207 protein-coding genes and 3 tRNA genes (2 of these 210 only partly in view) are annotated in these 225,944 nt (G+C 60.2%); 114 read left to right on the forward strand and 96 right to left on the reverse strand.

The genetic code is table 11. The features are described from left to right. A protein-coding gene (locus ACQZ48_RS04870) for an ATP-binding protein (protein ID WP_448728629.1) crosses the window boundary here: on the reverse strand, positions 1 to 1,849 show its start. It extends 1,925 nt beyond the left edge of the window; only the first 1,849 of its 3,774 coding nucleotides appear in the window; its start codon is at positions 1,847 to 1,849; its stop codon lies off the left edge, out of view. A gap of 315 nt (positions 1,850 to 2,164) precedes the next feature. Here ACQZ48_RS04870 and ACQZ48_RS04875 point away from each other — a divergent pair. The 3 genes from ACQZ48_RS04875 (at position 2,165) to ACQZ48_RS04885 (ending at position 4,869) form a co-directional block, all read left to right on the forward strand. Then, positions 2,165 to 2,241, forward strand: a tRNA-His gene (locus ACQZ48_RS04875). A 277-nt stretch (positions 2,242 to 2,518) separates the two neighbouring features. Continuing rightward, positions 2,519 to 4,132 carry a Ppx/GppA phosphatase family protein gene (locus ACQZ48_RS04880; protein WP_448728630.1) on the forward strand — a complete coding sequence of 538 codons (1,614 nt, stop codon included), beginning with the start codon at positions 2,519 to 2,521 and terminating at the stop codon, positions 4,130 to 4,132. Next, positions 4,129 to 4,869 (forward strand): RlmE family RNA methyltransferase, encoded by a 741-nt coding sequence (locus ACQZ48_RS04885; protein WP_191217058.1) that lies wholly within the window; start codon positions 4,129 to 4,131, stop codon positions 4,867 to 4,869. Before ACQZ48_RS04880 ends, ACQZ48_RS04885 begins: the two co-directional genes overlap by 4 nt. A 72-nt stretch (positions 4,870 to 4,941) precedes the next feature. Here the strand turns inward: ACQZ48_RS04885 and ACQZ48_RS04890 are convergent, their stop codons facing one another. Further along, complete coding sequence (locus tag ACQZ48_RS04890; RefSeq protein WP_173988167.1) at positions 4,942 to 6,339, reverse strand: MDR family MFS transporter; 1,398 nt, start codon at positions 6,337 to 6,339, stop codon at positions 4,942 to 4,944. 210 nt (positions 6,340 to 6,549) lie between these two features. Between ACQZ48_RS04890 and ACQZ48_RS04895 the strand changes: the two genes are divergently transcribed. From ACQZ48_RS04895 to ACQZ48_RS04915, 5 genes are all read left to right on the forward strand, one after another. Further along, positions 6,550 to 7,551 (forward strand): MBL fold metallo-hydrolase, encoded by a 1,002-nt coding sequence (locus tag ACQZ48_RS04895; RefSeq protein ID WP_448728631.1) that lies wholly within the window; start codon positions 6,550 to 6,552, stop codon positions 7,549 to 7,551. A 284-nt stretch (positions 7,552 to 7,835) separates the two neighbouring features. Continuing rightward, positions 7,836 to 9,341 (forward strand): IMP dehydrogenase, encoded by a 1,506-nt coding sequence (gene guaB / locus ACQZ48_RS04900; RefSeq protein ID WP_077983358.1) that lies wholly within the window; start codon positions 7,836 to 7,838, stop codon positions 9,339 to 9,341. Positions 9,342 to 9,453: 112 nt separating this feature from the next. Further along, on the forward strand, positions 9,454 to 9,855 hold the full coding sequence (locus tag ACQZ48_RS04905; RefSeq protein ID WP_165691233.1) for an MAPEG family protein: 402 nt from the start codon (positions 9,454 to 9,456) through the stop codon (positions 9,853 to 9,855). Between the two features lie 149 nt (positions 9,856 to 10,004). Then, positions 10,005 to 11,033, forward strand: coding sequence for an alcohol dehydrogenase AdhP (gene adhP / locus ACQZ48_RS04910; RefSeq protein WP_077983357.1), 1,029 nt, complete (start codon positions 10,005 to 10,007; stop codon positions 11,031 to 11,033). Positions 11,034 to 11,151: 118 nt separating this feature from the next. Beyond that, on the forward strand, positions 11,152 to 12,027 hold the full coding sequence (locus tag ACQZ48_RS04915; RefSeq protein WP_448728632.1) for a dienelactone hydrolase family protein: 876 nt from the start codon (positions 11,152 to 11,154) through the stop codon (positions 12,025 to 12,027). A gap of 235 nt (positions 12,028 to 12,262) precedes the next feature. Here ACQZ48_RS04915 and moaB read toward each other — a convergent pair whose 3' ends face one another. The 4 genes from moaB to ACQZ48_RS04935 all read right to left on the reverse strand — a co-directional run bounded on the left by moaB (position 12,263) and on the right by ACQZ48_RS04935 (position 16,779). Then, the gene (gene moaB, locus ACQZ48_RS04920; RefSeq protein WP_162520469.1) at positions 12,263 to 12,808 is read right to left on the reverse strand and encodes a molybdenum cofactor biosynthesis protein B; all 546 of its coding nucleotides are present in this window, start codon (positions 12,806 to 12,808) and stop codon (positions 12,263 to 12,265) included. Positions 12,809 to 12,834: 26 nt separating this feature from the next. Further along, on the reverse strand, positions 12,835 to 13,719 hold the full coding sequence (locus ACQZ48_RS04925; protein WP_448728633.1) for a 4-(cytidine 5'-diphospho)-2-C-methyl-D-erythritol kinase: 885 nt from the start codon (positions 13,717 to 13,719) through the stop codon (positions 12,835 to 12,837). Between the two features lie 6 nt (positions 13,720 to 13,725). Next, positions 13,726 to 15,621: a tetratricopeptide repeat protein gene (locus ACQZ48_RS04930; protein WP_191217053.1), complete on the reverse strand. Its 1,896-nt coding sequence runs from the start codon at positions 15,619 to 15,621 to the stop codon at positions 13,726 to 13,728. 141 nt (positions 15,622 to 15,762) lie between these two features. Beyond that, positions 15,763 to 16,779, reverse strand: coding sequence for a polyprenyl synthetase family protein (locus ACQZ48_RS04935; RefSeq protein WP_077983421.1), 1,017 nt, complete (start codon positions 16,777 to 16,779; stop codon positions 15,763 to 15,765). Between the two features lie 111 nt (positions 16,780 to 16,890). Between ACQZ48_RS04935 and ACQZ48_RS04940 the strand changes: the two genes are divergently transcribed. The 10 genes from ACQZ48_RS04940 to ACQZ48_RS04985 all read left to right on the forward strand — a co-directional run bounded on the left by ACQZ48_RS04940 (position 16,891) and on the right by ACQZ48_RS04985 (position 27,097). After that, complete coding sequence (locus tag ACQZ48_RS04940) at positions 16,891 to 17,121, forward strand: putative signal transducing protein (RefSeq protein ID WP_020813603.1); 231 nt, start codon at positions 16,891 to 16,893, stop codon at positions 17,119 to 17,121. A gap of 6 nt (positions 17,122 to 17,127) precedes the next feature. Then, entirely contained in the window at positions 17,128 to 17,928 is an 801-nt protein-coding gene (locus ACQZ48_RS04945) for a tRNA1(Val) (adenine(37)-N6)-methyltransferase (protein ID WP_191217052.1), read from the forward strand. Between the two features lie 91 nt (positions 17,929 to 18,019). After that, positions 18,020 to 18,886 (forward strand): S49 family peptidase, encoded by an 867-nt coding sequence (locus ACQZ48_RS04950; RefSeq protein ID WP_162520471.1) that lies wholly within the window; start codon positions 18,020 to 18,022, stop codon positions 18,884 to 18,886. A gap of 20 nt (positions 18,887 to 18,906) precedes the next feature. Beyond that, a complete protein-coding gene (locus tag ACQZ48_RS04955) occupies positions 18,907 to 19,101 on the forward strand; it encodes an NfeD family protein (RefSeq protein ID WP_020813606.1) in 195 nt (64 codons plus the stop codon). Between the two features lie 130 nt (positions 19,102 to 19,231). Next, complete coding sequence (locus ACQZ48_RS04960; RefSeq protein ID WP_080793189.1) at positions 19,232 to 20,164, forward strand: glycine--tRNA ligase subunit alpha; 933 nt, start codon at positions 19,232 to 19,234, stop codon at positions 20,162 to 20,164. A gap of 78 nt (positions 20,165 to 20,242) precedes the next feature. Next, positions 20,243 to 20,794 carry a LemA family protein gene (locus ACQZ48_RS04965; protein ID WP_020813610.1) on the forward strand — a complete coding sequence of 184 codons (552 nt, stop codon included), beginning with the start codon at positions 20,243 to 20,245 and terminating at the stop codon, positions 20,792 to 20,794. 86 nt (positions 20,795 to 20,880) lie between these two features. Then, the gene (locus ACQZ48_RS04970) at positions 20,881 to 22,158 is read left to right on the forward strand and encodes a 3-phosphoshikimate 1-carboxyvinyltransferase (protein WP_077983351.1); all 1,278 of its coding nucleotides are present in this window, start codon (positions 20,881 to 20,883) and stop codon (positions 22,156 to 22,158) included. 22 nt (positions 22,159 to 22,180) lie between these two features. Further along, positions 22,181 to 24,118, forward strand: a complete 1,938-nt coding sequence (locus ACQZ48_RS04975) for a DUF2207 domain-containing protein (protein WP_448728634.1) — start codon at positions 22,181 to 22,183, stop codon at positions 24,116 to 24,118. Positions 24,119 to 24,216: 98 nt separating this feature from the next. Then, the gene (gene glyS / locus ACQZ48_RS04980; RefSeq protein WP_448728635.1) at positions 24,217 to 26,370 is read left to right on the forward strand and encodes a glycine--tRNA ligase subunit beta; all 2,154 of its coding nucleotides are present in this window, start codon (positions 24,217 to 24,219) and stop codon (positions 26,368 to 26,370) included. 232 nt (positions 26,371 to 26,602) lie between these two features. Further along, entirely contained in the window at positions 26,603 to 27,097 is a 495-nt protein-coding gene (locus ACQZ48_RS04985) for a 2-thiouracil desulfurase family protein (RefSeq protein WP_142912794.1), read from the forward strand. A gap of 57 nt (positions 27,098 to 27,154) precedes the next feature. Here the strand turns inward: ACQZ48_RS04985 and ACQZ48_RS04990 are convergent, their stop codons facing one another. The 3 genes from ACQZ48_RS04990 to purD form a co-directional block, all read right to left on the reverse strand. Beyond that, the gene (locus tag ACQZ48_RS04990; protein WP_191217047.1) at positions 27,155 to 28,978 is read right to left on the reverse strand and encodes a methyl-accepting chemotaxis protein; all 1,824 of its coding nucleotides are present in this window, start codon (positions 28,976 to 28,978) and stop codon (positions 27,155 to 27,157) included. Positions 28,979 to 29,305: 327 nt separating this feature from the next. Then, complete coding sequence (locus ACQZ48_RS04995) at positions 29,306 to 29,815, reverse strand: plant virulence effector HPE1-like domain-containing protein (RefSeq protein WP_191217046.1); 510 nt, start codon at positions 29,813 to 29,815, stop codon at positions 29,306 to 29,308. Positions 29,816 to 29,972: 157 nt separating this feature from the next. After that, positions 29,973 to 31,244, reverse strand: coding sequence for a phosphoribosylamine--glycine ligase (purD, locus tag ACQZ48_RS05000; RefSeq protein WP_191217045.1), 1,272 nt, complete (start codon positions 31,242 to 31,244; stop codon positions 29,973 to 29,975). A gap of 201 nt (positions 31,245 to 31,445) precedes the next feature. Here purD and ACQZ48_RS05005 point away from each other — a divergent pair, with 201 nt between their 5' ends. From ACQZ48_RS05005 to ubiA, 4 genes are all read left to right on the forward strand, one after another. Next, positions 31,446 to 33,770, forward strand: coding sequence for a Tex family protein (locus ACQZ48_RS05005; RefSeq protein ID WP_191217044.1), 2,325 nt, complete (start codon positions 31,446 to 31,448; stop codon positions 33,768 to 33,770). A 168-nt stretch (positions 33,771 to 33,938) separates the two neighbouring features. Continuing rightward, positions 33,939 to 35,195 (forward strand): SAM-dependent methyltransferase, encoded by a 1,257-nt coding sequence (locus ACQZ48_RS05010; protein WP_191217043.1) that lies wholly within the window; start codon positions 33,939 to 33,941, stop codon positions 35,193 to 35,195. A gap of 254 nt (positions 35,196 to 35,449) precedes the next feature. Beyond that, positions 35,450 to 36,250, forward strand: coding sequence for a MipA/OmpV family protein (locus ACQZ48_RS05015; RefSeq protein WP_173988193.1), 801 nt, complete (start codon positions 35,450 to 35,452; stop codon positions 36,248 to 36,250). A gap of 117 nt (positions 36,251 to 36,367) precedes the next feature. Beyond that, positions 36,368 to 37,321 carry a 4-hydroxybenzoate octaprenyltransferase gene (gene ubiA, locus ACQZ48_RS05020; RefSeq protein WP_191217042.1) on the forward strand — a complete coding sequence of 318 codons (954 nt, stop codon included), beginning with the start codon at positions 36,368 to 36,370 and terminating at the stop codon, positions 37,319 to 37,321. 79 nt (positions 37,322 to 37,400) lie between these two features. On the opposite strand, the gene ACQZ48_RS05025 is transcribed toward ubiA, so the two are convergent. Beyond that, the gene (locus ACQZ48_RS05025; protein WP_046800659.1) at positions 37,401 to 37,967 is read right to left on the reverse strand and encodes a DUF6101 family protein; all 567 of its coding nucleotides are present in this window, start codon (positions 37,965 to 37,967) and stop codon (positions 37,401 to 37,403) included. A gap of 367 nt (positions 37,968 to 38,334) precedes the next feature. On the opposite strand from ACQZ48_RS05025, the gene ACQZ48_RS05030 reads away from it, so the two are divergent. After that, entirely contained in the window at positions 38,335 to 40,773 is a 2,439-nt protein-coding gene (locus ACQZ48_RS05030; RefSeq protein ID WP_077983336.1) for a DUF1217 domain-containing protein, read from the forward strand. Between the two features lie 36 nt (positions 40,774 to 40,809). On the opposite strand, the gene ACQZ48_RS05035 is transcribed toward ACQZ48_RS05030, so the two are convergent. Further along, positions 40,810 to 41,760, reverse strand: coding sequence for a LysR substrate-binding domain-containing protein (locus tag ACQZ48_RS05035; RefSeq protein ID WP_077983334.1), 951 nt, complete (start codon positions 41,758 to 41,760; stop codon positions 40,810 to 40,812). Between the two features lie 201 nt (positions 41,761 to 41,961). Here ACQZ48_RS05035 and ACQZ48_RS05040 point away from each other — a divergent pair, with 201 nt between their 5' ends. Continuing rightward, the gene (locus ACQZ48_RS05040; protein ID WP_077983333.1) at positions 41,962 to 42,255 is read left to right on the forward strand and encodes a DUF1127 domain-containing protein; all 294 of its coding nucleotides are present in this window, start codon (positions 41,962 to 41,964) and stop codon (positions 42,253 to 42,255) included. A gap of 159 nt (positions 42,256 to 42,414) precedes the next feature. Here ACQZ48_RS05040 and ACQZ48_RS05045 read toward each other — a convergent pair whose 3' ends face one another. The 7 genes from ACQZ48_RS05045 to ACQZ48_RS05075 form a co-directional block, all read right to left on the reverse strand. Next, entirely contained in the window at positions 42,415 to 43,788 is a 1,374-nt protein-coding gene (locus ACQZ48_RS05045) for a glutamate--cysteine ligase (RefSeq protein ID WP_137409812.1), read from the reverse strand. Between the two features lie 118 nt (positions 43,789 to 43,906). Next, complete coding sequence (locus tag ACQZ48_RS05050; protein ID WP_448728636.1) at positions 43,907 to 44,644, reverse strand: 16S rRNA (uracil(1498)-N(3))-methyltransferase; 738 nt, start codon at positions 44,642 to 44,644, stop codon at positions 43,907 to 43,909. A gap of 17 nt (positions 44,645 to 44,661) precedes the next feature. After that, entirely contained in the window at positions 44,662 to 46,167 is a 1,506-nt protein-coding gene (locus ACQZ48_RS05055) for an inorganic phosphate transporter (protein ID WP_077983331.1), read from the reverse strand. Positions 46,168 to 46,329: 162 nt separating this feature from the next. Further along, positions 46,330 to 46,770, reverse strand: coding sequence for an NUDIX hydrolase (locus ACQZ48_RS05060; protein WP_269823307.1), 441 nt, complete (start codon positions 46,768 to 46,770; stop codon positions 46,330 to 46,332). 275 nt (positions 46,771 to 47,045) lie between these two features. Then, positions 47,046 to 47,816, reverse strand: coding sequence for an HAD family hydrolase (locus ACQZ48_RS05065; RefSeq protein WP_137409815.1), 771 nt, complete (start codon positions 47,814 to 47,816; stop codon positions 47,046 to 47,048). Continuing rightward, positions 47,813 to 49,159 carry a glycosyltransferase family 4 protein gene (locus ACQZ48_RS05070; protein ID WP_162520476.1) on the reverse strand — a complete coding sequence of 449 codons (1,347 nt, stop codon included), beginning with the start codon at positions 49,157 to 49,159 and terminating at the stop codon, positions 47,813 to 47,815. The genes ACQZ48_RS05065 and ACQZ48_RS05070 overlap by 4 nt, the downstream gene beginning before the upstream one ends. 100 nt (positions 49,160 to 49,259) lie before the next feature. Beyond that, positions 49,260 to 50,033: a FadR/GntR family transcriptional regulator gene (locus ACQZ48_RS05075; RefSeq protein WP_142912806.1), complete on the reverse strand. Its 774-nt coding sequence runs from the start codon at positions 50,031 to 50,033 to the stop codon at positions 49,260 to 49,262. Between the two features lie 395 nt (positions 50,034 to 50,428). Here ACQZ48_RS05075 and ACQZ48_RS05080 point away from each other — a divergent pair, with 395 nt between their 5' ends. Further along, positions 50,429 to 51,703 carry a DUF3422 family protein gene (locus ACQZ48_RS05080; protein ID WP_142912807.1) on the forward strand — a complete coding sequence of 425 codons (1,275 nt, stop codon included), beginning with the start codon at positions 50,429 to 50,431 and terminating at the stop codon, positions 51,701 to 51,703. A 58-nt stretch (positions 51,704 to 51,761) separates the two neighbouring features. Here the strand turns inward: ACQZ48_RS05080 and ACQZ48_RS05085 are convergent, their stop codons facing one another. Further along, complete coding sequence (locus ACQZ48_RS05085; RefSeq protein ID WP_448728637.1) at positions 51,762 to 52,661, reverse strand: LysR family transcriptional regulator; 900 nt, start codon at positions 52,659 to 52,661, stop codon at positions 51,762 to 51,764. Between the two features lie 110 nt (positions 52,662 to 52,771). On the opposite strand from ACQZ48_RS05085, the gene ACQZ48_RS05090 reads away from it, so the two are divergent. The 3 genes from ACQZ48_RS05090 to glcF all read left to right on the forward strand — a co-directional run bounded on the left by ACQZ48_RS05090 (position 52,772) and on the right by glcF (position 56,969). Then, positions 52,772 to 54,205: an FAD-linked oxidase C-terminal domain-containing protein gene (locus ACQZ48_RS05090; RefSeq protein WP_137409819.1), complete on the forward strand. Its 1,434-nt coding sequence runs from the start codon at positions 52,772 to 52,774 to the stop codon at positions 54,203 to 54,205. Between the two features lie 244 nt (positions 54,206 to 54,449). Next, positions 54,450 to 55,664 (forward strand): glycolate oxidase subunit GlcE, encoded by a 1,215-nt coding sequence (gene glcE, locus ACQZ48_RS05095; protein WP_448728638.1) that lies wholly within the window; start codon positions 54,450 to 54,452, stop codon positions 55,662 to 55,664. Positions 55,665 to 55,667: 3 nt separating this feature from the next. After that, positions 55,668 to 56,969 carry a glycolate oxidase subunit GlcF gene (gene glcF / locus ACQZ48_RS05100; protein ID WP_191217038.1) on the forward strand — a complete coding sequence of 434 codons (1,302 nt, stop codon included), beginning with the start codon at positions 55,668 to 55,670 and terminating at the stop codon, positions 56,967 to 56,969. 210 nt (positions 56,970 to 57,179) lie between these two features. Here the strand turns inward: glcF and ACQZ48_RS05105 are convergent, their stop codons facing one another. Next, positions 57,180 to 57,839, reverse strand: coding sequence for an outer membrane beta-barrel protein (locus ACQZ48_RS05105; RefSeq protein WP_149146854.1), 660 nt, complete (start codon positions 57,837 to 57,839; stop codon positions 57,180 to 57,182). A 263-nt stretch (positions 57,840 to 58,102) separates the two neighbouring features. After that, positions 58,103 to 58,879, reverse strand: a complete 777-nt coding sequence (locus ACQZ48_RS05110) for a L,D-transpeptidase (protein WP_137409822.1) — start codon at positions 58,877 to 58,879, stop codon at positions 58,103 to 58,105. Positions 58,880 to 59,114: 235 nt separating this feature from the next. On the opposite strand from ACQZ48_RS05110, the gene ACQZ48_RS05115 reads away from it, so the two are divergent. Beyond that, a complete protein-coding gene (locus ACQZ48_RS05115; RefSeq protein WP_077983316.1) occupies positions 59,115 to 59,744 on the forward strand; it encodes a DNA-3-methyladenine glycosylase I in 630 nt (209 codons plus the stop codon). Next, positions 59,741 to 60,184 (forward strand): hypothetical protein, encoded by a 444-nt coding sequence (locus ACQZ48_RS05120; RefSeq protein ID WP_137409823.1) that lies wholly within the window; start codon positions 59,741 to 59,743, stop codon positions 60,182 to 60,184. Before ACQZ48_RS05115 ends, ACQZ48_RS05120 begins: the two co-directional genes overlap by 4 nt. Positions 60,185 to 60,199: 15 nt before the next feature. Here ACQZ48_RS05120 and ACQZ48_RS05125 read toward each other — a convergent pair whose 3' ends face one another. Further along, a complete protein-coding gene (locus tag ACQZ48_RS05125) occupies positions 60,200 to 61,243 on the reverse strand; it encodes a YeiH family protein (RefSeq protein WP_089153242.1) in 1,044 nt (347 codons plus the stop codon). Positions 61,244 to 61,324: 81 nt separating this feature from the next. Between ACQZ48_RS05125 and ACQZ48_RS05130 the strand changes: the two genes are divergently transcribed. After that, on the forward strand, positions 61,325 to 62,242 hold the full coding sequence (locus ACQZ48_RS05130; protein ID WP_077983313.1) for a LysR substrate-binding domain-containing protein: 918 nt from the start codon (positions 61,325 to 61,327) through the stop codon (positions 62,240 to 62,242). A 25-nt stretch (positions 62,243 to 62,267) separates the two neighbouring features. On the opposite strand, the gene ACQZ48_RS05135 is transcribed toward ACQZ48_RS05130, so the two are convergent. Genes ACQZ48_RS05135 through relB form a run of 3 tightly spaced genes read right to left on the reverse strand, consistent with a single transcriptional unit; the run spans position 62,268 to position 63,525 of the window. After that, the gene (locus ACQZ48_RS05135) at positions 62,268 to 63,032 is read right to left on the reverse strand and encodes a hypothetical protein (RefSeq protein ID WP_173988215.1); all 765 of its coding nucleotides are present in this window, start codon (positions 63,030 to 63,032) and stop codon (positions 62,268 to 62,270) included. A gap of 6 nt (positions 63,033 to 63,038) precedes the next feature. Continuing rightward, the gene (locus ACQZ48_RS05140; protein WP_191217136.1) at positions 63,039 to 63,308 is read right to left on the reverse strand and encodes a type II toxin-antitoxin system RelE family toxin; all 270 of its coding nucleotides are present in this window, start codon (positions 63,306 to 63,308) and stop codon (positions 63,039 to 63,041) included. Continuing rightward, complete coding sequence (relB, locus tag ACQZ48_RS05145) at positions 63,292 to 63,525, reverse strand: type II toxin-antitoxin system RelB family antitoxin (RefSeq protein ID WP_191217037.1); 234 nt, start codon at positions 63,523 to 63,525, stop codon at positions 63,292 to 63,294. The genes ACQZ48_RS05140 and relB overlap by 17 nt, the downstream gene beginning before the upstream one ends. Positions 63,526 to 63,761: 236 nt before the next feature. Here relB and hisS point away from each other — a divergent pair, with 236 nt between their 5' ends. The 4 genes from hisS to hisG are packed head-to-tail and all read left to right on the forward strand — an operon-like array spanning position 63,762 to position 67,491. Continuing rightward, positions 63,762 to 65,285 carry a histidine--tRNA ligase gene (gene hisS / locus ACQZ48_RS05150; protein WP_173988217.1) on the forward strand — a complete coding sequence of 508 codons (1,524 nt, stop codon included), beginning with the start codon at positions 63,762 to 63,764 and terminating at the stop codon, positions 65,283 to 65,285. A 4-nt stretch (positions 65,286 to 65,289) separates the two neighbouring features. Beyond that, a complete protein-coding gene (locus ACQZ48_RS05155; RefSeq protein WP_137409828.1) occupies positions 65,290 to 65,658 on the forward strand; it encodes a VOC family protein in 369 nt (122 codons plus the stop codon). A gap of 16 nt (positions 65,659 to 65,674) precedes the next feature. Next, the gene (locus ACQZ48_RS05160) at positions 65,675 to 66,802 is read left to right on the forward strand and encodes an ATP phosphoribosyltransferase regulatory subunit (RefSeq protein WP_448728639.1); all 1,128 of its coding nucleotides are present in this window, start codon (positions 65,675 to 65,677) and stop codon (positions 66,800 to 66,802) included. Continuing rightward, on the forward strand, positions 66,799 to 67,491 hold the full coding sequence (hisG, locus tag ACQZ48_RS05165; protein WP_173988221.1) for an ATP phosphoribosyltransferase: 693 nt from the start codon (positions 66,799 to 66,801) through the stop codon (positions 67,489 to 67,491). Before ACQZ48_RS05160 ends, hisG begins: the two co-directional genes overlap by 4 nt. 59 nt (positions 67,492 to 67,550) lie before the next feature. Here hisG and ACQZ48_RS05170 read toward each other — a convergent pair whose 3' ends face one another. The 4 genes from ACQZ48_RS05170 to groES form a co-directional block, all read right to left on the reverse strand. Next, positions 67,551 to 67,997: a DoxX family protein gene (locus tag ACQZ48_RS05170; RefSeq protein ID WP_448728640.1), complete on the reverse strand. Its 447-nt coding sequence runs from the start codon at positions 67,995 to 67,997 to the stop codon at positions 67,551 to 67,553. Between the two features lie 152 nt (positions 67,998 to 68,149). Next, entirely contained in the window at positions 68,150 to 68,569 is a 420-nt protein-coding gene (locus ACQZ48_RS05175) for a hypothetical protein (RefSeq protein WP_077982873.1), read from the reverse strand. A 661-nt stretch (positions 68,570 to 69,230) separates the two neighbouring features. Then, positions 69,231 to 70,865, reverse strand: a complete 1,635-nt coding sequence (gene groL, locus ACQZ48_RS05180) for a chaperonin GroEL (RefSeq protein ID WP_077982872.1) — start codon at positions 70,863 to 70,865, stop codon at positions 69,231 to 69,233. 73 nt (positions 70,866 to 70,938) lie between these two features. Then, positions 70,939 to 71,235, reverse strand: coding sequence for a co-chaperone GroES (groES, locus tag ACQZ48_RS05185; protein WP_077982871.1), 297 nt, complete (start codon positions 71,233 to 71,235; stop codon positions 70,939 to 70,941). A 367-nt stretch (positions 71,236 to 71,602) separates the two neighbouring features. On the opposite strand from groES, the gene ACQZ48_RS05190 reads away from it, so the two are divergent. The 4 genes from ACQZ48_RS05190 (at position 71,603) to ACQZ48_RS05205 (ending at position 77,458) form a co-directional block, all read left to right on the forward strand. Beyond that, entirely contained in the window at positions 71,603 to 72,451 is an 849-nt protein-coding gene (locus ACQZ48_RS05190; RefSeq protein WP_142912819.1) for a TIGR01459 family HAD-type hydrolase, read from the forward strand. A gap of 47 nt (positions 72,452 to 72,498) precedes the next feature. After that, positions 72,499 to 73,479 (forward strand): bifunctional riboflavin kinase/FAD synthetase, encoded by a 981-nt coding sequence (locus tag ACQZ48_RS05195; protein ID WP_077982869.1) that lies wholly within the window; start codon positions 72,499 to 72,501, stop codon positions 73,477 to 73,479. A 279-nt stretch (positions 73,480 to 73,758) separates the two neighbouring features. Next, positions 73,759 to 76,662, forward strand: coding sequence for an isoleucine--tRNA ligase (gene ileS, locus ACQZ48_RS05200; RefSeq protein WP_191217035.1), 2,904 nt, complete (start codon positions 73,759 to 73,761; stop codon positions 76,660 to 76,662). Between the two features lie 142 nt (positions 76,663 to 76,804). After that, a complete protein-coding gene (locus tag ACQZ48_RS05205; protein WP_077982868.1) occupies positions 76,805 to 77,458 on the forward strand; it encodes a hypothetical protein in 654 nt (217 codons plus the stop codon). Positions 77,459 to 77,504: 46 nt separating this feature from the next. Here the strand turns inward: ACQZ48_RS05205 and ACQZ48_RS05210 are convergent, their stop codons facing one another. After that, complete coding sequence (locus ACQZ48_RS05210) at positions 77,505 to 77,963, reverse strand: nucleoside deaminase (protein WP_077982867.1); 459 nt, start codon at positions 77,961 to 77,963, stop codon at positions 77,505 to 77,507. 71 nt (positions 77,964 to 78,034) lie between these two features. Here ACQZ48_RS05210 and ACQZ48_RS05215 point away from each other — a divergent pair, with 71 nt between their 5' ends. The 3 genes from ACQZ48_RS05215 (at position 78,035) to ACQZ48_RS05225 (ending at position 81,519) form a co-directional block, all read left to right on the forward strand. Then, entirely contained in the window at positions 78,035 to 79,867 is a 1,833-nt protein-coding gene (locus tag ACQZ48_RS05215) for a pseudouridine synthase (protein ID WP_448728641.1), read from the forward strand. Beyond that, entirely contained in the window at positions 79,848 to 80,405 is a 558-nt protein-coding gene (gene rsmD, locus ACQZ48_RS05220) for a 16S rRNA (guanine(966)-N(2))-methyltransferase RsmD (protein ID WP_137409836.1), read from the forward strand. The genes ACQZ48_RS05215 and rsmD overlap by 20 nt, the downstream gene beginning before the upstream one ends. Before the next feature lie 187 nt (positions 80,406 to 80,592). Continuing rightward, the gene (locus ACQZ48_RS05225; RefSeq protein ID WP_077982864.1) at positions 80,593 to 81,519 is read left to right on the forward strand and encodes a patatin-like phospholipase family protein; all 927 of its coding nucleotides are present in this window, start codon (positions 80,593 to 80,595) and stop codon (positions 81,517 to 81,519) included. Between the two features lie 103 nt (positions 81,520 to 81,622). On the opposite strand, the gene ACQZ48_RS05230 is transcribed toward ACQZ48_RS05225, so the two are convergent. Next, positions 81,623 to 83,446 carry a monovalent cation:proton antiporter-2 (CPA2) family protein gene (locus tag ACQZ48_RS05230; RefSeq protein WP_077982863.1) on the reverse strand — a complete coding sequence of 608 codons (1,824 nt, stop codon included), beginning with the start codon at positions 83,444 to 83,446 and terminating at the stop codon, positions 81,623 to 81,625. Between the two features lie 116 nt (positions 83,447 to 83,562). On the opposite strand from ACQZ48_RS05230, the gene ACQZ48_RS05235 reads away from it, so the two are divergent. From ACQZ48_RS05235 to lpxK, 6 genes are all read left to right on the forward strand, one after another. After that, positions 83,563 to 84,909: a TldD/PmbA family protein gene (locus ACQZ48_RS05235; RefSeq protein WP_137409839.1), complete on the forward strand. Its 1,347-nt coding sequence runs from the start codon at positions 83,563 to 83,565 to the stop codon at positions 84,907 to 84,909. A 93-nt stretch (positions 84,910 to 85,002) separates the two neighbouring features. Then, entirely contained in the window at positions 85,003 to 85,809 is an 807-nt protein-coding gene (locus tag ACQZ48_RS05240) for a 3'(2'),5'-bisphosphate nucleotidase CysQ (RefSeq protein ID WP_077982862.1), read from the forward strand. A 61-nt stretch (positions 85,810 to 85,870) separates the two neighbouring features. Beyond that, positions 85,871 to 86,110, forward strand: coding sequence for a DUF4170 domain-containing protein (locus ACQZ48_RS05245; protein ID WP_006313175.1), 240 nt, complete (start codon positions 85,871 to 85,873; stop codon positions 86,108 to 86,110). Between the two features lie 215 nt (positions 86,111 to 86,325). Beyond that, positions 86,326 to 87,648, forward strand: coding sequence for a lipid IV(A) 3-deoxy-D-manno-octulosonic acid transferase (gene waaA, locus ACQZ48_RS05250; protein WP_173988233.1), 1,323 nt, complete (start codon positions 86,326 to 86,328; stop codon positions 87,646 to 87,648). Then, positions 87,642 to 88,379: an HAD family hydrolase gene (locus ACQZ48_RS05255; RefSeq protein ID WP_191217033.1), complete on the forward strand. Its 738-nt coding sequence runs from the start codon at positions 87,642 to 87,644 to the stop codon at positions 88,377 to 88,379. Before waaA ends, ACQZ48_RS05255 begins: the two co-directional genes overlap by 7 nt. Before the next feature lie 148 nt (positions 88,380 to 88,527). Beyond that, positions 88,528 to 89,574 (forward strand): tetraacyldisaccharide 4'-kinase, encoded by a 1,047-nt coding sequence (gene lpxK / locus ACQZ48_RS05260; protein ID WP_173988237.1) that lies wholly within the window; start codon positions 88,528 to 88,530, stop codon positions 89,572 to 89,574. A 111-nt stretch (positions 89,575 to 89,685) separates the two neighbouring features. Here the strand turns inward: lpxK and ACQZ48_RS05265 are convergent, their stop codons facing one another. Further along, positions 89,686 to 89,907, reverse strand: a complete 222-nt coding sequence (locus ACQZ48_RS05265; protein WP_191217032.1) for a DUF2093 domain-containing protein — start codon at positions 89,905 to 89,907, stop codon at positions 89,686 to 89,688. 139 nt (positions 89,908 to 90,046) lie between these two features. Then, positions 90,047 to 91,879, reverse strand: a complete 1,833-nt coding sequence (gene mutL, locus ACQZ48_RS05270) for a DNA mismatch repair endonuclease MutL (protein WP_137410960.1) — start codon at positions 91,877 to 91,879, stop codon at positions 90,047 to 90,049. 409 nt (positions 91,880 to 92,288) lie between these two features. Between mutL and ACQZ48_RS05275 the strand changes: the two genes are divergently transcribed. Both ACQZ48_RS05275 and ACQZ48_RS05280 read left to right on the forward strand, forming a co-directional pair. Beyond that, positions 92,289 to 93,899, forward strand: coding sequence for a response regulator (locus tag ACQZ48_RS05275; RefSeq protein ID WP_165691209.1), 1,611 nt, complete (start codon positions 92,289 to 92,291; stop codon positions 93,897 to 93,899). A gap of 85 nt (positions 93,900 to 93,984) precedes the next feature. Then, positions 93,985 to 95,337: a putative bifunctional diguanylate cyclase/phosphodiesterase gene (locus ACQZ48_RS05280; protein WP_077982856.1), complete on the forward strand. Its 1,353-nt coding sequence runs from the start codon at positions 93,985 to 93,987 to the stop codon at positions 95,335 to 95,337. 134 nt (positions 95,338 to 95,471) lie between these two features. Here the strand turns inward: ACQZ48_RS05280 and ACQZ48_RS05285 are convergent, their stop codons facing one another. The 4 genes from ACQZ48_RS05285 to ACQZ48_RS05300 are packed head-to-tail and all read right to left on the reverse strand — an operon-like array spanning position 95,472 to position 98,705. Further along, positions 95,472 to 96,359, reverse strand: coding sequence for an SMP-30/gluconolactonase/LRE family protein (locus ACQZ48_RS05285; protein ID WP_191217031.1), 888 nt, complete (start codon positions 96,357 to 96,359; stop codon positions 95,472 to 95,474). 4 nt (positions 96,360 to 96,363) lie between these two features. Further along, on the reverse strand, positions 96,364 to 96,993 hold the full coding sequence (locus ACQZ48_RS05290) for a 2-dehydro-3-deoxy-6-phosphogalactonate aldolase (RefSeq protein ID WP_077982855.1): 630 nt from the start codon (positions 96,991 to 96,993) through the stop codon (positions 96,364 to 96,366). A 15-nt stretch (positions 96,994 to 97,008) separates the two neighbouring features. Further along, on the reverse strand, positions 97,009 to 97,923 hold the full coding sequence (locus ACQZ48_RS05295) for a 2-dehydro-3-deoxygalactonokinase (protein ID WP_448728642.1): 915 nt from the start codon (positions 97,921 to 97,923) through the stop codon (positions 97,009 to 97,011). Further along, entirely contained in the window at positions 97,923 to 98,705 is a 783-nt protein-coding gene (locus ACQZ48_RS05300) for an SDR family oxidoreductase (protein WP_191217029.1), read from the reverse strand. The genes ACQZ48_RS05295 and ACQZ48_RS05300 overlap by 1 nt, the downstream gene beginning before the upstream one ends. A gap of 71 nt (positions 98,706 to 98,776) precedes the next feature. On the opposite strand from ACQZ48_RS05300, the gene ACQZ48_RS05305 reads away from it, so the two are divergent. The 12 genes from ACQZ48_RS05305 (at position 98,777) to ACQZ48_RS05360 (ending at position 110,669) form a co-directional block, all read left to right on the forward strand. Continuing rightward, entirely contained in the window at positions 98,777 to 99,646 is an 870-nt protein-coding gene (locus ACQZ48_RS05305) for an IclR family transcriptional regulator (protein WP_165691190.1), read from the forward strand. 211 nt (positions 99,647 to 99,857) lie between these two features. After that, positions 99,858 to 100,598, forward strand: a complete 741-nt coding sequence (locus ACQZ48_RS05310) for a helix-turn-helix transcriptional regulator (RefSeq protein WP_448728643.1) — start codon at positions 99,858 to 99,860, stop codon at positions 100,596 to 100,598. Between the two features lie 78 nt (positions 100,599 to 100,676). Next, positions 100,677 to 101,900 carry a CmpA/NrtA family ABC transporter substrate-binding protein gene (locus ACQZ48_RS05315; protein WP_448728644.1) on the forward strand — a complete coding sequence of 408 codons (1,224 nt, stop codon included), beginning with the start codon at positions 100,677 to 100,679 and terminating at the stop codon, positions 101,898 to 101,900. A 122-nt stretch (positions 101,901 to 102,022) separates the two neighbouring features. Then, positions 102,023 to 103,153 (forward strand): Mrp/NBP35 family ATP-binding protein, encoded by a 1,131-nt coding sequence (locus ACQZ48_RS05320; RefSeq protein WP_448728645.1) that lies wholly within the window; start codon positions 102,023 to 102,025, stop codon positions 103,151 to 103,153. Positions 103,154 to 103,491: 338 nt separating this feature from the next. After that, positions 103,492 to 104,469 (forward strand): magnesium transporter CorA family protein, encoded by a 978-nt coding sequence (locus ACQZ48_RS05325; protein ID WP_162520479.1) that lies wholly within the window; start codon positions 103,492 to 103,494, stop codon positions 104,467 to 104,469. A 15-nt stretch (positions 104,470 to 104,484) separates the two neighbouring features. After that, positions 104,485 to 106,404, forward strand: coding sequence for a potassium transporter Kup (locus ACQZ48_RS05330; protein WP_080791263.1), 1,920 nt, complete (start codon positions 104,485 to 104,487; stop codon positions 106,402 to 106,404). 146 nt (positions 106,405 to 106,550) lie between these two features. Continuing rightward, the gene (locus ACQZ48_RS05335) at positions 106,551 to 107,714 is read left to right on the forward strand and encodes a cell wall hydrolase (protein ID WP_162520480.1); all 1,164 of its coding nucleotides are present in this window, start codon (positions 106,551 to 106,553) and stop codon (positions 107,712 to 107,714) included. Between the two features lie 270 nt (positions 107,715 to 107,984). Continuing rightward, on the forward strand, positions 107,985 to 108,350 hold the full coding sequence (locus tag ACQZ48_RS05340; protein WP_137409855.1) for an AtpZ/AtpI family protein: 366 nt from the start codon (positions 107,985 to 107,987) through the stop codon (positions 108,348 to 108,350). Positions 108,351 to 108,410: 60 nt separating this feature from the next. Continuing rightward, positions 108,411 to 109,160 carry a F0F1 ATP synthase subunit A gene (locus tag ACQZ48_RS05345; protein WP_004440258.1) on the forward strand — a complete coding sequence of 250 codons (750 nt, stop codon included), beginning with the start codon at positions 108,411 to 108,413 and terminating at the stop codon, positions 109,158 to 109,160. 73 nt (positions 109,161 to 109,233) lie between these two features. Beyond that, the gene (locus ACQZ48_RS05350) at positions 109,234 to 109,461 is read left to right on the forward strand and encodes a F0F1 ATP synthase subunit C (protein WP_003494147.1); all 228 of its coding nucleotides are present in this window, start codon (positions 109,234 to 109,236) and stop codon (positions 109,459 to 109,461) included. A 79-nt stretch (positions 109,462 to 109,540) separates the two neighbouring features. Continuing rightward, positions 109,541 to 110,182 carry a F0F1 ATP synthase subunit B gene (locus ACQZ48_RS05355; protein ID WP_077982849.1) on the forward strand — a complete coding sequence of 214 codons (642 nt, stop codon included), beginning with the start codon at positions 109,541 to 109,543 and terminating at the stop codon, positions 110,180 to 110,182. A gap of 1 nt (position 110,183) precedes the next feature. Then, positions 110,184 to 110,669, forward strand: coding sequence for a F0F1 ATP synthase subunit B (locus tag ACQZ48_RS05360; protein WP_137409857.1), 486 nt, complete (start codon positions 110,184 to 110,186; stop codon positions 110,667 to 110,669). Between the two features lie 328 nt (positions 110,670 to 110,997). Here the strand turns inward: ACQZ48_RS05360 and ACQZ48_RS05365 are convergent, their stop codons facing one another. From ACQZ48_RS05365 to ACQZ48_RS05375, 3 genes are all read right to left on the reverse strand, one after another. Beyond that, complete coding sequence (locus tag ACQZ48_RS05365; RefSeq protein ID WP_173988255.1) at positions 110,998 to 112,173, reverse strand: S41 family peptidase; 1,176 nt, start codon at positions 112,171 to 112,173, stop codon at positions 110,998 to 111,000. 82 nt (positions 112,174 to 112,255) lie between these two features. Beyond that, positions 112,256 to 112,909: a ribonuclease HII gene (locus ACQZ48_RS05370; protein ID WP_142912835.1), complete on the reverse strand. Its 654-nt coding sequence runs from the start codon at positions 112,907 to 112,909 to the stop codon at positions 112,256 to 112,258. Between the two features lie 334 nt (positions 112,910 to 113,243). Further along, positions 113,244 to 114,401 (reverse strand): PA0069 family radical SAM protein, encoded by a 1,158-nt coding sequence (locus ACQZ48_RS05375; protein ID WP_191217026.1) that lies wholly within the window; start codon positions 114,399 to 114,401, stop codon positions 113,244 to 113,246. A gap of 274 nt (positions 114,402 to 114,675) precedes the next feature. On the opposite strand from ACQZ48_RS05375, the gene ACQZ48_RS05380 reads away from it, so the two are divergent. After that, positions 114,676 to 115,194, forward strand: a complete 519-nt coding sequence (locus ACQZ48_RS05380) for a glycosyltransferase family protein (protein ID WP_191217025.1) — start codon at positions 114,676 to 114,678, stop codon at positions 115,192 to 115,194. Positions 115,195 to 115,207: 13 nt separating this feature from the next. Here ACQZ48_RS05380 and ACQZ48_RS05385 read toward each other — a convergent pair whose 3' ends face one another. From ACQZ48_RS05385 to ACQZ48_RS05395, 3 genes are all read right to left on the reverse strand, one after another. Further along, the gene (locus ACQZ48_RS05385; protein ID WP_448728646.1) at positions 115,208 to 116,641 is read right to left on the reverse strand and encodes an FAD-binding oxidoreductase; all 1,434 of its coding nucleotides are present in this window, start codon (positions 116,639 to 116,641) and stop codon (positions 115,208 to 115,210) included. 50 nt (positions 116,642 to 116,691) lie between these two features. Next, positions 116,692 to 117,669 (reverse strand): L-threonylcarbamoyladenylate synthase, encoded by a 978-nt coding sequence (locus ACQZ48_RS05390; RefSeq protein WP_173989573.1) that lies wholly within the window; start codon positions 117,667 to 117,669, stop codon positions 116,692 to 116,694. A 65-nt stretch (positions 117,670 to 117,734) separates the two neighbouring features. Continuing rightward, positions 117,735 to 118,343, reverse strand: a complete 609-nt coding sequence (locus ACQZ48_RS05395; protein ID WP_448728647.1) for a DUF6656 family protein — start codon at positions 118,341 to 118,343, stop codon at positions 117,735 to 117,737. 331 nt (positions 118,344 to 118,674) lie between these two features. On the opposite strand from ACQZ48_RS05395, the gene ACQZ48_RS05400 reads away from it, so the two are divergent. From ACQZ48_RS05400 to ACQZ48_RS05415, 4 genes are all read left to right on the forward strand, one after another. Next, a complete protein-coding gene (locus ACQZ48_RS05400) occupies positions 118,675 to 119,919 on the forward strand; it encodes an aromatic ring-hydroxylating oxygenase subunit alpha (protein WP_077983039.1) in 1,245 nt (414 codons plus the stop codon). Positions 119,920 to 119,926: 7 nt separating this feature from the next. Then, entirely contained in the window at positions 119,927 to 121,009 is a 1,083-nt protein-coding gene (locus ACQZ48_RS05405) for an FAD-binding oxidoreductase (RefSeq protein WP_089153226.1), read from the forward strand. A 185-nt stretch (positions 121,010 to 121,194) separates the two neighbouring features. Beyond that, complete coding sequence (locus tag ACQZ48_RS05410; protein ID WP_137409862.1) at positions 121,195 to 121,656, forward strand: BA14K family protein; 462 nt, start codon at positions 121,195 to 121,197, stop codon at positions 121,654 to 121,656. Between the two features lie 223 nt (positions 121,657 to 121,879). Further along, the gene (locus ACQZ48_RS05415) at positions 121,880 to 122,395 is read left to right on the forward strand and encodes a BA14K family protein (RefSeq protein WP_077982843.1); all 516 of its coding nucleotides are present in this window, start codon (positions 121,880 to 121,882) and stop codon (positions 122,393 to 122,395) included. A gap of 57 nt (positions 122,396 to 122,452) precedes the next feature. On the opposite strand, the gene ACQZ48_RS05420 is transcribed toward ACQZ48_RS05415, so the two are convergent. Beyond that, a complete protein-coding gene (locus ACQZ48_RS05420) occupies positions 122,453 to 123,448 on the reverse strand; it encodes a transporter (protein WP_077982842.1) in 996 nt (331 codons plus the stop codon). Between the two features lie 220 nt (positions 123,449 to 123,668). Here ACQZ48_RS05420 and ACQZ48_RS05425 point away from each other — a divergent pair, with 220 nt between their 5' ends. The 3 genes from ACQZ48_RS05425 (at position 123,669) to ACQZ48_RS05435 (ending at position 126,842) form a co-directional block, all read left to right on the forward strand. Then, positions 123,669 to 125,453 (forward strand): acyl-CoA dehydrogenase, encoded by a 1,785-nt coding sequence (locus ACQZ48_RS05425; protein WP_448728648.1) that lies wholly within the window; start codon positions 123,669 to 123,671, stop codon positions 125,451 to 125,453. Positions 125,454 to 125,463: 10 nt separating this feature from the next. Further along, positions 125,464 to 126,222 (forward strand): crotonase/enoyl-CoA hydratase family protein, encoded by a 759-nt coding sequence (locus ACQZ48_RS05430; protein ID WP_271358975.1) that lies wholly within the window; start codon positions 125,464 to 125,466, stop codon positions 126,220 to 126,222. A 296-nt stretch (positions 126,223 to 126,518) separates the two neighbouring features. Then, positions 126,519 to 126,842, forward strand: a complete 324-nt coding sequence (locus tag ACQZ48_RS05435) for a hypothetical protein (RefSeq protein ID WP_137409866.1) — start codon at positions 126,519 to 126,521, stop codon at positions 126,840 to 126,842. On the opposite strand, the gene ACQZ48_RS05440 is transcribed toward ACQZ48_RS05435, so the two are convergent. Together ACQZ48_RS05440 and ACQZ48_RS05445 are read right to left on the reverse strand one after the other, a co-directional pair. Beyond that, the gene (locus ACQZ48_RS05440) at positions 126,843 to 128,093 is read right to left on the reverse strand and encodes a class I SAM-dependent RNA methyltransferase (RefSeq protein WP_448728649.1); all 1,251 of its coding nucleotides are present in this window, start codon (positions 128,091 to 128,093) and stop codon (positions 126,843 to 126,845) included. It lies immediately after the preceding gene. Further along, positions 128,090 to 128,842: a TlyA family RNA methyltransferase gene (locus ACQZ48_RS05445; protein ID WP_448728650.1), complete on the reverse strand. Its 753-nt coding sequence runs from the start codon at positions 128,840 to 128,842 to the stop codon at positions 128,090 to 128,092. The genes ACQZ48_RS05440 and ACQZ48_RS05445 overlap by 4 nt, the downstream gene beginning before the upstream one ends. 268 nt (positions 128,843 to 129,110) lie before the next feature. Here ACQZ48_RS05445 and ACQZ48_RS05450 point away from each other — a divergent pair, with 268 nt between their 5' ends. Next, entirely contained in the window at positions 129,111 to 131,132 is a 2,022-nt protein-coding gene (locus ACQZ48_RS05450) for a methyl-accepting chemotaxis protein (RefSeq protein WP_077982837.1), read from the forward strand. A 66-nt stretch (positions 131,133 to 131,198) separates the two neighbouring features. Here the strand turns inward: ACQZ48_RS05450 and ACQZ48_RS05455 are convergent, their stop codons facing one another. From ACQZ48_RS05455 to ACQZ48_RS05465, 3 genes are all read right to left on the reverse strand, one after another. After that, the gene (locus ACQZ48_RS05455) at positions 131,199 to 131,945 is read right to left on the reverse strand and encodes a polysaccharide lyase (RefSeq protein ID WP_173988272.1); all 747 of its coding nucleotides are present in this window, start codon (positions 131,943 to 131,945) and stop codon (positions 131,199 to 131,201) included. 96 nt (positions 131,946 to 132,041) lie between these two features. Continuing rightward, complete coding sequence (locus tag ACQZ48_RS05460; protein WP_448728651.1) at positions 132,042 to 133,157, reverse strand: helix-turn-helix transcriptional regulator; 1,116 nt, start codon at positions 133,155 to 133,157, stop codon at positions 132,042 to 132,044. Between the two features lie 110 nt (positions 133,158 to 133,267). Continuing rightward, the gene (locus tag ACQZ48_RS05465; RefSeq protein WP_374638537.1) at positions 133,268 to 134,380 is read right to left on the reverse strand and encodes a hypothetical protein; all 1,113 of its coding nucleotides are present in this window, start codon (positions 134,378 to 134,380) and stop codon (positions 133,268 to 133,270) included. 135 nt (positions 134,381 to 134,515) lie between these two features. Here ACQZ48_RS05465 and ACQZ48_RS05470 point away from each other — a divergent pair, with 135 nt between their 5' ends. From ACQZ48_RS05470 to ACQZ48_RS05480, 3 genes are all read left to right on the forward strand, one after another. Beyond that, positions 134,516 to 134,977, forward strand: coding sequence for a DUF995 domain-containing protein (locus tag ACQZ48_RS05470; protein ID WP_191217013.1), 462 nt, complete (start codon positions 134,516 to 134,518; stop codon positions 134,975 to 134,977). Positions 134,978 to 135,116: 139 nt separating this feature from the next. Then, on the forward strand, positions 135,117 to 135,572 hold the full coding sequence (locus tag ACQZ48_RS05475) for a DUF995 domain-containing protein (protein WP_077982832.1): 456 nt from the start codon (positions 135,117 to 135,119) through the stop codon (positions 135,570 to 135,572). A gap of 17 nt (positions 135,573 to 135,589) precedes the next feature. Beyond that, on the forward strand, positions 135,590 to 135,718 hold the full coding sequence (locus ACQZ48_RS05480) for a hypothetical protein (RefSeq protein ID WP_276327073.1): 129 nt from the start codon (positions 135,590 to 135,592) through the stop codon (positions 135,716 to 135,718). A 189-nt stretch (positions 135,719 to 135,907) separates the two neighbouring features. Here ACQZ48_RS05480 and dxs read toward each other — a convergent pair whose 3' ends face one another. From dxs to ACQZ48_RS05515, 7 genes are all read right to left on the reverse strand, one after another. Beyond that, positions 135,908 to 137,827: a 1-deoxy-D-xylulose-5-phosphate synthase gene (dxs, locus tag ACQZ48_RS05485; protein WP_077982831.1), complete on the reverse strand. Its 1,920-nt coding sequence runs from the start codon at positions 137,825 to 137,827 to the stop codon at positions 135,908 to 135,910. A 99-nt stretch (positions 137,828 to 137,926) separates the two neighbouring features. Next, positions 137,927 to 138,850, reverse strand: coding sequence for a pirin family protein (locus tag ACQZ48_RS05490; protein WP_077982830.1), 924 nt, complete (start codon positions 138,848 to 138,850; stop codon positions 137,927 to 137,929). A gap of 312 nt (positions 138,851 to 139,162) precedes the next feature. Next, a complete protein-coding gene (locus tag ACQZ48_RS05495) occupies positions 139,163 to 139,417 on the reverse strand; it encodes an exodeoxyribonuclease VII small subunit (protein ID WP_003503059.1) in 255 nt (84 codons plus the stop codon). Positions 139,418 to 139,419: 2 nt separating this feature from the next. Further along, positions 139,420 to 140,355, reverse strand: a complete 936-nt coding sequence (locus ACQZ48_RS05500; RefSeq protein WP_191217009.1) for a histone deacetylase family protein — start codon at positions 140,353 to 140,355, stop codon at positions 139,420 to 139,422. A 25-nt stretch (positions 140,356 to 140,380) separates the two neighbouring features. Continuing rightward, complete coding sequence (locus ACQZ48_RS05505) at positions 140,381 to 140,944, reverse strand: biotin transporter BioY (protein WP_080856029.1); 564 nt, start codon at positions 140,942 to 140,944, stop codon at positions 140,381 to 140,383. A 31-nt stretch (positions 140,945 to 140,975) separates the two neighbouring features. Beyond that, positions 140,976 to 141,581 carry an energy-coupling factor transporter transmembrane component T family protein gene (locus ACQZ48_RS05510; RefSeq protein ID WP_191217008.1) on the reverse strand — a complete coding sequence of 202 codons (606 nt, stop codon included), beginning with the start codon at positions 141,579 to 141,581 and terminating at the stop codon, positions 140,976 to 140,978. Further along, positions 141,578 to 142,258: an ABC transporter ATP-binding protein gene (locus ACQZ48_RS05515; protein WP_191217007.1), complete on the reverse strand. Its 681-nt coding sequence runs from the start codon at positions 142,256 to 142,258 to the stop codon at positions 141,578 to 141,580. Before ACQZ48_RS05515 ends, ACQZ48_RS05510 begins: the two co-directional genes overlap by 4 nt. Before the next feature lie 112 nt (positions 142,259 to 142,370). On the opposite strand from ACQZ48_RS05515, the gene ACQZ48_RS05520 reads away from it, so the two are divergent. Further along, positions 142,371 to 143,567: a winged helix-turn-helix domain-containing protein gene (locus ACQZ48_RS05520; RefSeq protein WP_191217006.1), complete on the forward strand. Its 1,197-nt coding sequence runs from the start codon at positions 142,371 to 142,373 to the stop codon at positions 143,565 to 143,567. A 275-nt stretch (positions 143,568 to 143,842) separates the two neighbouring features. On the opposite strand, the gene ribB is transcribed toward ACQZ48_RS05520, so the two are convergent. Together ribB and aroC are read right to left on the reverse strand one after the other, a co-directional pair. Further along, positions 143,843 to 144,943: a 3,4-dihydroxy-2-butanone-4-phosphate synthase gene (ribB, locus tag ACQZ48_RS05525; RefSeq protein WP_077982825.1), complete on the reverse strand. Its 1,101-nt coding sequence runs from the start codon at positions 144,941 to 144,943 to the stop codon at positions 143,843 to 143,845. Between the two features lie 11 nt (positions 144,944 to 144,954). Beyond that, positions 144,955 to 146,052, reverse strand: a complete 1,098-nt coding sequence (aroC, locus tag ACQZ48_RS05530) for a chorismate synthase (RefSeq protein ID WP_191217005.1) — start codon at positions 146,050 to 146,052, stop codon at positions 144,955 to 144,957. Between the two features lie 436 nt (positions 146,053 to 146,488). On the opposite strand from aroC, the gene ACQZ48_RS05535 reads away from it, so the two are divergent. Further along, positions 146,489 to 146,749, forward strand: a complete 261-nt coding sequence (locus ACQZ48_RS05535; protein ID WP_191217003.1) for a DUF1344 domain-containing protein — start codon at positions 146,489 to 146,491, stop codon at positions 146,747 to 146,749. Positions 146,750 to 146,966: 217 nt separating this feature from the next. On the opposite strand, the gene ACQZ48_RS05540 is transcribed toward ACQZ48_RS05535, so the two are convergent. The 4 genes from ACQZ48_RS05540 to ACQZ48_RS05555 all read right to left on the reverse strand — a co-directional run bounded on the left by ACQZ48_RS05540 (position 146,967) and on the right by ACQZ48_RS05555 (position 150,303). Next, positions 146,967 to 147,560 carry a histidine phosphatase family protein gene (locus tag ACQZ48_RS05540; protein WP_191217002.1) on the reverse strand — a complete coding sequence of 198 codons (594 nt, stop codon included), beginning with the start codon at positions 147,558 to 147,560 and terminating at the stop codon, positions 146,967 to 146,969. Between the two features lie 30 nt (positions 147,561 to 147,590). Then, the gene (gene fabI / locus ACQZ48_RS05545) at positions 147,591 to 148,409 is read right to left on the reverse strand and encodes an enoyl-ACP reductase FabI (RefSeq protein WP_077982821.1); all 819 of its coding nucleotides are present in this window, start codon (positions 148,407 to 148,409) and stop codon (positions 147,591 to 147,593) included. 131 nt (positions 148,410 to 148,540) lie between these two features. Further along, on the reverse strand, positions 148,541 to 149,641 hold the full coding sequence (locus ACQZ48_RS05550; protein ID WP_137409879.1) for a DnaJ C-terminal domain-containing protein: 1,101 nt from the start codon (positions 149,639 to 149,641) through the stop codon (positions 148,541 to 148,543). Positions 149,642 to 149,853: 212 nt separating this feature from the next. After that, on the reverse strand, positions 149,854 to 150,303 hold the full coding sequence (locus tag ACQZ48_RS05555; RefSeq protein ID WP_077982819.1) for an RT0821/Lpp0805 family surface protein: 450 nt from the start codon (positions 150,301 to 150,303) through the stop codon (positions 149,854 to 149,856). A gap of 56 nt (positions 150,304 to 150,359) precedes the next feature. On the opposite strand from ACQZ48_RS05555, the gene pdxH reads away from it, so the two are divergent. Further along, entirely contained in the window at positions 150,360 to 150,980 is a 621-nt protein-coding gene (pdxH, locus tag ACQZ48_RS05560) for a pyridoxamine 5'-phosphate oxidase (RefSeq protein WP_077982818.1), read from the forward strand. 29 nt (positions 150,981 to 151,009) lie between these two features. Here pdxH and ACQZ48_RS05565 read toward each other — a convergent pair whose 3' ends face one another. Further along, entirely contained in the window at positions 151,010 to 151,789 is a 780-nt protein-coding gene (locus tag ACQZ48_RS05565) for a sulfite exporter TauE/SafE family protein (RefSeq protein WP_162520616.1), read from the reverse strand. A gap of 154 nt (positions 151,790 to 151,943) precedes the next feature. On the opposite strand from ACQZ48_RS05565, the gene ACQZ48_RS05570 reads away from it, so the two are divergent. Further along, positions 151,944 to 152,252, forward strand: a complete 309-nt coding sequence (locus ACQZ48_RS05570) for a pyrophosphohydrolase domain-containing protein (RefSeq protein WP_448728652.1) — start codon at positions 151,944 to 151,946, stop codon at positions 152,250 to 152,252. On the opposite strand, the gene ACQZ48_RS05575 is transcribed toward ACQZ48_RS05570, so the two are convergent. From ACQZ48_RS05575 to ACQZ48_RS05590, 4 genes are all read right to left on the reverse strand, one after another. Beyond that, positions 152,241 to 152,915, reverse strand: a complete 675-nt coding sequence (locus ACQZ48_RS05575) for an HAD family hydrolase (RefSeq protein ID WP_448728653.1) — start codon at positions 152,913 to 152,915, stop codon at positions 152,241 to 152,243. The genes ACQZ48_RS05570 and ACQZ48_RS05575 overlap by 12 nt on opposite strands. A gap of 6 nt (positions 152,916 to 152,921) precedes the next feature. Continuing rightward, positions 152,922 to 153,359 (reverse strand): bleomycin resistance protein, encoded by a 438-nt coding sequence (locus ACQZ48_RS05580; protein ID WP_077982815.1) that lies wholly within the window; start codon positions 153,357 to 153,359, stop codon positions 152,922 to 152,924. A 199-nt stretch (positions 153,360 to 153,558) separates the two neighbouring features. Then, positions 153,559 to 154,974, reverse strand: coding sequence for a metalloprotease TldD (tldD, locus tag ACQZ48_RS05585; protein WP_443387260.1), 1,416 nt, complete (start codon positions 154,972 to 154,974; stop codon positions 153,559 to 153,561). Between the two features lie 82 nt (positions 154,975 to 155,056). After that, complete coding sequence (locus tag ACQZ48_RS05590; RefSeq protein ID WP_003521101.1) at positions 155,057 to 155,581, reverse strand: invasion associated locus B family protein; 525 nt, start codon at positions 155,579 to 155,581, stop codon at positions 155,057 to 155,059. A gap of 443 nt (positions 155,582 to 156,024) precedes the next feature. On the opposite strand from ACQZ48_RS05590, the gene coxB reads away from it, so the two are divergent. The 12 genes from coxB to ACQZ48_RS05650 all read left to right on the forward strand — a co-directional run bounded on the left by coxB (position 156,025) and on the right by ACQZ48_RS05650 (position 166,267). Then, on the forward strand, positions 156,025 to 156,888 hold the full coding sequence (coxB, locus tag ACQZ48_RS05595) for a cytochrome c oxidase subunit II (RefSeq protein WP_077982813.1): 864 nt from the start codon (positions 156,025 to 156,027) through the stop codon (positions 156,886 to 156,888). Between the two features lie 16 nt (positions 156,889 to 156,904). Beyond that, entirely contained in the window at positions 156,905 to 158,611 is a 1,707-nt protein-coding gene (ctaD, locus tag ACQZ48_RS05600) for a cytochrome c oxidase subunit I (RefSeq protein WP_077982812.1), read from the forward strand. A gap of 497 nt (positions 158,612 to 159,108) precedes the next feature. After that, entirely contained in the window at positions 159,109 to 160,062 is a 954-nt protein-coding gene (locus tag ACQZ48_RS05605) for a heme o synthase (RefSeq protein WP_077982811.1), read from the forward strand. Then, positions 160,062 to 160,193 (forward strand): hypothetical protein, encoded by a 132-nt coding sequence (locus ACQZ48_RS05610; protein ID WP_077982810.1) that lies wholly within the window; start codon positions 160,062 to 160,064, stop codon positions 160,191 to 160,193. The genes ACQZ48_RS05605 and ACQZ48_RS05610 overlap by 1 nt, the downstream gene beginning before the upstream one ends. A 29-nt stretch (positions 160,194 to 160,222) precedes the next feature. Then, on the forward strand, positions 160,223 to 160,840 hold the full coding sequence (locus tag ACQZ48_RS05615; RefSeq protein ID WP_137409883.1) for a cytochrome c oxidase assembly protein: 618 nt from the start codon (positions 160,223 to 160,225) through the stop codon (positions 160,838 to 160,840). A gap of 61 nt (positions 160,841 to 160,901) precedes the next feature. Further along, positions 160,902 to 161,777: a cytochrome c oxidase subunit 3 gene (locus ACQZ48_RS05620; RefSeq protein ID WP_077982808.1), complete on the forward strand. Its 876-nt coding sequence runs from the start codon at positions 160,902 to 160,904 to the stop codon at positions 161,775 to 161,777. A 292-nt stretch (positions 161,778 to 162,069) separates the two neighbouring features. Then, positions 162,070 to 162,456, forward strand: a complete 387-nt coding sequence (locus ACQZ48_RS05625) for a DUF983 domain-containing protein (protein ID WP_077982807.1) — start codon at positions 162,070 to 162,072, stop codon at positions 162,454 to 162,456. A gap of 10 nt (positions 162,457 to 162,466) precedes the next feature. Further along, positions 162,467 to 163,201 (forward strand): SURF1 family protein, encoded by a 735-nt coding sequence (locus ACQZ48_RS05630; RefSeq protein WP_191217134.1) that lies wholly within the window; start codon positions 162,467 to 162,469, stop codon positions 163,199 to 163,201. Positions 163,202 to 163,278: 77 nt separating this feature from the next. After that, a complete protein-coding gene (gene ispH, locus ACQZ48_RS05635; protein ID WP_448728654.1) occupies positions 163,279 to 164,325 on the forward strand; it encodes a 4-hydroxy-3-methylbut-2-enyl diphosphate reductase in 1,047 nt (348 codons plus the stop codon). 92 nt (positions 164,326 to 164,417) lie between these two features. Further along, positions 164,418 to 165,386 carry a homoserine kinase gene (locus ACQZ48_RS05640; protein WP_448728655.1) on the forward strand — a complete coding sequence of 323 codons (969 nt, stop codon included), beginning with the start codon at positions 164,418 to 164,420 and terminating at the stop codon, positions 165,384 to 165,386. Then, positions 165,383 to 165,823, forward strand: a complete 441-nt coding sequence (rnhA, locus tag ACQZ48_RS05645) for a ribonuclease HI (RefSeq protein ID WP_060723001.1) — start codon at positions 165,383 to 165,385, stop codon at positions 165,821 to 165,823. The genes ACQZ48_RS05640 and rnhA overlap by 4 nt, the downstream gene beginning before the upstream one ends. A 135-nt stretch (positions 165,824 to 165,958) precedes the next feature. After that, positions 165,959 to 166,267 (forward strand): Dabb family protein, encoded by a 309-nt coding sequence (locus tag ACQZ48_RS05650; RefSeq protein ID WP_077982804.1) that lies wholly within the window; start codon positions 165,959 to 165,961, stop codon positions 166,265 to 166,267. Positions 166,268 to 166,281: 14 nt separating this feature from the next. Here ACQZ48_RS05650 and ACQZ48_RS05655 read toward each other — a convergent pair whose 3' ends face one another. The 3 genes from ACQZ48_RS05655 to ACQZ48_RS05665 all read right to left on the reverse strand — a co-directional run bounded on the left by ACQZ48_RS05655 (position 166,282) and on the right by ACQZ48_RS05665 (position 170,717). Continuing rightward, positions 166,282 to 168,777 (reverse strand): autotransporter domain-containing protein, encoded by a 2,496-nt coding sequence (locus tag ACQZ48_RS05655; protein ID WP_448728656.1) that lies wholly within the window; start codon positions 168,775 to 168,777, stop codon positions 166,282 to 166,284. Positions 168,778 to 169,279: 502 nt separating this feature from the next. Beyond that, entirely contained in the window at positions 169,280 to 169,765 is a 486-nt protein-coding gene (locus ACQZ48_RS05660; protein WP_077982802.1) for a peroxiredoxin, read from the reverse strand. Positions 169,766 to 169,865: 100 nt separating this feature from the next. Next, positions 169,866 to 170,717, reverse strand: a complete 852-nt coding sequence (locus tag ACQZ48_RS05665; protein WP_137409888.1) for a protein-disulfide reductase DsbD domain-containing protein — start codon at positions 170,715 to 170,717, stop codon at positions 169,866 to 169,868. Positions 170,718 to 170,878: 161 nt separating this feature from the next. On the opposite strand from ACQZ48_RS05665, the gene ACQZ48_RS05670 reads away from it, so the two are divergent. The 3 genes from ACQZ48_RS05670 to ACQZ48_RS05680 all read left to right on the forward strand — a co-directional run bounded on the left by ACQZ48_RS05670 (position 170,879) and on the right by ACQZ48_RS05680 (position 173,034). Then, a complete protein-coding gene (locus ACQZ48_RS05670; protein WP_077983033.1) occupies positions 170,879 to 171,484 on the forward strand; it encodes a YqgE/AlgH family protein in 606 nt (201 codons plus the stop codon). 106 nt (positions 171,485 to 171,590) lie between these two features. After that, positions 171,591 to 171,782: a CsbD family protein gene (locus ACQZ48_RS05675; RefSeq protein ID WP_269825990.1), complete on the forward strand. Its 192-nt coding sequence runs from the start codon at positions 171,591 to 171,593 to the stop codon at positions 171,780 to 171,782. 157 nt (positions 171,783 to 171,939) lie between these two features. Next, on the forward strand, positions 171,940 to 173,034 hold the full coding sequence (locus ACQZ48_RS05680) for a zinc-binding metallopeptidase family protein (protein WP_448728657.1): 1,095 nt from the start codon (positions 171,940 to 171,942) through the stop codon (positions 173,032 to 173,034). Between the two features lie 145 nt (positions 173,035 to 173,179). Here the strand turns inward: ACQZ48_RS05680 and ACQZ48_RS05685 are convergent, their stop codons facing one another. The 4 genes from ACQZ48_RS05685 to thrC form a co-directional block, all read right to left on the reverse strand. Continuing rightward, positions 173,180 to 176,095: a sensor domain-containing phosphodiesterase gene (locus tag ACQZ48_RS05685; protein ID WP_173988311.1), complete on the reverse strand. Its 2,916-nt coding sequence runs from the start codon at positions 176,093 to 176,095 to the stop codon at positions 173,180 to 173,182. After that, entirely contained in the window at positions 176,092 to 176,691 is a 600-nt protein-coding gene (locus ACQZ48_RS05690; RefSeq protein WP_448728658.1) for a GNAT family N-acetyltransferase, read from the reverse strand. The genes ACQZ48_RS05685 and ACQZ48_RS05690 overlap by 4 nt, the downstream gene beginning before the upstream one ends. 93 nt (positions 176,692 to 176,784) lie before the next feature. Further along, positions 176,785 to 178,083 (reverse strand): M16 family metallopeptidase, encoded by a 1,299-nt coding sequence (locus ACQZ48_RS05695; protein ID WP_080791210.1) that lies wholly within the window; start codon positions 178,081 to 178,083, stop codon positions 176,785 to 176,787. A 21-nt stretch (positions 178,084 to 178,104) separates the two neighbouring features. After that, a complete protein-coding gene (thrC, locus tag ACQZ48_RS05700) occupies positions 178,105 to 179,502 on the reverse strand; it encodes a threonine synthase (RefSeq protein ID WP_448728659.1) in 1,398 nt (465 codons plus the stop codon). 275 nt (positions 179,503 to 179,777) lie between these two features. Here thrC and ACQZ48_RS05705 point away from each other — a divergent pair, with 275 nt between their 5' ends. After that, complete coding sequence (locus ACQZ48_RS05705; RefSeq protein WP_162520618.1) at positions 179,778 to 180,317, forward strand: PilZ domain-containing protein; 540 nt, start codon at positions 179,778 to 179,780, stop codon at positions 180,315 to 180,317. Positions 180,318 to 180,510: 193 nt separating this feature from the next. Here the strand turns inward: ACQZ48_RS05705 and ACQZ48_RS05710 are convergent, their stop codons facing one another. After that, positions 180,511 to 181,200, reverse strand: a complete 690-nt coding sequence (locus ACQZ48_RS05710; RefSeq protein WP_077982794.1) for an HAD family hydrolase — start codon at positions 181,198 to 181,200, stop codon at positions 180,511 to 180,513. Between the two features lie 222 nt (positions 181,201 to 181,422). Between ACQZ48_RS05710 and ACQZ48_RS05715 the strand changes: the two genes are divergently transcribed. Both ACQZ48_RS05715 and ACQZ48_RS05720 read left to right on the forward strand, forming a co-directional pair. Beyond that, entirely contained in the window at positions 181,423 to 182,103 is a 681-nt protein-coding gene (locus ACQZ48_RS05715; RefSeq protein WP_077982793.1) for a GntR family transcriptional regulator, read from the forward strand. A 45-nt stretch (positions 182,104 to 182,148) separates the two neighbouring features. Next, positions 182,149 to 182,622 carry a DUF1284 domain-containing protein gene (locus ACQZ48_RS05720; RefSeq protein ID WP_448728711.1) on the forward strand — a complete coding sequence of 158 codons (474 nt, stop codon included), beginning with the start codon at positions 182,149 to 182,151 and terminating at the stop codon, positions 182,620 to 182,622. Positions 182,623 to 182,706: 84 nt separating this feature from the next. Here ACQZ48_RS05720 and ACQZ48_RS05725 read toward each other — a convergent pair whose 3' ends face one another. Continuing rightward, positions 182,707 to 183,807 carry a hypothetical protein gene (locus tag ACQZ48_RS05725; RefSeq protein ID WP_448728660.1) on the reverse strand — a complete coding sequence of 367 codons (1,101 nt, stop codon included), beginning with the start codon at positions 183,805 to 183,807 and terminating at the stop codon, positions 182,707 to 182,709. A 237-nt stretch (positions 183,808 to 184,044) separates the two neighbouring features. Here ACQZ48_RS05725 and ACQZ48_RS05730 point away from each other — a divergent pair, with 237 nt between their 5' ends. Continuing rightward, on the forward strand, positions 184,045 to 185,190 hold the full coding sequence (locus tag ACQZ48_RS05730; RefSeq protein WP_077982790.1) for a site-specific DNA-methyltransferase: 1,146 nt from the start codon (positions 184,045 to 184,047) through the stop codon (positions 185,188 to 185,190). A 333-nt stretch (positions 185,191 to 185,523) separates the two neighbouring features. On the opposite strand, the gene ACQZ48_RS05735 is transcribed toward ACQZ48_RS05730, so the two are convergent. Next, a complete protein-coding gene (locus ACQZ48_RS05735) occupies positions 185,524 to 186,135 on the reverse strand; it encodes an HAD family hydrolase (protein ID WP_448728661.1) in 612 nt (203 codons plus the stop codon). Positions 186,136 to 186,181: 46 nt separating this feature from the next. Beyond that, the gene (gene mutY, locus ACQZ48_RS05740) at positions 186,182 to 187,318 is read right to left on the reverse strand and encodes an A/G-specific adenine glycosylase (protein WP_321186459.1); all 1,137 of its coding nucleotides are present in this window, start codon (positions 187,316 to 187,318) and stop codon (positions 186,182 to 186,184) included. A 98-nt stretch (positions 187,319 to 187,416) separates the two neighbouring features. Between mutY and ACQZ48_RS05745 the strand changes: the two genes are divergently transcribed. The 3 genes from ACQZ48_RS05745 (at position 187,417) to ACQZ48_RS05755 (ending at position 192,305) form a co-directional block, all read left to right on the forward strand. Then, positions 187,417 to 187,944, forward strand: a complete 528-nt coding sequence (locus tag ACQZ48_RS05745; protein WP_137409897.1) for a DUF721 domain-containing protein — start codon at positions 187,417 to 187,419, stop codon at positions 187,942 to 187,944. A 128-nt stretch (positions 187,945 to 188,072) separates the two neighbouring features. Further along, positions 188,073 to 188,753: a DsbA family protein gene (locus ACQZ48_RS05750; RefSeq protein WP_137409898.1), complete on the forward strand. Its 681-nt coding sequence runs from the start codon at positions 188,073 to 188,075 to the stop codon at positions 188,751 to 188,753. Between the two features lie 84 nt (positions 188,754 to 188,837). Continuing rightward, a complete protein-coding gene (locus ACQZ48_RS05755) occupies positions 188,838 to 192,305 on the forward strand; it encodes a chromosome segregation SMC family protein (protein WP_191216990.1) in 3,468 nt (1,155 codons plus the stop codon). A gap of 435 nt (positions 192,306 to 192,740) precedes the next feature. Here ACQZ48_RS05755 and ACQZ48_RS05760 read toward each other — a convergent pair whose 3' ends face one another. After that, on the reverse strand, positions 192,741 to 193,712 hold the full coding sequence (locus tag ACQZ48_RS05760) for a VOC family protein (protein WP_374638224.1): 972 nt from the start codon (positions 193,710 to 193,712) through the stop codon (positions 192,741 to 192,743). 226 nt (positions 193,713 to 193,938) lie between these two features. Between ACQZ48_RS05760 and ppdK the strand changes: the two genes are divergently transcribed. Continuing rightward, on the forward strand, positions 193,939 to 196,665 hold the full coding sequence (ppdK, locus tag ACQZ48_RS05765) for a pyruvate, phosphate dikinase (RefSeq protein ID WP_191216988.1): 2,727 nt from the start codon (positions 193,939 to 193,941) through the stop codon (positions 196,663 to 196,665). On the opposite strand, the gene ACQZ48_RS05770 is transcribed toward ppdK, so the two are convergent. From ACQZ48_RS05770 to ACQZ48_RS05780, 3 genes are all read right to left on the reverse strand, one after another. Continuing rightward, positions 196,643 to 196,915 carry a hypothetical protein gene (locus tag ACQZ48_RS05770; RefSeq protein ID WP_191216987.1) on the reverse strand — a complete coding sequence of 91 codons (273 nt, stop codon included), beginning with the start codon at positions 196,913 to 196,915 and terminating at the stop codon, positions 196,643 to 196,645. The two genes, ppdK and ACQZ48_RS05770, sit on opposite strands and share 23 nt — an antisense overlap. Before the next feature lie 125 nt (positions 196,916 to 197,040). After that, positions 197,041 to 197,637 carry a demethoxyubiquinone hydroxylase family protein gene (locus ACQZ48_RS05775; RefSeq protein WP_173988328.1) on the reverse strand — a complete coding sequence of 199 codons (597 nt, stop codon included), beginning with the start codon at positions 197,635 to 197,637 and terminating at the stop codon, positions 197,041 to 197,043. A gap of 141 nt (positions 197,638 to 197,778) precedes the next feature. Then, positions 197,779 to 199,143 carry a dicarboxylate/amino acid:cation symporter gene (locus tag ACQZ48_RS05780; protein WP_191216986.1) on the reverse strand — a complete coding sequence of 455 codons (1,365 nt, stop codon included), beginning with the start codon at positions 199,141 to 199,143 and terminating at the stop codon, positions 197,779 to 197,781. Between the two features lie 321 nt (positions 199,144 to 199,464). Here ACQZ48_RS05780 and ACQZ48_RS05785 point away from each other — a divergent pair, with 321 nt between their 5' ends. After that, positions 199,465 to 200,385 (forward strand): DUF1499 domain-containing protein, encoded by a 921-nt coding sequence (locus tag ACQZ48_RS05785; RefSeq protein ID WP_191216985.1) that lies wholly within the window; start codon positions 199,465 to 199,467, stop codon positions 200,383 to 200,385. Between the two features lie 249 nt (positions 200,386 to 200,634). Here the strand turns inward: ACQZ48_RS05785 and ACQZ48_RS05790 are convergent, their stop codons facing one another. Next, positions 200,635 to 201,543: an MBL fold metallo-hydrolase gene (locus ACQZ48_RS05790; protein WP_191216984.1), complete on the reverse strand. Its 909-nt coding sequence runs from the start codon at positions 201,541 to 201,543 to the stop codon at positions 200,635 to 200,637. A 203-nt stretch (positions 201,544 to 201,746) separates the two neighbouring features. Here ACQZ48_RS05790 and ACQZ48_RS05795 point away from each other — a divergent pair. Beyond that, positions 201,747 to 201,821 (forward strand) — tRNA-Gln (locus tag ACQZ48_RS05795). Between the two features lie 12 nt (positions 201,822 to 201,833). Here the strand turns inward: ACQZ48_RS05795 and ACQZ48_RS05800 are convergent. The 4 genes from ACQZ48_RS05800 to ACQZ48_RS05815 form a co-directional block, all read right to left on the reverse strand. Beyond that, positions 201,834 to 202,145 carry a type II toxin-antitoxin system RelE/ParE family toxin gene (locus tag ACQZ48_RS05800; RefSeq protein WP_077982778.1) on the reverse strand — a complete coding sequence of 104 codons (312 nt, stop codon included), beginning with the start codon at positions 202,143 to 202,145 and terminating at the stop codon, positions 201,834 to 201,836. Further along, positions 202,135 to 202,416: a type II toxin-antitoxin system ParD family antitoxin gene (locus ACQZ48_RS05805; RefSeq protein ID WP_077982777.1), complete on the reverse strand. Its 282-nt coding sequence runs from the start codon at positions 202,414 to 202,416 to the stop codon at positions 202,135 to 202,137. Before ACQZ48_RS05805 ends, ACQZ48_RS05800 begins: the two co-directional genes overlap by 11 nt. A 228-nt stretch (positions 202,417 to 202,644) precedes the next feature. After that, the gene (gene mqo, locus ACQZ48_RS05810; protein WP_191216983.1) at positions 202,645 to 204,360 is read right to left on the reverse strand and encodes a malate dehydrogenase (quinone); all 1,716 of its coding nucleotides are present in this window, start codon (positions 204,358 to 204,360) and stop codon (positions 202,645 to 202,647) included. Between the two features lie 388 nt (positions 204,361 to 204,748). After that, the gene (locus tag ACQZ48_RS05815) at positions 204,749 to 205,171 is read right to left on the reverse strand and encodes a hypothetical protein (RefSeq protein ID WP_191216982.1); all 423 of its coding nucleotides are present in this window, start codon (positions 205,169 to 205,171) and stop codon (positions 204,749 to 204,751) included. A 264-nt stretch (positions 205,172 to 205,435) separates the two neighbouring features. Between ACQZ48_RS05815 and ACQZ48_RS05820 the strand changes: the two genes are divergently transcribed. Beyond that, positions 205,436 to 205,512: transfer RNA gene (locus ACQZ48_RS05820), tRNA-Pro, on the forward strand. 769 nt (positions 205,513 to 206,281) lie between these two features. Here ACQZ48_RS05820 and cysN read toward each other — a convergent pair. Genes cysN through ACQZ48_RS05835 form a run of 3 tightly spaced genes read right to left on the reverse strand, consistent with a single transcriptional unit; the run spans position 206,282 to position 209,544 of the window. Further along, complete coding sequence (gene cysN, locus ACQZ48_RS05825) at positions 206,282 to 207,766, reverse strand: sulfate adenylyltransferase subunit CysN (RefSeq protein WP_137409908.1); 1,485 nt, start codon at positions 207,764 to 207,766, stop codon at positions 206,282 to 206,284. Continuing rightward, a complete protein-coding gene (cysD, locus tag ACQZ48_RS05830; protein ID WP_077982773.1) occupies positions 207,766 to 208,719 on the reverse strand; it encodes a sulfate adenylyltransferase subunit CysD in 954 nt (317 codons plus the stop codon). Before cysD ends, cysN begins: the two co-directional genes overlap by 1 nt. A 27-nt stretch (positions 208,720 to 208,746) precedes the next feature. Beyond that, positions 208,747 to 209,544, reverse strand: coding sequence for a phosphoadenylyl-sulfate reductase (locus ACQZ48_RS05835; protein ID WP_191216981.1), 798 nt, complete (start codon positions 209,542 to 209,544; stop codon positions 208,747 to 208,749). Positions 209,545 to 209,748: 204 nt separating this feature from the next. Between ACQZ48_RS05835 and ACQZ48_RS05840 the strand changes: the two genes are divergently transcribed. From ACQZ48_RS05840 to ACQZ48_RS05860, 5 genes are all read left to right on the forward strand, one after another. Continuing rightward, a complete protein-coding gene (locus tag ACQZ48_RS05840; RefSeq protein WP_191216980.1) occupies positions 209,749 to 210,189 on the forward strand; it encodes an RrF2 family transcriptional regulator in 441 nt (146 codons plus the stop codon). A gap of 243 nt (positions 210,190 to 210,432) precedes the next feature. Next, complete coding sequence (locus tag ACQZ48_RS05845) at positions 210,433 to 211,458, forward strand: sulfate ABC transporter substrate-binding protein (protein WP_191216979.1); 1,026 nt, start codon at positions 210,433 to 210,435, stop codon at positions 211,456 to 211,458. A 193-nt stretch (positions 211,459 to 211,651) separates the two neighbouring features. Beyond that, on the forward strand, positions 211,652 to 212,509 hold the full coding sequence (gene cysT, locus ACQZ48_RS05850) for a sulfate ABC transporter permease subunit CysT (RefSeq protein WP_142912378.1): 858 nt from the start codon (positions 211,652 to 211,654) through the stop codon (positions 212,507 to 212,509). Further along, a complete protein-coding gene (gene cysW / locus ACQZ48_RS05855) occupies positions 212,502 to 213,374 on the forward strand; it encodes a sulfate ABC transporter permease subunit CysW (protein WP_137409912.1) in 873 nt (290 codons plus the stop codon). The genes cysT and cysW overlap by 8 nt, the downstream gene beginning before the upstream one ends. A gap of 11 nt (positions 213,375 to 213,385) precedes the next feature. Continuing rightward, positions 213,386 to 214,426: a sulfate/molybdate ABC transporter ATP-binding protein gene (locus tag ACQZ48_RS05860; protein ID WP_142912379.1), complete on the forward strand. Its 1,041-nt coding sequence runs from the start codon at positions 213,386 to 213,388 to the stop codon at positions 214,424 to 214,426. A 380-nt stretch (positions 214,427 to 214,806) separates the two neighbouring features. On the opposite strand, the gene ACQZ48_RS05865 is transcribed toward ACQZ48_RS05860, so the two are convergent. The 3 genes from ACQZ48_RS05865 to ACQZ48_RS05875 all read right to left on the reverse strand — a co-directional run bounded on the left by ACQZ48_RS05865 (position 214,807) and on the right by ACQZ48_RS05875 (position 218,130). Then, the gene (locus tag ACQZ48_RS05865; RefSeq protein ID WP_170985453.1) at positions 214,807 to 215,820 is read right to left on the reverse strand and encodes an NAD(P)H-quinone oxidoreductase; all 1,014 of its coding nucleotides are present in this window, start codon (positions 215,818 to 215,820) and stop codon (positions 214,807 to 214,809) included. Positions 215,821 to 215,907: 87 nt separating this feature from the next. Continuing rightward, positions 215,908 to 217,710 carry a GGDEF domain-containing protein gene (locus tag ACQZ48_RS05870; RefSeq protein ID WP_448728662.1) on the reverse strand — a complete coding sequence of 601 codons (1,803 nt, stop codon included), beginning with the start codon at positions 217,708 to 217,710 and terminating at the stop codon, positions 215,908 to 215,910. Positions 217,711 to 217,893: 183 nt separating this feature from the next. Further along, the gene (locus ACQZ48_RS05875) at positions 217,894 to 218,130 is read right to left on the reverse strand and encodes a ribbon-helix-helix domain-containing protein (protein WP_077982768.1); all 237 of its coding nucleotides are present in this window, start codon (positions 218,128 to 218,130) and stop codon (positions 217,894 to 217,896) included. A 363-nt stretch (positions 218,131 to 218,493) separates the two neighbouring features. On the opposite strand from ACQZ48_RS05875, the gene betI reads away from it, so the two are divergent. The 3 genes from betI (at position 218,494) to betA (ending at position 222,474) form a co-directional block, all read left to right on the forward strand. Next, positions 218,494 to 219,114: a transcriptional regulator BetI gene (betI, locus tag ACQZ48_RS05880; protein WP_077983026.1), complete on the forward strand. Its 621-nt coding sequence runs from the start codon at positions 218,494 to 218,496 to the stop codon at positions 219,112 to 219,114. An 11-nt stretch (positions 219,115 to 219,125) separates the two neighbouring features. Further along, a complete protein-coding gene (betB, locus tag ACQZ48_RS05885; RefSeq protein WP_448728663.1) occupies positions 219,126 to 220,607 on the forward strand; it encodes a betaine-aldehyde dehydrogenase in 1,482 nt (493 codons plus the stop codon). Positions 220,608 to 220,824: 217 nt separating this feature from the next. Next, positions 220,825 to 222,474: a choline dehydrogenase gene (betA, locus tag ACQZ48_RS05890; RefSeq protein WP_448728664.1), complete on the forward strand. Its 1,650-nt coding sequence runs from the start codon at positions 220,825 to 220,827 to the stop codon at positions 222,472 to 222,474. 3 nt (positions 222,475 to 222,477) lie between these two features. On the opposite strand, the gene ACQZ48_RS05895 is transcribed toward betA, so the two are convergent. Together ACQZ48_RS05895 and ACQZ48_RS05900 are read right to left on the reverse strand one after the other, a co-directional pair. Beyond that, positions 222,478 to 222,777 (reverse strand): type II toxin-antitoxin system RelE/ParE family toxin, encoded by a 300-nt coding sequence (locus ACQZ48_RS05895; RefSeq protein WP_077982765.1) that lies wholly within the window; start codon positions 222,775 to 222,777, stop codon positions 222,478 to 222,480. Then, complete coding sequence (locus tag ACQZ48_RS05900; protein WP_077983025.1) at positions 222,774 to 223,049, reverse strand: YlcI/YnfO family protein; 276 nt, start codon at positions 223,047 to 223,049, stop codon at positions 222,774 to 222,776. The genes ACQZ48_RS05895 and ACQZ48_RS05900 overlap by 4 nt, the downstream gene beginning before the upstream one ends. Positions 223,050 to 223,194: 145 nt before the next feature. On the opposite strand from ACQZ48_RS05900, the gene ACQZ48_RS05905 reads away from it, so the two are divergent. Then, entirely contained in the window at positions 223,195 to 224,538 is a 1,344-nt protein-coding gene (locus ACQZ48_RS05905; RefSeq protein WP_448728665.1) for a chloride channel protein, read from the forward strand. Positions 224,539 to 224,542: 4 nt separating this feature from the next. Here ACQZ48_RS05905 and ACQZ48_RS05910 read toward each other — a convergent pair whose 3' ends face one another. Next, complete coding sequence (locus tag ACQZ48_RS05910; protein ID WP_162520405.1) at positions 224,543 to 225,295, reverse strand: DUF3750 domain-containing protein; 753 nt, start codon at positions 225,293 to 225,295, stop codon at positions 224,543 to 224,545. 73 nt (positions 225,296 to 225,368) lie between these two features. Between ACQZ48_RS05910 and ACQZ48_RS05915 the strand changes: the two genes are divergently transcribed. After that, positions 225,369 to 225,944 carry the 5' portion of an asparaginase gene (locus ACQZ48_RS05915; RefSeq protein WP_448728666.1) on the forward strand. 423 nt of this gene lie beyond the right edge of the window, so only the first 576 of its 999 coding nucleotides appear in the window; the start codon lies at positions 225,369 to 225,371; the stop codon falls past the right edge of the window.

Here is a 225,944-nt window from a genome sequence, read left to right on the forward strand (position 1 = left end):
CCTTGTCGGAATAGGCCGGTTCCAGAGCGGGCGCCGCAACCGGCGCTTCGAATTCCGGCGGGGTATAATCATGGTGCTGTTCTTCTGCCGAAACCACGTCCGATGCACCATCCGCCGCATCGGCTTGCGTTACCGGGGCCTCATCATCAGCGATGAAACTTGCGTCTTGCGCCGCGTCGTCATCCTCATCGATAAAAGCCAGCAATTCGTGGCTTTCATCCTCGATGGCGTGCTGCGGCAGGGCTTCCGCTGGATCTGCCTCTTCGCCGTTGAGGAAGGTCAGGCCGGTGGCATGCGGGTCTTCGGCGGCGTCGGCAAGCCGCACGATGCCGAAACCGCGGAAACCGTCGAATTCGCGGGAGCGCGTATAGGTGGGCAGGGCGGCAAGATCGATCGGCACCATCAGCGATGTGCCTTCCACCGGCCAGTAGATCGTCTTGCCCGACCATGTGTCGCGTCGGCCGAGAAGCTCGCGGATCTTGCCGTCCGGATCGAGATTGAACAGGGCCGCGACATCGGCAAAGCCCATGCCTTCAACGGCAGCCGCCTTGGCGCCCACCGCCTCCGCGAATTCATGCGAGATCGAACTGAAGCGTCCTTCCGCATCGATTTTCCAGACGAAACGGGAAGCGCGCGCACCGGCATTGAAAACAAAAGGCTGCGCTTCTGCGCCAGCGCCGACATCCGTCTCTTCGGTCTCCGTCTCCGCCGCTACCTCCTCATCCGCCGCAGGAGCAGCTTCTGACGGCGCGGTTTCGACGATTTCATCGTCCGCGACTGCGTTTTCTTCGGCTTGAGCCTCTTCCGCAGGAGCATCGGCGATTGCTCGCTCGGTTAAGGGCGCTTCTGCTTCATCCTCATCGAGTTCGAAAAGATCGGCGATGTCGTCCGTCATCGCCACATTCGCAGCGGTGTCGGCGTCCTGCGCGGAAAGGGCCGCCGGGGTTTCCGTTTCGTCTTCCGGCAGGGACAGGACGCTGTCGTCATCCTGCTGCGCTGGCGCTTCTTCTTCGGGATCGACCGGCAGTTCCTGTACCTCTTCCACATCCTCGATGCCGGCAACAGCGTCGAGCACGGAATCGAAGGAGGTTGCAGCGGCAACAGTCTTGGTCTCCGCAACCGGCAGGGCTGGCGCTTCCTGCGGCCTGTCTTCGAAAAAACCATTGACGGGATCGAGTGTGCCCAGCGCGGTTTCGACCACGAACATCAGGTTCAGTTCGGGCGATGTCGCGATCTGGCCGGTGGCCGCGGGCAGATAACCCTTGCCGGTCGGCACCGGCCGCTTGACGAGATGGCCGGGCTGTCCGGCCGCCATCTTCACCAGCGTCCGCGCTGTGTGGGGCGTAATACCGAGAGAAGAAAAGCCGGGGGAAGCAGCGACAATCTCGTTCTCGCCGTTCAAAACCGCCATATGGATATCGGGGTCGTCGAACCCTTCGATCATGCGCCGGGCGCATTCCGCCGTGTCGGGTGCGGCCTGATCGGTGAGGGCGGAAAACAGGATGGCGGGCTGGCCGGGTTCGGCCTCGATGACTTCCGCGCGCGCGGTAACGGCAAGGCTGCGGAAACCCGAGGTGATGCGAATGGTAAACGGCAGGCTGTCGCCCGCTTTGGAAAGCCGCGCCGCCGCGGCCGCCAGTTGCCGGAAGGTCACGTCCTGCGGTTTCGGGCCCTGTTCCAGAAAATCATAGACCATCGGCGTGCCAAACAGCGCCGCACCCCGGCCATTGGCCCAAAGGGCGTTTTTAAGGTCGAGCGAGAACAACGCCATGGCCTCGCCGCGCCCGAAACCGTCACGCACCCGTTCATGCACTGCGATATCGATAAAGGGATACTGGACGGCGGGCATGTCGAAACCTATTCTGGCACTACCGGACCTCGCGGGCTTTCGGCTTCCTCATGAAGCTCTAAACGTAAACCCGCCGAGGCATCACGTTAACAGAATTTTAAATAACTTCACAGGGCGATCCGGTCCACCATCCGCCGGATGAATCGCCAAATAGAGTTAACGTCAACAGGCCGCCGCGGCCTCTTAATGACAATCCGGCCCATTGAAAAGCGCTTGCCTTTCTTCGCCTTTTTTCGCAAAATTCGAACAGGCACTTGCAAATGGGCAAAACACCTTTTATGTCACCCCCCGTGACGCCGCTTCGGCGTTTCATGTGCGGTTGTAGCTCAGTTGGTTAGAGCGCAGGTTTGTGGCACCTGAGGTCGGTGGTTCGACCCCACTCAACCGTACCATTCCCCTCTCCCAGTAAGTTTATATGTCACAAGGACTTACCGGGAGAGGGGAGTATTTTCTCCACATTGGTGCCCTTTCATGACTTGTGGGTGTCCGCGCAAGGCCCGGCGACGAGTTGACCTGCCTTCCGATTTCGAAAGCATCCGGAAATCATAGCCGCGATCGTGACGATGCTCGCCCAGCCTTGGCGAGGCATCAGCCCTTCCCACAAGACGCCTGCCAAAAACCATTTGGCTAAAATCGCTTGCGCTGGTATTGTCGGCCCAACGAAACCTTATGAAAGCCAGCAGCATAGCGTCTACGCTTGTGCGCGGCGAAATGGACAAGACAGTGATCGACCCCGGAAACGGCCCAAAGCCGTCGGAACAAGGGGCGTCGGTGGCGAACAAAGGGAAAGCGAAGCGATCCCGTCGTGGCAAGAAACACAAGCGTGACGGTCAGCCCCGTGACGCTGCTGTGCTGTCGCATGATGTTGCCGCAGATGTTCCGGCCGGTTCCTCCTACGTATCGGCTCTTGAGCCGGATGCCGAGCCGCGCAAGAGAAAGCGTCGCAGGCGCTCTCGCGGCAAGGGTGCTTCTCAGCAGGCTGCCCCAGCTTCCACCGTGCAGACGCAGGGTTCAGCTGCAACAGATGCTGCCAATCCATCCTCCATGCCGCCGGGCGCAGGGCGAAAGTCGCGCCACCGCAAGCGTGGTCATCGCGATCCACAGGGTCGTCCGCTGGTTCCCACCCATGCGCCGAAACATGTTGGCAAGCAGAACGGCCGGGCAGGAGGGGTCGGGCAGGACCCGCATCGGCAATCCGAACTATCCGCCCGCCATGCCGGTCGCCAGCACGAGCATGGCCAGGAGCCGCCGGCGGATATGTATGCGGCGCTCGATCTCGGCACCAATAATTGCCGGCTTCTAATCGCGCAGCCGACGAGGCCCGGCCAGTTTCGGGTCGTCGACGCCTTTTCGCGCATCGTCCGGCTGGGCGAGGGGCTGGTGTCGAGCGGCCGGCTTTCCGACGACGCCATGGATCGAGCTGTCGAGGCGCTGAAAGTCTGCTCCGCGAAGCTTTCCGGTCGTCCGATCAGGCGCATGCGGCTCATTGCCACCGAGGCCTGCCGCGCTGCGTCGAATGGCGAGGAGTTTCTGGCGCGAGTTACGCGGGAGACGGGACTGAAGCTCGAAATCATCAGCCGCGAGACTGAAGCTCGCCTTGCGGTGTCCGGCTGCGCCTCGCTTGTCGGGCGTGAAGCGCGCTCTGTCGTGCTGTTCGATATTGGTGGCGGATCGTCGGAAATCGCCGTTATCAAGGTCGGGGAAAATCGCTCGAACCGGCTCGCCAATCACATCACCCACTGGACCTCGTTGCCGGTCGGTGTCGTCACGCTTTCGGAACGTCATGGCGGGCGCGATGTGACGCCGGATGTTTTCGCCGCCATGGTGGGGGAAGTCGAAGGGCTGCTCGACGCCTTCCACTGCCCGCCTCTCGCGCCGCAGACCCATCACGAGGATTTTCACCTGATCGGGACCTCGGGCACCGTGACGACGCTTGCCGGCGTCCATCTCGATCTGCCACGTTATGACCGCCGCAAGGTGGATGGCCTCTGGCTTTCCGATGCCGAGGTGACGGCCATGCAGGACAAGCTTCTGGCATGGGATTTCGCGGGCCGCGCTGCCAATGCCTGCATCGGGCCTGACAGGGCCGATCTGGTTCTGGCCGGCTGCGCCATCCTTGAGGCCATTCGCCGCCGCTGGCCGGCGCGGCGCATGCGCGTGGCGGATCGCGGCCTTCGCGAAGGCCTGCTGACGGATATGATGGCGGATGACGGCGCATGGCGGCGCAACCGGATAAGGCGCATGCAGATGGCACGGCAGGACAGGACGGAAGGTTTGACATGAGCAAGGCGCCGACAAGCAACAACCGCACCGGCCGCAAGATCGGCCAGAAGGTCAAGAAGACCAAGCTAAAGGCCTCGTCGCGCCGCTGGCTGGAACGTCATATCAATGACCCTTATGTGCAGCGCGCCAGGCTTGAGGGCTATCGCGCCCGCGCCGCCTTCAAGCTGTTGGAAATCAACGACAAGCATGAGATTCTGAAGGGCGCACGCCGCATCATCGATCTTGGCGCCGCACCCGGCAGCTGGTCGCAGATCGCCTCCAAGGTGACGGATTCGACAGAAGATGACATTCGCGTTGCGGCCATCGATTTCCTCGAGATCGATCCTATTCCCGGCGTGAAAATCCTGCAGCTGGACTTCCTCGACCCGAGCGCGCCGGAAAAGCTGATGGAGGCCGTCGGCGGTACGCCTGATCTGGTGCTGTCGGATATGGCCGCGCCCACCACCGGGCACCAGAAGACCGACCACATCCGCACCATGCATCTGTGCGAAGTCGCGGCCGATTTTGCCGTTCAGGTGCTGGCGGAGGGCGGGCACTTCCTTGCCAAGACCTTCCAGGGCGGCACGGAAAAGCAGCTGCTGGACATGCTCAAGAAGAACTTCAAGCAGGTCTTGCATATCAAACCGGCCTCGTCACGTTCGGAGTCGGTGGAAATGTTCCTGCTTGCCAAACACTTCAAGGGCCGCAAGAACGCGCCGCAGGTCGATGTGGAGGCCGGAGAGGCTTCCGAAGACTAGCGCATCGGACAGAAAGCCGTATTCGATTTTTGTCCGTCCTTTGTGCGCCCAAACGGGCGCACGGCGCTTTAATCACTCCGCCGGTTGCGAGACCTTGCCGCGGTGGCCGGAGACGGCCGCCCCGGCATTGCCGTCCATGCGGATGATCGGCACGATGGCGAACAGCGATACCAGTGCGACGATAGTGAAAGCGATGTGGAAATCGGCGAGCTGCAGGTGCGTGCCGGACATCATGCTGCTGACTTCCAGAATGGAGGCGGCGAAAGCCACGCCCAGCGCGAGACTGATCTGCTGCAACACCGACGCCATCGAGGTCGCCTGGCTGGCCTGCCTGTCCTCGATATCGGAATAGCTGAGCGCATTCGACCCGGTGAAGAAGAAGGACCGGGCAAATCCCGCCGTCACCAGAAAGATCATGATGAGCGGATAAGGCGTTTCCGGGGTGAAGAAGCTGTTGGCAAGCGTCGTGCAGGCGCCGACGATGCCGGCCCCGATCAGCGTCGAGCGAAATCCGGTTGCCGCAAACACTCGCTTGGCCATGAATTTCGTGGTGATCGCGCCGATTGCGCCGGCAAAGGTGATCATGCCCGACTGGAACGGGTTCAGCCCGAAACCGATCTGCAGCATCAGCGGCATCAGGAAGGGTATGGCGCCCGTGGAAATGCGGAAAACGGTGCCGCCGACGGAAGCCGCCCGGAAGGTCGCGTTCTGAAAAATGCGAAAATCCAGAATGGGGGCAGGGTGGCGCGCGGCGTGGCGCAGATAAAGAAAACCGCAGATGAAACCGATGATGGTCGAGGCGATGCCGATTGCCGGTGGCAGCGCGGGCAGGCTGACGACGGAGAGGCCGAACACCACGCCGGAGGCGGCGATGCCTGAAAGCACGAAGCCCTTACCGTCCATCGGCGGCGGATTTGTCGTTTCGATTTCCGGCAGGAAGATCGTCGACAGCCAGATGCCAATGATACCGATCGGCACGTTGATGAGGAAAATCCAGTGCCATGAAAAATAGGTGGTAATGAAACCGCCGATGGGCGGTCCGGTAAGTGGTCCGACGAGCCCGGGGATCGTCAGCAGCGCCATGGCGGAGACGAGTTCGCTGCGCTTGGTCGTGCGCAAAAGCACGAGACGTCCGACGGGCGTCATCATGGCCCCGCCCATGCCCTGCAAAAAACGCGAAAGTACGAATTCGAACACCGAGGACGACACCGCGCAGCAGATCGACCCCACCACAAAAACGCCGATGGCGAAACGGAAGATTTTCTTCGCGCCATATTTGTCGGCCATCCAGCCGCTGATGGGAATGAAGATCGCCAGCGCCACCATATAGGCCGTCAATGCGAGCTTGAGCGTGATCGGGCCGACATGAAGATCGGCGGCAATTGCCGGAAGCGAGGTGGCGATGACGGTGGAGTCCATCTGCTCCATAAAGAGAGCGACTGCCAGGATGAGTGGAATGATGCGGTTCATTGAGGCTGCCTGCGGCTTTCCGCTGCGACAAAGGATATCGCCGTTCCTCCTACGCCTGATAACCCGGCTTGCCAACACGTTAATTATCAATTTCTCAAGTTCCGATCAAACCTGCGTGAGGCCGGTTTTCTTGCAACTTTCTCGCTCTATTGTCCGTTGGGTGAGTTCAGTTGGCAATCACGACCAGTTGGCGATATCGGGAGTAAGATAATGACCAAATCCTTCAGCATGAGCAGACGTGGCCTCATCGGTGCGGCGGGCGCAAGCGTTCTCGGTGCGCCAATTTTGATGGTGCGCAACGCAAATGCCCAGACCAGCCAGCCGCAGACTTCCATGGAGATAGAACACGCGATGCCACCTGAAACCAACCGCTTCAAGCTCGGCAATTTCGAAGTGCTGGTGGTGAAGGATGGCGCACGCGCGGCCCCCAATCCCGGCGAGACCTTCGGCACGGATCAATCGCCCGAGGCGGTTGGAAAATTGCTGGAAGACAATTTTCTGCCGAAAGAGCAATTCGTCAATTCCTTCTCGCCGGTCCTCGTCAATACCGGCACCGATCTCGTGCTGTTCGATACCGGTTTCGGTGAAGCCGGGCGCGGTGCGGGCAATGGCCGGTTGATCGAGGGCATGGCGGCCGCCGGTTATACGCCGGAAGATGTGACCGTGGTGGTGCTGACCCATATGCATGGAGATCATATTGGCGGGCTGATGGAGAAGGGCGTACCGGCTTTTTCCAAGGCCCGCTATGTGTTCGGCCAGGTGGAATATGATTTCTGGACAGACGACAAGCGCGTCGGCACGCCGGCGGAAGGCGGTCACAAGGGCGTTCTTACAAACGTCAAGCCGCTGGCGGAAAAGGCGAGCTTCATTGGCGACGGCGCCAGCGTCGTATCCGGGATTACCGGCGTGGCGGCCTTCGGTCACTCACCGGGGCACATGATCTTCCGTGTCGAATCGGAAGGCAAACAACTCATCCTGACGGCGGATACCGCCAACCATTTCGTCCTTTCCCTGCAAAAGCCGGACTGGGAGGTGAAGTTCGACATGGACAAGGCGGCAGCCGCTGCGACCCGCAAGAAGGTCTATGACATGATCGCCACTGACCGCTTGCCTTTCCTTGGGTATCACATGCCTTTCCCGGCGGTCGGTTACGCGGAAAAGCTGGATACGGGCTATCGTTTCGTGCCGAAATCCTATCAGTTCGACATCTAATGCATGTCGCGCAAAAGTGTTCAGCGGTTTTGCGATAACGACATGCATAAAAACAAGCAGTTATAGCGCGTCGTGTGGGGCAAGGACCCACACGACGCGCTATAACGTCTGCTGCAACGCAGCAACAGAGAAAGCCCGGAAGGTTATTCCGGGTTTTTTCTATTCCCTTCCTGTCATGAACGTGTTACCAGCCCTCGCCAACTTCCAAGCAATCCTTGCAGGGCGCCGGGGTGAACTTTTCGTTCCGGAACGGCCACGCATTTTCAGTATGAAGGAATTTGGTAATGGCACGCATCATTCAAACACCCACTGGTTTGGACGCTCTCACATTTGACGATGTGTTGCTGCAACCCGGACATTCCGAGGTTATGCCGGGACAGACGAATATCGCCACCCGCATTGCCCGCGATATCGATCTGAACCTGCCTATCCTCTCTTCCGCCATGGATACGGTGACCGAAGGCCGTCTTGCCATCGCCATGGCCCAGGCCGGCGGCATCGGCGTCATCCACCGCAACCTGACCCCCATCGAACAGGCCGAAGAAGTCCGGCAGGTGAAGAAGTTCGAAAGCGGTATGGTCGTCAACCCGGTCACCATCGGCCCGGATGCGACGCTTGCAGAAGCACAGGCCTTGATGAAGGCGCACGGCATTTCCGGTATTCCGGTGGTTGAAAACGGCGGGTCCGGCGGCCACAAGAACGGTCGCCTCGTCGGCATTCTGACCAACCGCGACGTGCGCTTCGCCTCCGATCCGCAGCAGAAGATTTACGAACTGATGACCCGCGAAAATCTGGTCACGGTCAAGGAAAGCAGCGTCGATCAGCAGGAAGCGCGCCGCCTGCTGCACAAGCACCGCATCGAAAAGCTGCTGGTGGTGGATGGAAAAGGCAATTGCGTCGGCCTCATCACCGTCAAGGATATCGAGAAGTCGCAGTTGAACCCCAACGCCACCAAGGATGCGCAGGGCCGTCTTCGAGCTGCCGCTGCCATCAGCGTTGGTGCCGATGCCATCGAGCGCGCGGAGCGCCTCATCGATGCCGGCGTCGACCTTCTGGTCGTCGATACCGCGCACGGCCATTCGCAGCGCGTGCTGGATGCCGTTTCGCTCGTCAAGAAGATGTCGAACTCGGTTCGCATCATCGCCGGCAATGTCGCGACAGCCGACGGCACCAAGGCGCTGATCGATGCCGGCGCCGATGGCGTCAAGGTCGGTATCGGCCCCGGCTCCATCTGCACCACCCGCATCGTCGCCGGCGTCGGCGTTCCACAGCTTGCGGCCATCATGTCGTCGGTTGAAGTCGCCAATGCGGCTGATATTCCTGTTATCGCCGATGGCGGCATCAAGTTCTCGGGCGATCTGGCCAAGGCGATCGCTGCTGGCGCTTCCGCCGTCATGATCGGCTCGCTGCTTGCCGGCACGGATGAAAGCCCAGGCGAAGTGTTCCTCTACCAGGGCCGTTCCTTCAAGGCCTACCGCGGCATGGGCTCCGTTGGCGCTATGGCGCGCGGCTCGGCTGACCGTTATTTCCAGGCGGAAGTGCGCGATACACTGAAGCTCGTGCCTGAAGGCATCGAAGGTCAGGTTCCCTACAAGGGCCCGGTTTCCGGCGTGCTGCACCAGCTGGCCGGTGGCCTGAAGGCCGCCATGGGTTATGTCGGCGGCAGCAACATCAAGGAATTCCAGGAACGCGCCACCTTCGTTCGCATCTCCAGCGCGGGCCTGCGCGAAAGCCACGCCCATGACGTGACGATCACCCGCGAAAGCCCGAACTACCCCGGCGCGGTTTGATCTTTCGAGGCGAATCCGTAAAAGGATACTGAGTATTTGGCGCTCCCCGATTCATGCCGGATCGGGGAGCGTTTTGATGATTGGAGAAGAAAGCATGTCACCCACGACCGCAATGTTCTGGCCGATGATCGCCCATGTCTTTCTGGTCTTCTGGCTTTACGCGCTCCTGATCGTCCGGCGTAACAAATACACCTTCAAGGATCGCGAATCCGCGATCAAGCTGCGCGACCGCGGCGAGGAAGCGCGCGAAAGCTATCTGGTGAACCGCAATATTGCCAACCAGTTCGAGCTGCCGGTCCTGTTCCACATTGCGTGCCTGCTACTTTACATCACGGATGCGGACAATATCGTCACCGTCGTTCTGGCATGGCTGTTCGTGCTCTCGCGTTATGCTCATTCCTATGTCCATGTCACCAGCAATCGCCTGCGTCAGCGCGGCGCGTTGTTCGGCATCGGCTTTGCGCTGGTCGTCTGCCTGTGGGTATGGCTCGCCATATGGTTGGCACTGGAATAAATCAGCACCGTGAGGTTGCCTCATAAGTGAGACAATCCCGCCTTGCAAAATGCTCCGATTTGCGATGGGTCAATTCCATGACGCCCCATCCCCGCTAATCTCCGCTTGCCGTCGAGGATTTCTGGCGGACAGAGATTAGGGAGTATGTCATGACTAAGACAATGAAGGCGGCGGTTGTCCGCGCGTTTGGAAAACCGCTGACCATTGAGGAAGTGGCGATACCGGATCCCGGTCCCGGTGAGATTCTCATCAACTACAAGGCGACGGGCATTTGCCATACCGACCTGCACGCCGCAACGGGTGACTGGCCGGTCAAGCCCAATCCGCCCTTCATTCCCGGCCACGAAGGTGTGGGTTACGTCGCCAAGATCGGCGCTGGCGTCACCGGCATCAAGGAAGGCGACCGTGCCGGAACGCCCTGGCTCTACACCGCTTGCGGATGCTGCATTCCCTGCCGCACGGGCTGGGAAACGCTGTGCCCAAGCCAGAAGAATTCCGGCTATTCCGTCAATGGAAGCTTTGCTGAATATGGCCTTGCCGATCCGAAATTCGTCGGCCGCCTGCCGGATAATCTCGATTTCGGCCCGGCTGCACCGGTGCTTTGCGCCGGTGTTACGGTCTATAAGGGCCTCAAGGAAACCGAAGTCAGGCCCGGTGAATGGGTAGTCATTTCGGGTATTGGCGGGCTTGGCCACATGGCCGTGCAATATGCCAAGGCAATGGGTATGCATGTCGTTGCCGCCGATATTTTCGATGACAAGCTGGCGCTTGCGAAAAAGCTCGGAGCCGACGTCGTCGTCAATGGTCGCGCGCCTGACGCGGTGGAGCAGGTGCAGAAGGCGACCGGCGGCGTCCACGGCGCGCTGGTGACGGCGGTGTCGCCAAAGGCCATGGAGCAGGCCTACGGCTTCCTGCGCTCCAAGGGCACCATGGCGCTTGTCGGCCTGCCGCCGGGCTTCATCTCCATTCCGGTTTTCGACACGGTGCTGAAGCGCATCACGGTACGCGGTTCCATCGTTGGCACACGGCAGGATCTGGAGGAAGCGCTGACCTTTGCCGGCGAAGGCAAGGTGGCCGCCCACTTCTCGTGGGACAAGCTCGAAAACATCAATGACATCTTCCACCGCATGGAAGAGGGCAAGATCGACGGCCGTATTGTCGTGGATCTCGCCGCCTGATGTGAAAAACCGGAGGGGGCGCTCACGCAAATGTGTGGCGCCGCTCGCCCCCGCCTCGTTCCTCGCCCTGCGATCTGCGCTATCTTTCCGCATCCGCGCGTTCAAGGAGGATAGAGCGATGGACAAGCCCAAGATCACGCAGGCCATGATCGACGCTTACGATGAATATACCCATCTCAGCCTCGACCGCCGCAAATTCATGGAAAAGCTCACCGTGCTGGCCGGGTCAGGTGCTGCTGCGGCGGCCATCGCCCCGCTTCTTTCGGCCAACAGCGCCCATGCGGCGGTCATCGCGGCCGATGACGACAGGGTCGTTGCCGAAGAAGTGACCTATCCCGCCCCCGGCGGTGAGATGAAGGGTTACCTCGTTACGCCGAAATCCGCTTCCGGTCCCATCGGCTCAGTTATCCTCATCCACGAAAACCGCGGCTTGAACGACCATATTCGTGACGTGGCAAGACGGGTGGCGCTCGCCGGTTTCCGGGCGCTTGCGGTCGATTTCCTCTCACCGCAGGGCGGCACGCCCGCCGATGAGGAGAGGGCACGGCAGATGTTCAGCGGTCTCGACATGGACGCGACCGTTGCCAATGCCGAAGCGGGCCGGGTATGGCTTGCGGCCCGGCAGGGCGCGAATGGCAAGGTCGGTGCTGTCGGTTTCTGCTGGGGCGGCGGGCTGGTCAACCGTTTCGCCACCAAATCGGCAGGCCTGAATGCCGGCGTCGCCTATTACGGCCAGCAGGCCCCGGCGGCCGATGTACCTGCCATCAAGGCGCCGCTGCTTTTGCACTATGCGGGTCTCGACGAGCGCATCAATGCCGGCATCGACGCCTATAAGAAGGCGCTGGAGGAAAACGGCAAGACCTTTGAAATCTTCGTTTACGACGGCGTCAACCATGCTTTCAATAATGACACGTCCTCGGCTCGTTATGACAAGGCGGCGGCTGATCTCGCCTGGGGGCGGACAACGGAGTTTTTCAAAAAATATCTGGCGTGATGGGTTTTTTGGTCGTGCATCGTCTGCGAACCGGATGTGCGTGGGGCTTTACCCCCCTCGGCCCTGCCGGGCATCTCCCCCTCAAGGGGGGAGATCGGCAAGAGGCTCTCTTGTCGCTTCATTCTCAAGCTTCAAGATGGACGAGACATCGCCGCAGATCGATCTCCCCCCTTGAGGGGGAGATGCCCGGCAGGGCAGAGGGGGGTAAAGCCCCGCATACCCTCGATCCGTTGATCTAAACGCCGCCAGCCCCACGCTTCAAATGCTCATCCAGCCTCGGCATGATTTCCACGAAGTTACACGGCAGATGACGATAATCGAGCTGTGCCTTGAGAATACCGTCCCACGCATCCTTGCAAGCCCCCGGCGAGCCGGGCAGCACGAAGATGAAGGTGGCGTTCGCCACGCCACCGGTCGCGCGTGACTGGATGGTGGCGGTGCCGATCTTCTCATAGGAAATGCGATGGAAAAGTGCGGAAAACCCGTCCATGCGTTTTTCGAACAGTGGCTCCAGTGCCTCGGGCGTCACGTCGCGGCCGGTAAAGCCGGTGCCGCCGGTCGTGATGACCACGTCCACGCCTTCAGACAAAGTCCATTCGCGCACCGTGTCTGCGATCGCCGCCTTATCGTCAGGCACGATGGCGCGGGCAGCGAGCCTGTGGCCCGCTTCTTCCAGCCTTGCGACGAGCGTGTCGCCGGACTTGTCGTTCTCCAGCGTGCGGCTGTCCGAAACAGTCAGAACCGCAATGCCAAGGGGAATGAAGGGTCTATCGCCTGCCATGGCCTTATCCTCGAAATATCCGGCCCTCAAATGGTCCGCGTTGCCTGAAAATACCAGCCGGGACGTTTTTTCCGAAGCGATGTTTCCGCGTTTTTGGCGGCATCGAAGGAATGAAAAATCCCGAAACAGGTTGCCCCGGAACCGGACATGCGAACAAGGGCCGCCCCTTCTTCAGACAGCAGCCCGGTTATCTCCGCGATTTCCGGCAGCAACGCCTGTGCCGGCGGCTGAAGATCGTTACGGCTTTGGGCAAGAAAATCCATCCAGCCAATCGTCGCAGGGTCGGGCAGCGGCGGATTGGTCTTGTTCTGCAATCGCCGGAAAATCTCCGGCGTCGAAACCGCTTTCAGCGGATTGGCCATAACCATGGAGAGTTCCGGCAGATCAGTGAGCGGTTCGATGTCCTCGCCGATGCCGCGAGCGATCAAGGATCGGCTCTCAAGGCACATCGGCACATCCGCGCCGAGCGTCAATGCCATGGGTGCAAGCGTATCCGGTGCGATAGCGGCACGCCAGTGCCGCAAAAGCCCCCGCAGTGTCGCCGCCGCATCCGCCGAGCCGCCGCCTATGCCGGAAGCCACCGGCAGGTTCTTTTCAAGATGAATGGCAACCGGGGGTGCCGATTGACCTGTCGATGCGAGCGCATCGCGCAACAGGTCCCTGGCGCGGGTGACGAGGTTATCGCCGCCATCGCCCGCACGCAAAAGATCGCCGAAGGGGCCGGAGATGGAGAAACTGTCGGCATCGGCGTTGCGAATACGGATAGTGTCGCCGGCTTCGGTAAAGGTCACCAGCGTTTCGAGCAGGTGATACCCATCCGCTCGCTGGCCGGTCACATGCAGCGCCAGATTGATCTTGGCCGGGGCCGCCTCGATGGTCTCAGCGGCCCCGGAAACCTCATGCCCGCGCATGCGGCGTCAGGATTTCTTGTCCGGAGTGACAGCCGGCGCTGGCGCCGGAGGAGCCGGCGGCTGTGGCGTGACTTCCTTCTTGGCGGTATTTTCGGCATCCTTTTCGACAGGCGGCAGGCCGTTGGCGATCTTTTCCTTCACCTTGGCCTTGTCCACGTCGTCGCTGTCGCCGATCAATGCGCGGTTCCACTGATAGACCGCCTCGATCTTGCGGCCGACTCGCCAGTAGGCGTCGCCCAGATGGTCGTTGATGGTGGGATCGCCAGCTTTCAGTTCGATCGCCCGTTCCAGCTCGGTCACGGCTTCATCGAAATCGCCAAGGCGATAATGCGCCCAGCCGAGAGAATCGACAATATAGCCGTCATTCGGCCGAAGCTCGACGGCACGGCTGATCATCTTCATGCCTTCATCGAGATTGATGCCCTTGTCCACCCAGGAATAACCCAGATAGTTCAGAACCTGCGGCTGTTCCGGGTTCAGTTCCAGCGCCCGCTTGAAATTCGGTTCTGCCTTGTCCCATTCCTTCAGCCGCTCATAGGCGATGCCGCGCTGGAAGAAGATGGACCAGTCGGATTTCTGCGGCACGGAACCGATGACCTCGATGGCCTTGTCGTAGTTCTCGGCCATCGCCTTGTAATCCTTGGCGTCCGAAAGCACGCTGCCATAGGCGAGATAGGAACGGATGTCCTTCGGGTCGGATTCGAGCAGCGATTTGAGATGCTTGCGCGCCTCGTCCACCTTGCCCGTCTGCGCGAGCGTCAGTCCGAGCTGCAGCTCGGAGATGCGATACATCGGCGAATCCTTCGGCACCTCGCGATAGAAGGCAATGGCGCGGTCAGGCTGTTTCAGCGCTTCTGAAAGGCCGCCGAGAAGGATGAGCGTATCCGGGCTTTTCGGATCGAGCGCGCGCGACGTCTGCAGATAAAGCGTCACGATCTCTTCGGCGCCTTCGCGGTTCAGCGCGCCGGCGATGGAGAACATGACGCTGGCGGCGCCCTCCACGGCATTGGTGATCTGCTGTTCCGGCTTTTCACCGTTTTCGATGGACTGGCGAAGCGCCTTCAGCGGCGCGTAATTCGGCGCGAAAGTGTCCCCGACCGCAATCGCATCCAGCGCCTTCTGCTTGTTGCCGGCGGAAGCCTCCAGCCGGGCAAGCGCCATCACCGCGCGCATATAGGTATCGGAGGCGGTTGCCCCGCCTTCGCGGTCCGTCACCGCTTCGTTGAGGCTTTTGCGGGCCGCTTCATTGTTGCCGGAAACAAGGGCGATGGCCGCCGCATTATATTTCTGGAAGATCGAAATCCAGCCCGGGCCCTTCATATTATTGACCAGCGCCAGCGCTTCCTTCGGCTTGCCGGAACCGGCGCGCGCCCATGCCGTCAAAAGCGTATTGACCATGCGGTCGAGATCGTTCGGACCGTTATATTTCAGAATTTTCTCGGCCTTGGCGAATTCCTTGTCCTTGATGGCGTCGAGACCGCGCACGATGGTCGTCACGCGCTCCACCGAGGTATCGTCCTTCATCGAATCGGCGATCTTCGCGCCAGCCTCGAAATTGCCGCTCAGAAGTTCGGCGATCATCAGCCGCTGGCGGATTTCCGTATTGGCTGGATCGAATTCCAGCGCCTTTTTATAAAGCGAAATCGCGGTGGGATAATCCTGATCGACATCGGCATTGCGCCCGGCGAGGAAGGCGCCGGAGAAGGTGTTCACCTTGGCCGGATCGAACGTAACAGCCTTGTTTTCCGGTGTCGCCTTCGTCTCCGCAAAGCCGGGGCTTGCACCCGCGCCGATTGCGAGAGCAGCGGCAAGAGCCGCGCTGCAGAGAAGACGGAGTGCTGGTTTACGCCGCATGAGGGAACCTTTGCCTTTGTGCAGAAGCACGGAAAAATCAGTTTCCATTGTTGGTCACGATAGAATGGCTTTTTTGAAGCAGCCCCGCAAGAAATTATGGCCCCGGCCACAATCACGCCTTGCGAAGAAGCTGGCCTGGAACATTGGGCGGACGGTCTTTTCCATCCGCCATTCGTTCGGCCTGCGGCGTCAGTTCAAACGCTCGATGCAGAAGTCGATCACTTCCAGAAGCGCATCTTTCCAGGGGCTCTGCGGCAGGGGCGCCAGCGCGTCGCGGGCAATGGTGCCGTAATGCGTGGCGCGGCCGATCGTGTCGCCAAGACCGTTATATTTGGTGATCAGGCCAAGCGCCTTTTCGAGGTTCGCGTCGCTGCTTTCGCCCTTTTCGATGGCCGTGCGCCAGAAAGCGCGCTCATCCTGCGTGCCGCGACGATAGGAGAGGATGACCGGCAGGGTGATCTTGCCTTCGCGGAAATCGTCACCGGTATTTTTGCCGAGATCGGCGGACTTTCCGCCGTAGTCAAGGACATCGTCGACCAGCTGGAAGGCGAGGCCGAGATTCATGCCGTAGGATTTCAGCGCGCTGCGGGTCGCCTTGTCGGTCTTGGCGACGATGGGGCCGACTTCCGCCGCCGCCGCAAAAAGGGCGGCCGTTTTGGCGCGAATCACCTGCAGATAATCGTCTTCGGTGGTTTCCATGTTCTTGGCGACCGAAAGCTGCAACACCTCGCCTTCGGCAATCACCGAAGCGGCTGTGGACAGCACGTCGAGCGCATCCAGTGAACCGACATCCACCATCATGCGGAACGCCTGACCGAGCAGGAAGTCGCCGACGAGAACGCTCGCCTGGTTACCCCAGATGGTGCGGGCGGTGGATTTGCCGCGGCGCAGATCGCTTTCATCCACCACATCGTCATGCAGCAGCGTCGCCGTGTGCATGAACTCCACGCTGGTGGCGAGCTTGATGTGGTGATCGCCCTCGTAACCGAACATCGAGGCCGAGGCGAGCGTCAGCATTGGCCGCAGGCGCTTGCCGCCTGACGAGATGAGGTGGTTGGCTACCTCGGGTATCATCTGGACATCGGAACCGGCCTTGGAAAGGATAAGCTGGTTCACCCGTTCCATGTCAGGACGGGTCAGATCGACAAGCGGCTTGACGGATGCGAGTTTGTTTTTGCTTTCTTCAAGCGGTATGACGACGCCCAAGGGACAGGACTCCAGTTCGAATTTGAAGTCGACAATAAAAACTGACGCCTTGCGCGGCAAGGGGCGAATTGCCGCTAGCCATTCAAAAAGATGGGAATTTAAGGTCTATCCATGCGTGAACTGATCCGAACCAACGACGCCGTGCTGCTCTCCTTCGCTGAAAGCCTGATGAGGGATGCCGGCATCCATTGCCTCATCGCCGATCAGGCGATGAGCATTCTGGAGGGATCGCTCGGTCTTTTGCCGCGCAGGTTTCTGGTGGAGGAAGATCGGGCCGATCAGGCCCGCCGCATTCTCATCGATGCCGGGCTCGGCGACGAGCTGCGCAACGAAGAGGCGTGAACGGCGGTGAGCGACGGCATTTCCGAAACCATCGACGCCTTTCACCGGGGTCGCTTTCACATCGTCCAGCCGAAGGGCAGGGGGCACAGGGCGGGTATGGATGCCATGCTTCTGGCCTCGCTGGTGGCGGACGACCGCGCCTGCCGGATCGCCGATCTCGGCGCGGGTGCGGGTGCGGCCGGCATGGCGGTTGCGGCGCGGCTCGAAAAGGCGCAGGTGACACTCTACGAACGTTCCCCGGAAATGGCGGAATTTGCCCGCCGAAGCCTCGCATTGTCTGACAATGCCGCGTTTTCAGCCCGCGTCGCGGTTCGCGAAGCCGACGTGACCCTGCGGGCGAAAGCCCGTGTCGAAGCTGGATTGCCTGACGACTATTTCCATCATGTCATCATGAACCCGCCCTACAACGATGCGGGCGACCGCCGCACGCCGGATGCCCTGAAAGCCGAAGCGCACGCCATGACCGATGGCCTGTTCGAAGACTGGATCAGGACGGCGGGCGCGATCATGGTGCCGGGCGGGCAGCTTTCCCTGATTTCAAGGCCGCAATCGGTGGCGGAGATTATCGCCGCCTGCGGCAGCCGTTTCGGCGGCCTCGAAATCACCCTCATCCACCCGCGCCCTGGCGAGGACGCGGTGCGCATGCTCGTCACCGCCATCAAGGGTTCGCGAGCGCGGCTGTCCTTCCGCGCGCCGCTCATCATGCATGAGACCGGCAGCCATGCCTTCACTCCCTTCGTCGATGACCTGAACAATGGCCGCGCCGCCTATTCGCGTAATGTAAGGGCAATCCGGACCGCGTCATAAATATCGCCGTTCCGCCGGCCGCAAACCATTGTGTTTTCCGGGGCGATACATACATCCCTCACGAACGGATAAATGCTGCGAGGATTGAGTAGTGGGTTTTCTGAAGTATCTGGTGCCGAAACGCTTTCGTAAAAAAGAGCTCGTCATCCCGGTTGTGCGTATGCAGGGCGCAATCATGGCCGGCGGCAACCAGTTCCGCCCCGCCCTCAATCTCGCTTCCTATGCGCCGCTTCTGGAAAAGGCTTTCGCCGTCAAGGATGCGCCGGCTATCGCCATTTCGCTCAATTCGCCCGGCGGTTCGCCGGTGCAGGCGCGGATGATCTATAACCGCATCCGCCAGCTCGCCGAGGAAAAGGAAAAGAAAGTCCTGATCTTCGTGGAGGATGTTGCAGCCTCCGGCGGTTACATGATCGCGCTTGCCGGCGATGAGATCATCGCCGATCCCACTTCCATCGTCGGTTCGATCGGCGTCGTTTCCGGCGGTTTCGGTTTTCCGGAAATGCTGAAGAAGATCGGCGTGGAGCGCCGTGTCTATACGGCGGGCGAGAACAAGGTCATCCTCGATCCCTTTCAGCCGGAAAAGGAAGGCGATATCGACTACCTGAAGTCGTTGCAGGTCGAAATCCACAATGTCTTCATCGATATGGTCAAGATGCGCCGCGGCTCGAAGCTGAAGGGCGACGAGACGATCTTCTCCGGCCTGTTCTGGACCGGCATGCGCGGCCTGGACCTCGGCCTGATCGACGGGCTTGGCGACATGCGGGAAGTTCTGCGCCGCCGTTACGGGACAAAGGTCAAGCTTCAACTCGTCAGCGGCGGGCGTTCGCTGTTCGGCAAAAAAGTGCCTGGCGTGAATGCGGCACTCGGCCTCAATGCCGAAAGGCTCGCGGCAGGCGCCGTCTCGGGTCTTGCGGAGGTTGCCGAAGAAAAGGCATTGTGGTCGCGTTTCGGTCTATGATGTCGCGGGAATAGGGCCTTATGGCGCAGCTCATTACAATTCTTCTTCTGGTGGTGGGATCCGTCATCCTCTACCGCCGCTTCGTTCGCGATGCGGAAAAGCTGTCGGCGAAATCCAAGCAGCGCGAAAAGGAACGCGAAACCGGCGCCATCGGCACGCTGATCAAGGACCCCGAAACCGGTGAATACCGCGTGAAGCGTGAGGATGAGACGTAAGCCGGTGTCTCCACGCATAAATCCTTGACCCCCAAGCCATGCCGTGGCACCAGTCCGCATCCGAAGTAAGTCACTGCTTACTTATCCTCCTAACGCCGCGATGACTGAAATGACCGATATTCCCGACCATATGAACCCCAAGCGTTCCTTTCAGGCACTGATCCTGACGCTGCACAATTACTGGGCCGACAAGGGCTGCGCCGTGTTGCAGCCTTACGATATGGAAGTGGGCGCGGGTACGTTTCATCCGGCGACGACGCTTCGTGCGCTTGGCCCGAAGCCGTGGAAGGCCGCTTATGTGCAGCCGTCGCGCCGGCCTTCCGATGGTCGTTACGGTGAAAACCCCAACCGTTTGCAGCATTATTACCAGTATCAGGTCATTCTGAAGCCCAACCCGTCCAACCTTCAGGAACTCTATCTCGGTTCGCTGAAGGCCATCGGTCTCGATCCGCTGTTGCATGACGTGCGCTTCGTCGAAGACGACTGGGAAAGCCCGACGCTCGGCGCCTGGGGTCTCGGCTGGGAATGCTGGTGTGACGGCATGGAAGTCTCGCAATTCACCTACTTCCAGCAGGTCTGCGGCATCGAATGCTCGCCTGTCGCGGGTGAACTGACCTATGGTCTGGAGCGTCTGGCCATGTATGTTCAGGGCGTCGACAATGTCTACGACCTGAACTTCAACGGTCGCGAGGGCGAAGAGAAGATTTCCTATGGCGACGTCTTCCTGCAAGCCGAGCAGGAATATTCCCGCCACAACTTCGAATTTGCCGATACATCAATGCTGCATCGCCATTTCATCGACGCTGAAAAGGAATGCCAGGCGCTTCTCGCCGCCGGTGCGCCGGGTGATAACGATAATCAGCGCCTGCACAAATGCGTGTTCCCGGCCTATGACCAGTGCATCAAGGCTAGCCATGTCTTTAACCTTCTGGATGCGCGCGGCGTAATTTCGGTCACGGAACGCCAGAGCTATATCCTGCGCGTGCGCACGCTGGCGAAAGCCTGCGGCGAAGCCTTCCTGCTGACGGATGCGGGCGGGGTGAACTGGAACAGGGCCGCCTGAGCGTCTATGTAAGGCGGGGCAACAGTCTAACGTGCGGACGCCACCATGGTGTCCGCGCCTCTTGAGGAGGGGTCGGGAATGTTCATCACGCTGGCAATCATCGCGGCAATCGCGCTCTATGTCGTCTTCATCTATAACGGCCTCGTCAAGGCGCGGCAGATGAAGGAAGAGGCGTGGTCGGGCATTGACGTGCAGTTGAAGCGCCGCGCCGATCTCATTCCCAATCTCATCGAGACCGTGAAGGGTTACGCGGCGCACGAAAAGAGCACCTTCGAGGAGGTGATTGCCATGCGCAACCGGGCGCAGGCCGTGCCGGCGGGTGATGTTGAAGGCCGCGCCCAGGCGGAAGGCCTGCTGTCGCAGGCGCTCGGCAAACTCTTTGCGCTCGCCGAAGCCTATCCCGATCTCAAGGCCAATACGAACTTTCTGGAATTGCAGCGGTCGCTGGAAACCATCGAAAGCGAAATCCAGATGTCGCGCCGTTATTACAATGGCGCCGCGCGCGATCTGAACGTCAAGGTGGAAAGCTTCCCCTCCAATCTGGTCGCCGGCCAGTTCGGTTTTGCGAAGGCGCCTTATTTCGAGATCGAAAACCCGGCCGACCGCGCCGTGCCGACGGTGAAATTCTAAGCTCACTGTTCTTCCGCGGCTTAAAACCACCCGTTCAAATTCCGATAATCCGGCTCTTCGCCGCATTCTTTGACAAGACGACAATCATGATCGAACTGACCATCGCCCCGCCCGGCCACCCGCTTTCCGGTAAGGTCGAGCCGCCCGGCTCCAAATCCATCACCAACCGCGCGCTTCTCCTGGCTGGTCTTGCCAAGGGCAAAAGCCACCTGACCGGCGCGCTGAAAAGCGACGATACGCTTTATATGGCCGAAGCCCTGCGCGAGATGGGTGTCAAGGTAACCGAACCTGACGCCACCACCTTCGTGGTGGAAAGCTCAGGCGTGCTGCAGCAGCCCGAAAAGCCGCTTTTCCTTGGAAATGCCGGCACCGCAACGCGCTTCCTAACCGCCGCTGCCGCGCTTGTGGACGGCGCCGTCATCATCGATGGCGACGAGCACATGCGCAAACGCCCGATCATGCCGCTGGTGGAAGCCCTGCGCTCCCTCGGTGTCGAAGCGGAAGCGCCGACCGGTTGCCCGCCCGTCACCGTCTGCGGCAAGGGTACTGGGTTCCCGAAGGGCAGCGTCACCATCGACGCCAATCTTTCCAGCCAATATGTGTCGGCGCTTCTGATGGCGGCCGCCTGCGGCGACAAGCCTGTCGATATCATCCTCAAGGGCGAGGAAATCGGCGCGAAGGGCTATATCGATCTCACCACATCGGCCATGGAAGCCTTCGGCGCGAAGGTGGAGCGGGTGAGCAACGCCATCTGGCGCGTGCATCCGACCGGTTACACGGCGACCGATTTCCACATTGAGCCGGATGCCTCCGCCGCCACCTATCTCTGGGGTGCGGAACTTCTGACCGGCGGCGCAATCGATATCGGCACGCCCGCCGATAAATTCACCCAGCCGGACGCCAAGGCCTATGATGTCATGGCGCAGTTTCCGCATCTGCCCGCCGAAATCGACGGGTCGCAGATGCAGGATGCCATTCCCACCATCGCGGTTCTCGCCGCCTTCAACGAAACGCCGGTGCGTTTCGTCGGCATCGCCAACCTGCGCGTCAAGGAATGTGACCGTATCCGCGCCGTTTCGCTCGGCCTCAACGAAATCCGTGATGGTCTGGCGCATGAGGAAGGCGACGACCTGATCGTGCATTCCGATCCGGCGCTCGCCGGGCAGACGGTCGATGCCTCCATCGATACCTTCGCCGATCACCGCATCGCCATGAGCTTTGCGCTGGCGGCGCTGAAGATCGGCGGCATTGCCATCCAGAATCCGGCCTGCGTCGGCAAGACCTATCCCGGTTACTGGAAAGCGCTCGCTTCGCTCGGCGTTGACTATAGCGAAAAGGAAAGCGCTGCCGAGCCGCAGCACTGAAGCCATCAAGGAGGGATCGCTCGTGAAGACCACCGCCGCAAGACTTCTCGCGCTGTTCGTCTTCCTGGGCGCGGCCTTCCCGGCCTTTGCGGAGGAATTCATCCGCTCCTATCATTCCGTCGTCGAGGTTGCGAAGAGTGGCGAACTGACGGTGACGGAAACCATCACCGCCCGTGCCGAAGGACGAAACATTAAGCGCGGCATCTTCCGCGATTTCCCGCTTTATGCGATGGATGCGAATAACCGCCGCACCAAGGTGGATTTCAACGTCGTTTCGGTGGAGCGCGATGGCGCGCCGGAGAACTGGCGCACCGAAAATATCGATGGCGGCATCCGCATCTATACCGGCAGCGCCGACCGTTTTCTGCCGACCGGCGAACATATCTTCCAGATCACCTACACCACCGCCCGGCAGATCCGCTATTTCAGCGATTATGACGAGCTGACCTGGAACGTCACCGGCAATGGCTGGCAATTCCCGATGGGCGAAATTTCCGCGACCATCACGCTGCCGCAGGGTGTAAAGGCCACCGACACTGCCGTTTTCACCGGTCCACTCGGTGCCAAAGGCAAGGATGCGCGCATTTTGAGCGAAGGCAACGAGGTGTTTTTCGCCTCCACCCGCCCGTTTTCAGTGGGCGAGGGCATGACAGTTGCCGTGAAGTTGCCCAAGGGCGCCATTGCCGCCCCGGACGCCTCCCAGGAGGCAGGTTGGTGGCTACGTGACAATCTTGCCATCCTGCTTTCGGGCGGCGGGCTTTTCGCAGTGCTGCTCTATTATCTGCGAGCATGGTTCGCGGTCGGCCGTGATCCGGCCAAGGGCGTAGTCGTGCCGCGCTGGGATGCGCCGGAGGGGCTTTCGCCGGCTCTGGTCAATTACGTTGATAACAGGGGTTTTTCCGGCGCAGGCTGGACAGCGCTTTCCGCCTCGGCACTTGATCTTGCGGTCAAGGGTTATGTCGTTCTGGAGGATCTGAAGAACTCCATCGTCATCCGCCGCACGGAAAAGGCAACCGCTGCCGATCTGCCGAGCGGGCAGAAAACGCTGCTTGCCTCCATCGGCGGTTCTGGGAAGGCGCTGACCATCGACAAGGCCCATGGGGCGGAGGTGGAAAAGGTCGGAAAACAGTTCCGCGCGGCGATAGAGAAAGAGCATCGCGGCAAATATTACCGCAGCAATGCCGGTTACACCGTCTTCGGCATCTTCCTCAGCATCGCCCTCATCGTCGCGACGTTGATCTTCGGCGATCTGGATGAAAGCGCCATTGCCGCCGTGCTGGTCTTCGGCTTTTTCGCCTTCTTCTTCAGCATCCTGTCGATCGGCATCGGCCGTCAGTTCTCGCGCGGCGCCCCGCTGCGCAAGCGGATCGGCGGCATCGTCATGCTGGCCTTTGCCGGTTTCGTGGCCTTTTCAGCCATTGGCGGCATCGCCACGCAAATCCTGCTGGATGTCACCCATGACACCAAGTCGCTGGCGCTGGCCGCCATCGGCGGCATCGTGCTCACCAATGCGCTGTTCCTGTTCCTGATGGGCGCGCCGACGCCGCTCGGCCGCAAGCTGATGGACGGTATCGAAGGTCTCAGAACCTATCTGACGCTGGCGGAAAAAGACCGGATGAACATGGCCGGCGCGCCCGCCATGTCGCCGCAGCATTTCGAGACATTGCTGCCCTATGCGGTGGCGCTCGGCGTCGAAAAACCGTGGAGCCGCACCTTCGAGGCCTGGCTTGCGACCGCCGCTGCCGGGGCCGCTGCCGCAAGTTATGCGCCCGGCTGGTATGCGGGTAGCAATTACGGCAGTTTTGGCGACAGGATCGGCGGCTTTTCGACGTCCATGGCCAATACCATCGCCTCCACCATTCCCCAGCCCGTCAGCTCTTCCGGCTCCAGCTTTTCGGGCGGTGGCGGCGGCGGTTTTTCTGGCTCCGGCGGCGGTGGCGGTGGCGGCGGCGGCTGGTAACGTCCGCTGGCGCTAATTTAACCGATAGCTGGTGACTTTTGCCGCTGGTCTTGCTAAGTCCGCGACACTCTTTTGCAACAGATTAAAGTCCTTATCCCATGCCCGATCTTCTGCTTGAACTTCGCTCCGAGGAAATCCCCGCCCGCATGCAGCGCAAGGCGGCGGGCGATCTGAAGAAACTCGTCACTGACGCGCTTGTGGAGAGAGGGCTGACCTATGAGGGTGCGCGCGAATATTGGACGCCGCGCCGCCTGACGCTGGATATTCGCGGCCTCAACGCCCGCTCCGCCGATGTGCGCGAGGAAAAGAAGGGACCGCGCACCGACGCCAATGAAAAGGCCATCGAGGGCTTTCTGCGCGGCGCCGGCCTCAATGATATTTCGCAGGCTCAGGTCGTTTCCGATCCGAAGAAGGGCGATTTCTATGTCGCCATCATCAACAACCCCGGCCGGCCGGCGGAAGAGATCATCGCCGAGGTTATGCCCGGTATCATCCGCTCCTTCCCCTGGCCGAAATCCATGCGCTCCGGCCCGGCCTCCATGCCGAAGGGCTCAAGCTATGCCGGCATTGAAGGCAAGGGCTCGGAGAGCCTGCGCTGGGTGCGCCCGCTGCAATCGATCGTCTGCCTGTTCGGCCCCGAACATGACGAAACCCAGGTCATCCCTTTCGCCATCGACGGCATCGTCGCCGGCAACGTCACCTATGGCCATCGGTTCCACGCACCGGGTCCCATCACCGTGCGCCGTTTCGAGGACTATGTCTCGAGCCTCGAAAAGGCGAAGGTCGTGCTGGATGCCGAGCGCCGCAAGGACATCATCCTGCACGACGCCAAAGATCTGGCGTTCGCCAACGGTCTTGAGCTGGTGGAAGACGAGGGCCTGCTCGAAGAAGTCTCCGGCCTCGTCGAATGGCCGCAGGTGCTGATGGGCACCTTCGAAGAGGATTACCTGCAAATCCCGGCGGAAATCATTCGCCTCACCATCAAGACCAACCAGAAGTGTTTCGTCACCCGCAATCAGGGTGCGGAAGAGGGGCTTTCCAACCGCTTCATTCTGATCTCGAACATCGAGGCGAGCGACGGCGGTAAGGAAATCATCCATGGCAATGGCAAGGTCGTTCGCGCCCGCCTGTCGGATGCCCGCCATTTCTGGAACCGTGACCAGGGCGATCTGCCCGATCTGGAAACGCTCAAGGATTCGGCTGCGAAATTCGACCTCGATCTGAAGAAGCCGCTCGACCAGCGCATGGCAAAGCTCGATGCGCTCAACGTCACTTTCCACGCTAAACTCGGCACGCAGGGCGAGCGTGTGGCTCGCATTCGCGAACTTGCCAAGGCGCTGGCTCCAGTCGTCGGTGCCGATGCCGATCTGGTGGACCGCGCCGTGGTGCTGGCGAAAGCCGACCTGCGCACTGAAGCCGTCGGCGAATTCCCCGAGCTTCAGGGCCTGATGGGCCGCAAATACGCGACCTTGCAGGGCGAAAACGAAAGTGTGGCCGCCGCCATCGAAGACCACTACAAGCCGCAAGGCCCATCGGATCGCCTGCCGGCCGACAAGGTGGCGATCACGATTGCTCTCGCCGACAAGCTCGACACGCTCGTCGGTTTCTGGGCCATCGATGAAAAGCCGACCGGTTCGAAGGACCCCTTCGCCCTGCGCCGTGCGGCGCTGGGCGTGGTGCGTATTCTGCTTGAGAAGAACGTGCGCCTGCCGCTGCTGAGCGTTGCGAAGGACCCGGACCTTCTCTCGTTCTTCCACGACCGCCTCAAGGTCTATCTGCGCGACCTCGGCGCCCGTTACGATCTGATCGACGCCGTCCTCACACCCGAATCCGATGATCTCCTGATGATCGCCCGCCGTGTCGAGGCGCTCACCGCCTTTATTACCGGTGAAGATGGCAGGAACCTTCTGGCAGGTGCCAAGCGCGCCACGCAGCTTCTCGCCGCCGAGGAAAAGAAGGACACCGTGGTGGCCGATGGCGTCTCGGAAGAGCTCTTGAAGCTCGATGCTGAAAAAGCGCTTTACGCGGCGATCAAGACCGCTTCTGCGGATGCCGCAAAGGCCGTCGAAGGCGAGGATTTTCGCTCGGCCATGCAGGCGCTTTCGACGCTTCGCGCGCCCGTCGACAAGTTTTTCGAGGATGTGCTCGTCAACGATGAAGATGCGGCCATCCGCGCTAACCGTCTGGCGCTGCTGAAGGCTATCCGCGAGGCCACTGGTACGGTTGCGGATTTCTCGAAGATTACCGGGTGAGAACGTGGGGGTAAACGGGCATTGCAGAATGCTGGGTTTCACCCCCCTCTGCCCTGCCGGGCATCTCCCCCTCAAGGGGGGAGATCGACCAGTCGCGACCTCTTAGCCACATTGAACGTTTCGGGAAGAGCGGGGAGCATGCCTCTCGCCGATCTCCCCCCTTGAGGGGGAGATGCCCGGCAGGGCAGAGGGGGGTAATCCACGGTCTCGACTGCCGCAGGATGAGTTCCCATTGACCCACACGCCTCCCAAAATCCTCATCAGCGCCTGCCTCCTCGGCCAACCCGTCCGCTATGACGGCAAAGGCAAACCTCTGTCCCACCCGACAATCGAACGCTGGCGGAAGGAGGGCAGGCTGGTGACCATCTGTCCGGAAATGGCGGGCGGCATGCCCGTGCCGCGCCCGCCGGCGGAAATCGAGAACGGTGCCTCCGGCCTCGATGTGCTGGAGGGTCGCGCCCGCGTGCTGGAGGTGACCGGCGGCGATGTCACGGCGCAATTTATCGCCGGTGCGGAAAGGGCGCTGGCCTTCGCCAGGGCCAATGGCTGTACTTACGCGCTGCTGATCGACGGCAGTCCGTCCTGCGGATCGGTTGCGATCTACGACGGTTCGTTTTCGGGCGTCAAACATGCGGGCAATGGCGTGACGGCGGCGCTGCTCGAAAAAGCCGGTATTGCGGTCTTTTCCCCGGCCGATATCGACCGGCTGGATGCGCTGAGCCATTGAAATAAAGAGCGCCGGAGTTCCCCCCGGCGCCGTTTTCATCAATAGCTCTCGGGCCAATCACCCCGCCATGCGCATCCGCTCTGCCATCCCATGCAGTTGGTGGCCGGAAGAGACGCGGAAGCCGCGGATGAGGTTCAACAGTTCCTCGGTGTCGACGGCCAGCGCTTCCGCCGAAGCCGTGGTCTCCTCCGCCATTGCTGCATTGTGCTGGGTGGCGACATCGAGCTGGTTGAGCGACGAGGAGATCGAGCGCAGCGTCGTATCCTGTTCGGCGGCCGAATGGGCGATCTTGCTGACGATCTCGTTTGCGGATTTGATCTGGTCGGAGATACGTTTCAGCGCGTCGCCGGCCTCGCCAACAAGGCGCACGCCGTTTTCCACCTGGGCGGAAGAGCGGGCGATCTGGTCCTTGATCTCCTTGGCGGCGGCGGCGGATTTCTGCGCCAGTTCGCGCACTTCCTGCGCCACCACGGCAAAGCCCTTGCCGGCCTCACCGGCGCGTGCCGCTTCCACACCGGCATTCAGCGCCAGAAGATTGGTCTGGAAAGCGATGTCGTCGATCACGCCGATGATGTTGGAGATCTGATCGGATGACTGTTCGATACCGCTCATCGCCGTGATCGCTTCTTCCACCACCCGGTCGCTGCGGATGGCTTCGGAGCTGACGGTGGTGACGCGCTTGGCGGCGTCGGCCGCCCCTTCCGCCGTCTGGCGCACCGCAACCGTCAATTCATCAAGAGCGGCCGAGGTTTCTTCCAGATTTGCTGCCTGCCGTTCGGTGCGCTGCGAAAGCTCGTTAGAGGCCTTGCGGATTTCCTCCTTGGAGCCGCCGATGTCGATGCTCTTGGAGTTCACTTTGGCCATGGCGGCATCGAGATGGATCAGGGCCTCGTTGAAATTGTCGCGTAACGCCGCGTAACGGTTGCCGAGATCGCCGCAACGTACGGTCAGATCGCCGCCGGCGAGCTTCTCCAGCGCCTCGCCAATGGTGGTGACGACGCGCGCCTGCAGTTCCGCCTCGTCGCGCTGCATGTCGAGATTGTTTTGGCGCTCGGCATTGAGCTGCCGCTGCTGTTCTTCCTCACGGCGCTGCATGGCATGGCGCTCGCGCACCTTGTCCTGAAGCGAGGCGGTGGCCTTGGCCATCATGCCCACTTCGTTTGTCAGGCCGGTATGGGGAATGGCGAGCGAAACGTTCTCATTGGCCACTTCCCCGAGCGCCCGGTGAATATCGCCAAGCGGCTTCGAAATGCCACGGATGACATAGAAGGCGGCGGCAAGCGCCAGCACGAATATGGCGACGCCCATGGACAGCGCCTTCATCACATCGCCGCGCACTTGTGCGTTCAGGTCGTCGATGTAAACGCCTGTCACGACCACTACCTGCCAGGGGTCGAAGGCAAGCGCATAGGCGCTCTTGGCGTAGTCATTGCCTTCCATGCCGGGCTTCGGACCGTAAAAATCTGTCTGCCCGCCGCCATTGCGGCCAAGCCGCACCAGTTCGTCACGATAGGCGAAACCCTTGCTGTCAGGCTTGCCCTTGAAGTTTTCGCCGACGCGCTTGGCATCGGGGTGGAACTTCATCGTCACGTCATAGTCGTAACCGAACAGATAGCCGTCCGGCGTGAAGCGCATGGCGCTGACGGTGGCGTAAGCCTGTTTCATGGCTTCGTCGCGCGAAAGTGTTCCGGCCTTTTCCTTGTCGTGGAAGGATTGCAGGATGGAAATGGCCGATTGCACCTGCGTCCGCAGCATGCCGTAGCGTTCCTCATAGATAGCATCGGTGGCGGATTTCAGCTGGTAAAACGTCGCCACGGCGAAGGCGGCCATCAGGGCCAACACGAGAACGATCAGTTGACGGGAAATGGAAAGGTTCTTCATGGGCGCTCACAAGCGTTTGGAATCGCGCGCCTGAAAATGCCGCGCGGTACCGATGTTTCGGAGAGGGGAGAGGCGCATGATGCGCGATAAAAAGGGCCGAAAGCGCGTATCCGCGCCGTGGCCTCATCCTGTGCTGCATCGCACTATAAAATCACTTAGCGGCTAAAAATTTGAATAAATATTTAATTAGCGAAGGCTTTATGAGGCTTCGTGCGCAGAATAAGCGGCGGAGAAAGCAACATTCTCCGCATGGTTGCAGCGTCTTTTTGGGAATGCAGCGATGACGCGATTACTTGACATTCGTCATCATCAAGCGTCATCGGCCGGTCAGTTGCCGCGCAATTTGAAATCCGGGAACTGGGGCGCGCCGATTACCGAGGCGTTGGCCGGCTCGGCTGCATTTGCGGTGGAAAGTTCCTTGACGGCTGCCGTGGTCGTCGTCACGTCGATACCGGCCGGTGTCGAAACCGTCTCAACCGGATGTGCCGCGGGCTCGGCCTCGTCATAGGTCGCAATCGCCGTGCTGGAGGTTTCCGCCATCCATGCCGGATTGGTGCTGACGAAGGTGACGGGCGCGCCGCCAAGCCAGGCTTCGGTGCGCACCAGGGTGCGCTTGCCGTCGACTTCGCGCATTTCCGTGTGCTGCGTGCCCGGCTCAATGGAGGGAACGGCATAACCTTGCGCCACGGCTTTTGCCTTCATGGGTTTGCAGCCCGCGCAATCGCGACGAATGAAGCTGCCATTGGCCACATGCACGCCGTTTATATATTCGATGGAAGACGCCATCGCCGACCCGCCGGTCAGCGCGATAACAGCTGTCAGAAAAAGACGACGCATCGAAAAACCCCCGAAATGACGGCGCGGCCTCGTGGTCGAGACACAGTGCGCCATTCAATGTTCCGGCAAGCATTACCGATGTTTCGTTTCCATCGGGTCAGTAAACTTGGTAAAAATTGAACGAAATATTCGTGTCCAATCCAGTTTGCCTTAAGGATCAGGTCTTTTCGCGCGCGACGGCCTGCCAGCCGATATCGCGGCGGCAAAAGCCGTTTTCCCACTCCACCTTCTCCGCCAGCGCATAGGCGCGGGCCTGCGCTTCCGTCACGGTCTTTCCAAGGGCGGTGACGTTCAGTACGCGTCCACCCGTGGCCACCAGCCCGCCATCCTTCAGCGCGGTTCCGGCATGGAACACCTTCGCCTCTTCGCTGGCCTCGGGAATATGGGTGATCGGCGTGTTCTTGTCGTAAGCGCCGGGATAGCCCTTCGAGGCGAGGACGACGGTTAGCGCCGCATCGTCGTGCCATTCGGCCTCAACCTTGTCCAGCGTGCCGGTGGCGGTGGCATAGAGGATCGGCAGCAGATCGCTTTTCAGGCGCATCATCAGCACCTGGCATTCGGGGTCGCCGAAACGGACGTTATATTCGATCAGTTCCGGACCCTTGGCGGTAATCATCAACCCGGCGAAGAACACGCCGGAGAAGGGATTGCCATCCTTGGCCATGCCCGAGATCGTCGGCTCGATGATCTCCTTCATGGTGCGCTCCACCATATCAGGTGTCATGACAGGGGCGGGGGAATAAGCGCCCATGCCGCCGGTATTCGGACCGGTATCGCCATCGCCGACGCGCTTGTGATCCTGCGCGGTGGCGAGCGCCAACGCGGTCTTGCCGTCGGACAGGCAAAAGAAGCTCGCTTCCTCACCGTCGAGGAAAGCTTCCACCACAACCTCGGCGCCAGCCGCGCCGAAAGCGCCGTCGAAACAGTCGTCAATCGCGGCAAGCGCTTCCGCTTCCGTCATGGCCACGGTCACGCCCTTGCCGGCGGCAAGCCCGTCGGCCTTTATGACGATGGGCGCGCCCTGTTGACGAACATAGTCCTTGGCCGGTTCAGCGGTCTTGAAACGCTGGTAAGCGCCGGTCGGAATATCGTAGCGCGCGCAGAGATCCTTGGTGAAGCCCTTGGATCCCTCCAGCTGGGCGGCGGCTTTCGAGGGGCCGAAAGTAGCGATGCCGGCGGCGCGCAGATCATCCGCAAGACCCGCCACCAGCGGTGCTTCCGGGCCGACGACGACGAAGTCGATTGCCTTTTCTTTCGCAAAGGCGATGACGGCCGCGTGGTCTTCCACGTTCAGCGTTACCAGCGTTGCGTGGTCGGCAATGCCGGGATTACCGGGGGCGGCATAAAGCGCATCGAGCAGGGGAGATTGGGCGATTTTCCACGCCAGCGCATGTTCGCGTCCGCCGGAACCGATCAACAGAACTTTCATGGTCAACACCCCTGCAAATTCGCCAGTAACCTTGTGGCACGGGCGTTAAGGGCAGGGGGGCGAAAGGTCAAGGAGAAAGCGCCGTCAATGCCTGTCTTTCCCTTGAACTCAGCCTTTCCTGTGGAATCGTTGCCGCCTCTTGTTGTCACGCCACAATCAGACATTATGTTCGCCGCTCCAGATGTGACATCAGAGAACCTCATGACCGCAGACAATGCCCGCCTCGCCACGCTCATCGCCTCCGAAATCAACGCCCGCCCCGATCAGGTGAAGGCTGCGGTGGCCTTGCTGGACGAGGGCGCGACCGTTCCCTTCATCGCCCGTTACCGCAAGGAAGTGACCGGAGGCCTCGATGACACCCAACTGCGTACACTCGCGGAACGCCTTGTCTATCTGCGCGAATTGAATGCACGCCGCGGCTCCATCGTGGAGTCCATCACCGGTCAGGGCAAGATGACCGATGAGCTGATGCTCAAGATCATGCAGGCCGGCACCAAGGCGGAGCTGGAAGACCTCTACCTGCCCTATAAGCCGAAGCGCCGCACCCGTGCCGAAATCGCCCGCGAACGTGGCCTCGGTCCACTCGCCGAAGCCATCTGGGAAAACCGTGCGGCCGATCCGGCGAAGCTGGCGGAAGCCTATGTGCAGGGCGAGGTGGCCGATGTGAAGGCCGCACTTGAGGGCGCGCGCGATATCGTTGCCGAAACCATGACGGAAAACGCCGATCTTCTTGGCCGCCTGCGCGATTACATGCGCCAGAACGCCACCTTCCGCGCCAGGGTCGTGGATGGCAAGCAGGCGGCGGGCGAGAAGTTCTCCGATTATTTCGACCATTCCGAACGCTGGGCAACGGTGCCGGGCCACCGGGCGCTGGCCATGCTGCGCGGCTGGAACGAGGAAATTCTCACACTGACGATCGATGTCGATGCGGATGATCCCTCGCCGGTGAAGCCGTCGCAGCGCACCATTGCTGCCGCTTTCGATATCCGCAATGCCGGACCTGCCGATCAATGGCTGATGGACGTGGCGGGTTGGACCTGGCGCGTGAAGCTTTCCATGTCGCTGTCGCTCGATCTGATGCGCGAGTTGCGCGAGAGGGCGGAAGAAGAGGCGATCAATGTCTTCGCCCGTAACCTGAAAGATCTGCTGTTGGCCGCTCCCGCCGGCTCCCGCGCCACCATGGGCCTCGATCCCGGCATCCGCACCGGCGTCAAGGTGGCCGTGGTCGATGGCACCGGCAAGCTGCTGGATACCAGCACGGTTTATCCCTTCCAGCCAAAGAACGACGTGCGCGGCGCGCAGGCCGAACTTGCCTTGCTCATCCGCAAACACAATGTCGAGCTGATCGCCATCGGCAACGGCACGGGTAGCCGCGAGACGGAAAAGCTGGTTGCTGACCTTTTGGCACAGCTGCCCGCTTCCGCTTCGGGCGCCAAGCCTACCAAGGTCATCGTCTCGGAAGCCGGCGCGTCTGTCTATTCCGCTTCGGAACGGGCGGCCGCCGAATTCCCCAATCTCGACGTTTCGCTACGCGGTGCCGTCTCCATCGCCCGGCGTCTTCAGGATCCGCTGGCGGAACTGGTGAAGATCGAGCCGAAATCCATCGGCGTCGGTCAGTACCAGCACGATGTCGATCAGGGCCGCCTCAGCCGCTCGCTCGATGCTGTGGTGGAAGATGCGGTGAATGCCGTCGGCGTCGATCTCAACACGGCCTCGTCGCCGCTTCTGGCACGGGTATCGGGCCTTGGCAGCTCGATTGCCGATGCCATCGTTGCCCATCGCGATCAGACCGGTCCTTTCGCCAGCCGTAAGGATTTGCTGAAAGTGCCGCGCCTTGGCCAGCGCACCTTCGAACAATGCGCCGGCTTCCTGCGCATCCCGAACGGCAAAGAGCCGCTGGATGCCTCATCGGTGCACCCGGAAGCCTATGGCGTGGCAAAGAAGATCGTTGCTGCCTGCGGCCGTGATCTGCGTTCGCTGATGGGTGACAGTGCCGCGCTGAAGGCGCTTGACCCCAAGCGCTTCATCGACGAGCAATTCGGCCTGCCGACCGTCAAAGACATCATCGCCGAACTGGAAAAACCCGGCCGCGACCCGCGCCCGAGCTTCAAGACCGCGACCTTTGCCGATGGCGTGGACGAGATCACCGACCTGAAGCCCGGCATGCTTCTGGAAGGCACCGTTACCAATGTCGCCGCCTTCGGTGCGTTCGTGGATATCGGCGTGCATCAGGATGGCCTGGTGCATGTCTCGCAGCTCGCCGACCGTTTCGTGAAAGACCCGCATGAGGTCGTCAAGGCGGGCGATGTCGTTAAGGTGCGAGTCGTGGAAGTGGATGTGAAGCGCAAGCGCATCGGGCTGACCATGCGGAAGGACGGCGGTGAGGCCGCGCCGCAGCCGATGCGTGAAAAGAACAATGCGGGCGCCATGCGCCATGCCACAGCAAAACCGAAAGAGCGCAACGAAGGGTCGCAATCCGGTGGCGCTCTCGCCGCTGCCCTTGCCGAAGCCATGAAGCGACGCTGACCTCCGGTTGAAATGTTTTTTGACCAAAAAGCCCCGCGGTAGTGTCCGGCGGGGCTTTTTGCTTGATGAAATCGTTCAATTTTTTTGAAATAAGACTATCTTGCAACTTGTGCTGAAAGGAATACGGTCAGCGAAATTGATAAGTGAGACTTAGCAATTGGGGGTGCCATGGCGTCGTCTCTGCATGTTCTTCTCGAAAAGATAATCAAGATCGGTGATCTCACCGTCAACAGCCCGGGCGGCAGCCGCACTTTCGGCAATGGCACGGGAAAAAAGGTGGTTCTGAACTTCACCGACGAAGCGGCCATGCAGGAGATTGCCGCCGATCCGGCGCTCAAGCTCGCTGAAATGTATATGGAAGGCCGGGCGAAGGTCGCGGAAGGCGACATTTACGATTTTCTGGCGCTGGTCAAAGGCAATACGCTGAGCGAGGCGCTCTCCTTCGGCATGATCTGGCGTGGTATGGCGCGCATCATCGCCGCCCGCATCAAGATGCATCTGCCGGTCAACCACAACAAGAGCAACGTCGCCCATCATTACGATCTGAGCGCCAAGCTGTTCGATCTCTTCCTCGATGAGGACTGGCAATATTCCTGCGCCTATTTCAATCCGCCCGGCATCAGTCTCTATGAAGCGCAGGTCGCGAAAAAACGGCACATAGCCGCCAAGCTGATGACCGAGCCGGGCCAGAGCGTGTTGGAAATCGGCTCCGGCTGGGGCGGCATGGCGATGTATATTGCCGAAAGCGCCAGTGCGGATGTAACCGGCATTACGCTCAGCGAAGAACAGCTGCGCGTTTCCCGCGACCGCGCCGCCAAACGCGGCCTTGAGGCAAATGTCCGTTTCGAATTGCAGGACTATCGCTACCTGCCGGCTTCGAAAAAATACGATCGCATCGTCTCCGTCGGCATGTTCGAACATGTCGGGCCGACCCATTATCGCGATTATTTCGACAAGGTGGCGGAGGTGCTGGACGACAAGGGCGTGATGGTGCTGCATTCCATCGGCCAGCCCTATCCGGCGCTGGCGACCAATCCCTTCATCGAAAAGTATATTTTCCCCGGCGGTTATATTCCCTCGCTTGCCGAGGTGCTGCCGGCCATCGAAAAATCGCGGCTGCTGGTGAAGGATATCGAAATCCTGCCCATGCATTACGCCCATACGCTTCGCCACTGGCGCGAGCGTTTCGTGGCGCGCAGGGCCGAAGCGGTGGCGCTTTATGACGAACGCTTCTTCCGCATGTGGGAGTTTTATCTGGCGGGGTCGGAAATGGCCTTTACCCATGAAAATTTCCACATTTTCCAGATCCAGATCGCCAAGGATCGCGATGCCGTGCCGCATAGTCGCGACTACATTGCGCAGAACGAAGCGAAGCTGCTGGAATTCGAGAAGACGCGCACGCCGCTGGAGAAGGTGACATTCTGACCACGGCCGAGTGACGAACGTTTCCGCACACGCGGCGTCATCCTCGGGCTTGTCCCGAGGATCTATCCACGTTGCGTAAAGTCCTTCGGTTGCAGATGCTCGGGACAGGCCCGAGCATGACGGCGGTGGTGTTTGAGGTCGTGTCGCCACCCTCCGCAGGAGTCGAATTTCAACCCGCGCTGGTTAATGGAATGGAAAGACAATCCCTCTAATTCTACGGACACCTGTCTGTATTGCGTTTCTGGGGTTGTTTCATGTTCAAGCCGTCAGCGGCCATTGCCGCCTGTGTCGTGTCGCTTTTTGCCGTGGGTAACGCCCATGCCGATGGATGGTTTTCCGGTGACTGGTATCTGAAACTCGGCGGAGCCGGTTTCACCGCGCCGAAATATCAGGGCGATAACAAGAATGAATTCGGCTTTTCGCCCATCATTTCGCTCGGCCGTCAGGGCCAGGGCGCGCGTTTCACCTCGCGCAACGACAGCGCCTCGATTTCGCTTCTGGATAATGGCCCGATCAGCATGGGTCTTGCTGGAAAGCTGGTGTCCCCGCGCGACGAGGGCGACTCGTCCGATCTTAAGGGCATGACCCGCATCAAGCGCGGCGGCGAGCTTGGCGGTTTCGCCGAGGCCTATCCGACCGACTGGCTGCGCGTTCGCGGCGAAGTCCGTCAGGGTATTCGCAGCCATAGCGGCGTTGTCGGAGACGTTGCCGTCGATGCCTTCACCGACATCGCCCCCGGCATCCAGATTTCCGCCGGTCCGCGTGCGACATGGGTGAGCAGCAAATATAATGAGCGTTATTACGGCGTAAGCGCAGCCCAGACGGCTGCCGGCGCGCCATCGCCCTACAGCCCCGGGGGCGGCTTGCATTCGGCCGGCGTTGGCGCAGCCATCACCTGGAAGGTCACCGAAAACGCCGAAGTCGGTTCGTTTGCGGAATATCGCCGCCTGACCGGTGACGCCGCCGACAGTTCGCTGGTGCGCGAACGCGGTTCGAAGAACCAGTTCATCGTCGGTGTTCAGGCCAGCTACAAATTCAATTTCTCGCTGCCCTGAGGGGCGACGATAAGGTCATGCAAAGCCCCGTTGCCAAGCCGCAGCGGGGCTTTTTCGCATGCGGGGCCGATGCTGAAATCCATTCCGATTTTTTTGCCAATGCTGTAGAACCATCCCATGGTTCACCACAGCGATTTGTCAGACCGCGTTTCCGACGCGCCATCCAACAACTGGGTCTATCGGATTTTGCCGAGGGCTCTCTGGCCCTATGCGCAATTGGCCCGGTGGGATCGTCCCATTGGCTGGCAATTGCTGATGTGGCCGTGTTTCTGGGCCGCAGCCCTCGCGGCCAATGCGGCGGTGGCGACGGGCGGCTTTTCCTGGGAAACGCTGATCTGGCACTTAGTGCTGTTTTTCATTGGATCGGTGGCGATGCGCGGCGCGGGCTGCACCTATAATGATCTTGCCGACCACAAGATCGACATGGCCGTGGCCCGGACCCGGTCGCGGCCGCTGCCATCGGGCAGGGTGAGCCGCGGGCAGGCCAAGCTCTTCATCGTACTGCAGGCGCTCGCCGGCCTTGTCGTGCTTTTGCAGTTCAACGGCTTCGCGATCGTCACCGGCATAGCTTCGCTGGTCTTCGTGGCAATCTATCCTTTCGCCAAGCGCTTCACCCACTGGCCGCAATTTTTCCTCGGGCTGGCCTTTTCCTGGGGCGCGCTCATGGGTTGGGCCGGGCAGTTCGCTTCACTCGCCTGGCCGCCTGTCCTGCTTTATGTCGGCGCGATCGCCTGGACGATCGGTTATGATACAATCTACGCCCATCAGGACAAGGAAGACGACACGGCCGTGGGCATCGGTTCGACTGCCCTGCTGTTTGGAGAAAACACACATCGCTGGCTGGTTTTCCTTTATGGCACAACCCTTGTCATGATTTTCCTGTCCTTCTGGATGGCGGGCGTTAACATCATTGCCTATAGCGGCCTCGCCGCTGCGGCCATCATGCTGTTCCGGCAGGTCTGGGTGCTCGATATCGACGACGTCGACCAATGCTTGGTGCTGTTCAAATCCAACAACCGCGTCGGTGTGATGATTTTCGCGGGTCTCATCCTGCCGCTTCTGCTTGCCTGAAATCACCGGAATGGAAGACGCCAAAAAGCCCGGCCGCATTGTGCGCGCCGGGCTTTTGATTTGTTTTTGCTGACTTTTATCAGCTGCGGGCGATGATTTCCTTGCCCTCGATCTTCATGCTCATGCCCAGCGAACCGGTGGAGCGGCGAACGAGGAAGCGCGGACGGCGATCCGCGAAATAGGAATGGCGGCGCCGCGGACGGGTATTCTGGGTGCGCACCTTGCCGAGATGTTCTTCCAACGGACGGGCAACGCCATCGGCCTCCACCATCAGCATGGGAATGCGGTAGGCCTCGGACCAGCTGCGCCAGTCGGCGGCGATGTCGCAGAGATCGTGGGCGACGAGAAGCGGAACGCAGAGGTCCGGATCGTCATGGTGAAGTTCCAGCGTCACGGTGACCTGTCCATCGCCATGGTCGATAGCGCGGGCGGCGACACCCTTGAAGGCGCGGGCTGGCAAAGCGAAGGACAAAGGCAGGCCGGAAGAGGAGAGAACCTTTCTCAGAACGGCGCCCCGTTCATCGAGAGTGACGGCAACATCGGTCGCGCCATTGCCTTTTCCATAGGTGACCTGTTGCGGAAAACGTGCCGGGTCTAACCTGAGAGTGGCGACGGCCCAGTCGGGCTTCAGAACGGTCTTGGTCATGTTTAATCTACCCTTGTTTTACCTGAGAGCCGGTTTCCGGTCTTCTCATCGGGACTTTTCATCCTCTGATGTCAGGAGATTATCCGCCGCCTGTTCGAGACTGCTTAAAAATCGCGGTTAAGAAAACTTTGCATTCCCAGATGGTTAGCAAAACCCACTGTGGCATGGTTTCGCGTAGGTAAAGGAGATCGAGACAATGCGATTTTTATGCCCGCCGAAAATGTGCTCTTTCAAGCTACGGGCAAGGCGCGTCACGCATAGTCGCGCCAAGGCTTGCCGTGCGCCCGGATGGGACGCGCGAGGGGTGGATTTAAAACCGGAGCTTTTGGTGCCCTAAGGGATGCACTGCGCTCCAGGGGGCATTCGGATGGTATCGACTTTTCTCAGCTACGACCTCATCAACCGCGATATGAAGACGAGTATTTCGCGCGTGTCGCAGCAGGGACTCGTGGAGCGGCAGACGAAATATTACAAGGAAAACATCGGCAATGTGAAAAGCGTCGATGAGTTCCTCGATAATTACCAGCTCTATTCCTATGCCATGGATGCCTTTGGTCTCGGCGAGATGACCTATGCCAAGGCCTTCATGAAAAAGGTGCTCGATAGTGACCTGAATGATCAGAACAGCTTCGCGAACAAGCTGACCGACGAGCGTTATCGGGAATTTGCCGCCGCCTTCAATTTCAGCTCTTCGACGAAGACCGTGCAGACGGACGCGCAGCTCGACAAGATGATCGGGCTTTATGATACGTCGATCACCAATCTGAACGACAGCCTTGCGGAAGAGACGCGTTATTACAAGGCAATCATCGGCACGGTCACCAATGCCGATCAGCTGCTTCGCAACGACCGCACCCGCGCCTATATCTTCCAGGTCTTCGGCATTGATGAGAAGACCTATTCCTATGCCCACATCAAGGGCTTGATGACGAGCGACGTTTCCGATCCGGACAGCTACATCAACCAGAAATTCGGCGCGGCCTATAATGACGCGGTCGAAAAGCTGGCGATGAAGGGCAATATCGAACTGCACGGGCAGGTCACCGCGCGTATCACGGCAATCGATACCGAACTTGCCGGGACCGGCCTGACGGCTGATGAGCGCTCCAAACTCGAGGCGGAGAAGGTGACGCGTCAGGACCAGCTGACCCAGCTGGAGGCCGTTCTGCCGCCGCAGGATCAGTGGGAGGCAAAGCTCGCGGCAATCAAGGCGGAACAGACGACGCTGTCGAACACCGTCAACCAATATAACAAGATGGCGCAACTGGCCAATGCCTTCGAATTCGGGAATGACGGTACGGTCGTCGCCGGCGGGGCAATGACAGCCGAAAATCTGAAAGCCGTCACGGACTCTTATATCGGCAGCGCGCCGCGCGTGACCCCGACCGTCGCGACGCTGAATCGGGATTATTTCGAATCCAAGATTGGGTCCATCACGACGGTAGAGGAACTGGTGTCGGATGCGCGGCTTCTCAATTACATCAGAACGGCCTTCGACCTGAACGACCTGACCATCGTGCCAGCGACGATCAAGAACATCCTCACCAGCGATCTCAGCGATCCGAACAATTACATCGCGACCCTGGGCAGGAACGACAAACGTTACCTCGCCCTGAAAAACGCATTCAATTTTCTCCCCGATGGGACGCTCGCGGCCGGCGCGACGCCGCAGACAACAACACAGACCGCGACGACCACCGGCGGTTACATGACACATTACAACGATGCGGACGAGGCAGCTGACGCAAAGGCGCTCACGCTGTTCAAGAGCAGTATTGGCAATGTTAGAAGCGTCAATGATTTTCTTGGAACCAATGCCGTCTATACCTATGCGCTGAAAGCCGTCGGTCTCGATCCTGCCAAGGTGAACATCTCCGATATCAAGAAGGTGCTGACCAGCGACCTTCAGGACAAGAAGAGCTACGTTTATACGCTGAAGGACGACCGGTATGTAAAGCTTGCCGAACTCTTCAACTTCGCCAAGGACGGTTCGGTCGGCACACCCATTCTGGCGCAGTCCGAAATTGAGCTGCAGACCATGTCAGCCGACTACATCAAGAAGAAATCGGCTTTCGGCACCGACAAGGACAAGGAAGCGGCAACGACCGAGGCAAAATATTTCTCGGGTGAGATGCAGAAGATCAAGACGCTGAGTGAATTCCTCGCCAATGATCGCCTGACCAAATTCGCGATGGAATCGCTCGGTATCGATCCCAAAAGCGTGACCAAGGAACAGCTGCAGAAAATCTTCACGTCTGACCTCGATGACAAGAACAGCTACGTCAACAAGGAGATGGACCCGGTCTTCCGCCGCCTCGTCACCGCATTCAATTTCGACAAGGAGGGCAAACTCCTTCATGAAGACCGCAGCCTGATCCAGACACGGCGCGGACTTTATGAAACGCTCGACAATTATCTGACCCAGACGCTGGAAACGCAGGCGGGTGAAGAAAACGCCGGTGTGCGACTGGCGCTCTATTTCAAGCGCATGGCGGCGGGGACGACGTCCTATTATTCGATCCTTGCCGATACTGCGATCCAGAACTTCATCAAGACCACCTTCGGCATTCCCGATGAACTCGGCAATGCGGGCGTCGATACCCAGGTGGCGATGATGAAGAAATATTTCGACATCAAGGATTTTCAGGATCCGGATAAGGTCAAGAAGCTGATCGCCCGCTTCACCATCATGTACGACAACCAGCAGAACGTCGCCGATCCCATCATGACGCTGTTCAACGGCAGCGGCTCGGCGGGTATCAGCGGCGACACGCTGCTGGCGGTCGCAACGTTGCGAGCACGGTAGGTGAGAAAGGCCGGGTTTGCCCGGCCTTCAAGAGAGTCACCATCCCGGCAGCATATGCCCGGCGCGCAGGCGCGGCATCTTGGGGAACGTCTTCACGTCGCTATCCATCTCGTCAACCACGGCCATCGGTGAGATGTTGTCGAGGCAGGCTGTGATGTGGTCTGTAATGGCATTCACCAGTGACGGTGAGAGGCCCGGCCTTTTCATCAGGCCGATCTGCACTGGCGGCAGGGGCGGGAAACCGTCGGCGGCGGTCAGAACCTTCATGCCGGTGCGCAGCGCCGATTCAGGCAGGACCGAGACGGCCATGCCGGCCAGCACGGCGGCGGCGACGACGGTCGAGGACCAGCTCGTGAACAGCACCTGATAGTCCCGCCCATCGGCATCGAGCGCCGAACAGGCAAGCTGACGCCAGTGGCAGTCGCGCCGCCCGACGGCGAGCGGCACGGGTGCATCGTCCTTCAGCGGGTGGTTGGCGGAGGCGACCCAGCAGAGCGGTTCGGTGCGCACCACATCGGAGGAGCGGGCGCGCGGATTATGGGTAACAAGCGCGATATCGAGATCGCCGCGGTTCATTTTTTCGGCAAGGCTGGCTGAGGGTTCGCAGACAATATAAAGCTCGACATTCGGGTGGGTCTTTGCGAAGCGCCCGATGATTTCAGGCATGTAGCGGTCGGCGTAATCATCAGGGGTGCCGATGCGCAGCGTGCCTTCCAGCCGGTTGTCGTCGAAGGCGGCGATCGCCTCATTATTCAGACGGATGATACGCCGGGCGTAATTCATCAGTTTTTCACCCTCCGCCGTCAGACGGTTGCCACGCCCGTCCTTGGCGAAAAGCTGTTTGCCGATGCGCTCTTCCAGCCGCCGCATCTGCATGGAGACAGCGGATTGCGTCTTGAAAACGCGGTCAGCGGCTTTGGTAAAGCTGCCCGTATCGACGATGGCGATGAAGGTATGCAGCTGGTCTATGTCGAGAGGTGCGGACATGGATAGTGATCCATCAGAATGATTGATGTCTCACATTAGAAACATTCGTTGGACTGATCAATAGTCTTGCGACATTTTGACACCAAGCAAATCAGGATCAACCCGGGCCGACGGGATGTCGGGCCCTAACCCAAGGCAGCTTCTCGCGCGTGGTGCGTCGGGGGCGGTGCCGCCTCGTGCCGTTACGAAAGGATAAGTATCATGCGCACGGCAGAACGGAGAATGGAACTGGAACTTGTAACCGCACGGCCGGGGGACGCCTGGCGTCGCGCCGCTGTGCTGGGTGTTTCCGGCGTTAAAACCTTCGTGCAGCGCATCTACAATCGTATCGTGGCCAATGGTCTCACGGAACTTGATGACCGTCTTCTTGCCGATATCGGTCTGGCGCGGTCGGATGTCAGCGATGCTCTCAATACCGGCCTGTTGGAAGATCCGACGGCACATCTCACCCGGGCCGCGCGCAAACGTGCGGTCACGCGCTTCAAGACGCTTTGAAATTCCGCCTCCGGCAGACCTCCAGCTGCCGGACGTGGCTTCCAGCCGCAAGGTTTTCCCCGCAGGGTGATTTGCCAATAGCCCTGCCTTTGCCCGGTGTCAGGCCCCCTCGGCCGCGCCGGGCTTTTTTAATTGTGGTGCAGCTTCAGCACCAATACCTCAATATTGATATTCTTCGAAGACGGGTAGCACCGAGCCGCCCCAGCGGCCGTGATAAAGCGCAAGCAGGTCTTCCGCGAGCGTGGTCTTCTTGGCCAGCACCTCGTCCAGCGACGAGAGGAACACGGTCTCGTCCTGACCTTCGCCATTCAGCCGCTTGCGGTTTTTGAGGCCGGTGCGGGAAATGTCGAGAACCTCGCGGGCAATGCCGAGAAGCGGCTTGCCGGAAATCTCGGCATTGAGCCCCTTGGCCGGCACAGCGTTGCGAAGCGCGATCACCTCATCGAAGCTCCAGCCGGCGGTCAGCGCATCGGCAGCGGTCAACGCCTCGTCATCGTAAAGAAGACCGACCCAGAAAGCGGGAAGGGCGCAGATGCGTCTCCACGGGCCGCCATCCGCACCGCGCATTTCGAGGAAACGCTTCAGGCGGACATCGGGGAAAAGCGTGGAGAGGTGGTTCGTCCAGTCGCCCATGGTCGGCTCCCATGCGGCGATTTCGCCCTTCAGAGCCCCGTTCATGAACTGACGGAAGGTGACATGGGTGCAATCGTGATATTTGCCGTCGCGCACGATGAAATACATCGGCACATCAAGCGCCCATTCGACATAATCCTTGAAGCCGAAATCATCGTTGAAGGTGAAGGGCAGCACGCCCGCGCGGCGATTGTCGGTGTCGCGCCAGATATCGCCGCGCCAGGAAAGAAGACCGTTCGGCTTGCCCTCGGTAAAGGGCGACGAGGCGAAAAGCGCGGTTGCCAGCGATTGCAGCTTCATGGAAACGCGCATCTTCCGGCGCATGTCCGCTTCGGAGGAGAAGTCGAGGTTCACCTGGATCGTACAGGTGCGGTACATCATGTCGAGACCCTTGGTCCCGACCTTGGGCATATAGCGCGTCATGATCGCGTAGCGCGATTTCGGCATACGCGGCGTTTCGTCGTAGCTCCACAGCGGGCTGCCGCCGATGCCGAGGAAACGGATGCCCATGGGCTCGGCTACTTCGCGCAGCATCGCCAGATGCTGGTTGGATTCCTTGCACGTCTGGTGCAGGTTTTCGAGCGGCGCGCCCGATAGTTCGAACTGGCCGCCCGGCTCGATGGAGATGGCGCCCATGCCGTGCTGCTCGCCAAGGCCGATGATGTTCCCGCCGTCCATGATCGGCTCCCAGCCGAGCTTTTCCTGCATGCCCTTCAAGAGCGCGGAAATGCTGGCCTCGCCAAAATAGGGGACGGGACTGTTATCCTCTCGGAAAAACGCGAATTTTTCGTGCTCGGTGCCGATGCGGAAGTCGGCTTCAGCTTTGCAACCGCCCGCCAGATAGTCTGTAAGCTCCTTGACGGAGGAGAGGGGGGTCTGGTCGGTCGTGTCGCGTGCCATGGCTTACCTTGTTATGACGTCTCTGTTGCGGCGAGGCATATGATTGGCAGATAGGGCCGGATCGTATCCGCTGGCAAATGAATTTCTTTTAAAGATGCATGAAGCGCAACGGGGCCGTTCAATTCCAGTCGCCGATCGCCGCCTGAATGACCGCGAGCGCGGCGACGGCGGCCGTATCGGCCCTCAGGATGCGCGGCCCGAGCGGAATGGGGGTAATGAAGGCAAGGCCGCGCAGAAGCTCCCTTTCTTCCTCGGAAAATCCGCCTTCCGGACCGACCAGCAGGGCAAGTTTGCGCTCAGTCACGGCTTGCAGGATCGGCAGCGGATTTTGCCCCGCATCGCCTTCGTCGCAATAGACGATGCGCCGGTCGTGGGGCCAGGTCTCGAGCATGTCCTTCAGTTTCACCGGCTCGGCTACCTCGGGCAGGGACAGTATGCCGCACTGCTCGGCGGCTTCGATAGCGTTGGCGCGCAGTTTTTCGGTATTGTGGATCTTGCCCTGAACATGCTGCGTCATCACCGGCTGCAACAGCCCGGCGCCCATCTCCACCGCCTTCTGCACCAGATAATCCATGCGCCCGGTTTTCAGCGGCGCGAAAAGATAATGCAGGTCCGGGGCGTTCGGCTGGGGCCGTGTCTGCTCGATGGGGACGAGAACGATCTTCTTGCGGCTCGGAAACGCGAGTTTCGCTTTCCATTCGCCGTCGCGACCGTTGAACAAAAGGATTTCCGCACCGTCGGCCATGCGCAGCACATTGGCGAGATAGTTGAATTGTTCGGCTGTTGCCTCCTGCGCGACGCCTTCGGCAAGGCTGGCTTCGATATAAAGGCGTTGCATCCGGAAATTTGCGCGCATGGGGTTCTGTTTCAGGTTCAGAGAAAGAGAGAGGACATGAGCCAGTAGAGCAGCGCCGCAAGCGTTGCACTGGAAGGAACGGTGACCAGCCAGGCGGCGATGATCGTCATGAAGTGGGAGCGGCGGACGAGATAACGGCGGCGTATCTCGGAAGGATTGTCGACATATCTTTCGGATCGGCGGGGCCTACCGTCACCAGCCTGAACAAGTTCCTGTCGCCGCCGCGACGATTGCGTGTACCATTCGCGGAAGAAACCAACGCCGAACACCGCGCCGATTGCCGTGTGGGTGGTGCTGACCGGCAGACCGAAGCGCGAGGCAATGAGCACGGTGAGCGCCGTGGCCACGGAAACGCAGAAGGCGCGCATCGGATTGAGCTTGGTGATCTGCTCGCCGACGAGGCGGATGAGGCGCGGGCCATAAAGAAGAATGCCGCAGGAAAGCCCGAAGGCGCCAACCAGCATTACCCATAGCGGCGCACGGGCGGATGTCTGCACCGCCTCGTCATGCAGGGCCCGCACGATGGCCACGACCGGACCGATGGCGTTCGATACGTCATTCGCCCCATGAGCGAAGGACATCAGGCCGGCGGCGAGAACCAGCGGCCACTGGAACAGCGTCCGAAGCGACTGGTTGCGGTTTTCCAATCCCTCCGATTGTTTTCGGATGATCGGCACGCAGAGCCGCCAGACCACGAGCCCGGTCACAAGCCCCATGAGGCTGGCATGGCCAAGCGACACATGCATCAGCTGCCGCAATCCGACCCAGATGAGGTAGGCCATGAAGACGCCCGCCATCAAACCGATGAGAACCGGCACCCACAGCCGGGCGGCGGCGAGCTTGTCCTCGCGGTAAATGATGAATTCCTTGATGAAAGCAAGGATGGCGACGGCGATGATGGCGCTGATGAAGGGTGCCAGCACCCATGCGAAGGCGATGCTGCCGAGCGAAAGCCAGTCGACCGCCTTCGCTCCATAGGCCGCCATTCCAGCGCCCGCAACCCCGCCCACCACCGTATGGGTGGTGGAAATCGGCGCCCTTGTCCATGTCGAGACATTGACGAGAAGGCCGGCGGCGAGAAGCGCCGAGAGCATGGCCCATGAAAAGGCGGTCCTGTCGGGAATGGTGCCGATGTTGATGATGCCGCTGGAAATGGTCTCGACGACGTTGCCGCCGGTTATCAGCGCCCCGGCAATCTCGCAGATGGCGGCGATGATGAGGGCGGCGGCAAGCGGCATGGCCTTGGCGCCCACCGCCGGGCCGACATTGTTCGTAACGTCGTTCGCACCGATGTTGATCGCCATATACGCGCCGATGGCGACGGCGGCGATAATTATGACCGAACCCGCGGTGCCGGTGACGAAGACGCCGGCGAAGATGGCCGCCAGAACAACGAACATGAACCCTGCGCCAAGGCCGGCGAGCTGCTGCGTGACGTGCAGCGTCGCTTCCTCGACACGGGTAATCTTGTCGAGATCCTTATCGAGCGTTTGTTTCATGTTCAATGGCGGCTTGATTGCCATTCACACCTCGTTTGCCAGCATTCCCTTTCGTCCGGCAGCGTCGCAGGTTGAAGGCAATTTTACAGAAAGACTGTTACATCTCGCACATCTTTCCAAAAGGAAAGACGATAAAGGCCAGGTTGGAAAACCAAACTGCTCATTGCCATGTCAAGGGCGGTCGCACTATTTCGAATGCGCCATCCGCTTGTCGAAAGCGAGCATCAGTGCTTTCAGTTCCGGCTCGTTGACACGTTTTCCCGCCTCCTGGGGGCTGACCCATTCCAGCCGCCTCGATTCCTTCTCGGGAAAGCTTTCCTGCATCTCCGAGACTTCGAGCAGATGCACCTGAACCCTGCACGGCACATTGACGCCGCTGTTCAGCTTTTTCTCGTATTCGTAATAACCGAAAGGCGCCTTTTCCACCGTGCCTTTGACGCCGGCTTCCTCATAGGCTTCCTGCTCGGCCACGGCATGGGCCTTCTTGTTGGCCATAGGCCAGCCCTTGGGAATGACCCAACGTCCCGTATCCCGGCTGGTCAGCAGCAACACTTCCGGTCCCGGATTCTTCTTGGACAATCGATAGCACAGCGCCGCATATTGCTGTCGCGGCGGTCTGCGCAACATCAAGCCAACATCTGTCGCCAATCGATTCAAAATCTTCAATCCGAATAGGTCCTTCTTTGCCCGCTAATGATAATTGCTAATATAGATACTCCGTAAATTCCGCCAATCCCTCATCACCCATAACCCACTACTGTCTTCATGCTGATGAAGCCTGCAGGCCCGGAAAAAATACGGAAGATGTGCGAACAGGGCTTCGACCGGGCAGCTTCCCGGGCAAACAGCCGATTGCGGCAATCGCGGTTTTGTCTGCTTTCAGATCCTGAAACGCAAAACCGCTATGAATAATTGCCGATATTGCGCCTGTCGGGATTTAATCCCCAATGTCGGAGACCTTCGATCACGCCATCGGCTTCCGTCGCACGCGCCTGGAAGAAGCGATTGCCGCGGCCCGCCAGTGAGACAAGCTCCGGCAATGCATTGCCCACGATCACGCCGCGAATATCATTCAGTTCGAACATCGCCCGATCATTGCCAGTATCGCCCGCGACCGCTGATTCGTCGAGGCCGATGCGCAATTGTCCACATAACCATGCAAGCGCCGCACCCTTGTCAGCGGCCTTTGGCAATATGTCGAGATCGCGGTCGCTGGAATAGACGATGCGGGCATCGATATCGGCCGCCACAAGCGCTGCTTCGATCTCGCCAAGCGCCGCATCATCAGCGCCATGCAGGAACCAGCTGGATTTCAGGCCGTGCTGATAGCGCTCCTCCTGCATCGTCACGCCAGGCACTCCGGCCATCACGTCGATGATCCTCTGCGGATCGAAACCGGTGCCGAGAGAGGTTTTATAGGCGCTTTCGAGTTCGCCACGCTCTTTCGCGTGCAGCATGGTGCCGACGCCGCCGATGATATAGTCGGGCTGCGGCAGTGGCACCTCTTCGAGCAGCGCAAGCTGGTCGTCGATCAGCCTGCCGCTGTTGAAAACCAGAAGGGGACGTTGACCGTCCGGCAACGAATACCAGAAATCGCGGAACCGGCGCGTGGCGTCGTTATCGCCGACGACGGTTCCGTCGAGATCTGTGGAAAAAAGGCGAAGCGGTCTCAATCGCCATCATTCCATGGTTCGGCCCAATCGGCTTCTTCCAGAACCGGCATCATGGTCCTGCCTTCCACAAGGGCGAGAAGCTGCTGGGCGATGCCGGTCCATGTGAACAGGCTGCGCGCCTTATGCGCCCCCATGCGGGAGAGCCGCCCGTAAAGCCGCTCATGTTTGAACGGCTTCATCATGGTGATGCCAAGGTCTTCCTTGTCGAAAGGATCGGCAAACAGCGCATGGCGGCCATAGCTGATGGCCCGGAACAATCCGCCATGGGTGGTGACGACGGTGGGCGTACCGCTCGCCATCGCCTCGATCGCCGTCATGCCAAAGGGTTCATAACGGCTTGAGAGCACGAAGAGATCGGCGGCGCGATAAATGTCCGGCAGGTCCTCATCCGTGACGTAGCCGGAAAAGGCCACCTTGTCTTCGAGACCGAGCGCTCTCACCCGCTCCTTCAGTTGGTTGAGGATCGTGGTTTCCTGCTCGTCCATATTCTCGCCGCCGACCGCCAGATGCAGCCGGGCTTCCGGTTCTCGCTCGGCAAGAACGGAGAAACCGTCGATCAGCAGGTCGTAACCCTTGTTGGTGGCGAGGCGTCCAAGCGCCAGCACCGTCTTGCCCTCGAAACCGAAGCGCTGGCGGATCATCTGCCGCGTCGCATCGGAAACCGGGAAGAAACGGTTGTCATCATAACCCGGCGGGATCATGTGGATGTGCTTGCGCTTCAGGCCATAATCCTCGATCAGAACATCGAGCTGCACCGGCGTCGTGGCGATTACCATGTCGCAGCTGCGATAGATGATCAGCTCGTGCTGGATACGTTCCCTGAAGTTGAATTCCAGTTCGAACGTATCGGCCTTTTCCGGATAATCGGTCTCCATCTGGCGCTTTTTCCAGATGCCGAGCGAATGCGGCGTGTGCAGATGGGGGATTTTCAGCGCTTCGGAGAGCCGCTGCCCCGCCACGCCAGCATCCCAGTAATGGCTGTTGATGAAAGAATAATTCAGGTCGTTCTTCTTGATGAAACGCAACGCATTTTCGCACCACTCCATCAGGTGGCGGTGCAGGTATTCCTTGGGAATGAAATCGCGGCCGCCGCAGGGAATGCGCACCACGCGGACGCGCTCGTCAACCTCATCAAATTCCGGCTGGTCTTCAAAACGGCGGGTGTAAAGATCGACAGTATAACCGAGCTGTCCGAGTTTGCGTGCAAGCTCAAGCACATAAACAACCTGCCCCCCGGTGTCCGCCGCGCCGAGTGGCGGGTGCGCGGCGACATAGCCATGCGTCGATATGAGAGCTATCCGCGGATAGCGTTCAGTTTCGCTCGTGGTCGTCATGGGTCCCATCTTGGTAAATTTTTCCAATTAACCCGATAAAAAGACCGAAGGGCACAAAAGGTTCCATCAAAAACTGAAAAAAGATGCCGTATTTTGCCGGATAGTTTTTTCAACCGCTGCGCTGCTGCTGCCTCAGACGCGAAATTCGGTCCCATTCCCGCGCCTGGTGGGCCTTGGATGTCGTCTCCACGATGAAGTCGATATGGGTCTCCGCCGCCGCCCTTGCCGCTGCCGGGTCGCCGGCGGCGATCGCATCGTGAATTGCGATATGCTGTCTCAGCACCTCATCATGGGCGCTGGACACGGTGAAGATGAGATGGCGATTATAAAAGATGTCGTCGCTCAGAAGCCGGTAGCAGGACCGCAACGTGTGCATCAGCACGATATTATGCGCCGCCTCGCCGATGGCGTTGTGAAACTCCACATCGCCCGCAAGCTCCTCTTCGAAGCGGCCCGCCTCATGCGCTTCCCGCATTCTGTCTACGATGGCGGCAAGGTTGCGCCTGTCCGGTTCCGTCGCCCGCTGTGCGGCAAGTTCGGCGGTCATGCCTTCGATATAGCGGCGATATTCGAGGAAATCCCGCGTCGCCCGGCTGTGGCGGGTGATCAGCGCGCTCAAGGGATCGGAAAAGACCGGGCCGACAATATCGGCGACATAGGTGCCGCCGCCATGCCGGCTGGTAAGGAGGCCACGGGTCTCAAGCTCCTTCAGCGCTTCCCGCAGGATGGGCCGCGAGACATCGAGGCGTTGCGCCAGTTCGCGCTCGCCGGGCAGCCTGTCGCCGTCCCGCAATATGCCATCGAGGATCAGTTCCTCGAAACGCAAGATCACCTCCTGCGATGTGCGGCTGTGCTCGATGCGCGCAAAAAGCGTTTCGTCCATCGCAGAAGTCTCCGGCGAAATCCCGCCCCGTATTTCGATGGGGCAAATTATCAGCGAAGCAGCGCACTGGTCAAATATTCTATCCAGTTCCGCGCCTCATCCGCGCCATGCCTGCGGCAACACGGCATCTGCCTTTTCGAATTGGCTTTTGTTAAAGCAGCAGTAGGACAGGGCGACGAGGGCGGATTTTTCCGCCAGGTGGATCAAAACAATGACAGCGGCGTCGATTGCGGTGTTTTCATCGTGATCGATGTTTTAGAGTTTTTTCGCTTTTCTTCGAATCGCGAAAACATTCTAACTCTTTATTTTTGCGCATTTCCGGACGGAAAACCGGGGTCCACTTTTCCTGGAAATGCTCCAATGAAACCAGCGCAACAGGCGGGGACGATATTGCCATGGCCAAAGGTAGATTTGCTTTCGCAAGCGCGCCGGAAAGATCGCTGGCGCTCGGGGAGGTTCATGCGCGGCCGACGGTGCTTCTCGCACCCTCGCGCATCATCGTCCAGCTCGCCTTCATGATGGATGGCGGTTCCGCCGTGCATCACTCGGTCATCGCGGAAATGTCGCGCAGCCGCGGTGTTGCGCCGCCGGAGCGCGATGCCCGTCACCATGCCATGCCCTGGGGGCAGGGCACCTTGCGCTGGGAGCGGCATACCGAATTTTCGACCTGGTTCTGGGATGGCCCCGCGCCGGAAAAATTCGGCGGCGAGATTGCCGGCGATCCCTTCGGTGACGGCTTTTCGCCGCCCGGCTCGCTGATCTCGGGCGTGCGGCTTGAAATCCGCCCGGAAAATGGCGTGGCGTCTCAGGCGGAGACAATCTTCGAGCCGACCAGCCTCTGTCACAGTGACGTGCGTGACGGTCAGGCGGCGATCCTCACCGATTTCCGGCAGGATCGCGACGGGCTGACGCAGATATTGGTGATCGACCGGGGCCTCAGCGATTACAGCCGCGGTGCGCTGGTGCAGCGGCTGTTGGATATCGAGACCTATCGCACCCTTGCCATGCTCGGCCTGCCGATGGCGCAGACGCTGTCGCCGGAAATCCGCCGCATCGAGGACGGTTTGACGGGTATCACCCAGCGCATGAAAAACGGTGCGCGCGACGAGGCCGATGCGCTCTTGGCGGAAATGACCCGGCTTGCCGCGGAGCTGGAGGCCAATGCCGCGCTCAGCCTCTATCGCTTTGGCGCCAGCCGCGCCTATGACGGCATCGTGCGCGAACGCATCCGGGCGCTCGCCGAAACCCCGGTACAGGGCCATGAGACCATGGGTAGCTTTCTGGAACGGCGCATGGCGCCGGCCATGCGCACCTGCCAGTCGGTGGAGGAGCGGCAGGCCAACCTGTCGCGCAAGCTCTATCGCGCCACGGCGTTGGTTCGAAGCTGGATCGATGTGGAACTGGAACGGCAGAATACGGTGTTGCTGAACACCATGAACAAACGCGCCGCCATGCAGCTTCGCCTGCAGCAGACCGTGGAAGGCCTCTCGGTCGCCGCCATCTCCTATTATGTCGTCGGCCTCATCGGTTATCTCACCAAGGCGATCAGCCATGATGTGCTGCCGCTCGACCCCGCCGTGGTCACCGGCATCTCCGTTCCTTTCGCGGTCTTCGGCGTCTGGTGGGTGGTGCGCCGCATCCGCCGCTCCCATGCCGAGGGCGGGCACTGAGCCATCCCCACCCTTCATCCCTGTGACGAGCACAGGGATGAGAAAGGCGGCGGTTCCCTCAGCTCTGCTCCCAATAGGGTGAAGGCCCATAGAGCCCGGCCAGATAATCGATGAACAGCCGCACTTTCGCAGGCAGGAATTGCCGGCTCGGATAAACCGCCGAGAGCGTGACGTTTCGCGATCCCTCATAACCCGGCAGAACCTGCACCAGCTTGCCGCTGCGCAATTCATGGCCGATATCCCAGGTGGAGCGCAGCCCAATGCCGAGCCCTGATATCACCGCCTCGCGGATCACCTCGCTGGAATTGGTGATAAGCATCCCCTCCGGGCGAATGCTCATCGCGCCGCTCGGTCCCTCCAGTCGCCAGACATCGTTATTATGGGCAGGCAGGCAGCGGTGCTTCTTCAAGTCCTCGATTGTTGTCGGCATACCGTGGGCAGCCACATAGTCCGCCGACGCGCAAAGCATGCGACGCACCGGGGCCAGCCTGCGAGCCACGAGGCTGGAGGAATTGAGATCGGCGATACGGATCGCCAGATCGTAACCACCCTCGATGATGTCGATGAATTCGTCGCTCAGCACCAGATTGACCGAAAGATCCGGATGCCGCTCCATGAAACCCTTCAGATGCGGCGCGATATGCATGCGCCCGAAGGAGGTCGGCGCGGAAACCTTCAGTGTGCCGTTGACCGTATTGGCGCGGCCGGACACGAAATCCTCGGCCTCCTCCAGCCCTTCCAGCACGGCAAGCACCCGCTCGTAAAAGCCCTGTCCCGCTTCGGTCAAAGAGATTTGCCGCGTGGTGCGCTGGAAAAGCCGTGCGCCCAGCTTTTCTTCCAGCCGCTTGATGCGCTTGGAAATGACGGCGGGCGAATAACCGAGCTCCCTTGCGGCCAACGACATGCTGCCGGAGGCGGCAACGCTTGCGAAGACTTCCAGATCGCCCAGATTCGTCATAGTTGCCCTCGATTGTTTCCAGAATGGAAAAAATCCATAACATTTGATTGCGTCGTTTCAAAGTGGTAAAGAAAGAATACCAGTTGGGAAAATGGCATGGAGGAGGGGCGGTGACGCAGCCGATCAAGTTTCTGGAGCCGCGCGCGAAAGTCGTCGCGGGGCGTGACCGCATCATAGCGGACCTCAAGGATATTCTGCCGGCGGATTGTCTTGTGCACGAACCGCGCGAACTCGTGCCTTTCGAAACCGACGCCTTCGTCTCCTATCGCCGCCTGCCGCTGGCCGTGGCGTTGCCGAAAACGACGGAGGAGGTGGCGGCGGTGATGACATATTGTCACCGTTACGGCATACCGGTTGTGCCGCGCGGGGCTGGCACCTCGCTCTCCGGCGGGGCGATCCCGCAAGAGGATGCGGTGGTGGTCGGCCTTTCCAAGATGGCCTCGATCCTCGAACTGGATTTTTATAACCGTACAGCGCGGGTGCAGGCGGGCGTCACCAATCTTTCCATTTCCGATGCGGCAGGTGCTGAAGGTTTCTTTTACGCGCCGGACCCCAGCTCGCAGCTTGCCTGCACCATCGGCGGCAATATCGGCATGAATTCCGGCGGCGCGCATTGCCTGAAATACGGCGTCACCACCAATAATCTGCTTGGCGTGAAAATGGTGCTTGTCGATGGCACAGTGTTGGAACTGGGCGGCAAGCACCTCGATGCGGCCGGCTACGATCTGCTCGCCCTCGTCTGCGGCTCGGAAGGTCAGCTCGGTATCGTCACGGAAGCGACAGTGCGGCTGATCGCCAGGCCGGAAGGCGCGCGACCGGTGCTGTTCGGCTTCGAGACGTCCGAGGAGGCCGGTTCCTGCGTGGCCGATATCATCGGGGCGGGCATCATCCCGGTCGCCATCGAATTCATGGACAAGCCAGCCATCGAAATTTGCGAGGCCTTCGCCAAAGCGGGCTATCCGCTGGATGTCGGCGCGCTGCTGATCGTCGAGGTCGAAGGCTCCGAGGCGGAAATGGACGCCATGCTGGCTGACATCGTGGCGATTGCCCGAAAACATGGGGTGAAGACGGTGAAGGAATGCCAGTCGGCGATGGAAGCGGCGGCAATCTGGAAAGGCCGCAAATCCGCCTTCGGCGCGACCGGCCGCATCGCGGATTATATCTGCATGGATGGAACGGTGCCGCTTTCGCAACTTTCTTATGTATTGAAAAAGACAAGCGAAATCACCGACCGGCTCGGCCTGCGCGTTGCCAATGTCTTCCATGCCGGCGATGGCAATATGCACCCGCTCATCCTGTTCAACGCCAACGATCCGGAGGACGCAGCCCGTGCGGAAGAGGCAGGCAATGAAATATTGAAGCTCTGCGTCGATGCCGGCGGTTGTCTCACCGGCGAACATGGTGTGGGCATCGAAAAACGGGACTTGATGCGCCACCAGTATGGCGAGGCCGATCTTGCCCAGCAGATGGCGGTGCGCGCGGCTTTCGATGAGGACTGGCTGATGAACCCTTCCAAGGTGTTTCCGCTGGAGGGGAGGGGATGATGGGTGTGGGATTTTTGACGTTGGAGAGTGTGGCTTACCCCCCTCTGCCCTGCCGGGCATCTCCCCCTCACGGGGGGAGATCGATATGCCGCCCTCGCTCGTTTCATTGGCAGGGTGCCATCCGCTTGTCGATGTCCCCCCTTGAGGGGGAGATGCCCGGCAGGGCAGAGGGGGGTGTCTCTTGCTCCGAGCGCAGTGTTTCCCACACAAACCTCGCTGTCCCATGCCCGGAGCCCGCCGCCCCATGCTGACCCCCTATGCAGAAACCCAGGTCGCCGACATCATCCGCGACCACGCCGCGCGAAAATCCGCACTGAAAATCATCGGCGGCAACACCCGCTCCGGTTTCGGCAATGCTGTCACGGCAGATGAAGCACTCTCTTCCCGCGCGATGAACGGCATCGTTTCCTATCTGCCCGCCGAAATGGTCATGACCGTCAAGGCCGGCACCCCGCTCGCCACCGTCGAGGCGGCTCTCACTGAAAACCGTCAGATGGTGGCCTTCGAGCCGATGGATCACCGCCCGATCATGGGCACCGAAGGTGAGCCGACCATTGGTGGCGTCTTCGCCGCCAATGTTTCCGGCCCGCGCCGTTATGTGGCCGGTGCGGCCCGCGACAGCCTGCTGGGTATCCGTTTCGTCAATGGCAGCGGTGAGGTCATCAAGGCCGGCGGCCGGGTGATGAAGAATGTCGCCGGGCTTGATCTTTCGAAATTCCTGGCTGGGTCTTTCGGCACGCTCGGTTTCCTCACCGAAGTCACATTCCGCGTGCTGCCGAAACCGCCGGTGGAAAAAACCGTCGTCGTTTCCGGTCTCGACGATGAAGCGGCGACGCGCATCATGGCGGCGGCGATGGCGATGAGCGTCGAGGTTTCCGGCGCGGCGCATCTGCCGGAAAGCGTTCGTTCCCGTTTCATCGATGGCGGATTGCCGGACGGCCCGGCGACCATCCTGCGTCTGGAAGGCCTTGCGGCTTCGGTGGAGGCGCGCACGGCCAAACTCCTTTCCGTCATGGACCGGGTCGGGCCGTGGGCGCTGCTGGAGGCCGAGGAGAGCAGGCTTTTGTGGCGTCAGGTGCGCGATGTCGCGCCCTATGCCGGGCGGGCGGCGAAGCCCTTGTGGAAAGTATCGGTCGCGCCTTCGGTGGGGCATCAGCTTGTTGCGGCGCTGCGCATGGAGGCGGGCATAGACGCCTTTTACGACTGGCAGGGCGGCCTTGTCTGGATGCAGATGGAGGCGGACCCCGAGGCGGATTTGCTGCGGGGCGCGATCCGGGCGCTTGGCGGCGGCCACGCGACTTTGGTGAGGGCAAGTGATGCGGCGCGCGCCACGGTCGCGGCCTTCGAACCGCGCCCGGCGGCGGAAGCGCTGCTTTCTGCGCGTATCAGGGAGAAGCTCGATCCGGCGGGCATCTTCAATCCCGGCAAGATGGCCGTAACGATGGAAGGGGCCGTCTGAACCATGCAAACATCATTCACATCAGAACAACTGGCCGATCCGCATGTGGCGGAATCCGAAAAAATCCTGCGCAAATGTGTGCATTGCGGCTTCTGCACCGCCACCTGTCCCACCTATGTCACGCTCGGCAACGAGCTGGACAGTCCGCGCGGCCGCATCTACCTCATCAAGGACATGCTGGAAAACAGTCGCCCGGCCGACCGCGAGGTCGTCACCCATATCGACCGCTGTCTTTCCTGCCTTGCCTGTACCACCACCTGTCCCTCCGGCGTGGATTACATGCATCTGGTCGATCATGCTCGCGCCCATATCGAACAGACATACAAGCGCCCCTTCAGGGATCGGCTGATCCGTAATCTTCTGGTTGCCGTCCTGCCCCATCCAGCCCGTTTCCGGCTGGCCCTGCATCTGGCCCGGCTGGCGCGGCCTTTCTCCGGTCTGCTTGCCAAGGTTCCGGCGCTGAAGCCGCTGCAATCCATGCTCGCTCTCGCCCCCGTCGCCGTGCCTGCGGCCTCCGCATCGACCCGTCCGGGAGAGCGGCCGGCCGAAGGCGAGAAACGTGGACGCGTGGCAATCCTCACCGGCTGCGCCCAGCCGGTGCTCGATCCCGGCATCAACGAGGCGACGTTGCGCCTCCTGGCGCGGCTCGGCATTGAGGTCGTGGTGCCGAAGGGGGAGGGCTGCTGCGGTTCTCTCGTGCATCATATGGGGCGCGAGGAAGAGGCGCTCACCTCCGCAAGGCGCAACGTTGACGTCTGGACGCGCGAGATGGAACGCGGCGGTCTCGACGCCATCATCATCACCGCTTCCGGCTGCGGCACCACCATCAAGGATTACGGCCATATGCTGCGGCTCGATCCGGCCTATGCCGAAAAAGCCGCGCGGGTCTCGGCTTTGGCGAAGGACATCACCGAATATCTCGCCACCCTCGATCTGCCGCAAAAGCAGAATCAGGGTCTGACGGTGGCCTATCATTCCGCCTGCTCCATGCAGCACGGCCAGAAAATAACGCTCGCCCCAAAACAATTGCTGAAGGCGGCGGGTTTTACCGTGCGTGACCCGGCGGAAGGACATCTGTGCTGCGGCTCGGCCGGAACCTACAACATCCTGCAGCCGGAAATTTCCAGCAAACTCAAGGCGCGCAAGGTGAAAAATATCGAAGCCACAAAGGCGGATGTCATCGCCACAGGCAATATCGGCTGCATCACGCAGATCGGAACCGGCACGGATATGCCGATCCTGCACACTGTGGAACTGCTGGACTGGGCCTATGGCGGACCGAAGCCGGCGAGGCTTTCGGTTTAGAACGCCGTGTGCCGATAAGGCAGTGATCCAGCGCGCCATGACGTGTGCCGCAAAGATTGGGTCGTGAGGGTTTTCTTTGTTCTCTCCTCATCCCTGTGCTTGTCACAGGGATCCAGCCAGCCCAAGTCTTTGGGCTTGAAGGACTCTCCCCGCCGCGCAGACGCGCGTCGGCTGGATTCCTGTGACAAGCACATGAATGACGGAAGAGAGCTAGAACTTATACGCCACGCCGAAATTCACCGCATTGGTGATGATATCGGTCTTCAACGAGCCGCCATTGTCGATATCGACGTCGACGAAGGAATAGGTGCCCTTATATTCCACGAAGGTCGACCAGTTGTCGGTGATGCGGTAGCTGAGGCCGGCCTGCGCCTGCAGGGTTGCGCCGCCGAACTGGTATTCGAAGGTCCTGCCTGAGGGACGGTAGACTTCCACATGCGGCACGTTGATGCCGACGCCGGCACCCACATAAGGGGTGATCGGCAGGGATTCCAGCGGGAAGCGATAGAGCGCATTCAGCGTCAAAAGGTTCAGGCCGTCGGTGAATTCGAAATGCGACCAGCCGGAACGGGCAAGCGTCTCGTCGTCGGCATAGACCTTGTCATGGGTGAAATCGAGCGAGATGCCGAAATTCCTGAGCTGGCCCTCATCGAACCAGTAGGTGCCGCGCACGCCCCAATAGGGTGGATTGGAAAACGACTTGCCTTCCCACCCGGCCCGGAAATCAGGCCCGTCGGAAACCGTCACATCGCTGTGCGGCGCGCTTTGCCAGCCGCCATAACCGGAAATTTCAAATTCGCCCGCGATTGCGGCAGAGAAGGAAACGCCGCTGAAGAGCAGGGCGCAAACAAATGAAGTATGGCGCGGCATGAAGTGAATCCAGATTGATATCAGTAATTCACCAAACCGTTTTTTGATAACATTTGAATGACAGAAACGAAAAACGGGCGGTCAGTTGACCACCCGTTTCAAGGCCGTTCCGTCATCTTTGTGAGAGAGGTCCGGCGCCTGGCGTCCCCCGCCAAGTCTCCTTCAATCAATCTAGCGCCGATTGTACCGCTGCGGGACGTCAATTCAAGCGCGATGCGCCGCCACGCCGAATATAAGCCTACGTATTAGCGGTGCCGTTGCCATCATATCACTATGACCTTGGTGCCCACATTCACGCGTTCATAGAGATCGGTGACATCCTCGTTGCGCATGCGGATGCAGCCGGAGGAATTGTTGCTGCCGATTGTCCAGGGTTGGTTGGTGCCGTGGATGCGGTAAAGCGTCGAGCCGAGATACATGGCGCGGGCGCCCATCGGGTTCGCCGGGCCGCCTTCCATGAAGGCCGGCAGGTAATGTCCCTTCCTCGCCTCGCGGGTGATCATTTCCTTCGGCGGGGTCCAGCTCGGCCATTCCGCCTTGCGGGTCACCTTGTGGGTGCCTGCCCATTCGAAACCGGGCTTGCCGACACCGACGCCGTACCGCCGGGCCTTGCCATCGGCGAGAACGAGATAAAGGAAACGGTTCGGCGTATCGATGACGATGGTCCCGGGTTTTTCACTGGTCGTATAGGTGACGATCTGCGGCAGGAATTGCGGTGCGATCTGGGTGCGCACCGGCGCGTTGGGGCGTACTGCGGCATTCTGCACCCTTGCCGGGCGCTGCGATGTGACGCCGGAGCTGGGGCGCTGCGGCATGGCGGCCTGACGCCGCTGGAAGAACGGCTGGCGTGCGGCAGGGGCGCGCGGATAAACCACGGGGCGAACATTGCCGCGACCGCCGAGCTGGGTGACCCAGGGGGCGGAAAGATCGGGGCTGACGACAATGGGCGGACGCTCGCGATAACGCTCATTGGCCATGGCGGCCGGAACGGCAAAGGTGGAAACGAGGCTCAGCGCCAGAAAAACGGACTTTATCGTCATCGGGTGGACTCTCTCTGCGGGATGTCGCAACTATGGATTTGCGGGGCTGTTCGCCCGCTTTGCCGGACAGGTTCGCACCTCGACGCCAGCGAATCGTAAATGGCGGCTCATTAAAAAGCGCTTGATTAGGGAAAGCTGTATTTAAGGTTAGCACCCGGTTTTGAAACGTGGTGAATGAGTGGTAAGTGCGCGGTCTGAACCGGTCGCGGGCTGGAGTGAGAAGGGTGATTGCGGAATGAATGAAGCGGGACTTGAAACGGGCGCGGATGGCCTGGTGCGGTGTTTCTGGCAGCAGGGACTTGCGGATTACAGCCGTTATCACGATGAGGAATGGGGTTATCCCGTCACCGACGATCGCCGCCTTTTCGAGAAGATTTGCCTGGAAGGTTTCCAGTCCGGCCTTTCCTGGCTGACCGTTCTGCGCAAGCGCGAGGCTTTCCGTCTCGCTTTCGCCAATTTCGAATTCGAAAAGGTGGCGGAATTCGGTGACGCCGATATCGAGCGCTGCCTTGCCGACAAGGGCATCATCCGCCATCGCGGCAAGATCGTTTCGACCATCAACAATGCCCGCCGCGCCATGGCGCTGCGCGATGAATTCGGTTCGCTCGCCCGTTATTTCTGGGGTTTCGAACCGGCCGCCGCAGAAAGGCCGCAAAGGCTGGACTATGCGACTTTAAGGGCCAACCCCACCAGCGCAGCCTCCATCCGCCTTTCCAAGGATTTAAAGAAACGGGGCTGGACCTTTGTCGGCCCGACGACCGTCTATGCATTCATGCAGGCCATGGGTATGGTCAACGACCATATCGAAGGCTGTCATTGCCGCCAGCCGATTGAGGCCATGCGGCGGGAGTTTGTACGTCCATGAAGGTAACCTCCCTTCTTCTGGCTCTCACCCTGGCCGTCGCCGCCCTGCCGCATGCCTCCTTCGCGGAAGGCCGCAATGTCGACGGTATCTGGCTCGATGACGGCGAAAGGCTGAGGGAAGTAGTCCTGCCGCCGGAGGGACCGCTGACGCTGGACGGCTGGACGCGGCGTGGGCGTGGCGATGTTTATCGCCTGAAGGTGAAGGCCGGGCAGACGGTGAAGATCGAGCTTGCAGCTTCCAGCGAATTCGTGCTGATGGCGGTCTTTGATTTTTCGACGCCGGATGAGGACGCGATCTTCTTCAGCGATTCCCAAGGGAAAACTGCAACCCTGACGCCCAAGGCGGATACGGAATGGCTGATCCGCCCGACGCTGATCCTGGGATCGCCGCGCCGTGGGCTCGGGGCGCACTACACATTGACGATCAGCACCGGAAAATAACGCCCCGCCTTTTGCTCAGGCGGCTTGGGTCAGCATGATCAGGCCGAAACTCAGAACGCCCAGCAGCACGAGCGACAGGCTGGCGGCAATGATGACCTTGCCACCGGCATGGCGAAGGCTGCGAATATCGACCGATAGTCCCAGAGCCGCCATCGACATGATCGTGAGGATGTTGGAGAGCGAGGCGACGGGGGAAAGCAGGACCTCGGGGATGAGGCCGAAGGAGCGTGCCATGATCATCAGCACGAAGCCGATGATGAACCACGGAACCATCTGCTGCAGCTTCAGGCGTCCCTTGCCGGACTGGCCGTGAATGACGGAGAGAGTGGCGATGACAGGCCCCAGCATCAGCACGCGGATGAGCTTGACGATGGTGCCCGTCTGCACGGCCACGGCTCCAAGCGGTGCGGTGGCGGCCAGAACCTGCGGCACGGCATAGACCGTAAGCCCGGCGAAGATGCCGTATTGGGTGGCGTCGAGTCCGAGGAGCTGCGGCAGGAACGGCATCAAAAGCACGGCAGCGACACCGAGAACGGCAGTAAAAGCAATCGAGGCGGCGACATCTTCAGGCTTGGCGCCGATGGCGGGCGCGGCGGCTGCGATGGCGGAATTGCCGCAGATGGAATTGCCGCAGGCGATAAGGGTTGCGAGTTTGGGCGGTAGACCCAGCATTCGTCCGGCTGCGTAGCTCACAGCCAACGACAGCGCCACGATCAGCGCGATGCCGCCGATCAGCAAGCCGCCAGCGCCTTTGAGAATGGAAAGGCTCAAGGATGCGCCGAGAAGCGCCACGGCGATTTCAAGCAGGGTCTTGGCACTGAACTTTATCCCCGCCGAAGCGACTGAAGGTAGCGACACCAGCGAACGCAAAAGCGTGCCGATCAGGATGGCAAGCACCAGATCGCCAAGCCAGGCGTGACCAGCAATCCGCACCTGAAAACGCTCCGCCAGAATGGCGGCACAGCTGACCGCCGCGCAGATGAGAATGCCCGGCAGAAGCGGGCTGAGCCAGCGGAGAGAAAACTGAAACGGATGAGCGAGGGTGCGATGATGTGCCATGGGCAGACAATGACGTAGCCGCCTGTTTTATTCTATCAAATAATATGGCATATATCGTTCAATAAAATCGAATGAAACGCCATGACCTTCGAACAACTCCGCATCTTCATCGCCGTCGCCGAACGCGAACATCTGACCCGCGCCGCCGAAGCCATCGGCCTCACGGCGTCCGCCGTCAGTTCCGCCATCAAGAATCTCGAGGCCTTTTATAATGTCGAGCTGTTCCATCGCGTCGGCCGCAACATCGAGTTGACCGAAAGCGGCCGGGCGTTTCTGGGTGAGGCCAAGGCGACGCTGGCGCGTGTACGCAATGCCGAATTGATTCTCTCAGAAATGGGCGGCTTGACGCGCGGCGAAATCACCGTCTGCGCCAGCCAGACGATTGCCAGCTACTGGCTGCCGCCAATCCTGATGCAGTTCAAGAAACTCTATCCCGGCGTGACCGTGCGGCTTGATATCGGTAATACCAAGACGGTGACGGAGGCGGTGCTGGAAGGTCTGGCGGAGGTCGGGTTCATCGAAGGCAAGATCGATGAGCCGGCACTGATGGTGCAGCCGGTCGTGTCGGACAAGCTGCTGGTCGTCACCGGTTCGGCCCACCCCTTTGCCGATGGCCGTTATCTCACAGCACTTGATATGCTTTACGGCACATCCTGGGTGCTGCGTGAGCAGGGCTCCGGTACCCGTTCCGCCTTTGAAGCGGCGGTGCGGCAGATGGGTGTGGATCCGGGTGAGCTCTCCGTCATGCTGGAATTGCCATCCAACGAGGCCGTGGTGATGGCTGCCCGCTCCGGCGGCGCGGCCACCGCCGTCTCCGCTTCCGTCGCGTCGCTTTTCCTGCGGCAGGGCCTGCTAGTTCGTGCCGGCATCGATCTGCCGGCACGCAATTTTGCCCTGCTGCGCCACAAGGAGCGCCATACCAGCCGCGCTGCGATGGAGCTGGAGCGTCTCAGCCGGGCGGCGTCGGAGGATTATAAGGCGGGACTTGCGGGGTTGTAGGCCGCAGGCGCAAGGCGCGTGATGATCACGTCATTTCCCGCGCAATGACATGATGCACGATGCGATAATCCCTGCTTTCCTCCCCGAAGGGGGCTAGTGGCCAGTCCCATGCGGCAGCAGGCGCGGCAATCTCGATGCCATGCAGCAGGTCTTCATGCTGCTGCATGCTTCCATCCTTGCCGATGACATCGAAGGCTGTATCCGTCACAAGGCAAACCTTGCAGGGCAGGCCGGCCAGTGCATCGACATGCGTATGGATGAGCTTTGGCAAGAGATCATCCGGCGCAGCAGCGATTTTCTCCCGTTCCAGCCGATGCTGCGCGCCCGTGCCGATCTGCGACAGGAGGTTGGCCGAGACGACGAAATCGAGATAGGGCACCCGCCGCAGGAAATCGAGCGGTTCCGCCGTCCGGCCCGCCAGGAGATCATCGAAGCCGGAGAGATCGCGATTGGCGATGCGGACATTCTTTTTGGCGTTCAGCCGCAGCTTCGCCTGGACGCTGGCAAGATGCACCAGATCGACCAGAACGACGGTATCGAACATCGCTACCAGCGCATCATGGGGTACATCCCGCAACAGGCCGGAACCCAGAACGACTGCCGTCCGTCGCTGCTTCAGCTTTCTCGCCGCTTGCAGCACGAATTGCCGGCTGTTGTTCTCATGCTCCGCCCAGGCTTTCGCGCAGCGATTGGCGCGCGCCCAGAGGTTGACGGAATAGCGGACATGCGGCCGGAATTCTTTCGGCGTGACCGCACGGGTGGCGGCATATTGCAGGGCTTCGAGGATCATGAATGCCTAACGGTAAATTTCACGGCGATGGCCGATTTCGACCACCAGAACGACCAGCTTGTGGTCCTGTATATCGCAGATGATGCGGTAATCGCCCACCCGGTAACGCCAGAAATTTCCGAGCTCAGAACCTTGCAGCGCTGCGCCGGTTCTGCGCGGATTGTCGTCCTGGGCAACGCGGTCCGTCAGAAATGAAACGATGCGATTGGCATCGCTCTTCGTCAGCTTGCCCAGTTGCTTGACGGCATTTCGCTGGAATTCAATTCTCCAGATCAAGATCACGCATCACTTCTTCCAGAGTATAGGTGCGCTCCTTATTGGAGATGCGTTGCCGAGTCGCCTCTTCTGCAAGATAAAGGTCTTCCATATCCTCGATATGTTTCTCGATCGCCTCGCGGATATAGTAAGCCGATGTGCGGCCCGTGCGCTCAGACAGCGCCTTCAGCCGCTCATAGGTCTCATCAGGCAGGCGGATGGCCGTCTGTTTGCTCATGGGGGCAGGTCCTTTACGATCCGAAGTGGGATACACGTATCCCATATATCATCACTTGCCTTGCGGGGCCAGCAGAACCGCAGCCTTTGCGGCTTGCCGCACCGGGCTTCATCCTCTAAAGCATGTCTCCCAAAAGTGCGCAGCGATTTTGGGATAAAGACATGCGCAAAAACAGAAATTAAAGCGCGGCGCGCTTTAACACCGGCATAATTTCAGGAAAATATCGGATCGGCATCATGAGCGAAAAAGCAAAAAAGCCTCAGAAACTGAAAGCCCGCCTGCCGCGCGGCTTCGTGGATCGTTCTGCTGCCGATATCCATGCCACCAATGAGATGATCGAGAAAATCCGCAAGGTCTACGAGCTTTACGGTTTCGATCCGATCGAGACCCCTCTGTTCGAATATACCGATGCGCTCGGAAAATTCCTGCCCGATAGCGACCGTCCGAACGAAGGCGTGTTTTCGCTACAGGATGACGACGACCAATGGATGAGCCTGCGCTACGACCTGACCGCACCGCTCGCCCGTCATGTCGCTGAGAATTTCAACGAAATCCAGCTGCCTTACCGCACCTATCGCGCCGGTTATGTCTTCCGCAATGAAAAGCCAGGCCCCGGCCGCTTCCGGCAGTTCATGCAGTTCGATGCCGATACGGTGGGCGCCTCCGGCGTGCAGGCCGATGCCGAAATGTGCATGATGATGGCCGATACGATGGAAGCGCTCGGCGTCAGCCGCGGCGACTATGTCATCCGCGTCAACAACCGCAAGGTGCTCGACGGCGTCATGGAAGCGATCGGCCTCGGGGGTGAGGACAATGCCGGTCGTCGTCTCAACGTGCTGCGCGCCATCGACAAACTCGACAAGTTCGGCCCGGAGGGCGTGAAGCTGCTGCTCGGTCCCGGCCGCAAGGATGAGTCGGGTGATTTCACCAAGGGTGCGGGCCTCGGTGACGAGCAGATCGAAAAGGTTCTGTTTTTCGTCGGTATCACGAATTATGCCGATAGTGCCGATGATCTTGCAGAACTGGTTGCGGGTACGGCGAAGGGCGAGGAAGGCGTTGATGAACTCAACACCATCGGCGCCCTGGTCTCCAGTGCCGGTTATGATGCGACACGCATCAAGATCGACCCCTCCGTCGTTCGAGGCCTCGAATATTATACGGGTTCGGTCTTTGAGGCTGAGCTGACTTTCGACGTTACCAATGAAAAGGGCGAAAAGGTCGTGTTCGGCTCGGTCGGCGGTGGCGGTCGTTACGATGGTCTCGTTTCGCGTTTCATGGGCCAGCCGGTTCCGGCTACTGGCATCTCCATCGGCGTTTCACGCCTGATGACGGCGCTGAAGAACCTCGGCAAGCTCGGACAGGTCAAGCCGCTCGCCCCGGTGCTCGTCACGGTCATGGATGGCGATGTGGAGAGCATGGGCCGTTACCAGCGCTTTACCCAGGCGCTGCGCGCCGAGGGCATCCGCGCCGAAATGTATCAGGGCAACTGGAAGAAATTCGGCAACCAGCTGAAATATGCCGACCGTCTCGGCTCCCCCATCGCCATCATTCAGGGCGGTGACGAGCGCGCCGAGGGCGTGGTGCAGATCAAGGATCTGATCGAAGGCAAGCGCCTTTCCGGCGAGATCGAGGACAATGCCAGCTGGCGCGAGGCGCGGGTGGCGCAGGTCAGCGTGCCGGAAGCCGAGCTGGTGGCGAAGGTCCGCGAGATTCTGGAGCATCAGGCAGAGGACGTTCGCCGCGCCGCCGAAGGGCGCTGAAGCCATGGCGATCCTTGCGCTCGACCATGTTCAACTGGCAATGCCGGCGGGCCGCGAAGAAGAAGCGCGGCGGTTTTACGGCCGCCTGCTTGGTTTTGCGGAGCAGGCAAAGCCCGCCAATCTGGCCGCACGCGGCGGGTGCTGGTTCACCTGCGGCCCGATAAAACTGCATCTCGGCGTCGAGCAGGATTTCCGCCCGGCGAAGAAAGCCCATCCGGCCCTTCTGGTCGATGATCTGGCAAGCTTGCGAAAAACACTTGAAACAGCAGGCTGCCATGTGGTTGAGGATGAGCCGCTGGAAGGGTATCACCGGTTTTATGTCCATGATCCCTTCGGAAACCGCATCGAAATGATGCAGCCGCTCGAACCGTGACGAAAAGTACCGTTCCATGCCCCTGATCGACATGCCGGAATTTGCCGGAGAGCTACTGGAAGAATTCTCCGCGCGCCGCACAAGCCGCGTGAACACGCCCGTCATCCAGCCCGCCGAACCGTTTCTGGATATGGCAGGCGAGGATTTGCGCCGCCGTATCTTCATGACGGAGAGCGAGACGGGGACAAGCCTCTGCCTGCGCCCCGAATTCACCATCCCCGTCTGCCTGCGCCATATCGAGACGGCGACCGGTACGCCGAAGCGTTATTCCTATGTGGGTGAGGTCTTCCGCCAGCGCCGTGAAGGTGCAAGCGAGTTCTATCAGGCCGGCATCGAGGATCTCGGCGATACCGATATCGCCGCCGCCGATGCCCGCGCTGTCATCGACGCCACCGGCATTCTGCAGCGCCTGCTGCCGGGCCGGGCGCTCGCCGTCACGCTGGGCGACCAGCAGGTATTCGAGGCGGTGGTTGCAGCGCTTGGCCTGCCGCTCGGCTGGCAGAAGCGGCTGGTGCAGGCTTTCGGCGATATGGCGCAGCTGGACGCGCTGCTGGAAAGCCTTGTGCATCCGAAGCCGATGACCGGCCTCGACGCGCGGGTCGCCGGCCTTCTGGCGACGGGTGACGAGGCGGTGCTGGTCGATTATCTCGACACGGTGATGCAGGAAACCGGCTATTCCACCAATGCCAGCCGCTCACCGCTCGAAATTGCCCGCCGTCTGCGGGAGAAGCTCGCGCTTGCGGCGACGCGCCTGCCGGATGAGAGTTTCGAGTTGCTGAAACAGTTCCTGGCCTTGCAGGCGCCTTTGCCTCGGGCCTCGCAGGTCCTTGGCGATTTTGCCGCCAAGGCCAAACTGAAGCTGGACGGCGCGCTTTCCGCTTTCGATAAACGCGTTGCGGCCCTTGCCAATGCCGGTGTCGATCTTGAAACCGCGACCTATGGCGCTGCCTTTGGCCGCCCGCTCGATTATTATACCGGCCTTGTTTTCGAGGTGGTGGAGGCTGGCAGCGACAGCGTGCTGGCGGGCGGCGGCCGTTACGACCGGCTGCTCACGCTTCTCGGCGCACAGGAAAAAATACCGGCCGTGGGCTTCTCGCTCTGGCTGGATCGCATCGAGACGGTGCGCGGGAGCGACAAGCCATGATCACAATCGCATTGCCCTCCAAGGGCCGGATGAAGGAAGACGCGTCCGCCGTTCTGGAACGCGCCGGGTTGAAGGTTGCGTCGGTCGGTAACGACCGCTCCTATCGCGGCCGCATCGAAGGGCGCGACGATATCGAGATCGCCTATCTGTCGGCCTCCGAGATCGCCCGCGAGATCGGCGCTGGCACGGTGGATTTCGGCGTGACGGGTGAGGATCTTGTACGCGAGGGACTGACCAGTGCCGACGCGCAGGTGGAATTCTGCGCCCGTCTCGGTTTCGGTCATGCGGATGTCGTTGTCGCCGTGCCTGAAATCTGGCTCGATGTCGACAGCATGGCCGATCTTGGCGATGTGGCGTCCGAATTCCGCGCCCGTCATGGCCGAAGGCTCGCCATTGCCACCAAATATTGGCGGCTGACGCAGCAGTTCTTTTCGCGCCAGCACGGCATTCAGCTGTATCGTATCGTTGAAAGCCTCGGCGCGACCGAGGGTGCGCCGGCGGCGGGGCAGGCGGATATCATCGTCGATATTACTTCAACCGGCTCGACGCTGAAGGCCAACCACCTGAAAATCCTCTCGGACGGCATCATCGTCCGTTCAGAAGCCTGCTTCGTGCGTGCCCGCAAGCCCGACCATGAAGGCGATGCGGCGGTTCAGGAAATCGTCTCGCGCATCAGGGCTGCGGTCTGATGACGTAAAAAAAGCCGCCGGAGCGATCCGGCGGCTTTTTTATTGGTAATCGATTTGGCTTATGCGTGGGCGACAGCCGCGCCGCGCTTGGCGTCGACGGAATAGGCGCCAGCGCCGAAGGCGGCAAGCAGGATGTAAGCGCCGGCAAGGGTGATGTTCTTGACCATCATGATGCCGTTCAGCGTGTTGATCCAGCCAAGAGCCGACTCAGGCCAGCCAGGGACGGCAACGGTGCCACTGTGGAAAACCAGACCGGTGAAGATGCAGAAGACGGCAAGCGCCCAGGCAGCGATCTTGGTCTGGAAACCAGCGAGAATGGCAAGGCCGGCGACGAATTCGAACAGGCCTGCAATATAGGCAAGCGCGGTTGCGGCGGGCAGGCCGGCGCCGGTGATCATGCCGGCCGTGCCGGCCGGATCGACGAGCTTGCTGAAGCCCGAGGTGATGAAGATGAAGGAAAGCAGAAGACGGGCGATGAGAACGAGAACGTTCTGGCTGGTGGACATGGATATCTCCGGTAAATAATCGGCGTGTCGCCGGTTGAACTGCAATGTCTGGAGATATCAATGACCGAAAATCATCCGCCCATAAAGATGAACAATAGAAGACAAATCGTCTTCATTTTGTGAACGGTCTCGGGTGTCTATCCGGATTATGTTCAGGCGGCGAAGCGAATATCCTCAAAGCGCGGAAACAGGAAAAGTCCGGTTATGCGCCCTTGCTGGCCTTTTTCGAAGCCGGAAGATTCACCCATGCAGATGACCGGCTGCCGCATCGCCGGCAAGATGGAAAGGCCGGTTGAAAAACAGAAACGTGAGGGCGCGGTGGAAACCTGCTCGAAAAGTTCCAGCACGCGGGCGTGGTCTGCGCGGTCGTAACAGCGGACAAGGCTGAGCAATCCGCACTCGCCCGGCGGCAGGCCGTGCATAAATGACGCATGTTCGCCGAGCCGGATGACGCCGCTCGAAAGATCGCTGCTCCACTCCTCCGACATGAAGAAATGCGACAGGGTCCGGGGATCGGGCGTGGTTGTTACCGCCGCAGGCAGAGCATCGTTGCGTCTTGATATCTCAAACAAATCGCGCCCCCCGCATGAACACGTGCCAGCACCGCCGCTTCAAGCGCCACTGCCAGGTCGAACCCTTACCGCCACCCGCAGTCGAGCGTATTTGCCATACATCGAAACCCCTTCAATGCGTGGCCGCCTCGGCGCGGAACCCTTACGGGGGGTGACTTATAGTTTATTTTCCACTACCTACAACAACCACTCAGTGAGAAAATCAAAAATATTATGTATTTCTTCTTCAAAATCGTGAGGCATGCGAAAAAGTACAACTAAACAGCGCACTTATAAGGCGGTCCGAGTTGAGGTCGGCCCCGTATGGGGTGGTGATTCGCTGGTGAATGTGCCCCATTATTGCATAGGGCTGCAAAAAATAGCCGGATAAAATCACGCCTGTTCCAAAACGGTACAATACACGAACTTCTCCTCCTGCGGCCTTTAGAGTTGTGCAACCTGTTGATTCCATGTCGCATCTCTCGCGAGAGCGTCGACGTCCTCCTTGGGAGAGGCCCAAGAACCTGCAAACGACTGATTTTATTGGATGTGATTAGATCCTTGGGGACGGCCCAAGGATGAGGCCGTTAAGCTGCGCCGCCTTCCGTCAATCACGTAGGTACCGGCAAAGAAAAAGGGCGATCCGAAGACCGCCCTTTCTTAATTCCGGTGACAGGACTGATTAGAAGTCCATGCCGCCCATGCCGCCGCCCGGCATTGCCGGCATCGGAGCGTCCTTCTTCGGAAGCTCGGCGATCATGGCTTCGGTGGTGATCAGCAGCGAAGCAACCGAGGCTGCGTTCTGCAGAGCCGTGCGGACAACCTTGACCGGGTCAACGATGCCGAGCTGGATCAGGTCGCCATATTCGCCGGTCTGGGCGTTGTAGCCGTAGTTGTCTTCGTTCTTCTCGAGGATCTTGCCAACAACGATCGAAGCTTCGTCACCCGCGTTGTCTGCGATCTGGCGAACCAGAGCCTGCAGGGCGCGGCGGATGATGTTGACGCCAGCTTCCTGATCGTCGTTTTCACCCTTGACGGTGATCTTCGTGGAGGAACGCAGCAGGGCAACGCCGCCGCCCGGTACGATGCCTTCCTGAACGGCAGCGCGCGTCGCGTTGAGAGCGTCGTCGATGCGGTCCTTCTTTTCCTTCACTTCGACTTCCGTCGAGCCGCCGACACGGATAACGGCAACGCCGCCAGCGAGCTTGGCAAGACGTTCCTGCAGCTTTTCGCGGTCGTAGTCGGAGGTGGTTTCTTCGATCTGCGCCTTGATCTGGGCAACACGGCCTTCGATGTCGGACTTCTGGCCGGCGCCGTCAACGATGGTGGTGTTTTCCTTGGAGATCGAAACCTTCTTCGACTTGCCGAGCATGTCGAGAGTAACGTTTTCGAGCTTGATGCCGAGGTCTTCGGAGATGACGGTACCACCGGTCAGGATGGCGATGTCTTCCAGCATGGCCTTGCGGCGGTCGCCGAAGCCAGGAGCCTTGACAGCAGCGATCTTGAGGCCGCCACGCAGCTTGTTGACGACGAGCGTTGCAAGAGCTTCGCCTTCGACGTCTTCAGCGATGATGACGAGCGGCTTGCCGGTCTGAACGACGGCTTCGAGAACCGGCAGCATGGCCTGAAGGTTCGAGAGCTTCTTTTCGTGCAGGAGGATGTATGCGTCTTCGAGGTCCGCAATCATCTTTTCCGGGTTGGTCACGAAGTAGGGCGACAGGTAGCCGCGGTCGAACTGCATGCCTTCGACGACTTCGAGTTCGGTTTCAGCGGTCTTGGCTTCTTCAACGGTGATGACGCCTTCGTTGCCGACCTTCTGCATTGCTTCAGCAATGTCGAGGCCGATCTGACGCTCGCCGTTTGCAGAGATCGTGCCGACCTGTGCAACTTCTTCGGACGTGTTGATCTTCTTGGCCTTGGCCTGAAGGTCCTTGACGACTTCAGCGACGGCCAGATCGATACCGCGCTTCAGGTCCATCGGGTTCATGCCGGCAGCAACTGCCTTGGAACCTTCGCGAACGATGGCCTGGGCCAGAACGGTCGCGGTGGTGGTGCCGTCACCGGCGATGTCGTTGGTCTTGGAGGCAACTTCGCGAACGAGCTGCGCGCCCATGTTCTCGAACTTGTCTTCCAGTTCGATTTCCTTGGCGACGGAAACGCCGTCCTTTGTGATGCGCGGAGCGCCGAAGGACTTGTCGATAACGACGTTACGACCCTTCGGGCCGAGGGTGACCTTCACTGCATCAGCAAGAATGTCGACGCCCTTAAGCATCTTTTCGCGCGCTGTGCGGCCGAATTTGACTTCTTTGGCTGCCATGTTCAAAACTCCTGGTTTCGAATGGCCGGACGGGGTCCGGCTTGAAATTTAAGGAAGGATGGGTTGGCCGAAATCAGCCGATGATGCCCATGATGTCGGCTTCCTTCATGATCAGAAGGTCTTCGCCGTTGAGCTTGACTTCGGTGCCCGACCACTTGCCGAACAGAACCCGGTCGCCAGCCTTGACGTCGAGAGCGACGACCTTGCCGGACTCATCGCGTGCGCCGGAACCGACGGCGACGATTTCGCCTTCCTGCGGCTTTTCCTTGGCGGTATCGGGAATGATGATGCCGCCCTTGGTCTTTTCTTCGGACTCAACGCGACGAACGACGACGCGATCGTGAAGCGGGCGGAAGTTGGTGCTTGTCATTGTCTAATCCCTCGATCAAATGACTGCGCGAGTTTTTGCACTCGCCTGATGGGTGTTAGCACTCTCGTTTATCGAGTGCCAGCGGAACCGAGATAAGGAGGGCTTCTGCCGGAGTCAAGAACGCCCTGTCTGAAAAATTTCATGGCTTATGGTTATCAGCGTTCCATGACAGAAATTTCCCATGTGCGGGCAGGCGCCGCGACGACATTCTTTTCGCGGGTTGCGGCCGCATCGTATCTAGGGGGTATTTGTGTTCATGCTGCGTCAGGCGGGTCAAAGACCGCCCTGGCGGCGCTTTTTTCCTTGCCATTGGCGTCCCGCTTTGCGATGTGACGCTCACCCTTTTCTAGCATCCGGAAAGCATCTCATGGCCCATCGCATTCTCACTCTCGGCGAAATCACGGCTGGGTTCGACGTTATTCTTTCGGATGTCTGGGGCGTGCTGCACAATGGTGTCAGCGCCTTTCCGGATGCGGCAGTTGCGCTGCACGAAGCGCGCAAGGCCGGCAAGACGGTGGTGCTCATCACCAATTCGCCGCGCCCCGCTCCCGGCGTCATCGCCCAGCTTCGCGTTCTCGGCGTGCCGGATGAGGCTTATGATCGGATCATCACCTCTGGCGACGTGACCCGCGGACTGATTGCGGAAGGCCCGAAAAAGGTCTTCCTGCTTGGCCCCGAGCGCGACATGCCGCTGCTGGAAGGCCTTGATGTTGACGTCGTTGGCGAGGCACAAGCGCAGTCCGTGGTCTGCACCGGCTTTTTCGACGACGAGACGGAAACGCCGGAAGATTATACCGAAATGCTCAAGGGCTTCATCGCCCGCAATGCACCGATGATCTGCGCCAACCCCGATCTTGTGGTGGAGCGCGGCGAGCGCATCATTCCCTGCGCCGGCGCCATGGCGGCCTATTACGAACAGCTCGGCGGCGAGGTCCGCATTGCCGGCAAGCCGCATGCGCCGATCTATGAGGCCTGCCTTGCGGCGGCCAAGGAAGTGCGTGGCGCCTTCGCCAAGGACCGCGTGCTCGCCATCGGCGACGGCATGCCGACGGATGTGAAGGGCGCGATTGCGAGCGGCCTCAACCTTCTTTATATCAGCGGCGGCATTCACGCCGCCGAATATACGCTGAACGGCCAGACGGACGAGGCGCTTCTCAACGCCTATCTCAAGGGGCAGGGTGCTGCTCCCGGCTGGTGGATGCCCCGTCTTGCTTGAAGCCGTCTCGGCTAAGGAATAGCTGGCGCAGGAATGGATCGATTGCCATGACCGTCTTTCACCGCAATGAAAAAAAGGAGCCGCTGCCGGAAGCCCTTCGCGGCGGCGTCATCGCCATCGGCAATTTCGACGGCGTGCATCGCGGCCACCGGGCTGTGCTGGATCGTGCCCTGGAACTGGCGGAAGCCCGCGGCGTGCCCGCGCTGGTTTTGACCTTCGAGCCGCATCCCCGTTCCGTCTTCCGTCCCGATACGCCGGTCTTCCGCCTCACGCCCGCGCCGCTGAAGGCGCGCATTCTCGAGGCCATCGGTTTCCGCTCCGTCATCGAATATCCCTTCGACCGGGAATTTTCGCAGCGCTCGGCGGAGGAATTCGTCCAGTCCATTCTGGTCGACTGGCTTCACGCCAGCGCTGTCGTCACCGGATTCGATTTCCATTTCGGCAAGGGCCGCGAAGGCGGCCCGGCATTTCTGATGGCGGCCGGCAAACGCCACGGTTTCGACGTGACGCTGGTGGATGCCTTCCGCGACGAAGGTGCGGATGTCGTCTCCTCCAGCCGCATCCGCTCGCTTCTGTGCGAAGGCGATGTGGTGGGCGCCGCTGGCCTGCTCGGCTATCGCTTCACGGTGGAAAGCGAAGTCATCGGCGGCCAGAAGCTCGGTCGCACGCTGGGTTATCCGACCGCCAACATGGCGCTGGCGCCGGAAACGGAGCTGAAGGCCGGCATTTATGCCGTGCGGTTCCGCCGCCCGGACGGTTCGATCCGCGATGGCGTGGCGAGCTTCGGTTACCGCCCGACCGTCACCGAAAACGGTGCGGCGCTGCTCGAAACATTCGTCTTCGATTTTTCCGGCGATCTTTATGGCGAGGTCTGTTCGGTCTCCTTCTTCGGGCACCTGCGCGATGAATTGAAATTTGACGGTCTTGATCCGCTCGTCGCCCAGATCAGGCGCGATGAAGAAGAGGCGAGGGCGATGTTATCGGGCGTGCGCCCGCTCAGCGAACTGGACGCCAGGATCGCGTTCTGACCGGGTAAGGCCGGTTAGCACTGTTCCGGCCGAGAGCGCCGTCGCTTTTCTCTTCCTTTTTGCCGGAAAACCGCATAAACAACCGGCCATGTCCCAATACCGGTTGATGTTTAAAACTCAGATTGGCCGAATTATTGGCCCGGCCTTCCGCCCGCTCTGACGAGCCGGAAGGTCCGGGATTTTGGCGCTTGTCATGACTTTGGTCATGGCGCTTTCCGTATTTGCCCTCTTTGAAATTGAGACGGCGCGACCGACACGGCGCGCAACAACGGTATGATTATGAGCGACACCGCAGAAAAACTGGATTACTCCTCCACCCTCTATCTGCCGCAGACGGATTTTCCGATGCGCGCCGGCCTGCCGCAGAAGGAACCGGAAACGGTCAAGCGCTGGCAGGAAATGGGCCTCTACAAAAAGCTGCGCGCCTCCGCCGCCGGCCGCGAAAAATTCGTGCTGCATGACGGCCCGCCCTATGCCAACGGCAACATCCACATCGGCCATGCGCTGAACAAGATCCTGAAAGACGTCATCACGCGCTCGTTCCAGATGCGCGGTTATGACGCCAATTACGTGCCCGGCTGGGATTGTCACGGTCTGCCGATCGAATGGAAGATCGAGGAAGCCTACCGCGCCAGGGGCAAGAACAAGGACGAGGTTCCGGTCAACGAATTCCGCAAGGAATGCCGTGAGTTCGCGGCCGGCTGGATCAAGGTTCAGTCGGAAGAGTTCAAGCGTCTCGGCATCGAAGGCGACTTCGAAAACCCCTATACGACGATGAACTTCCACGCCGAAGCGCGCATCGCCGGCGAGTTGCTGAAGATCGCCAAGAGCGGCCAGCTCTATCGCGGCTCCAAGCCGATCATGTGGTCGGTGGTCGAGCGCACGGCGCTGGCGGAAGCGGAAGTCGAATACCACGATGTCGAGAGCGACATGATCTGGGTGAAGTTCCCGGTCAAGGATGCTGCTCCCGGACTTTCCGGCGTCTCCGTCGTCATCTGGACAACGACGCCGTGGACCATCCCCGGCAACCGCGCCATCGCGTTCTCTTCGCGGGTCGAATATGGCCTGTTCGAAGTCGAAAGCGCGCAGAACGATTTCGGCCCGCAGCCGGGTGAAAAGCTGATCTTCGCCAGGAAGCTTGCCGATGAGGCGGCGGCCAAGGCGAAGCTGACCTTCAAGTTCGTTCGCGATGTGAAAAGCGAAGAACTGGCGGCCATCACCTGCGCCCATCCTTTGGCGTCGCTTGGCTACGATTTCCCGGTTCCGCTTCTCGATGGCGATCACGTCACCGACGATGCCGGTACGGGTTTCGTGCACACCGCGCCAAGCCATGGCCGCGAGGACTTTGATGCCTGGACGAACAGCGTCCGCACCCTTGAAGCACGCGGGATCGATACCAAAATCCCGTTCCCGGTCGATGACGCCGGTTTCTACACCGAAGACGCTCCCGGTTTCGGCCCGTCGGCCGAAGGCGGTGCTGCCCGTGTCATGGACGATAACGGCAAGAAGGGCGATGCCAATGAGCGCGTCATCAAGGCGCTGATCGCTGCCAATAACCTGTTTGCGCGCGGCCGCCTGAAGCACAGCTATCCGCACAGCTGGCGCTCCAAGAAGCCTGTCATCTTCCGCAACACGCCGCAATGGTTCGTCTATATGGACAAGGAACTCGGCGACGGCACGACGCTGCGCTCTCGTTCGCTTGACGCCATCGACCAGACGCGTTTCGTGCCGGCCTCCGGCCAGAACCGCCTGCGCGCCATGATCGAAGGCCGGCCTGACTGGGTTCTGTCGCGCCAGCGCAGCTGGGGCGTGCCGATTGCCGTTTTCGCCGATGAGAAGGGTGAAGTTCTGGTCGACGAAGCCGTCAACGCCCGCATTCTCGAGGCCTTCGAGGCCGAAGGCGCTGATGCCTGGTTTGCCGAAGGCGCCAAGGAACGTTTCCTCGGCAATGACCACGACCATGCCAGATGGCAGCAGGTCATGGACATCCTCGACGTCTGGTTCGACAGCGGCTGCACCCACACCTTCACGCTGGAAGACCGCCCGGACATGAAATGGCCGGCGGATGTCTATCTTGAAGGCTCCGACCAGCATCGCGGCTGGTTCCATTCGTCGCTGCTGGAAAGCTGCGCCACGCGTGGCCGTGCGCCCTATAACGCCGTTGTGACCCATGGTTTCACCATGGACGAGCAGGGGCGCAAGCAGTCGAAATCGCTCGGCAACGTCGTTGCCCCGCAGGAAGTCATGAGCCAGTCGGGCGCCGACATCCTGCGTCTTTGGGTCATGACCACGGATTACTGGGAAGACCAGCGCCTCGGCAAGGCCATCATCCAGACAAATGTCGATGCCTATCGCAAGCTGCGCAACACCATCCGCTGGATGCTCGGCACGCTCGCCCATTACGAGGGCGAGGAGATCGCTTATGACGATCTGCCGGAACTGGAAAAGCTGGTGCTGCATCGCCTGTCCGAACTGGATGGCGTCGTTCGCGAAGGTTACGACGGTTTCGAATTCAAGAAGATCACCCGCGCGCTGATCGACTTTGCCAATGTCGAGCTTTCCGCCTTCTATTTCGATATCCGCAAGGACACGCTGTATTGCGACGCGCCGTCGTCGCTGAAGCGCCGCGCGGCCCTGTCCGTCATCGCCAAGCTGTTCGATTGCCTGGTATCGTGGCTCGCGCCAATGCTGCCCTTCACGACGGAAGAAGCGTGGCTGTCGCGCTATCCGGATGCGGAATCGGTGCATCTCGTCCAGTTCCCGGAAATTCCGGCGGAATGGAAAAACGATGCGCTTGAAGCGAAGTGGGAGAAGATCCGCAAGGTCCGCACGGTCGTCACTGGCGCGCTTGAAGTGGAACGCCGTGAAAAGCGTATCGGCTCTTCACTGGAAGCTGCCCCTGTCGTCCACATTGCCGACGCCGATCTTCTGGCGGCGCTGAAGGGGCAGGATTTTGCCGAAATCTGCATCACCTCCGCCATCTCGGTGGTGGGCGATGAAGGCCCGGCCGATGGCTTCCGTTTGCCGGAAGTGGCGAAGGTCGTGGTCGAACAGAAGCTGGCGGAAGGTGCAAAATGCGCCCGCTCCTGGCGCATCACCACCGATGTCGGGTCCGATCCGGAGTATCCCGACGTCTCGGCCCGCGATGCGGCGGCCCTGCGTGAGCTAGCCGCACTCTCGTAACGAAAATGACCGGATGAATTGCGCTTTGCCTCTTCATCCGGTACACCTGCCTGAAAATGGCCGGATTTGCACGGCAATGCGGGCTGCCGCCTGCCGAGAGACGATGTCTGGCGAAGTGGGACGGACGGCTGGAAGGGTTTCAATGAAGATGATGAAGGCTTTTGGGCAGGGTAGTGCGCAGGGTTTGGGCATGTTTCGCACGGTTGTTGGCGTCACGACGATAGGCGTGCTGCTCGGCGCCTGCACCAGCCCGACCTACGGTACGGGCAAGACGGCGGCCGAACAGCTGGTTGACGACCTCGGCAACGCGACCTCGATCACCGGTGACCAGAGCAAGCGCAACCTGAAATATGGCCCCCGCCCGGGCCTCGTCGTTCCCGCCCAGGCCCGCGCCGAACAGCTGACCACGCCGCAGCAGAACATGGCGAACCGCGAAAACAATCCGCAATGGGTCGAATCGCCGGAAGAAACCCGTGAACGTCTGCGCGATGAGGCGGACGCCAACAAGAACAACCCGCATTACCGCTCGCCGCTGCTCGCCGGCAACGGCACCGCCGGCCAGATGACCGAAAGTCAGAAATGGGAAGCCTTCCGCAAGGCCAAGGCTGACGCGCAGGGCGGCTCCGTGGTGAATGCCCAGCGCAAGTTCCTGACCGATCCGCCAGCCGAATATCGCAGCCTTCCGCAGGATCAGCTGACCGATCTCGGTGAGCCGGAGCAGAAGAAGGCAAAGCGCCGCAAGAAAGAAGCGGCCGTGGCGAACACCGGCAAGAGCTGGTGGAACCCCTTTCAGTAAAATATGACTGATGGCTGGCGGGAAATTTGTTTCTCCCGCTCGCCGCTCAATCCTCGAGGCGTTTCTCTCTGAAAAATTGCCGCAGAATCTCCGCGCTTTCACTTTCCGCCAGACCCGAATAGACATCCGGCGCATGGTGGCATGTCGGCTGGCTGAAGAAACGCACGCCGCTCTCCACTGCGCCGCCCTTGGGGTCCTGCGCGCCGTAATAAAGCCGGCGGATACGGGCGAATGAAATCGCCGCCGCGCACATGGTGCAAGGCTCCAGTGTCACGTAGAGATCGGCGCCGGGCAGGCGTTCCTGCTCCAGCGCCTCGCAGGCCATGCGGATCACGGCGATTTCGGCGTGCGCCGTCACATCGTTCAATTCACGGGTGCGATTGCCGGAACGGGCGATGACGCGACCGTCCAGAACCAGTACAGCGCCGATCGGAACCTCCTGCCGCTCAGCCGCGGCACGGGCTTCGACAAGCGCCAGCTCCATGAAATGCGTCCTTTCGGCCATTGCGATTCAATTTCCTCTTAACCCTTGTGCTTGGACCTGATAGGACAGCCCAAACAACAGGCAAACAGCAAATGACTTTTAAAGACAAGCCGAAGCGTGACGGCGGCAAGACAATTAGCCGCGACAGGAAGCCGAAAGGCCCCGGTAAGCCCGCCGCAGAGCGCGAAAAGAAACCGACCGAGGCAAAGGCCGCCCCGGCACCGGAAACCGTTGGCGGCTCCAAGCCCGAGCGCATTTCCAAGATCATGGCGCGCGCAGGCGTCGCCTCGCGTCGCGATGTCGAGCGCATGATCATGGAAGGCCGCGTATCGCTGAACGGCGTCAAGCTGGATACGCCGGTGGTGAACGCCACGCTGTCCGACAAGATCGAAGTCGACGGCATGCCTATTCGCGGCGCCGAGCGCACGCGCCTGTGGCTTTACCACAAGCCCGCCGGTCTGGTGACGACCAATTCCGACCCGGAAGGCCGCCCGACCGTCTTCGATAATCTGCCGGGTGAACTGCCGCGCGTGCTCTCCATCGGCCGTCTCGATATCAATACCGAAGGCCTGCTGTTGCTCACCAACGATGGCGGTCTTTCCCGCGTGCTGGAACTGCCGACCACCGGCTGGCTGCGGCGCTACCGCGTGCGCGCCCATGGCGAGGTCGATCAGGCAGCGCTCGACAAGCTGAAGGAAGGCATTGCCGTCGACGGCGTGCTCTATGGCGCAATCGACGCCACGCTCGACCGCACCCAGGGCCACAATGTCTGGATCAGCATGGGCCTGCGTGAAGGCAAGAACCGCGAGATCAAGAACGTGCTCGGCGCGCTCGGTCTCGAGGTCAACCGCCTGATCCGCGTTTCCTACGGTCCGTTCCAGCTCGGCGATCTGCCCGAAGGCAAGGTGCTGGAAGTGCGCGGCCGCATGCTGCGCGACCAGCTCGGCCCGCGTCTCATCGAACAGGCCGGCGCCAATTTCGACGCGCCGATCTACAATGCGCCCGTTGAGGATGAAGAAGACGACACGCCGAAGCGGCCCGTGAAATCCGAATGGGCAAAGAGCGATGCGCCGGAAGGCAAGCCGCGTTTCGAAAAAAGCGGCAAGTCCGAGGATCGTCGTGAAAAGGCGCTTGGACGGCTGGATACCAAGCGCGGCGACAAGCCGGCCGGCAAGTTCGGTTCCAAGCCCGCCGGGAAATTTGCCGCCAAGGGCCGCAGCGCGGATGAGGGCGACGACCGTCGCCCCCGCCAGCCCGCCGGCACCAGCCGCACGGCCAATGTCTGGATGGCGCCCGGTGCAAGGCCCACCCGTGACGGCAAGGAGCGCAAGTCTTCCGCCCGCGCGGAAGCCGAAAACCTCTTCAAGAAGCCTTCCGCCCAGGACGAGGCGCGCCGCAACGTCGTGCGGCATGCGGATGCCGAGGGCGAGTGGATCCGCTCGGATTCTCCCCGCGAAGAAGAAGGTGGTCGCGGACGCGGCGACCGTCCGCGCGGTGAAAAGAGCTTCGGTGACCGCCCGGCACGCGGCGGCAAACCTTTCGGCGACCGGCCATTCCGCGACAGGCCGCGTGAAGAGGGTGATCGTCCGCGCAGCGACCGCCCACGCGGCGAAAAGAGTTTCGGTGATCGCACCGCCCGCGGTGAAAAACCCTTCGGTGACCGTCCGTTCCGCGACAGGCCCCGTGAAGAGGGTGATCGCCCACGCGGCGAGCGCCCGGCGGGCGACAAGCCGCGTGGCGGCAAGCCGGGCGGCAAACCCGGTTTCGGCAAACCATCTTTCGGAAAATCGGGCGAACGTTCAGGTTTCTCAGGCAAGAGCAAAGGCCCCGGCGGTCCCGGCGGCGGCAAGCCGGGCGGCAAAGGCCCGGGTGGCAAACCTTCTGGAGGCAGGGGAATGACACGTAATGCGGATCGTAGGCGGTGAGTTCCGCGGCCGGACATTGGCCGCGCCGAAATCGAATTCCATTCGTCCGACCATCGACAGGACGCGGGAAAGCCTCTTCAATATTCTGAGCCACGCCTATCCGGAAAGTCTGGACGGCACGCGCGTTCTGGACGTTTTCGCCGGAACCGGCGCCGTCGGTCTGGAGGCGCTTTCGCGCGGCTGTCGTGTGGCGCTCTTCGTCGAAAACGGCGTGGAGGGCAGGGGGCTGCTCTGGGAAAATATCGATGCGCTGGGTCTGCATGGCCGCGCCCGCATCCTGCGGCGTGATGCCACCAAGCTCGGCGGCGTCAACAATATAGAGCCCTTCGATCTTCTCTTCGCCGACCCGCCCTATGGCCATGGCCATGGTGAGAAGGCTTTCGCGGCAGCGCACAGCGGCGGCTGGCTGACACCTGGCGCGCTTGCCATTCTCGAAGAGCGCGGCGATGTGGCGGTGAAGGTCGATCCGGTATTCAAACCGCTGGAAAGCCGCATCTTCGGCGATACGAAAATGCATTTCTACCGCTACGAGCCCTGAAGCATTTCAAGGAAAAGTGGAGCCCGGTTTTCCGTCCGGAAATGCGACAGAACAAGATTTGGAGTGTTTCCGCGCTTGGAAGAAAAGCGAAAACACTCCGACAGGAACACCTTACCGTCATGCCACGGTCTTGTCTTGTTTGCGCAATAGGCAGAATCTTTGCCGTGGAAAGAATTTGGGTATTCGCATGGAGCAGGGTGTAAACGAGAGCATAACGATCGTCCGCGCCGGGGAAGAGGTTCTCGAAGGTGACGGCGCGGGTGGCCATGAGCCGACTTTCGGACTGGCGCTCGGCGGCGGCGGCGCACGCGGCATCTGCCACATCAACGTCATCGAGGCATTGGACGAACTCGGCATCCGGCCCGTTGCGATTTCCGGTTCGTCCATAGGCTCCATCATCGGCGCGGGCATGGCGGCCGGCATGACCGGCCGGGAAATCCGCGAATACACGCTTGAACTCATGGGACGAAAAGGATCGGTCGCCAACCGGCTCTGGAGCCTCGGCCCGGCATCGATGCGCCATGCGGTGGACGGTTTTCGCCTCGGGCAGTTCAACCTCGAACTCATCCTGCACGCCTTGATGCCGCAGGCCCTGCCGAAGGATTTTTCCGAGCTTGCCATTCCGCTCAAAGTGATAACGACGGATTATTACGCCCAGACCGAAGTGTTGGTGGAAAGCGGCGAGATCATTCAGGCGCTGGCGGCATCCGCCGCCATTCCGGCACTGTTCATGCCGGTGCGCATCGATGGCCGCATCATGATCGACGGCGGCATCTTCAATCCCGTGCCCTATGAACATCTGCTGGATCGGGCCGATATCGTCATCGGCGTCGACGTCGTCGGTGGCCCGGAAGGTGACGGCACCACCATGCCGAACCGGCTGGATAGCCTGTTCGGCGCCAGCCAGCTGATGATGCAGGCGGCGATTGCCCTGAAACTGAGGTTACGCCCGCCACACATTTTCCTTCGCCCCCCGGTCCACCGTTTCGGCGTGCTCGACTTCCTGAAGTCGGAAGAGGTGCTGAACGCCTCGTCCGGTATCAAAGACGAGCTGAAACGCCATATCGAGATGCAGGTGGAGCTGTTTCACCGCGGGCAGGGCGTGGAGGCTTGAGCGTTAAATCCTGAATAGGGAGCGAGCGGGCGCCACTCGTTTCTTCTCCCCGGCGGGGAGAAGAAACAAGTGGCGCTCTCCCAGTCACTAAGTCGAACTCAATTCACAGCGAAACTTCCGTCTCGCTGTCTTCCGCATCCTCTTCCCACTTTTCAGCCTTGGTCTTCGGCTTCATCAGCGGTTCGGGCTTCACTTCGCGTACCGGCTTGTTATGCAGCATCTGCCGGCCGGCGGCGATGCCTTCCACGGCCTGTAACTGCAACCGCTCTTCGTCGCGTTCGCGAATGTCGTCGGCAATCGCCAACGCCCTTTCGCCATCCATATCCAGCCCTTCCAGAATGCGCCTGCCGAACAGCAGGCCGGATTCCAGCGTCTCGCGGATTTCGTATTCCACGCCCTTCTTTCTGAGGCCCAGCGAATGGATGCGGTCATAGGAGCGAGCATAGATGCGCACGCTTGGAAATTCCGACTGGATCATGTCGATGATGCGGTCGGTCACCTCCTTTTTGTGAGTGCAGACCGCAACCAGATCTGCCCGCTCGATGCCGGCGGCGATCAGCACGTCCTTGCGGGTGCCATCGCCGAAAAAGATGCGGAAGCCGAAACGGGCGGCCTGCCGCACGCGGTCGGCCGAACTGTCGATGACGGTCACGTCGCGCCCGCCGGCGAGCAGGATTTGCGAGGCGATCTGGCCGAAACGGGAAAAACCGATCATCAGCACATCCGCGCCCGCGCCGTCGAAATCCTCCTCAAGCTTGTCCTCTTCCGCATCCTCCGCGGTCAGACGCCGTGAAATCACCGCCAGAAGCGGCGTCAGCGCCATGGAAAGCGTGACGACGGCAACGAGGATCGAGGCCGTCGCCTGCGGAAACAGCCCGGAGGCGGCAGCCGTGGTGAAGAGCACGAAGCCGAATTCGCCGCCCTGCGCCAGAAGCAGGGCGATGCGGCTCGACGCATAGCGCGAAGACCCGGCGATGCGGCAGAGGCCATAGATCAGCCCCGCCTTCACCGCCATCATCGCCGGCACTGTGATCAGGATGAGCAGGATGTTTTCATAGACGATATGGATATGCAGCGACATGCCGACAGCCATGAAGAACAGCGCCAGAAGCAGTCCGCGAAACGGCTCGATATCGGCCTCCAGCTCGTGCCGGTAGGAGGATTCCGACAGCATCAGCCCCGCCAGCAGCGCGCCCATGCCCATCGACAGGCCCACCGCTTCCATGACGGCGGCGGCGCCGATGACGACGAAGAGGGCGGCGGCGATCATCACCTCGCGTGCACCCGTACGGGCGATGATCTGGAACATCGGCGTCAGAAGATAGCGCCCGGCAAGGATCATGCCCGCCACCGCAACGACGGAGGCTATGAGATCGGATACCATGGAATCCGTCGGCACATCCGGCCGGTTGGAAAGAATGGTGACGAGAGCAAGAAGCGGCACGATGGCGAGATCCTGAAACAGCAGGATCGAGAAGGACCGGTTGCCGTGCCGCGTATTCATGTCGCCGTCATCGGCAAGAATTTGCAGCGCAAAGGCGGTGGAAGAAAGCGCTAGACCGAAACCCGCGACGAGGCTGCCGCGCCAGTCAATCAGCCCCGCCCACCAGGCAATCGCCGCCAGCACGCTGCCGGTCACCAGCACCTGCGCCATCCCCAGCCCTAAAATATCGCGCCGCATCTGCCAGATGCGCGATGGCTTCAGTTCCAGCCCGATGATGAAGAGCAGGAAAACCACGCCCAGTTCCGAGACATTGAAGATGTCCTTCGCATCGGTGACCAGATGCAGGAACGGCCCGATGACGATGCCCGCCACCAGATAGCCCAGCACGGTGCCAAGCCCGAGCTTGCGGAAAACCGAGGCCGCGATGACCGCGCCGGCCAGAAGCAGCAATGGTTCGGAAAAGAGAGCGTCGTGCTCGGTCATGGCTGCGGACTTTCGAATAGGGTGGCGACAATACCGTCCGAATGGAGAAAGCGGCGTTTCGCCCTTGATGCGGGGTTGCTGGCACAATAAATGGAACAGGAATGAAAGGCCAACTCATGTCCTCAGAAATAGATTCTTCCAAACTTCTCGATCGCGCCAGCCAGCTTGTCGATCTTGCCCGCGCCGCCGGTGCGGATGAGGCGGATGCCGTTGTCGTCCGCTCCCGCTCGCAGTCGGTCGGCGTGCGGCTCGGCAAGGTGGAAAGCACCGAATCCTCCGAAAGCGACGATTTTTCCCTGCGCGTCTTTGTGGGCCGCCGGGTGGCGAGCGTTTCGGCCAATCCCGGCTTTGACCTGAAGACGCTGGCGGAACGGGCCGTCGCCATGGCGAAGGTCTCGCCCGAAGATCCCTTTGCCTGCCTGGCGGATAAGGAGCGGCTTGCGACGTCCTACGACGATCTCGAGCTTTTCGATGCGACCGAAGTCTCGGCCGATCAGCTGCGTGAGGCAGCCCTTGCGTCGGAAGAGGCGGCGCTGGCCGTCAAAGGCGTCAGCAATTCCTCCGGCGCCGGCGCATCGAGCGGTATGGGCGGCCTCGTCCTCGCTACCTCACACGGTTTTTCCGGCAGCTACATGGGTAGTCGTTTCAGCCGCTCCGTCAGCGTCATCGCCGGCGAAGGCACCAAGATGGAGCGCGACTACGATTTCGACAGCCGTCTTTATTATGCCGATCTCGATGCCGCCGAAGAAATCGGCCGCCGCGCCGGGGAAAAAGTCGTGCGGCGGGTCGGTCCACGTCAAGTCGATACCGGCAGCAACATCACCGTGGTCTTCGATCCGCGCATCGCTCGCGGTTTCGTCGGTGCGATTGCCGGCGCCATCAACGGCGCGTCGGTTGCCCGCAAGACCAGCTTCCTGCGCGATAAAATGGGCCAGCAGGTTCTGAAAAAGGGTCTTTATCTCACCGACGATCCGCAGATCGTGCGTGGCCCGTCCTCGCGTCCCTTTGATGGCGAGGGTGTTCGCGGCGAGAAGATGACGATGATCGAGGACGGTGTTTTGAAGCACTGGTTCCTCTCCACCTCCGCGGCGCGGGAACTCGGTCTTGAAACCAACGGTCGCGGTGTGCGCGGCGGCACGGCGGTTTCGCCAGCTTCTACCAATCTCGCGCTGGAGCCGGGCGATCTCTCGCCGGAGGACCTGCTGAGACAGGTCGGAACCGGCTTTTACGTCACCGAGCTGATCGGCCACGGCGCCAATATGATCACGGGTGAATATAGCTGCGGCGCGAGCGGTTTCTGGATCGAGAATGGCGAAAAGACCTTCGCGGTTTCCGAGGTCACCATCGCGTCCAACCTGAAGGACATGTTCATGCGGGTGACGCCGGCCAATGATATCGACCGCAAATACGGCGTCGCAGCCCCGACGCTCGCCATCGAAGGTATGACGATCGCTGGCAAGTGAGGCGGCCTGCGGGTTGTTTTCGCGGGCACTTTATGTGCAAGTGCGAAGAGAAAAACGGGCGCGCCGTGTGAGGCGCGCGGAAAAGACGGCAAAATGAACGATATGGCTGAGGCCCGCTGGGCCTCCGATTTGAGGCTGGTCCTCGGAGCCGCCCGCAAGGCGGGCGAGACGGCGCTGGGTTTCTTCCGCAAGGACCCCGAGGTCTGGTGGAAGAATGGTGGGCTTTCGCCGGTCAGCGCGGCGGATTATGCCGCCAACGACATTCTCGAAACCATTCTCCGCTCCGCCCGGCCTGACTATGGCTGGCTTTCCGAAGAAACGGACGACGACACGGACAGGCTGTCGCGCTCCACCGTTTTTGTCGTCGATCCCATTGACGGAACCCGCGCCTTCATCGGCGGCCGCGACACCTGGTGCGTCAGCGTTGCAGTGGTCCATGAGGGTCGGCCGGTCGTCGGCGTGCTCGTCGCGCCGGCGCTGGCGGAGGAGTTCACCGCGGTGGAAGGCGGCGTGGCGTTGAAGAACGGAGCCGCCATCTCGGCAACCCGTGACAATAGCGGAACCTTCCATCTTGCCGCAGCGGCGGAAGCGATCGCGCATCTGCCGGAAGCCTTGCGCAACACCGTGGAGCGCATTCCGCACGTCCCCTCGCTTGCCTACCGGCTGGCCATGGTGGCGGATGGCCGCATTGACGGAACGCTGGTCAAGGCCAACTCGCACGAGTGGGATCTCGCCGCCGCCGACCTCATTCTGGAGAAAGCGGGCGGCCGGCTGGTCGGGCTCGATGGAAAACCTTTGATGTATAATCGCCGGCAGGTAAACCACCCCGCATTGTGCGCCGCAGCAAATTATGCACTGCCGGCACTTTTGAAAGCGTTTTCACATCTGTCTGACGGTTGACGTTTGCCGGGAAATCCCGCAGATGAAGGCCTCTCTCAGCGTTTAAGAAAGAGATAAAGACATGACGGAAACTGGCAAACCGAAACAGCTGCTGCACCTCGTCTTCGGCGGCGAACTTGAAAACCTTCAGGATGTTCAGTTCCGGGATTTGAACGCACTCGATATCGTTGGCATCTATCCGGATTACGCTTCTGCGCTGACCGCATGGAAGTCCAAGGCGCAGATGACGGTCGACAATGCCCATATGCGTTATTTTATCGTGCATATGCACCGTCTTCTCAATCCCGACGATAAAATTTGAGTCCTTTTCCCCTTGCGTTGTAATACTATTGGGTGAGGGCGGTTTTTCCCGTGATTCCTGCTTGAGACAGCAGGGCACGGTATTGCGACACGAGAAAATGTGATCGCGCTTTCGTTTCCGATGACAAAAAATGACGCAATTTGAGAAGAAGTAGGCGGCGATAACAACCAGAACAGGGGCAGGGCATTGCGCGGAATGATCAAGGGCAGAATGTCATGAGCAGCCGTTTCGCACGTTTCGCTCTTTCCGGTTACCGCATTGCCGGTATCGCCGCTTACCCGTTCGCCAAGCCCTATCTTTCCTATCGGGCCGCGAAAGGCAAGGAAGACAAGCGCCGCCGGCTCGAACGTTTCGGTTATGCGAGCGCCGAGCGCCCGCGCGGGCCGCTCGTCTGGTTCCATGCCGCAAGTGTCGGTGAAACCCTTGCCCTCATCCCGCTGATCCGCGAAATCCGCAAGCGCGATATCTACGTGCTTCTGACCACCGGCACCGTCACGTCGGCTGAACTCACCCGCACCCGGCTCGGTGACGACGTGATCCACCAATATGTGCCGCTCGATATCAAGATCGCGGTCAACCGTTTCCTCACCTATTGGGCGCCGGATGCCGCCATAACAGCGGAATCGGAAATCTGGCCGGTGACGATGATGGAACTGGAGCGCCGGCACATCCCGCAGATCAGGGTCAATGCGCGCCTCTCCGACCGTTCCTTTGACCGCTGGAAAGCCCGCCACGACATTGCGGAATCGCTGTTCTCAAAGCTGGCGCTGGTGGTTGCGCAGTCCGATCTCGATGCTGAACGTTTCCGCGATCTCGGCTCCTGGCCGGTGGTGATTTCGGGTAACCTCAAGGGTGATACCGATCCGCCGCCCTGTGACGAGGCGCTTTTGGAGCACTATCGCAAGCAGGTCGGCAATCGCAAGACATGGGCCGCCATCTCCACCTTCGACGGCGAGGAGAAGGCTGCCGCCACCGTGCATGCGGCGATCAAGTCGCGCAACGGCCAACTGACCATCATCGTGCCGCGCCATCCCGAGCGCGGCGATGATGTGGAAGCCATGCTGAAGGGCATGAACCTTTCCGTCGCCCGCCGCAGCCGCAATGATGTGATTACCCCGGAAACCGATATTTTCCTCGGCGATTCCATCGGCGAAATGGGGCTCTACCTGCGGCTGACCGAGCTTGCCTTTGTCGGCCGGTCGCTGACGGCCGAAGGCGGGCAAAATCCGCTGGAGCCGGCGATGCTCGGCTGCGCCGTCCTCTCAGGTGCGCATGTGCAGAATTTCCGCGAGGCCTATCAGAAGCTGATCCGCGCCGGCGGCGGTCGTATCATCCGCGATGTGGAGATGTTGGCCAAGGCGGTGCATTATCTGCTGGTCAACGACAATGAGCGTTACAAGATGATCGATGCGGGCAACCGGGTCATTCAGGATATGCGCGGTGCGCTGTCCTCCACCGTCAAGGCGCTGGAACCCTATATCAATCCGCTTACCGTTTCCGCCAAGCTGCAACCGCGGAGCGCCATCGGTTCATGGTAGCGGATATTGAACTTGATGCGGCACAATCGATTGCCGCAGTCCTTTTCGACAAGGACGGAACGCTTCTCGGCTATGACGCCAGCTGGGGTCCGGTCAACCGCGAGCTTGCGGCCATCGCGGCCAATGGCGATCCCGTTCTTGCCGACCGGCTTCTTTGCGCCTGCGGCATGGACCCCGTTACCGGTCATGTGGTGCCGGACAGCCTGCTGGCCGCCGGCAATACGGCGGAAATCGCCGCCGGTCTGGTTGCCGCCGGCTCGCCCTGCGATGTCGGGGAACTGACAGCGCGCCTCGACCGGTTATTTACCGAGGCTGCGGATAAATCCGTGCCGGTAACCGATCTCAAGGCATTTTTCGCAAGGTTGAAGGCGCGGGGCTACAAGCTTGGCATCGCCTCCAGCGACAATGAAAACTCCATCCGCCAGACCGCCATCCGCTTCGGTTTCGAAAAGGACCTCGATTTTGTCGCGGGATATGACAGCGGTTACGGCACCAAGCCGCAGCGCGGTATGGTCCTGGGTTTCTGCGAGGCGATAGGCTTCCCGCCGGAACGCGTGGCTGTTGTCGGCGACAACAACCACGATCTGCACATGGCAAAGAGTGCTGGCGCCGGTCTGCGCATCGCCGTTTTGACCGGAACAGGCTCACGCGAAAGCCTTGGCGCGGATGCCGATTATTGTTTCGATGACATTACCGCGCTCGAAGCGCTTTTGCCGGAACGGGCTCTCTGAACCCGGTTGGTTTCCGCCGGGCGGGGTGCGGCTCCGTCAAACCCGTTTATTCCATTTTTGCAATTTACGGTTTTTTCTGGCAAACAACCTCCTGACATGTGACGGGCGAACGGAATGCCGTGGGCGACGCGGCCGGGAGCGGGAATAGATGGTTTCTGAAGCGCCGCCGTTCTGGTGGCAGAAAGCGGGATGGCAGGCGTGGCTCCTGTCTCCTTTCTCGCTTGTTTACGGCAAGATAGCCGGCCGGCGGATGCAAACGGCGAAGAGGGCAAGCGTTGCCGTTCCGGTCATCTGCATCGGCAACTTCACCGTGGGAGGGGCCGGCAAGACACCGACGGCGATGGCAATTGCGAGAGCCGCCGTCGCCAAGGGCCTGAAACCCGGATTTCTCAGCCGTGGCTACGGCGGCACGCTCGACGTCACCACCCTTGTCGATCCCCGGCGTCACCGCTCGACCGATGTCGGCGATGAGCCGCTGCTTCTGGCGCGAGAGGCGGTCACAGTCATTTCCCGCAAGCGCGTGGAAGGCGCACACCGTCTGGTGAAAGAAGGCGTCGATCTCATCATCATGGATGATGGTTTCCAGAGCGCGCGCCTGACGCTGGATTATGCGCTTGTCGTCATCGATACGATGCGCGGCATCGGTAACGGCCATCTCGTGCCGGGCGGTCCGGTGAGGGCGCCGCTTGCTGAACAGATGCGGCACATGACAGGGCTTCTGAAGGTCGGCAAAGGCCACGCGGCCGATGCGCTGGTCAGGCAGGCGGCAAAGGCCGCCAAGCCCGTCTTCGTTGCGGCAATCACGCCGCAGGAGCCGCAGGATTTCAGGGGAAGACGCGTGCTGGCCTATGCCGGCATCGCCGACCCGGCCAAGTTCTATCGAACCGTCGAGGCGCTCGGCGGTGACATCGTGCTGCAGCGCTCTTTCCCGGATCATCACCATTTCAGCGACGACGAGATCGCCGATCTTTTGCAGGACGCCGGCAAAGATGATCTGCAGCTGGTGACGACGGCCAAGGATGCCGTGCGGCTTAACGGACACCACGGCAGGGCGGAAGAATTGCTGTGGAACAGTCTGGTGATCGAAATCGACATGGTGTTCGACGACCCCAACGCGGCCGCGGCGATCATCGATACGGCGGTGGGAAACTGCCGCGCGCGTTTGCTGCGGGAAAATGCGCGGACGTCGGTTTAGAGTACCGAAGAAGATAAACCGCCGTGCACCCACTTCCTTCTCATCTCTGTGACAAGCACAGGGATGAGGGAAGGCACATGACGCGCAATACTCAACGCGCCGCTTCCCAACTCACGCGGGCAGATCGCCAGCCTTCTTTTCGGCTTCCAGCGAAGCCGCCGCATCCACATAGGCCTCCTGCCGCGCCACGCTCCAGTAGCGCAGCTCATCGAGCGGAATGATCTTGGCCGTCATGGCGCAGATGACGTGCGAGCCGGTCTGGACGATGCGGAAGTCACCGTCGAGATATTCGATGACGGCGAGGCGGTTACCGCCTCCTTCAAATCTGTTCATCCGTTTTCGTCTCCTGCTCTGTCCTGTGAGCGCACCCAGTCCGAAACGGCGCAGCGTTTTCCTGAACAATTGGGTGCTCCAGTATCTCGAATTTATATAGCGCGGCGTGGCGCAAGGCCAGCCCCGCCTGCTTGCGGCGTCAGCTACGGCCGAAGAGCCGTTCTATATCGGAAAGTTTCAGTTCGATATAGGTCGGACGGCCGTGATTGCACTGGCCGGAACCCGGCGTGTTTTCCATTTGCCGCAGAAGCGCGTTCATCTCCTCCGGCCGCATGCGCCGGCCGGAACGCACGGAGCCGTGGCAGGCCATGGTGGCCGCGACATATTCCAGCTTGTTGGCAAGCGTTGAGGCTGCGTCCCATTCGGCGATCTCGTCAGCGAGCTGGCGCACCAGCCCCTGCACATTGACTTCGCCCAGCATGGCCGGCGTTTCCCGGACGGCGACGGCGCCCGGTCCGAAACGCTCGATGACGAGCCCGAGCGCATCGAAACCGGCGGCATGATCCATCAGCCGGTCGCAATCCTCTTCCGGCAGGTCGATGATCTCGGGGATGAGCAACACCTGCGAAGGCGGCCGCCTCGAATGCAGCGCATTGCGCATCTGTTCGAACACCAGCCGCTCATGCGCGGCATGCTGGTCGACGATGACGAGGCCGTTTTCCGTCTGCGCGATGATGTAGTTCTCGTGTAGTTGCGCCCGCGCCGCTCCGAGCGGATATAGCAAAGGTTCAGACGGGGGGCTTGCGGCGGTCTCGTCAGTGTCCCGAGGCTCGGCCCTCGCAGTCGGCATGGTGATGTCGGAAAAACGTGACTGCACCGCCTCGGCAAATTGCATGTCCCCGGAAACCGCAAGCGGGCGCGAAGGCGAGGTGGCAGCGGACCATGGCGCGGCGGCTGCTATGGAAGGCGAGGGCCGAAGGCCGGACGGGCTGTAGCCGGGGCGGAAGGCGTTCATCATCTGGCTCGCCCCCGTCGTCGCAGCCCTGTCGCCGTCGCGCGTCAGCGCCTGGCGGATCGCGCCGACGATCAGCCCGCGAATGAGGCCGGGATCGCGAAAACGCACGTCGGACTTTGCAGGATGCACGTTCACATCCACAAAGGCGGGGTCGAGCGTGATGGACAGCACCGCGACAGGATATCGCCCATGCGGCACGGTTTCGGCATAAGCGCCGCGAATGGCGGATAAAAGCAACTTGTCCTGCACCGGCCGGCCGTTGACGAAGACATATTGATGCGCCGAGTTGCCGCGATTGAAGGTCGGCACGCCGGCAAAACCGGAGAGCGTCACATCCTCGCGTCCGGCGTCGATCTCTATCGCATTGTCCTTGAACTCGGCGCCGAGAATTTGCGCCATGCGGGCCAGATGGTCATCGCCGGTGGAGGGGATTTCAAGCGTCGAACGATCGGTGCCCGATAGCACGAAACGAATATGCGGAAAGGCGATCGCCATGCGTTTGACGACCTCGGTGATCGCGGCCGCCTCCGCCCGTTCCGTCTTCAGGAATTTCAGCCGCGCGGGGGTGGCGAAGAACAGGTCCCGCACCTCGACGATGGTGCCGGCATTCGAAGCGGCGGGCCGGACATCGGACACCTTGCCGCCGGTGACGGAAATCACCGAACCCTGTTCAGCGCCCTGTTGCCGGCTGGTAATCGTCAGCTTGGCGACGGAGCCGATGGAGGGCAGCGCCTCGCCGCGAAACCCGAGCGTGCGGATATCGTCCAGCGTATCGGAAATTTTCGAGGTGCAGTGACGCCTGACCGCAAGCTCCAGATCGGCAGGCGACATGCCGGAACCGTTGTCGGTAATCCGCACCAGTCCCTTACCGCCGCCGGCCGTCGCGATCTCGATCCGCGTCGCGCCCGCGTCGATGGCGTTTTCCACCAGTTCCTTCGTGGCGCTGGAGGGTCTTTCGATGACCTCGCCGGCGGCGATCTGGTTGATAAGGGTTTCTGAAAGCTGCTTGATGGCCATGATCGTCATTTTCGCGGATTCGCTACGGCTTCGAAAGCAAAAAACTCGGGCTGCGGAAATTTGCACATGTTTTGCGGCCTGTCTGGCATTTGATCATTTCCGTCAACATGGCGCTAAGCGTTAATCCGCCTTTAATCGGCCTTGATTATGGTGAGGCGGCTTGAAATGACCGCAGGAACGGGGCCGCCTTCGCCGGGTGGCGTGTGACGTCGACTATGGGTGAGCGTCATCTTCCCCTCAAGACTGCTTCAAGTTGCAAACCCTGATGTCTCTTTTGCGGAATTTTTCGTTTCATCCCGGCATTTGCCCTGGACGATTCCACTAGAAACATAAGCCTGACCCCTGAAAAACAGGCGGGAGTTTGCAGTTGAGTGATTTGGCGTCCTCTGGCGCGGGCGTTCATACGGTGATGCTTGATGCCCTTTGCGACGCGCTTGGCGCGGCGATAGTCGTTTACGACCGGAACGATCACATTATTTTCGCAAGCCGGAAACTCCTCAGCTTTTTTCCACTGGAAGAGGCCGTTATCGGCCCGGGTGCGCGGCTGCGCGACTATCTGAGCGCGCTATATGATTGTTATCTGCTGGAAGCGGAAAGTCTTTCCGCCAATGCCCGCCCGCTCGGCCGGGAGGAATGGATCGGCGAACGCCTGGCGCTGCATTGGAAGGAAAGATCGGAAAAAACCGAACGGCTGAAGGGAGAGCGCTTCCTGCGCTTCGTCATGAACCGCCTGCCGTCCGGCCTCGGCATCAGCGTGGTTGCGGATATTTCCGAACAGAAGAAACGTGAAGAGCAATGGCGCATCGATCTCGAGCGCGTGCAGCTCATCGAGGACATTCTCGACAATCTGCCATTTCCCGTCTTCGTCAAGGATCGGAACATGGCCTATGCCGCTGTCAATAAATCCGCCTGTGCCCTTGTCGAGACAAGTCCCGAGAGCATTCTTGGCCGTACCGTTTTCGATCTCCACTCGCGCAAGGTTGCCGGACGGATCGATGTCGCCGATCGTATGGTGTTGGATAGCGGCGTGCCGAGCATCATCCCGGAAAGGGTGCGGCGTCTGAATGGCGAAGAGGTGCTGACCATCACCCGCAAGCAGCGTGTGGGCAGGCCCGGCCGATATTTTCTGGTAACGACGATGGAGGACGTGACCGCTCTCGCTACCATCGACGCCAACGGCACGCCCGTCATCCCCTCGCTCGAACATGTCCCCTTCGTCGCCTCCACCTATGGCAAGGACGAAGAGCCGGACAATCATGGCGGGGTATTAAAAAGCAAGGCAGTGCTGATCGTCTCTGCAAGCGGACATTTTGCGGAAGCCGCCGGTCGCCGGCTGACGGCGGGCGGCATGGACCATGCGGCGGTGACGAGTGAGGACGAACAGCGTGCCTTCATCGAGGTCGCAGCCTCCGCCGGGGTGAGCATCGATGTGGTGGTTGTCGATGCCCAAATGAGCGTTGCATGCCTCGATATTGCCTCGGCGCATGCCCTGCCCGTCGTCACTATCGAGGAAGAGGAGATTGAGGCCTCCCTGCTGCATTATCTCGCCGCTGCCTCCCCGAAGGAGAAAGCCGCTGACGAAGACTGGGAGATCATGACGGATGATCTGCCTGCAATCTTGAAGACCGGCGGTGTCTGCGAAATACTTCTCGTCGAGGACAACAGGGTTAACCAGATCGTCTTTTCGCAGATACTCGAAGGCCTTGGGCTTTCCTGGCGGCTCGCCACCTCGGGCGAAGAGGCGCTGCGGCTCTTTGCCGAACAGCCGCCTTCCGCCGTCCTGCTCGATACGACGCTGGGCGATATCGACGGCTTCGAAGTCGCCCGCCGCATGCGCAGCCTTGGCGGAGACAAGCACATTCCCATCGTCGGCGTCATCACCCACGCTTTCGAGGGCGATCTCGACAAATGCCGGGCATCCGGCATGGACGACATGCTTTTGAAACCCGTCAGCCCGGACATGGTCGAGGCGGTTTTCCTGCGGCTTTTCGGCAAGGACGGCTTGCGGCTACGGGCCTGAAATTGCCATTGCCGGAAGCTATGGCTTTTTTAATACTTGCACTGCATTGTGACCGCGGGCGACACAGGATTCACGAGATGCAGAAATGAAACGGGCAGAGCCGCAAACGTTGCAGGTCAGCCAGAACGAGCTGCAGGCGATGGCCTACAGCGACCCACTGACGGGGCTCGGCAACCGCTACCGTCTGCGGGACAAGATTCGTATGCTTGCCAGCGAGCGCTCCAGCGATCCGGCGCCCTTCACGGTCGGCATCGCCAATATAGACGGCTTCAAACCTATCAACGATCTGTTCGGCGTGCAGGCGGGCGATGAAATCCTCTGCCAGGTCGCGCACCGGCTGAAAGCCTGCATTCCCGACGGCGCGATCGTGACGCGCCATGACGGCGACGAGTTCGCCTTCGTGCTGCCGCTGGTCTTTGAGCGCATCGGCGCGGAACGCATTGGCAACATGATCAAGGACGTGCTTTCGGCCCCTTACGATCTCGGCGACCGCAACGTCCGTCTGTCCTCCTCCTTCGGTTTTGCCATCTATCCCTTCGCCGGCGATGAATTCGAGGATTTGCTGAAAAGCGCTGAAACAGCGCTTTATCGCTCAAAGAGACGCGGCCGCGGCCAGATCACCGTCTATTCGCGCGAAATCGCGCAGGAAATGAAGCGCGCCACGCAGCTGGAACAGGCGCTCAGAAACGCCATCATCACCGACGCCATCGACGTGCATTTCCAGCCCATCGTCAGACTGGAAGAGGCGAAGGTCATCGGTTTCGAGGCGCTCGCCCGTTGGAACGACCCGGATCTCGGCTTCGTATCGCCTGCCGTTTTCGTGCCGCTGGCAGAAGAGCGCGGCTTTATCGACGCACTGTCGGAAGCTTTGCTCCGAAAGGCGGCGGAGGCGGCCCTGTTCTGGCCGCGCGAGCTTTTCCTGTCTTTCAACCTCTCTTCCGCGCAATTGATGGACCCAAGCACGGCGGACAATATTTTGTCCATTCTCTCGCGTGTCGGCCTCGACCCGCACCGGCTGGAGCTTGAAATCACCGAAACGGCTGTCATGACGTCTGCCGATACCGCGCAGCGTATCATCAGCGAATTGCAGAGCGCGGGTGTTCGCATCTCCCTCGACGATTTCGGTACCGGCCAGTCCAGCCTCGGCCGCCTGAGGGATTTCACCTTCGACAAGGTGAAGATCGACCGCGCCTTTGTCTCGCGCATCAGCAGCGACCGCCCTTCCGAACATATCATCAAGGCCATCGTCGCCATGTGCGAAGGCCTCGATCTCGAGGTGGTGGCCGAGGGGATAGAAGAACGGGCGGAAGAGGAAAAGCTGCTCGCACTCGGCTGCGCCATGGGGCAGGGCTATTTCTACGGCCGCCCCGCCGACGCCGCCGCGACCCAGCGTTATCTGCACGAGAATTACCGCGAGATATTGTCGGATATTTCCTGATGCGGTGCGGCTTGGTCGTTACGCTTGTTGGAGAAAGCAGTATCTCAGCCGAGCTTGTGCGCGCCGGCGCATCCCCACAACCCTCATTCCTGTGACAAGCACAGGAATGAGAAGAGGTTGGCGGATGCCGCGCTTCACAACCGGTAAAGCGGCTCAAACCGGCCCTTGACGTCAACCCCCAGCTCGAACGTCAACCCATGCTGCGGATTGGTGGCAAGGGCGTCGTCGTCGAGATGTTCGCGCGCGGATGTCACGAGAAGGCGCGATGCGTCGGGGCCGATGAAGGCGGGGCAGGTCGTCTGTCCGCCGGGCACCTCATATCGGGCGATATGATTGCCGTCCGTGTCGTAACGATCCACGGCGCCCACGCCCCAGCGGGCGTTCCATATATGCCCTTCGGCATCGCAGACCGACCCGTCGATGCCGCCTTTGATACCCGTGGAATCGATGAAGACTTCAGCTTTGCCGGAGGGCAGGCCGGTCTCGGCATCGAGCGGCACCCGCATCAGCTTGTTTACCTTGGTATCGACGTAATATCCCGTCGCGCCATCGGGCGAGAAACAGATCGAATTCGGAATGCTGATCCCGGCAAACAGCTTGGTCACGGTGCCCTTCACGACATGATAGATGCTGCCCGCACCGGTCTCCGCCTTGCGGCCCATGGTGCCGATCCACAGCGCGCCGGAGGGGTGCATGCGCCCGTCATTGGAGCGGTTGTCGGGCAAATCCATTTCCAGCTCCGCATGCAGGGTCAGCACGCCGGTTGCCGTGTCGCGCAGGAAAAGCCCGTCATCGGAGGCGATCAGCTGCTTGCTGTCGCTGACCTTGGCGAGCGCACTGCCCATGAAGGGCAAAGCGTGCACGGTCTTGCGGCCGGAGGCGAGATGCAGCTCATGCAGTTCACGCTCGAGAATATTGAACCACCAGGCGGTGCCGGTCGCGGGGTCGAAAGTCGGGCCTTCGCCGAGCAGCATCGGCGTTTCGTCCAGAACGCGTCCGGTAAAGGGAAAAACAGTGGCCAAGCTCTTATCCTCCGATGGCAGCATCATAGGCTGAAAGTGTGACAGTAGCGCGTTCGCGCACCTCCGCCGCCGTCATGCCCGGCTTGTAAAGGCTGGTGCCAAGCCCGAAAGCCACGATACCGGCCGAGGTATATTCAGAAAAATTCTTGTCCGAGACGCCGCCGACGGCGGCGATGACCAGATCCTTCGGCAGAATCGTCCTGATGGCATTGATGCCGGCGGGGCCGATGATGCTGGCGGGGAAAAATTTGAGCCCGGTCGCACCGGCCTTCGCTGCCACCAGCGCCTCGGTGGGGGTGAGGACCCCCGGCATCGTCACCATGCCTTTTTCACGCGCAGCGGTAATGACCTCCGCATCGGCATTCGGGCTCACCATCAGCTTTCCACCGGCCGCATCCAGCGACGCCACGTCTTCAACGCTGAGCACGGTGCCGGCTCCGATCAGGCAATCGGCGGGCGCCATCTTCGCGGCGATCTCGATGGAGCGGAACGGATCGGGCGAGTTCAGCGGAATTTCAATGGCGCGGAAGCCGGTTTCGATCAGCGCGCCGACGACGCCTTCGGTTTCCTCGGGTTTCAGGCCGCGCAGAATGGCGATCAGCGGATATTGGATGGAAGGGAAGGGAATACGCATGGTCGATCTTTCTTCTTATGGCCAGATGGCATTTGCAGCGGCCAGCAATCCGCGCCGCACGGCCTCGTCTGCATCAATGACCGTATAGTGGATATCAAGGGCGGTGAAGGCGCCTTCGTAAAGCGCGCCGAGTGCACCGGAGCCGATCAGCACCACCGGTGTCTCGCGCCGGGCGGTGGAATGCGCGCCGGCGATTTCCAGCCCGATCATGATACCGGACAGCTTGGCCTTGGCGTCGGTGGCGGTGAGGCCGTGCAGCAACTGGCCGGAGCGAAGGGTGAAAAAGCGATTGGTCGCAAGCTGCGGATTGGCATAGATGTCGCGCACCGCCGCCGTGAAAGCCTCATGCTCGCCGGTAAAGGCTTCGGCCTCGGCCACCGCATGGGAAAGGATCGTCTGTTTCGAGACGACTTCGAAGAGCTCGCCGGTCATGAACGTGGCGAAGCCGGTCACGCCGCCACCCTTCACGGTCACCCATTTGGAATGGGTGCCGGGCATACAGACGAGTTTTTCACCGGCATCCGAGGAGGCGAGAGCGCCGAGCAATTGCGTTTCCTCGCCGCGCATGACGTCGGGCGCGGTTTTGTCCCGCTGCGCCAGCCCCGGCAGAATGCGCACATCCCGCGCCTGGCCCGGCACACGAACCGCGCCGCCTGGAACCGCCGAAAGCGACGCCGGCACGTCGATATAACCCGCCTCGACCCAGCCCTGCCGCGCCCCTGCCATGCCGCAGACGATAACCGGCAGATCTTCCGGCGCGCCGATGGCGTCGAGATGCGATTGCAGTACGTCGGCAAAACCGGTCCGCATGGCGGTCGTCATACCTTCCGTGCTTCTGCGCTCCGCCAGCACCGCGCCCGATCGGCTCATGAGCCAGAGCCGGAAACTGGTCGTACCCCAGTCGACGGCGATGAAAGCGGGTTCAGACATTATAGAAGGCCTCCGTCTACGATTATGGATTGCGCCGTGATGGCGCCCGATGCCGATGATGCGAGAAACAGGCACGGGCCCGAGAGATCGGCAGCGATGAGCGTGCGTTTCAGGCATTGCCGCGCGGTGGTGGCGGCAATGCCCTCATCCGTCAGCCAAAGTTCCTTCTGCCGCTCCGTCACGATCATGCCGGGCAAAAGCGTGTTGACGCGGATGTTTTCCGGGCCCAGCCGGCCTGCCAGGCTTTTCGTCAGCCCGATGATACCGGCCTTGGCCGCCGCATAGGAGGGCAGATCGCCCATATTGAGCAGAAACGAGATGGATGAAAAATTGACGATGGATGCGTCTTTCGCCTGCCGGAGATAGGGCAGGGCTGCCTGAACCGTGAAGAACATCTGCTTCAGATTGACCGCCTGATTGGCGTCCCAATAGGCCTCCGTCACCGTGTCTATGTCGTGGCGGTCGTCCCAGGCGGCGTTATTGACCAGTACCTTGATCCCGCCGGTGGCGGAGGCCGCCGCCTCCACCGTCTTTCCGACCGCCGCAATATCGCGAAGGTCGGTCTTGAAGAAGTGAACCGGATGCGGCGCCGTTGTCGCAAGCCGCTTGACGAGCGCCAGACTTGGTTCTTCGGCGATGTCGATGAAAGAAACCTTCGCGCCTTGCATCGCAAAGGCTTCCACCAACGATGCTCCGATGCCGGAACCGCCGCCGGTGACTAGCACGCCCGCATCCTTGAGGTCCGGAAATTGGGCTTGCGTCATCGGCATCATCTCGTCCATGAAAGGCTTGCTTGTTCCAATATTTGGAACTAGATTTTACTAAATGGAATTATTCTCTTGGCGTCACACTTATGTCAAGGCAGATGACGGTGGATGTTGCCATGCCCGATAATAAAAAGCCCAATGGACAAAAGCCTGATGCGGTTCCAATGGCGCAGCGGAAGGCCGGCGTTGAGACGGGCACGCTCGGCAAAGCTGTCTCGCTGCTGGAGCTGATCGCCTTTGCTGAAAAACCGATGCGCTTTACCGATGTGGTCGAAGCTTGTGGCCAGCCGCGCGGCACGGTTCACCGCCAGCTCGCCCATCTCGTTGCCGAAGGCCTTGTCGATCACGCTGCCGATCAGACCTATGCCGTGGGGCTGAGGTTGCTGCAACTGGCCGCGAAAGCCTGGAGCGGTAACGACCTGCGCAGCGTCGCGGCACCCCATCTGGCGGCCTTGCAGGCGGTGACGCAGGAGTCGGTGCATCTCGCGGTGCTGAACGGCGGACAGGTCACCTATCTGGACAAGATGGAGGGCCGGCACACATTGCGCATGCATTCGCAGGTCGGCAAAACCTCCCCAGCCTATTGCACCGGCGTGGGCAAGGCGGCGCTGTCGCTGCTCTCCGCCGACGATCTGGCGCAGCTGGCCGCGGAACTGGATTTTCATCGCTTCACGGAAAGCACGGTCACGACGCCGGAAGCGCTGATGAGGGAAGTGGCGACAATTCGAGACAACGGCTACGGTTTTGACCTTCAGGAGCACGAGATCGGAATTCACTGCGTTGCCGCACCGGTCCGGGCGCCCGGCCGCAATTTTCGCGCGGCGATTTCCGTCACCGGTCCGGCCTATCGCGTGGATGTGGAACAGCTTCGCAAATGGGGGCCCCTGGTGCGCGAAACCGCCGACAGAATTTCCGACGATCTTGCCTGCAGATTGTCCCCGGTGGCGGATGGTTGAGGAAAACGAAGACTTCTGACCCGTGGATTTTACGGGGTGAAACTGCCGGCCTCGCATCCATTCAGACACGTTCAATATTATTTTCGACTATTCTGAATTAAGTTTTCAACTTTCGTTTGCATGAATCGTTTTGGTGAGTAACATCCGCAACAATTTCCGGGCAAGGGCAGGCCTTTGCGGCGGCATTTCTCATTCTCGAAGAACAGCTTTGATGCAAAAAACAGAGGCGGCCGCCGTTCAGTCGATTGGTGTTGATTGCGTTCGCGAGATCGCCGGTCTGAACACGCAATTCGATATATTCCGGTTCCTGAAACGGCTGACGGAAGCCTGGGAATTCAAGGCTTTCATGGTTCTTGACCTGTCGTCGGAAGCGGCGAGCGAATTGTCGCAATATACGATCATCACCAGCTGGCCGGCGGAGCTTCTGCAGCGTTACGATGAAGAGGGCATGCTGCAAAACAGCCGGGTGATGGCGCAGTTGAAAAAATCGACCGTTCCCTTTTCCGTCTCAATGGATTTTCTGGTCGGAGGCGAGGGAGAAATCGCCAGGAAAACCGTGATCAACCTTTTAGAACGTTTCGAGATGATCAATTCGGTCTGGTTTCCCGTTCACGACATTACCATGCGACGCGGCGCGGTATCTTTTTCCGGCAACAAGACGACCGTGGCCACCAGCCGGCTTGCCGAGCTTTTATATATTTCCAGCCATGTCTTCGCCCGGCTGTCTGAAATCCGCCGGCTCGATCTCAGGGTCCCCGAAACACTGAGCGAGCGGGAGATCGACTGCCTGAACTGGACCGCCGCTGGCAAGACCAGCGCCGAAATCGCTGAAATCATGATGCTGTCGGAACATACCATCAATCATTACCTGAACCGCGCGACGAAAAAACTCGACACGGTCAACCGCACCCAGGCCGTCGCAAAAGCGCTGCGGGTCGGCCTGATAAAATAGCGAAACCGTAATTTTATCATTGTGATAAACCGTTTCCTGGGCGATCCTCTTTTCGAATCACCGGAAAGGAGAAATCGTTTGCCGGAACGGCATAGGGTAAAAGCAGGATTTTCTCCGACTATCGATTGCGCCGTGCTGATAGCCGCTGCCGAAAAAGGCTTTGCTGCCGATGAAGGCATAGAACTTGAACTTTTCCGAAAACAGTCCGCCCGCGCCGTGCTTGCGGCGCTTGGCGAGGATGGCGTTCACGTCGCGCACCTGCCCGCCCCGGTTCCGGTCGGCTCGGCTGTCGGCCTCGACGATCTGCCCGCCGATATTGTCGGCGTTTTCACGCTTTCCCTCGGCGGATCGGCGACGACCGTTTCCCACGGATTTTATAACGAACTCTACCGCGAAGGGCTGAAGTTACCGGACCCGGCGGCTTTTGGACGCGCCATGGCCCGTGTCTGCGCCGCGCGCCGGGCAGCGGGCGGAAATCCGCCGGTCTTTGCGGTCGAAGATATCGTCTCTACGCCTTTTTATACCCTGCGTTACCTGCTCGGAAGCTGCGGCGTGCTGCTCGGCCGGGATATGGAAATCGTCGAGGCGCTGCCGAAGGCCATGCCCGCGCTCCTGGAAAGCGGCAAGGTCGATGCGCTCTGTACCGCCGAGCCGGCGGGCAGCGCCGTGGTGCTCGGCGGCGCGGGGCGTATCGTCACCACCGGGGCGTTGATCTGGCGCAATGCGCCGGAAAAGATGCTGGCCGCGAAGAAGCGCTGGGCGGAGGAGAACCCAGCCCTGCTAGAAGGGCTGCTGCGCGCCCTCTACCGCGCCGGCGAATGGTGCGCCAATACCGCCAATATCGAGGAACTGGCCGGCATCCTCGCCGCTCCTCAATATATGGATGAGAACGGTGAATTCCTGCTGCCGGCGTTGACGGGCTATATTTCCACCTCGCAGAAGGACATGCAGCGCTTTCAGGAATTTTTCGTGACGAGCGCCAAGGCCGCCAATTTTCCATGGCAGAGTCAGGCCCTGTGGTTCTTCAGCCAGATGCTGCGCTGGGGCGAGGTTTCCGCCGATTACCGGTTCGATCCCGCCATGGTGGAGGCGGCCCGTAACGCCTACCGGCCGGATATTTTCCGCAAAGCGATGAAGCCGCTTTTTGCGCCGGTGCCGGGCGCAAATCTGAAGCTTGAGGGCACGTTGCGTGAGCCTGTTCATGTCGGCGCATCGCGCACGGGTCTGGTGCTGGGCCCCGACTGCTTTTTCGACGGTCATGTTTTCGACCCGGAAACGCTGGAGATGGACGACGAGATCTGAAGCCGCAGCGTCAAATCGTCGCGAATGCCTGACTGTTGTCGCGCTTTGGCATTGGCGAAGCGCTCCGGCTTGTCTATGGATGGCACGCAATACCCGGTCGGATGATGAAGCGGAGCAGGAATATGGCAGATGTCAGCAGGAGCCAGGTGGAAAAGGCGCTGGAAGCGGTGGTCTATCCCGGCAGCGGCAAGAGCATCGTCGCACTCGGCATGGTCTCGGAAATTTTCATCGCCGATGCGAAGGCCTATTTCTCGATCACCGTCCCGGCCGACAGGGCTGCGGCGATGGAGCCGTTACGGCTTGCCGCCGAACAGGCGGCCAAGGGCGTTGAGGGCATCGTCGGCGCGGTCGTGGCGCTGACGGCCGACCGCAAGCCTGGCCAGCAGCAGCCCGCCCCGGCGCGCCCCGCCGCCGCAACCGGCCGGCCGACCACTCAGCCCGGCTCGTCAAAGGTCGGCGTGCCGGGGGTCAAATCCATCATCGCCGTGGCCTCGGGCAAGGGCGGGGTGGGCAAGTCGACGACCGCCGTCAATCTGGCGCTCGGCCTCCAGTCGCTCGGCCTCAAGGTCGGCATGCTCGATGCCGATATTTATGGCCCCTCGCTGCCGCGGCTGCTGAAAATTTCCGGCCGTCCGAAGCAACAGGAAGACCGCATCATCCTCCCCATGGAGAATTACGGACTGAAGGTCATGTCCATGGGCTTTCTGGTGGATGAGGAAGCCGCGATGATCTGGCGCGGGCCGATGGTGCAGTCCGCCCTGATGCAGATGCTGCGCGAAGTGGCCTGGGGCGAAATGGATGTGCTGGTGCTGGACATGCCGCCCGGCACCGGCGATGCGCAGCTTACCATCGCCCAGCAGGTGCCGCTCGCCGGCGCCGTCATCGTTTCCACGCCGCAGGATCTGGCGCTCTCCGATGCGCGCAAGGGCGTCACCATGTTCCGCAAGGTGGAAGTACCGCTGCTGGGCGTCATCGAGAATATGAGCTATTTCATCGCGCCCGATACCGGTGCGCGTTACGATATTTTCGGTCATGGCGGCGCGAAGGCTGAAGCGGAAAGGATCGGCGTTCCGTTTCTCGGCGAAGTGCCGCTCACCATATCCATCCGCGAAATGTCAGATGCCGGAACGCCGGTCGTCGCCGCAGAACCCGATGGCCCGCAGGCCGCAGTCTACCGCGATATCGCGCAAAAAGTCTGGGCGCGCATCGGTGCAAGCGAGCAAAAAGCCGCCCCGAGGATTGTTTTCGAATAACACCCCAGCCATGGGGCAAAGCCGGACAGGGTTTCTTCTTCCTCGATAGTCGTTTGAAAACATAACATTAAACGGAAGTATCCGAAAGCATTTCCGGATTTGAGATCCAGAAATGCTTCGCCTGCAATGCTGTCGAGAAAAAATATTGCTTGATTGCGTCTCGCTTTGGGCGCATACGCCTGCGCCGTTTGGCTCTTGGTCCATCGGGCCGGCGAGATTGTCAAAATCCCGCCTGTTCCGACGGTCCCTGAAGTGTCGTCCAAAGGTTTGCCGAGCGCAAACAGGATATGTTAAGCAGCATTGCGGCTGAAGCCTGCAATGTGGAGCGGAGAAACGGATTGATAAAAGCCTATCGCGCCAATTGCGAGGCGATCAGCCTGTCGTCAGACGACGGCTCCGGACAGGTCCCCGACGACATCGTCTGGATCGATCTCGTCGATCCGGACAGGGCGGAAGAGCAACATGTGGAAAAGCTGCTGGGGCTCGATCTGCCCACCCGTGAGGATCTGAAGGATATCGAACCTTCCAGTCGGCTTTATATGGAAGACGGTAATGTCTTCATGACCGCCTCTCTGGTGTGGAAGGCGGATTCGGACGATCCCCGCCTCACCGACGTCGCCTTCATCCTTGCCGGCAAGCGTCTGGTGACAATCCGTTACGCCGAGCCGAAATCCTTCCATCTCTTCACCGCCGCCATCACGCGCGTTCCGCATGAGATGCGCAGCGGCGCGGCGCTGCTCCTGAAGCTGCTCGAAACCATCGTCGACCGCACGGCGGAGATTCTCGAAAACTCGGTTACGGGGATCGACAATCTCGCCGCCGATATTCTCGGCAGCCAGGCTCGTTCCAAACGCAAGGCGCCGCGCTATCTCGAAGACCGCCTCGGCAACATCGCCGCCTATCACCGGCTGATATCGAAGGTCCGCGTGAGCCTTGCATCGCTGGCGCGCCTTCAGACCTTTCTGTCCACCAGCGATCAGGTGCGCGAGGACAAGGGCGCGCGGGAGCAGGGCAAGTCGATCGGGCGCGATATCCAGTCGCTGAATGAACATGCCTCCTTCGTTTCCGGCAATCTGACCTTTCTCTTGGACGCCTCGCTCGGGATCATCAATATCGAGCAGAACGGCATCATCAAGATTTTTTCCATCGCGTCGGTGGTGTTCCTGCCACCCACGCTGGTGGCCTCCATTTACGGAATGAACTTTCAGCTCATGCCGGAGTTGAGCTGGACATTTGGTTATCCGCTTGCGCTGATCGTCATGGTGATGTCCGCGATCATTCCGTTTCTCTTTTTTCGTTGGAAGGGCTGGCTCTGAGGAGCCAGGATCATCATGTCTCAAATCGTCGACAAGGATGTTGCCGAGAAACCGGATGCGGATGACAAGCATCAGAACAAAGGGCTTTATGCCGCGATCCTTGGTTCCATCGGCGTCGTCTATGGTGATATCGGCACCAGCCCGCTCTACGCCTTCCGCGAAGCCCTTCGGCCGATCGCCTATGACGGCGTGACGCAGGAAGAAGTCATCGGCCTCACGTCCCTGATGATCTGGGCTTTGACGATCATCGTGACGTTCAAATACATCACGCTTCTTCTGCGTGCGGACAATGACGGCGAGGGCGGAACGCTCTCGCTGCTGGCGCTGCTGATGAAGACGGCGGGCACCCACCGCAGCGTTCTCATCGTGCTCGGCCTCATCGGCGCGGCGTTGTTTCTGGGCGACGCCATGATCACGCCGGCGCTATCGGTGCTTTCGGCGGTGGAAGGCCTGAAGCTCGTCACGCCGGAAATGGACGCCTTCATCATTCCGATTTCCGTCGGCATCCTCATCGGCCTCTTCGCCATCCAGTCCCACGGCACGGGCACGGTGGCGAAATTCTTCGGACCGATCACCGCCGTCTGGTTCATCGTCATGGGTCTGGCCGGTCTTCTTCATATCGCCGATGACTTCAGCATCCTCTTCGCCTTCAATCCGTGGCATGCGGTGGAATTTCTGGCCAATGAAGGTTTCTACGGCGTCGTCGTGCTCGGCGCGGTCTTCCTGACGATCACGGGGGCGGAAGCGCTTTACGCCGATCTCGGCCATTTCGGCCGTCGTCCCATCCAGTGGGCGTGGTTCTGTCTGGTTTTCCCGGCATTGACGCTGAATTATCTCGGGCAGGGCGCGCTGGTGCTGAAAGACCCGGCGGCGATGTCCAATCCCTTCTATCTGATGTTCCCGCAATGGGCGATCCTGCCGGCCGTCATTCTGGCAACCGCCGCCACCATCATCGCCAGCCAGGCGGTCATAACGGGCGCGTTTTCGCTCGTGCGCCAGGCGATCCATCTCGGTTATCTGCCGCGCATGGAAATCCTCTTCACCTCGGAAACCAATACGGGGCAGATTTACCTTCCGGCCGTCAACACCATCCTCTTGTTCGGCGTCGTCGCACTGGTCATCACCTTCAAGAGTTCGGATGCGCTTGCCACCGCCTACGGTATTTCCGTGACCGGCGCGATGGTCGTCACCAGCCTGATGTTCTTCGAATTCGTGCGCAAGCGCTGGAAATGGTCGATCTGGCTGGCGCTTGCGGTGCTGACGCCGCTTCTGCTGCTGGAACTGATCTTCCTCGGAGCGAACCTCCTGAAGATCCACGACGGCGGTTATGTGCCGGTGTTGTTGGCCATCGCCTTCACCATCATCATGACCACATGGCAGCGCGGCTCAAAGATACTCTTTGCCAAGACCCGCCGCATCGATGTGCCGCTGAAGGCCTTCGTCGCCTCGGTGGAAAAGGAGAGCGCCCATGCGCCGGTGCGTGTGCCCGGCACGGCAATCTTCCTTACCGGCGATCCCGAGACGGCGCCGGCGGCGCTGTTGCACAATCTCAAACATAACCACGTCCTTCACGACAAGAACGTCATCCTGACGATCCGCACCGAGGACCAGCCGCGCGTCCACCCCGAAGAGCGTTATACGCTGACGAAGCTGAGCGACCGTTTTGCCGTGGTCGAATTGCATTTCGGCTTTATGGAGACGCAGAATGTCACCCAGGCGCTGGGCTATCTGAGACGCACCGGCTACAAGTTCGACATCATGTCGACCTCGTTTTATCTCGGCCGCCGCAAGCTGGTGCCGGATCCGAAATCCGGCATGCCGGGCTGGCAGAACCGCCTGTTCATCGCGCTCGCCGAAACCGCCGCCGATCCCTCGGATTATTTCCGCCTTCCGGCCAACCGCGTGGTGGAGCTGGGTTCGCACGTCGTCGTGTGACTATTAGAAGATGGTTACACATTAACGTGAATCCGCGTCCGCGCGCGGCGTTAACCAAGCATCAAGGTTAATAAGAGATTCTCGAACACCTGTAGCAAATTTGGTTGTCGGTGTTCGGAGTGCTGGTTTTGCGTTCGAAAAGAGTAATGCGTCGTCGGTCCCCCGTGTCCCGTGAGGCGTGGGCGTCAAAATGGACCTCGCCCGTCGTCTTCGGCCTTGCCGCCTGGCTCGTTTTTCCCTCCCTCGCTGCGCGCGCGGATCTGGCCTCGCTTCTGGCCGGTCTGGATAATGGCGGCGAGCAATGGCGCATGGTGCTGACGGCGTCTCCGGCGGGCTCGGTGCACAATGCCTCGCTCACCTTCAACGATGCCGCAGGGGAGGCGGCGCTGCACGGCGGCGGCATGACCCTGCCCAATGGCAGCAAGGTCGCTTTCGTCACCAATAAGAAGGGCGAGGCAACGACGCCCGACAGCGAGCGCGTCAACCGCGCCGCCAAGAAGGGTCGTGTCGTCGCCACCGAAATCATGCAGCCGCCCAAGGCTTTCACCGCCGGTTCCGTCTTGCAGCGCACCAGCATGCTGGACATCGAGCCGCTGAAGCGTAAGGACCGCACCGCTTTCGTCAAACCGAAGCGTGGCAAGGACGTGGAACTCGCCTCCTTCTATTTCCGTCGCGAGGAAAAGAAGGCGGACAGAAGCGTCTCGCCGATGCTGGCCGAACTCATCAACAATCGTACGCCGGATATTCTGGCCACGGCCTATGCGCCGGCCGAACCGGATTTCGCCCGCGAGTCACCCTTCGACGCCATTCTCAAGAAGCCCGACGCCGGCCGTTTCGTGCCGCAAATCGCCGAGGGCGACCACGCCTGGGCGGCCACCCCTTTGCCCGCCGCCGTATTTTCGGCAGCCGAACAACAATGCCTCGCCTCCGGCATCTATTTCGAGGCGCGCGGAGAATCGGTGAAGGGACAGGCGGCGGTCGCACAGGTCATCCTCAACCGCGTGCGCAATCCCGCCTATCCGAAAACCATCTGCGGTGTCGTTTACCAGAACAAGGACTGGCGCAACCGCTGCCAGTTTTCCTTCGCCTGCGACAATATCAAGGATCGCGTGAATTCCGAACGCCACTGGAAAATGGCGCGCGAAGTGGCAATGGCCACAACGGCTGGCAAAATCTGGTTGAAGGAAGTGGGATCGGCAACCCACTATCACGCCGTTTATGTGCGTCCCGCCTGGGGTCGCACGATGAAAAAGGTCGGCAGGATAGGTTTGCACGTGTTTTACCGTACCTATGGCGGCGGCTGGAGCTGATACCACCGCCAATTTGTCGCATTTTGCGTGTCAAAAATGCCGATTCCCTGGGGAAACATCGTCGCCAAACCGCGATTTGATGTCAAGCCGTTGTTTTTGCATGATTAATTTGTGTCGAAACAACCGTCGACAGTGCCTTGACTAGAGAAGCCCCTAAAACTATGTTGCGCGCGACTTCAGAGCGGGCTGGAACAGGCTTAATCCGTCACCGTTTACAACTCCAAAGGGTTCTGGCATGGCTGGAACGGAGAAAATGGGTGGGATTTTAAGATGACTGGCAACCGTGGCGATAGTCTGGACGAGCGTCGCAAGCGCCTAGCCGATGAGTTGGCGAAGGTGAAGGCGGAGGATGAGGCGGAAGTGAGGGCGGAGACCAACGCTGCGGAAAACCGGAAAGGTTTTGCGATGGCGGTCAAGCTCTCATCGGAGTTCATTTCTGCCATCGTGGTCGGCGCTATGCTGGGTTATCTTCTGGACTATTTTGCCGGCACGACGCCGTGGGGGATGATCGTTCTTCTTCTTCTCGGTTTCTGCGCAGGCGTATTGAATGTGTTGCGCTCCACGGGCGCGGTGGCCAAGCCGCCGCTACTTGAGAAGGCGGACAGACAGGATGAGGGTGGAAAAGGCGGCCTTTAGGCTGTTTTTCCTTACAGTTGAGATGCCGCGACAGGCGGCGACAGGTAAAGAGGGCAGCCGGTGGCAAACGATCCGACCCATCAGTTCTTGGTGCAGCCGATCATTCCGATCGAAATTGGCGGCGTCGATTTTTCCTTCACCAATGCGTCGCTCTTCATGGTCGCGACCGTGGCTGCGGCTTCCGGTTTCCTTTATTTCGCAACGTCGAACCGCGGTCTGATCCCGACGCGCATGCAGTCCGTTGCCGAAATGTCCTATGAATTCATCGCCTCCATGCTGCGCGAAGGCGCCGGCAAGAAGGGCATGGTGTTCTTCCCGTTCGTGTTCTCGCTCTTCATGTTCGTGCTGACGGCCAACCTTCTCGGCATGTTCCCGTATTTCTTCACGGTCACCAGCCAGATCATCGTCACCTTCGCGCTCGCCTGCCTCGTTATCGGCACGGTCGTCGTTTATGGTTTTTACAAGCACGGCCTGCATTTCTTCGGCATCTTCGCCCCTTCGGGCGTGCCGAAGGCGCTTTTGCCGCTGGTCGCGTCGATTGAAATGATCTCGTTCCTGTCACGCCCGATCAGCCTTTCCGTTCGTCTTTTCGCGAACATGCTGGCCGGCCATATCACGCTCAAGGTTTTCGCAGGCTTTGTCGCCTCCATGAGCGCGCTCGGCGCACTCGGCGTCGGCGGTGCTGTCCTGCCTCTCATCATGACGGTCGCCATGACCGCTCTCGAATTTCTCGTTGCCTTCCTGCAGGCTTATGTGTTCGCGGTACTGACTTGCATGTACCTGAACGACGCCGTGCATGGTGGTCACTGAGAAGTAAAGTCGCTGGCCCCGGCAACGGGCGCCAAAAGATAGCCGCAACAACCTATATCTCAAGGAGTCTCACATGGAAGCGGAAGCAGCAAAGTACATCGGCGCAGGTCTCGCATGCCTCGGCATGGCTGGTACGTCCCTCGCACTCGGCCGTATCTTCGGTGATTACCTGTCCGGCGCACTGCGCAACCCCTCTGCTGCCGACAGCCAGTTCGGCCGTCTGGTATTCGGCTTCGCCGTTACGGAAGCTCTGGGCATCTTCTCGCTGCTCGTAGCTCTCCTTCTCCTGTTCGCTGTTTAATACCGGCATCAGGTCTGGATCACGGCCCGCGAATGGCGTGCCGTGATCCTTCGCATTTGCAGTACCCCTGGAGGTGAGCATGTTCGTGACCGAGGCTTATGCCCAGTCAGCACCGACCGTAGGTGAAACGCATACGGAAACTCCGGCTGTCGGTCAGCCGCAACCGGAAGCCACGCACACGGAAACCGGTGTGGCGCACGGCGCCGAACACGGCGCTTCCGGCGTTTTCCCGCCGTTCGACCAGTCTACTTATGCATCGCAGGTCCTGTGGCTGGCGATCACGTTCGGCCTTTTCTATCTGCTCATGCAGAAGGTCATCGTTCCGCGCGTCGGCGGCATTCTCGAGAACCGTCATGGACGCATCGCACAGGATCTCGATGAGGCGGCACGGCTGAAAAGCGAAGCCGACGCAGCCGTCGAGACCTATGAAAAAGAACTCGCGGCAGCCCGCGCCAAGGCAAGCTCGATAGGCTCCGCGGCCCGTGACGCCGCCAAGGCCAAGGCTGATGCCGACCGCGCCGCAATCGAGGCAGGACTTGCTGAAAAGCTTGCCGCCGCAGAAAAGCGCATTGCCGGCATCAGGGATCAGGCATTCGCCGATGTCGGCGCCATCGCCGAGGAAACCGCGACCGCAATCGTTGACCAGCTGGTCGGCGCCAAGGTCAAGGATGCCGACGTCAAGGCCGCCATCGCTGCCGCTTCTGCCGTGAAGGGAGCCTGATATGGCATTTGATGCATCATTTTTCGCTCTCGTCGGTCTCGTCCTTTTCTTCGTTCTGATCGCCTATCTCAAGGTTCCGGGCATGCTCTCCAAGTCTCTGGATGAGCGCGCCCAGAACATCCAGGACGAGCTGGCCGAAGCCAAGCGCCTGCGTGAAGAGGCTCAGCACCTGCTGGCCGAATATCAGCGCAAGCGCAAGGAAGCAGAAGCCGAAGCCGCAGGTATCGTTGCTGCCGCTGAACGCGAAGCAGCAGCGCTGACGGAAGAAGCCAGGCAGAAGACGGAAGAATTCGTCGCCCGCCGTACGGCCCTTTCGGAACAGAAGATCAAGCAGGCCGAAGAAGACGCCATCGGCGCCGTCCGTTCCGCCGCCGTCGACATCGCCATCGCCGCTTCTGAGAAGCTGCTGGCGGAAAAGACAACGGCTGCCGCAAAGGCCAAACTTTTCGCCAACACCATCGGCGAAGTGAAGTCTAAGCTGAACTGAGTTCATCTCGGTATTGTTCAAAACCCCTCCGGCGCAAGCCGTGAGGGGTTTTTTGTTTGAGGTGGAAAAGCTGGTTCGGGATATGGTGCCGCCTGTACTATGGAAATGCGGCATGCGCTCCAGCAGGCCTCCGTCGGAGGGGCGGTGATTGGCTTTATTGTTTTTGATACTCAATGTCGGATTGCGCTTCCGCTCTGCGCCAGAAGCGAACGGATGAAGTGTGCATCGCTGATTGCCGTGGCGCCGAAAGCGAAGGCGGCCATTCCATACCTGGCGCAGCATTTTCCGAGGGTCGACCGTCAGCAGTGTGGGCTTAACCGCCGTTCGTCTAATCGTTCAGACTCTTTAGAACTTGTTGGTAGAATGCGCCTTGTGCGTTCTCAGCAGTAGACCTTACGACCCATTCCCAATCCAAAATCAGTTTTCCTGCCGGGACCATTTGCTGCGCGATTTCAGCCGGTGTGGTTTCGTTGCTGGTTCCGTTCTCCCAGTCGTGAAAGGCCGATGAGTATCGAACGACCGCTCCGCTGACAGGCAAATCGAGTAACCCTCCCTCGGCAAAAAAACTTAACCCGTCGCCCATTTCTTCGCCGATGAGTTTGAGCCTGCGTCCCAGACTATGTTTGAGAATGGCTACAAATACTATCGCTGCGGAAAACGTGAATTTGTCGACAAGCACAGCGACCTGCCCGCCTGCGTTTTCTGAGATGGCGTCGATCAAGGGCATCGTTTGAAGAAAGTCGCCACCGGTGTTTCCGCGAACGTCAATCAAGAGTTTTTTGTTCGGGCAGGCGCTTACATGCTCCGCTGCACCGGAGATGGCTTTCGGCAGCGCAGTTTCGCTTGGATCGAAGAAACTTGGCAATGATATTGAAAGCCCAAGCCCCTGCCAGTCCTCGAGCTCTGCAAATCGCTCGGGTTTCCAGGTTGGATCAGCCTTGCCATGCTCGTTTCTCGGGTAAAGCATCGGTGCAGGAACTGTCTGCCCGTTCTCCAGTTTGAAATTGGATATCCGCCCATTATCGTCTTTCACGCAATATTCGGTCGTATTCTCTTTTGAAGAGAAACCGAGGCGGGTCAATGCATACGGCCATGCGAGAAGAATCGGTCCGATGACCCTTTTCCTCTGACGTGTTCCTGCCAGAAATTTTTCTGCGGCGGCTTCAATTTGGCCCAACGGTGTGCCGTTGACTGCTATCAGCTCTCCTCTTGGCGCAGTTGTTTCCAGTGCCGTTTCAGTTAACTGCACCGCCGTCCCGACGCTCACGAACCTCAGCGGCAGCACCGAGATGCAATCGTTCGGGATCAGCCGTGTATGTCCGTTTTGAGGAAGTGCGAGCAGGCGCATCGCAGAAAACAGAAAGGCCTCTTTGGAGCCCTCCAAAGCATAACGTCGGGTGTCACAAATGCAGCTGTCTATCGCCGCCTGTTCGATCCGTCGAAAGCTGGGATCGGTCGGCAGGACGGTGTCCAGAATTTTCTCGAGATCTTGCGTCAGGGACATGATTTACGGTGCGCATAGTTGCTCGTCGATGTCCAGATCGGGTCGATAGCGATTGTTCTGGTTGGAACTCCATTAGTTGTCATCAATCCCGCTTCAGCGGCCGAAAGCTCATCCGGTGCAGCGCGCAAGGCCCGTGGCTTTCAATGGCGCGCAGGTGGGCCGGCGTGCCGTAACCGGCATGGCCTTCGAAGCCGTAGGATGTGTGCACCACACCCGCTCGTTCCATCATCCGGTCGCGGGTCACCTTGGCGACGATCGAGGCGGCGGCGATGGAGAGGGAGCGGGAATCGCCCTTGATGACGGCCTTGGCTTCGCAGGCGATGCCGGGCGGGCGGTCGCGGCCGTCGGCCAAAACGAGGGCAGGGGAGATTTCGAGGCCCAGCACGGCGCGGCGCATGGCGTCGAGGCTGGCGCGCAGGATATTCATGCTGTCGATCAGGCCGGGGCCGGAGGAGGCGACGGATACGATCGAGCTTTCCATGATCTGGACGAACAGGCTTTCCCGTTTCTGCTTCGTCAGCTTCTTGGAATCGTCCATACCCTTGGGAATATTGTCCGGATCGAGAATGACGGCTGCCGCAACCACCGGTCCGGCCAGAGGTCCCCGGCCTGCCTCATCCGTGCCGGCCACGGGCCAGAGGCCCTTCTTTTTCGCTTCCAGTTCGAAGGAAAAATCCGGGCCGGTATCGGCAAGGTCGAAAAGAGCAGGAGAATCGGGTGTGGCCGTGCGTTTCATGCGGCGAAACTCGCATACACACCCGATCTCCTGCAAGCCCCCGGAAGCGGGCGATGACAGGCGCGGTGAGCCGGGGTCAAGGGGCGTGGCTCACCGTGCCCCTGAGGTCATCATGACCTTTGATCCTCCAGCGGGGCGGCGGAGGAAAAACGATCGCACGCGAGGCGGCGGGTTCCGGGGGCAATGTCCGGCAGGCCAGGGAAAACCCGCCGGGCATGTCGTCAGGGGCATGGCCGGTCAGAACGAAGGACCGGCGCTCCTCATAATCTTCTTCCTGATATAGACGCGTCGGCAAGACGGCCTGGATCAACAGGTAGCGCCGTCAGCGCCGGTTTCAAAGCAGCGACAATTGCACCCCCGCACCGCCCGGCGGAACGAAGAGATCGTCGCGCAGATGAATGCCACGGCGGATGAGACCGAGCCTTTTGCTCGCCATTTCGAAACGTCGGCCGATCTGCCAGGCATAGGGGCCTTCACCCTTCATGCGCTTGCCAAACTCCGCATCGTAATCCTTGCCGTCACGCATGGAGCGCACCAGCGACATGACGTGGCGGTAGCGGTCCGGATAGTTGCGCAACAGCCAGTCGCGAAACAGCGGGCTCACCTCCAGCGGCAACCGCAAAAGCACATAAGACGCCTCGGTCGCACCGGCGGCCTTGCCGGCCTCGAGAATACGTTCGATCTCATGATCGTTGAGCGCCGGAATGACGGGCGCCATCATCACGGCCACGGGAATGCCGGCATCGGTCAGCGCCTTGACGGCTTCCAGCCGCTTCTCCGGCGTGGCGGCGCGCGGTTCCATGTTGCGCGCGAGCTTCCGGTCCAGTGTGGTGACGGAAATACCGACCTTGGCGAGCCCCTTTTGGGCCATGGGCGCTAGAATGTCTATATCCCGCTTGATCAGCGCCGATTTGGTGACGATGGCGACGGGATGATCGGCCTTGGCCAGCACTTCCAGTATCTGCCGCATGATGCGCCATTCGCGCTCGATCGGCTGATAGGGGTCGGTATTGGTGCCGATGGCGATCACCCGCGGCTTGTAACCCGGCTTCGCCAGTTCCCGTTCCAGCAGCTTCGCCGCATCCGGCTTGGCGAAGAGTTTGGCTTCGAAATCCAGTCCGGCGGAAAGCCCCATATAGCTGTGCGTGGGGCGCGCAAAGCAATAGATGCAGCCATGTTCGCAGCCGCGATAGGGATTGATGGAGCGGTCGAAGGGGATATCGGGTGATTCATTGCGGGTGATGATGCTGCGCGGCTTTTCAACCTGCACTTCGGTGCGGAATTCCGGCATGTCCTCAAGAGTCTGCCAGCCATCGTCGAAAACCTCGTGCTGCAGGGTCTCGAAGCGCCCATCCGGGTTCAGCCCGGCGCCACGGCCGCGACGGCGGTCGATCTCGATGCGCAGGCCGGATGCATCGGCCAGCGCATTGGCAATATCCGGCATATGGCTCGGCTGGAAGGCAGCCTGCCCCGAAAGCGTATGGTTTCTCATCTGGATGCTCCCAGGACGCCGCACGCCTTTCGAGGCACGCTCAACGCCCTAAACCGTTTCCATCCGCACAGGCTTTCAACCGCCTGCCGAATGATTAAATTCCTACATCAGGAATGAGAACAATACAAGAACAAAATTGCAAATTCGGCTCGTTCTCCAGAGGTGGGCGCGGCCCCGTCCGGAGACTGTGCGCCGGCTGGGCAAGGACAGCCTTGGATTTTTACCGCGATGAGCGTAGTGGCAATTTATTGTGCGATGCGTTAGAGCTATGCAGATGTTGACAGTCATAATGGAATGCCGGGATCACGAGCCGGAACTGGCGCACACATTGTCTGCGCTCGTCACCGGGGCCGTGGAGGGGCTTGTAAGCGATGTTGTGATCCTCGATCACGGTTCGCGCGATGGATCGTCGCGCGTCGCCGATGCCGCCGGCTGCCGTTTTTATGGGCAGTGGGACATCGAAGACGTGGTGAAGTCTGCACGCGGCGGCTGGCTGCTTCTGATCGAGCCCGGCGCGCGCCCGCAGGCGGGCTGGATCGACGAGATTCTCGAATATGTGGCGATCTGCGCGCAGCCGGCCCGCTTTTCGCCCTCGCGCTATCACCGGCGCAATGTCCTCAGCCGTATGCTGCGGCGTATTCCGCCATTGGAACACGGATATCTTCTGCCAAAGAAGCATGCGGTGTCGATTGCGAAATCGGGCATGAGCCTGACACAATTTGTCGGCACGCAGAAGCCGCGCCGGCTGAATGCGGAAATGGTGCCCGCCTGGGCGCTGCGGGCCTCGGCGTAAGCTTGAGGCCGCTTTACCCGGCCAGAACCTTGCCGGGGTTCATGATGCCGGCAGGATCGAAAGCGTGCTTGATGCGCCGCATCAGTTCCATTTCGATGCCGGGGCGGATGGCCGCCAGCTCGTCGCGCTTCAATTGCCCGATGCCGTGTTCGGCCGAAATGGAGCCGCCGAGCGACAGCACGATGCCATGCACGATCTCGTTCATGTCGCGCCAGCGGCCAATGAATTCGGCCTTGTCGGCTCCCACAGGCTGGGAAATATTGTAGTGAATATTGCCGTCGCCCAGGTGTCCGAAGGCGCAGACGCGGGCGCCCGGGATGGTGGCAAGAACCGCCTTTTCCGCCGTCGCCATGAATTCCGGTATTTTCGACACCGGAACGGAAACATCGTGCTTGATCGAGCCGCCTTCGGGTTTCTGCGCCTCCGACATGCTTTCGCGCATATGCCAGAGCGCCTGCCGCTGCGCTTCGGACGCGGCGATCACCGCATCCTGAACCAGCCCCGCCTCAAAACCGCGCTCCAGCAGCGATTGCATCATGCTATCCGCCGTCTCGGCCGAATCGGAGGTGGAGATATCGATGAGCGCGTACCAATCATGCGGCTGTTCCAGCGGATCGCGCACGCCGGGAATATGCCGGGCGGTGAATTCGACGCCGATTCGCGGCATGAGTTCGAAGCCGGTCAGCGCCGTGCCGCAGAGATTGGAGGCCATTTCGAACAGTTTCAGCGCGTCTTCGGTGGAGGTGAGCCCCGCAAAGGCCACCTGATGGCCGAGTGGCTTCGGGAAGAGCTTCAGCACCGCGCCGGTGATGATGCCAAGCGTGCCTTCGGAACCGATGAAGAGATCGCGCAGATCGTAACCCGTATTATCCTTTTTCAGCCGGCGCAGCCCGTTCCAGATTTCGCCGGTCGGCAGCACGACTTCCAGCCCGAGGCAGAGCTGGCGCATATTGCCATAAGCGAGCACCGCCGTGCCGCCGGCATTGGTGGCGAGATTGCCGCCGATGCGGCAGGACCCTTGAGAGCCGAGCGACAGCGGGAACATCCGCTCCACGGAATCAGCAGCCTTGTGAATGTCATCGAGAATGCAGCCGGCATCCGCCACGATGATATTGGCGACCGGATCGATATCGCGAACGCGGTTCATGCGCTCCAGCGACAGGATGATGTCGGTGCCATCAGCGCGCGGTGTCTGTCCGCCCACGAGGCCGGTGTTGCCGGTCTGCGGCACGATGGCGGTGCCGGTTTCGCTGGCGAGCTTGAGGATGGCGGCAACCTCTTCGACCGAACCGGGCCTGATGAGCAGCGGCGAGGCGCCGCGATAAAGCCCGCGATTTTCCACGAGGCGCGGCGCCATTTCCGCCGGGTCGCGGACCGCGTTCTTTTCGCCGACAATGACGGCAAAGCGGTCGAGAATGTCGGAGGAGGGGATGGCGGTGGTCGTCATGGGCGGCGTCTCGCTGGCTTTTGAAACATGGGCGAAAGGATTGGGCGCCGTTAGCCTCGCGGCGCGGCGGCGCGGGACAGGCGGTCGTTGATCGCCTCTCCGAGGCCATGGGTGGGAATGGCGGTGATGGCGATCATGTCTGCGCCGCTTGCATCGGCGGCTTTCAGATAATCGAACAGATTGGCGGCGGCCTCGGCAAGATCGCCGGAAGGGCTGAGATCGAGCACGGCGCGCGCCATCTCTTCGCCGGCAATGGCGACGCTGCCGAATCGGATCAGCGCTTCACCTGGCCGAACCGATGTGGCGTGAAGGCGCACGGCCGCACCCGGCGCATAATGTGATGCCAGCATTCCCGGCGCCTCAATGGCGGCGGCGGCCTTTTTCGGCCGTTCGAGGTTTTTTCCCGCAACGCGTTCTATATCCTCGGTGACGACGCCGCCGGGACGAAGCAGCCGCACCCGGCCATCCTCCTCCACCTTGACAATGGTGGATTCGACGCCGACGGTGGCCGCGCCGCCATCGAGAATGAGATTGATCTTCTGGCCAAGATCCGCCTCCACATGGGCTGCACTTGTCGGGCTGATTTTGCCGGAACTATTGGCGCTGGGGGCGGCGAGCGGCCTGTCGAATCGGCGGATCAGATCACCGGCAAAACCCTGCGGCACACGAATACCGACCGTATCGAGCCCGGCCGTCGCCAGCGAATGAATGTCGCTTCCCGCCTTCAGCGGCAGCACCAGCGTCAGCGGGCCGGGCCAGAAGGCCTTTGCGAGCTTCAGCGATATGGGATCGAAGACGGCGTAACGTTCGGCCATGGCGATATCGGCCACGTGGCAGATCAGGGGGTTGAACTGCGGCCGGCCTTTCGTCTCGTAAATGCGGGTGATCGCCGCCGGATTGGTGGCGTCGGCGGCAAGGCCGTAGACGGTTTCCGTCGGCAGGGCGATGGGTTGGCCGGCGGCAAGCTCCGCCACGGATGCTTGCAGGGCTGTTTCCCGCTCATGTTCAATGTTGATGTGACGCGCCATGATGCTGCCTTTCAGGGCGGTCAATAGCGTATTTCAGGCTGGAATGGAAATCGCTATCGCGGCTTTTATATCGCCTTGATGATCCTGCGCATCTCCTCGGACCGCGCGCCAAGCATCAGCACGTTTTTCAGCGCCACGCGCGGATCGTGGGTCTGGAACAGCAGGCCGCCGCGATGCACGGAGGTATCGACGGCGACCTCCTGGTCGGGAAGCGCGTTGATGGCGACGGCGAAATACATCCGCGAGTAGCGCGCATCGATATTTTCGAAGAAGTTTTCAGCCCCGCTCAGCTCGGCGAAGAAATTCGCGAAATAAAAGGACCAGAGCACATGGCGCTCGGCATCGAAGCTGGTTTTCGCCGCCGTGACGTGACAATAGCCGAGATGCGGCCGGTCATTGAGCAGATGGTGAAAAACCATCTTCGGAAAACGGATGGACTGGTGAAACCCGTTCAGACGGCTGTGGGTGGCGTCGGCGGCAGCTTCCAGCTTTCGCCCCGTCAGAGCAGCCACTTCGTCATGGCTGTAATAGGCACGTTCTTTCGGCAGCCATCGCTCTTCATAACGGCTGATGCGCCCTGTCCGCAGAAAATCGGAATGCGCGGTCTTCGAGCGTATCGGTGCGACCGAATGCATGCTCGCATCGAAATAGCGTATGCGTGTCGCCTTCTCCACCAGGAACACCCTCGTTGCTGCGGTCCGGCAAGATAAATTGGGGTGCGTTAATACTCCGTTGCGCCGCATCCCCCGTTTTCTTACGGGTGGGGAGTAAAGAGTGCGGTATTATGCGTCATATTGCGACGTCGTTGCAGGCGCTAAATAGCTGTCGGATTTAGCAGTGGAATGGCTTGTGGCGGCGGATTGCGCATGTCGCAATTTGTCGCCAATGCGGAAGCCGATGTCGCTGTCTGTGCTGCCGCAAATGACCGCCGGTGTTTAGATGAGTACATGCTTCCGCAACCCCGCAAATGGTGTCGGGCAGGGCGGTTTGATCGAGGATTTGGCCATGGAATTGCGTGATACCGTATTGCGCCAGCTGAAAAACCGCCGCGAAGGCTTCAGCCTGGAGCAGCCCTTCTACACGGACCCGGATTATTTCAAACTGGACATGGAAACCATCTGGTATCGCGACTGGCTGTTTGTCGGCCATGATTGCGAAGTCCAGAAGTCCGGCAGCTATTTCACCGTGCAAGTCGGCGCTTATTCTGTGGTCATCGTTCGCGGCCGTGACGGGCAAATCCGCGCCTTCCACAATTCCTGCCGCCATCGCGGCTCCCGCGTCTGCACCACGCAGAAGGGCCAGTCGGCCCGCCTTGTCTGTCCCTATCATCAGTGGACCTATGATCTCGACGGCAAGCTGCTGTTTGCGCGCCATATGGGCGAAGAGTTCGACAAGGGCGATTTTGGCCTGAAGCCGGTCGCCTGCGAAACCGTCGCCGGTTACGTCTTTATCTGCCTTGCCGATCAGCCGGCCGATTTCGAGCCGATGCGCAAGGAAGTCGAGAGCTACATGGCCCCGCACCGTATCTGGGAGGCGAAGGTCGCGCATGAGAGCACGATCATCGAAAAGGGCAACTGGAAGCTCGTCTGGGAAAATAACCGCGAGTGCTACCATTGCGCCGCAAACCACCCGGAACTGTGCCGCACCTATCCCGAAAACCCGAGCGTGACGGGAACGGACGGCGGTGCGAGCGATCCCGAGATCGGCGGCCACTGGGCGCGCTGCGAGGCCGCCGGCCTGCCGAGCCGTTTCAAGATCGACAAGAACGGACAGTTCCGTGTCGCCCGTATGCCGCTGATCGGTGAGGCGGAAAGCTACACCATGTCCGGCAAGCCCGCCGTGCGTCGGCCGCTGTCTGATGATGTGAGCATCAGCCATATCGGCGCGCTGTTGCTGTTCCATTACCCGACGACCTGGAACCATTTCCTCGGCGACCACACCATTTCCTTCCGGGTGCTGCCGCTCAGCGCCACGGAGACCATGGTCACCACCAAATGGCTGGTGCACAAGGATGCCGTCGAAGGCGTGGACTACGATCTCGAAGACCTCACCCACGTCTGGAACGAGACCAACGATCAGGATCGCCGCATCGTCGAGGAAAATGCCTTCGGCATCCGTTCCCCCGCCTATGAGCCCGGCCCCTATTCCATGGAGGACGAAGGTGGCGTGATGCAGTTCGTCAACTGGTATTCCGATTTCATGATCGACCGGCTCTCGGGCGACAAGTCCCGGCTTTCGGCTGTAGCGTGATGCGAAGATGAATATGGTTGTGACCTATAAACATATTGATGAGATGAAGCCCTGGAGCGACAAGCTCCAGCTTCTGGAATGCATCTCGGTGACGCCCGAGACGGCGGATGTGATGACGTTTCTGTTCCGTTCGGAGGATCAGAACTGGTTCCGTTATCTGCCGGGCCAGTTCGTCACGCTGGAACTGCCGGTGGGCAAGGAGCCGCTTTACCGCACCTACACATTGTCCTCCAGCCCGTCGCGGCCCTATGCGCTGTCGGTCACGGTCAAGGCGCAGGCCAACAGCATCGGCACGCGCTGGATGTTCGACAATCTGAAACCCGGCATGAAAATCCGGGCGCTCGGCCCGCTCGGCGACTTTTCCTACGTCAAGCATCCCGGCGACAAATATCTGTTCATCTCGGCAGGCTCCGGCGTCACGCCGATGATGTCGATGGTGCGCGACATGAGCGACCGCGCCCCGCAGAGCGATATTGCTTTCATCAATTGTTCGCGCACGCCCGGCGATATCGTCTTCCGTCACGAACTGGAATATCTCGCCCGGTTCATGCCGAACCTGTCGCTCGGCTTCATTGTCGAAAAATGCGGACGCACCGATCTGTGGTCGGGGCTGAAAGGCATGGTCGACAAGGCCAAGATCGCGCTGCTGGCTTCCGATTTCATGGAGCGAACCGTCTTCTGCTGCGGCCCGGAACCGTTCATGGCGGCGGTCCGTTCGATGCTCGACGCGTCCGGTTTCGACATGGGGCGCTATCATCAGGAAAGCTTCGCGCCGGCTGCGCCGGTCACCGTTGGTGAAACCGTACTTACTGGTGCGGATGGCGAAACGCTGTCGATGGTGGGTTTCACCCTTTCCGGAAAAGAGATGGCCTGCCAGCCCGGCCAGACGGTCCTGATGACGGCGCGCGCCGCCGGCGTCCGTATCGGGGCGGCCTGCGAATCCGGCATCTGCGGCACCTGCCGGGTACTGAAGCTTTCCGGCGAGGTGGAGATGAACCACAATGGCGGCATTCTCGACGAGGAAATCGAGGAAGGCTATATTCTCGCCTGCTGCTCGCGCCCGTTGACAGATGTGAAGGTGGAGGCCTGACGCCAGCAGGCGTTTCAAACCTCTTTCATTCACGGGATGGTTGTCATGGAACCAAATTTTCCTAAATTCGTTTGCACGTCATCGAATTCTTTTCGGGCATAGAGCGGGGGCTAACCTTGATCTCCGACAAGAGCGAGTGAGTGAAAAAGGCGCGGTCAACGCGCTGAAGCAAATGGAGGAAGGTCATGATGAATTTCCGGAGAACGAGTGTCGCGACAGCGATTGTCGTGTTCCTGACCAGCTTTACCCCATCGCAGGCGTTTCAGGTTCCTGTTCCGGTGACGAAGCCGGCTGTGGCGACTGAAAATGTGGTGCCGGTGCAGTACCGTGAATGGGATCGTCGCCGCCATTGGGATGGGCGACACATGCGCCGCCCGCCACCGCATCGAAACGGCTGGTACAACGGTCACCGTGGTTATCGCGATCGTCGGCCGGGTTACCGTTACCACAACGGTTACTGGTTCCCGCTGGCAGCCTTTGCGGCAGGTGCGATTATCAGCGGCGCCATGCAGCAGCCGCGTCCGGCCTATGGCGGCAGCCATGTGGCTTGGTGTCAGAACCGCTGGCGCTCGTATCGCGCCTATGACAACACCTACCAGCCGTATAACGGTCCGCGCCGCATATGCGTGTCGCCTTACAGCCGCTGATGACGGTTTTTCGAGAGCCCGGATTAATCCGGGCTTTTGCTTTTGCAGCGCCGCTGTCGATAAACGAAGCGTGATGACGCCGTTAATGCTGGGTTCAGGCGCAAACGCCTAGCTTTTATTTCGTAAGTTGCAGCCAGATGAAACAAACTGGCCCAATGGGAAGAAGAAAGTGTTATTATTCACGGACAACGGCCTGTTGACCGTCGTGGATGGAGGAAGTCAGATGAAAAGCTATATGAAAAATATCCTGGCTGCCGGTCTTTCTGCAATCGTGGTTGCAGGAGCGATCGTTCCGGCGGAAGCGGCAATGCCATTGCCGACCGCGCCGAAGAGCGTCGAGACCGCCGGCAGTGACGCCGGCAACAATGTCGTGAACGTGCAATATTGGCGTGATCGCGACCGCTGGGGCGATCGCCGCGGCTGGTATCGCGGTCATCGCGGTTATCGCGAATATCGTCCGGGTTACCGCCACCACGACGGCTATTGGTTCCCGCTCGCAGCCTTTGCGACGGGCGCCATCATCGGCGGCGCATTGTCGCAACCGCGTGAAGTCTACCGCCCGGTTCCGGAATATCGTCCGCGCCCGGTCTATCGGGAATACCGCCCGATCTATCGTGGCGGTCTGAGCCAGGCGCATGTGAATTGGTGCTATGGTCGCTATCGTTCCTACGATGCCCGCACCAACACCTTCCAGCCCTATCACGGCCCGCGCCAGCTTTGCTATTCGCCTTATAGCTGATGGCTTGCCAGGCTGAAATTGACAGAGCCGTCCGATCATACCGGGCGGCTCTTTGCGTTAGAGGATTCGCGCGCGCTTCAGCACGAACCAGGCAAGCGCCACCGAAATAACGATGAAGATACTGGCCGACAGCGTGCCGCCGGTGCCGACGGTAAACGGCAGTTCATCCGTGTTCATACCGAAAAAACCGGTCACCAGCGAGGGCGGCAGCAGGAACGCCGTCATCAGCGACAGGATATAAAGATGTCGGTTGGTTTCGGAGGAGAGCTTGGAATCGATTTCCTCATGCAGCAGCCTTGCCCGCTCCTGCAGGGCGTAGACGTCGTGATCGACAGCCTCCAGACGGCCCATCAGGCGTGAGGCGACATCCTCGAAACCATCCGGCATCTCGTCATCATCGGCGGCCGAAGCGCGCCGCATCAGGGTCAGCACAGTGCGCAGATGCCGGTGCAGGCGAACCACCGTGCGGCGCAGCGGGGCAAGACGCCGCCGTTCGTCGCGTGTCTCGCTGTCATAGACCAGATCTTCGATGGTGTTCAGCTCCTCCGTCGTCTCCATCACCAGATTGATGAGCGAGCGCTGGAATTCGGCAACGAGACCTTCGAAGACATGGGAGGGCGTCAGATACCGGTTCGAGTTCTTGTCCACCGCCGCCTTCAGCCGGTCCACCGAATGCAGCGGTTGCAGGCGGGTGGTGATGATGAAACGGTCACTCACCGCAAAATGCAGCCAGCCGAAATCGCGCGTTTCCTTGTCGAATTCCCGCTGGAAATCGACCAACGTGCCGTAAAGCGATTTTTCATCGACCACGATGGACGGATGTGTCTCATGGGTGGTGAGGCTTGCCCGCGCCGCCGGATCGAGACCGTCGATGGTCTCGAGAAAACCCGCCACACGCTGATCGGCGAGGTTGAGGTGCAACCAGAAGAACCCGGCGCATCCGGCCATTTCATCAAAGCCGGCATCGGGCGCAAGCCGGCGGCACGGGGCTGTGCCGGGGTGGAATTGATAGGCCCAGACAAGGCCCGGAATAACGGGTGTAACGAGATCCATCGTGGCAGTCCTGACCGGCTGGATGGGAGGAAGGAGGCGTCCGTCGTTCCGGTGTGGGAGCGGCGGCGGCGAGGCGCCTTTCAGCGCATGCTGAACAAATTCACATGACAGTTTTATAACAATCCCGCTGAATAGACCGGAATTTTCAAATTGACGTTTACGTAAAAATCATTTAGCCCGAGGGCAGTAGCAAGATGCCAGAGCTTCGGGAGGAGGCAGCATGTATAGCGCGCCGGTGGACGATATCGCCTTTACACTCAAACATGTGGCAGGTCTCGAAGACGCGCTGTCGGCGGGTGCGCTGGGAGACCTTGGGGAAGATCTGGTCGATGCCATTCTGCACGAAGCCGGCCGTTTCGCCACCGCAGAGGTCGCGCCGCTCGCCGAGATCGGCGACCGCCAGGGCGCAAAGCTTGACGACGGCAAGGTGACGACACCGGATGGCTGGGCCGATCTTTACCGCCGCTGGGCGGAAGCGGGCTGGAATAGCCTCACGGCTCCGGAAGAATTCGGCGGCCAGAACCTGCCGCATATGCTGAATGTCGCCGCTCTCGAAATGTGGAATTCCGGCTCCATGGCCTTTGCGCTGGCCCCGACGCTGACCATGGGCGCGGTGGAAGCCCTTGTCGCCCACGGCAGCGATGACCTCAAGCGCACCTATCTGCCGAAACTCGTCTCCGGCGAATGGACCGGCACGATGAACCTCACCGAGCCGCATGCGGGTTCGGACCTCGGCGTCCTGAAGACCCGGGCGGAGCGCAATGGCGACGGCACCTATCGCATCTTCGGCCAGAAGATTTTCATCACCTGGGGCGAACACGACGCGGCGGACAATATCATCCACCTCGTTCTCGCCCGCCTGCCGGATGCGCCGGCCGGCACGCGCGGCATCTCGCTTTTCCTCGTGCCGAAATTCCTGCCCGATGAAAACGGTGCGCCGGGCAGTCGCAACGATCTGTTCTGCCATTCGCTCGAACACAAGCTCGGCATTCACGGCTCGCCCACCTGCACGATGATCTTCGGCGATGGCAAATTCGGTGACGAAAAGGGCGCGCTCGGCTGGCTGATCGGCGAGGAGAACAAAGGTCTCGCCTGCATGTTCACCATGATGAACAACGCACGCCTTGCCGTCGGCATGCAGGGCGTGGCGATCTGCGAAGCGGCGACCCAGAAGGCCATCGAATATGCCAGGGAGCGCACGCAGGGCAAGGCGCCCGGCTGGCAGGGTTCCGGCATGAGCCCGATCATCGAACATCCTGATATCGCCAGAACACTTCTGACGATGAAGGCACTGACGCAGGGATCACGGGCGATTTCTTTCAGCTGCGCGCATGCCATCGACATGGCGCATGCGAATGAAGACGCCTCGCAGCGCGCTCACTGGCAGGAGCGCGCTGCTCTTTTGACCCCGATCGCCAAGTCTTTCTCCACCGATGCCGGCGTCGATGTCGCCTCCATGGGCATTCAGGTGCATGGTGGCATGGGCTTCATCGAGGAAACGGGTGCTGCGCGTTATCTGCGCGACGCCCGCATCGCGCCGATCTATGAAGGCACCAACGGTATTCAGGCCATCGATCTGGTGCTGCGCAAGCTGCCGCTCTCCGAAGGCGCACAGGTACGCGGTTTCATCGCCGAACTGCGCGAGATCGCCGCCCGCACAGCGGCGTCGAACCGCGACGATCTCGGCGAGACCGGCCGTTATCTCGACGCCAGCCTTACCGATCTGGGCACGGCGACGGACTGGCTGCTGGACCGCATCAAGGCGGGCGAAACCGAAACGGCGCTCGCCGGCGCGACGCCCTATCAACGCCTTTTCGGCCTGGCGCTGACAGGCGCCTATCTCGCCAAGGGCGCATTGGCCGCCGTCGATGATGGCAGGGGCGGGCATCGTGCCGCCCTTTGCCGGTTTGCAGCGGAAAACCTGCTGGCGGAAACGACGGCGCTGAAGGATCGCGTTATATCAGGTGCGGCAAGCCTTGCCGCCGCCCGCACCGTATTGGCTTGAGGAGGCTCAGATGTCGGACGAACACATTCTCGTCGAGCGCGTCGGCCATGCGCCGGAAGTCTCGACCATCCGCTTCAACCGGCCGGACAAGAAAAACGCCATCACCGATGCCATGTATCTGCGCATGGCAGACGCCCTGCATGCTGCCAATGCGGACCCGGAAATCCGCGTCGTCGCCTTTCTCGGCACGGAAGGCTGCTTCTCCGCCGGTAACGACATGGCCGATTTCCTCGCCTTCGCCATGTCGGGCGGCAAGGGCAAACTCGCCGCGCTTGAGCTTCTGAAAGCGCTCGTCGCCTTCGAAAAGCCGATGGTATCCGGCGTCGACGGGCTCGCCATCGGCATCGGCACGACGCTGAACCTGCATTGCGACCTGACGGTCGCCTCCAGCCGCAGCCTGTTCAAAACCCCATTCGTGGATCTCGCTCTAGTGCCGGAAGCGGCCTCCAGCCTGCTCGTGCCGAAACTCATGGGACACCAGCGCGCCTTTGCGCTGCTTGCCATGGGCGAAGGTTTTTCCGCCGAGCAGGCATTGCAGGCCGGAATGATCTGGAAAGTCGTCGCCCCTGAACATGTGGAAAGCGAAACGCTGGCGCTCGCCACCCGGCTTGCGGCCAAACCGCAGCAGGCGCTGAAGATCGCCCGCGATCTGGTTCGCGGCAATCCGCAGGACATACTTGCCCGCATCGAAGAGGAAGGCCGCCATTTCATCGCGCAGCTGCAGAGTGCGGAAGCGCGCGCCGCCTTCGAGGCATTCATGCGTCGCTGAGTGCCGCGGGAATCGTCATTGCCACTTATTATGGAGCGGGCGATATCCGCCTGCTTCTTCTCCCCGAGGGGGAGAAGGTCGCGGCAGCGGGATGAGGGGGCGAGGGTAGAGATGTGCGGAGAGCTTACCCCCTCATCCGACCCTTCGGGCCACCTTCTCCCCGGCGGGGAGAAGAAGCCGGCGGCATCGTCGGAAGTTTGAAGCCACTGTGCTTGCGAAGGTGGATTATGTATGGTCGATCAAATCGGTCCGACCAAGACCGGATCGTACAAGCTCTACGCCCGAAAGCCACCCGCATGCGTCACGTCGTTTTCGCCCTGTCCGTCTTCCTCTGCGCCGCCACTGTCACCGAAGCGGCGGCGATAACGCGCCCTCCGGCGGCTTCCGCCGGCAATGTCATTCTGGCGCAATCCGTCATTACCGAAGACGATGGCTCGGATTATTATTCCGGCCGCAACCGCGACCGCCAGCGCCGCGCCCGTTTCGTCTGCGTCATCACCCCGCCGGAGAGCGCCAATCGCCGCCGGCCCTATATCTGCCCTATCGAGCGCGGCCGTGTTGGCGGCGCCTGCCGGTGCTCGGGGGTCGTCGGCAACGGCACGGTCGATACGGCCTGGTGATTATTTCTCCAGCGTCGCCACCGCTTCCACATGCGGCGACCACAGGAACTGGTCGACCGGCGTGACACGGGTGATGCGATAGCCGCCTTCCGTGAGGATGGTAAGATCACGCGCAAGTGTCAGCGGGTTGCAGCTTACCGCAACGATCTTCTTCACCGTGCTGCGGGCCAGTTCCTTGCACTGGAATTCCGCACCGGCGCGCGGCGGATCGAACACGACGGCATCGTAATTCTTCAGTTCGCTTGTCATCAGCGGCCGGCGGAAAAGGTCGCGTTTCTCGACGCTCACCGGTTTCAGGCCCTGTGTGTTGCGGGCGGCGAAATCCAGCGCCTTCAATGGCTTGTCTTCCGCTTCCACCGCATGCACCTTGCCGATGCGTGCAAGCCTCAGCGCGAAAGTGCCGGAACCGCAGAAAAGATCGGCAATACGTTTGGACTTGCCAACATGGGCCAGCACCAGCTCGGCCATGGCGTCTTCCGCCTGCTTCGTCGCCTGCGTGAAACTACCGGCTGGCGGGGAAACCGCAACGCCACCGAATTCGATGATCGGCTTTTGCGGTTCGATCAGAATTTCACCTGAGAGCGAAACACGGGCAATGCCGCGCATGGAAAGCACCGTTTCCGTGAGTGTGCGCCGCTGCTTGTCGCTGACCGACTTGATGCCTTCGACCGAAATATCGAGGCCCGAGAGCGTTTCGAGAACGGTGATGCGGAACGGTTCGGCATTCGCCACCATGGAAAGGCCGATGGCGCGAATGGCATCCAGCCGCGAAACGATGCCGGGCGATGTGACCGGACACTCCTCGATGGCGACGATGTGATGGCTGTTCGCCTGGCTGAAACCGAGCAGCAGGCCCTTTTCCGTCTTGCGGGCGGCAAACACCGCGCGGCGGCGCTCGCCGGGACGACAGATGACGAGATCGTCGACATCAGGAGTCAGGCCCTTCGATTTCAGTGCCGAAACCACCAGCTCCCGCTTGTAGGCGTGGTAAGGCTGATCGGAAAGATGCTGCAGCGAACAGCCGCCGCAGGTGCCGTTCTTGCCATCGGGACCGAAGTGGCGGCAGGCCGGTTCACGGCGCTCCGCCGAGGCTGCCGTTATCGACATGACGGTGCCGTGATCCTTCACCTTGGCGATGGCCACCGTTTCTCCAGGCAGTGCGAAGGGCACATAGACCGGGCCGTCGGGACAGTGCGCGATGCCGTCGCCCTGCGCGCCGAGGCTCTTGATGGTGACGGTCTGTGTGCTCATGGCTTTTCGCCTCCGAGAAGAAATTCGATATTGCCGTCGCCGCCGGAAATCGGCGAAGGAATGAGGCCGAGGCTTTTCCAGCCCATGTCCTCCGTCAGCCAGCGCTCCAGCTCGGCGGCCACGGCAGGCGCCGTTTCCGGCTCTTTCAGAAGCCCGGCCTTGCTGATGGCATCACGCCCCGCCTCGAATTGCGGTTTCACCAGCAGAACCGCGAGAGCACCATGCTCAGCAAGTTCGAGCGCCGGAGCAAGCGCGAGCTTCAGCGAAATGAAGGACACGTCGGAGACAATGAAGCCGATGGGCCGGTCATCGATATCTTCCGCCGTCAGGAAGCGGGCATTCAGCCCCTCCAGATTGGTGACACGCGGATCGTTCTCGATCCTTGCATGCATCTGTCCGTGGCCGACATCGATGGCGATGACGTGTCCGGCGCCACGTTCCAGCAGCACCTCGGTGAAACCGCCCGTCGAAGCGCCGACGTCGAGACAGTCATGGCCCGAAGGATCGAGCCGGAAATGATCGAGCGCGGCCACGAGTTTCAGCGCCGCGCGGGAAACATAGGCCTGTGCCGGGTCGCTGATGGCGATTTCGGCATCGCCGGCGACCGTCTGGCTCGGTTTGGTGACGATTTTGCCGTTGACGCTGACGGTGCCGCGCGCAACCGCGTCGCGCGCACGCGAGCGGCTGGCAAAGTGGCCGAGCGACACAAGAAGCTGGTCAAGCCGTTCATTTTCAGATGTTTTGGACATGGTCCCGTGTCAATGACCGCCAAACCCCGCCGATGCAAGCGATTTATCGCGAAAAGGGACCGGCGATGCCCGTCGCCGTCCATGGATGTTGCACCGCAAAGTCCGAATGTTCGATTAATCCAATATAAAGGCTTGTATTGCACTTTGTGCCCACGGCCCGTGCGGCCGCCGGAACCTGCCATGACGGCGTCTCCTCCCATTCACAAAATTGCGGCCGTTGCAGCGCAGACGCTTGCTTCGAGGCATCGGGTCGCCGAGAGAGTTTGCGATGTCGCTGAAAAACCTCCCCATTAACCTGAAGCTTATTGCCACCTTCTGTGCCTTGATGAGCGTGTGCCTGCTCGCTTCTGCGGTCGTATTCTGGCAGACGCTGGGGAGCGAGCGAATCGCGATTGAGAACAATCGCACCAACAACATCATGCACGCCGTGGATGGTGCCACGGCCGCCATGCTGGAGCAGGCCGTTAACCAGCGCGGCTTTCTGTTGTTTCGCAGCGATAGCACCTATAGTGATGTTTTCGCTCAGCGCGACATCATGCTGAAGAAGCTGAATGAGGCGCGCACTTTGGCCGCCGGTGAGCCCGAAATTCTGAAATCCATTGACGATATGGAAAAATCGGCGACCGTCTTCTTCAAGGAACTGGCGGAACCGCAGATTGCCGCGCGCAAGACGACCGAAGCGCCGATTTCCGACATCATCGAGATCGGCCGCAATCAGGCCAAGGGCCAGCTCGACGGCTTCCGCGCCTCCGCCGCCAAGATCAAGGAGCAGCTGAACGGTCTGTCCGCCGCTTACGCCGCAGAACAGCAGGCAGCCGCGCTCCACCTCAAATATGCGCTTCTGGGCGGCGGCGCGGTTGCCGGTCTTCTGGCCGTCGCCCTCATCTGGGCGCTGTCGCGCTCCATCGTTACGCCGATTGTCGGCATGACGGCGGCCATGAGCCGGCTTGCCGATGGCGATCTGACGACGGAAGTACCCGCCACGGATCGGGGAGACGAAGTGGGCAAGATGGCGAAGGCGGTTCTTGTCTTCAAGGAAGCTGGTCTCGAAAAGTCCCGCCTTGCCGGCGAGACCGATCGCATGCGCTCCGCGACAGAGGCTGAACGCCGCCGCAACGAGGAAGAAAAGGCCAAGGACGAAGCCGCCAGCGCTTTTGCCAGCGCCGAGCTTGGCAAGGGCCTTGCCGCTCTCGCAGATGGCGATCTTTCCTATCGCATCGAGACGCCTTTTGCGCCCGCCATCGATCCCGTTCGCGTGAATTTCAACAGCGCCGTCGAAAAACTCCAGCAGGCGCTGCGCACCGTCGGTGAGAATGCAGCCGCGATCAATGCCGGTGCCGCGGAAATGCTCTCCGCCGCCGACGATCTTTCGCGCCGCACCGAACAACAGGCGGCATCCATCGAGGAAACCGCCGCAGCGCTCGAAGAAGTCACCACCACGGTGCGCGACAGCGCCCGCGGCGCAGAAGATGCCGGCAATCTGGTTCAGCGCGCCCGCGCCGGTGCGGAGAAATCCGGTGTCGTGGTCCGCAAGGCGGTTGCCGCCATGCGCGAAATCGAGAAATCCTCGGGTGAAATCGGTAACATCATCGGCGTCATCGACGATATCGCTTTCCAGACCAACCTGCTGGCCTTGAACGCTGGCGTCGAAGCCGCCCGCGCCGGTGACGCTGGCAAGGGTTTCGCCGTGGTTGCGCAGGAAGTCCGCGAACTTGCGCAGCGTTCTGCCAACGCCGCCAAGGAAATCAAGACACTTATTAGCGCCTCCAGCCAGCAGGTGGAAAACGGCGTCAATCTGGTCGATGAAACCGGCAAGGCTCTGGAACTCATCGTGGCGGAAGTCGAAGAGATCAACGCCCATGTCAGCGCCATCGTCGTCGCTTCCCGCGAACAGGCAACCGGCCTGCAGGAGATCAACACGGCTGTGAACACGATGGATCAGGGCACGCAGCAGAACGCCGCCATGGTGGAACAGCAGACCGCCGCTAGCCATTCGCTGGCGCGCGAGGCGGAAGCGCTGAACGGCCTGCTCGGCCAGTTCAGGATGGGCGGCGCGCGCGCTGCCGTTGCCAGTGCCGGAGGATATTCCGCGCCGCGCCAGTCCTCCGCCAAGCCCGCCTTTCAGCCCGCGCCCGCCGCACCGGTCCGCAAGGCTCCGGTCAAGCCGGCTTCCGCAACCGCACGGCCGGTAGCATCGCCAGCCCGAGCACTTGGCCAGAGCCTCGCCCGCGCCTTCGGCGGTGCGGCCGAAGCGCCGGCCGCCAAGGATCAGGACTGGACGGAGTTCTGAGACGGGTTTTGAGCTATCAAGAGAAACAGACTGTGGGGCGCTTCTGCGCCCCATCTTATGCAAGCCCTATTTTCTCTCCACTTCAGCCCTCGCCACGCCACGATTGATATTACGGTACCATGCTACAAGTGTCGGATACGGCTTTTTCGCGCGACTCACAAAGCTCCGATAGACGCCGTACTTGAAGTAAACTGGCTGATCCCGATCTACATTCGCGCCAGTAAGATTTACCTTTTGCCGTCCATCCACCCACACTTTTATAAAGCCGTCGTTTTTCCTTGACCATTTGGCGTGAACGACGACATCCGTCCATTTGCCTTTCATGGCCGCAGCCGATTTTAACCTGATGTTCTTGAAGGCCCCGATGGGTTTCATAGGGTTGCCCTGCCTTCGGGACGGATCGCCGAGTTCAAACTCATAAGTCTGGTCGTCGAGTTGAAACAACACCGGAGGTTTGCCGTCGCCCTTCTGATGAAATTGCCCCAGCTTTGTGGTGAGCCGCCCAGTTGATGGCCAGTCCGATGGTAGGAACACTGAAAAGCTGTACCAGAACTCCGATCCAACCCTGGATGCGGGCAGTTGTTCTGATTTTTCGACACGCTCCCGGTCGGCTCGGCAATCGCCAGTCGATTGTGGGCAATCGCCGAAACGCAGTTCGAAGCGTTCCGCAACCGATCCATCCGGTGCCCGCGATCGAGAATGTGCGTAAGATTTACCGGCCGTTTGAAGATCAAAACTGCTGAACCCTCCAGCACGGATGTTGTACGAGGGTAGGAGGATCGAAAAGGCCAGAAAAAAGATGAAATGCTTCATCGGCGTCTCCGTGAAGTAGGGTTTTCCAGATTGCAAGCATATCGCATAGACAGGGCTCGGTGCGCGCGTCCCAGCTGGGAGGGGTGGTGACAACTGTCAGCCGAAAATCCGCAGCAGCGCTTTCAAATCCGACTGGCTTCCAACGCCGGTCTTTCTGAATATGGATTTCAGTTTCTGGCGACTGTTTTCGTAACTGATCCGATTGGCCGACGCCGCGTCAGCAAGCATTAGTCCCGCCGCCAAGGCCCTGCACAGGCCAAGCTCCGATGGCGTCAGACCATAAGTCTGGACGAGAATATCACCATCCAGCCTCTCATTTTGCGATGTGAGCCTGCGCATCTGCACAAGGAATTGATCGCGTTCCCTCACCAGTAAAATTCCCGGAGCCTGTGGCAACTGGTTTACGGTGATAAGCCATCGGTCGTTTTCCGTTTGCATCACCAACTTGGTGGCGAAATCACGGGGTCTGTTTCTGAGGCGTTTCGTGAGAGAGGCTGTCACGGACGGTGTGGTGAAGGAAATCGCATTTTGCCTGCATCCCACGGGAAAATCACGGGCGAAGGCTTCTGTCGCAACGTGGTTTGCCTCCTTCAGCTTCAGCCGCTCGTCAACGACGAAAGCGATGATGTTTCCGAGACTGATAAGCGCAGACTTCGCGGCGATCCTGCCCGAGGTGTCCCGCAGATAGGACGCGATTTCCAGTGCGTTTTTCAGCGCAAGGCGCGTGTTTTGCATCACCGCTTCCAGCTGCTGATCATAGGACGAGGACAGGCTGGCCGAGAAGTGGACCGACAGGTAACTGACCTCATCATCCGCCACTTGCAGACGAAGACCCACCGAGGCGTCAACATCTCCAACAGGCCGCATCCAGTCATTATAGAACTCGCTGCCAAAGTATTGGCTTGTCGGATCATCGCGCTCCGAGACAGCGATGGCGCCGTTCCTGCCATATTGCCAAAAGCCACGCCATGGATTGACGTGGCAGTAGTGGCTAAGGAAACTATGCAAGTGTTTCTCTTCCAGGCCGATGGCAACCGCTAAGCTTAAATCGGGACGCATGAAGCTTTGATTGACTATAGCGGCAAATGATCCTGGAAAAGCTTCCGTAAAATTTAAGCAGACATCGCTCCACGAACCAGATCCGAGAGTTGCTTCACGAATGGAAGAGGAGATTTCATCGGAAATATCGCGTGTATTTATTGAGAGCATCATCATTGTCCTCGAAATCGACGGAACGGCAATATGTATGACTCTACGCGGTTGCGATCGACCGCATCGTCGCAATCTTCAATCCCGCCAAGCTCCCAAGCCCCCAAGCGGCGTCAGCTCAATACGCGCAGCAATGATTTCAAATCCGATTGGGAAGAAATCCCGGTCTTTCTGAATATGGATTTCAGTTTCTGACGACTATTTTCATAACTGATCCGATTGGCCGCCGCCGCATCGGCAAGCAGCAGCCCTGCCGCCAATGCTCTGCAGAGGCTGAGTTCCGAGCGTGTCAGACCATAGGTTTGGACAAGAATATCGCCATCCAGCGTCTCATTTTGCGATGTCAGCTTTCGCATCTGCACAAGGAACTGATCACGCCCTCTTGCCAATAGAAATCCCGAAAGCTGGGGCAACTGGTTGACGACGATCAACCATCGGTCGTTTTCCGCTTGCATCACAAACTTCGTGGCGAAATCACGGGGTCTGTTTCTGAGGCATCTCGTGAGAGAGGCTGTCACGGACGGTGTGGCAAAGGAAATCGCGTTGTGCCGGCATCCAACAGGAAAATCGCGAACAAATGCATCGGTCGCAGCCTGATTTGCTTCCCTCAGCTTCAACCGGTCGTCAACGACAAAAGCGACGACGTTTCCGAGACTGACAAGCGCCGATTTTGCGGCGATCCCGCTTGAGGTATCCCGGATATAGGTTGCTATTTCCAGTGCGTTAGTCAGCGAGCGGCGCGTATTTTGCATCACCGCTTCCAATTGCCAATCATAGGTTGACGACAGGCTGGCGGAGAAGTGAACCGGCAGGTAAATAACCTCGTCGTCTGCCACTTGAAGACGGAGTCCTACCGCGGCGTCAAAGTCTCCGACAGCTTTCATCCACTCATTGTAGAACCTGCTTCCATGGTACTGCCTTGCGGGATCGTCTCTTTCTGCGACAATTATAGACCCGTTTCTCGCGCCCTGCCAAAACGCACGCCAGGGATTGATGTTGCTATAATGGCTGAGAAAGGAATTCAGGTGGCTTTCTTCCAGTTCAGAGCAAACGGCGTGGTTTAAGTCGGGATTTCTGAAACTTTGACTTATGAGTGCTGAATAAGAGCCGGGAAAAGCTTTCGTGAAATTTGTACACACATTCTTCCACGAGCTCGCTCCTACAGCCGCCGCTTGAATGGAAGAGGATATTTCATCGGAAATTTCCAATAATCTATTTGAGTTCATATCTGCGTTCCTCGAAATCGGCAGAATGACGCTATGATATAAACCTAGATATCTCAAAAAACGCTCCCGATTGGGAGTATCGGCTTTGATTTTTTCACTGCTAGACTTCCTCATCGCAATCTGGAGGAAGTCAAAATGGTTATACCGAGATCGATTATAATTTTTACTGTAATTGGTTGTTTCTCCGCAACGGCCTTGGCCGACCGGCTTCCGAAGGATGCGATGAAGCTGACTCAGGCGGAGGCGCAGGCTCTCTATGCCGGGAAATCCAGTGAGTGGAGCCGCAGCAACGCTTACTTCTCTCCGGATGGCAGCTATTTCATCGTCGGTAAAAGCGGGAATTTTGCCGGCCAGGGAAAATGGTCGGCGCGCGACAACGAGGTATGTGCCGAATTTCAGGGAAAGAGCCTCAAGGAAGGAAAAATCCACACCGGCAAAGATTGCTGGACCTGGTACAGGCAGGGAAAAAAATACTGGGCGCTCTGGAGCGGAGAAAAGGACAAAGTCGGCGGCTATTACGACGGCGAGCTGAAAAAGTTGTCGAATGGCGACAAGGTCACCAAGCGTTACCAGGAGATCATGGCAAAATCGAATTGAAGCGCAGTCTATGCAGGCGGAACGATGCTGGAGAGCAAAAGATAAAGAGTCATCCGCAAACGGATAGCGTGCGCCAATGAGTGGGAATCCGCTTTTCAAAAATTTATATTTAAAAATAGATAGTTAGGTGGAGAATAAAATGAAAATACATCCTTTTGTTTTTGTTATTGCGACCTTTCTCTTCGGGGGCATGGCCACTGCGGACAATCTTCCTCAGCAGGCGGTCAAACTGACGTCGCAGGAGGTTGTGGCGATCTATTCTGGTAAAACGATCGAATGGCGCCGAAGTCGTGCTGTCTTCTCGCCCGATGGCACGTTTCTGCTCGTGGGGAAAAACGACGAATTCGTCGCCAGCGGAACATGGTCTGTCCGCGAAAATGAACTTTGCGCAAGTTACGAGCTGATGGACCTCAAAGGCAGTTCAACCAAAAAAGGCAAGGATTGCTGGGCGTGGTACAGAGAGGGTAAAAAATACTGGACACTCTGGAACGGCGACGAAGACAAGGGCGGCGGTTATTACGATGACGAGCTAGAAAAACTGTCGAAAGGCGATCAGGTCACGGCAATATATCAAGAGCTTATGAAGTCGAACTAAATCGGGAGAACCTGCAAATGCGAATGTTTTTTACGGTCCTGATTTCCGTCCTGGCGAGTTCCACGGCTACCTATGCGGAAACGCTTTCCGCCGACAAGATCAAGAGCGACGTCATCGGCAAAATCATGTGCGTCGACACGAAATAAGGAAGAGCCTGCGCGCGTCACAATGCCGACGGAACCTCGCAGATCATCTCCGGCCCGCATCCAGCGAAGGTTTTTGCGGGAATCCGTTGTGCCGGGCGTTCGTAAGACCATGGCTTCCGATTTTCCGGTGATGGAGTATGCGGGTGATGGCAGTCACGCCGAATGCTCCGTCATTTCCTTCGACCGGGCTTAACCGGCAAATCCCACGCCGGCCTGACGCTGGCCAAGCGCATTGAACACGGTGGAAACGATGCCGGCCCGGTCGAGGCCGGCATTGGCATACATGGTCTCGGGCTTTGCCTGTTCCACCCACTGGTCGGGCAGGGTCAGTGTGCGAACCTTCGGGCCGTGGTCGAGCAACCCGGCGCTGGCCATGAAATGCAGCACATGCGCGCCGAAACCGCCGACGGAGCCTTCCTCAATAGTCACCAGCACCTCGTGATGGCTGGCAAGCTGGCGGATGAGATCGAGATCGAGCGGCTTGGCGAAGCGCGCATCGGCAACCGTGGTCGAAAGTCCGGCAGCATCCAAGTCTTCGGCAGCCGCCAGGCATTCCGCAAGGCGTGTGCCGAAGGAGAGCAGCGCAACCTTGGTGCCTTCCTTGATGATGCGGCCCTTGCCGATCTGCAAAATCTCGCCGCGTACAGGCATTTCGACGCCCACACCTTCGCCGCGCGGATACCGGAAGGAAATCGGGCCTTCATCGTAAGCTGCCGCCGTGCGGACCATATGTTTCAGCTCCGCTTCGTCCGATGCAGCCATCACCACCATGCCGGGCAGGGTGGCAAGGAACGTCGTGTCGAAGGAGCCGGCATGGGTCGGGCCGTCGGCGCCGACGAAACCGGCGCGGTCGATGGGGAAACGCACGGGCAGGCTCTGGATCGCCACATCATGCACCAGCTGGTCGTAACCGCGTTGCAGGAAGGTGGAATAAAGCGCACAGAACGGCTTGTAACCATCGGCTGCAAGCCCGGCCGCAAAGGTGACGGCGTGCTGTTCGGCAATGCCGACATCGAAGGTGCGGGCCGGGAAAAGCTCGGCCATCTTGTCGAGACCGGTACCATTCGGCATGGCGGCCGTCACACCGATGATCTTGTCGTCGAGCGTCGCTTCCTGGATCAGGGCTTCGGCAAAGACGCTGGTATAGCTCGGCGCATTCGGCTTGGCTTTCGCCTGCGCGCCGGTAATGACGTCGAACTTGTTGACGCCGTGATATTTGTCCGCGGCAGCCTCCGCCGGCGCGTAACCCTTGCCCTTCTGCGTCACCACATGGATGAGGACGGGGCCTTTCTGATTGTCGCGCACATTGCGCAGCACCGGCAAAAGGTGATCGAAGGAGTGACCGTCGATCGGGCCGATGTGATAAAAGCCAAGCTCCTCGAACAGCGTGCCGCCGGTTACGTAACCGCGCGCATGGGTCACGGCGCGGGTAATGGCGCGGTCGATGGTCTTGCCGAGATAGGCCGTCAGTTTCTTGCCGAAATCGCGAAAACCCATATAGGTGCGGCCGGAGGCCAGCCGCGCCAGATAGGCGCTCATGGCGCCGGTCGGCGGCGCAATAGACATATCGTTGTCGTTAAGAATGACGATCAGCCGCGCATCGAGCGCACCGGCATTGTTGAGTGCCTCAAACGCCATGCCCGCCGACATCGAGCCGTCGCCGATGACGGCGATCACCTTGCGGTCGCTGCCTTCGAGACCTGCCGCCACCGCCATGCCGAGACCGGCGGAAATGGAGGTGGAGGAATGGCCGGCGCCGAAATCGTCATAGTCGCTTTCCGCACGGCGGGTGAAGCCGGAAAGCCCGTTTTCCTGGCGCAGCGTGCGGATGCGGTCACGACGGCCGGTCAGGATCTTGTGCGGATAACATTGGTGGCCGACATCGAAGATCAGTCGGTCTTCCGGCGTGTTGAAGACCTTGTGAATGGCAATCGTCAGTTCCACCACGCCGAGGCCGGCCCCCAGATGGCCACCGGTTTTCGACACGGCGTCAATCATCTCGTCGCGCAGTTCCCGCGCCAGTTCCGGCAGGTCGCGATCATCGATCTCCTTGAGATCGGAGGGGAAATTCACCCGGTCGAGCAATGGTGTCTGTGGCATTCCGGTCAATCGTTCGGCCTTTTCTTGTCGTCAGCAGGGCGCGCCAGAGCGGCTTTCTTGGTGAAAGCCAACGGTTCGGCCTTGCATGTCGTACACTTCTATAGAATTTCAACCTTCCGGCAAAGGGACAAACTCTTCTTCGTCGCCGGGAACAATATCGAAGCGTCCGGTTCTCCACTCCTGTTTGGCCTGTTCTATGCGTTCTTTTGATGACGAAACGAAGTTCCACCAGATGTAACGGCGCTCATTCAGCGCCGCCCCGCCAAAGATCATGATGTGACAGCCATTGCTGCCGGCCTGAAGAGTGATGTCGTCGCCCGGCCGGAAAACGAGGAGCTGGTCGGCGGCGAAGATATCACCGGCCACATCCAGCGAGCCGGAGAGAATATAGATCGCCCGTTCTTCATGGTCGGCGGAAAAGGGAAACTTTACACCCGGTTCCAGAGTCAGGTCGACATAAAGCGTATCGGTAAAGGCCGAAACAGGGGAGGTGAGCCCCTCGAATTCACCGATCACCACCCGGCCCGACGCACCTTTGATATCGATCAGCGGCATGTCTTCTTTCGCCGTGTGAGCAAATGCCGGGGCGATTTCTTCCATGTTGTCTGGCAGGGCAAGCCAAGTTTGCAGTCCGGACATGGACAGCGGATGGCCGCGCAGGTTTTCCGGCGTGCGTTCCGAATGCACGATGCCGCGCCCGGCGGTCATCAGGTTGATGTCGCCGGGGCGGATGACAAGCTCGGTGCCGAGACTGTCGCGATGCTTGATTTCGCCGTCGAACAGATAGGTGACGGTGGAAAGGCCGATATGCGGATGCGGCTTCACATCAAGCGCCTCACCGGCCTTCAGGATCGCCGGGCCCATGCGGTCAAAAAAGATGAACGGGCCGACAAGCCGCCGCTGCCGGGTCGGCAGCGCACGCCGCACCGCAAAGCCGCCAATATCGCTGGTGCGGGGAATGATGAGGTTCTCGATGGCGTCGCAGGCAAAAGCATCACCCGCGACGGGATCGTTACCGGGAAAGAAGGACATGGCTTGCTCCTCGTATCGTCTGGCGGGAGTTTAGCATAACCGAAGGTCTGGGGAGCATAGCGATATAGAACGCAGTGTTAACTGACCCGAGGGAACACGAGATTGTGAGATGCTTAATTCACGCGATCATCGCTGACAAAGATTTGCAAACCTCTCCTCCGTCATCCTCGGCCCTGTGCCGAGGATCTAACCACGTCGAATAAAATCAATCGGTTGCAGATAACAGGGACAAGCCCCAGGATGACGTCGAGTGTGCAGATCGGGGACGTGGCCGCGTGTGGGGCCACATCAAAACGCTCCCGCTAAACGCAGTCACTCCCCGTCCAGCGGCTCCACACCCTGCGGCTTGCCCGCCCGGTCAAGACGGATTTTCTCGATGCGCTTTTCGGCGGCATTCAGCAGCGTCTCGCAATGTTTCTTCAGGGCTTCGCCGCGCTCGTAGATGGCGATGGATTCGTCCAGCGCCACGTCGCCGCGTTCCAGACGTGCGACAATGCTTTCCAGCTCGGCGACGGCTTTTTCGAAAGAATAACCGCTGACATCGGCTGTGTTGGCATTTTCCGTCATGTTCAACCCTTCATCATTCTCAAAATATGCATGGCTGCCGATTCCGCCAGCCCTTCCAGATCATAACCGCCTTCAAGCAGGCTGACGACCCGGTTCGAGGCGTATTTGTCGGCCATTTCCAGAAGTCGGCCCGTCGCCCAGTCGAAATCTTCGCCCACCAGATTGATCTGCGCCAGCGGATCGCGGTGATGCGCGTCGAAACCGGCGGAGATGAGGATGAGATCAGGCGAAAAATCGGCAATGGCTGGCAGCACGCGGGATTTGAACGCCTCGCGAAAATGCTCGCTGCCGGTGTTGGGCGAAAGCGGCGCATTGACGATATTGTTCTTCACGCCGGTTTCGTTTTTATCACCGCTCCACGGGTAAAGCGGCATCTGGTGGGTGGAGCAGAACAGCACTGACGTGTCGTTCCAGAAGATGTCCTGGGTGCCGTTGCCGTGGTGCACGTCCCAGTCGATGATGGCCACGCGCTCCGCGCCGTGCGCCTTCTGCGCGTGGCGGGCGGCAATCGCCACATTGTTGAAAAGACAGAAACCCATGGCCTTGGCTGTCTCTGCATGGTGGCCGGGCGGACGGGCAGCGACGAAGACATTGTCGGCCGAGCCGGTAAACACGTCATCCACGGCCGCCATGGCAGCGCCAATGCCGGTCAGCGCCGCCTGCAGGCTTTTTGGCGAGAGATAGGTGTCGGACTCGATCCGGTTGATCTCGCCATCCTCTTCGGGCACCTGCCGCATGACGGCAAGCAGATGCTCTTCCGGATGCGCCAGCAGCACCGCATCCTCATTGGCCTGCGGCGCTTCCTTCCGTTCCAGCCGCTCGAAATTCGGATGTTCAAGCGCGATGTTCAGCGACCGCAGCCGGTCCGGCCGCTCGGGGTGACCTTCGGGCGTGATATGTTCAAGGAAGATCGGATGTTCGTAAAGACGTGTCGCCATTCTTGTCCTCCCTGCGAGTACTCAATCAGGCGCGCTGCGGCAGAAGCGGATAACCCGCCATCACGGCGCGGCCGGCCAGGGCTGCGAGCACGGCCTTCAGCGCATCGCCCGGAATGAAGGCGAGCGAGCCCATGAAGGCCTTTTCGAAACCAAGCCCGACGACCAGCGCCAGATAGGTGATGCCGAAAGCATAAAGCACGACCACACCGCCGATCAGGCTGGCGACGAAGAAACCGATGCCCTGTGTGAGAGCGGACTGGCCGCGATTGACGAGTTTTTCCGAGAGCGTGCCGGTAACGAAGGCAGCTGCGATCCAGCCGATCAGGAAGCCCGTCGTCGGCGTGGTGAAGATCGAAAGGCCGCCGCGTCCGCCCGACAGGACAGGAAGACCGATGGCAGCGATGAGAATTGTCAGGAGAACCGCAAGCGTACCGCGCTTCGCGCCCAGCACGACACCCGCCAGCATGACGCCAAGCGACTGCGCGGTGATGGGCACCGGAATGAAACCGAGCGTGATCGGCGGCAAAAGCCCGAGTGCGATGATGATGGCGGAAAACAGCGAAATCAGCACGAGGTCGCGGGTTGTCATGGCTCGGAAACTCCGGATGGTTATCTGGCCGTCAGCTTTGGCCTCTGAAACCGCGCGCGTCAATGGCGTCGGCAATGGCGTCCGCATCCTTCAACGTCATAATCACCAGCGGCACGATGATGGTGGCCATTCGCACGGGCAGGCCGCGCGCCAGGTGCGCATCACGCACCGCATGGTAACGATTGACGATCTCAGGCACGAACCGCACCACCAGCCCGACGGCAAGCCCGATATCGGCGGCCTTCACCAGCCCCAGTCTTTCAAGCGGCGCAGCGGCAAGGGTGATCTCGTCCATGAACTGCGAGATGCTGACGGTGATGGTGACGGCGGTGGCAAGCAGCGCCAGCGCCGTCAGCCGCAAAAGATTGACGCTCGCATCATGTGTGGGAAGCAGGAGAAAACTGAAGGCGGCGACAAGGAAGATGGTCAGCATCACCGGCCGCAGCCGCAAAGCGACCTCGCGGAAGGGCAGCCGCGTAGCGCCCAGAATAAGGGCGGCCAGAACCGTCGCGCCTGCGAGAACCAGCAGATCGCGGGTGAGGAACAATGCGATGCTGAAACCCATGAGCGTCAGGAGCTTGAGGCGTGGCGAGACGCGGTAGAGCCAGCCGGTGCCTTCCACATGCAGCGATTTCATCGCGATGCCACCTCCAGATAGCGCGCCACCGCTTCTTCGGGGGCGGCGTCGGCAACCAGTGCGCCTTCATGGAAAACCAGCACCCGGTCGAAACCCGCAACCAGCGGCAGATCGTGGGTGATGACAACAAGCGCCTGCGACAGCGCCGCCATGGTCATTTCCACGATAGCCCGGTTCTTGAGATCAAGCTGGTTGGTCGGCTCATCGAGAATGAGGATTTGCGGTTCGGTGACCAGCAGCGCGGCCAGCGCCGCCAGCTGCAATTCGCCACCGGAAAGCTCATGCGCGCGCCGTTCTTCGAGATGAGAAATGCCGAGCCGGGCAAGAACGGCCTTCACCCGGTTTTCGATCTCGGCTCTGCCAAGCCCGAGCTGCTTCAGCCCGAAGGCGACGTCGTCGCGCACGATCGGCAGGATGATCTGGTTCTGCGGATTCTGGAAGATGAAGCCGACCGTCTGCAAGACCGCCCTGGCGTCCGTCACGGTATCGAGACCGTTCACCGAAACCTTGCCTTCGCTCGGCTTGTTCAGCCCGTTGATCAGTCGGGCGAAGGTGGTCTTGCCGGAACCATTAAGGCCGATCACGCCGATGCGCCGTTCCGTCAATGTCACAGACAGTGACCGCAGGGCCTGCCGCCCCTCGAAAGCGACGCCGGCGGCGTTAAAACGGATTTCCAAGCTTACATCCTCGCGCTCGTTTCCGGTTCTATACCCCGTCATCAACAGAAGTGAAACAAGGAACAAAAAAAGAACATTGCAATCCTGAAAAAGCCGTTCTACCTTCGCCACCATGGTGATCAAGGTTTCGAACGAAGCGGCAAGACGAATTTTTCTGGCGCGGCAGGGGCTTTCCTCGCCGCCCGGCAAGGCGCTTTCCAAGAGCGACCTGTTGCAGCTCATCACCGATATCGGTTTTGTGCAGGTGGACAGCATCGGCACGGTGGAGCGCGCCCACCACCAGATTATTTTCTCCCGCAACCAGACCTACCGGCGCGACCATCTGACGACGCTTTTGGAGAAGGACCGGACGCTTTTCGAACACTGGACGCATGATGCCTCCATCCTGCCGACGGAATTTTATCCCTATTGGAAACATCGCTTTCGCCGCCGCGAGCCGATCATTCAGGAGCGCTGGCGCAAATGGCATGGCGAGGGTTTCGATGCCGCCTTCGGCGAGACGCTTCAGCGCATTGCCGCAACCGGTCCGGTTCTGGCGCGGGAGTTGAAGGAGGAGGGGCACCAGTCTGGCGGCTGGTGGAACTGGCATCCCTCCAAGACCGCGCTTGAATATCTCTGGCACACCGGCAAGCTTGCCATATCCGGCCGCGTGAATTTTCAGAAGGTCTATGATCTGGCCGAACGGGTCATTCCCGGTGAGCATCACGAGACCGAGGTGGAGCACGCCGAATTCGTTGACTGGGCCTGCCGCGAGGCGCTGAAGCGGCTGGGTTTCGCCACCCATGGCGAAATCGCCGCCTTTTTCGATCTCGTCACCCCGCAGGAGGCGAGGGACTGGGTCAAGAGCAACCGCGACGAGCTATGCGAGGTGTCGCTTCTCGCCCGCGATGGGGAAACCGTCCGCCCGTCTTTTGCCTTCGCCGATTTCACAGCTGACCTGACGGATGTGCCGGAACCGTCTTCCCGCGTCCGGGTCTTGAGCCCCTTCGATCCGCTGCTGCGCGACCGCAATCGCACGGAGAGGCTGTTCGGTTTCTATTACCGCATCGAGGTCTTCGTGCCGGAGCCAAAACGGCAATATGGCTATTATGTCTTCCCGCTTCTGGAGGGCGACCGTGTGATTGGACGCATCGATATGAAGGCGGATCGCAAGCGCAGCACGCTGGATGTGCGCCGCCTGTGGCTCGAGCCCGGCGTGCGCGCCTCCGCCGGTCGGCTGGAGAAGCTGGATGCGGAACTGGTGAGGCTGGCGCGGTTTACGGGGGTGGAGAGCGTGAATTATCTGGAGGGCTGGCGGGCGGAGAAATGAAGTCGGTCGATTGAGAATATTGTCAGACCAGTGCGTTTTCAAACGCAACGTATTCTCGCGCTTTTGGCAATATTGTAGCAAGGCGTTGCGGCATATTTCTTCTCCCCGCCGGGGAGAAGGTGGCCCGAAGGGTCGGATGAGGGGGCAACGCTAGCGATATGCGGAGAGCTCGCCCCCTCATCCCGCTGCCGCGGACTTCTCCCCGGCGGGGAGAAGAAACAAACGGAACACGCTCGCCTCACAATTGCGCTGTGAAGCTAGACTGAATCTTAAAATCAGCAGATATCCGTCGCCGAAATCTGGATGCCGAACCCTTCCAGCCCGACATAATGCCGCTCGCGCGTCGTCAGCAGCTTGATGGAGCTGATGCCGAGGTCTTTGAGAATCTGTGCGCCGAGGCCGATTTCCAGCCATTCGTTTTCGCGAGAACGGGCCTGTGCATGCGCTTCATCCGGGTCGCGCGCCTTGCGGCGTCCAGCTACCTGGCCGACGCCAACGGAGCCTTCGCGCAGATAAACGATGACTCCGCGGCCTTCTTCGGCAATCTTCTGCATATAGTGCCGCACCGGCTGCCTGTCACCGAAGACATCATCAGCGACATTTTCCGGGTGCAGGCGCACGGGGATGTCGACGCCATCGCGGATATCGCCAAAAATCACCGCCATATGCTGCATCGGGTCCCAGGGCAGCGAATAGGTCTGCGCTTTCGCCGGCCCGAAGGGCGTCTCGATGGTGAAGGAGGATTCCATCTCCACCAGCGTTTCCTTGCGCTGGCGATAGGCGATGAGATCGGCGACCGATACGTGTTTCATGCCGTGTTTTTCGGCAAAATCCAGAACCTGCGGGCCGCGCATCACGCTGCCATCGTCATTCACCAGCTCGCTGATGACGCCGATGGGCGGCAGGCCGGCGAGCCGGCAGAGATCGACGGCCGCTTCGGTATGGCCGGAACGCATCAGCACGCCGCCTTCGCGGGAAATCAGCGGGAAGATATGGCCCGGCCGGGTAAAATCGGAAGCGCCCACATTGGGATTGGCAAGATTGCGCACCGTCAGCGTGCGATCATCCGCTGAAATGCCGGTCGTGGTGCCGTGCTTGAAATCGACGCTGACGGTGAAGGCGGTCGTGTGGGCGCTGTCGTTTTCCGCCACCATGGCGTTGAGGTTCAGCCGCTTGGCCTCCTCGCGCGGCATGGGTGCGCAGACGATGCCGGAGGTGTGGCGCACGATCAGCGCCATTTTTTCCGGCGTGCAGTGAACCGCCGAAATGATCAGGTCGCCTTCGTTCTCACGGTCGTCATCATCGGTCACGACGACGATTTCGCCGGCTTCGAAAGCGCGGATGGCGTCGACAACGCGTTTCTGGTCATAGGCCATGGCGGTTCCCTCTATTTCAAGCGGCCGGTCTGGCCGCGGTCTCGCAGATAATGGTCGGCAACGGTGCAGGCGATCATCGCTTCACCGATCGGAACGGCGCGGATGCCGACGCAGGGGTCGTGGCGGCCCTTGGTGCGCACATCGACATTGTTGCCATCGGTATCGATGGACAGGCGCTCCGTCAGAATGGAGGAGGTGGGCTTGATGGCGAAGCGGGCGATGACAGGCTCGCCGGTCGCAATGCCGCCCAGAATGCCGCCGGCATGGTTGGACAGGAAGATCGGCTTGCCGTCATTGCCCATGCGCATCTCGTCGGCATTTTCCTCGCCGGAAAGCTCGGCCGAGGCAAAACCTTCGCCGATCTCCACGCCCTTGACGGCGTTGATCGACATCAGGCTGGAGGCGATATCCTGATCGAGCTTGGCATAGATCGGCGCGCCGATGCCGGCCGGAACGCCTTCCGCCACCACCTCGATCACAGCCCCGATGGAAGAGCCAGCCTTGCGGATGCCATCGAGATATTCTTCCCAGACGGGCACCATCTCGACATCGGGGCAGAAGAATGGGTTCTGGTCGACCTGATCCCAATCCCAATTGTCGCGGTTGATCTTGTGCTTGCCGATCTGCACCAGCGCGCCGCGCACATTCAGGCTGGGCACCACCTTGCGGGCGATTGCGCCGGCGGCGACACGCGCCGCCGTTTCGCGTGCGGAGGAGCGACCGCCGCCACGATAGTCGCGAATGCCGTATTTCAGGTCATAGGTGAAATCCGCATGGCCGGGGCGGAAACGTTTGGCGATCTCGCCGTAATCCTTGGAGCGCTGGTCGGTATTTTCGATCAGCATGGAGATCGGCGTGCCTGTCGTCGTCATCGTCTCGCCGTCCTCATCCAGCATCACGCCGGAAAGAACTTTCACGATGTCGTCCTCGCGGCGCTGGGTCACGAAACGGCTTTGGCCCGGTTTGCGTTTGTCCATCCAGTGCTGCAGCTCGGCAAGGGTAAAGCGGATGCCGGGCGGGCAACCATCCACCACACAGCCGAGCGACGGCCCGTGGCTTTCTCCCCAGGTGGTAACGCGAAAAAGGTGACCGAAACTGTTATGCGACATCGTTCTCAAGACCGGAAACAGGGCGCCTGTGGACGGCGCCGTTTAAAACAAGCGGATTTGTCTTAGTGGAAAATCCGGGCAAGGCAAAAGCCTTTCTTTCATCGCAAACGGGATATGGAGGTGACGTACCGTTCACGACTGGTGAAATGACGAAAAACGATACTCCCCGGGATGGGCGGCGCAAAGCGATTCGACGGTTTCAACGGATTTCCGAGATGACGAAATTGTAAAGGGACGGAGGTTTTCCACCTTAAACCGGAGTTTTCCAATATTGCCGGAAAATGCGGTGTAAAAACCACTAACGGCTTGAACAGGATTTGAAATCCGTTCATCAATTGGGCTGAAAATGTCATGGTTGCGGGCAATTTCCGCCACATTCGAAAGGCAATTCTTCATGCATGTAAGGTTTTCACGCAAATCCACGAAAGCTAGATCGATGCGTATGATGATTGCCGCCCTTCTGGCCAGCGCCAACCTCCTGATGCCCATTAACGGCTACGCCCAGAGCGTCGATGTGGAAGGCACGATCAGCAAGATCGATGCCAATGGGCTGAGCATTACCTTGAACGACGGCAAGACCTACCGCGTGCCGGAGGAGTTCAATTTCGAAGGTTTGAAAGCGGGCGTGAAGGTCGTGGTTTTCTACACGGAAGTGGATGGAAAACGCGTGGTCGACGACCTTCAGGTCGTTGAGTAAGCTCCAGGCCTTATGCCAGACCTTCGTTGCGAGACGAGCGGGTGTCGCGTGTTTCTTCTCCCCGCCGGGGGAAGTCCGCGGCAGCGGGATGAGGGGGCACGGCTAGAGGGATTCGGCGACGTCGCCCCCTCATCCGACCCTTCGGGCCACCTTCTCCCCGGCGGGGAGAAGAAACGAGCCGCGATGTCCTGCCAGTCTTAGCAAACCTTGACAGCCCTCAAGAAATCCACTCCGCACTATTCCTGTCGATCTGAACCTTCAAGATCTTGTCCTGCGGGATCTGCGTCCTCGACGCCTCGTCCTTGTCCATGCCAGAAACCAGCCGGAAGATCGAGCGGATCACACCGCCGTGGCAGACGCAGACGGTTTGCCTTTCAACCGAAGAAAGCCATGCGCCGATGCGCCAGGAGAGGATTTCATAGCTTTCGGCGTCCTGGCCGGGCGGAATGAAATCCCATTTATTGGCCTTGCGCGCCTTCACCCGGTCCGGAAACTCTTTCTTCAGCTCCGGCAGGGTCTGTCCCTCCCAGTCGCCGAAAGAGACTTCGATCAGACGATCGTCGGTGCGGTAGGCAAGAGGGTCGAGGCCCATCGCGCCGCGCATCAGTTCCATGGTCTCGCGCGTGCGCCCGAGCGGGCTCGCCACATAGTCGAAATCCGTGGCCTGTTCTCCCAGCAGCTGCGCGAGGAGCTTGCCGTTTCCGACCGCCTGCTGGCGGCCGAAATCGTTGAGCGGAATGTCTTTCTGGCCCTGAAGCCGGCGTATCGCATTCCAGTCCGTTTGTCCGTGCCGGATCACATAGACGAGCAAGGCGATACCCCGTTCTTACACTTTTCAGGCTTAGTCCTTCACCACCGAGATGTCAGGCGCATCCACGGCCTTCATGCCGATGGTGTGGTAACCGGAATCGACATGGTGGATTTCGCCGGTCACGCCGGTCGAAAGGTCGGACAGCAGGTACAGCGCCGACTTGCCGACTTCCTCGATGGAAACGGTGCGCTTCAGCGGCGCATTGTATTCGTTCCACTTCAGAATATAGCGGAAGTCGCCGATGCCGGAAGCTGCAAGCGTCTTGATCGGGCCGGCGGAAACGGCGTTGACACGGATGCCGCGATTGCCGAGGTCGACGGCGAGATAACGCACGCTGGCCTCGAGAGCAGCCTTGGCCACACCCATGACGTTGTAATTCGGCATGACCTTTTCGGCGCCGTAATAGGTCAGCGTGATGATCGAGCCGCCGTCATTCATGACCGGCTCGGCGCGCTTGGCAATGGCGGCCAGCGAGAACACGGAAATATCCATGGTGCGGTTGAAGTTGTCGCGGCTGGTGTCGAGGTAACGGCCGGTCAGTTCGTCCTTGTCGGAGAACGCAATAGCGTGCACGACGAAGTCGATCTTGCCCCAATGCTTTTCCAGCGAGGCAAAAACGGCGTCGATCGTCTCGAGATCGGTCACATCGCAATGACCGGCCATGAAGGCGCCGAGTTCCTGCGCCAGCGGCTCTACACGCTTCTTCAGCGCATCGCCCTGCCAGGTCAACGCAACTTCCGCGCCCGCGTCGGCACAGGCCTTGGCGATGCCCCAAGCGATGGAACGATTATTGGCGACACCCATGATGAGGCCGCGTTTGCCAGCCATGAGGCCGGATGCCTGAGCCATTTTATGCTCCCTAGTACTTATGATCGGTCCTGCCTATGGCATAGGCTGCAATCCTGTTCAAGATTGCCAAAGATCATCAACTGTTAGGGAGCGTAACAAAGGGTGCGTTGTCCCGGCTATTCGCAAAACTTTCACAAATAAAGGCCTTCGCGCATGTGCCGCATCAGGTCGGTTACCTTTTCATCGGGCTTTTCCAAGAGGACGATGCGCAATTCGACGACGAGATCGCCGGAGCCGCCCTTGCCGTCGGCAAGGCCCTTGCCGGCAAGCCTCAGCACACGGTCTGAGCCGGACCAGGCCGGAATGGTGATGTTTTCTTCGCCGAGCGGTGTCTTGACTTTCGTTTCACACCCCAGAACCGCGTCGCTGAGCGATATCGGCAGGGTCGTGTGAATATCGAAGCCACGAAGGGAGAAAGCGTCCTCTCGGTCGGTCAGCAATGTCACGGCAAGATCGCCGCGCGCGATGTTGGGAAGCTTCAGCCCCTGTCCCTTCAGCCGCACCACATGTCCGTCGGTCATGCCGGGCTCGAGCTGGAACCGAACTTCCCGCTCATCGGCAAGAGAAACGGTAATCCATTTTTTCTCCAGCAGATCGGCGACCGTGACGGTGGCCTCAGCGGTGATGTCAGGCGCTTTTTCCGGAGTCGGCTGCGGCGCACGGAACCGCCGCACCAGCGCGCTGAAAAGATTGGCGGCAAGCGAGGCGGGTGACGTCTTGTCATCGCCGGTGGCGGTGGCTGCGGGTATATCGCCTTTTGCAGCGCTCGCGGCCGCCTTTGCGGCTTCCGCCGCCTGCTGCACCTTGGGATCGTTCTGGGCGTCGGCGCCAAAAATGCGCTCGACGATGTCTTCGGCGCTTTCCGGTTTGCTATCGGCTTTCTGGCCGGTCTGCGCACGGTTGCGGGCGTCCGCACGGGCCAGTTCTTCCATCAGCTTTTCGGCGGCCTTGGCGCGCTCGGCAGCCTCGCGCGCGGCTTCCCGCTGCTGCATGATGGTTTCGCCGCGCTGTTTCTTTTCGGCCGCCTTGCGGGCTTGATCGTAGAGATCGCGCTTTTTCGGGTCTTTGAGAAGATCGTAAGCCTGCCCGATCTCGGCAAAGCGCGCCGAAGCGTCGGGATCGTCGCGATTGGCGTCCGGATGGACGGTTTTCGCCTTCGTGCGCCAGGCGGCCTTGATGTCCTCGTGGCGGGCGTCACGTTTCACGCCGAGGATGGAATATGGATCGCGCATGCGAAACACCAGTTACGTTGGCTCAGGCGCGTGCTGCCGCTCATGGCGCAATCCTGAAACTAACCCCTCCGAAAAGGGATGCCCGCGATCATTCGCCAGCACGCCCTCGGTTTAATCAACGTCGACTGTTGCAATAAGTTGCTAATCACTCCTTTACGGAAGAGACGTGCCGCACCCGGGCGGGCTCTATTCCATATTTAAGGGTAAACAGATTATTTCTGCTCGAAGCGCGTCAGCAGCCATTCGCCGGTTTCCGACAGGCAGGCCTGTCCCGAATAGCTCGCCACACCCTCGAAGGAATGGCGTGTCGTCCTGAAATTGCGGCAGACGAAGCCGCTGGACTTGTCTTCGTGAATGGCGGTGACGACGCCGGCGCTGCCGGTGGCGGCATTGGCCCAGGGCAGAGGCTGGTCGGCGAGCTTGGCGAGGTCGGCCGATGTGACCGCATTGCGGATCGTCGCATCGTCCGTCTGCGGCGCATTGTTCGGCTGGTTGGGAACGGAGGCCGTGGAAAGCGAGCGGTCAACCTTGTCTCCGCCGAACAGGTCGAGGCTGACGCAGCCGCTCAGCACCGCGAGCATTGACACGACGGCGGAAACTTCCGCTATCGACGAAAGGAGGCTCTTTGTTCGACTGTTCGACTTTGCTATGACGGTCACCATCTTTCACCGGAGATCATCTCTGGCGTCCAAATCAGCTCGGGAGCATTTTATTCAATATGTCGGAAACGGGGTTAACATCCAGTGACTTCACGGAAGAAAATGAACCGTTCACGCTTTTTGCCGAATGGCTGAAGGACGCGACGGCTTCCGAAATCAACGATCCGAACGCGGTGGCGCTCGCCACCGTGGACGAAAATGGCCTGCCGAACGTGCGCATGGTGCTTCTGAAAGGCGTCGATGATCGCGGTTTCGTTTTCTATACGAATTTCGAAAGCCAGAAGGGTCAGGAGATTCTCGGCCAGAAAAAAGCGGCCATGTGCTTCCACTGGAAAAGCCTGCGGCGGCAGGTGCGTCTGCGCGGCGAGGTGGAGATCGTGAGCGACGAGGAGGCGGATATCTATTACGCCTCGCGCCCGCGCGGCAGCCGCATCGGCGCCTGGGCTTCCAAACAGTCTCGGCCGCTGGAAGGACGTTTCGCGCTGGAAAAGGCGGTGGCCGAATATACCGCCAGATATGCGATCGGCGATATTCCGCGCCCGTCCCATTGGTCCGGTTTCCGCATTCGTCCGCTCAGCATCGAATTCTGGCACGACCGCAAGTTCCGCCTGCATGATCGCATCGAATTCCGCCGCGACACCCCTGACGGTGCCTGGTCCAAGGTCCGGATGTATCCGTAACACCATCCAGGCAGGCCGTCTCGGCCTGCCTATTTCAGCAACTGGTCAAACAGCGGCAGGCCGATGACGGCGGAAATCGCGATCAGGCCGTAGCAGATGCGCCGGAACGCCGCTTCATCGGCAAGCCCGTGCAGTCGCGCACCGGCATAAAGACCGAGCCCATAAAAGGGCAGGGCCAGCAGGAAAAACACGAAGACATCGACGGTAAACAGGCCGCCAAGAAAGTAGCTGGCGATGGAAAACACCGTTGAAACCGCGAAATAAAGAATGACATTGGCGCGCACGAAAGCGCCTTTCAGCGCGCCGCCCAGCCAATAGGCGACGACGGGCGGGCCACCCAGCTGCGCGGCCCCTGAAAACAGCCCGGCCAGCAGCCCTGTAAAAAGGGTGAGCGGCGTCTTTGGCCGGCCGCTGTAACGCCAGCCGGACACCAGAAAAACAAGCAGCACCACGACCACGCCCGAGATGAGCCAGCGTAGCGTCAGTGGATCACCCTTGGAAAGCAGCATTGTGCCGACGGGCACGCCGACAAAGGCGCCGGCCGCCATGGTGAAGACTTCGCGCCGGTCCGCCATGCGAAAGGCGGGCGGTATCATGCCGAGCGTCAGCACGCCGTCCACCACCAGCAATACCGCCGAAGCGATACGCGGCCCGACGATGGCGCTGGCCAGGGGAACGAAGATGAGCGCCGCACCGAAGCCGGAAAATCCGCGCGCAAGGCCGGCAAGAAAGGCGGCACCCGCAAACATGGCGAGCAGCGCCGGGCTGTGCGCGGTGACGAGTGACGACAGGAAGTCGAGATGGGGCATGGGCGATGGCACGTTTGTTCGAATATCTTTTCTCTATCTCGCTTGCATGCGCATGTCTCGGAAATTTCCGTTCATGGCTGCATGACGCACTGACGGGTCGACGCGGTCAGAGAATCATGATTAGAGTTGTGGCGCGTGAACAAAGGATGAACAAATGTTTGCTGACATGATGCGTCGGTTTGAAGAGGCGTCGCAAAAATATGCCGCTGAAAACGGAATATTCCGCGACCCGGACTGGTACATGCTGAAGCTTCAGGAAGAGGTTGGCGAGATGACGCAGGCCTGGAACCGGCTGACGGGACGGGCACGCGTTAAGGGCAGGAGCAAAGAGGAGATGAAGCGGGATCTGGCCGACGAAACCGCCGATCTCCTCGGCCATGTGCTGTTGCTGGCCCATTATAACGGTCTCGATATTGAAGGAGCGATCGAGCGTAAGTGGCGCTTTACGCCGTCAAAATCCTGAAGGCTCCAGCTTTTCCAACATGGCCACCACCGCATGAAGGTCGCTTGCAACCGCAACGCATTTCTCCCGCATTTCCTCGGTCGGCGGCGCGACATCGGGAACCATGATCGTTATCATGCCCGCCGATGTGGCCGAGCGCACGCCGGAATAGGAATCCTCCAGCGCAAGGCAACGGCCCGGATCGAGAGAAAGCCGTCGTGCTGCGGTGAGATAGGGCATGGGCGCGGGCTTCGGCTCGGTATAATCGCCACGCGCGACGATGGTGTCGAAACGTCCAAGAAGATCGTAAGGACCAAGATGGCGCGTCACCGAATCGTGTCGCGACGAGGTGGCGATGGCACGGCGGATATCCAGCCGGTCGAGAAGATCGAGAATTTCGACGACGCCGGGTTTCAGCGCCACTCCATCCGCCATCATCAGGCCGAGATGCCGGAGCCAGGTATCACGGAAGGTCGCCATCGGAAAATCGGCGCCATAATCGGCAAAGATGGTGCCGGTGATGACATCCCAGGGGCTGCCGCAGACCTTTTGATAGGTCTCGACCTTCATGCCATGGCCGCCTTCATCCGACGCCGCCAGAAACGAATCGCGATAGAGCATCTCGCTTTCGATCAGCAATCCGTCCATGTCGAAAACCACGGCGTGCGGCAGAAAAGGCAGCATGGTCGCTCAGCCGAACCGGAAGGGACGTTCGCCAAGGCTTTCGAACGGGCGGATCAGATAGCCATCGGGATCTGCGACAATGAATTGCCGGTTGCCCACTTCGACCGTGCCGCGCCTGTACCATTTTTCCTCCAGCGGCATGACGAGGTCAATCGAGGATCGCTCCAGCCGGGAAAGAATGGGTTGCAGGGAAGGAACGGCGAGCTGCAGGTTCATGCCGCGGCCAAACGGCGTATCGAGCGAGGCATTGCCCGCCACGAAGGTCCGTGTTGCGCCGATCTGGTCGATCATCAGTTCTGCGTCGCCTAGCGCCAGATAGGTGAAACCCTCTTCGGGGCGCTCATAGACCACATGAAAACCGATCAGGTCACAATAAAAAGCGCGGCTTTTCTGCCAGTCGCTGACGGCAAGTTCAGGAACGAGGGCATTTCGTATGATGGTCATGGTCTCCTTTGCCGCGCAGGCCCGGGATGGGAGGAGGGGCCTGCCATAAGGGGTGATCTTAACGTCTTCCCGGCCGCACGCCAGAGGAAACCTCATCATGGCAGCCATGTGCGGGGTCATGGGCTGGGATGGCGACGCTATGGGTGAGGACTGTCGCGGCAGGTTCGATGTTTCCCGCAACCGACCATGCGCCGCGGAACTAGGCCTTGGTACCGCCGACGGTGATCTGATCCATGCGCAGATGCGGCTGACCGACGCCGACAGGCACCCATTGTCCGGCCTTGCCGCAATTGCCGATGCCGGTATCGAGCTTGGAATCGTTACCGATCATCGAGACGCGCTTCATCGCATCCGGCCCGTTGCCGATCAGCATCGCGCCCTTCACCGGCGCGCCGATCTTCCCGTTTTCAATGAGATAGGCCTCGGTGCAGCCGAACACGAATTTGCCGGAGGTGATATCCACCTGGCCGCCACCGAAGGAAACGGCGTAGATGCCCTTCTTGACGGAGGCGATGATCTCTTCCGGCGTTTTATCGCCCGAGAGCATGTAAGTATTTGTCATGCGCGGCATCGGCACATAGGCGTAACCCTGCCGACGGCCATTACCCGTGGGCGTCGCACCCATCAGCCGGGCGTTTTGCCGGTCCTGCATGTAACCGACCAGCCTGCCGTTCTCGATCAGCACGTTATAGCCGGAAGGTGTACCTTCATCGTCGATGGTCAGCGACCCACGCCGGCTGTCGATGGTGCCGTCATCGACGACGGTGACACCGGGTGCTGCGACCATTTCGCCCATCAGACCAGCGAAGGCAGAGGTCTTCTTGCGGTTGAAATCGCCTTCCAGACCGTGCCCCACAGCCTCATGCAGCATCACACCCGGCCAGCCGGAGCCGAGCACCACATCCATGGTACCGGCCGGTGCATCGATGGCGGTGAGGTTGACGAGCGCCTGCCGCAACGCCTCATCCGCGCCGCGCTGCCAGTTTTCCGTGGTGATGAAATCGCCAAAGCCGACGCGGCCGCCGATGCCATAGGAGCCGCTTTCCTGCCGGTCGCCTTCACCCGCCACCACCGAAATGTTGATGCGCGTCATCGGCCTGACGTCGCTGACACGGTGGCCGTCGGCGCGCAGAATATCCACCACCTGCCAGCTTGCGGAAATCGTCGCCGTCACCTGCCGAACGTTCGGATCCTTATCGCGCAGATAGGCGTCGATATCGGTGAGGAGCTTCACCTTCTCCTCGAAGCTTGGGCTGCCGATCGGATTCTCGTCGCCGTAAAGCTTCTTGTTGGTGCGCTGGGGTGCTGCGGCATAGGAGCCGGAATAACCCTTGGTCACCGCGCCCACCGCATCCGAAGCGCGCTTCAACGCGCCTTGCGAAAGCTCGCCCGCATGGGCGTAGCCCACCGTCTCACCGGCAACGGCGCGCAGGCCGAAACCTTGGTCTGTATTGAAGGAGCCGCCCTTGAGCCGGCCGTTGTCGAATGTCAGCGATTCGGCCTGGGCATGTTCGATGAAGAGCTCGCCATCGTCAGCGTCGGCGAGCGCCTCGCCGACGAGCTTGCGCAATTGCGTCTCGTCGCAATCGAAGAGTTTTACAAGATCGTCGGTCATGGGAGGCTCCAGTCATTATCGTTCAGTGACCGATTTAGGCACTGGAGCGGACGGACGCAAGGCTGTCCGGCAATGGCGGGCTTTAAGGAAGCGCGTCGTAGCCCTCGGCAAAGCCGGAAAGCTCGATCGGAATACCGACGCGATCCTGATCCACGGCTTCACGCAGCGCGAAAACCGCATTCTTGCCGGCGCGCAGAACCTTCAGCAGCTCGTCGTCAATATCCACTTCCACATAGCAGCCTTCGGAGAAGCAGCGGGTGAAATAGGCGCGGCCGATATTATTATTGTCGATATAAAGCTCCATGCCATCCTTCAAAAGCACGCCAAGCGGCGCGAGGATGCGCAGGATGCGCGACTTGCGGTCGGCTGTCTTCAGCACCACCACCGAAAGCCCCACTTCCGGGCGGTCGTCGGCGATCACGTTCTGCATCAGCGCGCATTGTTCTTCGGATGCGCCTGCCGGCTTGTCGCAGATGACCGACCATGCTCCGTGCGTCGACTTCGGCGTGCCGGGCGGCTGCTGTTGCGCCAGCGCCGCGGCAGCGGGAGCGATGATTGCAAGACCGGCGGCGGCAAGAAAAGTGCGCGCGAGCGGGGAAAGACGCATGGATACCTCTGGGATTCGAATCAGTGCGGCTATTTTGACGCCATAATCCGGAAAAAAAAGCCTAGCGACTTCAATTCCAGCGGAGTTGGGCGGAAATAGGACCTGTCTTCCGGTATGGGCGTCTGATTTGCCCGGCGCGGCATTCATTATCCGGCGATGAAACTGGCGGCAAAACCGGCTGTGACAAGGGGCTTTGTCGCAACTGGGCTGTTTGAAACCGCGTTCGGTCGGCCCGGTGAGGTGCAGGGTGAGAGAAAGTCGCTGCGGATTGACCAATGGCAAAATTGGGGCGCATCCGTGTCCCGACGCATATTGCGGCAGAGGACAAACTGTGGTTTGAAGTTAGTAACATAAGCATGGATTCTGCGTCTGTGATTGATCTGGATCAGACGCGTGAGGGAGAGGGTACCGTGACGAATAGGATTTACGCAGCACTGGCGGGGATGACCTGTCTGCTCACGGCTGTCGGCGCCCACGCCGATCAGCCGGTGCATTGGCAAATGGGCATGCAGGAGGCCGCCACGCCGATCATGCACGAAATACGCTGGTTTGAACAATATACGCTCTGGTTCATTGTTCCGGTTACACTTTTCGTTCTCGCGCTGCTCATCGTCGTCGCCCTGAAATTCCGCGCCGCGAAAAATCCGGTGCCTTCCAAAACCAGCCATAACACGGCGATCGAAGTGGTCTGGACGCTGGCGCCGGTGCTCATTCTCCTGTTCCTTGCTTTCCCCTCGTTCAATCTCTTGAACGCGCAGCTGACGCAGCCGGAAAACCCCGACGTGACGCTGAAGGCGACCGCCACGCAATGGCTGTGGAGCTATGAATATACGGCCGCCGAAGGTGCGGAACCCCTTTCCTTCGACAGCTACTTGCTGAAGGATGAGGATCGCGCCGCCGCCGGCAAGGAGGACAAGGCCCGCTATCCGCGACTTCTGGCGGTAGACAATGAAATGGTCGTTCCGGTCGGCAAGACCGTTCGCCTGCTCGTTACCGCCGCGCCGACGGATGTGATCCATTCCTTCGCCATGCCGGCTTTCGGCGTCAAGATCGACGCCGTTCCCGGCCGCCTGAACGAAACCTGGTTCAAGGCGGAAAAAGAGGGCCTTTATTATGGGCAGTGTTCCGAGCTTTGCGGCAAGGACCATGCCTTCATGCCTATCGCCATTCGGGTGGTTTCCGAACAGCAGTACAACACCTGGCTCTCCGCCGCCGCTTCTGACCTGAACGGTGCGAACCGGGCGTTGATGGCCTCGGTCGATGGCGCTCCGCGCACGCTCGACGTCGCCGCCAACGAAACCAACTGACTCTGGAGTGAGGACAATGGCTGGACCTTCCGCACACGACGATCATCACTCGCATGGTCATTCCGCACACGCTCATGATGATCATTCGCATGATGCGCATCATTCCCATACGCCGGGCTTCTTCGCCCGCTGGTTCCTGTCGACCAACCACAAGGACATCGGCACGCTTTACCTGATCTTCGCGATCATCGCCGGCATCGTCGGCGGCGGGCTTTCCGTGGTCATGCGCATGGAGCTTCAAGAGCCGGGTATCCAGATCTTCCACGGTCTGGCGTCCATGGTCTACGGCTTCGAGGGTGACGCCGCCATCGACGGCGGCAAGCATATGTTCAACGTGTTCACCACCGCGCATGCGCTGATCATGATCTTCTTCATGGTCATGCCGGCGCTCATCGGCGGTTTCGCCAACTGGATGATCCCGATCATGATCGGCGCTCCGGACATGGCTTTCCCGCGCCTGAACAACATTTCCTTCTGGCTGATCGTTCCTGCTTTCATCCTTCTCATTCTCTCGCTCTTCGTCGAGGGTCCTGCGGGCGCCTACGGCGTCGGCGGCGGCTGGACCATGTATCCGCCTCTGTCGACCAACGGCATGCCGGGACCGGCGGTGGATCTGGCGATTTTCGCGCTGCACGTTTCAGGCGCGTCGTCGATTCTCGGTGCGATCAACTTCATCACCACCATCCTTAACATGCGCGCCCCGGGCATGACGCTGCACAAGATGCCGCTCTTTGCCTGGTCGGTTCTGGTCACCGCATTCCTGCTGCTGCTTTCGCTGCCGGTTCTGGCAGGCGGCATCACCATGCTTCTGACCGACCGCAACTTCGGCACGGCATTCTTCTCGCCGGAAGGCGGCGGTGACCCGATCCTTTACCAGCACCTGTTCTGGTTCTTCGGCCATCCGGAAGTCTACATCCTGATCCTGCCGGGCTTCGGCATCATCAGCCACATCGTGTCCACCTTCTCCAAGAAGCCGGTCTTCGGTTACCTCGGCATGGCCTATGCCATGGTCGCCATCGGCGCCGTCGGCTTCATTGTCTGGGCCCACCACATGTACACGGTCGGCCTTTCGCTCGAAGCGCAGCGCTACTTCGTTTTCGCCACCATGGTCATCGCGGTACCGACGGGTATCAAGATCTTCTCGTGGATCGCGACCATGTGGGGCGGTTCGCTGACCTTCTCGACCCCGATGGTCTGGGCGATCGGCTTCATCTTCCTGTTCACGGTCGGCGGCGTCACCGGCGTCCAGCTCGCCAATGCCGGTCTCGACCGTTCGCTGCACGACACCTATTACGTGGTGGCGCATTTCCATTACGTTCTGTCGCTCGGCGCCGTCTTTGCGATCTTCGCCGGCTGGTATTACTGGTTCCCGAAAATCACCGGCTACATGTATAGCGAGTTCCTCGGCAAGCTGCATTTCTGGGTCATGTTCGTGGGCGTGAACCTCGTGTTCTTCCCGCAGCACTTCCTCGGTCTTGCCGGCATGCCGCGCCGCTATATCGATTATCCCGATGCCTATGCCGGCTGGAACATGGTATCGTCCTACGGTTCCTACATCTCGGCCGTCGGCGTGCTGATCTTCCTCTTCTGCGTATGGGAAGCCTTCGCCAAGAAGCGGATCGCCGGCAACAACCCCTGGGGTGAAGGTGCGACGACGCTCGAATGGCAGCTGTCTTCGCCGCCGCCCTACCACCAGTGGGAACAGCTGCCGCGCATTCGCTGATGCGCGGGCCGGAAGGCGCGGGCAGGGTTCGCGAATTCCGGACGCTCAGAACGAGGAACGGTGCGGCCTTGGCCAGCGCCGTTCCCTTGGAGCATTTCCAGGAAAAGTGGAACCCGGTTTTCCGTCCGGAAATGCCTCGAAACAAAGAGTTGGAGTGCTTTCGTGTTTCGAAGAAACGCGAAAAAGCTCTAGGCAGGCAATGCCCGCTGCCGCGTGACATTTTGTCCAAGCGAAGCATATCGTCCGACATGATACATGCCCCGGACGTGATAAATGCCAAGTCTGGCGTTTATGTATGAGCAGCGCAGACGAATGGCGGGATGGGCGCGGTCACAGGCCGGGCAAATGAATGGTATCGGTTCTTCCGGATATCGCCCATGCCGGGACGTTCGGGCCAATGAATTGACGCATCGCGCATGCCGGAAATCACATTCGTTTTTCGGGCTGGTGCAGGGGATGTCGCGACAGGCGGCACCTGAAGGAAAACAGGACAGGAAATGAGCATTATCGACAATCGCGACATGCTGGGCGTGAAGGGCTCCGAACTTTCGGAAGCCGGCGCGCGCGATTATTTCGAATTGCTGAAGCCGCGCGTCATGTCGCTCGTAGTCTTCACGGCCTTTGCCGGCCTCGTGCTGGCGCCGGGTGAAATCAATCCCATCCTCGGCATCATCGCCATTCTCTGTATCGCCGTTGGCGCCGGTGCATCCGGCGCGCTCAACATGTGGTACGATGCCGATATCGATGCCGTGATGAGCCGCACCGCCAGACGGCCGATCCCGTCCGGCCGCATCGCGCCGCGCGAGGCGCTGGCCTTCGGACTGACGCTCTCGGCCTTTTCGGTGGTCATCCTCGGCCTTGCGGTCAACTGGTTCTCGGCCGGTCTGCTCGCTTTCACCATCTTCTTTTACGCCGTCGTCTATACGATGTGGCTGAAACGCTCGACGCCGCAGAACATCGTCATCGGCGGCGCCGCCGGCGCTTTCCCGCCCATGCTTGGCTGGGCCTGCGTCACCGGCGGCGTTTCGCTGGACAGCATCATCCTGTTCCTCATCATCTTCCTTTGGACACCGGCGCATTTCTGGGCGCTGGCGCTGTTCAAGATGCGTGATTACGGCGCCGTCGGTATTCCGATGATGCCGAACGTGGCCGGCGAACGCTCGACTAAGAACCAGATGATCGTTTATGCGGTGCTGACCGCGGCGGCGGCCGTCGCGCCTTATTTCACGGGTCTGGCGAGCGCCGGCTACGGCATTTTCGCCGCCGTCCTGAGCGCCATCTTCATTTACTGTTCGCTCGATGTCCGTCGCATGCCTGAAGGCGACGAGAAGATGCTGCCGGCTAAGAAGATGTTCGCCTACTCGGTGCTTTACCTTTTTGCGATTTTTTCCGGCCTTCTGGCCGATCATTTCGCGCCGGCCCTGAAGGCCGCCATGTCGGGAGTCCTGTGATGGAAACGGTGGAACTAAGCACGGCGCAGAAAAAATCGAGACGCGGGCGCAACATCGCTCTCGGCGTCCTGCTCGCCGGTCTGGTGGTGCTGTTCTATATCATCACCATCATCAAGATCGGCTCGCATTGATGCGCTGATTGAGGGGAGAGGAGGAGGACATGGCGAATATGGAAGCGCAGACAGCAGAAACCGGCAGACAGAAGGTGAGCAATCGCTCTATCCTCGTGCTTTGTCTCGTGTTCTTCTGCGCCATGATCGGCATGGCCTATGCCGCCGTGCCGCTTTATACGCTGTTTTGCCGTGTCACCGGCTATAACGGCACCACCCAGCGCGTCGAGCAATATTCCGACGTCATCCTTGATAAGACCATCAACGTGACCTTCGACGCCAACACCTCGAACGGCCTCAATTGGGATTTCCAGCCGATCGACAGGAAGGTCTCGCCGAAGATCGGTGAAACGGTGCAGGTCATGTTCAAGGCGACGAACCGCTCATCCGTGGCGACCACGGGCACGGCCGTCTTCAATGTCACACCGATGGAAGCGGGCGCCTATTTCAACAAGGTGGAGTGCTTCTGCTTCACCGAAACGACGCTGCAGCCGGGTGAAACGCTGGAGATGCCGGTGGTTTTCTTCGTCGATCCTGACATCGCCACGGCGCGCGAAACCAAGAGCATTCATACTTTAACGCTGTCCTATACGTTTTATCCGGCGAAAACCGAAAAACCGGTTGCGTCCTTGCCGGTAAAGACTTCATCTGGCGAAAGTAAATTGTGAGAGGAGATCTGGCCTTTTATCCGAGGCCGGATCAGGGAAGAGACATTCGGGGATTGTCGCAATGGCAGATACGCATCAGAAGAACCACGACTACCACATTATCGATCCAAGCCCCTGGCCGCTTCTGGCCTCGATCGGCGCCTTCATCCTGACATTCGGTGGCGTCTGTTACATGCGTTACCTGTCGGGCGGCTCTTTCAAGCTGTTCGGCGCGGAACTGGCCAATCCCTGGCTGTTCTATATCGGCCTCGTCATCGTGCTTTACACCATGTACGCATGGTGGTCCGACACGATCAAGGAAGCCCATGAGGGCAGCCACACCCGCGTCGTCTCGCTTCACCTGCGTTACGGCATGATCATGTTCATCGCCTCGGAGGTGATGTTCTTCGTGGCGTGGTTCTGGGCCTATTTCGATGCCAGCCTCTTCCCGCACGAGGCCATCCAGGCGTCGCGCCTCGAATATACCGGAGGGCAATGGCCGCCCAAGGGCATCGAGGTGATCGATCCCTGGCACCTGCCGCTCTACAATACCGTCATCCTGCTTTTGTCGGGCACCTGCGTCACCTGGGCGCACCATGCCCTGCTGCACAATGACCGCAAGGGCCTGATCAGCGGTCTGCTGCTCACCGTCGCGCTCGGCGTCCTGTTCTCCACCGTGCAGGTTTACGAATACATGCACGCGCCGTTCGACTTCAAGAATTCGATCTATGGCGCGACCTTCTTCATGGCCACCGGTTTCCACGGTTTCCACGTCTTTGTCGGCACGGTTTTCCTGCTGGTCTGCCTGTTCCGCGCCATTGGCGGCGGTTTCACACCCAAGCAGCATTTCGGCTTCGAAGCGGCTGCCTGGTACTGGCATTTCGTTGACGTCGTCTGGCTGTTCCTGTTCTTCGCCATCTATATCTGGGGTGGCTGGGGCGCGCCGCTGCACGGCTGATTGGATCGGATAGAGTCTCGCCCCAAGCAGGGCATGGCTTGTCGAGCGAGCGGGTCTCACTTGTTTCTTCTCCCCGCCGGGGAGAAGTCCGCAGCAGCGGGACGAGGGGGGCAAGGGTAGAGATTGACCGATAGCTAGCCCCCTCATCCGACCCTTCGGGCCACCTTCTCCCCGGCGGGGAGAAGAAATACGAGGCACCGTCGAGCAACAAACAAGTGCCCGGGTTTTGAGGCAAGCTTCCAAGAGACTCGACGTCACCCTCGGGCTTTGGCCAACTTCGCAGGAGGTCATCATGTCTGAACCATCAAACGGCAACTTCGCGCCGGTGGACCCTATCAAGGTGGGCTTGAAGGGCTGCTGCCCGCGTTGCGGAAACGGCCGGCTGTTCGATGGCTTTCTGACCCTAAAACCCGCCTGCAGCGCCTGCGGACTGGATTACGGTTTTGCCGATGCAGGCGATGGCCCGGCGGTTTTCGTCATGCTGATCGTCGGTTTTCTGGTCGTTGGGCTGGCGCTCTGGTTCGATCAGCGTTTTTCGCCCCCCGTTTGGGTGCATATCCTGCTGTGGTTGCCGTTTACGGTGATTGTCTCCCTGGTGCTGCTGCGCAAACTCAAGGGCATCATGATCGCGCTGCAATACCGTAACAATGCAAGCGAAGGCAGGCTTGATCGTGAATGACGTTTCCCACATGAAGGCGGCGGAAAGGCGGGTCTGGTTCGCTGCGCCGCTGGTGCTGCTGGCGCTTGCCATTCTTCTCGGGCTCGGCACGTGGCAGGTGAAGCGTCTCTACTGGAAAGAGGCGCTGATTGCCGATATCGAGGAGCGGCGGAGCGCGAGCCCGGTGCCGCTCTCCGACATAGAGGCGATCGCGAAAAGCGGCGGCGATATCGAATACCGCACGGTCAGACTTTCCGGCACCTTCGATCACGCCCGCGAGCGACATTTCTTCGCCACCCATCAGGGGCGAACCGGATATTACATCTATACGCCGCTGACGCTTGCCGATGGCCGCATTCTCTTTGTCAATCGCGGCTTCGTGCCCTTTGAGATGAAGGAACCGTCAAAACGGCCCGACGGGCAGGTTGCCGGTGAGGTGACGATAACGGGGCTTTCGCGCGCGCCGCTGGTTGCAAAACCGTCCTCGATGCTGCCTGATAACGATATCGCCAAGAACATTTTCTACTGGAAGGATCTGGCGGCCATGGCCTCCAGCGCCGATATCCCGCCCGAGCGGCTGGTCAACCTCTTCGTGGATGCTGACAGCGCGCCTAATCCGGGCGGTTGGCCGCAGGGCGGCGTGACGCTGATAGATTTGCCCAACAATCACCTGCAATATGCGATAACGTGGTATGGGTTGGCGGCGGCCCTTGTCATCGTCGCCGGTTTTGCCTATTTCCGGAACGGCAAGGCGCAGGGTGAATAAAGCGCAGCCCGCCCGGTAAGGCAGCTTGTCGGGCAAGGCCATGACGTACGGCCCAAGGAACAGGCCAAGGAGCTGGAATGAACATCGCCGTTTCCAAACCCCCTTTGACGATAAGGCTGTGCGGACCGCGCGGCTTTTGCGCGGGCGTGGACCGGGCGATCCAGATCGTCGTGCTGGCGCTGAAGGCCTATGGCGCGCCGGTCTATGTTCGCCACGAAATCGTGCATAACCGCTATGTGGTGGAAGGGCTGGAAGCCAAGGGCGCGGTTTTCGTCGAGGAATTGCATGAAATTCCCGCCGAGCATCGCGAGCAGCCGGTGGTTTTCTCTGCCCATGGCGTGCCGAAATCCGTGCCGGAAGATGCGCAGGCGCGCAACCTGTTTTATCTCGATGCGACGTGCCCGCTGGTCTCCAAGGTCCACAAGCAGGCCATGCGCCACCAGCGGCTTGGCCGCCATGTGGTGCTGATCGGCCATGCCGGCCACCCCGAGGTCATCGGCACCATGGGCCAGCTTCCCGAAGGCGCTGTCTCGCTCATCGAGACGGTGGAAGATGCGGACCGCTACGAGCCACTGGACCGCGAAAATCTCGGCTTCGTCACCCAGACGACACTTTCGGTCGATGACACGGCCGGCGTCATCGCCAAGCTGCAGGAACGTTTCCCGGCCATGCAGGCACCCGCCGCCGACAGCATCTGTTACGCAACCACCAACCGTCAGGACGCGGTGAAACAGGCGGCCCCCGGCTGCGATCTCTTCATCGTCGTCGGCGCCCCCAATTCCTCCAATTCAAAGCGGCTTGTGGAAGTGGCGCTGCGGGCCGGTGCCAAGCGTTCCGTGCTGGTGCAGCGGGCTTCGGAAATCGACTGGAATGAAATCGGCGATATCCGCACCGTCGGCCTTTCGGCCGGCGCATCCGCACCGGAGGTCATCGTCGATGAGATCATCGAAGCCTTCAAGGCGCGCTTCGATACGACGCTCGATCTCGCCGTGACGGTTGAGGAAACGGAACATTTCCTCGTCAATCGCGAGCTGCGCAGCATTGAGCTGACGACGGACGACATGGCTTTCGTGAACGGCAACGCCAATGATGCGCTGCCGCCGAAAACCGCCGCCAGTATCTGAAGCGGGATGGCGCGGAATGCGGGCGGTTTCCGTCTCTCCTGCGTCACCTCCTCTCGAGATTTCCACTCCATCCTTCATCAAGAGATTTGAAATTGGCAGTTTATACGGACATCACCGAAGATGATCTGAGGAATTTCCTCACGCAATATGACGTCGGCAGCCTCACCTCCTATAAGGGCATTGCCGAAGGCGTCGAAAACTCCAATTTCCTGCTGCATACCACCAAGGACCCGCTGATTCTCACGCTTTATGAAAAACGCGTGGAGAAATCCGATTTGCCCTTCTTCCTTGGCCTCATGCAGCATCTGGCCGCCAAAGGCCTGTCCTGCCCCCTGCCGCTGCCGCGCAAGGATGGAGAGTTGCTGGGAGAGCTGTCGGGCCGGCCGGCGGCGCTCATCTCCTTTCTCGAGGGCATGTGGCTGAGAAAGCCGGAAGCGAAACATTGCCGCGAAGTCGGCAAGGCGCTGGCCGCCATGCATCTTGCCGGCGAGGGGTTCGAGATCAAGCGGCCGAACGCGCTCTCCGTCGAAGGCTGGAAGGTGCTGTGGGACAAGTCCGAAGCGCGCGCCGACGAGGTGGAGAAGGGCCTGAAGGATGAGATCCGTCCTGAGATCGATTATCTCGCGGCCCATTGGCCGAAAGATTTGCCGGCTGGCGTCATCCATGCGGATCTGTTCCAGGACAATGTGTTTTTCCTCGGTGACGAACTCTCCGGCCTGATCGACTTTTATTTCGCCTGCAACGACCTGCTCGCTTATGATGTGTCGATCTGCCTCAACGCCTGGTGCTTCGAAAAGGATGGCGCTTACAACGTCACCAAAGGCAAGGCGTTGCTGGAAGGTTACCGGTGGGTGCGGCCGCTCAGCGAAGCAGAGCTAGAGGCGCTGCCGCTTCTGGCGCGCGGTTCGGCGCTGCGTTTCTTCCTCACCCGCCTTTATGACTGGCTGACGACGCCGGAGGGCGCGCTGGTGGTCAAGAAGGACCCGCTGGAATATCTGCGCAAGCTGCGGTTCCACCGTTCCATCGCCACTGTCGCCGAATATGGGCTGGCGGGCGAATGAAGCACGTCGATATTTTCACCGATGGCGCCTGCTCCGGCAATCCCGGTCCGGGCGGCTGGGGTGCGGTGCTGCGCTACGGCGAGGTAGAGAAGGAACTCTCTGGCGGCGAGGCGGAAACCACCAACAACCGCATGGAGCTGATGGCGGCGATTTCGGCGCTCAATGCGCTGAAAAGCCCCTGCGAGGTCGATCTTTATACCGACAGTGCCTATGTGAAAGATGGCATCACCAAGTGGATTTTCGGCTGGAAAAAAAAGGGCTGGAAAACCGCCGATAACAAGCCGGTCAAGAATGTCGAGCTATGGCAAGCGCTGGAGGCGGCGCAGGAACGTCACAAGGTCACCCTGCATTGGGTAAAGGGCCATGCCGGTCACCCGGAAAACGAGCGCGCCGACGAGTTGGCGCGAAAGGGCATGGAGCCCTTCAAACGCCGGTAACGCAGGCCTGCTCTATTTCGGGCCGGGTAAATCCGCGCCAGCGGCCCTTTTATCGGGGGTTGTGAAAACCGAAACCCGACCTATCTTGTCGTCAAGGGGCGCTCCGTTAGCGCCCAACGGAGGAGAGAAATCCGGATGATCCTGCATTGTGTATTTCTACGCTTCAAGGCTGCAACGGCCTCTTCTGAGAAACAGGCGATATTCGAGGCGATTGCCGCCCTGAAGGATGTGATACCCGGCATCATCGATGTGAAATACGGCCAGAATGTCTCGCCCGAAGGCTTGAATGGCGGTTTCGTCGATGGCTTTATCGTCACCCTGGAAAGCCCCGAGGCCCGCGACGACTATCTCGCCCATCCGCAGCATCTCGAAGTGGGGGAACGTTTGGTGTCGCTGACCGATGGTGGCCTTGCCGGGCTTCTGGTGTTCGACATGAATGTCTAAAGCCAGGCGGCCCGTCAGAAAGTTATTTTCCAACCGGTGCGAACCCACAGGTCTGGATCGCCGCCCTCGCTGGTGACGTTGAGGTTCAGCGACGCTGTGCCGCCCGCCACATCGAATTCCGCGCCAATGCCGCCGCGTAACCAGAAGCGGTCGATATCTCGTCCGGAAAAGGAAAACCCCATCAGCCCGTCAATGGCGCCCGTGGTCGTTGCCGTCTTCTTTTCCAGCCGATAGACCGCCTCGGCGCGTGCCATGATGCGGATTGAGTCGCTGAGATCAGTTACCCCATCGAGACCGGCGCGAATGATGGTGGATTGCTCGCCGCTCGCATCAAAAAGCGCTGGGAACGCGCCACCGGTTTCCGCATAGGCGCCCATCTCGGCTTTGGCATAGGTCGCCCCTGCATAAGGCGTTAGCTTCCATCCGCCGATTGAGAACGCATCCAGCCAGTCGAAGCGTAGTTTCGCCGCCCAGACATTGAGATCGGTTTCGCCCCGCGAATAATCCATCGCGCCGCCATTGAGGTAGCCGCGTTCGATCGACATCCTGCCGGGTGCATAATAGCCGCCAACGGTGGCGTAGAGGCCGCCAGCGAGCGGCATGCTGATTTCGGGTGCGATGTAGAAGCCCCTGTGAATGAAGTCACCGCCGGTGTTTATATCGCGCTGGTCGTAGAGGCCGCCGAAGGCGATGCGCGCGGTTGCATCACCTTCAAGCCCGATGCCATAGCCGATATCGGCAACACCGAAACCGCCAGCCGTGTCGCGACCGTCGTTGTGCCCAACATCGCTGACGATGGAAAAAGATTGCCGGCCCGGCTCCAGAAGGCTGCGCATCGGCGCACCATGAGCACCGTCGAGAACGGTATTGGCAATGTCGAGGCCAATACCGGCATTCGGCCTGGCTGCCAGCGTCCGGGCATATTGATCGAGATCGATGATACCGGAACGCGCGGGAAGGACGGAATGGCCAGTCTTGGCGGCGGAATCGGGTGGGGAAACAGAAGGTGCAGAAGGTGCAGCAGATGCAGCAGATGCAGAAGGTGCAGCAGATGCAGAAGGTGCAGCAGATGCAGGCGCTGCCAAAGATGTCGCGGTTGTGGGAGATGTGGACGCATTGGAAGAGCCGGAGGGCTGGGCGGACGTTGACGACGTAGATGGCGTAGATGGCGTTGACGACGTTGACGACGTTGACGACGTAGATGACGTAGGTGACGTAGACGATGGAGAGGAGGCGCCGGACGATGTCGAAGGAGTAGTCGAGGTGCCCGACTCGCCGGTGAGATTGATTCCCCGCGGTTGTCTGCCGCTACTCCCTGAATCTGTAGATGTTACCGTATCCACGTCACTCAGATTGGTGCGCGGTTCCATCGTGCCGGTGTCCGCAAGCACGATACGGGCGATGTAAGGCGTGTTGTTTTTCGTCTGGCCGACAATGATATTGCCGTCGGCGCTGACGCCGGTGGCATTGTGGGTGAAATCGGCAACGACGGTGACGCCGTTGCCGCGCAGCCAGTCCTCGACGGAAACCATGCCTGTCGCCTCCGTCCAGCGGAAGCCGCGCTGCCGGCTGCCGGCCTGCGAAGCGCCGACGATGACGGAGCCGTCGGCGTTCATGGCATAGGGGCTGGAACCGCCGCTGCTGCCAATCGCGCCGAGGGGCTGCATGACGCCGGTGGTTGCGTTCCAGCGGAAGCCGCGCCATTCGTCCACGGAAATTATATCGCTTCCGAACGAAAAATCGTCCCGGGAAAATGGGAAAGACGATGAGGTATAGCCGTCGCTCATCCTGTCTTCCAATTCATCGAAAGGGGTATCAACGACGAATCTCGACTCTCCTGCGACAAGAGAACCATCGGCGCTGACGGCGACGGCACGGGCGTCGAATGAGCCAGGCAGGGTTCCCATGTCGTGTGCGACGCCGGTTGCCGCAGTCCAGCGGAAAGCATGGGTGCCGATCGCCGTATAATACTGGCCAACGATGACTGAACCGTCAGCATTGACGGCATGGGCAACGGATGAAACCGTATAAGGGGGCATGTCGAGCGCGGTCATGGCGCCTGTCGCCGCCGACCAGCGGAACGCTTTCTGCGTCTCGTTTGCCCCCGACCCGCCGACAACAACGGAACCGTCATCACTGACGTCCCTCGCGGTGGATTGGCGGTCCCCACCGAGTGCGCCGAGGTTCCACGCTCCCGTTGACGCGCTCCAGCGAAAAGCATGGCCGCTGCTCAGGGTGCCGATAAAGACCGAACCATCGGCATTCACCTTTTCGGCGCGGCCTCGGCTTGTACCGGTCATGTCGTTGACATAGAACAGGCCGCCGCTCGCGGTATCCCAGCGGAAAGAGCGTGGTCCGCTGCTGGTACTGGAGTATCCAACCGCGATAGACCCATTGGCGCTGATGTCGCTGACCGTGAAACTTCCAGTTTCACTCAGCCGGCGCACATAGGGATAATCCTCGGGATCGCCGGCATTTGCCGTCTGGCTCCATCCGGCTGCGATCAGCATTGCGATCATACCGGAAAGATATCGCGAAAGATCGATTGCGCTGGTCGGACAGGATCGGGCCCCACTTTGTGCAAATGCCCTCAAGTGGGCAGCAAAGCGACCGTGATTTTTGCGCGCAAATATGCGTCGATGTGCAGAAAAACGATTTCTCCGGGTCAGATCGCCAAGTCTACGGCTGAAAAAAGGGGCCGATCCGGGGCGTTTCTCAGACATGGTTGCTCCGCGCCACCGGTGCTGTAATCCGTCGCATCAATACCCCTGAAGATTTTTATCTACGTGATGCGGGTGGATATTAAAGTAAGTATAATGCGCATCCGTTCAGATATATGAATATAATAAAAGCAAAATATTCTTGTGAACTAAAATTCAACATGTAAATATTTGCTTTTTTCCAAGTATAATTTTCATTATTGGCGCATGATTCGTCAAGGCCCGCGAAAGATAAGTTCGCGGGCCTGCTTAATATTTGATGTATGAATTTGTGTATTTAAGAATAAGCTTCTTAAAGCTGCTCGATCATTGCAGCGGCGGCCGATACAGTCGCCTGGCCGGGGTTTTCTTCGACGTTCAGCGACTTCACCACGCCGTCGTCTACGAGCATGGAATATCGCTTGGAGCGAACGCCGAGACCGCCGCCGGAAAGGTCGGCATCGAGGCCGAGCGCCTTGGTGAAGGAAGCGTCCCAGTCGGCGAGGAAGTGGATCTTGCCCTGGCCGCCCGACGCTTGCGCCCAGGCGCCCATGACGTGCCAGTCATTGACGGCGACGACGGCGATATCGTCCACGCCCTTGGAGAGAATGGCGTCGCGGTTTTCGAGATAGCCCGGCAGATGGTTCAGCGAGCAGGTGGGGGTGAAAGCGCCGGGAACGGCAAAGAGAACCACCTTCTTGCCGCCGAAAAGCGCGTCAGTGGTGGTTTCCACTGGGCCATCGGCCGTCTTTTCCTTGAAGGTTGCGGAAGGCAGTTTATCGCCGATCTTGATCGTCATGTCCGTGCTCCTGTGGCCGTTCGGTTTGCGCGACTATAGAGCAGGGACATGAAATCTGTCATGCGGTTTTCAATTGAAATGTCGACTGTCGGACATCCGCTCAGGGCTTGGGAAAATTCAGTATCGTTTCCATTGCGCGGTCGCCGGATTTGACCAGGATTGGCCAGCTGTTGCCCGGCACCTGATAGGTTTTCGGCAGGCCCTTTATGTTCATGTAGAAAGAGAGCTTGCGCTTGTCGCGCACCAGGTTCTGCGGCTCGTAATAGGCAAAACCGGAAGGGCCGGCGATGAAAATCTCGGTCTCCTTGGGTGCATTTTCCGGGAGCTGCAGCTGCACACCGAGCATGGTCTTGTCGGGCGTGATGTGAAAATCAATGACCTTAAAATCGTCGGAGGCCGCTTCGGGCAGGGTCTCGCGTGCCTCTTCGAGAAGACGACGTTCCTCGCTGTCATCATCAGCAGAAGCATTGCCGCGGTCGATTGAAAATTTCGCCTCGAACGGAATACAGATATTCTGACACACGCCGATGAAGGCGGTCAGGTTGATTGTTCCGCTCGCCGCCGGGTCCGTGGCCTTCAGCTGAAAGGGCAGGCTGACCGCGTGGTCATAACCGATATCGGTGATACCGCCGTTTTCGATCAGTTTCGGGACAGGATAGGCCATCGTTGTCAAGCTGACGCCGCTTGCCGGGTCGGGCGTGATCTGCGGCGGTATGCCGGCTTCGCCCGGTTCGCGCCAATAGGTAATCCAGCCGTCCTTCGGCTCGATTTGCAGCACGCCGCGCACCACGCCGTCCGCATCCATGGCAAGGCTTGCCACGCGCATCTGGCCGCCCTCGCTTCGCGCCCAGTCGGTAATTTCGGCCCGGGCGGCTTGCGCGCCGCCGAGGAAGGCGGCGAATGCGGCCGCAATGCGAAGATGTGAAAATCGAAAGAATAGGCTGAGGCTCATGCTTCCCGTCTAACCCAACATGGCACTCCGGACCAGTTACGAATTCGTGCGGTTCATCATTTTCGGTTGATTGATCGGATACTATGTCGCATCCTATCCCTTGTCGAAGTGCGAATACCGTTTTTCGTTCAATGACGAAATGCGGTCTGCTGGAGGCACCTGTGAGCTTTTCTACCCTGATGGACAAACGCGAACGTGGCTTTCTCGATGGTCAGTTCCTCATGGCGATGCCGGGACTGGAGGACGGCAATTTTGCCCGTTCGGTGATCTATATCTGCGCCCATTCGGATGCCGGCGCCATGGGTTTCATCATCAATCGCCCGCAGCAGATCACCTTCACGGATATCCTGCTGCATCTGAAGCTGGTTGACAGCAACGATGCCATCATGCTGCCCAACCGCACCCGCGAATTTCCGATCCAGTGCGGCGGCCCGGTCGAATCCGGTCGGGGTTTCGTGCTGCATTCAGACGATTACTTAAGCGAATCGTCCATTCCGGTCAGCGATGATATTTCGCTGACGGCGACGCTCGATATCGTCCGTGCCATCTCCAACGGCCGCGGCCCGCAAAAGGCGACCATGATGCTCGGTTATGCCGGCTGGGGGCCGGGCCAGCTGGAAAACGAGATCGCCAATAATGGCTGGCTGAATTGCCCCGCTGCGGAAGAGCTGATCTTCGACCGTGGCCTGGACGATAAATACGAGCGGGCGCTGGCCCTGATGGGTGTTGATCCCCGTATGCTTTCCACGGATGCCGGGCACGCCTGAGCCCACTTTGTTCTCGATAGTTTTTTACTGGAACCAAATCCTGATCCCCAACGTTACTCACCCGAAAAGCCGTACAGAAAGTACGGCTTAACTAGGGAGAAGTAATATGGGTAGCACATCTGACAAGATCTCCGGTAAAGCCAATGAAGTTGCTGGCAAGGTGAAGAAGAACGTCGGCGAAGCCACGGGCAACGATGAATTGCGTGCCAAGGGTGCCGCCCAGGAAACCAAGGGCAAGGTTCAGTCCTCCGTTGGCAAGGCGAAAGACGCTGTCAAGGGCGCTGTCGACCGCATGTAATATTGCATGAAATGATGCGCCCCTCCCACAACCGGGCGCGTGGAGCGCATGTGTTTCCGCACATGCGCTCTTGTCGTGCGTGGGCCATGGCTGACACGTTCGTTATGCCGGTGTTTATGTCTGCCTTCCTCCTCCGACCATTGTAAGGGTGTCACCCGTGAAGCTTTTCTCCTGCGCGTCCTGCGGCCAGCCTGTTCATTTCGACAATCGCTTCTGTGTCGCCTGCGGCCATCGTCTGGCTTTTGTGCCGGAACGGCTGTCCATGGAGGCGCTCGCACCTGCGGGTGAACCGAACTGGCAGATCATTGCGGAGCCACAAAAGCTGCTGCGGTTCTGCGCCAATGAGGTGAACGATATTTGCAACTGGTCGGTGCCGGCGGAAAGCGAAAGCGTCTTTTGCCCGGCCTGCAGCCATAATCGCCTGGTGCCTGATATCGCGACGGAGCAGGGAATTGAACAATGGCGACGCATCAGCCAGGCCCAGCGGCATCTGTTTTATTCGATCCTGAAACTTGGCCTGCCACATCCCAACCGCGATGCTGATCCCGCCGGCGGTCTCGTTTTCGACTTTCTGGTAGATGAGGTGGCGCCCGATGGCTCCATCATTCCCGCCATGACCGGTCACGACGAAGGCCTGATCGCCATCCGCGCCGCAGAAGCGGATGATGCGACGCGCGAACAGGTGCGCGCCAATATGAATGAGCCCTATCGCACCATGCTCGGCCATTTCCGTCACGAGGTCGGTCACTTCATCTGGAACAAGCTGGTGCGGGATGAGAACCGCCTGGAGGCCTGCCGCGCCGTCTTCGGCGACGACCGCGAGGATTACGCCGCCGCCTTGCAACGCAATTACGAACAGGGACCGCGTCCCGACTGGCAGGAGAATTTCATCAGCTCCTATGCCTCGGTCCATCCGTGGGAAGATTTCGCCGAATGTTTCGCCCATTATCTGCATATCGTCGATACGCTGGAGACCGCACGCGCCTTCGGTGTGGCGATAGACCCCGACGGACACGAGGAAATGGCGGCGGAGGTCACCTTCGATCCCTACAATGCCCGCAGTGCCACGCAGCTAGTCAAGGCCTGGATACCGCTCAGCGTTGCCATCAATTCCATCCAGCGCAGCATGGGGGAGGCGGACCTTTATCCCTTCGTGCTGACACCGCCTGTGGTGGCGAAGATGGAGTTCGTTCATGACCTCCTGCACAGGAACGTGGCGGTTGATGCGCCACAGACGGCGATGGGTCAGTGACCGTTTGGCGTGAAAATCCAAGACTTTTGAAGAGAAGGAATAATCTCTCCAATGGTCATTTTAGGATGCGTGATTAGATCCTCGGGACGAGCCCGAGGATGACGTCGCACTCGTCCAGGGTAGACACATCACCGCCCCCCTTCGCTCAGGAAGCCCGCTTCGTCGGCTGGAACCGCTCCCGCAGCAACTTCAGCGCCGCGTCGCCGGAGACAGGCGTGCCGAACAGGAAGCTCTGGCCGAAATGACAGTTCATGCGTGCCAGTTCGGCCGCATCTTCAGGTGTTTCGATGCCTTCCGCCACGACCTGCATGTCGAGCGCCCGCGCCATGGCGATGACGGAGCGCAAGAGAACGTTGCGCTTGTCGCTGGTATTGGCCACCAACGCCTTGTCGAGCTTGATCGTGTCGAAGGGGAAGCGGGTGAGATAGGCGAGCGACGAATAGCCGGTGCCGAAATCGTCCATGGCGAGGCTGATGCCCGTTTCCTTGAGCTTTGAGAGCACCAACCGCGCCTGCTCCGGGTTCTCCATGACGACGGATTCCGTCAGTTCCAGTTTCAGCTGCTGCGGATTGCAACGGGTGCGGGTCAGCATGCCGCGCACGTCATTGTACAATTCATTGTTCAGCAGCTGCGCGCTGGAAATATTGACGGAAATGAAGATCGGCATCTTGTCGATGGCGTGCTGCCAGTCCATCAGGTCGGTCGCGGCGCGCTCCAGCGCAAACATGCCGAGCGGCTCGATCAGTCCGGACGCCTCGGCAATCGGAATGAACTCGCTCGGCGGAATATTGCCGCGCTTGGGATGCTCCCAGCGCATCAACGCCTCGAAACCGGCCAGTTCGCCATCGTCAAGCTTGACGATCGGCTGGTAGGCGAGCGACAGCTCCTTGCGCTCGATAGCCCGGCGCAGGTCGCTTTCCATCTGCAAGCGGTCGGTGCCGGACGTGCGGAAAGCGGGGCGGAACGGCTCGACGCGGTTGCCGCCGGCGCGCTTGGCGCGATACATGGCGAGTTCCGCATCGCTGAGCAATCCGGCCGCACTTTCCTGCTGGTCGATCCACGAGACGAGACCGATGGAGGCGGTGAGGATGATTTCGCGATTGGCGAAGTTGATCGGCACCATGATCGCCTTGTTCACCGCATCGGCAAAATCCGCGACACGCTGCGGGTCACGCTCGGAAGTCAGGATCAGGCCGAACTCATCGCCGCCGAGACGCGCCAGCGTATCCTGCGGTTTGAGCAGACGGCGCAGACGTCGGGTCAACGCAATCAGAATATTGTCGCCAGCGGCAATGCCGAGCGTGTCATTCACCAGCTTGTAGCGGTCAATATCGATCGCCATCACGGTCGGGCGCACGCCCTCGCTGTCGGGGGAGAGGTTGAGGATAGATTGCAGGCGATCAAGGAAGACCTGCCGGTTCGGAAGTCCGGTCAGATTATCGTTCATCGCATCCTGCAACAGCCGCTCGACCGAGTTCTTCTGCTCGGTAATGTCGGTAATGGTGCCGACGCAGCGGATGATCTCGCCGTTGGAGCCAAGAACCGGACGGGCGCGGATTTGCAGCCAGTGGAAATGCCCGTCTTCGGCGCGAATGCGGAATTCGTGGTTCAGACGGCCCTTGCGATGGTCGAGCAGCACGTCGAGCGTCGCCTTGAACCGGTCGCGGTCGTCCGGATGCAGGCGTGGCAGCCAGTTGCGCGCGGCACCGTGCATGGTGCCCGGCTCCAGCCCAAGCCGGTTGGAAATGTCAGGTGTGGTGACGATGCGGTCGCGCGTCACATCCCAGTCCCAGACCGTGTCGCCGCTGCCCGTCAGCGCCAGTGACTGGCGTTCGAGATCGGAGAACAGCCCCTGCTGATAGGCGCTGCCGGCAAAGGCGTGCTGAATGACGGTGAAGCCGATGAGAAGCACGATCAGCACCAGCCCGCCGCCAAGGGCAGGCTGGACGATGTCGTTGTCGAGCTGCCCGGTGACGGTCAACCAACTGCCGAACAGCCAGACGAGGATCAACGCCCAGGATGGGACGAGCAGGATTGCCCGATCATATTTGTTGAAGCCGAGATAGATGATGAGCGCAATGCCCGCAGTTGCCGTCAGCGCGAAGGAAACGCGCGCAATACCCGACGCAACCGAAGGATCATAGATCGCCACGCCGAACAGCAGCGCCAGTCCCACCACCCAGGCAAAGGTCGCATAACCCAGATGCGCGTGCCATCGGTTGAGGTTGAGGTAGGTGAAGAGGAAGACGACGAAGCTGGATGCGAGCGCTACTTCGGCGCCCGCCCTCCATATTCGCTGATCGCTTGAGGTGACGGTGATGAGCTTTTCAAGGAAGCCGAAATCGACGCAGATATAGGCGAGCACCGCCCAGGCGAGCGCAGCCGAGGCTGGCAGGACCGAAGTTCCCTTGACCACGAACAGGATGGTGAGCAGCACGGCCAGCAGGCCGGCGATGCCGAGCACGATGCCGCGATAGAGCGTAAACGCGTTGATCGTGTCCTTGTAGGCTTCCGGTTCCCAAAGATAAATCTGCGGCAACTGCGGCGTCGAAAGCTCGGCGACGAAGGTGATGACGGAGCCGGGATTGAGCGTGATGCGGAAGACGTCAGCATCCGGGCTGGGCTGCCGGTCGAGCGCAAAGCCCTCGCTCGGCGTGATCGCGATGATGCGCTGCGAGCCGAGATCGGGCCAGAACAGCTTGGAATTGACGAGGCGGAAATGCGGCGCGACGATCACGCGCTCCAGCTGCTCTTCGGAGACGTTGGCAAGCGCAAAAACCGCCCAGTCACCCTGATGGTCTTCGGAGCTGGCGCGCACTTCGATACGGCGGCGGATACCGTCAGGGCCGGGTGCGGTCGAGACCTGAAAGGCTTCGCCCTGATTGGCATAGATATCGGTCGTCGCGGTGAGATCGAGCGCCGTGTCGTCGCGGGAAATCTTCACCGGTTCGAAGGCGTAGGAATAGGAGGAGAAAAGCAGGAAAAGCAGGAAAATCGGCGCAGCCAGCAAGATTGCCGCCAGACGTTTCGCAAGGCGAGGCGCAGTGTGATTGTAGGTCATGTATCGTACTTCGTTCCGCCGGAGCTTTGCTTGTCGGCAAGAAGGGAAAACATCATATGATCCCGCCATTGGCCATTGATTTTCAGATATTCCCGCAGAAGGCCTTCCCGCTGGAACCCGGCATTTTCGAGAAGCCGGATGCTTTTGAAGTTTTCCGGAATACAGGCTGCCTCGATACGGTGCAACTGAAGTCCGTTAAAGATGTATGGTATTACCAATTTTAATGCGGCAGACATATGGCCTTGGGCGGCGTGCCGCTCGCCGATCCAGTATCCGATCATGCAGCTTTGCGCCGCACCCCGGCGGATGTAACCGATGGTGATGCCGCCGACCAGCAGCGTCTCTTTCTCGAACAGCAAAAAGGAAACGGCGGTGCCGGAGGAAAATTCCTGGCCGTTGCGCACCACGCGCGTGCGGAAAGCGCTTTCCGTCAGCTCGTCCTGCCGCCAGGTCGGCTCCCATGGCTGCAGAAAGTGGCGGCTTTCCGAGCGCAGCACATGCCACTGCTTGAAATCGCCATAACGCGGCAGTCTGAGAAGGTGATTGGCGCTGCGCAGTTCGGGCGTGTCGCTATGTCGGGAAAGAAAACGCAGCATTCACGATCCCTGTTCGGCAGATTTCGCCACCCGCGGGCGGGGTGGCGAATGATGTGAGCGGTCTCCGCCTTTAAGTCCCGCTCTCATAGTGGTTTATCCGTTCGCCTTTATCCTTGCAGGCTGCTGCGCGGAAAGCGCGGCAGTCATGTCTGAGAGAGGCGGCAGATGTTCGAGCGGACCAATGGCGGAGAGTGTCGGTACTGTCTCGAAAAACAGCCGTCCTGCAAGATCGGTCAGGCGTTCACGGGTAATGTCCTCCAGGCGCGTCATCATCTCCTCATTGGGGATGGGGCGGCCATAAAGCATCATCTGCCGGGCGATCTGGCCGGCGCGGGCTGCCGGGCTTTCCTGTCCCATCAGCAACTGTGCCCGAATCTGTGCGCGGGCGCGGTTGATTTCGTCCTGATGGATGATCTCCGAAGACTTGCGCAATTCATCAACAATGACGGGCATCAGTTCCGGCAGGTCGTTGCCGCCGGTCGCCGCATGCACGCCGAAAATGCCGGTATCGGAAAAGCCCCAATGGAAGGCGTAGACCGAGTAGCACAGGCCACGGGACTCGCGCACTTCCTGGAACAGGCGCGATGACATGCCGCCGCCGAGAATATTGGCGAGGATTTGCGAACAGTAGAAGTCGCGGGCGTGATAGGCCTTGCCCTCGAAACCCAGCAGCACCTGCGCATCCATGAGGTCGCGCGTCTCGCGGATTTCGCCGCCGGTATAGATCGCCTTTTCCATGACAGGCGTTGCCGCGGGCACGAGCGGCAGCGAGGCGAAACGCTCTTCGACCTGCTTCACGAAGCTTTCGTGATCGACTGCGCCGGCCGCCACGACAAAGATTCGGTCCGTCGTGTAGTTGCGGGCGAGATAGTGCCTGATCTGGCCGGTGGTGAAGGATTGGACGGTGTCCGGCGTGCCGAGGATCGGGCGGCCGATGGTCTGGTCGCGATAGGCGATACCGGAGAAATTGTCGAAGATCACGTCGTCGGGCGTATCGGTGGCGGCACCGATTTCCTGCAGAATGACGTTTTTTTCCCGCTCCAGCTCGTCTTCGTCGAACAGCGATTCCGTCAGAATGTCGGCAAGGATATCGACGGCGAGGGGGACGTGGTCTTTCAGGACGCGGGCGTAGTAGGAGGTCGTTTCCGTCGATGTCGCGGCGTTGACTTCGCCGCCGACATTTTCGATCTCTTCGGCGATCTGCCGGGCGGTGCGGCGCGCCGTGCCCTTGAACGCCATATGTTCGAGAAGATGGGCGATGCCGTGTTCGGCAGTCGTCTCGTTGCGGGACCCGGATTTGATCCACACCCCAAGAGCAACGCTTTCGAGATGTGGCATTCTTTCCGTGACAACGGTCAACCCGGACGAAAGCCGGGTCACATTAACTTTCATACTCAACGTCTTTCCGCGTCTCTATTTGCCGGCGCGTGCATGTTGGCCGATGAAGGTTTCCACGGCCTTCAGCTCTGCGTCCAGAATGTCGAAACGCTCCTCCCGGTTCATAATATCGGCTAGCCATACTGGAAGCGCAGGCTCGATTGCGCAAGCGGATTTTACAGCGGCCGGGAATTTTGCCGGGTGGGCGGTAGACAGAACCACCATCGGGCTTGACGCTTTTTCGTGTTTCTCAGCCACGAAAACGCCTGTCGCCGTATGCGGATCGATCAGGTAGCCGGTCTTTGCAAGCGTGTCGCGAATGGTCGCCGCCACCTGCTTTTCGGTGGCGCGGCCGGCACGGAAATCCTTTTTGATGAATTTCAGTGCCTTCGGCGGAATTTCAAACGCGCCGGACTGCTTCAGGCCGTCCATCGACGCCTTCACCGCAGCGGAATCGCGGTCATAGGCTTCAAACAGCAGGCGCTCGAAGTTGGACGAAATCTGGATGTCCATGGAGGGCGAGGTGGTCGGCTTGACGCCGCGCATCTCGTAACGGCCGGTCTTCAGCGTGCGCGCCAGAATATCGTTGTCATTGGTGGCGATGACAAGCTTGTCGATCGGCAGACCCATCTTCTTGGCGACGTAACCGGCGAAGATATCGCCGAAATTGCCTGTTGGAACGGTGAAGGAAATCTTCCGGTCGGGACCGCCGAGCGAGAGAGACGCGGTGAAATAATAGACCACCTGCGCCATGATGCGCGCCCAGTTGATGGAGTTGACGCCGGAAAGCTTCACGCCGTCGCGGAACTTCACGTCGTTGAACATTTCCTTCACCAGCGTCTGGCAATCGTCGAAATTGCCGTTGATCGCCAGCGCGTGCACGTTCGATGCGGTGGAGGTCGTCATCTGGCGCTGCTGCACCGGCGAAACCTTGCCATTGGGGAAAAGGATGAAGATATCGGTGCGCTCGCGCCCGGCAAAGGCGTCGATCGCCGCACCGCCCGTGTCGCCGGAGGTGGCGCCGACGATGGTGGCGCGCTCGCCGCGCTCAGCCAGCGTATAATCCATCAGGCGGGCGAGAAGCTGCATCGCCACGTCCTTGAAGGCGAGCGTGGTGCCGTGGAAAAGCTCCAGCACGAAGGTGTTCGGGCCGGTCTGCGTCAGCGGCGCGACGGCAGGGTGACGGAACGTCGAATAGGCGTCGTCGATCATCGCCTTGAACTTGTCGGCCGGAATTTCACCGCCGGTGAAACGGTAGAGAACCTCGAAGGCGACGTCCTGATAGGATTTTCCGCGCAGGTTGCGGATTTCCTTTTTCGACATGGAGGGCCATTCGCGCGGCACGTAAAGCCCGCCATCACGGCCAAGGCCCGCCAGAAGCGCGTCGCAGAAACCAAGCGAAGGGGCCGCACCCCTGGTCGATACATATTTCACGAGATAGTCCCTTGTCGTTTACCGGTCTGTCCGTGCCGTTGCCGGCTCTTTATCAGCAGCATCCCGCCGGAATGAGGCGATTGGCGAGGTAATGAAGGGCTTTTTTGAAAATTCAAGCAAAACCGAACATGCCAATCGATTTTTTCCGGCGTCGCTGCTATAGACCATCGCCAACCTGCGTGAAAGGTCAATAAACAGCGTCTCCGGTTCGGTTCCGGGACAATGGAGAGGGAATTAGAAGAGTGTCAGGGAATTTCTTGCGTTTGTCCGCCGCGATGTCGCTTCTGGCCGTCGTTGCAGGATGCAATTCATCCAACCCGTCGGACTCGCTTGCCGTCAATCCTCCAGCCGCGCAGGCCAATGCCGTGACCCCGGTTGTGCAGGCCAACTGCCCGACGGTGACGGTTCTCGACGCCAATGCCGTTCATCGCGTTTACGCCGGTGGCGCCAAGGACGATCCGCAGAAACTCGCCTATCAGGTGTCGCTGTCAGACACGACACGCTCCTGCACCGCCAATGAAACGACACTGACTGTGAACGTCTTGGCGCAGGGCCGCCTCGTTCCCGGCCCGATGGGCAAGCCGGGCCGCGTGACCGTGCCGATCCGCGTGACGGTGAAGGACGGCGACGGCGAGATTTTCGGCGAAACGACCAACTTCGCCATCGATCTCCCCGCAGGCGGTGCTGGCACGCAGTTCATCTTCAACAACGACCACGTCGCCATCCCCAACGGACCGGGCGGCGCGCCGCGGTCTGTCAGCGTCTATATCGGATTTGCCGAGCAGGGTGCGAAGGCCAAGACCAAGCGCCGGTGATTTGACGGGTGAAAAATGAGGCCGGAGGCTGCTTTTGCGGCCTCCGGTTGGACTACGGAGGAATATTCCTCATACGCGACGTCATCCTCGGGCTTGTCCCGAGGATCCAAACACCTCACGTAAATTCAAACCGTTGCAGATGCTCGGGATAAGCCCGAGCATGACGAAATGGCGTTTGGGCGAAAGCCAGCAACTAAAAAGCGCCTTCCCACTCCGCCATCGCCGCGATCACGGCGGGCAGGTCCTGCATGCGCGAAATCACCGTTTCCGCACCCGCATCCGTCAGCCGGTCGGCGTGGCTCGGATAGGTGTGGGATGCGCCGGTAAAGCCGATGACGCGCATGCCGGCGGCCTTAGCGCCGTGGATGCCGTGCACGGAATCCTCGACCACGACCACGCGGTCGGGGGAAACGCCGAATTGCGCCGCACCGTGCAGGAAGATGTCGGGCTTGGGCTTCACGCGGTCGGCCCCAAGGTCCTTGGCGGAATAGATATGCGGCGCGAAATAGGGCTTCAGACCCACCTTCGTCAGCATCATGTCGAGGCGGTGGCTCGATGAGTTCGAGCAGATGCAGCGCGGCGTCGTCAGGCGCGAGAGGGCGAATTTGACGCCCTCGATGACCTTCACGTCGCGTTCCAGCCGCATGTCGAGCAGCTTTTCCGACTTGTCGAGCAGCGATGCCGACAGCGGAATGCTGGCTTCGCTTTCCACCTGCAGGAGAATATTCTTCCAGGTCATGCCGGCGAAACGCTCGCCCATTTCCTCGACGGAGATCGGATATCCGGCTTCGGTCAGGAGACGCGATTCCACTTGCGCCGCGATGATTTCGGAATCGACGAGAACGCCGTCACAGTCGAAAATAATGAGGTCGAAGCCGCTCATGGGCGCTCCCTGTATCGAATTTGGCTGGAAGAAGATGATGCCGGGCTTTTAGACCATGTCTGCGCCAAGCTCAACCGGCTCGCCCGCAGAGGTCGGTCCCATCAGGCTCATAGCTCGGTCGGCCTGTGTAAGCGACTGCGTCGCCTCGAATATTTGGTTTGGCGTTCCTCTTTCGCGCAAAAACCGCTACACACGGCCGCGCCATATGCGTTATTGGATGTTATGCCCAAGACAGTGAAGAATACGCCTGAAGACACCATTGCCGCGCGCATCAGCCGCACGCTTGCCGAGCGTATCGTTCGCGGTGAGCTGTCACCGGGCGAAAGGTTGCGGCAGGACCACATTGCCGCCGAATTCGGCGCCTCGCATGTGCCGGTGCGCGAGGCATTCCGGCGGCTGGAAGCGCAGGGACTGGCGGCCAGCATTCCGCGCCGGGGTGTCCGGGTGGCGGATTTCGGCCTTGACGATGTGCGCGAGGTGGCGGAAATGCGCGCCGCCCTTGAAGTTCTGGCGCTGCGCCACGCCATTCCCAACATGACTTCAGCCATTCTCGACCAGGCGGAGGCCGCAACGCTCGAAGGCGACAGCGCCGTCGATGTGCAGCATTGGGAGGAGGCCAATCGTCGTTTCCATCGCCTGATCACCGCGCCCTGCAACATGCCACGTTTGATGGAGGCGATCGACGGATTGCATGCGGCGAGCGCCCGCTTCCTGTTTTCCGCCTGGCGCGCCGGCTGGGAGCGTCGTACCGATACCGATCACCGCGCGATCATCGACGCGCTGCGCGGCGGCCGCGCCGAAGAGGCGGTGCGTATCCTCGACGGGCATGTGCAATGGATCGGCCGCAAGGCGATCCGCACCTCGTCCGGCTCGGTGCGCGACGCCTTCGCCATCGTCGGATAGGACGGGCCCGTGACCGTCCGTCTCCGCCCCCACCATCTTCTCTGTATGCTGACCTATGTGGGCAAGGGATATACGTCCGGCTTCGTCGAAAATTATGACCGTGTCGCCGCCCGGCTGAATGCGGGCGAGGATATCGAACTGGTGGAAGGGGCGGACGATATCTGCGAAGGTCTGCTCTGCGAAAGCCACGCCCACTGTTTTAACGACGGTATTGTCCAACGGGACGAGACGGCCCGTCTGTCGGTTTCGGCGCTTCTGGGTGAAACATTGATCGCCGGTAAAAGGCTGCGGGTGACGCCGGATTTTCTCACCAAGATGCGCTTGGCTTTTGTCGCTGGAGACATCCGGCAGGCCTGTCGCGGCTGCCAGTGGATCAGGCTGTGCGACCGCATCGCGGCCTCGGTATTTGCTGGCGTGAAAATCGGCGCGCCGTTGCAGGTGGTGCCGAAGGATGCGGCGCGTCTTTCCAGCCATCCGATGCTCAGGCCCAAATATGGGCCGTCCGGCCGGAAATCGTGATGTTCTAAATTCCGCCGGCCCTCATCCCTGTGCTTGTCACAGGGATGAGGTGAGAAGGAGTAGGGAACAACCGCCCCGCCGCAATTACTCCGCCACCGTCGTCTCGGTCCGCTCCGCCGCCTTGACCGTCGCCTTGATTTCCTTCGGCTCGCGGCCGGATTTCTTGTCGTAGCTTACCTTCACCGAGTAATTGCCGGGATGCAGGGTTTCCTGATGTTGCGCGCCGTAACGACCGGAAATCTCCTTCTGCGTGCCCTGAAGATCCTTGGTCGTTTCGACGATATCGATCCGTTCAGCACCAGGGGCGGTGATGGCGAGAACGCCCGCATCGAGATTGACAGTGATTTCCGTGCGTTTTCCGGCCGTCACGGTGAAGGGCTGTTCCACCGTCACCTTGCCGAGACGGGCGCGCATGACGAAATCCCCGGCCGGCATTTCCATCATCTTGCCGGTGCCGTAAATGCCGTTGATGGTCTCGCGCGTGCCATCCAGCGTTTCCTTGGCCGACATGGCCTCGAAGCGGATATCATCCGTTTCGACGGCCCTGCCGCCTTCCGCATAAACCGCCTTGGCAACGACAACGCCGCTTGGAATCACCAGCTCGTGGCTGATCTTATCGCCGGCCTTGATGGCAAGGGTTTCCTGCGCCCGCGCCGGACCAATGCTGCCGGTGAGGGTGATTTCGCCGGCCGGCACGAAGACAGTATTCTGCCCATAGACACTGTCCTTGAAGTCGCCCTTGGTGATTTCGGTTTTCGCCTGGGTTTCCACATCGCCGCCGGCGCTGCGCTTCGGCACGACGGTTAATTCGGCCGCATCGAAATTTACTTTCGGCCTCGCGACGCTTCCGTCCTTGACCTCGAACGACACTTCGCGGGTCACATTGCCGAGCGCCGCGACCCCGACATATTTGCCCGCCGGCAGTTTCGCCTCGAAGGTGGCGTCATAGGACCCGCCGGCATTGTCGTCGGTGCGGCCGCCGGAGCGGTCTGCCTTGTAGAAATCCCAACGCACCCTGTCGCTGTTGCCGAGCGAGGGGCCGCCATCGAACAGGACCGCATCGGTGACGACGTTATATTGCGGGGCCGGTTGCTGCGCCTGCGAGGCCGCCGGCAGCGCCGTTGCGAAAAGTGCGGCGCAGGCGACACTCATGGAAAAAGAAGCCATTTTCATCACGGACCCCATTGCGGATTACCCCCTGCCATCATGGCTCCTCCCGCCGCGCCGATATGCGGGGACAGGAGAACCCATTGTGCACAACGTTTTTGCCCGGCTTCGGGTTCCCCCACCGGCCGCCGCAAATCGCGCCTGCGTGCCGCGACAGCGATTTATTTCGCATTTTCCGTGACTTGTTCAGGCTTTGATAACCATCTTCGGTAACCATAAGCATCAGTAGAGAGTAAGCGTATGGAGCGAGTACCAATGGCAGCAGTTTTTCCGCTGGCCGATTTTCGGCGTGCCGGTTTTGATCGTGCGGGTGAGAGTGACGCCTGGAAAGACAGCATCATCAAAGGTGATTGTGTCGCTGCCTTGGATGCCCTACCGAGCCAGTCGGTGGACGCGATTTTCGCCGATCCGCCCTATAATCTCCAGCTTGGCGGCACGCTGCACCGGCCCGATCAATCGCTGGTCGACGCCGTCGATGACGAATGGGACCAGTTCGCCTCCTTCGAGGCCTATGACGCCTTCACCCGCGCCTGGCTGCTCGCCTGCCGCCGTGTGCTGAAGCCCAATGGCACCATCTGGGTCATCGGCTCCTACCACAATATCTTCCGCGTTGGTGCCATGCTCCAGAACCTCGATTTCTGGATCCTCAACGATATCGTCTGGCGCAAGACCAACCCCATGCCCAATTTCAAGGGCCGCCGTTTCCAGAACGCCCATGAGACGATGATCTGGGCGAGCCGCGATCCGAAAGCCAAGAGCTATACCTTCAATTACGACGCACTGAAGGCTTCCAACGACGATGTGCAGATGCGCTCGGACTGGCTGTTCCCGATCTGCAGCGGCAATGAGCGGCTGAAGGGCGAGGACGGCAAGAAGGTGCATCCCACCCAGAAGCCGGAAGCCTTACTGGCGCGCATCATCATGGCGTCCACCAAGCCGGGCGATGTCGTGCTCGATCCGTTCTTCGGCTCCGGCACCACGGGTGCTGTTGCAAAACGTCTCGGCCGCCATTTCGTCGGCATTGAGCGCGAGCAGGATTATATCGACGCGGCGTCCGCCCGCATCGCCGCCGTCGAGCCGCTCGGCAAGGCGGAACTGACGGTCATGACCGGCAAGAAGGCCGAGCCCCGCGTTGCCTTCAACACCTTGCTGGAAAGCGGCCTCGTCCGCCCCGGCCAGGTGCTGACGGATGCTAAGCGCCGTTATAGCGCCATTATTCGTGCGGATGGTACGCTTGCATCCGCCGGAACCGCCGGCTCCATCCACCGCCTCGGCGCGAAGGTGCAGGGTCTCGACGCATGCAACGGATGGACGTTCTGGCACTTCGAAGACGGCGACGACCTGAAGCCGATCGACGATCTCAGAGCCATCATCCGCAGTGAAATGGCAAAGGCCGAATAGTCGAAAGCCCAAAAGGCTGAAGACGGACGATCCACCGCCCGCCCTTGCCAGCATACGTCTCCGTCCGGTTTAGTACCTTCAGTCCCGGATGGAGAACGACCAACGCCCGGCACCTCGGTGTCGGGCGTTGGTATTTTCGAATATATTATTTTAGTCAGGCAAGTTTCGCGCAAGAGACGAACAATACTGTCTCAAATCAGAGCAATGGTTGTGAAAATCCGGTTCGGAAAGCTCACAAAAACATTGCGTCCGATGCCGCTTGCGGCAGGACTGGCGCAGGCCGGAGACCGCCATTTCCGCCTGCGCCAATTTCTTTTCCTGATCTGTGGATGATTAAACGACCACCCCAAAAGCATGCAAATCCTGCTTCAGTTTCTCGGCGCCGGTAAAATGCACCGCCTGCCAGCCGGCTTCTTTTGCGCCTTCGACATTTGCGAGCGTATCGTCGATGAAGAGGCTGGTGGACGGATTGAGCCCGAATTCCCTGGCGTGCAGCTCATAGATCGCCACGTCAGGTTTCAGCAGCTTCACATCGCCAGAGACGGTGACGCCGCGCGGCAAGGTGAGGAAGGGAAACATCTTCTGCGCTTCGCGAAAAGTGTCGGAGGCGAAGTTGGTGAGCATCGTCACGTCATGGCCGCTGTTGATCAGCCCGACCATGATTGCGACGCTGTCGTCGTAGGAATGCGAGACCATCTCATGCCAGAACTTGCGGAAGGAGCGGATGTGCTCTTCCCGGTCCGGGAATTTCTCAACCAACAAGGCCTCGGCGTCCTCCCAGCGGCGGCCGCGATCCTGCTCGAGGTTCCAGTCATGGGTGCAGACATTGTCGAAGAACCATTGGCGCTCGTCGGCATCGGGGATGAGGCGGCTATAGGGAATATGCGGATCGTAGTGGATCAGCACCTTGCCGATGTCGAATACGATATGCTCAATCTTGGTCATCGAAATTTCCTGCTTTCATCGGATATTAGAGAGTCTGAAAAACGCTCTAAAACTTTGAGTTGCGCATCGTTCCTGTCGAAAATCGATTCCGATTTTCGGGCCGATGCGTGGATGGAATAGCCTGCGCGATGACTTTCTTCATCACCGTTGGCAGCGCCTGCGCGTCAAGATTTGTAACCGGCTCCCACCATCCGTCATCCGGGCCGGTCTGAAGCCTGTCCAGCACCTGCGCGCGATAGACTGTCAGCCGCAGTTCGAAATGGGTGAAGACATGCACGATGACGCCCGCCGCCTGCCAGTCGGCGGCAAAGGGCGCGTGGCTCACCTCCGTGCCGCCATCCAGACGGGCGGTCCATGCCGTTGTCGGCACCTCGGTCATGCCGCCCAGAAGCCCGCTGTCGATGCGCCGTCGCAACAGGATTTCACCTTCTGTATTGACGGCCACAAAAGCAGCCCCGAGCCGCACCGGTTTTGCCTTTTTCGCGGCTTTCGCCGGAAACCGTTCCGGCTCGTCTTCCGCAAGCGCCAGACAGACGCCATTGAACGGACAGAGCGCGCAGGCCGGCCGCTTCGGCGTGCAGATCGTTGCGCCGAGGTCCATCATCGCCTGGGCAAAATCGCCGGGTCTTTCGGCAGGTGTCAGCTCTGCCACCTTCGCTTTCATGGCGGGCTTTGAGCCGGGCAGGGGTGCATCGATGGCAAAGAGCCGCGAAATGACCCGTTCGACATTGCCATCCATGACAGCCGCCTGACGATTGAATGCGATGGCAGCGACGGCGGCGGACGTATAGTCGCCGATACCGGGCAATTGCTTCAGACCCTCTTCCGTGTCCGGAAAGACGCCGCCATGTTCGCGCGCGACGGCTTCCGCGCATTTTTTAAGGTTGCGGGCGCGGGCGTAATAACCGAGCCCCGCCCATGCGGCCATGACATCCTCGACCGGTGCTGCCGCGAGATCGTCAACACGCGGCCAGGCGGCCAGAAACTTCAGGAAATAGGGTTTGACCGCCTGCACCGTCGTCTGCTGCAGCATCACTTCGGAAAGCCAGACGTGATAGGGATCGGCACGTTTTCCCTGCGCCGCCATGGCCGGGGAGGTGCGCCAGGGCAATTCGCGATGATGCCGGTCGTACCATGCGAGCAGCATCTGCGCATAAGACGACGAGGCGGTTTTTTGAAGCATGGTTTGCCGTTTCTGTTCGATTTGGCCTATAGTTGGGACATAAGAAGCGGGCGATCAAGAACATGCGGATTCGCCGGCTCCCAAAACGTGAGTGAAACATGCGTTATCCCCAGAAGGGCGTTCAACAGAGGAAAGGCGTCGTCCAGATCGCCGAAGTTGCCAACGGCATCATGGACCCGGTCCTGTCGAAACGCGCCGGCATCAACACCGCGCTGCTCGGCTCCTGGGACGAGATTGCCGGCGACGATTTTGCCGATTGCACACGGCCCGAAAAGATCACCTGGCCGCGCCGCGACGAAGGCCCGGATCGCGGCGGTTATCAGCCCGGCGTGCTGACGATTGCCTGCGAAGGCGCGCGCGCCCTGTTTCTCACCCATGCGCAGGGCGAACTCATTGCCCGCATCAACGGCTTTTTCGGCTTTCCGGCGGTGCGCCAGATCAGGATCGTGCAGAAGCCGGTGTCGCAGGCCATCACCCGCCGGCGCAAACCGCAGCCCCTGCGCGGCGATGCGGCAAAACGTCTCGATGACATGATGGAAGGCATCGAGAGCGAGGCATTGCGCAAGGCGGTGGAACGGCTTGGCACGGCGGTCTTGCAGAAGAAGCCGCGCGGCCGAAGCATTTGATCGATGCGGTTGTCCTTGACTGGTCACAATTCTTTGACAAGAAGAGTCCAAAACCCCGCTTGTGATGAACAGGCCGTCGCTATATCGGAATCAACGGACAATAGAGTCTATTACCAACAGGTGCTTTCATGCATTTTCCCGAACTGACCATTTCCCGTCGCAGCCTTCTCGGCGGTGTTGCCCTTGCCGCCGTTGCCACGGCTCTGCCGTTTGCCTTCGCGCCCGGTATTGCCCAGGCGCAGGAATTGCCTGAATCCACCGGTGATGTGGACATGGCTGCGGTGATGAAGCCCGGCCCGCTGCCGGAAGCAGCGCTCGGTGATGCCAACGCACCCGTCAAGATCGTCGAATATATGTCGATGACCTGCCCGCACTGCGCTAACTTCCACAACAAGACCTTCGAAGAAATCAAGAAGAAGTACATCGATACCGGCAAGGTCTATTTCGTGCTGCGCGAATTCCCGTTCGATCCGCGCGCCGCTGCCGCCTTCATGCTGGCGCGCTGCGCACCGGAAGGACAGTATTTCCCCTTCGTTTCCATGCTGTTCAAGCAGCAGCAGAGCTGGGCAACCGCCCAGGATGCACGTGCCGCCCTGCTGCAAATGTCGAAAATGGCCGGTTTCTCACAGGAGTCTTTCGAGGCCTGCTTGACGAACCAGAAACTTCTGGATGATGTGAACGCAACCATGCAACGCGGTGCGACGGAATTCGGCATCAACTCCACGCCGACTTTCATCATCAACGGCAAGAAATACGCAGGAGACATGTCGGTTGAAACCATGTCGGCTGTCATCGACAAGCTGCTCTGATCGCCGAAGCCTGAAAGATACGGGCGGCGGATATTTCCGCACGCCCGTTTTTTATTGCCCGTCTTCTTGCCTGGGTGTGACGGAATGAAGTTCAACAAGCTCCGCGTCGTCGGTTTCAAGTCCTTCGTTGAACCCTCCGAATTCATCATCGAGCCCGGTCTGACCGGCGTTGTCGGCCCGAATGGCTGCGGCAAGTCCAATCTGGTCGAAGCGCTGCGCTGGGTGATGGGCGAAAACTCCTACAAGAACATGCGCGCATCCGGCATGGATGACGTCATTTTTTCCGGCTCCGGCAACCGCCCGGCCAGAAACACCGCCGAAGTCGGCCTTTATCTCGACAATTCCGACCGCACCGCGCCCGCCGCCTTCAACGATGCCGATGAAATTCAGGTGACGCGCCGCATCGAACGTGAAAACGGCTCCGTTTATCGTATCAACGGCAAGGAAGCGCGCGCCAAGGATGTGCAACTGCTGTTTGCCGATGCCTCCACCGGCGCACGCTCGCCCTCCATGGTGGGGCAGGGCCGCATCGGCGAACTTATCAACGCCAAGCCGCAGGCCCGTCGCCAGCTGCTGGAAGAAGCGGCCGGCATTTCCGGCCTGCATTCCCGCCGCCACGAGGCCGAGCTTCGCCTGCGCGCCGCCGAAACCAATCTGGAGCGGCTGGAGGATGTGACCGCCCAGCTGGAAAGCCAGATCGAAAGCCTGAAACGCCAGGCGCGTCAGGCCAACCGTTTCAAGATGCTGTCGGCGGATATCCGCGCCCGCGAGGCGACCCTTCTGCACATCCGCTGGGTGGAGGCAAAGGAAGCGGAAGGCGAGGCGGAAAGCGCGCTTAATCAGGCGACCAACATCGTCGCCGAAAAGGCGCAAGCCCAGATGGAGGCGGCCAAGCAGCAGGCCATCGCCAGCCTGAAGCTGCCGGAGCTGCGCGAGGACGAGGCCCGCGTCGCCGCCGCCCTGCAACGCCTGCAAATCGCCCGCACTCAGCTGGATGACGAGGCGAACCGCCTGCTGCGCCGCCGCGACGAGCTGACCCGCCGTCTCTCGCAGCTTGGCGAAGATATCGTCCGCGAGGAACGGCTGGTCGCCGATAATGCCCAGATACTCGCGCGGCTTGATGAAGAAGAGGCCGAGCTTCTGGAAATCCTCTCCGATTCCGGTCGCCACGCCGACGAGATGCGCGAGGCCTTCGAGGCTGCGGCCGTCAAGCTGTCGGAAAGCGAAGCCATCTTCACATCAATCACCGCCGAACGCGCGGAAGCCGCTGCCAGCCGCCAGCAGTTGGAGCGGGCGATCCGCGAGCTTTCCGACCGCAAGCTGAGGCTCGAGCGGCAATCGCAGGAAGCATCCGCCGAGGTTGACGCCGTCGACGAAAAGCTCTCCGGCCTTCCCGATCCTGCGGAGCGGCGCGAAGCTGTAGAGGCGGCGGAGATCGCGGTCGAGGACGCTTTGATTGTCGTGGAAGAGGCCGAGGCCGCCGTTGCCGAGGCGCGTTCCGCCGAAGCACTGGCGCGTGGGCCGCTGGAAGCTGCGAAAAACCGGCTGAACGCACTGGATACAGAAGCGCGCACCATCACCAAAATCCTCGCCTCCAGCGCTGCTGCCAATGGCAGTTTCACGCCGGTGGCGGAAGAAATGACGGTGGAGCGCGGTTATGAGGCCGCATTGGGCGCGGCGCTGGGAGACGATCTCGAAAGCCCCCTCGATGCGAGCGCCCCCGCCTATTGGGGCGGCAATGGCGACGGCGCTGGCGATCCCGCCCTGCCGCAGGGTGCCAAACCGCTTCTGGATTATGCGCAGGCGCCGGATGCGCTTAGACGTGCCCTTGCGCAGATCGGCGTCGTTGCAGACGTATCGGAGGCCCGGCGCCTGTTGCCCTCGCTGAAAGCTGGCCAGCGACTGGTCACACGCGAAGGCGCGCTGTTCCGCTGGGACGGGCATATCGCCAGCGCCGATGCACCGGGTGCCGCCGCACTTCGCCTGTCGCAGAAGAACCGCCTTGTTGAAATCGAGACAGAACTGGATGAGGCGCGCTCCATTCTGGACGAGGCCGAAGACCGGCTTGCCGCGAAGACCGAGGACATCAGAAGCAGCGAATTGCGGCTCTCGGACGTACGCGACCGGAGCCGGCTTGCGACCCGTCAGCTTGCCGAGGCGCGTGAGGCGCTGACTTCAGCCGAACGGGCCTCGGGCGATCTGCTGCGCCGCCGGGATGTCGTTTCCGAAGCGCTGAACCAGATTGGCGCGCAGATCGACGAAATCGCCGTCCAGGAAGAAAATGCCCGTATCGAAATGGAAGATGCGCCGGACCTTTCCGTGCTTGATCTCAAGCTGCGCGAAAGCCAGCTCGAAGTTGCCACCGACCGCGGCCTGTTGGCGGAAGCGCGCGCCCGCCATGAGGGCGTGAGCCGCGAGGCGGAAAGCCGCCAGCGCAGAATCCAGGCGATCGGGCAGGAGCGTTCCACTTGGCAATCGCGGGCGGCAAGTGCTGCCGATCACATCGCCACACTGCGCGAACGCGAGGAAGAAGCGCGCGAGGAAATCGCCGAGCTGGACATTGCACCCGAGGAATTCGACGAGAAACGCCGCAACCTGCTCAGTGAATTGCAAAAGACCGAAGACGCCCGCCGCGAAGCCGCCGACCGGCTGGCCGAGGCCGAAAACCTGCAACGTGCCGCCGACCGGGTGGCGGCGACGGCGCTTTCTGAACTGGCCGAAGCCCGCGAGAAGCGCGGCCGTGCCGAAGAGCGGCTGGTCTCCGCCCGCGAAAAACGGCAGGAGGCGGAACATCGCATCCGCGAAACGCTGAATACCGAGCCACATATGGCATTTCGCCTGACCGGCCTTGGCCCGGATCAGCCGAATCCCGATATACGCGATGTCGAGCGCGATCTCGACCGGCTGAAGATCGAGCGCGAAAGGCTTGGCGCCGTCAATCTGCGCGCCGAGGAAGAACAGGCCGAGCTTTCCGCCAAGCTCGAGGCGCTCATCAAGGAGCGGGACGACATCATCGACGCCGTGCGCAAGTTGCGCGCCGGTATCCAGAACCTCAACCGCGAGGGCCGCGAAAGGCTGATCGCCGCCTTCGACGTGGTCAATTCGCAGTTCCAGCGACTGTTCACCCATCTCTTCGGCGGCGGCACAGCGGAATTGCAGCTGATCGAATCCGACGATCCGCTGGAAGCCGGCCTCGAAATCCTGGCCCGCCCGCCCGGCAAGAAGCCGCAGACCATGACGCTGCTTTCGGGCGGCGAGCAGGCGCTGACGGCGATGGCGCTTATCTTTGCGGTCTTCCTCACCAATCCCGCGCCAATCTGCGTGCTTGACGAGGTGGACGCGCCGCTCGATGACCACAATGTCGAGCGCTACTGCAACCTGATGGACGAGATGGTGGCCTCCACCGAAACCCGCTTCGTCATCATCACCCATAATCCCATCACCATGGCGCGCATGAACCGCCTGTTCGGCGTCACCATGGCAGAGCAGGGAGTGTCGCAACTCGTCTCCGTGGATTTGCAGACCGCCGAACAGCTGCGCGAAGCCGTCTGAGGCGGCTTGTTGGGGGATACGTTCCCGACTTTTGCTCAATGGGAATTTATCGCGCTATCTCACCCATTCGGGTGAGCGACTTCGCGCGGCATTTTGCTATGTATTGGTCACAAGCTTAGGGCTCTCTCCAGACCCCACCATCCGGTTTCCTGTACCGGATGGAATGCCTTGCGAGGCCGCTGCCGTGGCCTCGCAAGGCTTTCTTCCTAGGGGGCACACGCCCCTTTTTCGCTCATTCCTGTGCTCGTCACAGGAATCCAGCCGGCGCGCGTCTGCGCAGCGACAGGAGCCCTTCCAGCCTAAGGACTTGGGCTGGCTAGATTCCTGTGACGAGCGCAGGAATGAGGGAATGCGGATGCTGTGCTTTGCGGAATTCGAACGATATGGCGCAGGCTTTCTCGGCATCTGCTCGCATCAAAATTTAAGCCTCAAACCTCAACCCGGCACCAGCCGCAGCCGCGTGCCCCAGGGGTCGATCGCTTCCACGACGTTATTCTCCATCTCCACCAGCACGCAACCGGCGGCCCGCAGCCGCGTCTTCTGCGCTTCCAGATCGGCGGAATTGCGAACGGTAATTGAAAACCAGTCGAGGCCGGTTTCGGAAGCGTTGCGTGCCTTCGCACCCCTGCTGTTCCATGTATTCACCGCCAGATGATGGTGATAACCGCCGGAAGAAAGGAAAGACGCGTCCGAGCGCGCATCCTGCGTCGGTCGCAGACCGACGGCCTCTTCGTAAAAGGCGCGGGCGGCGGCGATTTCGCCGACCCGTAGGTGAACATGCCCGATACGCATCCCCGCCGGGGCAGCCTCATAATCGCTTTTTCTGGTATCGGTCAGCGTCACGAGATCATCGACATCGAGTTGTTCGGTGCCCATCTTCACCACGTTACCGTTCCAGACCCATGCGTCCTTCGGCCGGTCGCTGTAAACCTCGATACCGTTGCCCTCGGGATCGTTGAGATAGATCGCCTCGCTGACATTGTGATCGGCAAAACCCGTTAGCGGCACCTGCTTCAGCGCCGCGTGCACCAGCCAGCGGGCCAGATCCTTGCGGGAGGGCATCAGATAGGCGATGTGGAACAGGCCGGCGGAAGTGGGGCTCTCGAAATCCGCCGCCGGCTTGTGCACGAGATCGAGCAGCGGCACGTTGCCGATACCGAGCGTCACACCCCTTGCCGTGCGTTCCACCTCGTTCATGCCGAGCACCGAACGGTAGTACTCGATCATCTGATCGAGATCGCGCACACGCAGCGCCGCCTGACCCACATGCATCGGTGTCGTTAAGGCGAAGGGCAGGGTGGCATTTGCGGGAGTTGCACCCCCTTCAGCTTTGAGCGCCCCGGCAAGAGCGGTGGCGGCACAGGAAATTCCGGCAAATTTCAACGTATGGCGGCGGGTAAATTGCATGAATAATCTCTTTGCAGCGATTTGAATGGCTTAGGCAACACTCCGTTTCAGCGCACTACACGAATGCGTCAATCATGCCGTATTTGGCCTTTGCGGCAATTCTTGCGCGCAATTCGCCGCAATTATGCTGCACTGCGATGTAAACTGCACGTTGCGGCGTTCCCAACATGCTGGCAATGCTGTAGATGATAGAAAAATGACAACGCTTCTGGGTGGAGAGCGTGGAATGAAAAAATGGGTTTATACCTTCGGCAATGGTGCTGCCGAAGGCAGGGCAGGTGACGTTGCTATATTGGGCGGCAAGGGCGCGAACCTTGCCGAAATGGCAAGTCTCGGCCTACCCGTTCCCCCCGGCCTCACGATTATCGCCGATGCCTGCGCGCTTTATCACAAGAATGGCCGCGATCTTCCCGAAGAGCTGAAGCTGCAGGTCATGGCCGGGCTGCATGGCATGGAGATCGTCACCGGCAAAACCTTCGGCGGCAGCCAGTCGCCGCTGCTCATTTCCGTCCGCTCCGGCGCCCGCGCCTCCATGCCCGGCATGATGGACACCGTCCTCAACCTCGGGCTCAACGACCGCACGGTCGAGGCGCTTGGCCACGATGCGGGCGACGCCCGATTTGCGTGGGATAGCTATCGCCGTTTCATCCAGATGTATGGCGATGTCGTCATGGGCCTCGACCATGAAATGTTCGAGGAAATCCTGGAGGACGAAAAAGGCCGGCTTGGCCATGAATACGATACCGACATGTCGGCGGTCGAATGGCAGCACGTCGTTTCGCTCTACAAGAAGCTGATCGAGGACGAGCTTGGCGAAGCCTTCCCGCAGGATTGTCATGTCCAGCTCTGGGGTGCCATCGGCGCGGTTTTCGCCAGCTGGACCAACCACCGCGCCGTGACCTATCGTCACCTGCATAATATTCCCGGCGACTGGGGCACGGCGGTCAACGTTCAGGCCATGGTCTTCGGCAATCTTGGCTCGTCCTCGGCAACCGGCGTCGCTTTCACCCGTAATCCCTCGACCGGCGAGGCGGAGCTTTACGGCGAATTCCTCGTCAATGCGCAAGGGGAAGACGTGGTTGCAGGCATCCGCACGCCGCAATCCATCACCGAGGCCGCGCGGCTGGTATCGGGTTCCGACAAGCCTTCCATGGAAAAGCTGATGCCGGAGGCGTTTTCCGAATTTCTGGCGATCTGCAAGCGGCTGGAAACGCATTACCGTGACATGCAGGATCTGGAATTCACCATCGAGCGCGGCAAGCTCTGGATGTTGCAGACCCGTTCCGGCAAGCGCACCACCCGCGCCGCCATGAAGATCGCCGTCGATATGGTGGAGGAGAGGCTGATCTCGCAGGAGGAAGCCGTCTGCCGCATCGAGCCCTCATCGCTCGACCAGCTGCTGCACCCCACCATCGATCCCGGTATTTCCCGCCCCATCATCGGCTCCGGCCTGCCGGCTTCACCGGGTGCGGCAACCGGCGAGATCGTTTTTACGGCGGAAGAGGCGGTTGCGGCAGAGGCCGAAGGCCGCCGCGCCATTCTAGTGCGCATCGAAACCAGCCCGGAAGATATTCACGGCATGCACGCCGCCGAAGGCATTCTGACGACGCGTGGCGGCATGACAAGCCACGCCGCCGTGGTGGCGCGCGGCATGGGCATTCCCTGCGTCACCGGCGCCGGCTCCATGCGCGTCGATATGCGCAACAGGGTGCTGATTGGCGTTGGCTGCATGCTGAAGCGCGGCGACGTCATTACCATCGATGGCTCTTCCGGCCGGGTGCTGAAGGGCGAAGTGCCGATGACGCAGCCGGAACTGTCAGGCGATTTCGGCAAGCTGATGCAATGGGCAGACAATCTGCGCCGCATGACGGTGCGTACCAATGCCGACACCCCTGCCGACGCCCGTGCCGCCCGCGCCTTCGGTGCCGAGGGTATCGGCCTCTGCCGCACCGAACACATGTTCTTCGAGGGCGACCGCATCCATGTGATGCGCGAAATGATCCTCGCCGAAAGCGAAAAGGGCAGGCGGGCAGCGCTTGACGAGCTTCTGCCGATGCAGCGATCGGATTTTACCGAGCTGTTCCAGATCATGCACGGCCTGCCGGTAACGATCCGCCTGCTCGACCCGCCGCTGCACGAATTCCTGCCGAAGACCGATGGTGAGATCGTCGAGGTCGCCGCCGCCATGGGCATGCCGCAGACGGTGTTCCGCCAGCGGCTGGATGCGCTGCATGAATTCAACCCCATGCTCGGCCATCGCGGCTGCCGGCTGGCGATTTCCTATCCCGAGATCGCCGAAATGCAGGCCCGCGCCATTTTTGAAGCGGCTGTCGCTGCGGCGCGCATCACCGGCGCACCCGTCGTGCCCGAAATCATGGTGCCGCTGGTCGGCCTCCGCTCCGAGCTGGATTACGTGACTGCGGTCATCGATGGTGTTGCCGCAGCCGTGGCGCAGGAAACCGGTATGGAGATCGAATATCTCACCGGCACCATGATCGAGCTGCCGCGTGCGGCACTACGCGCCCATGTCATTGCGGAAGCGGCGGAATTCTTCTCCTTCGGCACCAACGATTTGACGCAAACCACCTTCGGCATTTCCCGTGACGATGCGGCGCGGTTCATCAATACCTATCAGCGCAAGGGTATCATCGAACGCGATCCCTTCATCTCGCTCGATTTCGACGGGGTGGGGGAACTGATCCGCATCGCCGCCGAGCGCGGCCGCCAGACACGGCCGGAACTGAAGCTCGGCATCTGCGGCGAACATGGCGGCGATCCGGCCTCGATCCATTTCTGCGAAGATGCGGATCTCGATTACGTGTCCTGCTCACCTTTCCGCGTGCCCATCGCCCGGCTTGCGGCGGCGCAGGCGACGCTGGCTGCAAAGGCGAGAGAGGGCGAGACGCCAAGCAATGTCGCCTTCATTCCCGTCAGGGGTTCTGTTGGACGATGATGCGCCGCTCCACCACCACGGGGCGGTAGAACATGTCGCGGTTCATCTGCGCCTGCCAGGCGCGGTTATCGGCGCGGCGGTCCATCTCCAGATCGAGAAGGCAACCGGCCATCGGGTCCGTGCCGGGGCGGAAACCATAACCCCGGCATGTCGCCTCATCCCGCGCCCGCCGCTCTTCCGGCGTCAGCGTCTGGCAGGCGCTAAGCGCCATGAGGGCGGCAAGCGAACCGAGGACGATGGAAACACGCATCTTGTTTCTCCCTGATATGACAGCCGTACGGCAGTTTTATTGCCGCGATTGATACGCCTGTTTGCATTTGGGGAAAAGCCGCATCGGGGTGGAAAGTTGCGTTTGGTCTAATAACCTATCCGTCGTCAAGCCGGCGTGGAACTCGCCATTTCAGCACGCATCCAGCTCGAATCCCCCCATGTCGAGAGCCAGATCATCAGGTCGGTAAGAAAGCCGATAATCGGCAGAAGAATCCTGTAAGCAAAGCCGCGTGTCGTCTGGTTTTTTTCGGCTTCCTGTAAATGCGCCAATTCCTGCTCCTGAATTGAGGCGATAAGCCTGTGAAGCTCGGGATCTCTTGTTTGCAGAAAGGCCAATTGATCTTCCAGATGGCGATGAACGGTGCTTTCAACGGCTTCGGTGCAAATCCAGATCATATTGCGCCCGCCGAGCGCGGTCAGAAAGCCGAGCAGGAAACCTCCCAGGCTCCAAAACGCCATGACGCGACAAGGTTTTGCATTTCTGGCCGGCATGGCTTCTCTGAACAGGCGGCAATGATCGATCTCGTCTTCCCGCATTTCTTGAAGGGCGGGCACGATGTCCGGAAATAGCCGGCGAGCCAACCATATCTGCGCGCCATAGATGCGAATGGCGCCAAACTCACCGGCGTGATTGACCTTTAGAATACGCCGAACGGTGAGAGCTGGGTCGTGATTACCGGAACTGCCAGACATTCGAAGCATTACCAAAGCGCGTTCCAGTCCAGCCGAGCGGTCGTCACAACTATTGATAAGTCGGTTCTTGTCCGAGGAAAACCCACCTAGATGGAAAGTTATGTTCGCTAGGGCGTCTCTTTTCCCGGAAACGCCCTGCGATTATCGCTCTCAGGCCGCCGCCACTTCCCGGTCATCGAGCGCGTCGATGTCCTTGGCGTTGTTGTAGACGGCCTCGTTGAGAATGCCTTCGCGCTTGGCGACGATGGTGGGCACCAGTGCCTGTCCGGCGACGTTGACCGCCGTGCGGCCCATGTCGAGGATCGGGTCGATGGCGAGCAGCAGGCCCACGCCCTCCAGCGGCAGGCCGAGGGTGGAGAGTGTCAGCGTCAGCATCACCACAGCACCCGTCAGGCCGGCCGTTGCAGCGGAACCGAGCACGGAAACGAAGACGATCAGAACATATTCCTGAATGCCGAGCGGCACCTGGAAGAACTGCGCGATGAAGATCGCCGAGATTGCCGGATAGATCGCGGCGCAGCCATCCATCTTGGTGGTGGCGCCGAGCGGCACGGAGAAGGCGGCATATTCGCGCGGCACGCCGAGGCTCTTTTCCGTCACGGTTTCGGTGACGGGAAGCGTACCGATGGAGGAACGTGAGACGAAGGCAAGCTGGATGGCTGGCCATGCGCCCGCAAAGAACCGTGAGGGTTTCAGGCCGTGGGCGAGAAGGAGCGCCGGATAAACCACGAACAGCACGAGCGCCAGACCGATATAGACCGCCGCCGCATACCAGCCGAGCTGCGACAGCGTCGTCCAGCCATATTGGTCAACCGCACGGCCGAGCAGGCCGATGGTGCCGATGGGGGTGAGGCGGATGACCCACCACAGGATTTTGCGCACGATGGCGAGCAGCGACTGGTTGAAGGCGAGGAATGGCTCCGCCGCCTTGCCGGCTTTGAGCGCCGCCACACCAAAGGCGATCGATACGACGAGCAACTGCAACACGTTGAAGTTCAGCGAGGTGCTGGCCGACCCGTTATTGAGCTTGGTCGAAGCCTCAAGACCAAACACATTGGCCGGCACGAGACCCTTGAGAAAATCGAGCCAGGAACCCGTCGAGGAGGGGGCCGCCGCTGCCGTGTTGGCAATCGCCGTGTTGACGCCCGGCTGAATGACGAGGCCGAGCACGATGCCGATGACCACGGCGATCAGGGCGGTGATGGCGAACCACAAAAGCGTCTGCCAGACGAGCTTTGCCGCATTGGAAAGGTTCTTTAGATTGGCGATGGAGGCGACGATGGCGGTAAAGATCAGCGGCGGCACAAGCGCGCGCAACAGCTGTACGAAAATGCTGCCGATGGTCTGCAGCGTCACCGAAAGCCAGTTCGGGCTGCCGGCGGCATCGGGGCCGATGTTGCGCGCAACAAGCCCGAGCAGCAGGCCGATGACCATGGCGATCAGAACCTGAAAGCCGAAATTGCGGTAAAAGGGTTTAGGCCCGGAGGGGCCGGCGGACGTCGTTGCCTGTGACATGAGATGTCTCTTTATTGTGCAAAAAAACGAGAATGTTGCACTTTTTACACGCATTCTCGAGGGAGGTCGCCGACAATACGCCGATTTCCTCAGCAATTAAGAGATGGACTTGCGTATTTGTTTCATTGTCGGGGAATTATTCCCTGGAACATGTGCGATGCGGAAAATTATTCCAGGCTCTCGCCGTCGTAGCGCAGATCGCCATTGTCCTTTGTTTTCCTCATCGCAAATCCGGTCTATGACATCATATGCAGGTGATTCCCTGTCAGAATTCGGGTGCAACGCTTTTTAGCCAATGCGATCTAACGGATATCCGCTTCCATGACTGTGCGTTTCGTCCGGCCTTTTTCGGTTGCAGCCTATCTTTCCCGGTATCTGGGCCTTGCGGCGCTGGCGCTTTTTCTCATCGCCGCCGGTATCCACCGTTTCGGACCGTTGACGACGCCAGATCTTGTCGGGCTGCTCCTGATTGCCGCCGGTATCGCTCTTCTCGCCGTGCTTCTGGCGCTGATCGGCCTCGAGCGGCTTTGGACTAGGGGTGCGCGCGGCGGGCTTTCGGCGCTGGCGGCGCTGCTTCTCTCGGCCCTGCCGCTCGGCGTGGTCGGTTACGGCGCTTTTCTTTATTGGCAGCAGCCGAAGATTTACGACATTTCCACGGACCTGAGCGACGTGCCGGAGTGGCTGGCGGCACCAGCGGCCAACCAACAATGGCTGGTGCGGCCCGCCGTCATCACTAGGGCCGACCGCGACGCGCAGATGGAGGCCTATGCGAGCCTCGCCGGACGCCGTTATGAAGGCGCGATTGACCGCATCTATGCCGCCGCCAAAAAAATGGCCGCCGCCCAGTCCATCCGCATCACCCATACGAAGGGTGTGATCGGCGTGGAAGATGCCGCCTCCGTCGGGGTGCCGCCACAGGACAGGCAGCAGCCCACGGAAGATGCGCCGGTGGAAGACCTGCCCTCCATCGTGCCGGTGCCTATGGCCCGCCCGACTGATGCGCCGTTACCCACCTTCTTCAACGGCAGCGGCGTGGTGCTGATGCAGGGTGAAACCCGCACCCGCATCTGGGGCCTGCGTTTCGATATCCTCATCCGCTTGAAGGAAGAGGCGGAAACCACCATCGTCGACGTGCGCGTCGCCTCCCGCTACGGCCCGCATGATCTCGGCATGGGTGCGGCGATTGCCGAGGCCTATCTCGATGCGCTGGATGCGGAAATGCAAGGGTTGAACGATAATTGATACGTTTTTTGGTGTGAGGTAGCGCATGGCGCTGCGGCTTGGTTTCTTCTCCCCGAGGGGGAGAAGGTGGCCCGAAGGGTCGTATGAGGGGGCTAGCTCTCCGAATATCTCTACCGTCGCCCCCTCATCCGGCTGCCGCGGACTTCTCCCCGACGGGGAGAAGAAACGAGTGGCACTCGCCCGCGCCATCAATGGGAGAGCGATGGCTGAGGCGATAGCAAGATTTGAAATGCTGCCTCTCAAAACCCGTCACGCCGGAAAATATTCACCCGTGAGCGAAGGCGCACCATCCGTCCGCACCTCGCCCTTTTCGATCAGATCCTCGATATGCGCCAGCACGGAAAGTGCGGCCGCGCCATGCAGGCGCCTGTCGGTGCTGGCATAGATCACCTTCACCATATCGGCGATCCGCCTGTCGCCGTCCCGGATGCGCTTCAGAACCGCCTTTTCCCGCATGCGGCGGTGGGCGCGCAAGCCCCGCATGAAGGCGGCGGGATCGGTGACCGGGCCGCCATGGCCAGGCAGGAACAGCCGGTCGTCGCGGGTGAGAAGCCGGTCCAGCGAGGCCATGTAATCGCTCATCGCCCCATCCGGAGGTGCCACGATGGTGGTGGCCCAGGCCATGACGTGATCGGCCGAAAAGACGATGCCGCTGCCCTCAAGCGCAAAGGCGGCGTGATTGGCGGTGTGGCCCGGCGTATGTAGCGCCGTCAATGTCCAGCCATCGCCGGAAAGGCTCTGCCCGTCGCCAAGTGCGATATCGGGCACGAAAGCCGTATCGGAACTCTCGGCAAAGGGGTTTGTCTCGCCCGCGTGTAATGGGCGCGCGGCACGGTGCGGGCCTTCCGCCACGGTCAACGCCCCAGTCACCTGCGCCAGCCTGCGGGCCAGCGGCGAATGATCGCGGTGCGTGTGGCTGACGAAGATATGGGTCACCTCGCGGCCTTCGAGCGCCGCCATCAAAGCCTGAAAATGCGCCTCATCCTCCGGGCCCGGATCGATGACGGCAACGGAGCGCTCGCCGACGATATAGGAATTGGTGCCATGAAAGGTGAAGGCGGAAGGGTTATTGACGGTGAGGCGCTGGATGAGCGGTGCAACAGGAACCGCCTCGCCATAGGCCGGCTTGAAGTCGAGATCGAATGCCGGGTCCGCCATCGAGACCTCCTCAGTGAATGCCATGCCGCTCGTGCCGACGGCACCCGCCGCACAATCGCCAAGCCCTATCATGCCGCCTGCGGCCCGGCACCCAAAAAGCTTGTATTTTGTGAAAAAATTGGTCGCCGGGTCATTGCCGGGCCGGGCAGGCTTTGCTAATCAGGCGCGGTTCAGGCAGCGGCGTTTCGCTCTCGCTGCCCTGTTGGGGCGTCGCCAAGCGGTAAGGCACCGGTTTTTGGTACCGGCATTCCCAGGTTCGAATCCTGGCGCCCCAGCCATTTCTTCCAAAATCAGGACAGTGTTCGCAGGTCGCGGCGACCGTCAATGACACGTACAATCTCTACGGAATCTATCTCGCCGTCATCGGTATCCGGCACGGTTTCGTAGAGAATGATGTAAGGCGCTGCAACCAGCATGCGGGCGGATGGAAAAATTTCCGGGTGGCGCTCGCCAAGATGGGGGTGGCAGATCAAGCGCTCCGCCTTGGCGCGAAACCGAGCGAAATACCGCTCCGCCGCAAGAGGCTGTGATTTACCAATGTCGATGTAGATTTTCTTCACATCGCGGCGAGCGCGGGGTGTCCAGACAAGCTTAATGGTCACGATTTTTCAACGAAGCCAGTTCTGCACGCGCTTCACTGAGTGTGTCGTCAAAATCCACTTCGGTTGAACTGCCACTGGCTTTGCCTTCAGTCCACAATGCGCGCAACTTGGCTATGTCATCGCGTCGCTGAACCCATTTCGCAGACCAGTCACGCATCGCTTCGCGGATCACCTCGCTGCTGCTGGCATAGGCCCCGCTTTCGACGGCATCACGCAAGATTTCGGCATGCTGGGGTGTCATCGAGACACTGATCTTTTCCACATTGGCCACGTCATTTCTCCACGAATAATTGGTAGGAATTATTACTACCAAATCATCTGCGATGCGAGGTATTTCATCATGCTCGGTCCGTCCCCCGCATCTGCGGCGGATCGATTTCATTGAGCTTGGCAGACCATCGGCAGAGGGCCAAGAAGATGCGGGCGGAGGTATAATCCAATAAAAACGCCGCGCATCCGGAGACACGCGGCGTCCAATCCTAAAAATCGCACCTAACCCTTAAAGCGCGATATCCGGCACCTTCTTCACCGGCGCACCTGCAGGCGCCGCACCGGCACCCTTCAGCGCCTCGAGATCGATCTGCGGCGGGGTGGGCAGTTGCAGGTGTTCGGCGGTGTAGGCCCATTCCTGCTGTACCTTTTCCGGGTCGTCATTGAGCTTGGTGCCGTAGCTCGGCACAATCTGGCGCAGCTTCGTCTGCCATTCCGGCGTTACCACCTTGTCCTTGAAGACTTTTTCCAGAACGCTGAGCATGATCGGTGCTGCCGTCGAGGCGCCCGGAGACGCGCCGAGCAGACCGGCGATGCTGCCATCCTTGGCGGAGACGACTTCAGTGCCGAGCCTCAGCACGCCGCCCTTTTCCTCGTCGCGCTTGATGATCTGCACGCGCTGGCCGGCCTGCCACAGGCGCCATTCGCCCTGCTTGGCATTGGGGAAATATTCCTTCAGCGCGGCAAAACGGTCGTCGTCCGACATCATCAGCTGGCCGGCGAGATATTCCACCAGCGGATATTCATCGATGCCCACGCGCACCATCGGCCAGGCATTGCTTGTTGTGACCGAGGAGACGAGATCGAAATAGGAGCCTTCCTTCAGGAACTTGGTGGAGAAGGTGGCGAAAGGTCCGAACAGGATGACGCGCTTGCCGCCCAGCACGCGGGTATCGAGGTGCGGCACCGACATGGGCGGCGAGCCGACCGAGGCCTTGCCATAGGCCTTGGCGAGATGCTGCATCGTCACATCAGGGTTCTCGTTGATGAGGAACGAGCCGCCCACCGGGAAACCGGCATAATCATCGGCTTCGGGAATGCCGGACATCTGCAACAGATGCAGCGCGCCGCCGCCGGCGCCGATGAACACGAATTTCGCATCCACCACCTGTTCGGCATCGGTTTTGGTGTTGGTATAGGTCACGCGCCAGCTGCCATCGGCATTGCGCTGGATGTCGGAAACCTCGCTATTGACCTGCAGGTCGAAATTCTGGTCGCTCTGCAGATGCGAGACGAACTGGCGGGTGATTTCGCCGAATTCCATGTCGGTGCCGAGCGGCGACCAGGTGGCGCCGATCTTCTGGGAAGGGTCGCGGCCTTCCATCATCAGCGGCACCCACTTCTTGATCTGCTCGGGATCGGTGGAGAACTCCATGCCGGCAAAAAGCGGGCTGGTCCTCAGCGCCTGATAACGCTTTTCCAGATAGGCGACGTTCTCGTCACCCCAGACGAAGCTCATATGCGGCGTGTGGTTGATGAAGGAGCGCGGGTTCTTCAAGACGCCGTTCTTCACCTGCCATGCCCAGAACTGCCGGGAAATCTGGAAGGATTCGTTGATGTTGATGGCTTGGGCGATCTTGATGTTGCCGTTGGCGTCTTCCGGCGTGTAGTTCAGCTCGGCAAGCGCGGAATGGCCGGTGCCGGCATTGTTCCAGCCGTTGGAGCTTTCCAGCGCCACGCCATCCAGCCGCTCCAGCATCTGCATCGACCAGGTCGGTTCGAGTTCGCGCAGCCACACACCGAGCGTCGCGCTCATGATGCCGCCGCCGATGAGAAGCACGTCCACCTTCTTGGCGGCCGTATTGGCGAGGAGTGGGGAAGAGGGCAGCGCCGCTGCGGCAATTCCGGCGAGTGCACCGCCCAGAACCTGTCGGCGGTTCAGCGGAAATGCATGGGCGAGATCAGTGAGCTGGGATTTGTCTTGATCGATGGGAGTCACGGCCATACCTGATTCTTGTTTTGTGTTAAAAACATTCCTCCCGAGCGCCCCGTTATAGCAAAGCGCAAAGCGGCACAACCCGAAGGCAATCACGCCAGTTCAAGCGTTTTTGGAGGGATTTGGCCGGGATATATGGTCGCGCTGGCGAATTTGGCGCGTTTGCGGATCGTCATTTTTTGCGCGGCGAAGATCAGGCGATGCTTTCAAACGGTTGAAAGAGTTGCATTGGCGCGATATCGCAAAAAGCGCGCCCGGCCGTATTTTGCCGGCCAGGATGGTCGGTGTGGCGCTGCTGCGGGCCGAATTATTTTCAGAAAAATGACGATATTCCCAAAAAAGTGAAAGGCCCGCCGTTTCGGGCGGGCCTTGTTGTGTTCGCTCTGAGGCCGAAAGCTCAGTTTGCGGCGAGGAATTCCGCGCAATAGCTCGGGCCGTTAATGCCGGGGCGGTCGGAGACCGTGCGCACGGCGGTGATCTTGTAGTCGCTGGAAACGACGAGCTGCACGGTGCAGGAGAGCGAGGCGGTGCGGGCGGGCGAGATCTGGCGCCCCTTCTTGCCATCCTTGCCTTCTTCGAACCTGGCCGGAATGGTGGCCTTTCTGTAGCCGCCGCGCCAGTTATACACGGTGGAGCTGCCGGTTTCCGTATCGCTTTGCGGCGGGCCGAATTTTGCAAAGAAAACGCCTGCGGACTGGCCGACCCAGCGGGTCTCAACGGGGCTCTTCTGGGTGAAGGAGGGAGTGGAACCGCCCGTGGAGGTGGTGCAGGCCGAGAGCGCAATGGCAAACGCTGCAAGCGTTACGCTGCGAGATAGCATGGTGAAATGTCCTTTGTGCCGTGTCCGGCTTCCCGCCGGTCATTCCGTTCCCCTAGCAGATTTGGCGGCGGCGGGCAGGGGAGGTGTGCGGTTCGATGAAAATTTCCTGCCACAATTGCTTTTTTGTAACGTTTTGAGGCCTTCCGGCCGGCGGCGCAGGCGCTTGGCAGGGTTGCTTCAACGGATGGGAAAAACTTGTCACAAAAAATGCAATAAGCCGCTTGTCGAATGCCGGAGGCTGGTCTATAGACGCGCTGCTGGTCACGGAGTGTAGCGCAGTCTGGTAGCGCACCACGTTCGGGACGTGGGGGTCGGAGGTTCGAATCCTCTCACTCCGACCAGCTTGAAGCCCAATAGCTACAGCGGCTTGCAACTCATCCCGAAACTTCCAAGATCGAAATCTCGCACAGAAACCGGGCTGTCAAAAGCCGCGCCGGTTGGACTGCATTCGCCGCTTACTTCTCGAAATCCGGGCGCAGGTGCGAATAAGCGCCTTCAAAAAATAGGGATGGACCGCTTCGGCGGGCTTTTGGTGTCGCCACGCGGCATACCAGCAAAAGAGGCCCGTCGCTCCGCCAAGCGCCAGGCCTCAATGTCGCGGCCTGTTTCAGGGGACGCGCGACAGGAACCGTCTTAGAAGTCTCAATTCTTCTTCACAATCCAAGAAGTTATCCCTCACCGTCATGGGCCCTGAGTTTCAGGGGCCTCGTCGCGATCAACTTATCGCGATCAAAAAAGAGGCCCGCTGCTTTTTCAAACAACGAGCCTCTGTTGGGCCGCTTGGCGGAGCGACCGCATGCAAATTCGCCTTTCGTGCATGAACGTCGAATGAACAAACAGCTTTTTCTGCCGCCGAGAAACAACCCGTAAAAATCAGGAGAGCGGCATGGATCGGAAAGCCGCCTCAGTCGTTATTCAACCATACAACAATGGAGGATAACATGCTGAAGGGTATTGCATTGTGGGCTATGGGCGTTCCGATCTTCGTGATCATTCTGCTTTATATGTTCGTGTTTTAAGCCAATCCGCATTCTCTGACGCGGAAAAGGCCCTGAAACGAAAAAGGCGACCGCGTTGACGGTCGCCTTTTGTTTGTTTGAGGGGGGTGTGTCAGCCCAGATCGCCGATCAGCCGCGCGGCCGTTGCGCCGTCGGTGCGGCGGATGTCGATCTCGTCGCGGTGCTTGGCGAGGAGCTCGCTGGCCAGCAGTTTTTCCGCAAGATCGGCGGGCAGTGAGAGAATGACCCGGTCGCCCTGTTCTTCCGACGCACCGACACTGCGTTTGCCGGCGATCATGCCGCCCGCGACCGTGTTGTTGGTGTCGGGATCGATCAGGATGAAGGAACCGGTCGCGCGGTTCTGTTCATAGGGATCGAAGATCGCCGTCTCATCGAAGGAAAGCCGCACCTTGCCGATGGCGTTCATCGGGAGTGCGGTTTCATGCGCCTGCCATTCGCCTTCCTTCAGGTTCAGCTGGCTGACGGGCTGCACGCTGACGCGCTGGCGGCGGCTGCCGCTTTTGAGCCAATAGCGCTTGCCCGCTTCGATGCCGCCGGGCTGCAAGGCCACGATCTGTGCGTCGAAGGCAAGGCCCGTCTGTGGCTGCGCCTCGATGGAAACGATCATGTCGCCGCGCGAGACGTCCACCTGACGGTCGAGGACGAGCGTGACCGCATCGCCCGCCACGGCGGCATTGCGCACCAGATCGAAGGTAACGATCTGCTTGACGTTGGCGACCATGCCGGAAGGCAGGACGACGACGCTGTCGCCCGGCTTCACCGAACCGCCGGCAACCGTACCCTGATAGCCACGGAAGCTTTCACCCGGCCGCGAGACGCGCTGCACCGGAAGGCGGAAGCCGCCGGACTGCGCGGAGCGAACGGTGGCCAACTCCAGCGTTTCCACCAGCGTCGGGCCTTCATACCAGGGCATGGCGGCCTTGCCGGAGAGAACGACGTTTTCACCCTTCAGCGCCGACATCGGAATGGCGGTGATCTGCTTGATACCGAGGTTGGAGGCGAAATCGCGGAACTCGTGGGCGATCAATTCGAAACCGGCCTTGTCGTAATTCGTCAGGTCGATCTTGTTGACGGCCAGCACGAATTGCCGGATGCCCATCAGCGCCGCGATGGTGGCGTGGCGGCGGGTCTGTTCCAGAATGCCGGTGCGGGCATCGACGAGCAGCACGGCAAGATCGGCGGTGGAAGCGCCGGTCGCCATGTTGCGGGTATATTGCTCATGGCCGGGCGTGTCGGCGACGATGAAGGCGCGCCGGTCGGTTGCGAAATAACGATAGGCGACATCGATGGTGATGCCCTGTTCGCGCTCGGCCTGCAAACCGTCGAGCAGCAGGGCAAAATCGGGCAGGCCGAGATCGTTCTGCTTGCCGCTGTCGCGGTGCAGCGTGGCGGCCTGGTCTTCCTTGACGGCCTTGGTGTCCCAGAGAAGACGACCGATCAGGGTCGATTTGCCGTCATCGACGCTGCCGCAGGTGATGAGGCGAAGCGGACGCGTGTCGCGTGCCGCCTTCGAATGTTCGGCAAACGGCAGAATGGTGGCGGAAGAGGAGGGGGTGTTAGCAGCTGCAGCGCTCATCAGAAATACCCCTCGCGCTTCTTCTTCTCCATGGAACCGGACTGGTCGCGGTCAATCGCACGGCCCTGTCGTTCGGAAACGGTGGCGATTTCGAGTTCCGCGATCACCTCCTGAAGCGTCGCCGCTTCGGAACGGATCGCACCGGTGAGCGGGAAGCAGCCGAGCGTGCGGAAGCGGATCGAACCATGCTTGATCTCTTCGCCGGGCAGAAGCTCCAGACGCTCGTCTTCGGCAAGGATCATCATGCCGTCGCGTTCAACATAGGGACGCTCGGCGGCGTAATAGAGCGGCACCAGCGGAATGTTTTCTGCCTCGATGTAACGCCAGATATCCACTTCGGTCCAGTTGGAGAGCGGGAAGGCGCGCACGCTTTCGCCCTTGCGGACCATGCCGTTATAGATGTTCCACAATTCCGGGCGCTGGTTGCGCGGGTCCCATTTATGGTCAGGCGTGCGGAAGGAATAGATGCGCTCCTTGGCGCGGCTCGCTTCCTCGTCACGGCGTGCGCCGCCAAAGGCTGCGTCGAACTGGCCGGCGTCGAGAGCCTGACGCAGCGCCTCGGTCTTCATGATGTCGGTGTAAAGCGCCGAACCATGGGTGAAGGGCGTCACGTTTTCACTCGCACCGCGCGGGTTGGTGTAGGAGATCAGGTCAAGATCATATTCCTTGACGATCTTGTCGCGGAATTCGATCATTTCCTTGAACTTCCAGCCCGTATTGACGTGCAACAGCGGGAAGGGCACGCGGCCGGGGAAGAAAGCCTTGCGCGCGAGATGCAGCAGCACGGAACTATCCTTGCCGATGGAATAGAGCATCACGGGATTATCGAATTCGGCGGCGACTTCGCGGAAAATATGAATAGCTTCGTTTTCAAGCGCCTTCAGATGGGGATCGAGCGGCGGCTTGGATGCGACAGTATTCTTGCTGTCCGTCTCGTGGACTGCGTTGGACATTGTGAACTCCGGAAATGGTCTGAATGATTATCGTTGCGGGATGGCGGAAACGGCGGGTGTCTGCTCCGCACCGGCGACATGAAGACCGCATTCGCGCTTCTCGTCGTTTTCCCACCACCATCGTCCGGCGCGCTCAGGCTCGCCGGGCTTGATGGCGCGCGTACAGGGCTCGCAGCCGATGGAGGGGTAACCGCGCTGATGCAACGGATTGACGGGGATATTTTCAGAAGCGACATGCGCGCGAATGAGGTCGATATCCCAGTCAGCCAGCGGATTGATCTTGATGAGATTGCGATCCGCGTCGAATTCGGCAAATGGCGTCGTGGCGCGATTGCCCGACTGTCCGCGACGGAGGCCGGTGATCCAGAAGGCGGCGCCTTCCAGCGCCTTGCCAAGCGGGATCAGCTTTCTGACATGACAGCAGGCGTGACGGGCTTCGACGCTTTCGTAAAAACCGTTCAGGCCGTATTTTTTGGCATAGGCGTCGATATCGTCCTGCTCCGGTCGGAACCGGCGGATTTCGATGCCGAAACGCTCTTCGGTTTCGTCGATGAGATCGACAGTTTCCTTGAACAGCCGGCCGGTTTCCAGCGTCACGACGTCGATCGGCAGGCGGTGCGTGCCGATGGCGGCCGTAATGACCTGATCCTCGATGCCGAGGCTGGTGGTGAACACCGCCCGCCCGCCAAGGCCGGCGATAAACGAAAGCCGACCCGAAAGATCGAGCCCGGCAAGCGTGGCGTCGAGAGAAGCGGCATCGGCGGAGGCATTTGCTGAATTGATCGTCGCTGAATTGATCGTCATTGTCACGTCCGGGATTTCCATGGCCGATTATTGTTGAAATCCGGCTATGCGAACAGAAATGACAGTCTTTGTGCGCTGCACTTCAGAGCAAAAATGCCTCACGCGCACGATCTATGAGCAAAAGATGCCCGTTCACCTTCTTTGCAGCTTGGATTTGAATTGTGACAACTTCTGCGCTAAGCGGGAATTGCCGGGTATCCGGGCTTGTGGTCTACTGGTTTTACGATGATTTCGCAGAAGGCAAAATACGCGCTGAGGGCGCTTCTTTCGCTGGCCAAGGCCGACGGCGCCTGTCCTGTGCAGATTTCCGACATTGCCCGCGAACAGGCCATTCCGAAAAAGTTTCTGGAACAGATCCTGCTCGAAATGAAGAAGGAACGCCTGGTCGAAAGCCGGCGCGGCAAGCAGGGTGGTTATCTTCTGGCGCGCCCGGCATCGGACATCACCTTCGGCGAAGTGCTGCGCCTCATCGACGGGCCGCTTGCGCCCTTGCCCTGCCTGTCGCAGACCGCCTATCGCCGCTGCGAGGATTGCGACGGCGAAAAGCAGTGCGAAATCCGCCACGTCTTCGCCCGCGTGGCCGACGCCACCCGCAACATTCTTTTCAACACCACCATCGCCGATGCCGTGGCGGGGGTGGATGTGCCCGAGCTTTTGACGGCCTGACGAAAAAATCGTCTAAAACCCCATAATATTTTCGCGCCAGCGCAAAAAATCATCAAAAATGTGAAACGCTTTTGCATTCAGCAAAGTTTTACACGACGCTTGTTGCGCCTTTCGCTTACGCTGCGCTGTTTTTGTTGCCCGGAAAAACGCTCTCGGGAAACAGTTTTTCGATCGTATTCGGCCTCATTGACCAACTCTACCCAACCGGTAGAGTTAAGCCGTCGCAATCAGGAGGGAATACCGATGTCCAAGCTTCTGTCCGGTTTGAGCGTTGTGGCGCTCGGCCTTTCACTGGCGCTTGGCGGCGCTGGCTCGGCCGCTGCGCAGACCAAGCTGCTCAACGTGTCCTACGACCCGACCCGTGAACTCTACAAGGATTTCAACGAAGCCTTCGCCAAGAAGTGGAAGGCCGACACCGGCGAGGATATCACCATCCAGCAGTCGCATGGCGGCTCCGGCAAGCAGGCCCGTTCGGTTATCGATGGTCTGGAAGCCGACGTGGTGACGCTGGCGCTGCAGAGCGATATCGACGCCATCGTTCAGAACTCCGGCAAGATCAACAAGGACTGGCGCACCCGCCTGCCGCATAATTCCTCGCCTTACACCTCCACCATCGTCTTCCTCGTGCGCAAGGGTAACCCCAAGGGCATCCATAACTGGGGCGATCTGGTGAAGGGCGATGTGCAGATCGTGACGCCGAACCCAAAGACCTCTGGCGGCGCGCGCTGGAACTACCTGGCGGCCTGGGCCTGGGCGAACGAAGAGTTCAAGGGCGACAAGGACAAGATCGAGGCCTATGTCGGCGAGCTTTACAAGCGCGCCCCGGTTCTTGATACCGGTGCCCGTGGCTCCACGGTGACCTTCGCACAGCGCCAGATCGGCGACGTGCTGCTCGCCTGGGAAAACGAAGCCTATCTCGCCGGTCAGGAATTCGGCGCTGACGCTTTCGATATCGTCGTGCCGCCGATCTCGATCCTTGCGGAACCGCCGGTCGCCGTGGTTGACGCCAATGTCGATGCCAAGGGCACCCGGAAGGTGGCAGAAGCCTATCTGCAATATCTCTATTCCGACGAGGGCCAGAATATTGCGGCGAAACACTTCTACCGCCCGTCCAATCCCACTGCGGTTTCCAAGGATCTGCTCAAGCAGCTGCCCGAGATCAAGCTCGTCACCATTGACGACCCGCAGTTTGGCGGTTGGGCGAAGGCGCAGCCTGAACATTTCGGTGACGGCGGCATCTTCGACCAGATTTACAAGCCCGCCAAGTAAGCGGATGATGGGGTGAAACGTCGTCATCCGTCCGCGGGGACAAGGCGATGAAAGCCTGATCGACCGGACCCCGTGCCGGTCGATAATTTGTAATGGACGCCGGGAATACCGGGTCCCATAGGGCATCTTCAGGACAACCGACCCCGGTTTCTGTCCTGAAAATAAAATAGAACAAAGTTTATCCGGAGCCTTGATGAGCAATAATACATCCGGAAACAGGTGGAAATGGCGGCAGTCGAGCGTCATACCGGGCTTCGGCCTGACGTTTGGTTACACCGTGACCTATCTGTTTCTCATCATTCTTATTCCGCTGGGCGGTCTCATATGGTCCACGGCGAAACTCGGTTTTTCAGATTTCATTGCAATCGCCACGGATAGCCGCACGCTGAATGCGCTGCGTGTCAGTTTCGGCACGGCATTTCTTGCCGCGCTGGTCAACGCCGTCTTCGGCGTCATCGTCGCCTGGGTGCTGACGCGATATCGCTTCCCCGGTCGCCGCTTTGTGGACGCCATCGTCGATCTGCCCTTCGCCCTGCCGACGGCGGTGGCGGGCATCGCGCTCACCACGCTATATGCTAACAGAGGCTGGGTCGGCTCGCTGTTCGAACCCTTCGGCATCAAGATCGCGTTTACGCCGACCGGTATCGTCATTGCGCTGATCTTCATCGGCCTGCCCTTCGTGGTCCGCACCGTGCAGCCTGTCATGGAGGAGATCGACCGGCAGGTGGAGGAGGTGGCGGCAACGCTTGGCGCCAATCGTTTTCAGACTATCAGCCGCGTTCTTTTGCCGAGCCTCACGCCCGCCATCCTCACGGGTTTCGCGCTCGCCTTTGCGCGCGGCGTTGGGGAATACGGCTCGGTCATCTTCATCGCCGGCAATATTCCCTACGTCTCGGAAATCGCGCCGCTCCTCATCGTCATCCGGCTGGAGGAGTTCAACTATGCGGCCGCGACGGGCATTGCCACCATCATGCTGATCATCTCCTTCGCCATGCTGTTCCTCATCAATCTCATTCAGGCCTGGAGCCGCAGGAGGTACGGTTATGTCTGAGACCGTTTCCCGCACATCCCCCCGGCCGTTCCGCGATCCCGCCAGCGAGAGCCTTCCCGCCCGGCTGGCGTTGATTGCTATAGCCTTCCTGTTCCTTGCGGCTTTTCTCGTGCTGCCGCTGGTCTCGGTCTTCTTCGAAGCCTTCCGCAAGGGCGCAGACGCCTTCTGGGAGGCGATTGTCGAACCCGACGCACTCTCCGCCATCCGCTTGACGCTGCTCGTCGCGGCCATTTCCGTGCCGGTTAACCTGATCTTCGGGGTGATGGCCGCCTGGGCGATCGCGAAATTCGAGTTCAAGGGCAAGGCGTTCCTGATCACGCTGATCGACTTGCCGTTCTCGATCTCGCCGGTGATCTCAGGTCTGGTCTATGTCATCCTGTTCTCGTCCCACAGCGTGCTTGGTCCATGGCTGAAGAGTTACGGCATAGAAATCCTCTTCGCCGTGCCCGGCATCGTGCTCGCCACCATCTTCGTCACCTTTCCCTTCGTCGCGCGCGAACTTATCCCATTGATGCAGGATCAGGGCAATGGCGATGAGGAGGCGGCGATTTCGCTCGGCGCCTCCGGCTGGCAGACCTTCTGGTACGTCACGCTGCCCAATATCAAATGGGGTCTGCTCTACGGCGTTCTGCTCTGCAACGCCCGCGCCATGGGGGAGTTCGGCGCCGTCTCTGTGGTGTCAGGCCATATTCGCGGCGAGACCAACACCATGCCGCTGCATGTCGAGATACTCTATAATGAGTACAATATCGGCGCGGCCTTTGCTGTGGCGACGCTGCTCGCCGGTCTGGCGCTGGTGACGCTCGTTCTCAAAACCATTCTCGAACTACGCTTTGGCGCGGGCAACGCAGCCGGCAAGCATTGAAAGGCATCTTCATGGAAGTGAAAGTCTCCGGCATCACCAAGCAGTTCGACCGCTTTCCGGCGCTGAACGACGTGTCGCTCGACATTCGTTCCGGCGAGCTGATCGCGCTGCTCGGTCCTTCCGGTTCCGGCAAGACGACGCTTTTGCGTCTTATCGCCGGTCTCGATCAGCCGACGACCGGCCAGATTTTCTTCGGCGACGAGGATGCCTCGCACCGCACGGTGCAGGAGCGCAATGTCGGTTTCGTGTTCCAGCATTACGCCCTGTTCCGCCACATGACGGTGGCCGACAATATCGCCTTCGGTCTCAAGGTACGCCCCTCCGCCACGCGTCCGCCGAATGCGGAAATCCGCAGGCGTGTCTCCGAACTTCTCGACATGGTGCATCTCTCCGGCCTTGAGAAGCGTTACCCCTCGCAGCTTTCCGGCGGTCAGCGTCAGCGCGTGGCGCTCGCCCGCGCCGTCGCCATCGAGCCGAAGGTCTTGCTTCTCGACGAGCCCTTCGGCGCGCTGGACGCCAAGGTGCGCAAGGAGCTGCGCCGCTGGCTGCGCGAGTTCCACGACCGTACCGGCCACACCACTGTCTTCGTCACCCACGATCAGGAAGAGGCGCTGGAACTGGCTGACCGCGTCGTCGTCATGAGCCAGGGCAAGATCGAGCAGGTCGGCACGGCGGATGATGTCTATGACACGCCCAACTCCCCCTTCGTCTTCTCCTTCATCGGCGAATCCTCCAACCTGCCGGTGGCGATCCGCGACGGCCACGTGCTGTTCCAGGGCGAAAGCATCGGCATCGACGAGAACGGCACAGGCGAGGGCGAGCTTTTCTTCCGTCCGGAAGATGTGGTGTTGACTGAGGAGAAGGACGCGCTTTACGGCAAGGTCACCACCTGTCGCCGCCTCGCGGGCGCCCGCATCGCCGAAATCGACATCGCCAATAACGGCCACGAGCCCTATCACCTCGAAATCGAAGTGCCGCTTAACGCCGCCGTGGCCGTGGGCGCGCAACTGCGCTTCCGCCCGACGCGGTGGAAGGTGTTCGGGAAGAAATAAGGGAGACGTGACCGCAGTTGGCAGTTGATGATTTCAACTGCGGTGAACTGCGATGTGATTAAGGAGATTTTCTCGTCGCGAGAGAACCGCACCGGCACTCGAGGCGCAGATCTCCCCAATACTCAAAGCAATACGCAGAAACGGAAAAGGGCCGCCGAAGCGACCCTTCCATGAGTTTGGTCCTGTTTACAGACCCGGGACTGTTTCTCAACGTTCCGAAGGCAAAGAAGTTTACGCCGAGGGCTGCCCCGTCGCAAAACCACCCTTTCCATTGCCTGCACCAGAGACCGAAATCTCACTAGACATTGGATCACCTCCTTCCGATACGTTGAACATAATTAGAAGGTAGTACGATTCGTCAGTAATGCAAGGGGCACTCGTCACGACACCTTCATCACGATCTTGCCGATATGGCTGCTGCTTTCCATCAGCCGGTGCGCTTCCGCGACCTCGTCCAGCGTGAAGACCCGGTTGATGACAGGTGACAACTGACCGCTTTCGATGAGCGGCCAGACCTCTCCGACAAGCTCGTCGCGGATGGCGCGCTTCTCGTCGGCGGTGCGGGGCCGCATGGTGGAGCCTGTGACGGTGAGGCGTTTGACCATGATAGGCCGCAGGTCGACCTTCTCGGCTGTCGCACCACCCAGAAAAGCGATGATGGAAAGGCAACCATCCTTGGCGAGTGCCGCAAGGTTCTTTTCGAAATAGGCCGCACCGATCATGTCGAGAACGACATCGACGCCCTTGCCGCCGGTTTCGGATTTCACGACCTCGGCGAAATCCTCCTCGCGGTAATTGATCGCGCGCTTAGCGCCGAGCTTCACGCAGGCCTCGCATTTTTCCGCTGAGCCCGCCGTTGTATAAACCTCCGCGCCAAAGGCTTTCGCAAGCTGGATCGCCGTCGTGCCGATGCCGCTGGTGCCGCCGTGGATGAGCACGGTCTCACCCTCCGTCAGGCCAGCCATCTGGAAGAGATTGGCCCAGACGGTGAAGAAGGTTTCCGGTAGCGCGGCCGCTTTGACGGCATCGTAGCCCTTGGGGAAGGGCAGAGCTTGCCCGGCGGGAACGGCGCAAAATTCGGCGTAACCGCCGCCATTGGCGAGCGCGCAGACCTTGTCGCCTGGCTTGAATTCGGTGACGCCTTCACCCAGCGCAACCACCTCGCCGGCGATTTCCAGCCCGAGAATCGGGCTTGCACCTTTTGGCGGCGGATAGATGCCCTGCCTTTGCGCGACGTCGGGACGGTTGACCCCAGCCGCCTCGACCTTCACCAATATCTCGCCCTTGGCGGGTTTCGGTAAAGGCGCTTTTGAAGACTGCATCACTTCCGGGCCGCCATGGGACGGCAGGTCGATGAAGCGCATTGTTTCGGGCAGGGTCTTGGTGTCGGACATGGGCAGGGGCAACTCCTCACTTGTCGGCCTCACCCGAAGATGTAGGTCAGATGTGTGCTCGTGGGAAGAAGGCCGTTTGTCGCGACGTCAATTTGCCTCGCCGAAGACCCTGACGACGAGACCGCCTTCGTTCTCTTTCGCTGCCGCCTTGACGCTGGCAATCTCGCTGCCGATCCGCTCGGGATTGGCGATGATCGATCCCTTCGGCAAGGTGAGAACGCCGATGGAGCAGCGCAGCAGCGCAAAATCCCGTTCATTGCCGTTGCGGTCCTGGCCCTTCATGCAGCCGGCGGCACGGTCTTCGTCGGAATAGAGCCCGGCGACGTCGTCGTGGAAATCGCTGAGCAGCCGCTCGAGGATTTCCGTCAATTCCTCCACACACCAGTCACGCACGCCGATGAAAAAATCGTCGCCGCCAATATGACCAAGGAAGCAGTCGCCAGCGAAGAAGTAACGCCGCATCAGCGCTGAAAACAGGGTGATGGCGTGGTCACCGGCGTTGAAACCGTATTTGTCGTTGAAGGGTTTGAAATTATCGAAGTCGCAATAGCAGAAGAAGCGCGTCTCGTCGCCGTCGCTGCAGCGGTCGGTAATGAAGCCGCCAATCGCGCGGTTGCCGGGCAGCGCCGTCAGCGGGTTCTGGTCCTGCGCCATCTTCAGCTGTTTTTCATTGATGACCTTGATGAGCGAAGCGGCGGAAACGATGCCGGCATAACGCATGTTTTCGGTGAGGATGATGCAGGCGCTGCCGCCCATGCTGGCGAACATGTTCATCAACTGGTCCGCGTCGGCATCGAGGCCGACGATCGGTGCGGGGTCGACGAAATGGGAAATGGTGCGCTCATAAATCTTGTTCTTGAGCAGGTCACGGCCAAAGGGCCGGTAGATATATTCCTTGAGGTGATATTCGTTGATGACGCCGCGCGGTTCGCCATTGGCGTTGAGAACCGGGAAGAAGGCCTGCTGCGGATTTCTGCGGAACAGCTCGAAGACGCTATCGACGCTGTCATGTTCGAATACGGTGGGAAGGCGTTCTATTTCCCGGCGGATCAGAATCTCGTCCAGCGTCTGGCTGTTGCGCCGCGCCACGCCCATGCGGTTGAGGTGCGGAAAACTTTCGGGCAATTCGCTGGTGAAGACCGTCGGTCTGGCGATCAGCCAGCCCTGCACCAGATCGACGCCGAATTCGCGGCAGGTCAAAAACTCCGCCTCGGTTTCGATACCTTCCGCAATGACCCTGACGCCGAGAATATGAGCGATATTGACGATGTTGCGCACAAGGTGCTGCTTGCGCGGCAATTGGTCGACGCCGGTGATGAAATGCCGGTCGATCTTCAGGTAATCCAGCGGGAAGTCGCAGAGCAGCTTCATCTCTCCATGGCCGGCGCCGAAATCGTCGATCGCCAGCTTGAAGCCTTCCTTGCGCATGCGGGCGATCAGCGCCGTGAATTCCGGCACGCTGGTATTGTCGAAACGTTCGGAAAGCTCGAAGCAGATCGAGGAGGCCGGTATGCCCGCCCGCGCCAGATAGCCGACGAGCTTGTCCAAAATGGCGTCGCCATGCGGGATCAGCCGCACATCGAGATTGAGGAAAAGCGTGGCGGAGGAGAAGTCGGGCAGCGTGGAGAATTTCGCGAGCGCGCGGCTTGCCAGCATCTGCTCGAAGGCCTTCAACTCGCCATCTGCGGCAGCCTGGTCGAGAAGCGCCAGCGGACTGGAAAAACCGAGCCGGTCATGGCCGCGCATCAGCGATTCATAACCGAAGATCGTGCCTGTCGTCGCCTCGACAATCGGCTGAAACGCCGTTTCAAGCACCAGTTTCGCCATGGGAAACATGTGCCCGGAGGCAAAACGTCTTATGACATCGTTCTCCAGCGTGACGGCCTGCATTTCTATTTCTCCGCTGTTGCCGGTCCCTTTGGTGGCGCGCCGTATGGAATGCGCCATCGGGAACCCGTCTCTTTTGCGGCGAACAATCGCAGATTACAGGTCAACAAAAGCTTTCACGACTGTGAAGCTTTGATGAACGTTTTGTTACAACCCTTTCAATATGGAAGGTTGTTACGCCGGGCCTTATGCCCGGCGGATATGCCCGGTGTGTGCGGCATAAAGTTCCGCAACATTCATGCGTTCCCGGTCCGCTTCGACAGGTTCGGTCGACGTTGCGCCGACGCCATGTTCGGCGGAGGCCGCCCATAGTCTCAGCGCTGCCCTGACGACCTCGCTGCCGGATGCGTAAGCGCCGCAATTCACGGCCTCGCGCATTCTTGCTGCCTGTTCCGGGGAAATCGACACTGTCACCATTGGCATGATATCACTCCCTTCTTTAAACACTGCGAACGGTCTTTCGATGTATGGGATCGGGTGCCGTCGTGGTCTATGGCGGGCGTTTTTATCGTCTTTCGTCTGGCGCCGCTTCCAGCGAAATTTATATCGCCATCAATATTAGCACGAAACGCGTTCCATTCCCAATTCGCAGTAAATCACGGTTTAGTTTTTCCCGCGTGAGCCGGGCGGCGGCGTGGCTCGCCATGCTTGGCGGATGAGCGGCAACCTAAAGCTCCCCGGCGGCGGAAAATATGATCTATCGCAAATCAGCGACAAAAAATGGCGCGTTTTTTATTGATTGATTGATCAATCAAGAATATTTTGCCCGCCATCAAGGAGACGCTTATGCCCAAGATCGGAATGGAGCCTTTGCGCCGCAAGGCGCTGGTGGATGCGGCACTGCGCACCATAGGTCACCATGGTTCGCTGAATGTGACAATGTCCGACATCGCCCGGGAAGCGGGCGTGTCGGCGGCCCTTGCGCATCATTATTTCGGCAGCAAGCAGCAGCTGCTTCTGGAAACCATTCGCAGCCTGCTGCGCGATCTGAGGCGTGATGCCGTGGCGGCATTGATCCGCGCCTCCGGTCCGCGCGAAAAGCTGAGCGCCATCGTGCATGTTTCCTTCCAGAGCGACCAGTTCACGCCGGAAACGGTGGCGGCGTGGCTTGCCTTTTATGTCGAGGCGCAGCGCTCGGAAGAAACCCGCCGCCTGCTGGTCCTTTATTCCCGCCGCCTGCGCTCCAACCTCATGGCGAGCCTCAACCGGCTCTGCCCGCCCGATGATGCCGCGCGCATTGCGGAAGGGGCGGCGGCGCTGATCGACGGGCTTTATATCAGGCACAGCCTGCGTTCCGCGCCGCTCGGCCTCGCTTCCGCGCCGGCGCTCGTCGAGGACTATTTCGACACGCAGCTCAAATCTTTTCCCGATGGACAGCGCGCCAAGCCGTCCGTCCGTATTCTCTAGGAGACTTCGACATGACCATCGCCACGCCGTTCAGGGCGCAGCCGAAAGCCTCGCATTTCATCGACGGCGATTATGTCGAAGATAATACCGGCACGCCGTTCGACAGCGTCTTTCCCGCAACCGGCGAGATCATCGCCCGGCTTCACGCAGCAACGCCGGCGATTGTCGAGCGTGCCATCGCCTCGGCCAAGCGCGCCCAAAAGGAATGGGCGGCGATGAGCCCCCTGGCGCGCGGCCGCATCCTCAAACGCGCCGCCGATATCATGCGCGAACGCAACGATGCGCTTTCCACGCTGGAAACGCTGGATACCGGCAAACCCATTCAGGAAACCATCGTCGCCGACCCGACCTCGGGTGCGGATGCCTTCGAATTTTTCGGCGGCATCGCGCCTTCGGCTCTGAATGGCGATTACATCCCCCTCGGTGGCGATTTCGCCTATACCAAGCGCGTGCCGCTCGGCGTCTGCGTTGGCATTGGCGCGTGGAACTATCCGCAGCAGATCGCCTGCTGGAAGGCCGCGCCTGCGCTGGTCGCCGGCAACGCCATGGTCTTCAAGCCCTCGGAAAACACCCCGCTTGGCGCCTTGAAGATCGCCGAAATCCTCATCGAAGCCGGTCTGCCAAAGGGCCTGTTCAACGTCATTCAGGGGGATCGCGACACCGGGCCGCTGCTCGTCAACCACCCGGATGTCGCCAAGGTTTCGCTCACCGGCTCAGTCCCGACCGGCCGCAAGGTGGCTGCCGCCGCCGCCGGGCATCTGAAACATGTGACGATGGAACTCGGCGGCAAGTCGCCGATGATCGTTTTCGACGATGCCGATATTGAAAGCGCTGTCGGTGGGGCCATGCTCGGCAATTTCTATTCGTCCGGCCAGGTCTGCTCCAACGGCACCCGCGTTTTCGTGCAGAAAAAGGCGAAGGAACGTTTCCTCGAAAACCTGAAAAAGCGCACTGAGGCGATGATCCTTGGCGACCCCTTGGATTACGCCACCCATCTCGGCCCGCTGGTCTCCAAGGCCCAGCAGGAGAAAGTGCTTTCCTATATCGAAAAGGGCAAGGCGGAAGGCGCGACCCTCATCACCGGCGGCGGCATTCCCAACAATGTCGCGGGCGAGGGCGCCTATGTTCAGCCGACCGTGTTTGCCGATGTCACCGACGACATGACCATTGCCCGTGAAGAAATCTTCGGCCCAGTCATGTGCGTGCTGGATTTTGACGACGAGGAAGAGGTTCTCGCCCGCGCCAACGCCACCGAGTTCGGGCTGGCCGGCGGCGTCTTCACCGCTGATCTCGCCCGCGCTCACCGTGTGGTGGATCAGCTGGAGGCGGGGACGCTGTGGATCAACACGTACAATCTCTGCCCGGTGGAAATTCCCTTCGGCGGCTCGAAACAATCCGGCTTCGGACGCGAGAATTCGGCGGCGGCGCTGGAGCATTATAGCGAGTTGAAGACGGTTTACGTGAGCACGGGGAAGGTGGACGCGCCTTATTGATGGGGCGGTGCGTGGGGCTTCACCCCCCTCTGCCCTGCCGGGCATCTCCCCCTCAAGGGGGGAGATCGGCAAGCGGCGCCACCACCACTTCATTCGCTAGCGTTGAGATGGGCGCGACCTCGCCGCAGATCGATCTCCCCCCTTGAGGGGGAGATGTCCGGCAGGACAGAGGGGGTGAAGCCACAGGCGCAGATGTTCATTCTGGAGATGTTTCGAAATGCAAGCAGATTACGTCATCGTCGGCTCCGGTTCCGCAGGCTCCGCCATCGCCTATCGCCTGTCGGAAGATGGCCGCTATTCCGTCATCGTCATCGAGGCGGGTGGTTCCGATTTCGGACCCTTCATCCAGATGCCGGCGGCTCTCGCCTGGCCGATGAGCATGAAGCGCTACAATTGGGGTTATCTCTCGGAGCCTGAGCCGAGGCTGAACAATCGCCGCATCACCGCCCCGCGTGGAAAAGTCATCGGCGGCTCGTCCTCCATCAACGGCCTTGTTTACGTGCGCGGCCATGCGGAGGATTTCAATCGCTGGGAAGAGCTTGGCGCGCATGGCTGGGCCTATGCGGATGTGCTGCCTTATTTCAAGCGCATGGAGCACAGCCATGGCGGTGAGGAGGGCTGGCGTGGTACGGAAGGGCCGCTGCATGTACAGCGCGGGCCGGTCAACAATCCGCTGTTTCACGCCTTCATTCAGGCGGGCGCTGAGGCCGGTTTTGAACTGACCGATGACTATAACGGCTCCAAGCAGGAAGGTTTCGGCCTGATGGAGCAGACGATTCACAATGGTCGCCGCTGGTCCGCCGCCAACGCCTATCTGAAACCGGCGCTGAAGCGCGGCAACGTCACGCTGGTCAATGGTTTTGCCCGCAAGATCGTCATCGAGAATGGCCGTGCCGTCGGCGTCGAGATCGAGCGCAGGGGCGTGGTGGAAACCGTCAAGGCCGGTCGTGAAGTCATCGTGTCCGCATCCTCCTTCAATTCGCCGAAACTGCTGATGTTGTCGGGCATCGGCCCTGCCGCGCATCTGAAAGACATGGGCATCGAGGTGAAGGCGGATCGCCCCGGTGTCGGCGCCAATCTTCAGGACCACATGGAGTTTTATTTCCAGCAGGTCTCCACCAAGCCGGTCTCGCTTTATTCATGGTTGCCATGGTTCTGGCAGGGCGTAGCCGGTGCGCAATGGTTGTTGTCGAAAGGCGGGCTCGGCGCCTCCAACCAGTTCGAGGCCTGCGCCTTCCTGCGCTCCGCGCCCGGCCTGAAACAGCCTGATATCCAATATCATTTTCTGCCCGTCGCGATTTCGTATGACGGCAAGGCGGCAGCGAAAAGCCATGGTTTCCAGGCGCATGTGGGTTACAACCTGTCGAAATCGCGCGGCAATGTCACGCTTCGCTCCGCCGATCCGACGGATGATCCGGTCATTCGTTTCAACTATATGAGCCATCCCGAAGACTGGGAGAAATTCCGCCATTGCGTGCGCCTGACCCGCGAGATTTTCGGCCAGAAAGCCTTTGACGATTTTCGCGGGCCAGAAATCCAGCCGGGTGAAAACATTGAGACGGACGAACAGATCGACGCCTTTTTGCGCGAGCATCTGGAAAGCGCCTATCACCCCTGCGGCACATGCCGGATGGGCGACAGGAACGACCCGATGGCGGTCGTCGATCCCGAATGCCGGGTGATCGGGGTGGAGGGCTTGAGGGTGGCGGACAGCTCGATCTTCCCGCACGTGACGTACGGCAACCTCAACGGCCCCTCGATCATGACGGGCGAAAAAGCCGCTGATCATATTCTCGGCAAAACCCCGCTGCCCCGCTCCAATCAGGAGCCGTGGGCGAACCCGCGTGCGGCCGTCAGCGACCGGTGAGAATCAATGATAATCATCCTCGCGCTGGTGGCGGATCGCGAGGATTGTTACTTTCTCGGCACTTTCTATCTCAAAAAGAACGACATAGCCTGAAGAGCCAAATGGAATAAGAAACTCCCTCAGAAAGGGATTTTCTGCATCTACTTTCCGGCAGCTCAGCGGAAAATCCGCAAGTGCGGCAATTCCTTTTTCGATGGCCCTGTAGGCTCGCTTCGCCGCATATTTGTCCTGGCGAAGGAGATGTGCATAGAGGCGTGTTATATTGTCGCGCGCTCTGTCGGCAAGAAAAACCCGATATGTCACTTGTCGTTGTCTTCAGCAAGCTTTTCGTCGAGCATAGCTTTCAGCTCTGCAAGAACGTCCTCGGCTTTGTGATAGACGCCCGTTCGCTTGGATTCTTGGCGCGCTGCAAGCCCCTGCTTAATGAACTCCGCCTGAGATTTACGGATTTCCACCTGCTTGCGCACGGCTTCTTCCATAAATGCCGAAAGCGTCTCGCCGTCCTTCAGCACGCTTTCGGCTGCCTCGCGAAAATCCGCTGTCACCCGCAGCGAAGGAATTGTTGCCGTTTTCATGGATTTTCTCCCTGCGTTGCAATTGCGATGCATAAGATCGGTCATCTGCAGCGATAAGTCAAATGCAAAACCTTGCAATCGCGGGCCTTGAGGCAGATAAACGGGCTTAACCTCTGCCGAACACCAATTACCGATCCGGATTGCCATGCCCGTCGATTACAAAAAGCTGAAGATGCTCCGCCGTTCCCGTGTCGTCTGGGGCTCATGGCGGGTGTGGAGGCCGAGGGCGGTTTTCTGGATAGGTGCGATTGCGGTTGGCCTTATCAGCGTCGGGTTTGCGTGGGCGGCGGATCGGGCCCAGCACCTTTTCTTCGCGGCAACCTCATCGGGGGAATGGGCGTTTCTGCTGCCGCTCATCATCACGCCGCTCGGCTTCACGCTCTGCGCCTGGCTCGCGATCACGGTTTTTCCCAATGCCGGCGGTAGCGGCATTCCGCAGGCCATCGCTGCGCGGCACCTGCGGGAAGATGCGGACCGTTCGCGGCTTCTGTCGCTGAAGCTCGCTTTCGGCAAGGTGGTGCTGACGGTCGCCGGTCTGCTCTCCGGCGCGTCCATAGGCCGTGAAGGCCCGACCGTTCAGGTTGGCGCTTCGATCATGCTGCAGGCAGCCCGCTGGGGCGGCATGGCGCAGGCGAAGGGCCTCATTCTCGCCGGTTCGGCGGCAGGCATTGCGGCGGCCTTCAACACGCCGCTTGCGGGCATCGTCTTCGCCATCGAGGAAATGAGCAAGACCTATGAATCCCGCGCCAATGGTCTGGTTCTCACTGCCGTCATCCTGTCGGGCCTTGCCTCGCTGGCTCTGGTCGGCAGCTATACCTATTTCGGCACCAGCTCGGTCATGGCGAAAACGACGATGGACTGGCTGCTGGTGCTCGTCTGCGGTGTCGGCGGTGGTGCGTTTGGCGCTCTTTTCAGCTCTGGCGCCCTGCGCCTATCTGCGCGCATCCGCCGTTTCGCCCAGACCATGCCGTTAAAGCGGATGCTGGCAGTGGCGGCGGTCTGCGGCCTTGCCTCCGCGGCAATCGGAATAGTGTCTGGAGGCGCCACCTTCGGAACCGGTTACGAACAGGCGCGCGCCGCAATCGAGGGCGAGGCCGCGCCTACCTTCTTCTTCATCGAGAAACTGGCGGCGACGTTCCTTGCCATGATCTCGGGCATTCCCGGCGGCATTTTCGCGCCATCCTTGTCCGTGGGCGCGGGTTTCGGCAGCGCCATGGCCACCTTGCTCGGCACCAGCATCGGCCTTGGCGCCATCGTCGGCATGGCGGGTTATTTTGCGGGCGTGGTGCAGGCGCCGATGACGGCCTTTGTCATTATCCTTGAAATGACTGGCAATCATGAAGGCGTCATGCCCATCATGGCCGCATCGATGCTGGGATATCTGACATCGCGGCTTTTCTCCCGCGAGCCGCTTTATCATGGCCTGTCGCGGGTCTTCATCGCCCAGAGCATCCGCGCCCGACGCGCCGCTCAGGCCAGCGAAACGTAACCGTTTACGCGCGGATGCCCGCCACGCCGAAATAACCGAGCCCCGGTATCTTTACGCCGGGCCGGCTGAAATCGATGCCGGCGACAAGGCCGAGAAAATTCACCTCGAGACCGCTGCGGGCACCCGCCGAAACGCCGAACAGGCCGCCAAGCGAAACGCTTACATCCTTCCAGTCGTCGGCGATGTGGTAAAACGCGCCGTCCGGCAGATAATCGCGACCGACCGCATCCGGCGGCAGCACGACGCCGAGTTCCGGCACGCTGCGCAGCACATGGGCGACGAAGGTGTTGGAGTTGGGGCCGGGATAGATGCGATAGCCGCCCGGCTTGCCGTAGGGATAGTCGGCAATCGCCTTTTCGATCTTCGGGATCAGCTTTTCCGCTTCCGCGCCGTGAATGGCCACCACCTGACGCGGCATGTTGGAATACCAGTAGGCATCCGCCGCATAACCATTGTGGCGGATCGGCGTGCCCCAGCCCACCTTGTCATAACGGTCATAATTTGTGGCGTCCGGCTTTTTCAGCACGACCCAGGCATGGCTGGCGACCGAGCCCTTGAAACCGCCGGTCATGGCGGAAAAGACGTAGACGGCGGCTTCTCTGTTGCTGGACGCGGCCGGCAGCATGCCGGAGGACGACCATCTCGCGGCGTTCCAGCCGCGCGGATGGTCCTTCATGGCCCACAGGCCGGCCGATGCCAGCGCGGGAAGCAGATAGATAACGGCAATCGCCAGCAGCAGACGTTTTGCAAATTTCACTGATAGCCCCGTGCATCGAAAAATCAATTGCGGTATCAACCACATGAAATCAGAATTTTTTGAGGCCGCAAAAATGAACAATTCCGTTACCGTCGAAGTCACCAGGGGTAATCTGGTCGAAAGCCGCCATCATGGCCTCGCCGTGGTGGTGGATGGCGATGGCGGCGTGCTGTTTTCGGCTGGCGATATTGAGCGCGGCATCTTTCCGCGTTCCGCCTGCAAGGCCATGCAGGCGCTGCCGCTGGTGGAAAGCGGTGCTGCGGATGCCTATCAGTTCGGCAGCCGCGAACTCGCACTTGCCTGTTCCTCCCATTCCGGCGAGGACGCGCATGTGGAACTCGCCGCTTCGATGCTGGCGAAGGCGGGCAGGGACGTGGATACGCTGGAATGCGGCGCGCATTGGTCTTCCGACCAGAAAACCATCATCCATCAGGCCCGCACGCTGGAAAAGCCGACGGCGCTTCACAATAATTGCTCCGGCAAACATTCCGGTTTCATCTGCGCCTGTTGCCACACCGGCACTGACCCTGAGGGCTATATCGGTTACGATCATCCGCTGCAGCGGGAAATCCGCGCCACGATGGCAAGCCTGACGGGTGCTACTCTCGGCCATGACAATTGCGGCGTGGACGGCTGCTCCATCCCCACC

Source organism: Agrobacterium sp. 22-209-1 (genome assembly GCF_053522485.1).

What these genes read in the sequence shown, in the direction of transcription:
- ACQZ48_RS04880 (WP_448728630.1), top strand. Translation starts at nt 2,519, where the DNA reads ATGAAAGCCAGCAGCATAGCGTCTACGCTTGTGCGCGGCGAAATGGAC.
- ACQZ48_RS04885 (WP_191217058.1), top strand. Translation starts at nt 4,129, where the DNA reads ATGAGCAAGGCGCCGACAAGCAACAACCGCACCGGCCGCAAGATCGGC.
- ACQZ48_RS04890 (WP_173988167.1), bottom strand. Translation starts at nt 6,339, where the DNA reads ATGAACCGCATCATTCCACTCATCCTGGCAGTCGCTCTCTTTATGGAG.
- ACQZ48_RS04895 (WP_448728631.1), top strand. Translation starts at nt 6,550, where the DNA reads ATGACCAAATCCTTCAGCATGAGCAGACGTGGCCTCATCGGTGCGGCG.
- guaB (WP_077983358.1), top strand. Translation starts at nt 7,836, where the DNA reads ATGGCACGCATCATTCAAACACCCACTGGTTTGGACGCTCTCACATTT.
- ACQZ48_RS04905 (WP_165691233.1), top strand. Translation starts at nt 9,454, where the DNA reads ATGTTCTGGCCGATGATCGCCCATGTCTTTCTGGTCTTCTGGCTTTAC.
- adhP (WP_077983357.1), top strand. Translation starts at nt 10,005, where the DNA reads ATGACTAAGACAATGAAGGCGGCGGTTGTCCGCGCGTTTGGAAAACCG.
- ACQZ48_RS04915 (WP_448728632.1), top strand. Translation starts at nt 11,152, where the DNA reads ATGGACAAGCCCAAGATCACGCAGGCCATGATCGACGCTTACGATGAA.
- moaB (WP_162520469.1), bottom strand. Translation starts at nt 12,808, where the DNA reads ATGGCAGGCGATAGACCCTTCATTCCCCTTGGCATTGCGGTTCTGACT.
- ACQZ48_RS04925 (WP_448728633.1), bottom strand. Translation starts at nt 13,719, where the DNA reads ATGCGCGGGCATGAGGTTTCCGGGGCCGCTGAGACCATCGAGGCGGCC.
- ACQZ48_RS04930 (WP_191217053.1), bottom strand. Translation starts at nt 15,621, where the DNA reads ATGGAAACTGATTTTTCCGTGCTTCTGCACAAAGGCAAAGGTTCCCTC.
- ACQZ48_RS04940 (WP_020813603.1), top strand. Translation starts at nt 16,891, where the DNA reads ATGCGTGAACTGATCCGAACCAACGACGCCGTGCTGCTCTCCTTCGCT.
- ACQZ48_RS04955 (WP_020813606.1), top strand. Translation starts at nt 18,907, where the DNA reads ATGGCGCAGCTCATTACAATTCTTCTTCTGGTGGTGGGATCCGTCATC.
- ACQZ48_RS04960 (WP_080793189.1), top strand. Translation starts at nt 19,232, where the DNA reads ATGAACCCCAAGCGTTCCTTTCAGGCACTGATCCTGACGCTGCACAAT.
- ACQZ48_RS04965 (WP_020813610.1), top strand. Translation starts at nt 20,243, where the DNA reads ATGTTCATCACGCTGGCAATCATCGCGGCAATCGCGCTCTATGTCGTC.
- ACQZ48_RS04970 (WP_077983351.1), top strand. Translation starts at nt 20,881, where the DNA reads ATGATCGAACTGACCATCGCCCCGCCCGGCCACCCGCTTTCCGGTAAG.
- glyS (WP_448728635.1), top strand. Translation starts at nt 24,217, where the DNA reads ATGCCCGATCTTCTGCTTGAACTTCGCTCCGAGGAAATCCCCGCCCGC.
- ACQZ48_RS04990 (WP_191217047.1), bottom strand. Translation starts at nt 28,978, where the DNA reads ATGAAGAACCTTTCCATTTCCCGTCAACTGATCGTTCTCGTGTTGGCC.
- ACQZ48_RS04995 (WP_191217046.1), bottom strand. Translation starts at nt 29,815, where the DNA reads ATGCGTCGTCTTTTTCTGACAGCTGTTATCGCGCTGACCGGCGGGTCG.
- purD (WP_191217045.1), bottom strand. Translation starts at nt 31,244, where the DNA reads ATGAAAGTTCTGTTGATCGGTTCCGGCGGACGCGAACATGCGCTGGCG.
- ACQZ48_RS05005 (WP_191217044.1), top strand. Translation starts at nt 31,446, where the DNA reads ATGACCGCAGACAATGCCCGCCTCGCCACGCTCATCGCCTCCGAAATC.
- ACQZ48_RS05010 (WP_191217043.1), top strand. Translation starts at nt 33,939, where the DNA reads ATGGCGTCGTCTCTGCATGTTCTTCTCGAAAAGATAATCAAGATCGGT.
- ACQZ48_RS05015 (WP_173988193.1), top strand. Translation starts at nt 35,450, where the DNA reads ATGTTCAAGCCGTCAGCGGCCATTGCCGCCTGTGTCGTGTCGCTTTTT.
- ubiA (WP_191217042.1), top strand. Translation starts at nt 36,368, where the DNA reads ATGGTTCACCACAGCGATTTGTCAGACCGCGTTTCCGACGCGCCATCC.
- ACQZ48_RS05025 (WP_046800659.1), bottom strand. Translation starts at nt 37,967, where the DNA reads ATGACCAAGACCGTTCTGAAGCCCGACTGGGCCGTCGCCACTCTCAGG.
- ACQZ48_RS05030 (WP_077983336.1), top strand. Translation starts at nt 38,335, where the DNA reads ATGGTATCGACTTTTCTCAGCTACGACCTCATCAACCGCGATATGAAG.
- ACQZ48_RS05035 (WP_077983334.1), bottom strand. Translation starts at nt 41,760, where the DNA reads ATGTCCGCACCTCTCGACATAGACCAGCTGCATACCTTCATCGCCATC.
- ACQZ48_RS05040 (WP_077983333.1), top strand. Translation starts at nt 41,962, where the DNA reads ATGCGCACGGCAGAACGGAGAATGGAACTGGAACTTGTAACCGCACGG.
- ACQZ48_RS05045 (WP_137409812.1), bottom strand. Translation starts at nt 43,788, where the DNA reads ATGGCACGCGACACGACCGACCAGACCCCCCTCTCCTCCGTCAAGGAG.
- ACQZ48_RS05050 (WP_448728636.1), bottom strand. Translation starts at nt 44,644, where the DNA reads ATGCGCGCAAATTTCCGGATGCAACGCCTTTATATCGAAGCCAGCCTT.
- ACQZ48_RS05055 (WP_077983331.1), bottom strand. Translation starts at nt 46,167, where the DNA reads ATGGCAATCAAGCCGCCATTGAACATGAAACAAACGCTCGATAAGGAT.
- ACQZ48_RS05060 (WP_269823307.1), bottom strand. Translation starts at nt 46,770, where the DNA reads ATGTTGCGCAGACCGCCGCGACAGCAATATGCGGCGCTGTGCTATCGA.
- ACQZ48_RS05070 (WP_162520476.1), bottom strand. Translation starts at nt 49,159, where the DNA reads ATGGGACCCATGACGACCACGAGCGAAACTGAACGCTATCCGCGGATA.
- ACQZ48_RS05075 (WP_142912806.1), bottom strand. Translation starts at nt 50,033, where the DNA reads ATGGACGAAACGCTTTTTGCGCGCATCGAGCACAGCCGCACATCGCAG.
- ACQZ48_RS05080 (WP_142912807.1), top strand. Translation starts at nt 50,429, where the DNA reads ATGGCCAAAGGTAGATTTGCTTTCGCAAGCGCGCCGGAAAGATCGCTG.
- ACQZ48_RS05085 (WP_448728637.1), bottom strand. Translation starts at nt 52,661, where the DNA reads ATGACGAATCTGGGCGATCTGGAAGTCTTCGCAAGCGTTGCCGCCTCC.
- glcE (WP_448728638.1), top strand. Translation starts at nt 54,450, where the DNA reads ATGCTGACCCCCTATGCAGAAACCCAGGTCGCCGACATCATCCGCGAC.
- glcF (WP_191217038.1), top strand. Translation starts at nt 55,668, where the DNA reads ATGCAAACATCATTCACATCAGAACAACTGGCCGATCCGCATGTGGCG.
- ACQZ48_RS05105 (WP_149146854.1), bottom strand. Translation starts at nt 57,839, where the DNA reads ATGCCGCGCCATACTTCATTTGTTTGCGCCCTGCTCTTCAGCGGCGTT.
- ACQZ48_RS05110 (WP_137409822.1), bottom strand. Translation starts at nt 58,879, where the DNA reads ATGACGATAAAGTCCGTTTTTCTGGCGCTGAGCCTCGTTTCCACCTTT.
- ACQZ48_RS05115 (WP_077983316.1), top strand. Translation starts at nt 59,115, where the DNA reads ATGAATGAAGCGGGACTTGAAACGGGCGCGGATGGCCTGGTGCGGTGT.
- ACQZ48_RS05120 (WP_137409823.1), top strand. Translation starts at nt 59,741, where the DNA reads ATGAAGGTAACCTCCCTTCTTCTGGCTCTCACCCTGGCCGTCGCCGCC.
- ACQZ48_RS05125 (WP_089153242.1), bottom strand. Translation starts at nt 61,243, where the DNA reads ATGGCACATCATCGCACCCTCGCTCATCCGTTTCAGTTTTCTCTCCGC.
- ACQZ48_RS05130 (WP_077983313.1), top strand. Translation starts at nt 61,325, where the DNA reads ATGACCTTCGAACAACTCCGCATCTTCATCGCCGTCGCCGAACGCGAA.
- ACQZ48_RS05135 (WP_173988215.1), bottom strand. Translation starts at nt 63,032, where the DNA reads ATGATCCTCGAAGCCCTGCAATATGCCGCCACCCGTGCGGTCACGCCG.
- relB (WP_191217037.1), bottom strand. Translation starts at nt 63,525, where the DNA reads ATGAGCAAACAGACGGCCATCCGCCTGCCTGATGAGACCTATGAGCGG.
- hisS (WP_173988217.1), top strand. Translation starts at nt 63,762, where the DNA reads ATGAGCGAAAAAGCAAAAAAGCCTCAGAAACTGAAAGCCCGCCTGCCG.
- ACQZ48_RS05155 (WP_137409828.1), top strand. Translation starts at nt 65,290, where the DNA reads ATGGCGATCCTTGCGCTCGACCATGTTCAACTGGCAATGCCGGCGGGC.
- ACQZ48_RS05160 (WP_448728639.1), top strand. Translation starts at nt 65,675, where the DNA reads ATGCCCCTGATCGACATGCCGGAATTTGCCGGAGAGCTACTGGAAGAA.
- hisG (WP_173988221.1), top strand. Translation starts at nt 66,799, where the DNA reads ATGATCACAATCGCATTGCCCTCCAAGGGCCGGATGAAGGAAGACGCG.
- ACQZ48_RS05170 (WP_448728640.1), bottom strand. Translation starts at nt 67,997, where the DNA reads ATGTCCACCAGCCAGAACGTTCTCGTTCTCATCGCCCGTCTTCTGCTT.
- groL (WP_077982872.1), bottom strand. Translation starts at nt 70,865, where the DNA reads ATGGCAGCCAAAGAAGTCAAATTCGGCCGCACAGCGCGCGAAAAGATG.
- groES (WP_077982871.1), bottom strand. Translation starts at nt 71,235, where the DNA reads ATGACAAGCACCAACTTCCGCCCGCTTCACGATCGCGTCGTCGTTCGT.
- ACQZ48_RS05190 (WP_142912819.1), top strand. Translation starts at nt 71,603, where the DNA reads ATGGCCCATCGCATTCTCACTCTCGGCGAAATCACGGCTGGGTTCGAC.
- ACQZ48_RS05195 (WP_077982869.1), top strand. Translation starts at nt 72,499, where the DNA reads ATGACCGTCTTTCACCGCAATGAAAAAAAGGAGCCGCTGCCGGAAGCC.
- ileS (WP_191217035.1), top strand. Translation starts at nt 73,759, where the DNA reads ATGAGCGACACCGCAGAAAAACTGGATTACTCCTCCACCCTCTATCTG.
- ACQZ48_RS05205 (WP_077982868.1), top strand. Translation starts at nt 76,805, where the DNA reads ATGAAGATGATGAAGGCTTTTGGGCAGGGTAGTGCGCAGGGTTTGGGC.
- ACQZ48_RS05210 (WP_077982867.1), bottom strand. Translation starts at nt 77,963, where the DNA reads ATGGCCGAAAGGACGCATTTCATGGAGCTGGCGCTTGTCGAAGCCCGT.
- ACQZ48_RS05215 (WP_448728641.1), top strand. Translation starts at nt 78,035, where the DNA reads ATGACTTTTAAAGACAAGCCGAAGCGTGACGGCGGCAAGACAATTAGC.
- rsmD (WP_137409836.1), top strand. Translation starts at nt 79,848, where the DNA reads ATGCGGATCGTAGGCGGTGAGTTCCGCGGCCGGACATTGGCCGCGCCG.
- ACQZ48_RS05225 (WP_077982864.1), top strand. Translation starts at nt 80,593, where the DNA reads ATGGAGCAGGGTGTAAACGAGAGCATAACGATCGTCCGCGCCGGGGAA.
- ACQZ48_RS05230 (WP_077982863.1), bottom strand. Translation starts at nt 83,446, where the DNA reads ATGACCGAGCACGACGCTCTCTTTTCCGAACCATTGCTGCTTCTGGCC.
- ACQZ48_RS05235 (WP_137409839.1), top strand. Translation starts at nt 83,563, where the DNA reads ATGTCCTCAGAAATAGATTCTTCCAAACTTCTCGATCGCGCCAGCCAG.
- ACQZ48_RS05240 (WP_077982862.1), top strand. Translation starts at nt 85,003, where the DNA reads ATGAACGATATGGCTGAGGCCCGCTGGGCCTCCGATTTGAGGCTGGTC.
- ACQZ48_RS05245 (WP_006313175.1), top strand. Translation starts at nt 85,871, where the DNA reads ATGACGGAAACTGGCAAACCGAAACAGCTGCTGCACCTCGTCTTCGGC.
- waaA (WP_173988233.1), top strand. Translation starts at nt 86,326, where the DNA reads ATGAGCAGCCGTTTCGCACGTTTCGCTCTTTCCGGTTACCGCATTGCC.
- ACQZ48_RS05255 (WP_191217033.1), top strand. Translation starts at nt 87,642, where the DNA reads ATGGTAGCGGATATTGAACTTGATGCGGCACAATCGATTGCCGCAGTC.
- lpxK (WP_173988237.1), top strand. Translation starts at nt 88,528, where the DNA reads ATGGTTTCTGAAGCGCCGCCGTTCTGGTGGCAGAAAGCGGGATGGCAG.
- ACQZ48_RS05265 (WP_191217032.1), bottom strand. Translation starts at nt 89,907, where the DNA reads ATGAACAGATTTGAAGGAGGCGGTAACCGCCTCGCCGTCATCGAATAT.
- mutL (WP_137410960.1), bottom strand. Translation starts at nt 91,879, where the DNA reads ATGGCCATCAAGCAGCTTTCAGAAACCCTTATCAACCAGATCGCCGCC.
- ACQZ48_RS05275 (WP_165691209.1), top strand. Translation starts at nt 92,289, where the DNA reads ATGCTTGATGCCCTTTGCGACGCGCTTGGCGCGGCGATAGTCGTTTAC.
- ACQZ48_RS05280 (WP_077982856.1), top strand. Translation starts at nt 93,985, where the DNA reads ATGAAACGGGCAGAGCCGCAAACGTTGCAGGTCAGCCAGAACGAGCTG.
- ACQZ48_RS05290 (WP_077982855.1), bottom strand. Translation starts at nt 96,993, where the DNA reads ATGCGTATTCCCTTCCCTTCCATCCAATATCCGCTGATCGCCATTCTG.
- ACQZ48_RS05295 (WP_448728642.1), bottom strand. Translation starts at nt 97,923, where the DNA reads ATGTCTGAACCCGCTTTCATCGCCGTCGACTGGGGTACGACCAGTTTC.
- ACQZ48_RS05300 (WP_191217029.1), bottom strand. Translation starts at nt 98,705, where the DNA reads ATGGACGAGATGATGCCGATGACGCAAGCCCAATTTCCGGACCTCAAG.
- ACQZ48_RS05305 (WP_165691190.1), top strand. Translation starts at nt 98,777, where the DNA reads ATGTCAAGGCAGATGACGGTGGATGTTGCCATGCCCGATAATAAAAAG.
- ACQZ48_RS05310 (WP_448728643.1), top strand. Translation starts at nt 99,858, where the DNA reads ATGCAAAAAACAGAGGCGGCCGCCGTTCAGTCGATTGGTGTTGATTGC.
- ACQZ48_RS05320 (WP_448728645.1), top strand. Translation starts at nt 102,023, where the DNA reads ATGGCAGATGTCAGCAGGAGCCAGGTGGAAAAGGCGCTGGAAGCGGTG.
- ACQZ48_RS05330 (WP_080791263.1), top strand. Translation starts at nt 104,485, where the DNA reads ATGTCTCAAATCGTCGACAAGGATGTTGCCGAGAAACCGGATGCGGAT.
- ACQZ48_RS05335 (WP_162520480.1), top strand. Translation starts at nt 106,551, where the DNA reads ATGCGTCGTCGGTCCCCCGTGTCCCGTGAGGCGTGGGCGTCAAAATGG.
- ACQZ48_RS05340 (WP_137409855.1), top strand. Translation starts at nt 107,985, where the DNA reads ATGACTGGCAACCGTGGCGATAGTCTGGACGAGCGTCGCAAGCGCCTA.
- ACQZ48_RS05350 (WP_003494147.1), top strand. Translation starts at nt 109,234, where the DNA reads ATGGAAGCGGAAGCAGCAAAGTACATCGGCGCAGGTCTCGCATGCCTC.
- ACQZ48_RS05355 (WP_077982849.1), top strand. Translation starts at nt 109,541, where the DNA reads ATGTTCGTGACCGAGGCTTATGCCCAGTCAGCACCGACCGTAGGTGAA.
- ACQZ48_RS05360 (WP_137409857.1), top strand. Translation starts at nt 110,184, where the DNA reads ATGGCATTTGATGCATCATTTTTCGCTCTCGTCGGTCTCGTCCTTTTC.
- ACQZ48_RS05365 (WP_173988255.1), bottom strand. Translation starts at nt 112,173, where the DNA reads ATGTCCCTGACGCAAGATCTCGAGAAAATTCTGGACACCGTCCTGCCG.
- ACQZ48_RS05370 (WP_142912835.1), bottom strand. Translation starts at nt 112,909, where the DNA reads ATGAAACGCACGGCCACACCCGATTCTCCTGCTCTTTTCGACCTTGCC.
- ACQZ48_RS05375 (WP_191217026.1), bottom strand. Translation starts at nt 114,401, where the DNA reads ATGAGAAACCATACGCTTTCGGGGCAGGCTGCCTTCCAGCCGAGCCAT.
- ACQZ48_RS05380 (WP_191217025.1), top strand. Translation starts at nt 114,676, where the DNA reads ATGTTGACAGTCATAATGGAATGCCGGGATCACGAGCCGGAACTGGCG.
- ACQZ48_RS05385 (WP_448728646.1), bottom strand. Translation starts at nt 116,641, where the DNA reads ATGACGACCACCGCCATCCCCTCCTCCGACATTCTCGACCGCTTTGCC.
- ACQZ48_RS05390 (WP_173989573.1), bottom strand. Translation starts at nt 117,669, where the DNA reads ATGGCGCGTCACATCAACATTGAACATGAGCGGGAAACAGCCCTGCAA.
- ACQZ48_RS05400 (WP_077983039.1), top strand. Translation starts at nt 118,675, where the DNA reads ATGGAATTGCGTGATACCGTATTGCGCCAGCTGAAAAACCGCCGCGAA.
- ACQZ48_RS05405 (WP_089153226.1), top strand. Translation starts at nt 119,927, where the DNA reads ATGAATATGGTTGTGACCTATAAACATATTGATGAGATGAAGCCCTGG.
- ACQZ48_RS05410 (WP_137409862.1), top strand. Translation starts at nt 121,195, where the DNA reads ATGATGAATTTCCGGAGAACGAGTGTCGCGACAGCGATTGTCGTGTTC.
- ACQZ48_RS05415 (WP_077982843.1), top strand. Translation starts at nt 121,880, where the DNA reads ATGAAAAGCTATATGAAAAATATCCTGGCTGCCGGTCTTTCTGCAATC.
- ACQZ48_RS05420 (WP_077982842.1), bottom strand. Translation starts at nt 123,448, where the DNA reads ATGGATCTCGTTACACCCGTTATTCCGGGCCTTGTCTGGGCCTATCAA.
- ACQZ48_RS05425 (WP_448728648.1), top strand. Translation starts at nt 123,669, where the DNA reads ATGTATAGCGCGCCGGTGGACGATATCGCCTTTACACTCAAACATGTG.
- ACQZ48_RS05430 (WP_271358975.1), top strand. Translation starts at nt 125,464, where the DNA reads ATGTCGGACGAACACATTCTCGTCGAGCGCGTCGGCCATGCGCCGGAA.
- ACQZ48_RS05435 (WP_137409866.1), top strand. Translation starts at nt 126,519, where the DNA reads ATGCGTCACGTCGTTTTCGCCCTGTCCGTCTTCCTCTGCGCCGCCACT.
- ACQZ48_RS05440 (WP_448728649.1), bottom strand. Translation starts at nt 128,093, where the DNA reads ATGAGCACACAGACCGTCACCATCAAGAGCCTCGGCGCGCAGGGCGAC.
- ACQZ48_RS05445 (WP_448728650.1), bottom strand. Translation starts at nt 128,842, where the DNA reads ATGTCCAAAACATCTGAAAATGAACGGCTTGACCAGCTTCTTGTGTCG.
- ACQZ48_RS05450 (WP_077982837.1), top strand. Translation starts at nt 129,111, where the DNA reads ATGTCGCTGAAAAACCTCCCCATTAACCTGAAGCTTATTGCCACCTTC.
- ACQZ48_RS05455 (WP_173988272.1), bottom strand. Translation starts at nt 131,945, where the DNA reads ATGAAGCATTTCATCTTTTTTCTGGCCTTTTCGATCCTCCTACCCTCG.
- ACQZ48_RS05460 (WP_448728651.1), bottom strand. Translation starts at nt 133,157, where the DNA reads ATGATGCTCTCAATAAATACACGCGATATTTCCGATGAAATCTCCTCT.
- ACQZ48_RS05465 (WP_374638537.1), bottom strand. Translation starts at nt 134,380, where the DNA reads ATGAACTCAAATAGATTATTGGAAATTTCCGATGAAATATCCTCTTCC.
- ACQZ48_RS05470 (WP_191217013.1), top strand. Translation starts at nt 134,516, where the DNA reads ATGGTTATACCGAGATCGATTATAATTTTTACTGTAATTGGTTGTTTC.
- ACQZ48_RS05475 (WP_077982832.1), top strand. Translation starts at nt 135,117, where the DNA reads ATGAAAATACATCCTTTTGTTTTTGTTATTGCGACCTTTCTCTTCGGG.
- ACQZ48_RS05480 (WP_276327073.1), top strand. Translation starts at nt 135,590, where the DNA reads ATGCGAATGTTTTTTACGGTCCTGATTTCCGTCCTGGCGAGTTCCACG.
- ACQZ48_RS05490 (WP_077982830.1), bottom strand. Translation starts at nt 138,850, where the DNA reads ATGTCCTTCTTTCCCGGTAACGATCCCGTCGCGGGTGATGCTTTTGCC.
- ACQZ48_RS05495 (WP_003503059.1), bottom strand. Translation starts at nt 139,417, where the DNA reads ATGACGGAAAATGCCAACACAGCCGATGTCAGCGGTTATTCTTTCGAA.
- ACQZ48_RS05500 (WP_191217009.1), bottom strand. Translation starts at nt 140,355, where the DNA reads ATGGCGACACGTCTTTACGAACATCCGATCTTCCTTGAACATATCACG.
- ACQZ48_RS05505 (WP_080856029.1), bottom strand. Translation starts at nt 140,944, where the DNA reads ATGACAACCCGCGACCTCGTGCTGATTTCGCTGTTTTCCGCCATCATC.
- ACQZ48_RS05510 (WP_191217008.1), bottom strand. Translation starts at nt 141,581, where the DNA reads ATGAAATCGCTGCATGTGGAAGGCACCGGCTGGCTCTACCGCGTCTCG.
- ACQZ48_RS05520 (WP_191217006.1), top strand. Translation starts at nt 142,371, where the DNA reads ATGGTGATCAAGGTTTCGAACGAAGCGGCAAGACGAATTTTTCTGGCG.
- ribB (WP_077982825.1), bottom strand. Translation starts at nt 144,943, where the DNA reads ATGGCCTATGACCAGAAACGCGTTGTCGACGCCATCCGCGCTTTCGAA.
- aroC (WP_191217005.1), bottom strand. Translation starts at nt 146,052, where the DNA reads ATGTCGCATAACAGTTTCGGTCACCTTTTTCGCGTTACCACCTGGGGA.
- ACQZ48_RS05535 (WP_191217003.1), top strand. Translation starts at nt 146,489, where the DNA reads ATGCGTATGATGATTGCCGCCCTTCTGGCCAGCGCCAACCTCCTGATG.
- fabI (WP_077982821.1), bottom strand. Translation starts at nt 148,409, where the DNA reads ATGGCTCAGGCATCCGGCCTCATGGCTGGCAAACGCGGCCTCATCATG.
- ACQZ48_RS05550 (WP_137409879.1), bottom strand. Translation starts at nt 149,641, where the DNA reads ATGCGCGATCCATATTCCATCCTCGGCGTGAAACGTGACGCCCGCCAC.
- ACQZ48_RS05555 (WP_077982819.1), bottom strand. Translation starts at nt 150,303, where the DNA reads ATGGTGACCGTCATAGCAAAGTCGAACAGTCGAACAAAGAGCCTCCTT.
- pdxH (WP_077982818.1), top strand. Translation starts at nt 150,360, where the DNA reads ATGTCGGAAACGGGGTTAACATCCAGTGACTTCACGGAAGAAAATGAA.
- ACQZ48_RS05565 (WP_162520616.1), bottom strand. Translation starts at nt 151,789, where the DNA reads ATGCCCCATCTCGACTTCCTGTCGTCACTCGTCACCGCGCACAGCCCG.
- ACQZ48_RS05570 (WP_448728652.1), top strand. Translation starts at nt 151,944, where the DNA reads ATGTTTGCTGACATGATGCGTCGGTTTGAAGAGGCGTCGCAAAAATAT.
- ACQZ48_RS05575 (WP_448728653.1), bottom strand. Translation starts at nt 152,915, where the DNA reads ATGCTGCCTTTTCTGCCGCACGCCGTGGTTTTCGACATGGACGGATTG.
- ACQZ48_RS05580 (WP_077982815.1), bottom strand. Translation starts at nt 153,359, where the DNA reads ATGACCATCATACGAAATGCCCTCGTTCCTGAACTTGCCGTCAGCGAC.
- tldD (WP_443387260.1), bottom strand. Translation starts at nt 154,974, where the DNA reads ATGACCGACGATCTTGTAAAACTCTTCGATTGCGACGAGACGCAATTG.
- ACQZ48_RS05590 (WP_003521101.1), bottom strand. Translation starts at nt 155,581, where the DNA reads ATGCGTCTTTCCCCGCTCGCGCGCACTTTTCTTGCCGCCGCCGGTCTT.
- coxB (WP_077982813.1), top strand. Translation starts at nt 156,025, where the DNA reads ATGACCTGTCTGCTCACGGCTGTCGGCGCCCACGCCGATCAGCCGGTG.
- ctaD (WP_077982812.1), top strand. Translation starts at nt 156,905, where the DNA reads ATGGCTGGACCTTCCGCACACGACGATCATCACTCGCATGGTCATTCC.
- ACQZ48_RS05605 (WP_077982811.1), top strand. Translation starts at nt 159,109, where the DNA reads ATGAGCATTATCGACAATCGCGACATGCTGGGCGTGAAGGGCTCCGAA.
- ACQZ48_RS05610 (WP_077982810.1), top strand. Translation starts at nt 160,062, where the DNA reads ATGGAAACGGTGGAACTAAGCACGGCGCAGAAAAAATCGAGACGCGGG.
- ACQZ48_RS05615 (WP_137409883.1), top strand. Translation starts at nt 160,223, where the DNA reads ATGGCGAATATGGAAGCGCAGACAGCAGAAACCGGCAGACAGAAGGTG.
- ACQZ48_RS05620 (WP_077982808.1), top strand. Translation starts at nt 160,902, where the DNA reads ATGGCAGATACGCATCAGAAGAACCACGACTACCACATTATCGATCCA.
- ACQZ48_RS05625 (WP_077982807.1), top strand. Translation starts at nt 162,070, where the DNA reads ATGTCTGAACCATCAAACGGCAACTTCGCGCCGGTGGACCCTATCAAG.
- ACQZ48_RS05630 (WP_191217134.1), top strand. Translation starts at nt 162,467, where the DNA reads ATGAAGGCGGCGGAAAGGCGGGTCTGGTTCGCTGCGCCGCTGGTGCTG.
- ispH (WP_448728654.1), top strand. Translation starts at nt 163,279, where the DNA reads ATGAACATCGCCGTTTCCAAACCCCCTTTGACGATAAGGCTGTGCGGA.
- rnhA (WP_060723001.1), top strand. Translation starts at nt 165,383, where the DNA reads ATGAAGCACGTCGATATTTTCACCGATGGCGCCTGCTCCGGCAATCCC.
- ACQZ48_RS05650 (WP_077982804.1), top strand. Translation starts at nt 165,959, where the DNA reads ATGATCCTGCATTGTGTATTTCTACGCTTCAAGGCTGCAACGGCCTCT.
- ACQZ48_RS05655 (WP_448728656.1), bottom strand. Translation starts at nt 168,777, where the DNA reads ATGCTGATCGCAGCCGGATGGAGCCAGACGGCAAATGCCGGCGATCCC.
- ACQZ48_RS05660 (WP_077982802.1), bottom strand. Translation starts at nt 169,765, where the DNA reads ATGACGATCAAGATCGGCGATAAACTGCCTTCCGCAACCTTCAAGGAA.
- ACQZ48_RS05665 (WP_137409888.1), bottom strand. Translation starts at nt 170,717, where the DNA reads ATGAGCCTCAGCCTATTCTTTCGATTTTCACATCTTCGCATTGCGGCC.
- ACQZ48_RS05675 (WP_269825990.1), top strand. Translation starts at nt 171,591, where the DNA reads ATGGGTAGCACATCTGACAAGATCTCCGGTAAAGCCAATGAAGTTGCT.
- ACQZ48_RS05685 (WP_173988311.1), bottom strand. Translation starts at nt 176,095, where the DNA reads ATGACCTACAATCACACTGCGCCTCGCCTTGCGAAACGTCTGGCGGCA.
- ACQZ48_RS05690 (WP_448728658.1), bottom strand. Translation starts at nt 176,691, where the DNA reads ATGCTGCGTTTTCTTTCCCGACATAGCGACACGCCCGAACTGCGCAGC.
- ACQZ48_RS05695 (WP_080791210.1), bottom strand. Translation starts at nt 178,083, where the DNA reads ATGAAAGTTAATGTGACCCGGCTTTCGTCCGGGTTGACCGTTGTCACG.
- ACQZ48_RS05705 (WP_162520618.1), top strand. Translation starts at nt 179,778, where the DNA reads ATGTCGCTTCTGGCCGTCGTTGCAGGATGCAATTCATCCAACCCGTCG.
- ACQZ48_RS05710 (WP_077982794.1), bottom strand. Translation starts at nt 181,200, where the DNA reads ATGAGCGGCTTCGACCTCATTATTTTCGACTGTGACGGCGTTCTCGTC.
- ACQZ48_RS05715 (WP_077982793.1), top strand. Translation starts at nt 181,423, where the DNA reads ATGCCCAAGACAGTGAAGAATACGCCTGAAGACACCATTGCCGCGCGC.
- ACQZ48_RS05720 (WP_448728711.1), top strand. Translation starts at nt 182,149, where the DNA reads ATGCTGACCTATGTGGGCAAGGGATATACGTCCGGCTTCGTCGAAAAT.
- ACQZ48_RS05725 (WP_448728660.1), bottom strand. Translation starts at nt 183,807, where the DNA reads ATGGGGTCCGTGATGAAAATGGCTTCTTTTTCCATGAGTGTCGCCTGC.
- ACQZ48_RS05730 (WP_077982790.1), top strand. Translation starts at nt 184,045, where the DNA reads ATGGCAGCAGTTTTTCCGCTGGCCGATTTTCGGCGTGCCGGTTTTGAT.
- ACQZ48_RS05735 (WP_448728661.1), bottom strand. Translation starts at nt 186,135, where the DNA reads ATGACCAAGATTGAGCATATCGTATTCGACATCGGCAAGGTGCTGATC.
- mutY (WP_321186459.1), bottom strand. Translation starts at nt 187,318, where the DNA reads ATGCTTCAAAAAACCGCCTCGTCGTCTTATGCGCAGATGCTGCTCGCA.
- ACQZ48_RS05745 (WP_137409897.1), top strand. Translation starts at nt 187,417, where the DNA reads ATGCGTTATCCCCAGAAGGGCGTTCAACAGAGGAAAGGCGTCGTCCAG.
- ACQZ48_RS05750 (WP_137409898.1), top strand. Translation starts at nt 188,073, where the DNA reads ATGCATTTTCCCGAACTGACCATTTCCCGTCGCAGCCTTCTCGGCGGT.
- ACQZ48_RS05755 (WP_191216990.1), top strand. Translation starts at nt 188,838, where the DNA reads ATGAAGTTCAACAAGCTCCGCGTCGTCGGTTTCAAGTCCTTCGTTGAA.
- ACQZ48_RS05760 (WP_374638224.1), bottom strand. Translation starts at nt 193,712, where the DNA reads ATGCAATTTACCCGCCGCCATACGTTGAAATTTGCCGGAATTTCCTGT.
- ppdK (WP_191216988.1), top strand. Translation starts at nt 193,939, where the DNA reads ATGAAAAAATGGGTTTATACCTTCGGCAATGGTGCTGCCGAAGGCAGG.
- ACQZ48_RS05770 (WP_191216987.1), bottom strand. Translation starts at nt 196,915, where the DNA reads ATGCGTGTTTCCATCGTCCTCGGTTCGCTTGCCGCCCTCATGGCGCTT.
- ACQZ48_RS05775 (WP_173988328.1), bottom strand. Translation starts at nt 197,637, where the DNA reads ATGCTTCGAATGTCTGGCAGTTCCGGTAATCACGACCCAGCTCTCACC.
- ACQZ48_RS05780 (WP_191216986.1), bottom strand. Translation starts at nt 199,143, where the DNA reads ATGTCACAGGCAACGACGTCCGCCGGCCCCTCCGGGCCTAAACCCTTT.
- ACQZ48_RS05785 (WP_191216985.1), top strand. Translation starts at nt 199,465, where the DNA reads ATGACTGTGCGTTTCGTCCGGCCTTTTTCGGTTGCAGCCTATCTTTCC.
- ACQZ48_RS05790 (WP_191216984.1), bottom strand. Translation starts at nt 201,543, where the DNA reads ATGGCGGACCCGGCATTCGATCTCGACTTCAAGCCGGCCTATGGCGAG.
- mqo (WP_191216983.1), bottom strand. Translation starts at nt 204,360, where the DNA reads ATGGCCGTGACTCCCATCGATCAAGACAAATCCCAGCTCACTGATCTC.
- ACQZ48_RS05815 (WP_191216982.1), bottom strand. Translation starts at nt 205,171, where the DNA reads ATGCTATCTCGCAGCGTAACGCTTGCAGCGTTTGCCATTGCGCTCTCG.
- cysN (WP_137409908.1), bottom strand. Translation starts at nt 207,766, where the DNA reads ATGAGCGCTGCAGCTGCTAACACCCCCTCCTCTTCCGCCACCATTCTG.
- cysD (WP_077982773.1), bottom strand. Translation starts at nt 208,719, where the DNA reads ATGTCCAACGCAGTCCACGAGACGGACAGCAAGAATACTGTCGCATCC.
- ACQZ48_RS05835 (WP_191216981.1), bottom strand. Translation starts at nt 209,544, where the DNA reads ATGGAAATCCCGGACGTGACAATGACGATCAATTCAGCGACGATCAAT.
- ACQZ48_RS05840 (WP_191216980.1), top strand. Translation starts at nt 209,749, where the DNA reads ATGATTTCGCAGAAGGCAAAATACGCGCTGAGGGCGCTTCTTTCGCTG.
- ACQZ48_RS05845 (WP_191216979.1), top strand. Translation starts at nt 210,433, where the DNA reads ATGTCCAAGCTTCTGTCCGGTTTGAGCGTTGTGGCGCTCGGCCTTTCA.
- cysT (WP_142912378.1), top strand. Translation starts at nt 211,652, where the DNA reads ATGAGCAATAATACATCCGGAAACAGGTGGAAATGGCGGCAGTCGAGC.
- cysW (WP_137409912.1), top strand. Translation starts at nt 212,502, where the DNA reads ATGTCTGAGACCGTTTCCCGCACATCCCCCCGGCCGTTCCGCGATCCC.
- ACQZ48_RS05860 (WP_142912379.1), top strand. Translation starts at nt 213,386, where the DNA reads ATGGAAGTGAAAGTCTCCGGCATCACCAAGCAGTTCGACCGCTTTCCG.
- ACQZ48_RS05865 (WP_170985453.1), bottom strand. Translation starts at nt 215,820, where the DNA reads ATGTCCGACACCAAGACCCTGCCCGAAACAATGCGCTTCATCGACCTG.
- ACQZ48_RS05870 (WP_448728662.1), bottom strand. Translation starts at nt 217,710, where the DNA reads ATGCAGGCCGTCACGCTGGAGAACGATGTCATAAGACGTTTTGCCTCC.
- ACQZ48_RS05875 (WP_077982768.1), bottom strand. Translation starts at nt 218,130, where the DNA reads ATGCCAATGGTGACAGTGTCGATTTCCCCGGAACAGGCAGCAAGAATG.
- betI (WP_077983026.1), top strand. Translation starts at nt 218,494, where the DNA reads ATGCCCAAGATCGGAATGGAGCCTTTGCGCCGCAAGGCGCTGGTGGAT.
- betB (WP_448728663.1), top strand. Translation starts at nt 219,126, where the DNA reads ATGACCATCGCCACGCCGTTCAGGGCGCAGCCGAAAGCCTCGCATTTC.
- betA (WP_448728664.1), top strand. Translation starts at nt 220,825, where the DNA reads ATGCAAGCAGATTACGTCATCGTCGGCTCCGGTTCCGCAGGCTCCGCC.
- ACQZ48_RS05900 (WP_077983025.1), bottom strand. Translation starts at nt 223,049, where the DNA reads ATGAAAACGGCAACAATTCCTTCGCTGCGGGTGACAGCGGATTTTCGC.
- ACQZ48_RS05905 (WP_448728665.1), top strand. Translation starts at nt 223,195, where the DNA reads ATGCCCGTCGATTACAAAAAGCTGAAGATGCTCCGCCGTTCCCGTGTC.